Here is a 230,686-nt window from a genome sequence, read left to right on the forward strand (position 1 = left end):
GTTTTTTGTCCGCTGAACAGGCCTTGGACGCAGAGCAGCGCGAACGGCTGCGGGGCTACATGCAGGCGTTTACCGGTTCCAAAAATGCCGGAAAGATTATGGTTCTGGAAGGCGGGCTGAAGTATCAGAACGTCACGATGAACCCTGAAGCGGCGCAGATGCTGGAATCGCGGGCGTTCAGCATTGAAGAAATCTGCCGCTGGTTTCGCGTGCCAGCATTTATGGTGGGGCATGCGGATAAGCAAAGCAGCTGGGCTTCCAGTGTTGAGGGGATGAACCTGCAGTTCCTGACCAACACGCTGCGCCCGCTGCTGGTAAATATAGAACAAGAGATTTCCCGCTGTCTGCTTGATGGCGATGATGATTTGTTTGCTGAATTCTCTGTTGAGGGGCTACTGCGCGCTGACAGCGCCGGGCGCTCTGCGTATTACACGACCGCGCTGCAAAATGGCTGGATGTCACGTAATGACGTTCGCCGCCTGGAGAACATGCCTCCGATTGAAGGTGGTGATCTCTACACCGTGCAGCTCAACCTGACGCCGCTGGAAGACCTGAAACAAAACAGCAAGGCAGCGCAGGCGGCAAACCTTCTCAAGGTCCATAACTTCGTTTTTCCTGATATTCCGTTCGAACAATCCCCGCTGAAACAGGCGGCTTAGGAGCTATTCCCATGACACTGAAAAGCCTTCCGGCAGCGCCGGCGGGGCGGCCTTCTGCGCTCTCAAAACGGGACCTGCCGTCTGCCGCTATGGAACGCTGGAACGGCGGCATCAAAGCTGCCAAGTCCGATGACAACAGCATTTCTATTTTTGACGTAATCGGCGCGGATTACTGGGGAGAAGGCGTAACGGCCAGCCGCATAGCTGGTGCGCTGCGTTCGCTCAACGGGGCTGACGTAACGGTCAATGTCAACTCGCCGGGTGGCGACATGTTCGAAGGCCTGGCGATTTATAACCTGCTGCGCGAGTACGAAGGAAAAGTAACGGTGAAGGTGCTGGGTCTTGCGGCTTCAGCGGCCTCCATCATTGCGATGGCCGGGGACGATATTCAGATCGGGCGCGGCGCGTTCCTGATGATCCACAACTGCTGGGTTTATGCGATGGGTAATCGCCATGACCTGGCGCAAATCGCGTCGGACATGGAGCCTTTCGACAAGGCTATGGGCGATATCTATTCGGTGCGAACCGGCCTCAGCAAAGAGGAGGTCGCCTCGATGATGGACGGAGAAACCTATATCGGCGGCAGTGACGCAGTTGATAAAGGTTTTGCCGATCGCCTCCTTTCCGCTGACGAAATTTCCGACGACGACGACAGCCCTGAGGCGGCGCTGCGCAAGCTCGATGCGCTGCTGGCTAAGACTGATACCCCGCGTTCTGAGCGGCGCAAACTGTTAAAAGCTTTATCCGGCAGCAAGCCAGGCGCTGCTGCCACTCCTGAAGGTATGCCGGGCGCTACCGACGAAATCAACCCTGAAAATATCAAAACTCTTGAAGCCGCTCTGTCGGCGTTCGGCAAATAAGGAAACTCCATGTCTGAAGTAAACGAAATTCTGAAAAAAGTTACCGCCAGTATTGAAGAGGCAAACGGTAAGTTCAGTGCAAAAGCCGAAGAGGCGCTGAAAGAGGCTAAAAAATCCGGCTCACTTTCCGAAGAAACTAAGGCTGCTGTAGATAAAATGGCATCTGAGTTTAACGCGCTGCGCGAAGCGGAAAAGACGCTGAAGGCTGCTCTGGGCGATCTGGAGCAGCATGTTGCCAATATGCCGCTGAACGCTGCTAAAAAAGTGGCAGAGACGGTTGGTCAGGTGGTTATCAGCAATGAAGCACTGAAAGCCTTTGCGGCCAGCGTGGAGGGCGGCAAGCGTGTCAGCGTGCCGGTTAACGCTGCGCTCCTGTCCACTGATGTTGCTGATGGGGTGGTTGAACCCCAACGGCTGCCGGGCATTGACGCCGCGCCTAAGCAGCGCCTGTTTATCCGCGATTTGATCGCACCAGGCCGGACTGCCTCACCTGCTATCTTTTGGGTGCAGCAGACCGGATTTACTAACGCGGCAAAAGTCGTACCAGAAGGTACTACGAAGCCTTACAGCGACATTCAGTTCGCAACCAAAATCACCGCAGTATCTACCGTCGCGCACTTGTTTAAAGCATCTAAGCAGATTCTGGATGATTTCTCGCAACTTCAGTCAACGGTCGATACAGAGCTTCGTTTTGGCCTGAAATATGCCGAAGAGCAGGAAATCCTTTTCGGCGACGGTACCGGTGTGCATCTACACGGCATTGTCCCCCAGGCCTCTGCATTTGATCCTGCCTTTAGCGTTGAGCAGCAGAATGGTATCGACGATCTGCGTCTGGCAATGCTGCAGGCTCAGCTGGCGCGTTTTCCGGCATCCGGTCACGTTCTGCACTTCATCGACTGGGCGAAGATCGAGCTGACCAAAGACACGCTGGGACGCTATATCCTGGCGAACCCGTCAGCGCTCACCGGCCCGACACTGTGGGGCCTGCCTGTTGTGGCCACCGAGGCCGCCGCGTTCCAGGGCAAGTTCCTGACCGGCGCCTTCAATGCCGCGGCGCAGCTTTTCGACCGTGAAGACGCCAACGTGGTTATCTCCACCGAGAACGCTGACGACTTCGAGAAGAACATGATCTCTATCCGCTGTGAAGAGCGCCTGGCGCTGGCCGTTAAGCGTCCTGAAGCTTTTATCTACGGCTCATTTACCGCACCGGCAGCCGCTGGCGCATAACTCCTGACGGCGGCCTGAGGGCCGCCAGTGCAATGAGGAAACAGCCATGAAACTGCGATCCATCAAGCCCATCTACCACCAGGGCGAGGTACTGACCGAGGGCACCACGTTTGAAACGCTGGAGCAGCACGGCCGCGAGCTTATCCAGCGGGGCTATGCCGAGGAACCGGGCGCGAAAAAAGAGTCCGGCGACGATGGCAGCACCAAAGGCAAGGCGAAAACAAAGTAAGGGGTAATTATGCTGACCGTTGATCAGGTAAAGCATCACTGCAATATCGAGCAGGATTTTACCGAGGATGATGCCTGGCTGGCGGCCCGCATAAAGGCGGCGGTGCGGTACGTGGAAAACTCTACCCGCCGCACGCTTTATGAAAATGCCGCCGATCCTCTTTATCTGGCCGACCCGGACGCGCTGCTGTACGGCGAAGATATTGAAACCGCCATGCTGATGCTAATTGCGCACTGGTATGCAAATCGCGAGGCGGTGGTGACCGGTGTCAGTGTAGCCACGCCGGATTTTGCCGTTGAAGCTTTTCTTCAGCCCTACAGGATTTATGGCGTATGAGAGCAGGACCCATGCGTTACCGCGTGACGTTGCAGAAACCCGCATCCGGGCGCCTTCCATCTGGTCAGCCGGCAATCGGCTGGACGGATGTGAAAAGCATTCGCGCAGCCATCTCTGATGTCTCAGGCCGTGAGTTGCTTAATTCAGGCGCTGAGTTATCCGGGACCACGTCCCGCATATGGTTGCGTCGTATTGCGGGCATCACGATCACATCGGGTTGGCGGCTTGTGCATAATCCGCCAACGGGAGAAGGTGAGGTTTACGACATTAAATCAGTCACGCGTGCCGAGAACGGCGCCCGGCTTGAGCTGATGTGCGAAAGGGGGGTTAAGCAGTGATTTCGACAAATCTGGATTTTTCCGGGCTAAACGATATTGCAAAGGACCTTGAAGCGCTCAGTAAGGCGGAAAACAACAAGGTATTGCGGGACGCCACGCGGGCAGGGGCTGAGGTATTGAAAGAGGAAGTTATTGCCAAAGCGCCAGTCAGAACCGGGAAGCTCAAGCGAAACGTAGTCGTTATGACGCAGAAGGCGCGCAGGCGCGGTGATATCTCTTCCGGCGTCCATATCCGAGGCGTTAATCCCGCAACGGGGAACAGCGATAAATCAATGAAAGCAGGCGATCCTAAAAATGCTTTCTACTGGCGATTTGTTGAAATGGGGACGTCAAAAATGCCCGCGCACCCCTTTGTCCGCCCCGCTTTTGACGTCCGGCAGGAAGAGGCGACGCAGGCTGCGCTGGCGCGAATGAATCAGGCGATAGATGAGGTTTTGTCAAAATGACAGAAGCCGATGTTTACCCATTGATTAGCGATGTTGCTGGCGGGAACGTGTTTCCGTATGTCGCACCATCGGGAACGGCCGCGCCCTGGGTTGTATTCCTCTTTCCATCAGGAGTGGCCAGTGACGTGTTCTGTGGGCAGGCCGAAACAGCCAGCACGTTACAGATAGATGCCTGGGCGCAGTCCATTGATGAAGCGCGAACCCTGCGATCCCAAATACGCGCAGCGCTCGCGCCGCTTAACTCCGTCTCTCTCAATGAAATGAATGATTTCGAGCCTGATACGGCCCTTTACCGGGCAACGCTTGAAGTTCAGCTCTGGGATTAACCCCTGATGCCGCCTCCGGGCGGTTTTTTATTATCTGGAGATCACCATGTCCTCAAAGTACGAAAAGACGCAGGGAACGAAGATTAACGTCTCTGCTGATGCAGCGACCGAAGCAAACCCGACCGGCGCAACCTGGCAAAGTATCAACTGCTCAACGAAAGAGCTGGGCTATACGGGCGGGCAAAAATCTGACATCGAAACGACCACGCTTTGCTCTACCGAGCAGGAGATGACGAACGGTCTGGCTGCGCCGGGCGAGGTCACCATTTCCGGTAACTGGTCGGCAGATGAAGAGGGACAAAACACCCTCCGAACCGCTTATGACACGGATGCGTTACACGCCTTTCAGGTCATCTTCCCGTCTGGTAACGGCTATGCCTTCCTGGCTGAAGTGCGCCAGAACAGCTGGAGTATCTCAACGGCTGGAGTGGTAACGGCATCCTTTACGCTTCGCGTCAAAGGCAAGCCCGTCCCGATCATACCGGCACCGGCTGCAGGCTAATAACAGCGGCGAAAGCCGCTTTTCCTGAATGAAACAGAGAAAATGAAATGGCAAAAACGGCATCACAGAATAACTTACGCGCGCTGGCGCTGGCCCCGATGGCAGGGTTTCGAAGCAAGGTTATTTCCGTCCCGGAATGGGAGAATGCAAAAGTAAAACTGCGAGAGCCTTCAGGTCAGGCCTGGCTTGAATGGCAGCAGATTATTAATCCTAATCCTGAAGGCGAGCCAGAAAAACTGACCGCTGCAGAGCGCGCGCTGCGAAATAAAAACGCAGATGTAGTGCTGTTTATCGACGTGCTGCTGAATGAAAACGATACACCCGTTTTCAAAGCCGAAGACAAGCCGCTTGTCGAAAACATTTATGGGCCGGTCCATGCCCGACTGCTCAAGCAAGCGCTCGATCTGAGCACGTCACAGGCTGACGCAGAGGCAAAGTAAGACAGCCCGGCACATTTTTCCTGATGACTCTGGCGCTTCGTCTTGGGCGCACTTTGCATGAGCTTAAATCATCACTCACAGCCAGCGAACTGCGCATGTGGATCGAGTATGACCGCCTTAATCCTGTCAGCGATCGGCGTGGGGACATACAGGCGGCTCAGATTGCTACAGCCGTTCTGAATTCACAGGGCGCAAAAGTGAAAATGGAAGATGTGCTGCTTCAGTGGCAGGAACCTGATCCGGTTGAGGAATCCAGCGGGCTGGAAGATTTCTTTGCTGCGCTTGCCGGATAGCGCAGCCCTTAAAGGGTGACTTATGGCTACGCTGCGTGAACTTATCATTAAAATTTCGGCGAACTCCACTTCATTCCAGTCCGAAATTGCGCGAGCGTCGCGCATGGGGTCTGATTATTACAAAACCATGGAGCAGGGCGGGCGAAAAGCCTCAGCTGCCACGCGAGAAACTCAGCGTGCTTTGGCTGATCTCAATTCTCAGCTGTCGTCAGTTCGTGAGCGTGCCGCAGGTATGGCTGGGGCATTTGCCGGCGCTTTTGCGACCAGCCAGCTGGTCCACTATGCCGATACATGGAACCAGCTAAGCGGTCGCCTGCGACTTGCCTCTACCTCCGCAGAGGATTTCACCCGATCGCAGCAGACTCTGATGTCTATCAGCCAGCGCACCGGAACGTCATTCGAGGCGAACGCGAATCTGTACAGCCGCATTGCCTCATCTCTGCGGGACGCCGGCTATGCATCGGCTGACGTCGCCAAAGTTACAGAGACCGTGGCCACCTCGCTTAAGCTGTCAGGCGCGAGCACCGAGGAGGCCAGTTCCGTTATTACCCAGCTGAGCCAGGCGCTGGGTTCAGGCGTGCTGCGCGGTGAGGAATTCAACGCCATTATGGAAAGTGGTGGCAGGCTGGCTAAGTTCCTTGCGGATGGTCTGGGAACCACCATTGGCGGCCTGCGTAACATGGCAAACAACGGCGAGCTGACCACAGATAAGATCGTGCCGCTCCTGACCAATGTCGACCAGTTGCGGAAAGAGTTCGATACGCTGCCAGCTTCAATCAGCGGCTCTGCGCAGAAAGTAGAAAACGCATTCATGGCATGGGTGGGTGGCGCTAACAACGCCGTCGGAGCCTCGTCATCCCTTTCAGGCGTGCTCGATGGCCTGGCAAAGAACATCGACACGGTGGCGAACGCTGCTGGCGTGCTGGTCGGGCTGGGTGTCGCCCGCTATTTCGGCAACATGGTCACTGGTGTTGCCAGCGCCACGGCCTCTGTCATTTCCAATACTGCTGCGGAGGTAGCTCTTGCAGAAGCCCAGTTGCGCGGTACTCAGGTAAGCGTCGCAACAGCCAGGCAGGCCGTATATCGTGCTCAGCAGGCACGTTCAGCAGCCGCTGGCATTGAGGCGCAGATTGCAGCTGAGCGTCAGCTTGCTGTCGCTCAGGCACAGTTGAACACCTCAATTACGGCCCGCTCATCTGCAGCCGGACGACTTACCGAAACAGCCTCCGTAATGTCCCGCCTTGGCAGTGGGGTTCTGGGTCTGCTCGGTGGATGGCCAGGCGTGATTATTGCCGCTGGCACGGCTATGTACGGGGTATATCAGCATACGCAGCAGGTACACCAGGAGGCAGTCGCATTCTCTGACAATCTGGACGCTATCAACAGCAAGCTCAACCAGATGTCAGTCGCCGGATTACGTTCTACGTCAGCAGATGCGCGCGGTTCGCTGACAGCGCAGAAAAAAGACCTTGCCGATATTGATGAGCAAATCCGACAAACACGCGACAGTCTCGCAGCCATGCAGAGCATGGAAAAGCAGTATGACGAGCATCCCTGGCTGGCTCGAATTAACAACCTCATGTCAGTCGAGGAGCTTACCAAAAGGCAGCAGGATGCTACCGATCAGCTTAATAAGCTGGAATATCAGCGAGAGCAGGCTGCGTCAAAGGTCGAAGCAACTCAGAAGCTGGTGAATGATGCCAGCGATCTTGCTACTAAAAAGGCCATTGAGCAGGCCGGCGCCGTAGCGATTCTGAAAGGTGCTTATGATCTGCTGAATCGCTCAATGAGTGCCATGGGTGGCGCCACGCCTCCGCAGTATGCAGGCCCGGTTGTATCACTGGCTAAAGCCACGCCTCAGCAGTCTACGGCGCTGGAAAAAGCCCGGCGCGATAACGAGCTGGCAAGCCTGTCCGGTTTGCAGAAACTGCATCGGCAGTATGAATATGAAGCCGACGATTTAAAGCTTACTGGCGCGCTCTATACGCAGTACGTTTACAACAAGGACCAGGCTGCTAAAAAGGATGCTGAAGCAGCGCAGGCAAAAAAAGATGGCACTGCGGCCACCAATGCGCAGAACAAGGCTGAGCGAGAGGCGGCTTCTGTTGCTGAACAGTACGCGCGGAAAATGGCCGATCTCAGCGTGGCGGTGGAAGTGCAAAAGGTTCGCGCTACCGAGGGAGAAAAGGCGTCTGAGCTTTATGCCGCCTCACATCAGGCCGGAACCAAATGGACTGATGAGCAGCGCCAGGCAATCAGGGCATCATCAACTGAACTGGAGAAGTGGACCCAGAAAGCTGATGAAAATGTTCGAAAGCAGCGCGAGCAAATTGAGGCGCTGAAAGACCTGCGTGACGCGGCTCGTAAGTATCAGGATGATGCAGCCATGATCTCATCCACTGCAGGGATGGGGGACCGCCAGAGGGAGCGCTTCACCGAGCAGCAGCAGGTAGATCGTGTGTTTGATAAAACTGATAAGGGCGCAGATGCCGTGGCGGCCAGAACAGCAGCACTCGATGCTCTGGACAGGAAATATCAGGAAACAGCCGCTACCGAAGCCAACTGGCTTAACGGCGTCTCTCGTGGTTATGAAAACTGGCTTGCCAATACCAGTAACGTTGCTGGCACGGTTTCGCAGGGCATTACTTCTACCATGGATAGCGCGCTAGATAACATGTCTGCAATGCTGGTGGGTAGCAAAGCCGACTGGAAGAGCTGGGGGCTGTCTGTTCTCCAGATGATTTCGAAAGTTGCGCTGCAAATGGCAATCGTAAATGCCATGGGCAGCAGTGGCTCATCTTTCGGGAGCATTCTCGGGTCGGTTTTCAGCAGTTTCGGTGGCGCAGCTGCGGGGGCTGCGGGCGGAACGACCGGTGCTATGGGTATGTCAACGAGCTATGCCGCTTATGATGATGGCGGATATACGGGGCCGGGTGGTAAACACGATCCTGCCGGCATCGTCCACAAAGGTGAGTTTGTTTTCACCAAAGAGGCAACGCAGCGGATTGGCGTATCGAACCTATATGACATGATGCGGGGGTACGCTACTGGCGGCTACGTGGGTAATCCCGCCCAGCCCATCTATTCATCTGGCGTTAACCGCGCTACAGGAAGCGGTAACACGGTCATTCAGGTTAATGCTCCCGTCAGCATAGTTCAGGATGGCGGGTCTGGTGATGCGTCTTCTGCCGGCACCGCTAACGCGGCCAATCAGCTTAAATCCATCGTTCAGACCACAATCACAGAGCGCCTGAGGAAAGAGATGTCTCCCGGTGGCGTCCTGTATCGCGCATAAGGTGACGGAAACATGGCTATTGATACATTCACCTGGTGTGCCAGAACTGAAGCAAGTGAGCAGCTGAACGTTTCCACGATTCAGGCGCAATTCGGTGACGGCTACAAACAAATCGCCGGTAAGGGAATCAACGAGGCATCAGAGAGCTGGTCCCTTGCCTGCAACGGAAGACTGGCCGCCATGGCCTCTGTGAGAGCTTTTCTCAAAAGCCATGTGACCACCTCTTTCTGGTGGACTAACCCATGGGGTGAAAAAAAGCTGTATCGGGTGAAATCAGACTCGATCAATCCCAAGTTCGTCAATGGGGACTTCGCGGAAATTTCTTTCACGTTTGAACAGGCATTTGCACCGTGACAGGTCACGAACCAACAGGCGCTCCGGCGCCTTTTTTTATGGGTGAAATATGAGCTTTACTCAGGATGTTCAGGCGCTGGAGCCGGGCCAGCTGGTGCAGATGATTGAGATCGACGGGACAGAATTCGGCCTTGACACCATTCTGCGATTCCATGCTTACAACCTTCCCACAGAAGGCTGGGCATCATTTGCCGCGGATAATTTGCCGTCCATCATTTGGCAGGGAAATGAGTTCGACCCGCACCCCTACGAGCTGACAGGACTGGAAATGAGCAGCTCAGGCTCACAGCCCACGCCTAAGCTTTCAGTCGGTAACGTTGGCAATTACGTTACGGCGCTTTGCCTGCAGTACCAAGACATGGTGAAGGCGAAGGTAAGGATTCATACCACGCTTGCAAAATACCTCGATGCGGCCAACTGGACGGCCGGCAACCCTAACGCAAACCCTCAGGAAAGCCGGGTGCAGCTGTTTTATGTGAATGCAAAAACAGCAGAGACGCGCGTGCAGGTAGATTTTGAACTCTGCTCGCCATTCGACATTCAGGGGCTGCAGCTTCCTTCTCGGCAGATCACTCCGGTTTGCACCTGGTGCATGCGCGGCTGGTATCGGACCGGCACAGGATGCGACTACAACGGAACGCGCTACTTCCTCAAAGACGGTACGCCTACGGACAACCCGTCTCTGGATGTGTGCGGCGGACGGCTTGGGGACTGCAAGCTGCGTTTCGGCGAGGATCAGCCTCTGTCATTCGGCGGTTTCCCTGCAGCCAACCTTCAGGGAAAGTAATCATGCGCAAACAAATTCTGGAAGCCATACGCGAGCATGTTGCTGCGGAGTATCCAAAAGAGGCTTGTGGGCTGGTCATTCAGTCTGGCCGGAAGCAGGTGTATGTGCCATGTAGCAACATTCATGAGGAGCCGACTGAACACTTCACGATTTCATCTGAAGAGAGGCGGGCGGCCGAAAAGCTCGGGGCCATCCTGATGGTTATTCATTCTCACCCTAACGTTCCGCAGCTAATTCCGTCTGAGCGGGATCGCGTTCAGTGCGATTACTGGGGCATTGAGTGGGGGATCATGTCGTGGCCAGATGGCGACTTCTGTACCTTTTCCCCGCGCGTTGACCGTGAGCTGGTCGGCCGTAGCTGGGTGCTGGGATTTGCCGATTGCTGGACGCTCATTATGGACTATTACCGGCAAGAGCACGGCATAAACCTCAATAACTGGTCTGTCGATTATGAGTGGTGGGCAGACGGGAAAGAAAACCGCTACGACGATAACTGGCAGAGCGAGGGCTTCGTTGAAGTGCCTGCAGCTGAAATGCGTGAGGGCGACATGATCATGATGCAGATTCAGGCGCCGGTAACGAATCACGCGGCTATTTACCTCGGCAACAACATCATTCTTCACCACAACTCCGGGAACCTTTCAACGCGCGTTCCGTATGGCGAGTACTGGCGTAACCGAACTGTGCGCGTGGTTCGCAGAAAGGAGCTGATGGATGCTTAAGACAATGACCCTGAAAGGGCCCATGGCAAAGAAATTTGGAAAGGTTCACCGCTATCATGTTGCCGATCTGCGTGAACTCCTGCGAGCCATGTGCTCACAGGTGCCAGGCTTTAAAAAGTACGTTTCCAACGCTCACTTAAACGGGATCAGGTTCGCGTTCTTCAGCGGCAAAAATAATATCAGCCTGCAAGAGTTTGATATGTCGTCTGGTTCCACTGAGTTTGAGATGGAGCCTGTCATCGAAGGTTCCAAGCGGGGCGGAGCTTTGCAGATAATCATCGGCGCGGTAGCAATCGTAGCCGCCTTCTTTACTGCAGGTGCCAGCTTAGCAGCTTACGGCGCAGCACTGGGAACCACTACCGCCGTGGGGCTGGCAACTACCGCGCTGACCAGCCTGGGTATCAGCATGCTCCTTGGCGGAGTGGTTCAGATGCTGACTCCCCAGCCCAAATATAATATCGGTGCTTCATCCAGTACGGATAACAAGCCTAACTATGCCTTTGGCGCGCCGATCAACACGGTAGCGATGGGGTACCCGGTCCCGGTCCTTTATGGAGAACGGGAAATTGGCGGGGCGATCATCAGCGCCGGAAGCTTTACCAGCGATCAGCAATAAAACTCTCTGACTTGATTTCAGGCCACCTTCGGGTGGCTTTTTTTATGGGTGAAATATGCGATTACTCGAAGGGGCAACCGTCCTTGGCGGCAGCAAGGGCGGCGGTGGCAGCGCACATACGCCTGTAGAGCAGGAAGACGATCTGCTTTCTATCGCCAAGCTGAAAATGCTGCTGGCGCTCTCTGAGGGAGAAATTCAGGGTGACTTAACAGCACAGCAGATTTACCTGAATGACACCCAGCTTGCGAATGATGACGGCACTTATAATTTTACCGGCGTCGTCTGGGACTGGCGAAAAGGCACTCAGGATCAGGGTTACATTCAGGGCATGCCAGAGGTTGATAACGAGCTTTCTGTGGGTGTGGTGGTAACACAATCCGTACCCTGGACACGCCAGTACACTAACCTTACGCTCGATGCCGTGCGTATCAAGCTCAGCCTGCCGGTTCAGTATGCCTATAAAGATAACGGCGATATGGTCGGCACGGTCACTCAGTATGCGATTGACCTTTCTACAGATGGCGGCTCATGGGTTCAGGTTGTTGACGGCAGTTTCAACGGCAAAACCACCTCAGAATATCAGCGCGATCATCGCATCGACTTGCCAAAGGCATCAAGCGGCTGGGCAATCAGGGTGCGACGCATCACTGCAGACTCTTCCTCATCGAAGCTAATCAATGCGTTCAGTGTATTTTCATTTGCCGAGGTCATCGACAGCAAACTGCGTTACCCCAACACCGCGCTGTTGTATATCGAAGTTGATGCCAGCCAGTTCAATGGCAGCGCGCCGAAAGTAACGTGCAAACCCAAAGGCAGGCTGGTTCGTGTTCCAACAACCTACGATCCGAATTCACGCACGTATACCGGTAACTGGCTGGGTGATTTCAAATACGCCTACACGAATAACCCGGCGTGGATATTTTACGATCTGGTGCTGGATAAAATCTTCGGCATGGGTAACCGCGTCGATGCATCGATGATTGATAAATGGGAATTGTACGACATTGCCCAGTACTGCGATCAGATGGTTAGCAATGGCGCCGGCGGCACAGAACCGCGCTTTACCTGTAACGTTTTCATTCAGAACCAGCAGGACGCTTATACCGTACTCAAAGACATCGCGGCCATATTTCGTGGCATCACGTTCTGGGGCAATAACCAGATTTTCGTCAATGCTGATGTGCCACAGGTTGATGCTAACGGCAACATGGACGTTGACTACATTTATCACTCTTCCAACATCATTGACGGTTTTCCGACTTATGCCGGCGGCAGCTATAAAAACCGTTACACCTCTTGCCAGGTGTCATGGTCCGATCCCGTAAACCACTATTCAGATACTGTAGAAGGCGTTTACGACACAGACCTTGTCGAGCGTTACGGCGTCAATGAAATGTCGCTCACGGCTATCGGCTGCACCTCCCAGAGTGAAGCACACCGCCGCGGGCGTTGGGCTATCCTGTCGAATGCTAAAGACGGCACTATTTCCTTTGGCACTGGCCTGGATGGTTATCTTCCTGTTCCGGCAGAAGTCATCGGTGTTGCCGATCCTTTCAGGGCGGGAAAAGACAACGGCGGACGCATCAGCGCAGTGAATGGCCCAAAGCTAACACTTGACCGGGCCATTGATTATTCGGCAGGTGATCGGCTTGTTGTAAACCTCCCTGATGGAACCGCGCAGACCCGAACGATTCGCAGCATCAGCAGCGAAAAAAAAACGGTCACCGTTAATACGGCTTTCAGAATGACACCGGTTGCCGGCGCCGTATGGGCCATCGACAGCGATAATCTCGCCATTCAGTATTACCGCGTGACCTCTGTTGCCCGTAATGATGACGGAACGTTTACCATCACAGGCGTTGAGCACGATCCAAACAAATACCGCTATATCGACGATGGCGTGCGTATTGAGCCGGCGCCAATTACTGTCACGCCGATAAGCGTGCTGAAAGCGCCGACGAATATCGCCGTCTCCGAAGTGAGCTATGTCGAACAGGGATTGTCGGTTTCGATAATGCAGGTGACATGGGACAGAGTTGAGGGCGCAATTAGCTACGTAGCGCAGTGGCGTAAGGATAAAGGAGACTGGGTTAACGTCAGCCAGACCAGCGCGCATGGATTCAGCATCAGCGGTATTTACACGGGCGTTTATGATGTCCGCGTGCGCGCCGTGAACGCAGCAGAAGTTTCTTCGCCATGGGGATACGCTGATTCTACTTCTCTGATTGGCAAAGCCGGTAAGCCCGGTACACCTGTAAATCTTCGAGCCACAGATAATGTCGTGTGGGCTATCGATGTCACCTGGGCTTTTCCTGCCGGATCGGGCGATACGGCGTATACCGAAATTCAGGCGGCAACAACAGCTGATGGACAAAACCCGCAGTTCCTTGCCTATGTTCCTTATCCTGGCTTGAGTTATCAGCATGGGCCAATGCCGGCTGGTGTTCGCCGCTGGTATCGCGCTAGGCTGGTGGACAAAATCGGCAATGTGGGCGACTGGACGGCTTTCGCTGCAGGCATGTCCAATGTGAATGCTAATGATCTTATCGGGAATGTAGTGGAAGAGTTCCTGACGTCTCCAGATGGAAAGCAGCTGCTTAAGCCGTTAGTCACTGATCCGCAGGCTTTATTACAGAACATGCTGGCTGATTATGACTCTGTTAACCAGCAATGGGCGCAATATGGTGATAACCGCGCTGGCATTTTACAGGCGCAGAAGGTATCAGCTGATGCGCAAAAATCTGTTGCACAGCTGGAAACAAATGTTGTTGCAAGCTTTACAGCGACAAACCAGAAAGTTGATGCACAGGGACAGGCTATTAGCGTCAATGAAGCAGCCATTCAGCAAAAATTTACCGCATACGCCGATGCTACCAGTCCGTCAGCAATTTACACCCTGAAAACCGGTATTCGCTATAACGGCGTCAATTACGATGCAGGTTTGTCAGTGGCTGCAACTGTCAATGGCAGCGGCGGAGTTGATACGCGTGTTGCGGTAAACGCTAATCAGTTTGTTGTCATGAGCGGTATTGGTAATAGCCTTTACTCTCCTTTTGTCATCAAAGACGGCCAGGTACTTATCAGCCAGGCATTCATCGGCCAGAGCTGGATTAACAATGCCATGATCGGCGACTACATCCAGTCCAATACTTGGGACGGTACAGGTAACACTGGATGGCATATTAACAAATCAGGATTTGCTACATTCAATGGCGTTACGGTCAGGGGAACAATATATGCATCAGCAGGTGATTTAAATAATGTCACCATTCGAGAAAACTGCACCATTTTAGGCACGCTCAATGCCTCGAAGATAAATGGCCCGCTGATGCAGAGCAAGAGCTTTTCATTTGGCCAGACAACAACCAATGCGTCTAACACGGTTTACTGGGACGGCACCGCTGGAAAAGGCGACGTGCCGATGACTCTCACGGGAACCGTATTCCGTGTCAGGAATAACAATCAGGGGGCATCAAAACTTGTTATTGCCGGAAGCGAGGTAGCACCTGCAACATCAATAACTTCTAACGGCGTGACTTTGTCGATCTACACCTATAGTGTTGATATAGGTACAGCCGCTGCAACGATGATGTTTGCGGCAGGGGCTTTGAATCAGAGCGCGTCAGAATACTGCACATGGAGTGCGCAGTTATTTGCGGCACCTACTGCTAACCAGTTCCACACATGATATTCAACAAACATTTATAACCCGGCCACAGCGCCGGGTTTTTTATTGTTCGGAGATAAGTATGTCAGCAGGTACGATTACTGTTACCAACGGCTCAGCAACCGTAAATGGAAGCGGAACTAGCTTCACTACAGAGTTCAAAGCTGGTGATTTCATCGGAGTGATTGCGGGAGGAACGCCTTACACGCTGGTCGTCGCGGCCATTGCATCTAATACTCAGCTCACCATTGGTGCCGCTTATACTGGACCGACAGCTAGCGGCCTTGCATGGAATGCCGTTCCCGCCAGTTTGATGTATGCCATCACCCAGCAAGCCATGAATGATATGGGAACTGTTTTGCGTGGCATGAACCTGCAAATGAAGAACTGGCAACAGGTATACAGCGGTGCGGGGAATGTTACCGTTACACTGCCGGATTTAACTCAGTTCACTGGGCCTTCATGGTCGAGCTTAGCTACAGGGCTAAGCAATGCACAAACCACGGCTAATGCAGCATTACCAAAATCTGGTGGATCAATATCAGGGCCGATTGCATTTGATAACGTAACTGTGCAGAGCGCCACTCTTTCGAATTTAGGTCTCAACTATATAGCAAATGATCGCTTCTCAATTTTGACGGACGGTAACAGAAAATTCCAGATCATTAACGCCACTGTTGTGGTGACTACCAACGCCAGCGGGGACGCTACCGTAACGTATCCTACGGCATTCACCGTAGCGCCCCGGCCTGTGGCGTGTTCCGCAGACTGGGCGGCTATGAACGGTAATATTTCAACAAACAATCAAAATACCACTTACTTTCAGGTTCGTTGCTACAAGGCGGACGGATCAATAGCCGCTAACCAGTCCGTGCGCGTGGATTATACCGCCGTGGGAAGGATTTCATCATGAGTGAAGAGATTAATAATGCAATGGAACCATTGCCTGATGCTAATTATTACATGCCAGGCAAGATTGGATTTTTCAATTCAATGTATCCGGATGCAGCTGCCGCTAACGGCGTGGATTTCGATAAGATGACCAGAATACCCGACGAGGAATACCAGTCATTTATCAGTCCGCCTGAAGGGAAATATTTGGTTTTTGATGAAAGTGGGCCGCGTCTCGAAAGCATTCCAGAACCTGACTATTTAGCTATTGCGGAAGATCAAAAGGATTCGCTGTTGTCAGCAGCCACTACGGCTATCACAGTTTGGCAAACCAAATTGCTCATGGGCCGTACACTGACAGCCGCTGAGATGGAAAAGCTTAATGCCTGGATGGATTACATTGACGTCCTGAACGATACCGAACTGAGCGATGCTCCAGATGTTCGATGGCCGACAAAGCCAGCATAAAAAAGCCCACCACTCGAGGAGAGATGGCGGGCAATGTGGTAGATAGCGAGTCATTACTGAGTCCTTTTTTCACCATACCATTTAGACAGTAGATTTACAGGCTCGACAAAGCCTGGCAGCCAACCCAGATGATGCAAGCGTAAGCGGATGAAAAAAGCCCCGGCGACGGGGCAGAGGTAGACCGCGCCCATCTTCAGTGAACTACGAGATGGGGTTTTCTCACTGTACATATTGCGGGCACAAGATGTAAATATTGACAAAAAAGCCCGCATAAAGCGGGCAACAGAGATTGTCTTTAGATAACTGATTTCATAGGCAACACGTTGCTGTGTGTTACTTTTTAAAGATAACTCACAGGTACTGAAAAACTGTTAGGATTGCGTAAATCCTTACCATTTGTTATGCAAATTTGATACAGGAAACACGTATTAATGGGTGAACTAAACCATTATCGTGTTTAAGGGCAAATTTCAGAAGTCGTATTGGATTTGTGCCAATGATAAGTAAAAACCCGGACGGACATCCGGGGCGGCATAAGTACCAAGCCAAAATCCTTGATGAGGCATTGGCTCGGCTTGCGGCTATGACCCTGTAAACAGAGTCGAAGTTGGAACAAATCTCTGCACACACATCAGAAAGGCAATCCTACTAAATGATTGTAACTTATGCTTAAAATCTGACTATTAAGTTTCAGTAAAGATGCTGAAATTTTCTTGCAAGATGCAAGTATCAGCTAGGAATTATACAAAAACGGCCTGAATGCCGGGCTTGAATAGAAAAGCCCCGGCGACGGGGCAGAGGTAGACCGCGCCGATCTCAGCAGGCGGAGATGTGGGGACCACCGTACATAATTGATACATCTGATACGAATATTGAGCACAAAAAAGCCCGCACAAGGCGGGCAACAGAGAGTGTCTTTAGATTTCTAATTTCGTAGGCAACACGATGCTGTGTGTTACCTGCCAATGATAACTTACTGGTGCTAAATAGATGTTAGGATTGTGTAAATTCCTACCATAGGTGATACCAATTAAAGCGAAAGGTAAGCGGGAGAGCTACCCCTATTGAACTTTTGGTTGCTGCGGAATTTAGGCTTGCTTATATAGCACTGGGGAAATGAAAAACCCGGACGGATATCCGGGCGGCATCAGATATGAGCCTAACATTTCCAAGGAAGTTTATGCTATCTCAGTGAGAGACCCTATTGACCATAACTTATATCAAATCGGATTGCAAAATAAGTGTAGTGAAAATTTAGCTCGATTAGAGGGCAGATTTTGAAATCATCGACGAAAGGAAAGAACCTAATAATAACATCATGTTATCATTAGATATAAAGGGATATTAAAATCCTTAAGAGAATATTTTCTACAAGATACTTTTTTTACGAGAAAATATTTACAGTATGCTAAGTGTGATATTTTATTTGAATATTAGTCAGTTTCATGGCTGTTAAAAAATCCTGCCTAAGCGAGCAAAAAAGATTGTCTTTAAAGGCCTACTATCGTAGGCAACACGCTGCTGTGTTACCTGTGCATCCTAAGTATTGGTACTAAATTGCTATAAGGATTTTGTGAACCACGGTGCGTTTAATGGCAATCATTATTAGGCATATTTAAGAGGCTGGTTTGAAAGTCAGGAAATCCTGTAAGGGAATTGCGCTAGAAGATTTCTGTGGCGAGAGTTACCGCCAATTCAGAAACCTGCTTAACGGGGCTGTAGCCCACAGGAAGCTCTCAGGGACTCGCCTCATTGAACATAACGGTAGCGATCAAAAAACTTAACTTCACCGCACCGGGCAAAGGTAGTGGACTCACAGTTAGCCTGATTTGTATACAGTACAGGTAATTCATGCTACAAGCCGCGAGTGGCCGTAGGGTGAGTAATGCGAATAGAAAAATAGTGGCAAGTCTGAGGCATACCGCACTTATCTAAACAGGCTACAGGACGGGTTTGATAACCCCTAAGATTCTTTAAGACGGGAGGGTAATAGCATTGCCCGGAAAAAGGCGCGGGCACCCTATGCTATGTACCCGCGCAAATGAGGTAAAACCTACTGGATTGCACTTCATGAAACAATAATCCAACCCACAGCTCCTGGTATAAAGGTCCGCACGCCATCAAGGCGGTGCGTGCAGTTTGACGCTGTGAGGTTGTCTTGTTTAGGGTTGATTTTTGATCGGGCGAGAACTAGAGACAAGAGGCCTAGGTCACAAAAAAAGCCCCGGCGACGGGGCAGAGGTAGACCGCGCCCATCTTCAGTGAACTACGGGGTGGGTGACTAAAGCTTAGCCGCTCACGCCAGAACTCTCCAAAATCCCTATCACGCGACTCCTTAGCCAAAACCAAACCGCACTATCTTGATAAAAATCCTCATAAATATTACTGTATATATATACAGTTATTTTTTGGAGGGAATCTGTCATGCCACGCGAATACGAAAAAGAAATAGCTTTCAAAAATGCCATCAAAAGAGACCCGCAGGGGCGCTATACCGTAACAACTGTCGATTTTGTTGAAGAACTCGCAAAGCTGAACTGGCAGCTAACGCTGAAAGAAGCCAACCGCTGGGTAGAGATTTACACGTCTACATTCCGTGACGTATCCACGAAAGAAGGTGAAGAGCGGACTTTCCAAGTTTTCAACCCTAACGGCGGATGATGACATGGGGTTTCAATCGCCAGCACAGGACTATATCCAGCGTCGCCTGACCGTTACAGATTTTGTCGTGCATAACCCTGCAGCTACGCTGTTCATCGAAATGGATGAAGGCATGCTGGTTGTTGACCGTTCTGTACCGGTTAAAAGAGGAGACAGAGTTGCTCTTGTTCATGAAGGCATGTCGATTCTGGCGCGAACCGGCGATCGCTGCATCATCACCGATGATGGACAGAGGATCGCAGGAGAGGCACTCGATGATGTCATCGTATTGGGCAAAGTGACTTACGAAATCATGAGCGTCTGGCGTGACAATGGGCCGGTATAGCCCTCAACAGGCTGTGCGCTCACTGGCTAGTTTTGCCACTGTTTCGCCATGGTTTTACCATTCCAGATTGCAGGCATAAAAAAAGCAGCCTTAACAGGCTGCTTTAGTTGGGAATTTTGGTCGGCACGAGAGGATTTGAACCTCCGACCCCTGACACCCCATAACAGGAAGCTATCAGTGCTTAGGCATGTAACGGCATAAGCTGTCGTAAAGGCCGATAATTTTACCAACAACACTGCTTCTTTCTAATTCATCCATAGCATTCACGGCCGCATTCACACGACCTTCAGCTGCATTTGAAGCAGTCATCAATGCAACGATCTCTTCAAAGTCATCATGTAATTCCTCTGGAATATCGTTGTCCCGCCGCAAATGAATAATGCTAAAGACGTAAGCATTTTCAAGCCTTTCTTGAATGCTTCCCTCGCCTGCGAGAGAAAGCACGGCTGAATGGAACTTCTCCCATGCATATCGGTATTTAAAAAAATCATCGACCATCATTCACCTCACTACCTACTTGGTTTATGTGTACCAAATCAAGTACACGTTATGGAGTGATAATCTAGTAATTTGCAAAAAATTAAATGGTTTACAATTGTTGTTTTATATATCCATTTAACTAAGGGGACCGCGGCGCGCAGTATAGCGCAAACGCGCCGCAAGAATAACCCAATGGCGGCGCGTTTGCTCATTTCCTCAACAGCTTAGCGCTGCTTTTCCTGCTGCGCGCTTTTGCGCTGTTTCGCTTTGCTCTCCGCTTTCGCCGCCTCGCTCATATCGTTACGGATCTGCGCATGGCTGATCAGCGCGAAGATCAGCGTGCCGCCGGTGATATTACCCAGCAGCGTCGGCAGCGCGAACGGCCAGATAAACTCATACCAGCTAATCTGGCCGGTAAAGACCAGATAGAGGATCTCCACCGAGCCCACCACGATATGCGCCAGATCGCCCAGCCCAACCAGCCAGGTCATCATCACGATAACAATCAGCTTGGTGGCGCCCGCCTGCGGCATCATCCACACCATGGTGGCGATAATCCAGCCGGAGATCACCGCATTGGCGAACATCTCCCCAGGGCTGTTTTCCATCACCTTCTGGCTGATGGCGCTAAACGCCTGGCGCGTCGCGTCGTCGAAAATCGGCATCTCCGCAAAGGCGAGCGACGCCAGCGCGGTGCCGATCAGGTTGCCCAGCAGCACCAGACCCCACAGCCGCAGCAGCAGGCCGATATTGCCCATGGTCGGTTTATGCATCACCGGCAGCACCGCCGTCACCGTGTTTTCGGTAAACAGCTGCTGGCGCGCCATAATGACGATGACAAAGCCAAAGGTGTAGCCGAGGTTCTCCAGCAAAAAGGCGCCGGGCAGGCCGTCGAGATGCACCTGAAAAATCCCTTTCGCCATCAGCGAGGCGCCCATCGACAGACCGGCCGCAATCGCCGACCAGAGCAGCGCCATGCCGTCGCGCTCTAGCTCTTTTTCGCCATCCTGACGTATCTCTTCATGTATCGCCGCCGCGCGCGAGGGCAGGGCGTCTTCATCGACTTCGATCTCCTTTCCTTGCTCTTTTTCTTCGCTGTCGACATCGTTTTCATCCTGGTGATCAGATGGGGAAGGTTTCATGTTTGCTCCTTGTTATAATTGCTGCGCGTAATAAGCGTAGCCTGTTTTGGCAAGGGCGAAATGTAACTATCTTTCCAGTGAAGCGTTACAAAGTTTTAACGTTGCGCGATTTTTAAGCATATCTCGCCTGGAAGAGGCATAACCATCACGGCAGGCGCGTTGCGTCGCACGGCATGGGCTTCGGCCCACAGCAAGCTTGTGGTATTATCCCGGCCTCTTTTTACCTGGCGCGACCTCTTCTGCATGCTCGAAGTCATTAATCTCTCTTGCGTTCGCGACGAACGCACTCTGTTCCACACCCTGTCGTTCAGCGTGGCGGCGGGTGATATCGTGCAGATTGAAGGCGCGAACGGCGCCGGGAAAACTTCGCTGCTGCGCCTGCTGGCGGGACTGAGCCGCCCGGAAGCGGGCGAAGTGCGCTGGCACGGACAGCCGACAGGTCAACAGCGCGAACAGTGGCATCAAAGCCTGCTTTTTCTCGGCCATCAGCCGGGAGTAAAAGCGGTACTATCGCCGCTGGAAAATCTGCGCTTTTACCATCCCGATCGCGACACCGCGCAAATTTTTGACGCGCTTGAGTACGTCGATCTGCTGGGCTATGAAGAGGTGCCGGTGGCGCAGCTCTCCGCGGGACAGCAGCGCCGCGTGGCGCTGGCCCGGCTCTGGCTCAGCGACGCCGCGCTGTGGATCCTGGATGAGCCGCTGACGGCGATAGATAAAGAGGGTGTGGAGAAACTGATGCAGCGCTTTACGCAACATGCCGAACAGGGCGGATTGGTTATTCTCACCACCCACCAGGATCTGCCAAAAAGCGCTGCGCGGGTGCGAAAAATACGGCTTACTGGCGCGGAGCTGCTCTGATGTCGCTGCGCGTGATCCAGCGCGAGCTGCGCATCGCCTTTCGCAGCGGCGCGGAGGTGGTTAATCCGCTCTGGTTCTTTCTGATCGTGATTACCCTGTTCCCGCTCGGCATCGGGCCAGAGCCGCAGCAGCTGGCACGCATCGCGCCGGGCGTGGTCTGGGTTGCCGCCTTGCTCTCGTCGCTGCTGGCGCTGGAGCGACTGTTTCGCGACGATTTCCTCGACGGCTCGCTGGAGCAGCTGTTGCTGCTGCCGACGCCGCTGCCGGTCACTGTGCTGGGCAAGGTGATCGCCCACTGGCTGGTGACGGGGCTGCCGCTGATCCTGCTGTCGCCGCTGGCGGCGCTGCTGCTGTCGCTCGATTTCAACAGCTGGCTGGCGATGGCGCTGACGCTGCTGCTCGGCACGCCGACCTTTAGCTTTCTCGGCGCCATCGGCGTTGCGCTGACGGTCGGCCTGCGGCGCGGCGGCGTGCTGCTGAGTTTGCTGGTGCTGCCGCTGGCGGTGCCGGTGCTGATTTTCGCCAGCGCGGCCATCGAGGCGGCGAGTCAGGGATTGCCAATTGGCGGTTATCTGGCGATCCTCGGCGCGATGCTGACGGCCAGCGCAACGCTGGCGCCGTTCGCCACGGCCGCCGCGCTGCGTATCGCGCTGCACTGAGCCGCACATGCGTCAGACATGTCGGGCATAATTTTTTAACTGTGAGCAATGCAACATGTGGAAATGGATACATCAGCTGGGAAGGCCGGAGCGGCTTTATCAGCTCTGCGGGCGTTTAATTCCCTGGTTTGCCGTGGCGGGCGCGGCCGCGCTGCTGCTTGGCTGGATCTGGGGCTTTGGTTTCGCGCCGGCTGATTATCAGCAGGGCGACAGCTTCCGCATTATGTATATCCACGTGCCGGCGGCGATGTGGTCGATGGGGGTTTACGCCGCGATGGCGGTCGCCGCCTTTACCGGCCTGGTGTGGCAGATAAAGATGGCCGATCTGGTTTCGACCGCGATGGCGCCGGTCGGCGCGGTCTTTACCTTTATCGCGCTGATCACCGGTTCCGCCTGGGGCAAGCCGATGTGGGGCACCTGGTGGATCTGGGATGCGCGCCTGACCTCAGAGCTGGTGCTGCTTTTCCTCTATATGGGCGTGATGGCGCTCTATCAGTCGTTCGATGACCGCCGCACGGCGGGACGCGCGGCCGGCATTCTGATCCTGGTCGGCGTGGTCAATCTGCCGATTATTCACTTCTCGGTGCAGTGGTGGAACACCCTGCATCAGGGTTCGTCGGGCATTCTGCAGCAGGCGATCGCCCCAAGCATGCGCACGCCGCTGCGCTGGGCGATCCTCGGCTATCTGCTGCTGTTCGTGACCCTGACGCTGATGCGCCTGCGCAACCTGATCCTCTATACCGAACGTCACCGCCCCTGGGTGGCGGACGTCGCCAACGGAGGCCGTAAAGCATGACGCCCGCTTTCTCTTCTCTCTCCGCCTTTTTCGCCATGGGCGGCTACGCCTTTTATGTCTGGCTGGCGGTGATTTGCACCCTTATTCCGCTTGGCGGGCTGCTGCTGCACACGCTGCTGCAGCGTCGCCGCCTGCTGGCTGAGATCCGCCAGCGACAGTCCAGGGAGCGCCGCATTCGTTCGGCGAAAATGAAACAAGCCGCCGGTGAAGCGGCAGGAGATCCAATGTGAATACCCGTCGTCGTCAGCGCCTGTACGTTGTCGTGGCGATCCTGGTGGGGCTGGGCCTCGCCACGTCGCTGGTCATGTACGCGCTGCGTTCCAATATCGACCTGTTCTACACCCCGAGCGAAATTCTCTACGGCAAAGGGGAAGATCACCAGAAGCCGGAAGCGGGACAGCGCCTGCGCGTCGGCGGCATGGTGATGCCAGGCAGCGTGAAGCGCGATCCGAACACGCTCGCCGTCTCCTTTAAGCTCTACGACGCCAACGGCGTAGTCAGCGTGACCTTCGAGGGCATTCTGCCGGACCTGTTCCGCGAAGGGCAGGGCGTCGTCGCGCAGGGCGTGCTGGAAGAGGGCAACCTGGTTAATGCCAAAGAGGTGCTGGCCAAGCATGACGAGAAGTACACGCCGCCCGAAATTGAGGATGCGATGAAGAAGAATCACAAAAGCCCGCAGGCGCTGGCGGAACAGGCGAGAACCCAGTCATGATGCCTGAGATTGGCAGTTTTCTGCTCTGCCTGGCGCTGGGCCTTGCGCTGCTGTTAAGCGTCTACCCGCTGTGGGGCGCGCAGCGCGACGATGCCCGCCTGATGGCGCTGGCGCGTCCGCTGGCGAGCGGGCTGTTCCTCTGCATCGCCGCCGCCTTCCTGGTGCTGGTGCACGCCTTCGTGGTCAATGACTTTACCGTCGGCTATGTCGCCGCCAATTCCAATACGCTGCTGCCGGTCTACTACCGCATCGCCGCGACCTGGGGCGCACACGAAGGCTCGCTGCTGCTGTGGGTGCTGCTGCTCAGCAGCTGGACGCTGCTGGTGGCGATTTTCAGCCGCGGCATGCCGCAGGATGCGCTGGCGCGCGTGCTGGCGGTGATGGGCATGATCAACCTCGGCTTTCTGCTGTTTATCATTCTCACCTCGAACCCCTTTACCCGCACGCTGCCGGACTTTCCCATCGACGGGCGCGATCTGAATCCGATGCTGCAGGATATCGGCCTGATCTTCCATCCGCCGCTGCTTTACATGGGCTATGTCGGCTTCTCGGTGGCGTTTGCCTTTGCTATCGCCTCGCTGATGGCGGGACGGCTCGACACCGCCTGGGCACGCTGGTCGCGTCCCTGGACCACCGCCGCCTGGGTGTTCCTGACCATCGGCATCGTGCTGGGCTCCGCCTGGGCCTACTATGAACTCGGCTGGGGTGGCTGGTGGTTCTGGGATCCGGTTGAGAACGCCTCCTTTATGCCGTGGCTGGCGGGCACCGCGCTGATGCACTCGCTGGCGGTGACGGAAAAACGCGGCACCTTTAAGGCCTGGACGGTGCTGCTGGCGATCACCGCCTTTTCCCTCAGCCTGCTCGGCACCTTCCTGGTGCGCTCCGGCGTGCTGGTGTCAGTGCACTCTTTCGCCTCGGATCCGGCGCGCGGCATGTTTATCCTCGCCTTCCTGGTGATCGTCATTGGCAGCTCGCTGCTGCTCTACGCCATTAAAGGTGGCCAGGTGCGCAGCCGCGTGCAGAACGAAACCTGGTCGCGCGAATCCTTCCTGCTCGGCAATAACGTGCTGCTGATTGCCGCGATGCTGGTGGTGCTGCTCGGCACGCTGCTGCCGCTGGTGCACAAGCAGCTCGGCCTCGGCAGCATCTCGGTGGGCGAGCCCTTCTTTAATACCATGTTCAGCTGGCTGATGGCGCCGTTCGCGCTGATGCTCGGCATCGGACCGCTGGTGCGCTGGCGACGCGACGAGCCGCAGAAGCTGTGGAGGCGGCTGGCGCTGGCGCTGGTGGTCACGCTGGCCGCCGCGATCCTGCTGCCCTGGCTGCTGCAGGATCGTATTGAGGCGATGACGGTGGTCGGGCTGCTGATGTCAGTCTGGATCATCGTGCTGACGCTGATGGAGCTGCACGAGCGCGCCACACATCGCCATCGCTTCGTTCGCGGCCTGCGCCATCTGTCGCGCAGCCACTGGGGCATGGTGCTGGGCCATCTCGGCGTCGGCGTGACGGTGATCGGCATCGCCTTCAGCACCCAGTACAGTGTCGAGCGCGACGTGCGCATGAAAGCGGGCGACAGCGTCGATATTCACCGCTATCACTTTGTGTTCCGCGACGTGCATAACCTGCAGGGCCCGAACTACAGCGGCGGCGTTGGCATTATCGACGTCAGCCGCGACGGCAAGCCGGAAGCGGTGCTGCACGCGGAGAAACGCTTCTACACCGCGGCGCGCACCATGATGACCGAAGCGGCGATCGACGGCGGCTTCACGCGCGATCTCTACGCCGCGCTGGGCGAAGAGCTGGACAACGGCTCCTGGGCGGTCCGCATCTATTACAAACCCTTTGTGCGCTGGATCTGGTTCGGCGGCGTGTTTATGGCGGTCGGCGGCCTCTTCTGCTTGCTCGATCCGCGCTACCGCTCGCGAAAAAAAGCCGCGCGTGAGGAACAGGCATGAACAAGAAAATCCTCTTTATCCCGCTGATCCTGTTTTTGCTGCTGGCGGCGGCGCTGCTGTGGCAGCTGTCGCGCAACGCCGGCGGCGACGATCCGACGCGGCTCGAATCGGCGCTGATCGGCAAGCCGGTGCCGCTGTTTAAGCTGGAGGCGCTCGATCGTCCAGGCAAGATCTACGACCAGCGCGTCCTGACCGATGGCAAGCCGATCCTGCTCAACGTCTGGGCCACCTGGTGTCCCACCTGCCGCGCCGAGCATCAGTATCTGAATACGCTGGCGGAGCAGGGCATCCGCGTGGTGGGCCTTAACTATAAAGACGACCGCACCAAAGCGGTGACCTGGCTCAATACGCTGGGCAACCCCTACGCCCTCAGCCTGTATGACGGCGACGGCATGCTGGGGCTGGATCTTGGCGTCTACGGCGCGCCGGAAACCTTTCTGATCGACGGCAACGGCATTATCCGCTATCGCCACGCGGGGGATCTGAACGCCCGCGTCTGGCAGCAGGACGTGCTGCCGCTGTGGCGCAAATACAGCAAGGAGGGCGCGTGAAACGCCTGCTTCTGCTTGTTTGCGGCCTGCTGCTGAGCGCGAGCCTGTGGGCGGCGATCGACACGTATCAGTTCGACTCGGTGGCGCAGGAGGAGCAGTACCGCGACCTCACCGCCTCGCTGCGCTGCCCGAAGTGCCAGAACAACAGCATCGCCGACTCGAACGCGATGATCGCGGCGGATATGCGCCTGAAGGTGTATGAGCTGATGAAGCAGGGGCAGAGCCGCCAGCAGATCATCGACTATATGGTGGCGCGCTACGGCAATTTCGTCACCTATCAGCCGCCGGTGACGCCGTCGACGCTGATCCTCTGGGTCGGGCCGGCGCTGTTCGCGCTGCTGGGCGGCCTGATTATCATTCTGCGCAGCCGCCAGCGTAAAACGCGCAGCGAGCTGGACGAGACCGATCAACAGCGCCTTGCGGCGATACTTAAAGGCGACGAGAAGCTGAAATGAGCGCTTTGTGGATAAGCATAATGATTCTGCTGGCGGCGGCCAGCGCCCTGTTTCTCGGCGCGGGCTGGCGGCAGCGCCAGGCGAGCGATGTTAATCGCGATCGCCTGAACACCGACTTTTATCATCATCGCCTGCGCGAGCTGGAAGAGGATGAGGCGCAGGGGGTGATCGGCGAGCGCGCCACGATGGTCAGCGAGCTGCAGCAGACGCTGCTGAACGACATTCCGCCGCAGGCAGCCGCGCCGTCGCGCGCCAGCAGCCGTCTGGTGCTGCTGCCCGGCGTGGTCGTCCTTATCGCGGTGTCGCTCGGCATGTATCTGAAAAGCGGCGGGCTGGCGCAGGTCGCCGGCTGGATGCAGGTGCAGCAGGAGTATCCGGCGCTGCGCGCGCAGGTGATGGATCCGCAGGCGAAACCGCTGACCATGGAAGAGCTGGCGCGTCTGCAACTCGGCCTGCGCACCGCGCTGCAGTCAGAGCCTGACAACCTCAACGACTGGACCATGCTGGGACGTCTCGGCATGGTGCTGAACAACGCCGCCAGCGCCAGCCAGGCGTTTGAGCGCGCGCTGCAGCTGGCGCCTGATAACCTGGTGCTGAAACAGGACTATGCTGAAGTGCTGACCCGCTCCAGCGATCCGCAGGATAATCGCCAGGCGGGTCTGATGCTGAGCGATATGCTGAAACAGGATGGCGGCAATCTGCGCACGCTCGGCCTGCTGGCGTTCAACGCCTATGAGCAGCAGCAGTATGACCAGGCTATTGGCGCCTGGCAGACTATGCTGAAACAGATCCCGGCAGCCGATCGACGTCGCGCGATGATCGAGCGCAGCATTGAACAAGCAAAAACCGACGCGGGCCAGCAGAATACACAGCTGGCGCTGACGGTGACGTTGACGCCGGAGGCAGAAAAAATGTTACCGCCGGGCGGAGTCATGTATATTTCTGTTTCTGACGGTGTTTCACCGGTGCCCGTGGCCGTTAAGCGCTTGCCGCTGAGCCACTTCCCGTTATCGCTTACGCTGGATGACAGCAACGCCATGATGCCGGAGCGCCAGCTTTCGGCGCAGCATCAGGTGCAGGTTCGGGTGCGTATTTCCCGCGACGGCAGCGCCAGTCCGCGATCCGGCGACTGGTTTGGTCTGAGCGCGGTAACGCCCTGGGATGGTCATCAGCACATGGCTGTGGAGATTAATCAACAGCAGCCCTGAAGCGATACTTTATCAAACCGCACAGGGAGATAACAATGGCTTACCGCCTGACCAGCCTGGTTTTGGCCAGCGTCATTCTGGCTGGATGCGCCAGTTCAAAGCCGGAGAGCGAGGCGCCTGCGCAGCGCAGCGATCCGCTTGAAGGCTTTAACCGCACGATGTTTAACTTTAACTACAACGTGGTGGATCCGTATGTGCTGCGTCCTGTCGCGGTCGCCTGGCGCGACTACGTGCCGGCGCCGGCGCGTACCGGCCTGAGCAACTTCCTCGGCAACCTGGAAGAGCCGGCCAGCATGGTGAACTCGATTCTGGTGGGCGAGCCGCGCCAGGCGGGCATTCACTTTACCCGTTTCTTCCTGAACTCGATTCTCGGGCTGGGCGGCTTTATCGACGTGGCAGGCAAGGCGAACCCGGAGCTGGCGCGCGAAGTGCCGCGCCGTTTCGGCAGCACGCTCGGCCGCTATGGCGTCGGCTATGGGCCGTACGTCGAGCTGCCAGCCTACGGCAGCTTCACCATCCGCGAAGATGGTGGCGACTACGTAGATACGCTCTATCCGGTGCTGGGCTGGCTGACCTGGCCGATGTCCATCGCCAAGTGGACGCTGGAAGGGGTAGAGACGCGCGCCCAGCTGCTCGACTCCGACGCGCTGCTGAAGCAGCAGTCCGATCCCTACGCCTTTATTCGCAACGCCTATTTCCAGCGTCACGATTTCCTGGCGAACGGCGGTCGCCTGAAGCCGGAAGAGAACCCGAACGCCAGCGCGATTCAGGACGACCTGAAAGATATCGACGCGCAGTAACGGCACTAAAAATAGCAATGGCGACCCAGGGGTCGCCATTTTTTTAATGCGTGCACTGAATGCAAAACGCGAGTGGCATGGGCAGAAGAGCAAAGCGTCCCGCGCCAGGGAAGGCGCGGGCCGAGCTGGCAGGGATGCCGTTTTTTGCGTCTTTGCGATCGGCCCATGCCACTCGCGTAGGCACCTTAACGCAAAAATGGCGACCTTTGGGTCGCCATTTTCCAGACCTCAACGATTAGAACTTGTAGTTAAAGTTCGCGCCGTAGAGCCAGGCTTTGCCCACCGAGTTAAAGGTATAGGGGCCTTCTTCTACCGTGACGTGCTGGCCATGCATATAAGAAACGCCGACATCGACCGAGGCGTCATCGTTAAAGGCGTAAGAGGCGCCGGCGCTCAGCCAGAGGCGATCCTGATCGGGAATAGAGATAGAACGCTTGTCTGCCGGAACCGGGCTGTCATCAAAGGCGATACCGGTGCGGAAGGTCCAGTTCTGATCGTAATAGTAGGTGGTGCCCAGCGCGATACGGTAGGCATCCTTGAAGCTCTCATCTTTATAGAACAGGGTCTGGCCGTTCGAGCCGGTCGCCTTCAGCTCCTGGAACTGACTCCAGCTGGTATAGGCCAGGCTGTAGTGCACCGCCCACTGCGGCGCCACTTTATGCCAGCCGGAGACTTCCCACATCTCCGGCAGATTCAGCGTCAGCGCGCCTGGAATTGTCGAGCCGCCAGTGGCGTAGGGCAGCCCTAAATTCGCCGCCTGGTTAATACGGTTAATGGCGGTCGGCAGGCTGCTCTTATAGTCGCCGTCGAAATCGATTTTAACTTCCGAACGATAGGTAAAGCCAAAGCGGTTATTCTGATCGACCTCATACAGAATGCCTGCGTTCCAGCCGTAACCCCACTCGTCGCCCTTCAGATGAGCCACCTGGGTATCGGCAGGAATGCCCAGCGCGGCGCCCGATTCGCCCGCGTAGCGCTCGATCTTGGCGCGCGCATAGACCGCGTCGAAGCCAACGCCGAAACTGAAATGCTCGTTAAGACGATAGGCGGTGCTGAGGTTGAGGTTGCCGGTCATCAGATCGGTCTTGCCGCCGTAGCCGCCCGCGGTATAGCCGTCGTTGAACTCCGTCGCCAGACCGTAGTTTGAGGTGGCGGAGGCGCCAATCCACCACTGGTCGTTAATCGGCTGCACGTAGTGAATATTAGGCACCCACTGCGTCGGCGCGATATTGCTGGCGTCAAGGCTGCGGCCGCTTGAACTGTTGCCGGTAATATCGACATCGGGATCGATAAACACCGCGCCGACGGAAAACATCGGCCGATCCATCAGCGCCATGGTCGCCGGGTTGCGGCTGGCCGAGGCGGCGGTGTCGCCCATCGCACCCTCGCCGGAATAGGCGCGGCCCAGACCGGCAGAAGAGAATTCGTTAAGCTGAAAGCCCGCTGCGTATACGTGTGAAGAGACAAGCGCCACTGCAGCCGCCACGGCTGACTTTGCGAACAGGTTTTTATGGCTCATGACCACAACCTCATATGAATTATTATTTAACTGTAATTGTTACGTCGCGTAACAAGGGTCGGCGGATTGTAGGGACTGACCAGAAGCTGACAAATCAGACCAGTGCGGCAAGTATAGGTCTGACCTGTGTGCATGTTGCAATATTGTTTTTAAAATATTTCTAAATTGATCTGCAAAATTTCGATCCGCTTAACAAAACGCGCGGAGCAGAGAGCAGCATAACGATTCTAATTTGTTTTGGATCAAATTTTATTGTGATATTCGTCACTTAGCGAGTCTGACATAGCGCAAAAGCGGCAAGAAGCGTAAAATTTCGCACATTCAACCTGATTGCTAAACAGATTTATTCTCGGGAGAACGCCATGACCAATGCCATTAATAAATGCAGTGCCAATGAGACCGCTGCCTGCTGTTGCGTCGATGTCGGCACCGTAATGGATAACAGCGACTGCACCGCCAGCTGGTCACAATGGTTCGCCCAGCGCAGCGAGGCGGAAGCGAAGCTGGCGAGCCTGACGGAAAAAGCGCGGCAGATTGAGTCCGAACCCTGCCAGATCGACGCCCGCTTTGAGGCGCGCGACAACGGCGTTCAGCTGGATATCGATTTTACCTTCGCCTGCCAGGCTGAAACCCTGATTTTCCAGCTCGGTCTGCGCTAAGTCTCTGAACGCCGTTCGTTAACGGCGTTTTCTATTTTCGTGTTTCCCCTCGCACTTTTTTTCTTTGCTGATTGGCGACGCGCCCGCTTGTCGTTAACACTGTGGATCAGGTCAGACCTCTCAGGGCAATGACGCCCGGTCAACATTCACAGGTGACACAGATGAGCAAAGCGCAGCCGTTGCTGACGCGCGCGGGCGATCGCATCGCCATCACTCACGGACTGCGCACGCCGTTTCTGCGCCAGGCGACAGGTTTCCACGGTATTCCCGCCGTCGAGCTGGGTCGGATGGTGATCAGCGAACTGATGGCGCGCAGCGAACTTCCCGTCGACGCGATAGAACAGCTGGTGTTCGGCCAGGTGATCCAGATGCCGGAGGCGCCCAATATCGCGCGCGAGATTGTGCTCAGCAGCGGGCTAGGCGTGCACACCGACGCCTACAGCGTCAGCCGCGCCTGCGCCACCAGCTTCCAGGCGGTTGCCAACGTGGCGGAAAGCCTGATGGCGGGCACCATCCGCGCCGGCATCGCCGGCGGCGCGGACTCCTCTTCGGTGCTGCCGATCGGCGTCAGCAAAAGCCTGGCGCGCGCGCTGCTCGATCTCAGCAAGGCGCGCAGCCTCGGGCAGAAAGTGCAGATCCTGCGCCGCCTGCGGCCGCGCGATCTGCTGCCGGTGCCGCCCGCGGTCGCCGAGTACTCTACCGGGCTGCGCATGGGCGATACGGCGGAGCAGATGGCGAAAAGCCACGGCATCACGCGCGCCGCACAGGATGCGCTGGCGCTGCGGTCGCACCAGCTGGCCGCCAGCGCCTGGCAGTCCGGCGTGCTGCGCGAAGAGGTGATGCCCGCCTTCGCGCCGCCGTGGAAGGCGCCGATCGAACAGGACAACAACGTGCGCATGGCGGCGAAAATCGAAGACTACGCGCGGCTGCGCCCGGCCTTTGACCGCCAGCACGGCAGCGTCACGGCGGCCAACAGCACGCCGCTTACCGACGGCGCGGCGGCGGTGGTGCTGATGGGTGAAGACCGCGCGCGCGAGCTGGGCGTCGCGCCGCTCGGCTACCTGCGCAGCTACGCCTTTACCGCCATCGACGTGCAGCAGGACATGCTGCTCGGTCCCGCCTACGCCTCGCCGCTGGCGCTGGATCGCGCCGGCGTCACGCTGAGCGATCTGACGCTGATCGATATGCACGAAGCCTTCGCCGCCCAGACGCTGTGCAACCTGCAGTGCTTCAACGACGAACGCTTCGCGCGGGAAAAACTCAACCGCCCGCAGGCGCTGGGCGAGATTGATGAACAACGCTTTAACGTGCTGGGCGGCTCTATCGCCTACGGCCATCCCTTCGCCGCCACCGGCGCGCGCATGATCACCCAAACCCTGCATGAGCTGCGGCGGCGCGGCGGCGGGCTGGCGCTGGTGACCGCCTGCGCGGCGGGCGGCTTAGGCGCGGCCATGGTTCTGGAGGCGGAATAATGGAACAGAGCGCGTTTCACTTACAGATGCGGCCGGATCATGTCGGCGTGATCACCATCGACGTGCCGGGCGAGAAACTGAACACCCTGCGCGCCGCCTTTGCGCAGCAGCTGGCGGCGGTCGTTGACGAGGCGCGGCGCGATCCGCAGCTGGCCGGCCTGGTGCTGATCTCCGGCAAACCTGACAACTTTATCGCCGGCGCCGATATCGCTATGATCGCCGACTGCAGTAGCGCGCAGCAGGCGGAGTCGCTGGCGCGTCAGGGCCAGGAGGCGCTGGCGGCTCTGGCAGCGCTGCCGTTTCCGGTGGTGGCGGCGATCCACGGTGCCTGCCTGGGCGGCGGGCTAGAGCTGGCGCTCGCCTGCGATGCGCGCGTCTGCTCGCTGGATGACAAAACCCGGCTCGGCCTGCCGGAAGTGCAGCTCGGGCTGCTGCCGGGATCGGGCGGCACCCAGCGCCTGCCGCGTCTGATCGGTCTGCAGCAGGCGCTGCCGCTAATACTCACCGGCAAAACCCTGCGGGCGAAGCAGGCGCGCAGGCTGGGGCTGGTGGATGAGGCCGTGCCGCAGGCGATCCTGCTGGAAACGGCGGTGGCGCGGGTGCTGAAAGGCCGACGCGCCGCGCGCGCGCTGCCGCTGCGCGATCGTATTATCCAGGCGCCGCTGGCGCGCCATGCGCTCTTTGCGCTGGCGCAGCGCGAAACCGCGCGCAAAACCCACGGCAACTACCCGGCCGCGCAGCGCATTATTGAGGTGGTGCGCACCGGCGTTGAGCGGGGCAGCGAGGCGGGCCATCAGGCGGAGGCGCGCGCCTTCGGCGAGCTGGCGATGACGCCGCAATCCGCCGCGCTGCGCAGCCTGTTCTTCGCCAGCACCGCGTTGAAAAAAGAGGGCGGCGCAGAGGCCGCACCGCGTCCGCTCAGGCAGATCGGCGTGCTGGGCGGCGGGCTGATGGGCGGCGGCATCGCTAGCGTTACGGCGATCAACGCCGGGCTGCCGGTGCGCATCAAGGATATTAACCTTCAGGGCGTCAACCATGCTCTGAAGGCGAGCTGGGACGGGCTGAGCAAAAAGGTGAGGCGGCGCCATATCAGCGCGGCGCAGCGCCAGCAGCAGATGGCGCGCATTACCGGCGGCGTCGACTATCAGGGATTTACGCAGCGCGATCTGGTGATTGAGGCGGTGTTTGAAGATCTGCCGCTGAAGCAGCAGATGGTGCACGAGGTAGAGACGCACTGCGCGCCACACACCATTTTCGCCTCCAACACCTCATCGCTGCCGATTGCGCATATCGCCGCGCAGGCGCAGCGGCCGGAAAACGTCATTGGCCTGCACTATTTCAGTCCGGTGGAGAAGATGCCGCTGGTGGAGGTGATCCCGCACGCCACCACTTCGGCGCAGACGCTGGCCACCACCGTGGCGCTGGCGCAAAAGCAGGGCAAAACGCCAATTGTGGTGGCGGACCGCGCCGGGTTCTATGTCAATCGCATTCTTGCGCCCTATATAAATGAAGCGATGCGCTGTTTGCTGGAGGGCGAACCGATTGAGCATATCGATGGCGCGCTGGTCAAGGCGGGCTTTCCGGTCGGCCCGCTTCAGCTGCTGGATGAGGTCGGCATCGACGTCGGTAGCAAGATCACGCCGGTGTTGCAGCAGGCCTTGGGCGAACGCTTCGCTGCACCCGCCGCTTTCGAGGCGGTGCTAAAGGACGATCGCAAAGGGCGTAAAAACGGCAAGGGCTTCTACCTCTATGGCGGGCGGCGCGGCGGCAAAAAGCCCGATCCCACACTCTATTCGCTGCTGGGCCTGCAGCCTGCGGCCAGGCAGAGCGAAGCGCAGATCGCCGAGCGCTGCATCATGATGATGCTGAACGAAGCGGCGCGCTGTCTCGACGAAGGGGTAATACGCTGCGCGCGCGACGGCGATATCGGCGCGGTGTTCGGTATCGGCTTCCCGCCGTTTCTTGGCGGCCCGTTCCGCTATATGGATCAGCGCGGCGCGGCGGAGATCGCGCAATCATTACGCGCGTTAATGCGCCAGCACGGGGAGCGTTTCGCCCCGTGCGAGGCGCTGCTACAGGCCGAACAGCAGCAGCGGAAATTTTACATTTCCTGACCCAATGGAATACCCGCTCCGATTCAGCGGGTTAGAAAAGCGCCGCCAAAACAGGCGGCGCGGCACGATTCTGAGAAGCGCTTATTTAATAAACAACCGGTTGACTATACTCAAGCCATTGGGGTACAACACAGCGTTCATTCGCAGAATGAAGAGTCTGGCGCCTCCGCGCCGGGCGATATCGACAAACAACAGCGGTGCTTTATGCAAGTTTTTATCATGCGTCACGGCGATGCTGCTCTTGAAGCCGCCAGTGATTCGGTGCGACCTCTTACCCATTGCGGCTGCGATGAATCGCGCCAGATGGCGAGCTGGCTTAACGGCCAGACGGTGGACGTAGAACGTGTGCTGGTCAGTCCCTACCTGCGCGCTCAGCAGACGCTGGCGACGGTACGCGAAGCGTTAACGCTGCCGGAAGGGCAGGATACGCTGCCCGAGCTGACGCCCGGCGGCGATCCCGGGCTGGTGGCCTGCTATCTGCAGGCGCTGGGAAATGAAGGGGTAAAATCGGCGCTGGTGATCTCTCATCTGCCGCTGGTCGGCTATCTGGTGTCAGAACTCTGCCCGCAGGAAGCGCCGCCGATGTTCGCCACCTCTGCCATCGCCTGCGTGGATTTCAATCCCGCCAGCTGCGAAGGCAAGCTGCTGTGGCAGGTCAGCCCCTCAAAACTGGCGAAAGCTATTTAACGCCCGCGGGCCGCGCTGACGGCCCATCCCCTCTTAAGGCAGCTCGGGCGGTTGCCACTCCTCGACCTCAATCAACACCAGCAGCGCCGCGTCGCCGCCAAACATTTTTGGCGCCTGATGGAACGCCATCACGTAAGGATGCTGCGCCAGCCAGAGCGGCGTCTGCTGCTTGAGAATATGTTTGCCGTGGCCGGTCATCACGCTGGCGCAGAACAGATGCTCGCGGCGACAGGCGGCGATCAGCGCGCCCAGCTCCTGCTTGGCCTGCTGCTGCGTCAGGCCGTGCAAATCGAGGAAGATCTCCGGCGTATAGTCGCCGCGGCGCAGCTTTTTCAGTTCGTAATGGCTGACGTCAGCGCGCACGTAGCGCGTCGCGCCCTCTGTCGCCAGCAGCGGCTGGAACTCGTCAGAGAAGTAGTGGCTGTTATCCACCTGCTCGGAAATCAGGCGCTTCAGCGGCAGCTCGCGGCTCTTCACCGCAGGCTTGTGCACCACGGTATCCTGCTTAATTTTACGCGTGCCGCTCATCAGCTGGCGAAACAGCGCCTTGTCGTCGTCATTTAGCGGGTTTTTTTTACTCATTGCAGGCGAATCTTGTCTGATAAGGCTGGAAAACAGCGAATGGCGTTACCTTACCGTCCGATCCGCTAATTGTCAGCTTTTTCACCTTGCTGCGCTGAATTCTCCCCGGCTTCATGGCACACTATCGGCCGATTTAGCAATTGGGCCTGCGGAGGGCTACGTGGACAAAATTTTCGTCGATGAGGCAGTCAACGAACTGCACACCATTCAGGATATGTTGCGCTGGGCGGTCAGCCGCTTTGCCGCAGCCGGGATCTGGTACGGTCACGGCACCGACAATCCGTGGGACGAAGCGGTGCAACTGGTCCTGCCCACGCTCTGGCTGCCGCTCGATATTCCGGAAGATATGCGCAGCGCGCGCCTGACCGCCAGCGAGCGCCACCGCATCGTCGAGCGCGTTATCCGTCGCGTCAACGAGCGTATTCCGGTGGCCTACCTGACCAATAAAGCCTGGTTCTGCGGCCACGAGTTCTACGTCGACGAACGCGTGCTGGTGCCGCGCTCGCCCATCGGCGAGCTGATTGAAAACCGCTTCGCCGGCCTGGTCACCGAGACGCCGCGTCATATCCTCGATATGTGCACCGGCAGCGGCTGCATCGCGATTGCCTGCGCCTACGCCTTCCCGGAAGCGGAAGTCGACGCGGTGGACATTTCTTACGACGCGCTGGCCGTCGCCGAGCAGAATATTGAAGAGCACGGCCTGATCCATCACGTCACGCCGATCCGCGCCGATCTGTTCCGCGAGCTGCCGCCGGTGAAATACGATCTGATCGTCACCAATCCGCCCTACGTGGATGCAGAAGATATGGCGGATCTGCCGAACGAGTATCGCCATGAGCCAGAGCTGGGGCTGGCGGCGGGCAGCGACGGTCTGAAGCTGGTGCGCCGCATTCTTGCCTGTGCCCCCAACTACCTGAGCGACAACGGCGTGCTGATCTGCGAAGTGGGCAATAGCATGGTGCATATGATCGAGCAGTATCCCGACGTGCCCTTTACCTGGCTGGAGTTCGACAACGGCGGCGACGGCGTCTTTATGCTGACGCGCCAGCAGATCGTCGACGCACAACATCACTTCTCTATTTATAAAGACTGAGCGAACGCTTCGTAACAAGGAACCACCATGGCCGGAAACAGCATCGGACAATTTTTTCGCGTCACCACATTTGGCGAGTCGCACGGCATCGCGCTGGGCTGCATCGTTGACGGCGTGCCGCCGGGCATCCCGCTGACCGAAGCGGATATTCAGCACGACCTCGACCGCCGCCGTCCCGGCACTTCGCGCTACACCACGCAGCGCCGCGAGCCGGATCAGGTGAAAATTTTGTCCGGCGTGTTCGAGGGCGTCACCACCGGCACCTCGATCGGCCTGCTGATTGAAAACACCGACCAGCGCTCGCAGGACTACGGCGCGATCAAGGACCTGTTTCGTCCCGGCCACGCTGACTACACCTACGAGCAGAAGTATGGCCTGCGCGACTATCGCGGCGGCGGCCGCTCGTCGGCACGCGAAACCGCGATGCGCGTCGCGGCGGGTGCCATCGCGAAAAAATATCTGCAGATGAAGCATGGCGTGATGGTGCGCGGCTATCTGGCGCAAATTGGCGACGTGGCGTGCGAGCTAAAGGACTGGAGCATCGTAGAGGATAATCCCTTCTTCTGTCCGGACGCCAGCAAGCTGGAGGCGCTGGACGAGCTGATGCGCGCCCTGAAGAAAGAGGGCGACTCTATCGGCGCGAAGGTCACGGTGATGGCGGAAAACGTGCCGCCGGGCCTGGGTGAGCCGGTGTTCGATCGCCTCGACGCCGACCTGGCGCACGCGCTGATGAGCATCAACGCGGTGAAAGGGGTGGAGATCGGCGACGGCTTCGCGGTGGTGAATCAGCGCGGTAGCCAGCATCGCGACGAGATCCGCGCCAGCGGTTTTCAGAGCAACCATGCGGGCGGCATCCTCGGCGGCATCAGCAGCGGCCAGACCATCAGCGCCAACCTGGCGATGAAACCGACCTCCAGCATCACCGTGCCGGGCAACACCATTACCCGCAGCGGCGAAGAGGTAGAGATGATCACCAAAGGGCGCCACGATCCCTGCGTGGGCATTCGCGCCGTGCCGATCGCCGAAGCGATGATGGCGATCGTGCTGATGGACCATCTGCTGCGCCAGCGCGCACAGAATGGGGACGTCAACAGCAGCGTGCCGCGCTGGTGATGCCATGAAACGTCTGTTTATCGCTCTCTCAGCGCTGCTGATCAGCGCCACCAGCCTGGCGGCGACGCCGTGGCAGCGTATTCAGCAGCCGATCTCGGGCAGCGCGCAGTCTATCGGCTCCTTCGCCAACGGCTGCATCGTCGGCGCGCAGGCGCTGCCGCTCAACGCGCCTGACTATCAGGTGATGCGGCAGGATCAGCGGCGCTACTTCGGCCATCCCGATCTGATTCAGTTTATTCAGCGACTCAGCACCCAGGCGCACAGCCTGCAGCTCGGCAACGTGCTGATTGGCGATATGGGCATGGCGGCGGGCGGCCGCTTCAGCAGCGGCCACGCCAGCCATCAAACCGGACTCGACGTCGATATCTGGCTGCAGCTGCCGAAAACGCGCTGGAGTGCGCAGCAGCTGCTGAAGCCGCAGCCGCTCGATCTGGTGACGGCGGACGACAAAAGCGTGGTGGCGCGCCACTGGCAGCCGGAGATCAGCAGCCTGATCAAACTGGCGGCGAAAGATAACGATGTCACGCGTATCTTCGTCAATCCAGCGATCAAAAAGCAGCTTTGCGCCGACGCGGGCGCCGATCGCGACTGGCTGCGCAAAGTGCGCCCGTGGTTCGCGCATCGCGCCCATATGCACGTGCGCCTGCGCTGTCCGGCCAACAGCATCGGCTGTGAAGATCAGCCTGCGCCGCCGCCGGGCGACGGCTGCGGCGCCGAGCTGGAGAGCTGGTTCCTGCCGAAAAAACCGGGCGGCGCGCCGGTGAAGCGCGAGCCGCCGCCGCTGCCGCAGGCGTGTCAGGCGCTGCTGGATAAACATCTGTTATAAGGGATCTCCATGGAGTGGTTCGTCGTCAGCCCGATGGTCGTCGGGGTGTTGTTCCTGGTCGCCGTGCTGGCGGCCTTTATTGACTCCATCGCCGGCGGCGGCGGGCTGCTTACCGTGCCCGCGCTGCTGGCCGCCGGCTTATCACCCGCGCAGGCGCTCGCCACCAACAAGCTGCAGTCGGTGGGCGGCTCCTTCTCCGCCAGCCTCTACTTTGTGCGGCGCGGCGCGGTCAATCTGCGCGAGCAGCGGCTCAATATCGCCATGACCTTTCTCGGCGCGGTGCTCGGCACGATTTTGATCCAGCACCTCAACGCCGACGCGCTGCGCCAGGTGCTGCCGCTGCTGCTGATCGCCATCGGCCTGTGGTTTCTGCTGATGCCTCGCCTCGGCGAAGAGGATCGCGCGCGCCGTCTCTTTGGCCTGCCTTACGCGCTGATCGGCGGCGGCTGCGTCGGCTTTTACGACGGCTTTTTCGGGCCGGGCGCCGGATCCTTCTACGCGCTCGCCTTCGTCACGCTGTGCGGCTTCAATCTCGCCAAGGCCACCGCCCATGCCAAAATTCTGAATTTCACCTCCAATTTCGCCAGCCTGCTGTTCTTTATGTTCGGCGGCAAGGTGATCTGGGGAACCGGCTTTATTATGCTGCTCGGCGCTTTCTGCGGCGCGCGGCTCGGGGCGCGACTGGTCCTGAGCCGCGGACAGAAACTGATCCGCCCGATGGTGGTGATCGTTTCTGCGGTAATGAGCGCGAAGCTGCTGTGGGACGCTCACGGCAGCGCGCTGCTGGCGTGGATCGCCGCGCTGTAATACATTCTTTCTCGGCGCCGCGATAATGACGCCGTTTTTACGATGACACCATGAATACGACGCACCATTACGAACAACTGATTACGATTTTCGATAGCTGCTTTCGCGACGAGTTTCAGACCCGTCTAATTAAAGGCGACGACGAACCCATCTATCTTCCGGCAGATGAGCAGTCGCCGTGGAACCGCGTGGTGTTCGCGCACGGCTTCTACGCCAGCGCGCTGCACGAGATTTCGCACTGGTGCATTGCCGGCGAGGCGCGGCGCAAGCTGGTAGATTTCGGCTACTGGTACTGCCCGGACGGGCGCGACGCCCAGACGCAGAGCCAGTTCGAATCGGTGGAGATCAAGCCGCAGGCGCTGGAGTGGATGTTCTGCGTCGCGGCGGGCTTTCCGTTCAACGTCAGCTGTGACAATCTCGACGGGGATTGTGAGCCGGATCGCGTCGCGTTTCAGCGTAAGGTCCATGCTCAGGTGGTTTCGTATCTGGAAAACGGCATTCCTGCGCGCCCCGCGCGTTTTATCACCGCTCTGGCGGATTTTTATGGCACGCCTGCATTGACGTCAGCACAGTTTCCCTGGCCAGACGATCTGTGATGAGTGCAGACATTATTAAAGAGGAATTACCATGATCGCAGAATTTGAAGCGCGTATTCTGGCCCTGATTGACGATATGGTCGATCACGCCAGCGATGACGAGCTGTTTGCCAGCGGCTATCTGCGCGGTCACCTGACGCTCGCGGTCGCGGAAATTGAACAGTCGGGCGAGCACACGCCGGAAGCGTTGCAGACCCAGGTCGCCAATAGCCTGCAAAACGCCATTGCCGCCGGCGAGCTGTCGCCGCGCGATCAGGTGCTGGTGGTCGGCATGTGGGACAACCTGTTCCTGCAGGCGCGTCAGACCGCCTGAGCCCACGGGGCGGCATCACGCCGCCTCGACGCTATTTCCCCGCCTTTTTCCCTTTCAGCAGCTTTCTCACCCAGTAGCGGTTTGGGCTGAGCGCGGCGAGCGTCGCGCCATCCAGCGGCTGCGGTTCGCCGCTCATCTGCGCCGCCAGCACTTCGGCGGCGAGCGGGGCGCTGCACAGCCCGCGCGATCCCAGCGCGCCTAATACAAAGAGTCCTGAATGGTAAGGTGCGTCGGCGATCGCCTCACCGCGCGCGCGCTGCTCGGGAAGCTGTGCATACTGCGCCAGCGTCGCCTCATAGTCTGGCAGCGCGCCCGCCATCGGCAGATGGTCGCGCGTGGCGCAGCGCACGCCGATACGCGCGTCGCCCGCGCTGACGTCGACCTTTTCCGTCCAGCCGCAGCCGGGCAGCGAATGGATCAGCCGCGTGCGGTTCTGCTGCTGATCCGCTTCCCGGTAAGCGGTGTCGGTCTCGCCGCGATGGTAGCTGGCGCCGATGCAGTGGGTGCCGAACTGCGGGCTGACCGGCGTCAGATAGCCGTCGTAGCAGAGCACGGTCTGCAGCGCGTTCAGGCCGGGCGTGCTGGGCACGTGGCTCACCTGACCGGACACCGCATAGGCCGGCAGTTGGCTGCTCTGCGGCAGCGCGCCGATCTGATGCCCGGTCGCCAGCGCCACGTTTTGATGCCTCGCCGCGTTGCCGCCGGCGAAGCGCAGCGTCCAGCCGCGCTCCGCCGGCGACAGCTGCGTCAGGCGCTGCAGCCAGTGGATGCGCAGCCCCAGCGACTCGCCGTGCGCCAGCAGCGCGGCGGTGAGTTCGGCGGGCGAGAGCCAGCCGCCGAGCGGATAGAAGATGCCGCCGACGCCGAGTTCGACCTGCGCCAGCGCTTCCGCCTCGTCGGGGCTGACGCCGCGCGCGATGGCGTCCGGCAGATCCATCGCCAGCATCTGGGCGATTTTATCAGCGCTTTTCTCATCCCAGCCGAGCTGCAACACGCCGCTCCAGTGGTGTTCGAAGCCCACCGGCGCGGCGTCATAGAGCCGCCGCGCAAAGCTGAAGGCGGCGGGGAAGAAGCGCGCCAGCGCCGGGTCGTGCTGATTCAGCAGCGGATAGAGCGCACCCTGGCGGTTGCCCGATGCGCCCAGGGCGGGCGCCTCGTCGGCGCAGTAGAGCGTGACGCGCCAGCCGCGACGCAGCAGAGCGAGCGCCAGCACCGCGCTCGCCACGCCGCCGCCGATGATCGCCGTTTCCTTTTCCTGCGCGGCGGGGCGCGCATACCATGGCTGGGCGGCAGACAGACTGGGCGCCTGTGCCAGCACGCCGCACAGCATCTCGCGCTTGGGGCCAAAGCCTTTACGGCGCGTCACCTCGAAGCCCGCCTCCTGCAATCCGCGACGCACGAAACCGGCGGCGGTGAAGGTGGCGAAGCTGGCGCCGGGCCGCGCCAGCCGCGCCATGGCTGCGAACAGCCGCGGCGTCCACATATCGGGATTTTTCGCCGGCGCGAAGCCGTCGAGGAACCAGGCGTCCACCTGACGATGCAGACTGTCATCAAAGGTGTCGATAAGCGTATTAATATCTCCCAGCCAGAGATCGAGCGTGACGCGGCCGCCGTCCAACAGCAGGCGCTGGCAGCCGGGCAGGGCGACGGGCCACTGGCGCTGCAGCTTTTCAGCCCAGGGCTGCAGTTCCGGCCAGCGCTGATGCGCCGCGATCAGGTCGGCCTGCGTCAGGGGAAACTTCTCGAAGCTGATGAAATGCAGGCGCTGCAGCGCGGCGTCCGGTTCGGCCTGCTGAAAGGCGTCAAACGCCTGCCACAGCGTAAGAAAATTAAGTCCGGTGCCGAAGCCGCTCTCCGCCGCGATAAAGAGATCGCGCGGATGACGCGCGAAGCGTTCAGGCAGATCGTTGCCGCCCAGGAAGACGTAACGCGTCTCTTCCAGACCGTTGTCATTGGAAAAATAGACGTCGTCAAAGGCTCGGGAAACAGGTGTACCCTGTTCATTCCAGCTTAGCTGGGCATGTTCAACCGGGGATAATTTCACGGCAAAGGCTCGTTTTTCAGGCAGTGGCGCGATTTTAGCGACCAGTGTCACATGACGCAAATTTACAAAAGGAAATGGCTGATCGGACTTGTTCGGCGTACAAGTGTAAGCTAGAGTGCACGTCAATCCAAAAGAAGTGGAATGAGGACAACTGAATGAAACGTGCAGTGATTACTGGCCTGGGGATTGTTTCCAGCATTGGTAATAACCAGCAGGAAGTGCTGGCTTCTCTGCGTGAAGGCCGTTCCGGCATCACCTTCTCTCAGGAAATGAAGGATTCCGGTATGCGTAGTCACGTCTGGGGTAACGTCAAACTGGATACCACCGGCCTTATCGATCGCAAAATTGTGCGTTTTATGAGTGATGCGTCCATTTATGCTTACCTCTCCATGGAAGAGGCGATCAAAGATTCCGGTCTGACCGACGAGCAGTATCAGAGCAACCCGCGTGTGGGTCTGATCGCTGGCTCCGGCGGCGGCTCGCCGCGCTTCCAGGTGTTTGGCGCTGACGCCATGCGTAGTCCGCGCGGCCTGAAAGCGGTCGGCCCCTACGTGGTGACCAAAGCGATGGCCTCTGGCGTTTCCGCCTGCCTCGCCACGCCGTTTAAAATCCACGGCGTCAACTACTCTATCAGCTCCGCCTGCGCCACCTCCGCGCACTGCATCGGCAACGCGGTTGAACAGATCCAGCTGGGTAAACAGGATATCGTCTTTGCCGGCGGCGGCGAAGAGCTGTGCTGGGAAATGGCGTGCGAGTTCGACGCCATGGGCGCGCTCTCCACCAAATACAACGACGCGCCGGAAAAAGCGTCCCGCACCTATGACAGCGAGCGCGACGGCTTTGTTATCGCCGGCGGCGGCGGCATGGTGGTAGTGGAAGAGCTGGAGCACGCGCTGGCGCGCGGTGCGCATATCTACGCCGAAATCGTCGGCTACGGCGCCACCTCTGACGGCGCGGATATGGTTGCGCCATCGGGCGAAGGCGCGGTGCGCTGCATGAAGATGGCGATGCACGGCGTCGATACGCCGATCGACTATCTCAACAGCCACGGCACCTCTACGCCGGTCGGCGACGTGAAAGAGCTGGGCGCTATCCGCGAAGTCTTCGGCGACAACACCCCGGCGATCTCCGCCACCAAAGCGATGACCGGCCACTCGCTGGGCGCAGCGGGCGTGCAGGAAGCGATCTACACCCTGCTGATGCTGGAGCACGGCTTTATCGCGCCGAGCATCAACATCGAAACGCCGGACCCGGCGGCGGAAGGCATGAATATCGTCACTAAGCCGACCGAGAAAGCGCTGACCACCGTGATGTCCAACAGCTTCGGCTTTGGCGGCACCAACGCCACCCTGACGATGCGTAAGCTGCAGGCGTAATCGCTAAAAATGTTCTATAAAGGGCCGGTCTGACCGGCCCTTTTTCTTTGGTGGATCCGGTGCAGACGCATTTTCCATCAGGGAGCTATATCTGTTATGACCACCACCGCATCTGAACCGCAGGCCGCCTCCACTTTGCCGCTCGCCTGTTCCTCGCTGGCCGTTTTTATTACCTACCTTACCGCCGGACTGGCGCTGCCGGTGATCCCGCTCTACGTGCATCAGGAACTCGGCATGAATAACGTCATGGTCGGCGTGGCGGTCGGTATCCAGTTTTTCGCCACGCTGCTGACGCGCGGCTTTGCCGGTCGCCGCGCCGATCGACACGGGGCGAAGCGCACCACGCAGCAGGGAATGCTGGCGATTATGCTGGTGGGCGTCGCCTACCTCGCCGCCGCGCTGCTGCCGGTTCCGGCGCTGATTAAATTCGCGCTGCTGGCGCTGGGGCGTCTGCTGCTCGGCTTCGGCGAAAGCCTGCTGCTAACCGGCAATCTGACGTGGGGGCTGGGGCTGGTCGGTGCGAAGCGCTCCGGGCTGGTGATGTCGTGGAACGGCATGGCGATCTATGGCGCGCTGGCGGCCGGCGCGCCGCTCGGTCTGCTGCTGCATCAGCACGGCGGCTTCGCGCTGCTGGGCGCGGTGGCGACGGCGCTGCCGCTGGTGGCGCTGGCGCTCAACAGCGCCATTCGGCCGGTGCCGGTGATGGGCGGCGAGCGGCCTTCGCTGTTCAGCGTGATCCGCACTATTTTCCAGCCGGGCCTTGCGCTGGCGCTGCAGGGCGTCGGCTTTGCGGTGATCGGCACCTTTACCTCGCTCTACTTCGCCGCGCAGCAGTGGGGCAACGCGGGCTTTACCCTGACGGCGTTTGGCGTCGCCTTCGTGCTGGTGCGGCTGCTGTTCGGCGGCGCGCCGGATCGTCACGGCGGCATTCGCGTTGCGCTGATCTCCCTGCTGGTTGAGGCGGCGGGGCTGCTGCTGCTGGCGTTTGCCGCCAGCGGCGGGATGGCGCTGATCGGCGCTGCCCTGACCGGCTGCGGCTGTTCGCTGATTTTCCCGGCGCTGGGCGTCGAAGTGGTGAAGCGCGTCTCGCCGCAGGTGCGCGGCACGGCGCTCGGCGGTTTTTCGGCCTTTCAGGATGTCGCCTACGGCGCCAGCGGGCCGCTGGCCGGGCTTATCGCCACCGCACTGGGCTACGGCTCGGTCTACCTGGCCGGTGCCTGCTGCGCACTGCTGGGGATCGCGATCGTCTGGCGCTTTGCCCGACGCGGCGATTAACTTACAGCACCAGCCACAGCAGCAGGGCGACGACGAACAGCAGCAGCACCGCCGCCAGCGCCGGACGCTGCGCCAGCGATGGCGGCAACACCTCGAACACCGGCGCCCAGATCGGCTGCGGGCGCAGCGCGCTGTCGGCCAGCGGCTGCTCCTGGGTTTTTTCGGCGCGGCGCGCAAAAAGGTAGTTGAGCAGATCCTGAGTCTGCGTCGGCGTCAGCACCGTCTGCGGCGTCGCCTGGAAGCGCTGCTGGCTGTAATCCTCCAGCTGCTGACGTTCGCTGCGATCGAGCGGCTGCTTCAGCGACGCTTCCAGCACCTGCAGCGTCGGAGCGCTGTGCTGGCTCAGGGTCAGGCGCACCTGCAGATATTGGGTCAGCAGCGGGAAATGGCGCGACGGGATGGGATCGCCGCTGGTGAGGTTCGCCAGCTTTAGCGCCGAGGTCCAGATTTTGCCGGTCGGCTCGCCGGTGGCGGCGGCCAGGCGCGCGATCTGCTGATTCAGCGTCTGATGCTCGGCGGGCAGCAGCGTGCGGTCGGTAATGCGCGACTGCTGCGGCTGCGGGATCGCCATCTGACCGTTTTGCAGCATAGTCAGCACCTGACGCAGCTGATCCTGCGTCAGCGAACTCAGCACCGTCTGGCCGAACTGCTGGCGGATAAAATCGCTCACCGCCTGGCGGTTATTGCCCTGCGGCAGCAAATCGGTGAGCTGGGTAAGCAGCTGGCGCGTGGCGCGGCCGTTCTCCGCCTGCGTCAGGCGGCCGTTCAGATAGTGCTCCGCCGCCGGAAAGTGGCGCGACTGCAGCTCCGCCTCGCTTTTTACCCCCGCTTCGCGCTTCACGCCCGCCCAGAGTTCAGGCGCTTTAAGCGTGCTGAGCGACATAATGCGCACGATCAGGCGTTCCAGCGTGGTGCGCTGGGCCGGAGAAAGAGGCTGATCGCCAGGCGTCGCGCCGGGGCGGGGCGCGCCGGTCGACGGCGTGACAGAGGAGCGATCGCCCATCGGCGCACCGGGGCCGCTAAGAGGTTGCATGGCGGAATCCTTGAAAACAAGACAGCGTGGGGTGCGCCGGAAAAAAGATGCGCCATGATAGCAAAAGCCCCCGGGAAATCCCACGGGGGCCACGGTTTATTCAGCCAGGGGCCGAGGCGCCCTGAGCGGGGTTTTCAGACGCTGGGCGAGGAGCACCCCCACCAGCGTCATGGCGCCGCCGATCCAGTGATAAGCGTGCAGCTGCTCATGGAGAAACAGCACCGCGATAACGGCGGTAAAAACGGGAACAAAGTTCATAAACAGGCTGGTGGTGCTGGCGCCCAGCCGCTGCACGCCGAGGATCCACAAAAAGGGCGCGATAATCGAGGCGAACAGCCCGGCAAACAGCACCAGCGGAATATTCTGCGCGTTGAGCGCCACATCGGGCGCGCGCAGAAAGCCGGGCAGCAGCAGCAGGACGCCGAAGCCGATCTGCACATAAAGGCTCTGCCAGTTGGGCAGCGGGATCGCCCAGCGGCGGGTCAGCACGCCGTAGAGCGCGTAGGAGGTGGAGGCGGCCAGCATCATCAGCTCGCCCTGGCCAAGGCGCTGCTGCAGCAGCTGCGCGGGATGCCCCTCGCTTACCAGCCATACCAGCCCGGCGAACGACAGCACGCCGCCGATAAGAATGCCGCGCGTCGGCGCCAGCCGCAGCACCACCAGGCTAAGCAGAATGGTCAGCAGCGGAATGGTGGCGCCGAGAATGCCCATTATCACCGCCGAGACGCTGTGCGCGGCGTAGTAGGCCAGGCTCTGATAGAGCACCATGCCGAGCAGGCCGAGGATCAGCAGCCGCCACAGATTCGCCCGGATAATCTGGCGATGGCGCAGGACGCCCGGCAGCGCGAAGGGCGTTAACACCACCAGCGCCAGCAGCCAGCGGTAGAACGAGATCGCGGCAGGATCGATGCTGCCGGCGGAGAGCTTGCTGACAATGGTATTCACTGACCAGATCAGCACCGCCAGCAGCGGAAAAAGTAAATTCATGGTGTACTCCTGAAAAAGTGTGCGCCCAGTGTACTTTTGACCGATTTTAAGGAGATAGTTAAAATCGGACAAAAATCCTTTGCTGACCGGACAGAATGAATTTACAGGTCGAATATCAGCCGCCGCAGGATGCGCTGCAGCTGCGCTACTTTATGCGCTATGAACAAGCCAACGCGAAAACCGAATATCTGCCGCACGCTCACGCGTGGGGGCAGGTGATCTTTGTGACGCGTCACGTGCTGGAGATGAACGTCGAGGGCGAACGGCTGTTGACGCCCGCCACCATGCCGGTCTGGATCCCGCCGCGCCAGCGGCACGCCAGCTACAACCATCAGCAGGCGCAGTTCCGCACCTTTAACCTCGCCGCCGCGCTGTGCGACGGCCTGCCGCAGCGGGCGTGCCTGCTCAACGTCGACGCTATCGTCCATGCGATTATGGACGCCTTCGCCCGCGACGGGCTGGAGCAGCCAGAGACGCCGGAGCAGTGGCGGCTGTGCGAGGTGCTGCGCGATCGGCTGCGATTGGCGCCGGTGCAGGAGAGCTATCTGCCGGGCTCGCGCGACAAATTTCTCGCGCCGGTGCTGCAGGCGCTGGAGGCGGATCCCGGCGACAACACCACGCTGGCGGCCTGGGCGGCGCGCGTCTTCACCACTGAACGCACGCTGGCGCGGCGCTGCCGAAATGATCTGCATATGTCGTTCGGCGAGTGGCGCCAGCGGCTGCGCTTTCTGCACGCCGTCGCCCAGCTGGGGCAGGGCAAAAGCGTGCAGGCGATCGCCCACGACCTCGGCTACAGCTCCGCCTCGGCGCTGATCGTGATGTTCCAGCAGCAGGCGGGCACCACGCCGGATCGCTACCGCGCGCGCCTGGGTTAACGCACGCGTTTGTGCCACAATAGCCCTCTCAATAATGCAACCAGCAGGAAAGCCGTGGTGAAGATTCTTGTCGATGAAAATATGCCCTATGCGCGCGAACTGTTCAGCCGTACCGGCCAGGTGCTGGCGGTGCCGGGACGTCCGCTGCCGCAGCGTGAACTGGAGGATGCCGACGGCCTGATGGTGCGCTCGGTGACGCAGGTAGACGAGGCGCTGCTGGCGGGCAAGCCGGTGAAGTTCGTCGGCACCGCCACGGCGGGCACCGATCATATCGATGAAGCCTGGCTGGAACAGGCGGGCATCGCCTTTTCCGCCGCGCCGGGCTGCAACGCCATCGCGGTGGTGGAGTATGTCTTCTCCGCGCTGCTGCTGCTGGCAGAGCGCGACGGCTTCGCGCTGCGCGACCGCACCGTCGGCATCGTCGGTGTTGGCAACGTCGGCGGACGGCTGCAGAAGCGGCTGGAAGCCTGGGGCGTGAAAACCCTGCTGTGCGATCCGCCGCGCGCCGATCGCGGCGACGCAGGCGACTTCCGCTCGCTCGACGCGCTGGTGGCGGAGGCGGATATCCTTACCTTCCATACGCCGCTGTTTAAAGAGGGGCCGTACAAAAGCTGGCATCTCGCCGACGCGGCGCTGCTGATGGCGTTAAAACCTCACGCCATCCTGATCAACGCCTGCCGCGGGCCGGTGGTGGATAACGCCGCGCTGCTGGAGGTGCTGAAGATGCGGCGCGACCTCAGCGTGGTGCTCGATGTCTGGGAGCCAGAGCCGGCGCTGTCGCTAGATCTGCTGGATCGTGTGGATATCGGCACCGCGCATATTGCTGGCTATACGCTGGAGGGCAAGGCGCGCGGCACCACGCAGGTGTTCGAGGCCTGGTGCGACTTCCTCGGACAGCCGCAGCAGGTACCGCTCAGCGAGCTGCTGCCGACGCCGGAATTCAGCAGCGTCACCCTTAACGGCCCGCTCGATCAGGCAACGCTGAAACGTCTGGCGCATCTGGTGTATGATGTGCGCCGCGATGACGCGCCGCTGCGTAAAGTGGCGGCGAAACCGGGCGAATTCGACCGGTTGCGCAAAACCTATGAAGAGCGCCGCGAGTGGTCTTCGCTGGAGGTAATCTGCCACGACGCAGAAACCGCCAGCCTGTTGAATGCGCTCGGCTTTTGCGCGCGTCTCAACAACAGCTAAATTAATCTTCTCGCCGCGCCGGACGCGGCGGGGGATAATTCCGAAACCTGGGCGGTGAATATCACCGCCTTCTGTTTTTATGTCATTGTCTGGAGTAAACCAACATGTCTGACGGCTGGAATATTGCGCTACTGGGCGCGACAGGCGCAGTAGGGAACGCTGTACTGGAGCTGCTGGCGGAACGCCAGTTCCCGGTTGGTGAATTGTATCTGCTGGCGAGCGAAAACAGCGCCGGCGAGACGCTGCGTTTCGAGGGGCGCTCGGTGCGCGTGGAAAACGCGGCGGATTTCGACTGGTCGCAGGCGCAGCTCGCCTTTTTCGTCGCCGGTCGCGACGCCTCGGCGCGCTATGCCGACGACGCCGCCAACGCCGGCTGTCTGGTGATCGACAGCAGCGACGCCTTCGCGCTGTCGCCCGATGTGCCGCTGGTGGTGCCGGACGTCAACCCACACGTGCTGGCCGACTACCGCAACCGCAACCTGGTGAGCGTCGCCGACAGCCTGACCAGTCAGCTGCTCAGCGCCATCAAACCGCTGGTGGACGCAGCGGGCCTGGGCCGTTTGCAGGTCACTAACCTGATCTCTGCTTCCAGCCACGGCAAAAGCGCGGTCGATGGCCTGGCGGGCGAGAGCGCGCGGCTGCTTAACGGCGTGCCGGCGGACGATCACTTCTTCGGCCGCCAGCTGGCGTTCAACCTGCTGCCGCAGCTGGCGGACGCGGAAGGCAGCGTCGCCAGCGAGCGACGTCTGGTGGATCAGGTGCGCAAAGTGCTGCAGGACGACGGACTGCCGATTGCGGTCAGCAGCGTGCAGGCGCCGGTTTTCTACGGCAATGCGCAGATTGTGCATGTAGAGAGCCTGCGTCCGCTGTCGGCGGAGGAAGCGCGCGCCGAGCTGGCGCTGGCCGCCGATATCAACCTGAGCGACGAAGATAGCTATCCGACGCAGGTCGGCGACGCCTCCGGCAATGAGCAGCTCAGCATCGGCTGCGTGCGCAACGATTACGGCATCCCTGAACTACTGCAGTTCTGGTCGGTCGCGGACAACATCCGCTTCGGCGGCGCGCTGATGGCGGTGAAAACCGCTGAGAAGCTGGTGCAGGAGTATCTCTATTAATGTTGCCTGAAGGTCAGCGCTATAAACTGGCGCTCGGTATTGAGTATGACGGCAGCCGCTACTACGGCTGGCAGCGTCAGCAGGAAGTGCGCAGCGTGCAGGAGAAGCTGGAGAAAGCGCTGTCGAAAGTGGCGAACCACGACGTCAGCGTGTTCTGCGCCGGCCGCACCGACGCCGGCGTGCACGGCACCGGCCAGGTGGTGCATTTCGAAACCACCTCGTCGCGCGCCGACGGTGCCTGGACGCTGGGCGTCAACGCTAATCTGCCGGAAGATATTGCGGTGCGCTGGGTGAAGGCGGTGCCGGATGAATTTCATGCGCGCTTCAGCGCCACGGCGCGGCGCTATCGCTACCTGATCTACAACCAGCGGCTGCGTCCGGCGATCCTCGGCCGCGGCGTCACCCATTTTTATCATCCGCTGGACGCCGAGAAGATGCATCGCGCCGGGCAGTGCCTGCTGGGCGAAAACGACTTCACCTCGTTTCGCGCCGTGCAGTGCCAGTCGCGCACGCCGTGGCGCAACCTGATGCATCTCAACGTCACGCGGCAGGGCGCCTTCGTGATCGTCGATATCAAGGCCAACGCCTTTGTGCATCACATGGTGCGCAATATCGTCGGCAGCCTGATGGAGATCGGCTGCGGCAACCAGCCGGAAAACTGGATGGCGACCCTGCTGGCGGCGAAAGATCGCACGCTGGCGGCGGCGACGGCCAGAGCGGAAGGGCTCTATTTAGTGGCGGTGGATTACCCATCGCATTTTGCGTTACCCGAACCGCCAATGGGGCCGTTGTTCCTGGTGGATTAATCTAGTCGGCTATTTTCAGAGAGGCGTTATGGAGTTCGTCCATTTTTTGGTTGATTTTATTCTGCATATTGATGTGCACCTGGCCGAGCTGGTGGCGCAGTACGGCATCTGGATTTACGCCATTCTGTTCCTGATCCTGTTTTGTGAAACCGGCCTGGTGGTGACGCCTTTTCTGCCGGGCGACTCGCTGCTGTTTGTCGCGGGCGCGCTGGCGGCGCTGCCGGGCAACGATCTTAATGTCCACCTGATGGCGGCGCTGCTGGTGGTGGCGGCGGTACTGGGCGACGCGGTGAACTACACTATCGGCCGCCTGTTCGGCGAGCGGCTGTTCAGCAACCCCAACTCGCGCCTCTTCCGCCGCAGCTATCTCGATAAAACCCATGCGTTTTACGATCGCCACGGCGGCAAAACCATTATCCTCGCGCGATTCGTACCGATTGTGCGCACCTTCGCGCCTTTCGTCGCCGGTATGGGGCATATGTCCTATCGTCATTTCGCGCTGTTCAACGTCGCCGGCGCGCTGGCGTGGGTGCTGCTGTTCTCCTACGCGGGCTACCTGTTCGGCGACCTGCCGGTGGTGCAGGAAAATCTTAAGCTGCTGATCGTCGGCATTATTGTGGTTTCGGTGCTGCCCGGCGTGATCGAGGTGTGGCGTCATCGCCGTCAGGCGAAGCAGCAAAAACAGCGGTAAGGGTTCGGTCGCGTCGCGGTTAGACCAGATTTTTATCCACAGTCAGAATCGGTTGTGGTTTAATGAGCGACATTTCATGTCTGCTGAAGCGGTTTTCAGCGGCAAATAAGATGACTGGACCAGGTCAGTTTTAAACAAAAAGGTCTTCAATGAGCTGGATTGAACGCATTCTTAATAAAAGCAACGTTACGCCTGCACGTCGTGCCAGCATCCCGGAAGGGGTCTGGACCAAGTGCGACAGCTGCGGTCAGGTTCTGTACCGCGCCGAGCTGGAGCGTAATCTTGAGGTCTGCCCGAAGTGCGACCATCACATGCGCATGCACGCCCGCGAGCGCCTCAACAGCCTGCTCGACCAGGGCACGCAGACCGAGCTGGGCAGCGAGCTGGAGCCGAAGGATATCCTGAAGTTCCGCGACTCCAAGAAGTACAAGGATCGCCTCGTTGCCGCGCAGAAAGCGACCGATGAAAAAGATGCGCTGATCGTGATGAAAGGCCAGCTGCACGGCATGCCGGTCGTGGCGGCCGCGTTTGAGTTCGCGTTTATGGGCGGCTCGATGGGCTCTGTAGTCGGCGCGCGCTTTGTGCGTGCGGTGGAGCAGGCGCTGGAAGATAACTGCCCGCTGATCTGCTTCTCCGCCAGCGGCGGCGCCCGTATGCAGGAAGCGCTGATGTCGCTGATGCAGATGGCGAAAACCAGCGCTGCGCTGGCGAAAATGCAGGAGCGCGGTCTGCCCTATATCTCCGTGCTGACCGATCCGACCATGGGCGGCGTCTCCGCCAGCTTCGCCATGCTGGGCGACCTCAACGTCGCCGAGCCGAAGGCGCTGATCGGCTTCGCCGGCCCGCGCGTTATCGAGCAGACGGTGCGCGAAAAGCTGCCGCCGGGCTTCCAGCGCAGCGAGTTCCTGATTGAGAAGGGCGCGATCGATATGATCATTCGTCGCCCGGAAATGCGTTATAAACTGGCGAGCCTGCTGGCGAAGATGATGAATCTTCCCGCGCCGCTGCACGATGGCGAACCGACCGCGCCTGCGGAAGAGCCGGAAAGCAACGAGGCCTGACAGGAGAGAGAGGCGCGCGCGCCGCGCCTTTCACCAATGCACCGTCGACCCGGCTGAACCGGGTCAAAATCTGTTAAACGGGACATATGGACACTCTTCACCTTCCTCAAGCCACGTCGCCTTTGGCCACGTGGCTTTATTATCTTGAGCATCTGCACGCGCAGACCATCGAGCTGGGGCTGGATCGCATTCGCTGCGTCGCGCAGCGCCTCGACCTGCTGAAACCCGCGCCCTTCGTCTTTACTGTCGCCGGCACCAACGGCAAAGGCACCACCTGCCGCACGCTGGAAACCCTGCTGATGGCGGCGGGCTATCGCGTTGGCGTTTACAGTTCGCCGCATCTGGTGCGCTACACCGAACGCGTGCGCGTGCAGGGCCAAGAGCTGGACCCTGCGCTGCACAGCGCCAGCTTCGCCAAAATCGAAGCCGGGCGCGGCGACGTTTCCCTGACCTATTTTGAATTCGGCACGCTCTCCGCGCTGAACCTGTTTCAGCAGGCGCAGCTGGACGTGGTGATCCTTGAAGTGGGGCTGGGTGGCCGCCTCGACGCCACCAATATCGTCGACGCCGACGTGGCGGTGGTAACCAGCATCGCGCTGGATCACACCGACTGGCTCGGTCCGGATCGCGAAAGCATTGGCCGCGAGAAAGCGGGCGTGTTCCGCGGCGGCAAGCCCGCCGTGGTGGGCGAGCCGGAGATGCCCGTCAGCATTGCCGCCGTGGCGGCGGAGAAGGGCGCGCTGCTGCTGCAGCGCGACCGCGACTGGCGCTACAGCCAGCAGGCGGAAAGCTGGGCATTCCGCGACGCGCAGGGCGAGCTGAACGATCTGCCGCTGCCGCAGGTGCCGCTGCCGAACGCAGCCACCGCGCTGGCGGCGCTGCGCGCATCCGGTCTCGGCGTCAGCGAAGCGATTATCCGGCACTATTTGCCGCTGGCGATCCTGCCGGGCCGCTTTCAGACGGTCAGCGAATCGCCGCGCGTGATCCTCGACGTGGCGCACAATCCCCACGCCGCGAGCTATCTCGCCTCGCGTCTGGCGCAGCTGCCGACGCGCGGTCGCGTGCGCGCGGTGGTCGGCATGCTGCATGATAAAGATATCGCTGGCACCCTGGCGGCGCTGGCGCCGCAGATCGACCGCTGGTACTGCGCGCCGCTCGACGGCCCGCGCGGCGCCAGCGCCGACGAGCTGATGGCGCATCTGCCCGCTGAGGCGGCGACAGCGTTTGCTGACGTAGAGAGCGCCTGGCAGGCGGCGCGTCGCGAGGCGGACGCGCAGGATATCGTGCTGGTGTGTGGATCTTTCCACACCGTGGCGCAGGTCATGGAATCGACAGAGATGGAGAAAGGTCGTGGCGAGTAAGTTTCAGAACCGCCTGGTCGGCACCATTATTCTGGTGGCGGTGGGCGTGATTGTGCTGCCGGGCCTGCTGGACGGCAAAAAGAAACACTATAAAGAGGAGTTCGCGGCGATCCCGCTGGTGCCGAAGCCCGACGATCAGCAGGACAGCGAGATGGTGCCGCCAGTGACGCAGCCGTTGCCTGCGCAGCCGCCGCAGGGTGCGGGCAGCGCGGTGAGCAACACCGCCAGCACGGCCAGCAACCCGGTCGCCGAACAGGGCAACGCCACGCCGCAGAGCAGCAGCGAGCCGAGCGTGGTGACGCCGCCGCCGGTGCATCAGAGCGCACCGGCGAAGCCGCGCCAGACCGAGCAGCCGAAAGCGAAACCGGTGGAACAGCCGAAAGCGAAGCCGGTCGAGCAGCCGAAAGCCCAGCCGAAGCCGGTTGAGCAGCCAAAGCCGGTTGAGCAGCCAAAGCCGGTTGAGTCTAAGCCGGCGGAAACGCCGAAGGCCGCAGAGCAGAGCGCGCCAGCCGGTCAGGCCTACGTGGTGCAGCTCGGCGCGCTGAAAAACGCGGCGAAGGTAAGCGAAATCGTAGCGAAGCTGCGCCTGTCGGGCTATCGCGCCTTTACCGTACCGTCGACGCCGGTGCAGGGACAAATCACCCGTATCTACGTCGGGCCGGACGCGTCGAAAGCCAAACTGCAGGGCTCGCTTGCCGAGCTGCAGAGCGTCTCTGGACTGGGTGGGGTGGTGAAACCCTACAGCGCGCATTAGGCCATTGATTGGCGCCGCCGATAGCATAAAAAGGCGGCGCCGCACAAGGCGCTAAACGCGCAGATAAAATAAAAATTCTTTTTAATTCAATACCTTTTGGCGTTGAATCTGAGTCGGGCGAGGAAAGTTTTTTTCATCGCCCTTTTTATGGAAACAGAAAGGGAAAAGCGCTACGCAAACGTTTTCTTTTTCTGTTAGAATGCGCCCCGAACTGGATGCAGGGGTGCAAACGCACTGGCGCTGGAAGAGTTCATGGTCTGGATTGATTACGTCATAATTGCGGTAGTTGGTTTTTCGGCTCTGGTCAGCCTGATTCGAGGGTTTGTCCGCGAAGCCTTATCTCTCGTTACCTGGGGATGCGCGTTTTTTGTCGCCAGTCACTACTACGCCTACCTTGCAGTCTGGTTTACAGGTTTTGACGACGAACTGGTGCGTAACGGCATCGCTATCGCGGTGCTGTTCGTCGCGACGCTGATTGTCGGCGCGATAGTCAACTATGTGATCGGCTCGCTGGTGGAAAAGACCGGCCTGTCGGGAACCGACAGGGTGTTGGGGGTCTGTTTCGGGGCGCTACGCGGCGTGCTGATCGTCAGCGCGATGCTTTTTTTCCTCGATACATTCACCGGCTTTTCAAAAAGCCCGGACTGGCAGCAGTCCCAGCTCATTCCCCAGTTCAGTTCTATCATCAGATGGTTTTTTGACTACCTGAAAAGCACGTCGAGTTTTTTACCCCGGTGACGCCACCGGGAGTGCGGCTAATGAGGAAATGACAACATGTGCGGTATTGTTGGTATCACCGGGTTTATGCCGGTCAACCAGTCGATCTATGATGCGTTAACGGTGCTTCAGCACCGCGGGCAGGATGCCGCAGGCATTTGTACCATCGATGCGCTGAAGTGCTTCCGTCTGCGTAAGGCGAACGGCCTCGTCAGCGATGTGTTCGAAGCGCGCCACATGCAGCGTCTGCAGGGCAACATGGGGATCGGCCACGTTCGTTACCCGACCGCAGGCAGCTCCAGCGCCTCTGAAGCGCAGCCGTTCTACGTTAACTCGCCGTACGGTATTACGCTGGCCCATAACGGTAACCTGACCAACGCGCACGACCTGCGCAAGCACCTGTTCGAAAAGGGCCGCCGTCACGTCAACACCACGTCTGATTCTGAAATCCTGCTCAATATCTTCGCGCAGGAGCTGGATCGTTTTCAGCATGACCCGCTGGAAGCAGACAACATTTTCGCTGCGGTGGCGGCGGTGCATCAGCAGGTGCGCGGCGCATACGCCGTGGTCGCCATGATCATCGGCCACGGCATGGTCGCCTTCCGCGATCCCAACGGCATTCGTCCGCTGGTGCTGGGCAAGCGCGTGCTGCCGGACAGCCGCGTCGAGTATATGGTCGCCTCTGAGAGCGTGGCGCTCGACACGCTGGGCTTTGAGTTCCTGCGCGACGTCGCGCCGGGCGAGGGCGTCTACATTACCGAAGCGGGCCAGCTGTTTACCCGCCAGTGCGCCGAGAACCCGAAAAGCAATCCCTGCCTGTTCGAGTACGTCTACTTTGCGCGCCCGGACTCGTTCCTCGACAAGATCTCCGTCTACAGCGCGCGCGTGCGCATGGGCACCAAGCTGGGCGAGAAGATCGCCCGCGAATGGGAAGATCTCGATATCGACGTGGTGATCCCGATCCCGGAAACCTCCACCGATATCGCGCTGGAGATTGCGCGCATTCTTAACAAACCCTATCGCCAGGGCTTTGTGAAAAACCGCTACGTCGGCCGCACCTTTATCATGCCGGGCCAGCAGCTGCGCCGCAGCGCCGTTCGCCGCAAGCTCAACGCTAACCGCGCCGAGTTCCGCGACAAGAACGTGCTGCTGGTGGATGACTCCATCGTGCGCGGCACCACCTCGGAGCAGATTATCGAGATGGCGCGCGAAGCGGGCGCGAAACGCGTTTATCTGGCGTCCGCCGCGCCGGAGATTCGCTTCCCGAACGTCTACGGCATCGATATGCCGAGCGCCACCGAGCTGATCGCCCACGGTCGTGAAGTGGATGAGATCTGCCAGCTGATCAAAGCTGACGCGCTGATTTTCCAGGATCTCAACGACCTGATTGAAGCGGTGCGCGAAGAGAACCCCGATATCGCCCAGTTCGAATGCTCGGTGTTTAACGGCGTCTACGTGACGAAAGATGTCGATCAGCAGTATCTGGAGTACCTCCAGTCGCTGCGTAACGACGACGCTAAAGCGCTGCAGCGTCAGAATGAAGTCGAGAACCTCGAGCTGCATAACGAAGGCTAAGCGCGTTTTCAGCGATAATAAATGTGCAAACGGGGCGGAGAAATCCGCCCCGTTTGTTTTCGCAATCTGCAGCGGGTTATCATGGCGCCTCACTGAACAGGCAAGGAAGAAGTATGAAACGACTCATCATTGGCATCTCGGGCGCAAGCGGCGCGATTTACGGCGTGCGGCTGCTGCAGGTGCTGCAGCAGGTCAGCGAGGTGGAAACCCATCTGGTGATGAGTCCGGCGGCGCGTCAAACCCTGAGCCTGGAGACCGACTACAGCCTGCGCGACGTGCAGGCGCTGGCGGATGTGGTGCATGACGTGCGCGATATCGCCGCCAGCATCTCGTCAGGCTCGTTTAAAACCCTCGGCATGGCGATCCTGCCCTGTTCGATGAAAACCCTTTCCGGCATCGTTCACAGCTACAGCGACAGCCTGCTGACGCGCGCCGCCGACGTGGTGCTGAAAGAGCAGCGCAAGCTGGTGCTGGGCGTGCGCGAAACCCCGCTGCACATTGGTCACCTGCGCATGATGACCACCGCCGCCGAGCTGGGTGCGGTGATTATGCCGCCGGTGCCCGCCTTCTACCATCGGCCGCAGTCGATAATGGAGCTGGTGGATCAAACGGTTAACCGGGTGGTCGATCAGTTTGACATCACGCTGCCGCAGGATCTGTTTACGCGCTGGAATGGTGCATAAGCGCCTTTATTTGCACTTTTTAAGTGCGAATTCGCGCGGGCGATCACTCTTCGTGCATTTGGTGCACCAAAAGTTAACAAGGTCGCTTTTTCTCTCTGACATCGCTGATATATTCCCCTCACAAACTCGGCCGAACCGCCTCGCTGGCGGCGCGCCGGGCGCGCGAATGGCTTGCATTGCTGGCATGAAATATGCAAGAAATATGTGGCTTAACAAGCGCAAACACATCACGCACCCATAACAAAAAGCACTTCACTGAGGGTTATCTATGAAAAAGCGAGTTCTGGCTCTTTCTCTCATGCTGGGCCTGACCAGCGCCGCCAGCGTCTTCGCCGCGGTGCCGTCGTCGATTCGCATTGGGACTGACCCGACTTACCCGCCGTTTGAATCGAAAAACGCGCAAGGACAGTTAGTAGGCTTCGATATCGATCTTGCCAACGAAATCTGTAAACGCATTAACAGCAAATGCACCTATGTCGAGAGCGACTTCGACGCGCTGATCCCGTCGCTGAAGGCGAAGAAAATCGACGCCATCATCTCCTCGCTGTCGATTACCGCCAAGCGTCAGGAAGAGATCGCCTTCTCCGACAAGCTCTATGCGGCCAACGCGCGTCTGGTGGCGCCGAAAGGCTCGCCGATCCAGCCGACTATTGAATCGCTGAAGGGCAAAAATATCGGCCTGCTGCAGGGCACCACGCAGGAAACCTACGCCAACGAGAACTGGCGCCCGAAAGGGGTGAACGTTACGCCTTATGCGAACCAGGACCTGGTCTATCAGGATCTGAACGCGGGCCGTATCGACGCCGCGTTTCAGGATGAAGTGCAGGCGAGCGAAGGCTTCCTGAAGCAGCCGGTCGGCAAGAACTACGCCTTCGCCGGTCCGGCGGTGAAAGACGATAAAATCTTTGGCGTCGGCACCGGTATGGGACTGCGCAAAGACGACAGCGAGCTGAAAGCGGCGATCGATAAAGCGTTCGAAGCGATGCGCAAAGACGGCACCTACGATAAGATTGCGAAAAAGTATTTTGATTTCAATGTGTACGGTGACTAACCCTGTCGACCTTTACCTGATGGTTACACGCTGAACCGATCAGGACTGCTCGCTGGTACGCCAGCGGGCAGAACATTGATTTTTTCTCCACGACGGGATTGATTACATGCTGTACGGCTATTCTGAGGTTATTCTCAAAGGCACCCTGGTGACGCTGGAGCTGGCGCTCAGTTCAGTGGTGCTGGCGGTGGTGCTCGGCCTGATTGGCGCGGGCGCGAAACTCTCCCGCAGCCGCCCGCTGGCGATGCTGTTTGAAGGCTACACCACGCTGATCCGCGGCGTGCCTGACCTGGTGCTGATGCTGCTGATCTTCTACGGTTTGCAGATCGCCCTTAACTCACTCACCGACGCGCTGGGACTCGCCCAGTTCGATATCGACCCGATGGTGGCCGGTATCATTACGCTCGGCTTTATCTACGGCGCCTACTTTACCGAAACCTTTCGCGGCGCGTTTCTGGCGGTGCCGAAAGGGCAGATCGAGGCCGCCACGGCGTTCGGCTTCACCGGCTCGCAGGTGTTTCGCCGCATTCTGTTTCCCGGCATGATGCGCTACGCGCTGCCGGGCATCGGCAATAACTGGCAGGTGATCCTGAAAGCCACCGCGCTGGTGTCGCTGCTCGGGCTGGAAGATGTGGTAAAAGCGACGCAGCTGGCGGGCAAAAGCACCTGGCAGCCGTTCTACTTCGCCATTGTCGCCGGCGCGATCTATTTAATCTTTACCACGCTGTCGAACGGCGTGCTGTGGTGGCTGAACCGCCGCTACTCGGTGGGCGTAAAAAGGGCAGAGCTATGATCGATATTATTCAGGAGTACTGGAAATCCCTGCTCTGGACCGACGGCTATCGCTTTACCGGCGTCGCCATCACCCTGTGGCTGCTGATCCTGTCGGTGGTGATCGGCGGCTGTCTGGCGGTGCTGCTGGCTATCGCACGCGTGTCGCCGAACCGTTTCGTCAGCACCCCGGTCTGGCTGTTTACCTATGTGTTTCGCGGCACGCCGCTCTACGTGCAGCTGCTGGTGTTCTACTCCGGCATGTATACGCTGGAGGTGGTGAAAGGCTCCGAGCTGCTGAACGCCTTTTTCCGCAGCGGCCTTAACTGTACGCTGCTGGCGTTTACCCTTAACACCTGCGCCTATACCACGGAGATTTTCGCCGGGGCAATCCGCGCCGTGCCGCACGGCGAGATCGAGGCGGCGCGCGCCTACGGCTTCTCCACCTTTAAGCTCTACCGCTGCATTATTCTGCCGTCCGCGCTGCGCACCGCGCTGCCTGCCTACAGCAACGAGGTGATCCTGATGCTGCACTCTACGGCGCTCGCTTTTACCGCCACAGTGCCGGATCTGCTGAAAATCGCGCGCGACATCAACTCCGCGACCTATCAGCCCTTTACCGCGTTCGGCATTGCGGCGGTGCTCTATCTGATTATCTCCTATGTGTTGATTAGCCTGTTCCGTCTGGCGGAACGTCGCTTTCTCGCACACATCAAACCTTCGTCATCGCATTGAGTAGAACTATGGCTGAAAACAAATTAAGCGTGACCGAACTGCACAAGCGTTACGGTGACCATGAAGTATTAAAAGGCGTCTCTTTACAGGCCAATGCGGGCGATGTGATCAGCATTATCGGCTCCTCCGGCTCCGGTAAAAGCACCTTCCTGCGCTGCATTAACTTTCTGGAAAAGCCGAGCGAAGGCACCATTTCCGTCACCAGCGAGCCGATCAATCTGGTGCGCGACACCGACGGACAGCTCAAGGTCGCCGACAAAGAGCAGCTGCGCTCGCTGCGCACGCGCCTCACCATGGTGTTCCAGCACTTCAACCTCTGGAGCCATATGACGGTGCTGGAGAATGTGATGGAGGCGCCGATTCAGGTGCTGGGGCTGAGCAAAGCAGACGCTCGCGCCCGCGCCATAAACTATCTCAACAAGGTTGGCATCGACGAGCGCGCGCAGGCGAAATATCCGGTGCATCTCTCTGGCGGTCAGCAGCAGCGCGTCTCGATCGCGCGCGCGCTGGCGATGGAGCCGGAAGTGCTGCTGTTCGATGAGCCGACCTCGGCGCTCGATCCCGAGCTGGTGGGCGAAGTGCTGCGTATCATGCAGAAGCTGGCGGAAGAGGGCAAAACCATGGTGGTGGTGACCCATGAGATGGAGTTCGCGCGCCACGTCTCCAGCCATGTGATCTTTCTGCATCAGGGCAAGATTGAGGAAGAAGGGCCGCCGGACGTGCTGTTCGGCAACCCGAAAAGCCCGCGCTTGCAGCAGTTTCTTAAAGGTTCGCTGAAGTAAACGCCGCCTCCTCGACTGAAGAGGCGGCGCGGAACCGGCGGTCAGGCTGCACCTTTGTCCGCCGGTTTGCCCACCACATCCTGCAGCGCCTCCTGTAGGTCATACCAGCGAAAGCCAAAGCCGGCCGCCTCCAGCCGTTTCGGCAGCACATGCTGTCCGCCCAGCACCAGCACCGCCGATTCACCCATCATCAGCCTGATGGCGCTGGCGGGCGTGCGCATAAAGGCGGGACGGTGCATCACGTGGCCCAGCGTGGCGGCGAACTGCTCGTTGCGCACCGCGTAGGGCGACACCATATTGAACGGGCCGCTTAGCGCGTCGTTATCAAGCAGCCAGAGGATAGCGTTGACCATATCGTCGATATGGATCCACGGCAGATACTGTTTGCCGCTGCCGATGGGTCCGCCGACGCCGAGCCTGAACGGCAGCTTCATCTTGCCCAACGCGCCGCCTTCGCTGGCCAGCACCACGCCGGTGCGCAGCAAACAGACGCGGGTGCGCTCGCTCTGTGCGCTAAGCGCCAGCTGTTCCCAGCGCGCGCAGAGCTGGTGGGTAAATTCATCCTGACCGCTGTCCTCTTCGGTCAGCACCAGGTCGCCGGTATCCCCATAGTAGCCGGTCGCCGAGCCGGATATCAGCACGCGCGGCGGATGCGCGCTGGCGTTGATTAGCGAGGCGATGCGTTCGGTGATCTGCCAGCGGCTTTCGCACAGCAGCTGTTTTTGCTGTTCGGTCCAGCGTTTGTCGGCGATGGGCTCGCCGGCGAGGTTAATTACCGCATCGACGCCGTCAAGGTTCTGCTGCTGCGCCAGTCCCGACCAGAGGGCGACGCGCGCGTCGAGCTTTTCGCGCGCGGCGGCGACGTCGCGCGTCACCGCGCTGACCTGATGCCCGAGCAGCAGCAGGCGTGGAATAAGATGGCGGCCGATCAGCCCGGTGCCGCCGGTCATCAGAATGTGCATGTCGCGTCTCCTTATCATTTTTCTGCTACGCACTGTTTCAGCATAGAAGAAGCGCGGCCGCGCGCTGCCGGCCTGCGTCGCGCTTTGAGAACATCGGACCAGCCGGAGATTGCTTTGCTGAAAAAAAGTCGGTAAATATCAGGCTACCCGGATAAGCCTGTTGAGGTAGCAGATGAATTACCCGTCCATCACTCTGTGGTCTGATTCATCATTTTTTAGTCCTTACGCCCTGTCGGTTTACGTCGCGCTCACGGAGAAAGGGGTACCCTTTCAGCTGAAACGCGTCGATCTCTCACAACATCAGCAGTTCGGTAGCGACTATCGCGCGCTGTCGCGGACCTGCCGCGTGCCGACGCTGCAGGTTGACGAATTTACCCTGAGCGAATCTTCGGCGATCGCCGAATACCTGGAAGAGCGCTTTCCGGCGCCGGAGTTTGAGCGTCTTTACCCACGCGACCGCGAAAAGCGTGCTCGCGCGCGCGAGCTGCAGGCGTGGCTGCGCAGCGATCTGCTGCCGATCCGTCAGGAGCGGCCGACCGAGGTACTGTTTGCCGGCGAGCGTTTTCCGCCGCTGACCCCGGCGGCGCAGCAGGCGGCGGAGAAGCTGGTGGCCGCCAGCCTGCAACTGCTGCCCGATGGCCAGCAAAACCTGTTTGGCGAGTGGTCCATCGCCGATAGCGATCTGGCGGTGATGCTGAACCGTCTGGCGCTGCACGGCGACGCGCTGCCGGAGAAGCTCAGGGATTATGCTGAATTTCAGTGGCAGCGCGCCTCGGTGCAGCTCTGGCTGGCAGAAAGCGGCAAGCAACGATAGGTTGCGCCGCTTGCTCAGACGAGCGGAAGTGATTACCTTACAGCACACTATAACAACGACGTGGCAATCAGGTGCGTGTCGCACGGCACGCCAGAACAGAAAAGGGTTTCCGGATGGTGGATCAAACCGCGGGCGACGGCATCGAGTGGGTCGATATCGTCAATGAAGAGAATGAGGTGATCGCGCAGGCGACGCGCGCGCAGATGCGTGCGCAGCGAATGCGTCATCGCGCGACCTATATCGTGGTGCATGACGGCGCAGGCAAAATCCTGGTGCAGCGTCGCACTGAGACGAAAGACTTCATGCCCGGTATGCTGGACGCCACCGCGGGCGGCGTGGTGCAGAGCGGAGAAGATCTGCTGGAGTCGGCGCGCCGCGAGGCGGAAGAGGAGCTGGGCATCGCCGATGTGCCTTTCGCCGAGCACGGCAAGTTCTACTTCGAAGATGAGCATGTCCGCGTCTGGGGCGGTCTGTTTAGCTGCGTTTATCACGGCCCGTTCGCCATGCAGGAAGAAGAGGTGGACGAGGTATTCTGGATGACGCCGGATGAGATCACCGCGCGCTGCGATGAGTTTACCGATGATTCGCTGAAGGCGCTCTCGCTGTGGCTGACGCGCAACGGCGACGCTTAAAATAGTTGGTTGAAAAAACGCCCGTCTGGGCGTTTTTTTTGTTTTTGCGGCCTGTGATGCTTGTGCTGTTCAGACGCGAGTAAGATTCGGCACCAGGCGATGCGGTAAAAAAAAGAGCATGCGCGTGCATGCTCTTGTTCGTCAGGATGTAAACCCAGAAGGCTTAGCCTTCCGCCTGCTGCGACTGGATCGCGGTCAGGGCGATGGTATAGACGATATCGTCCACCAGCGCGCCGCGCGACAGGTCGTTAACCGGCTTGCGCATGCCCTGCAGCATCGGACCGATTGAGATCAGATCCGCTGAGCGCTGCACCGCCTTGTAGGTGGTGTTGCCGGTGTTGAGATCCGGGAAGATAAACACCGTGGCGCGACCGGCGACCGCTGAATTGGGCGCTTTGGATTTGGCCACATCTTCCATAATCGCCGCGTCATACTGCAGCGGGCCGTCGATCACCAGATCGGGGCGTTTCTCCTGCGCGATACGCGTCGCTTCGCGTACTTTCTCCACGTCGCTGCCTGCGCCAGAGGTGCCGGTGGAGTAGGAGATCATCGCCACGCGCGGCTCGATACCGAAGGCGTGGGCGGAGTCCGCCGACTGAATGGCAATTTCCGCCAGCTGTTCTGCGGTCGGGTCCGGGTTGATGGCGCAGTCGCCATACACCAGCACCTGCTCCGGCAGCAGCATAAAGAACACCGAGGAGACCAGCGAGCTGTTCGGCGCGGTCTTGATCAGCTGCAGCGGCGGACGAATGGTGTTGGCTGTGGTGTGCACGGCGCCAGACACCAGGCCGTCGACTTCGCCGCTCTCCAGCATCATGGTGCCGAGCACCACGTTGTCTTCCAGCTGCTCCTGCGCCACCACTTCCGTCATGCCTTTATTCTTACGCAGCTCGACCAGGCGCGGCACATAGTTATCGCGCACCACTTCTGGGTCGACGATCTCAATGCCTTTGCCCAGCTCGACGCCCTGTGCGGCGGCAACGCGCTGGATCTCATCCGGGTTGCCCAGCAGCACGCAGGTGGCGATGCCGCGTTCGGCGCAGATAGCGGCGGCTTTAACGGTACGCGGCTCGTCGCCTTCCGGCAGTACGATGCGTTTGCCCGCTTTGCGCGCCAGCTCGGTAAGCTGATAGCGGAAGGCGGGCGGCGACAGGCGGCGGCTGCGCTCGGAGGTGGCGGTCAGCGACTCGATCCAGTCGGCGTTGATATAGCTGGCCACATACTCCTGCACTTTTTCCACGCGCTGGGTGTCGTCGCTCGGCACTTCAAGGTTGAAGCTCTGCAGGCTGAGCGAGGTCTGCCAGGTGTTGGTTTTCACCATAAACACCGGCAGGCCGGTCTGGAAGGCGCGCTCGCACAGCTTCGCGATGCGGTTGTCGATCTCGTAGCCGCCGGTCAGCAGAATGGCGCCAATCTCTACGCCGTTCATCGCGGCGAGGCAGGCCGCCACCAGCACGTCAGGACGGTCCGCCGAGGTCACCAGCAGCGAACCAGGGCGGAAGTGCTCTAGCATATGCGGCAGGCTGCGCGCGCAGAAGGTAACGGACTTGACGCGGCGCGTAGCGATCTCGCCTTCGTTGATCACCTCAGCGTTGAGGTGGCGGCACATATCGATGGCGCGCGTGGCGATCAGGTCGAAGCTCCAGGGCACGCAGCCCAGCACCGGCAGCGGACTGTCGGCGAACAGCTGTTTCGGATCGATATTGGCGACGCTCGCTTTGGTGGAGTCATCGAAAATTTCCGACAGATCCGGGCGCGTGCGGCCCTGCTCATCCACCGGCGCGTTCAGCTTGTTGATGATAACGCCGGTAATGTTTTTGTTGCGGCCGCCGCCGAAGCTGCTTTGCGTCAGTTCAATGCGCTCTTTCAGCTGGGCGGGCGAGTCGTTGCCGAGCGCCATCACAAATACGATCTCGGCGTTAAGCGTTTTGGCGATCTCATAGTTGAGGGCGTTGGCGAACTGATGCTTGCGCGTCGGCACCAGGCCTTCCACCAGCACCACTTCCGCGTCTTTGGTGTTTTCGTGGTAGCGGGCGATGATCTCTTCCATCAGCACGTCCTGCTGGTTCGCGCCCAGCAGCGACTCCACGCGCGACATTTTCAGCGGGTCGGCGGCGGGAATAGAGGAGTTCTTGCGAATGATCAGCGTGGTCTGGTCCGGCGTATCGCCGCCAGCACGCGGCTGCGCGATCGGCTTAAAGACGCTGAGACGAACGCCTTTGCGCTCCATGGCACGGATCACGCCAAGGCTGACGCTGGTCAGGCCGACGCTGGTGCCGGTAGGAATAAGCATAATTGTACGTGACACGTTTCAACCTCGCTTTAGGGAGTGTCAAAAACGACACCGCCAGCCGGAGCTGACGGTGAAGAATACATCAGGCGGTCAGACGCGCCGCATCCTGGGCGATCACCAGCTCTTCGTTGGTCGGAATGACAATGGCGGGGCGCGTGCCCTCTTTATTGATAAAGCCGGACTTGCCGAAACGCGCCGCCAGGTTACGTTCGTGATCGACCTCAAAGCCGAGCAGGCCGAGCTTTTTCAGCGACAGCTCGCGCACCATCGCCGCGTTTTCGCCGATGCCGCCGGTGAAGATCACCGCGTCCAGACGGCCTTCCATCATGGCGCTGTAGCTGCCGATATATTTTGCCAGACGATGGCAGAAGACATCCATGGCACGCTTCGCGTCCGCTTTGGTTTCGTAGTTGTCTTCGACGTAGCGGCAGTCGCTGGTGACCTCGGTCAGGCCCAGCAGGCCCGACTCTTTGGTCAGCAGCTTATTGATGGCGTCGACGCTCATGCCCAGCGTGTCATGCAAATAGAAAATGATCGCCGGATCGATGTCGCCGCTGCGGGTGCCCATCACCAGACCTTCCAGCGGCGTTAGCCCCATAGAGGTGTCGACGCATTTGCCGTTGCGGATAGCCGCAACCGACGCGCCGTTGCCGAGGTGGCAGGTAATGATGTTCAGCTCGTCAACCGGCTTATTAAGCATGTTGGCCGCTTCGTGCGTCACATAGTAGTGGCTGGTGCCGTGCGCGCCGTAACGGCGCACGCCGTGCTCTTTATAGAGTTTGTAGGGCAGGGCGTAGAGATAGGACTCTTCCGGCATCGTCTGATGGAAAGCGGTGTCGAAAACCGCCACATTCTTATCGGAAAGATGCGGGAAGTTTTTCATCGCCTCTTCAATGCCGATCAGGTGCGCCGGATTGTGCAGCGGCGCGAACGAGGCGTTGTCTTTGATGCCCTGCACCACGGCGTCGGTAATAATGACCGATTCCGTCAGCTGCTCGCCGCCGTGGACGATGCGATGACCAATTGCAGCAATTTGTGCCGAAAGCTCTGGTTTTTGTGCCAGAATAGTTTTAACAATGAAATTCAGGGCTTCGCTATGCGCGGCGCCGGCGCCAAGGGGCGCTTCATGTTTTTCACCGTCCAGTTTCCATTTGATACGCGCTTCGGGAAGATGGAAGCACTCCGCCAGGCCGGAAAGGAATTCTTCGCCGCTGGCGGCATTCAGGATGGCGAACTTCAGTGAAGAGCTGCCGCAGTTCAGAACCAGTACTAACTTACTCGACATGGAAGTACCTATTTGTTAAAAGTGGCTAAAAAAAAGGCAATCAGACTATCAGCGTAGCCCATGAAAGCGGGGAGTTTAATCATAACTCCGTTGCGTTAGACAAAATGTTGCGTCTCCGCAAAAAAATTTCGGTAATTTTACGCAAATTTTTGAAATTTGCTGAGCGATAGTGGGTCGCTGCGTTTGTCGTTTACCTCTTTACTCGCTTCCAGTACGGTATTCAGGCTGCGTCAGGATAGCGAGAGTCCCCTTTAAAGACAAAAATTTTTGAAGGATGTCACGTAAAGTTGTGTAGCTATAAAAATATTTTAATTTTTGCAGTTTTAGTTGAGGTCCGCCATGGCGAATGATTCTGGCAATACTGGCTGGTTCCGTATTTTTCAAAACGGCCAGCACTATATGAAGACCTGGCCGAATGACAAACGCCTCGCGCCGATCTTTCCTGAAAACCGCGTGTCGAGCGTGACGCGTTTTGCGATTCGCTTTATGCCGCCGCTGGCGGTGTTTACCCTGAGCTGGCAAATCGCGCTCGGCGGACAGCTCGGCCCGGCGGTGGCTACCGCGCTTTTCGCCTGTAGCCTGCCGATGCAGGGCCTGTGGTGGCTAGGCAAACGTTCGGTCACGCCGCTACCGCCCACCCTGCTGCACTGGTTCCACGAGGTGCGCGCCCGGCTGGAGGAAGCGGGTCAGGCGATTGCGCCGGTTGAAGGCAAACCGACCTATCAGGCGCTGGCCGATCTGCTTAAGCGCGCCTTTAAACAGCTGGATCGCACCTTCCTCGACGATCTTTGATCGTCCGCCTTTTCCCGCTGAGAGAATTTGTCGCTCACCCGGGTCTACATCAAAGAAAAGTGATGCGGGCATACCCGCATCACTCGCCTTATGTCACTATTTTCCGTCACCTTCTTGCACGGCCTGTCGGCCCTGGAGCCTATGATGGAAATGACCCACGCGCAGCGTCTTATTCTCTCTAACCAGTACAAAATCATGGCGATGCTGGAGCCGGATAACGCCGAGCGCTATCGCCGCTATCAGACCATTATCGAGCGCGGCTACGGACTGCAGATGCGCGAGCTGGACAGGGAGTTTGGCGAGCTGACGGAAGAGACCTGCCGCATCATTATCGATATTATGGAGATGCACCATGCGCTGCACGTCTCCTGGTCAAACCTCGGTGATAACGCCTCGCTGGAGGAACGACGCCTCGCTTTTCTCGGTTTCGACGCCGCCACCGAAGCGCGCTATCTCGGCTACGTCCGCTTTATGGTCAATATCGAAGGGCGCTACACCCACTTCGACTCTGGCACCCACGGTTTTAACGCGCAGACGCCGATGTGGGAAAAATACCAACGCATGCTGGCGGTATGGCACACTTGTCCGCGTCAATATCATCTCAGCGCGACGGAAATCGCGCAGATTATCAACGCCTGACAGGAGTGAGCTGTGACCTATAGCGGTTTTTTATTTGATCTGGACGGTACGCTGGTGGATTCGCTGCCGGCGGTTGAGCGCGCCTGGAGCAGCTGGGGCGCGCGGCACGGCATTGCGGCAGAGGAGATCCTGCAGTTTATTCACGGCAAGCAGGCGATTACCTCGCTGCGCCATTTTATGCCAGGCCAGCCGGAAGCCGCTATTCAGGCGGAGTTTCGCGCGTTAGAGCAAGACGAAGCGCAGGACACGGCGGGCGTGCGTGCGCTGCCTGGCGCGCACGCGCTGCTGACGGCGCTGGATGCGCAGCAGATCCCCTGGGCTATCGTGACCTCAGGCTCGGTGCCGGTGGCGCACGCACGCCATAAGGCAGCCGGGCTGCCGCTGCCGACGGTGTTTATTACTGCCGAACAGGTGGAGAAGGGCAAGCCGGCGCCGGATCCCTATCTGCTCGGCGCGGCGAAGCTGGGCCTGGCGCCGCAGCAGTGCGTGGTGGTAGAGGATGCGCCCGCCGGCATCCTCTCCGGCCTTGACGCCCGCTGTGCGGTGATCGCCCTTAACGCGCCAGCGGAGACGCCGCGCCTGCAGGAGACGCTGTTTCAGCTGCGCTCGCTGGCGGCGTTGCAGGTGACGCCGCAGGCGGAAGGCGCCTTTACGCTCAGCCTTAAGGCGTAGGCGCCGTTACAGCGGCGAATCCTGCGAGATCTCATCCAGCGACAGGCTGAAGCTGGGAATAAACACCTCGACGAAGTAGTCCATCTCTGGCGAGCGTCGCTGCTGCAGGGTTTTCTCCAGCCGCGCTTTCGCCAGTAAAAATTCGTTGTTGCCGGCGGAGAGCTCTTCCAGACACTTCAGGTAGGCGCAGAGCGCGTCTGCCTGCTTCACCACCGACTGCTCCGCTTCGCTGTGCTGATGTTCGTCAAGCAGCGGACGGTACTCCTCCTGCAGCTCTTCCGGCAGCATCTCAATCAGCTTCTGCTGTGCGATTTTCTCGATCTTTTTATACTCATGGGCGATCTGGGCGTTGTAGTACTTCACCGGCGTCGGCAGATCCCCGGTCAGCACTTCACTGGCGTCGTGATAGAGCGCCAGCATCGCAATGCGGTCGGCGTTGAGATGGCCGTCGAACTTTTTGTTTTTAATCACGGCGAGCGCATGCGCCACCATCGCGACCTGCAGGCTGTGCTCGGAGACGTTTTCGGTGCGCACGTTGCGCATCAGCGGCCAGCGGTTGATCAGTTTAAGGCGAGAGAGATGGGCGAAAAAGTGGCTTCGGGTCATGCGTTATCCTGTCAGCAACGGGGGAAGCGTCGCGCTTCCCCAAATGCTGCTAGTATACGCGGCCGGTTTTACTGGCGATAGCCTTGCAGGAACCGGTCAAACTTGCCGATCGCCATCTCCAGATCGTCGACGCGCGGCAGGGTAACGATGCGCACATGATCCGGCCACGGCCAGTTAAAGGCGGTGCCCTGAACCAGCAGCACTTTTTGCTGCAGCAGGAAGTCCAGCACCATTTTCTGGTCGTCGTGAATATTGAACTTCTTCGCATCAATACGCGGGAACATATAGAGCGCGCCGTTCGGCTTCACGCAGCTGACGCCGGGAATGTCATTGATCAGCTCCCAGGCGCGCTGACGCTGTTCATAGAGGCGGCCGCCCGGCGCGATAAATTCGCTGATGCTCTGATAGCCGCCCAGCGCGGTCTGAATCGCATGCTGCGCCGGCACGTTGGCGCACAGACGCATTGAGGCGAGCATCTCCAGCCCTTCGATATAGCCTTTTGCGTGCTTTTTCGGCCCGTTGAGCACCATCCAGCCCTGACGAAAACCCGCCACGCGGTAGGTTTTGGAGAGGCCGTTAAAGGTCACGGTCAGCAGATCGGGCGCCAGCGCGGCGATCGAATGGTGCTGCGCCTCGTCGTAGAGGATCTTGTCGTAGATCTCGTCGGCGAAGATGATCAGGTTATGCTGGCGCGCGATCTCAACGATCTCCAGCAGCAGCTCTTTGCTGTAGACCGCGCCGGTCGGGTTGTTAGGGTTAATAATCACGATGCCGCGCGTGCGCGGCGTGATTTTGCTGCGGATGTCGTCGAGATCCGGGAACCAGCCGGCGGATTCGTCGCACAGATAGTGCACCGCTTTGCCGCTGGAGAGCGACACCGCCGCCGTCCACAGCGGATAGTCCGGCGCCGGCACCAGCATCTCGTCGCCGCTGTTCAGCAGCGCCTGCATCGCCTGCACGATCAGCTCGGAGACGCCGTTGCCGATATAGATATCTTCAACCGTGACGTCGCGCATCTCCCGCGCCTGATAGTGCTGCATAATCGCTTTACGCGCGGAGTAGAGCCCTTTTGAGTCGCAGTAGCCCTGCGCGCCAGGCAGATTGCGGATCACATCCACCAGGATCTCATCTGGCGCCTCGAAACCGAACGGCGCTGGGTTGCCGATATTGAGCTTGAGAACTTTGTTGCCTTCTTCTTCGAGACGTTTAGCCTCTTTAAGTACCGGCCCGCGAATGTCGTAACAGACGTTTTCCAGCTTGCCGGATTTATCAATTTGAAAAGTCATTTTTAACCGCCTTAATGGGCAGAATCCTTTTACTGCCGCAGAAATCAAACCAGCACAATGTACTCTCCTCATCGTGACAAAAGAAGGGCAGCGGCAGGTTTTGGCGTGTTTGTTATCTTTTTGCCGGATGCATAGCGCAAAGCATAATTTCTTTGTCATTAGCTGGTTACAAAAACTGACTTGTAATGAATGAGCGATATTTTTCGCTACAATGGGCCGTTTCCGCTGTAAAGCGCGCTGTCCGTTTGCCCGCGCCGCAATCAACAAATTTTTATTCGGGATAGCGGGGAAATGAAGGGTAGATGAATAGTGAAATAGTTAAGCTATTTTACATGAATAGGCAAAAAAGCGCGCTGGTTGACCAGCGGATAAGCCAAGCCGTAAGCAGCAAGGCCAGCCGGGGGGCGCGCGGCGCTGCGGCAAGCCAGAAAAGTTCCCTGCGCAGAAGGGCCACTTCTGACCAGATAAAAGGTATTTCAGGCGTATCTTCGCACTATATCTCGACTTTCAGAAAGCGGGCGGTTAAAAATTATGCCGGGATGTGCCATGATGACCATGAAATGCGATCTGGTCAAAAATTACGATGGTTTTCACAAAATCATTTCCATTTTGAAGTTAAAAATGATTAAGTATAATTTATTATTTATCGCATTTAGCCGCTACGCAATCCATAATTCGCTAGCTGGCTTTTTCCGTCTGCATAGGACGGAACGCTAGACAACAACGCAGCTTCCTGCATTTGCGCTCCCGCGCTGTCGGCCCAGAAGTTGTTTCTGTCTACTCAACGCTGCCTTCCCGCTGTGCCGGGATGCACGTATGTCGGTCTCTGTCTGACACGAATTTCTTTGGCGGTCTCACACAGGACCGGCAATGAGCATCATTACCGCTTATCACTTTGATAAGTCGCGTAATAACACCAGGGTAGTAGTTTTTTAAAAATCTTATAAGTGAAGAAAACATGACTAATGCAAATCGTCCGATACTGAATCTCGACCTCGATCTGCTGAGAACGTTTGTTGCTGTTGCGGACCTGAACACTTTTGCGGCCGCCGCTGCCGCCGTGTGCCGTACCCAGTCTGCCGTCAGCCAGCAGATGCAGCGTCTGGAGCAATTGGTAGGTAAAGAGCTGTTTGCCAGACATGGACGTAATAAATTATTAACTGAGCACGGCATCCAGCTGCTAGGTTACGCCAGGAAAATCCTGCGTTTCAACGACGAGGCCTGCACATCGCTGATGTACAGCAATATCCAGGGCGTGCTGACCATCGGCGCCTCGGATGACACCTCCGACACCATTCTGCCGTTCCTGCTTAACCGCGTTACTTCGGTTTACCCGAAGCTGGCGATCGACGTCCGCGTCAAGCGTAACCCCTTTATGATGGAGATGCTCAACCAGGGCGAAGTCGATCTGGTCGTCACCACCTCCAGCCCAGGCAGCTTTACCCATCAGGTGCTGCGTACCTCGCCGACCCTGTGGTACTGCGCGGCGGATTATATTTTTCAGCGCGGGGAAGCGATTCCGTTGGTGCTGCTGGATGAACCGAGCCCGTACCGCGATATGGCGATCGATCACCTCAACGAAGCGGGCATCCCGTGGCGTATCTCCTACGTCGCCTCAACGCTGGCGGCAGTTCGCGCCGCGGTGAAAGCGGGGCTGGGCGTGACCGCGCGTCCGGTAGAGATGATGAGCCCCGAACTGCGCGTCATGGGCGCGGCGGAAGGGTTGCCGGTGCTGCCGGACACGCAGTATCTGCTGTGCCGCAATCCTGACAGCGACAACGAGCTGGCGCTGGCGATCTTCAACGCCATGCAGTCCACCAACGATCCCTACAATCTGAGTGCCAATCCGGATGGGACGCTGCTGCTGGATGATGAAGAGTAAACCAGGGTTAACAATAAGGGCGCTTTTTCGACCCGTTCTCTGATTGTTAAAACTGTAATAAAAAAGCCCTTTGTTATGCATTTGCATCGAAGGGCTTTTTTTATGCGGCTAAACAGCCGCTGCCCGCCTTTTTTCTCTGCTTTTTCTGCCTGCCATCCTGCCTGATAAAACGCTGTTTCAATTTCTTCTGTAAATGAAATTTTTGATCTTCCTGAATGAAAGCACTGTTCCGAAATGGTGTAACATTTGCCGAAAAAAAGGACAAAAAGGCCGGTTTTGTGTTCCAGATCAAAAAAATACCCCTGTGAAGGGGAAGGAAAACCCCGCAAAGCCTGCCAGAATACGTTGGATAAATGCACGATCCATGCATTTGAAATCCCGCTACACTCTAAAAGACCTTACAGACTGAAGCGATTTAGCTGGTATCGCGCGCATCATATGTTAAAATTTTGATGCGCGTGTAAAATAATGTTTGGATACTTTTGTCAAAGTTGACAAAAGGTTATAGAAAGGAGTAAAAAACCCCATAAAATTGCTGCCTAATTGATAAAGACAGCATAATTTATCAGGTTTTTTTGTCCTTCCCTTGAATCGATGTGGTGCGTTTGCTGCAAGTGACCCGCGCAGGATGCCATCGCCACTTTTGATGAGTAAGCAAAGAGTATGTCAACAGCCACCGAAGTCGTCGCTCATCACTGGGCGTTTATCATATTTGTCATCATCGCTTTCGGCCTTTGCGCCTTTATGCTCACCGGAGGATGGCTCTTAGGCGGCCGCGCTCGCGCGCGTCATAAAGAGACCCCATTCGAATCCGGCATCGAATCCGTCGGCGACACCCATATCCGCCTGTCGGCGAAGTTCTACCTCGTCGCGATGTTCTTCGTCATCTTCGACGTAGAAGCGCTCTTTTTATACGCATGGGCGACCTCTATCCGCGAAAGCGGCTGGGTCGGCTTTGTGGAAGCCGCAATTTTCATTTTGGTGCTCCTGGCGGGGCTGGTCTATCTGGTGCGTATCGGCGCGCTGGACTGGGCGCCTGCACGCCGCCGCGTGGTGGTCAAATCCAACCCGATCGGTCACACCAACCCTCATAAGCAGTAAAAGCGAGGCAATCTGATGGACTATACGCTCACCCGCATAGACCCGAACGGCGGCGATAACGACCGTTACCCGCTGCAAAAACAGGAGATCGTTGCCGATCCCCTTGAGCAGCACGTTCATCGCAGCGTCTACATGGGCAAGCTCGAGCATGCGCTGCACGACATGGTGAACTGGGGCCGCAAGAACTCTCTGTGGCCCTATAACTTCGGTCTGTCCTGCTGCTACGTAGAGATGACCACCTCTTTCACCGCTGTGCATGACGTGGCGCGTTTCGGTGCGGAAGTCATGCGCGCCTCGCCGCGTCAGGCGGACTTTATGGTGATCGCCGGTACGCCCTTTACCAAAATGGCGCCGGTGATCCAGCGTCTGTATGACCAGATGCTGGAGCCGAAGTGGGTGATCTCCATGGGCGCCTGCGCCAACTCCGGCGGCATGTACGACATCTATTCCGTGGTGCAGGGCGTCGACAAGTTCCTGCCGGTCGATGTCTATATTCCCGGCTGCCCGCCGCGCCCGGAAGCCTATATGCAGGCGCTGCTGCTGCTGCGCGAGTCAATTGGCAAAGAGCGCCGCCCGCTGTCGTGGGTGGTGGGCGATCAGGGCGTTTATCGCGCCAATATGCAGTCGGAACGCGAAAGAAAACGCGGCGAGCGCATCGCCGTCACCAATCTTCGCACCCCTGACGAAGTGTAAGAACACCGTACATGGATGGATTCCAGGCCCGCAGCAAAACATCACAATTTAATGCGCGGCCCCATCCTGACGCCTTCTTTTGAGTGCCTGGCGACAGGCCGGAATGGTGAGTAACGTATGACAGATTTAACCACGCACGATCTCGCTCAGCCTGCATGGCAAACCCGGGATCACCTGGATGACCCGGTGATCGGCGAGCTGCGTAACCGTTTTGGGCCGGATGCCTTTACCGTTCAGCCGACCCGCACTGGTATTCCCGTGGTATGGGTCAAGCGCGAACAGCTGCTGGACATCGTGACCTTCCTGCGCAAGCTGCCGAAGCCGTACATCATGCTCTATGACCTGCATGGCATGGACGAGCGTTTGCGCACCCACCGCGCCGGTTTGCCCGCCGCGGATTTCTCGGTGTTCTACCATTTCCTGTCGATCGAACGTAACCGCGACATCATGCTCAAGGTGGCGCTGTTTGAGAACGACATGCATCTGCCGACGCTGACCAAAATCTTCCCCAACGCCAACTGGTACGAGCGCGAAACCTGGGAGATGTTCGGCGTCACGTTCGACGGTCACCCGCACCTGACGCGCATCATGATGCCGCAGACCTGGGAAGGGCATCCGCTGCGTAAAGACTACCCGGCGCGCGCCACCGAGTTCGATCCCTTTACGCTGACCAAACAGAAAGAAGATCTGGAGATGGAGGCGCTGACCTTCAAGCCGGAAGACTGGGGCATGAAGCGCAGCACCACCAGCGAGGACTTTATGTTCCTCAACCTGGGGCCGAACCACCCGTCGGCGCACGGTGCGTTCCGCATTATCCTGCAGCTGGACGGCGAAGAGATCGTCGACTGCGTGCCGGATATCGGCTACCACCATCGCGGCGCGGAAAAGATGGGCGAGCGCCAGTCATGGCACAGCTACATTCCCTATACCGACCGCGTGGAGTATCTTGGCGGCTGCGTCAACGAAATGCCTTACGTGCTGGCGGTGGAAAAGCTGGCCGGCATCGTGGTGCCGGACCGCGTCAACGTGATCCGCGTGATGCTCTCCGAGCTGTTCCGCATCAACAGCCATCTGCTCTATATCTCGACCTTTATTCAGGACGTCGGCGCGATGACGCCGGTGTTCTTCGCCTTTACCGATCGCCAGAAGATCTATGACGTGGTTGAAGCCATCACCGGCTTCCGCATGCACCCGGCCTGGTTCCGCATCGGCGGCGTGGCGCACGATCTGCCGAAGGGCTGGGAGCGCCTGCTGCGCGACTTCCTCGACTGGATGCCGAAGCGTCTGAAAGAGTATGACAAAGCCGCGCTGCGCAACAGCGTGCTGGTTGGCCGTTCCAAAGGCGTCGCCGCCTACAACATGGACGAAGCGCTGGCCTGGGGCACCACCGGCGCTGCGCTGCGCGCCACCGGCCTGGACTTCGACGTGCGCAAATGGCGTCCCTACTCAGGCTATGAAAACTTCGACTTCGAGATCCCGGTCGGCGCCGGCATCAGCGACGCCTACACCCGCGTTCAGCTGAAGATGGAAGAGATGTGGCAGTCGCTGCGTATTCTTGAGCAGTGCCTGAACAATATGCCGGAAGGGCCGTTTAAAGCCGATCATCCGCTGACCACGCCGCCGCCGAAAGAGCGGACGCTGCAGCATATCGAAACGCTGATCACCCACTTCCTGCAGGTTTCCTGGGGCCCGGTGATGCCGGCCAACGAATCCTTCCAGATGATTGAAGCGACCAAAGGGATCAACAGCTACTACCTGACCAGCGACGGCAGCACCATGAGCTACCGCACCCGCGTGCGCACGCCGAGCTTCCCGCACCTGCAGCAGATCCCGTCGGTGATCCGCGGCAGCCTGGTATCCGACCTGATCGTTTACCTCGGTAGTATCGATTTTGTTATGTCAGACGTGGACCGCTAATTATGCACGATCAAAAAATTGCCATTCATACGATCGACCCAACTGAGGTCTTCGTGCTGAGCGCGGAAGAGCATCACGCCATCGAGCACGAAAAACACCACTATGAAGATGCGCGCGCGGCGTCGATTGAAGCGCTGAAGATCGTGCAGAAGCAGCGCGGCTGGGTGCCGGACGGCGCCATCAACGCCATTGCAGAGGTGCTGGGCATTCCGGCCAGCGACGTCGAAGGCGTCGCCACGTTCTACAGCCAGATTTTCCGTCAGCCGGTCGGCCGTCACGTCATTCGCTACTGCGACAGCGTGGTGTGCCACATCACCGGCTATCAGGGCATCCAGGCGGCGCTGGAGCAGAACCTGAACATCAAACCGGGCCAGACCACGGCGGACGGCCGCTTTACGCTGCTGCCGACCTGCTGTCTGGGCAACTGCGACAAAGGGCCGACCATGATGGTGGATGAAGATACCCACGTTCATCTGACGCCGGAAGGCATCGCCTCGCTACTGGAGCAGTATCAATGACCATCAAGCAGATCATTCGTACTGCGGAAACGCATCCGCTGACCTGGCGCATGCGCGACGACCAGCAGCCGGTGTGGTTCGAAGAGTACCGCAGTAAAAACGGCTATGCCGGCGCGGAAAAGGCGCTCAACGGCATGGCGCCGGACGAAATCGTCGCGGCGGTAAAAGATTCCGGCCTGAAAGGGCGCGGCGGCGCGGGCTTCTCCACCGGTCTGAAGTGGAGCCTGATGCCGAAAGACGAATCCATGAACATCCGCTACCTGCTGTGCAACGCCGATGAGATGGAGCCGGGCACCTATAAAGACCGCCAGCTGATGGAGCAGATGCCGCATCAGCTGGTGGAAGGTATGCTGATCAGCGCCTTCGCCCTGAAGGCCTATCGCGGCTACATCTTCCTGCGCGGCGAGTATATCGAAGCGGCGGTGAACCTGCGTCGCGCCATCGCGGAAGCGACTGAAGCGGGCTTCCTCGGCAAAAATATTCTCGGCACCGGCTTCGACTTCGAGCTGATCGTGCACACCGGCGCGGGCCGCTATATCTGCGGCGAAGAGACGGCGCTGATTAACTCGCTGGAAGGGCGTCGCGCCAACCCGCGCTCTAAGCCGCCTTTCCCGGCGAGCGCCGGCGCATGGGGCAAGCCAACCTGCGTCAATAACGTGGAAACGCTCTCTAACGTCCCGGCGATCCTCGCCAACGGCGTCGAGTGGTACAAAGGCCTGTCGAAAAGCGAAGACGCCGGCACCAAGATGATGGGCTTCTCCGGCCGCGTGAAAAATCCCGGCGTGTGGGAGCTGCCGTTCGGCATTACCGCGCGCGAGATTCTGGAAGATTACGCCGGCGGCATGCGCGACGGTCTGCGCTTTAAAGCCTGGCAGCCGGGCGGCGCGGGCACCGACTTCCTTACCGAACAGCACCTCGATCTGCCGATGGAGTTCGCCAGCATCGGCAAGGCGGGCAGCCGTCTCGGCACCGCGCTGGCGATGGCGGTCGACCATGAGATCAACATGGTGTCGCTGGTGCGCAACCTGGAAGAGTTCTTCGCGCGCGAATCCTGCGGCTGGTGTACGCCATGCCGTGACGGCCTGCCGTGGAGCGTCAAGATCCTGCGCGCGCTGGAGCAGGGCAAAGGGCAGCCGGGCGATATCGAAACCCTGCTGCAGCTTTGCCGCCAGCTCGGTCCGGGTAAGACCTTCTGCGCCCATGCGCCTGGCGCGGTCGAGCCGCTGCAGAGCGCGATTAAATATTTCCGTGAAGAGTTTGAAGCCGGCATGGCGCCGCAGGTCTTCGGCAATACCCGAGCAATCAGCGGTATTCAGCCCAACCTGCTGAAAGCGCGCTGGTAATTCGCCGCAGCATACGGAAACGGCCCTGCGCCGCTGCCCCGGATCCTCGGGGCAAGAATATGATTAACGCTCGTCCTCGACGAGCCTTACGGAAGCATGTTCACTATGGCTACAATCCATGTAGACGGTAAAGAATATGATGTGAACGGAGCGGACAACCTGCTGCAGGCGTGTCTCTCTCTGGGCCTTGATATTCCTTATTTTTGCTGGCATCCGGCGCTGGGAAGCGTTGGGGCTTGCCGCCAGTGCGCGGTGAAGCAATTCCAGAATGCCGAAGATACCCGCGGCCGTCTCGTCATGTCCTGCATGACGCCGGCCTCCGACGGCACCTTTATCTCTATCGACGACGGCGAAGCGAAAGAATTTCGCGAAAGCGTGGTGGAGTGGCTAATGACCAACCACCCGCACGACTGCCCGGTGTGCGAAGAGGGCGGCAACTGTCACCTGCAGGATATGACGGTGATGACCGGCCACAGCTTCCGCCGCTATCGCTTTACCAAGCGTACCCACCAGAATCAGGATCTCGGCCCGTTTATCTCCCATGAGATGAACCGCTGCATCGCCTGCTATCGCTGCGTGCGCTACTACAAAGATTACGCCGACGGCAAAGATCTGGGCGTCTACGGTGCCCACGACAACGTCTACTTCGGCCGTCCGGAAGAGGGCACGCTGGAGAGCGAATTCTCCGGCAACCTGGTGGAGATCTGCCCGACCGGCGTCTTCACCGATAAAACCCACTCCGAGCGTTACAACCGTAAATGGGACATGCAGTTCGCGCCGAGCATCTGCCAGCAGTGCAGCGTCGGCTGCAACACCAGCCCTGGCGAGCGCTACGGCGAGCTACGCCGCATCGAAAACCGCTACAACGGCACGGTGAACCACTACTTCCTGTGCGATCGCGGCCGTTTCGGCTACGGCTACGTCAACCGTGCCGATCGCCCGCGTCATCCGATGCAGCTGCGCGGCAACGACTGGGTGCAGCTTAATGCGGAGCAGGCGGTCAACGCCGCCGCCGACACGCTGCGCCAGGCGAAGCGCGTCATCGGCATCGGCTCGCCGCGCGCCAGCGTCGAGAGCAACTTCGCCCTGCGCGAGCTGGTCGGCGCAGACAATTTCTCCACCGGCATGCCAGCGGGCGAGCAGGCGCGTCTGGAGCTGATGCTTAAAGTGCTGCGCGAAAGCGGTATCTACACGCCGTCGCTGCGCGAAATGGAAAGCTACGACGCGGTGCTGGTGCTGGGCGAGGATCTGACCCAGGTCGGCGCACGCGTGGCGCTCTCTGTGCGTCAGGCGGTCAAAGGCAAGGCGCGCGACATGGCTGCGGCGCAGAAAGTCGCCGACTGGCAGATCGCCGCAATTATGAATATCGGTCAGCACGCCAAACATCCGCTGTTCGTGACCAACGTCGACGAAACCCGTCTCGATGATATCGCCGCGTGGAGCTATCGCGCGCCGGTAGAAGACCAGGCGCGTCTCGGCTTCGCTATCGCCAGCGCGCTGGATGAATCTGCGCCTGCGGTCAGCGACTTCGACCGCAGCCTGAACGGCAAGCTGGACGTGGTGGTGCAGGCGCTGGCCGGCGCGAAAAAACCGCTGATTATCTCCGGCACCCATTCGGGCAGCACGGCGATGATTGAAGCAGCGGCCAACGTCGCCAAAGCGCTGAAGGCGCGCGGCGCCGACGTCGGCATTACGCTGCTGGCCGGCGCGGCGAACAGCATGGGTCTGGGGCTGATGGGCGGCAACACGCTCGACAGCGCGCTGGAGCAGCTGCGCAACGGCGAGGCGGACACGGTGGTGGTGCTGGAGAACGATCTCTATCGCCACGCGCCGAAAGCGCAGGTCGACGCCGCGCTGGCGAACGCCGCCAACGTGATTGTGGTCGATCATCAGCGCACCGCCACGCTGGAGAAAGCGGGCCTGGTGCTCTCCACTGCCAGCTTCGCCGAAAGCGACGGCACCTCGATAAACCACGAAGGCCGCGCGCAGCGCTTCTTCCAGGTTTACGATCCCGCCTACTACGACCACAGCATCGTGATGCTGGAGAGCTGGCGCTGGCTGCACTCGCTGCACAGCGCGCTGGAAAGCCGTCATATCGACTGGACGCAGCTCGATCACGTTATCGACGCCGTGGTGGCGAAGCTGCCGCAGCTGAGTGGCATCAAAGAGGCGGCACCGGACGCCAGCTTCCGCATTCGTGGCCAGAAACTGGCGCGTTCGCCCATCCGCTCCAGCGGCCGTACCGCCGCGCGCGCCAATATCAGCGTGCACGAGCCGCGTCAGCCGCAGGATAAAGACACCATGTTTGCCTTCTCGATGGAAGGCAACAACCAGCCGAGCGCGCCGCGTTCGCAGATCCCGTTCGCCTGGGCGCCGGGCTGGAACTCACCGCAGGCGTGGAACAAATTCCAGGCTGAAGTGGGCGGCAAGCTGCGCAACGGCGATCCGGGCGTGCGTCTGTTTGACGCGGGCGACGCCTCGCTGCCGTGGTTTACCCAGGTGCCGACCGCCTTTGTCGGCGGCGAGCAGTGGCGCGTCGCGCCTTACTACCAGCTGTTCGGCAGTGAAGAGATGACTCAGCGTTCGCCGGTGTTCCAGAAGCGCATGCCGCAGCCGATGCTGGTGATCAGCCAGCAGGACGCGGCGAAGCTGGGCGTCAACGAAGGCGCGGCGGTGGAGTTCAGCTGTTCAGGCGAGACCCTGCGTCTGCCAGTGCGCTTCTCCAGCGCGCTGCAGCCGGGACAGATCGGCCTGCCGCTGGGCATGCCGGGCGTGCCGCCGTTCCTGGCGGGCGCGCACATTGACAAACTGCAGGAGGCGGCGCAATGAGCTGGTTAACACCGGACGTTATCGACATCATTCTGACCGTGGTGAAGGCGATCGTCATTCTGCTGGTGGTGGTGGCGTGCGGCGCCTTTATGAGCTTCGCCGAACGTCGCCTGCTCGGCCTGTGGCAGAACCGCTACGGCCCGAACCGCGTGGGCTGGGGCGGTTCGCTGCAGCTGGCGGCAGATATGATCAAAATGTTCTTTAAAGAGGACTGGGTGCCGCCCTTTACCGACCGCTTTATCTTTACTCTGGCGCCGGTGATCGCGTTCGTCTCTCTGCTGCTGGCGTTCGCCATCGTGCCGGTGTCACCGAGCTGGATGGTGACCGACCTGAATATCGGGCTGCTGTTCTTCCTGATGATGGCGGGCCTGGCGGTCTATGCGGTGCTGTTCGCCGGCTGGTCGAGCAACAACAAATACTCGCTGCTGGGCGCGATGCGCGCCTCTGCGCAGACGCTGAGCTACGAGGTGTTTCTCGGTCTGTCGCTGATGGGCGTGGTGGCGCAGGCGGGGTCATTTAACATGACCGCTATCGTCGAGAGCCAGGCGCATCTGTGGAACATCATCCCGCAGTTCTTCGGCTTCCTCACCTTCTGCATCGCAGGCGTGGCGGTGTGTCACCGTCATCCCTTCGACCAGCCGGAAGCGGAGCAGGAGCTGGCGGACGGCTACCACATCGAATACGCCGGCATGAAGTTCGGCCTGTTCTTCGTCGGCGAATATGTGGCGATCACCACCGTTTCGGCGCTGATCGTGACGCTGTTCTTCGGCGGCTGGCAGGGGCCGTTCCTGCCGCCGTTCATCTGGTTCGCCCTGAAAACGGCGTTCTTTATGGTGATGTTTATCCTGATTCGTGCTGCGCTCCCGCGTCCACGCTATGACCAGGTGCTGTCGTTCGGCTGGAAGGTCTGTCTGCCGTTGACGCTGTTGAACCTGCTGGCGACCGCCGCAGTGATTCTGTACAACGCGCAGTAAGGGGTTTTTGAGATGACTTTAAAAGATATTGTCGTTGGCTTCGGCACGACAGTGCGCAGTATCTGGATGATCGGCATGCACGCCTTCGCCAAGCGCGAAACCCAGATGTATCCGGAAGAGCCGGTCTATCTGCCGCCGCGCTATCGCGGCCGTATCGTGCTGACGCGCGATCCGGACGGCGAAGAGCGCTGCGTCGCCTGTAACCTCTGCGCGGTCGCCTGCCCGGTCAGCTGTATCTCGCTGCAGAAAGCGGAAACCAAAGATGGCCGCTGGTATCCGGAGTTCTTCCGCATCAACTTCTCACGCTGCATTTTCTGCGGGATGTGCGAAGAGGCGTGTCCGACCACGGCGATCCAGCTAACGCCCGATTTCGAACTGGGCGAATTTAAGCGCCAGGATCTGGTGTATGAGAAAGAGGATCTGCTGATCTCCGGCCCGGGCAAATACCCCGAGTACAACTTCTACCGCATGGCAGGCATGGCGATCGAAGGGAAAGAGAAGGGCGACGCGGAAAACGAAGCCAAACCTATCGACGTCAAAGGCTTGTTGCCTTAAGGAGCCCGGCATGGAAATTGCGTTTTATCTTTGCGGACTGGTGGCGGTGCTGACGACGCTGCGCGTGATCACCCACACCAATCCGGTGCATGCGCTGCTGTATCTGATCGTGTCGCTGCTCTCTGTCGCGGGCGTCTTTTTCTCGCTCGGCGCCTACTTCGCCGGCGCGCTGGAGATCATCGTCTACGCCGGCGCCATTATGGTGCTGTTCGTCTTCGTGGTGATGATGCTTAACCTGGGCAACGCCACCGTGAAGCAGGAGCGCGACTGGCTGCAGCCGTCGCTGTGGATTGGGCCGGGCATCGTGTCGCTGCTGCTGCTGGTGGTGATGGTCTACGCCATTATGACCGCTAACGATCAGGGCATCGACGGCACGGTGATCGACGCCAAAGCGGTCGGCATCAGCCTGTTCGGGCCGTACGTGCTGGCGGTGGAACTCGCCTCGATGCTGCTGCTGGCGGGCCTGGTGGTGGCGTTCCACGTCGGACGCGAAGAGCGTCAGGGCGAAGTGCTGAGCAATCGTGACGCCAATAAGGAGGAGCACGCATGATCCCGTTACAACACGGCTTAATTCTGGCCGCCGTGCTGTTTGTCCTTGGACTGACATCACTGGTGCTGCGGCGCAACCTGCTGTTTATGCTGATCGGCCTGGAAATTATGATTAACGCGGCCGCGCTGGCGCTGGTCGTCGCGGGCAGCTACTGGGGCCAGGCGGACGGACAGGTGATGTATATCCTGGCGATCAGCCTGGCGGCGGCGGAAGCCAGCATCGGCCTGGCGCTGCTGCTCCAGCTCTATCGTCGTCGTCAGACGCTGAACATTGATACTGTGAGCGAGATGCGCGGATGAATCTTCTCTACTTAACAATCCTGTTTCCGCTAATCGGCTTTCTGCTGTTGGCGTTTTCCCGTGGTCGCTGGTCGGAGAACCTGTCGGCCGCGATCGGCATGGGCTCGGTGGGCCTGGCGGCGCTGGTGACGCTCTATGTCGGCATCGACTTTTTCGCCAACGGCCAGCAGCCCTTTACCCAGGCGCTCTGGACCTGGATGCAGGTCGGCAACTTCGACATCAAAGTCAACCTGACGCTGGACGGCCTGTCGCTGACCATGCTGTCGGTGGTGACCGGCGTCGGCTTCCTGATCCATATGTTCGCCTCCTGGTATATGCGCGGCGAAGAGGGCTACTCGCGCTTCTTCGCCTACACCAACCTGTTCATCGCGAGCATGGTGGTGCTGGTGCTGGCCGACAACCTGATGCTGATGTATCTCGGCTGGGAAGGGGTAGGGCTCTGCTCCTATCTGCTGATCGGCTTCTACTACAGCAATCCGGAAAACGGCAAAGCGGCGATGAAGGCCTTTATCATCACCCGCGTCGGCGACGTCTTCCTCGCCTTTGCGCTGTTTATCCTCTACAACGAGCTGGGCACGCTTAACTTCCGCGAGATGATGGAACTGGCGCCGCAGCACTTTGCGGCGGACAACCATATGCTGCAGTGGGCGACGCTGATGCTGCTGGGCGGCGCGGTCGGTAAATCGGCGCAGCTGCCGCTGCAGACCTGGCTGGCGGACGCGATGGCGGGCCCGACCCCGGTGTCGGCGCTGATCCACGCGGCAACCATGGTGACGGCGGGCGTCTACCTGATCGCCCGCAGCCACGGCCTGTTCCTGCTGACCCCGGACGTGCTGCATCTGGTGGGCATCGTCGGCGCGATTACCCTGGTGCTGGCGGGCTTCGCCGCGCTGGTGCAGACCGATATCAAGCGCGTGCTGGCCTATTCGACCATGAGCCAGATCGGCTACATGTTCCTGGCGCTCGGCGTGCAGGCGTGGGACGCGGCGATTTTTCACCTGATGACCCACGCCTTCTTTAAAGCGCTACTGTTCCTCTCGTCGGGTTCGGTGATCCTCGCCTGCCACCATGAGCAGAACATCTTCAAGATGGGCGGCCTGCGGAAAAGCATTCCGCTGGTCTACGCCTGCTTCCTGGTGGGCGGCGCCGCGCTGGCTGCGCTGCCGCTGATTACCGCGGGCTTCTACAGTAAAGATGAGATCCTGTTCGGCGCGCTGGCGAACGGCCACATCAATCTGATGGCGGCGGGTCTGGTGGGCGCCTTCCTGACATCCATCTATACCTTCCGCATGATCTTCATCGTGTTCCACGGCGAAGAGAAGATCCACGCCCACGCGGGCAAAGGCATTACTCATCATCTGCCGCTGATTGTGCTGCTGGTGCTGTCGACCTTCGTCGGCGCGCTGATTACGCCGCCGCTGGCGGGCGTGCTGCCGCACAGCGAAACGGGCGAAGCGGGCAAGGTCGGACTGGAGATCGCCTCTGGCGTGGTCGCCGTGGTCGGCATCCTGATCGCCGCCGCACTCTGGCTGGGCAAACGTCAGCTGGTCAGCCGCGTCGCCAACAGCGCGCCGGGCCGTTTCTTCGGCACCTGGTGGTTCGCCGCCTGGGGCTTCGACTGGCTGTACGACAAGGTATTCGTCAAACCCTATCTCGGCATCGCCTGGCTACTGCAGCGCGACCCGCTGAATGGCGTGATGAACCTGCCTGCACTGGTGTCGCGTATCGCCAATAAAGGCCTGGTGGTCAGCGAAAACGGCTATCTGCGCTGGTATGTCGCCTCGATGAGCATTGGCGCCGTGGTAGTGCTGGCGCTGATGCTGGTGGTTTAAGGTTGATGAGCGGGGCGGCTCGGCAGTCGCCCCTGGTCAAGAATGTTAAAAATTGCCTGATATGAGGGTGTTATCGGCGCAGTCCGCTGCAAGGCGGCACGCAAGATAGCCTGAACAAAGGCAGAAAAAAGGGAAAACCCAGTGCTATTACCTTGGCTAATAATCATTCCATTCGTCGGCGGCTTACTTTGCTGGCTGGCTGAGCGTCTCGGCGCGAAAACGCCGCGCTGGATAGCCCTGATCACCATGGGCCTGACGCTGGCGCTTTCGCTGCAGCTCTGGCTGCAGGGCGGCTATACACTGACGCAGGCGGCGGGTATGCCGCAGTGGCAGTCGGAGTTCTCTGCGGCCTGGATCCCGCGCTTCGGCATCAGTTTCCATCTGGCGCTGGACGGCCTGTCGCTGCTGATGGTGGTGCTGACCGGCCTGCTTGGCCTGATGGCAGTGCTCTGCTCCTGGAACGAGATCGAGAAGTATCAGGGCTTTTTCCACCTTAACCTGATGTGGATCCTTGGCGGCGTGATCGGCGTCTTCCTCGCCATCGACATGTTCCTGTTCTTCTTCTTCTGGGAAATGATGCTGGTGCCGATGTACTTCCTCATCGCGCTCTGGGGTCATAAGGCGTCTGACGGTAAAACTCGTATCACCGCCGCCACCAAGTTCTTCATCTATACCCAGTCCTCGGGGCTGGTGATGCTGATTGCGATTCTGGCGCTGGTGTTTGTGCACTACAACGCTACCGGCGTCTGGACGTTCAACTACGAACAGCTGCTGAAAACGCCGATGTCGCATACGGTGGAATATCTGCTGATGCTCGGCTTCTTTATCGCCTTCGCGGTCAAAATGCCGGTGGTGCCGCTGCACGGCTGGCTGCCTGACGCGCACAGCCAGGCCCCAACCGCCGGCTCGGTGGATCTGGCGGGCATCCTGCTGAAAACCGCGGCCTACGGCCTGCTGCGCTTCAGCCTGCCGCTGTTTCCCAACGCCTCGGCAGAGTTTGCGCCGATCGCCATGTGGCTGGGCATTATCGGTATCTTCTACGGCGCGTGGATGGCCTTCTCGCAGACCGACATCAAGCGCCTGATCGCCTACACCTCGATTTCGCACATGGGCTTCGTGCTGATTGCCATCTACACCGGCAGCCAGCTCGCGTTCCAGGGCGCGGTGGTGCAGATGATCGCCCACGGCCTCTCCGCCGCGGCGCTGTTTATTCTGTGCGGCCAGCTCTATGAGCGTCTGCACACGCGTGATATGCGTCAGATGGGCGGCCTCTGGTCGCGCATTAAGTGGATCCCTGGCCTGTCGCTCTTTTTCGCGGTGGCCAACCTCGGGATGCCGGGCACCGGCAACTTCGCGGGCGAGTTTATGATCCTGACGGGCAGTTTCCAGGTGGTGCCGGTGATTATCGTCATCGCCACCTTTGGGCTGGTGTTCGCCTCGGTTTACTCGCTGATTATGATGCAGCGCGCCTATTACGGCGAAGCGAAATCGAAAGATCCGCTGCCGGGCATGTCGCCGCGTGAGTTCACGATGATCATGGTGCTGGTGGTCCTGCTGGTGCTGCTGGGGGTTTACCCGCAGCCGATTCTGGATACCTCCCATGCCGCGATGAGCAATATTCAGCAGTGGTTTACCGCTTCAATTTCAACTACAAGGCCGTAATTCGCCATGACAATAACTTTTCAACAATTGATCGCGTTGCTGCCGCTGTTGATCGTCGGATTGACGGTGGTGGTTGTGATGCTGTCCATTGCCTGGCGACGCAACCACTTTGTTAACGCCACGCTGACGGTCATCGGTTTGAACCTGGCGCTGGTTTCGCTCTGGTTTGTGGCGCAGGCGGGCGCAATGGACGTGACGCCGCTGCTGCGGGTCGACCCTTACGCGGTGTTCTATACCGCGCTGGTGATCCTCGCGAGTCTGGCGACCTGTACCTTTGCCTATCCCTGGCTGGCTGGTTTCCCGGACAACAAGGATGAGTTCTACCTGCTGGTGCTGATCGCCACGCTGGGCGGCATCGTGCTGGCAAGCGCCAATCATCTGGCGTCGCTGTTTATCGGCGTTGAGCTGCTGTCGCTGCCGCTGTTCGGCATGATCGGCTACGCCTTCCGCCAGAAACGCTCGCTGGAAGCGGCGCTGAAATATACCATTCTGTCGGCGGCCGCCTCGTCGTTCCTGCTGTTCGGCATCGCGCTGATCTATGCCGACTCCGGCAGCCTGAGCTTTGTGAAGCTGGGCGAGAGCCTGAACGACACCATGATCCAGCAGCCGCTTTTGCTGGTGGGTCTGGGCATGATGATTATCGGTCTTGGCTTTAAGCTGTCGCTGGTGCCATTCCATCTCTGGACGCCGGACGTCTATCAGGGCGCGCCTGCGCCGGTGTCGACCTTCCTCGCCACCGCCAGCAAGATCGCCATTTTCGGCGTGATCATGCGTCTGTTTATGTACGCGCCGCTGACCGACAGCGAGGCGGTGCGCACCGTGCTGGGGCTGATCGCCTTTGTGTCGATCCTGTTCGGCAACCTGATGGCAATTTCGCAGAGCAACATCAAGCGTCTGCTGGGCTACTCCTCGATTGCCCATCTCGGTTATCTGCTGGTGGCGCTAATTGCGGTGAAAACCCATGAGCTGTCGCTGGAGACCGCAGGCGTTTACCTGGCGGGCTACCTGTTCAGCAGCCTCGGCGCGTTTGGCGTGGTCAGCCTGATGTCCAGCCCGTACCGCGGCCCGGACGCCGATTCGCTTTACTCCTATCGCGGCCTGTTCTGGCACCGTCCGGTGCTGTCGGCGGTGATGACGGTGATGATGCTGTCGCTGGCCGGCATCCCGATGACGCTTGGTTTTATCGGCAAGTTCTATGTCATCGCGTCGGGCGTTAACGCGCAGCTGTGGTGGCTGACGGCCGCCGTGGTTGTCGGCAGTGCCATCGGTCTTTACTACTATCTGCGCGTGACCGTGAGCCTCTACCTCAGCCCGCCGGAGCTGCATACGCGCGACACGCCGGCTAACTGGGCGTTTACCGCCGGCGGCGTGGTGGTGCTGATCTCCGCGATTCTGGTGCTGCTGCTCGGCGTCTATCCGCAGCCGCTGATTACGCTGGTGCAGATGGCGCAGCCGCTGATGTAAACTCGATTGACCCTTGTGAAATCAGGCCCACGGGCCTGATTTTTTTTGCCTTCAGGAGAGCCTATGGATATCAGCTGGCAGGACCGGCACCACAGCGAACTGAGCGCGCCGCAGCTCTATGCGCTGCTGGCGCTGCGCTGCGACGTGTTTATCGTTGAGCAGAACTGTCCCTATCTGGACGTGGACGGTCAGGATCTGGTGGCGGATAACCGCCATATTCTGGGGATGCGCGGCGACGAGCTGGTGGCCTACGCGCGTATTCTGACGCCAGCGGACGCAACCGCGCCGGTGGCGATCGGGCGTGTTATCGTCTCTGCCAGCGCGCGCGGTTTGAATCTCGGCAACCGGCTAATGGAGCAGGCGCTGCGCAGCTGCGAGCAGCACTGGCCGGGGCGCGGGGTTTATCTGTCGGCGCAGGCGCACCTGCAGGATTTTTATGGCCGCCTCGGTTTTCAGGCAGTCGGCGAGATCTATCTGGAAGACAATATTCCGCATATTGAGATGCGCAAATAAAAACGGCGAGCTAAAAGGCTCGCCGCTTTTCTTTCTCTTTTAGCCCGGCGTCATCTGCCGGTCATCAACATATTTACGCTGATCCGCCGGCGGCGGGAAATACTGATAGAGCCAGGTTTCGCTCAGGGTTTCATCTTTGGTGCGCAGGAACAGACGCATCTCCACCGGCGTGGTGGCGTCGCTGTCTGGATACCAGTCGAACAGGATGCGATAGCCGTTCATCGGCTCGACGTAGAGGATTTCCACCTGCTTAAAGGTGCCGGAGGAGAGGGTGATCACCGGTTCGATGCCCTTCGGCGCGGCCGCTTTCAGATCGCCGCCGACGAAATCGATGGCGAAACGACGGCACCATGTATCCGGGAAATGCTCGCCCGGCGCCCAGCCCTCCGGGAAACCGCCAATACCGGTGCGGGTGGCGTCAACGCGCGCCAGACCGCTGCGCACCGGCGGCAGACCGCTCCAGTAGAGCTTATAGGCGAAGCTGAACTCGCTGCCCGCCTTGATCGGCTCGGCCGGCTGCCAGAAGCAGACGATATTATCCAGCGTCTCGCCGGTGGTCGGGATCTCCATCAGGTTAATGGCGCCTTTGCCCCATTTGCCCACTGGCTCGACCCACAGGCTGGGACGTTTGTCATACCAGCCGATCACGTCCTGATAATCTTTGAAATCATGGTTAAGCTGCAGCAGACCGAAGCCGCGTGGGTTCTCATCCTGATAGGCGTTGAACTGCAGCTTCTGCGGGTTGTTGAGCGGGCGCGCGATCCACTCGCCGCTGCCGCTCCACATCGCCAGCCGATCGGAGTCGTGGATCTGCGGATGATAGGTGTTGCACATGCGGCGCTCGTTGGTGCCGCAGCTGAACATGCTGGTCATTGGCGCGATGCCGAGCTGGCGAATCGCTTTGCGCGCATAGAGATGGTTCTCCACCTCCATCACCACGCGGTTCGCCTCGCAGTGAATGGTGAACTTGTAGGCGCCGGTGATGCTGGCGCCATCCAGCAGGGCGTAGGCGATAAAGGTGGTGTCGTCCGCTTTCGGCGTTTCAAACCAGAAGGCGGTGAAGTCAGGAAACTCTTCGCTGCCGTTGCTGAAGGTGTTGACCGCCACGCCGCGTGCGGAGAGACCGTACTGATAGGTGTCATCCACGGCGCGGAAGTAGCTGGCGCCGAGAAAGGAGACGATATCGCGGCGCGCCAGCTCCGGTTTTTTAAAGGCGCGAAAGCCGGCGAAGCCGAGATCGGTTTTGCCCACCAGCTGCTGGGTATCGACCTTCGCGTTGTTATAGTTGAACAGCTCCGGACGGAAGTGGATCTCACGCGCCTCGCGGCTGTCGGCGTCGACGGAGAACATGCGGATGCGGCGCTTAAAGCCCATGCCGACGTGGAAGAACTGCACGTCAAGCTGGCGATCCGGGATGTTGTTCCACAGCGAGTGACCGGCGTCGTACTGAATTTCGTTGTACGCCTGCGGCGTCAGCGTTGCCAGCGTCTCTGGCAGCGCGCCCGGCGCGCCGCCCCACGGCTGTTTCGCCAGCGCGGCGGCTTTCTTTTTCAGCACCTCGAAATCGAAGCGCACGGCGGCACCGTCTGCAATGCCATCTTCTGCCCAGGCGGATTGCGCAAACAGCGTGGACAGGCCTGTCATGCCGCTGACGGCGGAAAAGGCCATTGACGCTTTCATAAACATTCTTCGATTCATGCCAGAAATTATTCCTTAGCGTTCGAGTGTGTTGTGACTGTCCTGCTCTGCGCACAGGCGATCCAAAAGCGCAGATAACAGCAGGGTACGACAGTCCGGTAAGTGAAAAATTCAGTCCGCCTTAAATTTATCAGATTAATCAAGACGCCTCGCGACTTTCGCATCGGGTCGCGTCAGGGGGAAACTCAGCACAATCCTGGTGGAACCGACCTGCAAACGGCGATTTAGCCGCTATAGTTAAGAGACTGCTTTGTAAATGACACGGAGGAAATGATGGTTAAAGAGACAGAAGCTTTCGACACCAATCTGGATGATGATTTGGCGCTGCTGACGGAGACCCTGGAAGAGGTGTTGAAGTCATCGGGCGATCCGACCGATCAGAAGTACATCGAGCTGAAAACCAAAGCGGAGCAGGCGCTGGAAGACGTGAAATCCCGCGTTAGCCAGGCCTCTGACAGCTACTACTACCGCGCAAAAAACGTCGCCTATCGCGCCGACGATTACGTGCATGAGAAACCCTGGCAGGGTATCGGTATCGGCGCTGCCGCCGGTCTGGTGCTCGGTCTGTTGCTGGCGCGCCGCTAAGGCGCGTCGCTGAAAACGGCGGGGCTCTCCCGCCGTTTGTTTTTTCCCTCTTTTTTCCCACTCCCGTAAGGCCCTCTCTCCCTTAATGCGAAAAGCGCAGGATTGTGTTGAGTTTACGCAGCGCGCTTCCTACAGTAGATCGACGGACAAAAGGAGATGAACACGTGATAAGAGTCGAGATGTTGTCTACAGGAGATGAGGTGCTGCACGGCCAAATCGTCGATACCAATGCCGCCTGGCTGGCGGATGTGCTGTTTCAACATGGTCTGCCGATGAGCAGCCGCAGCACGGTGGGTGATTCGCTGTCGTCGCTGGTGGAGACGCTACAGGCGCGCAGTCAGGTGGCTGATGTGCTGATTGTCAACGGCGGGCTTGGCCCGACCAGCGACGATCTCAGCGCGCTGGCGGCGGCGCAGGCGAGCGGCGTCGAGCTGGAGCTGCATCAGGCGTGGCTGGATAACATCGAGGCGTGGTTCGCCAGTCGCGGGCGCGTGATGGCGGCCAGCAACCGCAAGCAGGCGGAGATCCCCGCCAATGCCGAGATGCTCGACAACCCGGTTGGCACCGCCTGCGGCTTTGCGCTGCGGCTGAATCGCTGCTGGATCTTTTTCACGCCTGGCGTGCCGTCGGAATTTAAGGTGATGGTAGAGCAGCAGATCCTGCCGCGCCTGAAGCAGCAGTTCGAGCTGCCGGAGCCGCCGCTCTGCTTGCGCCTGACCACCTTTGGTCGCGGCGAGAGCGATATCGCCGCCGAGCTGGAGCCGCTGGCACTGCCGGAAGGCGTGGTGATGGGCTATCGCTCGTCGATGCCGATTATCGAAATTAAGCTGACCGGCCCAGCCAGCCAGCGCGTGGCGATGGAGCAGGTGTGGCAGCAGGTGCGTCTGCTGCTGGCGGAGTGCACCATTTTCGAAGGCACCGAAGGGCTGCCGGCGCTGCTGGCGCGCGAGCTGGATCAGCGCGGCTTCCGTCTGGCGCTGAGCGAGCAGTACACCGCCGGTTTGCTGCACTGGCAGCTGGCGGCGGCGGAGGTGCCGATGAGCGCGGCGGAGATCCTCCCGGCGCATCAGGAAGGGCTGGAGGAGCAGGTGCAGCGCACGCGCGCGCTGGCGGCGCAGCAGGGCACGGTGCTGGCGCTGTCGACCGGATCGCTGGAAGAGGGCGAAGTTTCGCTGGCGCTGCATACGCCGGAAGCGAGCTGGGGTCAGCGGGTGAAGTTTACCCACGGTCGCCATAATCTGGAGACGCGGCAGAAGGTGGTGGCGATGATGGCGATGAATATGCTGCGTCGCTGGCTGCACGGCAGCGAAGTCAGCACCGGCCACGGCTGGATTGACGTGCTGGAGTCGGTGAAGCTGTAAAACAGGGTAGCGGAGGCGTCTGTCGCTTCGTGAGCCCACGCGGAAGGCAGGAAGCGATCGCAAAGACGCAAAAAGCGGCATCCATGCCAGCTCGGCCCGCGCCGATACGCACCTCATCCCTGAGGTGCGCCCGTTACCGGGCCAACGCGCTGCGTTGTTCAAAAACGCTCCCGGCGTTTTTGTCCCTGGCGCGGGACGCTTTGCTCTTCGCTTCCTGCCTTCCGCGTTTTGACTATTGCGTGGTCTGTGAGAGCAAAGAAGCCAGCTACAGCTCGATTTCAATCTCGCCCTTTGCCAGACAGCAGCAGGGCAAAATCTCGCCCTGCTGCACGAACGCCAGCGGCGTTTCGGCATAGTGCACTTCGCCCTTCAGCAGCCGCGTGCGGCATGAACCGCAGTAGCCTTCGCGGCACTGAAACTCCACGCACAGATTGTGCGCTTCCAGCGTCGTCAGCAGGTTAGGGTGATGCTCTGCGCACTCCAGCCGCTGGCCGGAGCTGCGCAGGATAACAACGGCACGGCTCATACTTACAGCTGGAAGTCGTTGAAGTCGTCTTCGCCCACTTCAGAGTCGATCTGACCCACCAGATAGGAACTCACTTCCACTTCCTGCGGCGCCACCTGCACGTTGTCCGACACCAGCCAGGAGTTGATCCACGGAATCGGGTTAGAGCGCGTCTGGAACGGCAGATCCAGGCCCACCGCCTGCATGCGGATATTGGTGATGTACTCGATGTACTGGCAGAGAATATCTTTGTTCAGGCCGATCATCGAACCGCCGCTGAACAGATACTCCGCCCACTCTTTCTCCTGCTCGGCTGCCTTCTTGAACAGGTCGAAACACTCTTCGCGACACTCGGCGGCGATCTCTTTCATCTCTGGATCGTCTTCGCCGGTGCGCATCAGGTTCAGCATATGCTGGGTGCCGGTCAGGTGCAGCGCTTCATCGCGCGCAATCAGGCGGATAATCTTGGCGTTGCCCTCCATCAGCTCGCGCTCGGCGAAGGCGAAAGAGCAGGCAAAGCTGACGTAGAAGCGGATCGCCTCCAGCGCATTGACGCTCATCAGGCAGATATAGAGCTGCTTTTTCAGCGCGCGCACGCTAACGGTGACGCTTTTGCCGTTAACCTGATGGGTGCCTTCGCCCAGCAGATGCCAGTAGTTGGTCATCTCGATCAGATCGTCGTAGTACTTCGAGATATCCTGCGCGCGCGCGAGGATCTGCTCGTTGGTCACGATATCGTCGAACACCAGCGACGGATCGTTAACGATATTACGAATGATATGGGTGTAAGAGCGCGAGTGGATGGTCTCGGAGAAGGCCCATGTCTCGACCCATGTTTCCAGCTCGGGAATCGAGATCAGCGGCAGCAGCGCAACGTTCGGGCTGCGGCCCTGAATCGAGTCGAGCAGCGTCTGATACTTCAGGTTGCTGATAAAGATGTGCTTCTCATGCTCTGGCAGCGCCTGATAGTCGATGCGGTCGCGCGACACGTCCACCTCTTCCGGACGCCAGAAGAAAGAGAGCTGCTTCTCGATCAGCTTTTCAAAAATGTCATACTTCTGCTGGTCGAAGCGCGCCACGTTGACGGACTGACCAAAGAACATCGGCTCTTTCAGCTGATCGTTTTTATTCTGTGAGAACGTTGTGTAAGCCATGAAACTGTCCAAATGTAGACGGGGCGCAGCGCGGCCCCGTGAAATGACGCAGGCGGGAGACGCGCTCCCGCCCAACCTTAAATCTTACAAGCGCCGCTTTCGCAACCGTCATCCTGAATAGAAGGCGCCAGATCGTCCTGCGCGTCTTCCGCACCGTCGCGGGTGTTTTGATAGTAGAGCGTCTTCACGCCGAACTTGTACGCGGTCAGCAGATCTTTCAGCAGCTGCTTCATCGGCACCTTGCCGTTGGCGAAGCGCGACGGATCGTAGTTGGTGTTAGAGGAGATCGCCTGATCGATAAACTTCTGCATCACGCCGACCAGCTGCAGATAACCGTCGTTGGACGGCATTTCCCACAGCAGCTCGTACTGATCCTTCAGACGCTCATACTCCGGCACCACCTGACGCAGAATGCCGTCTTTCGAGGCTTTGATGCTGATATGGCCGCGCGGCGGCTCAATGCCGTTGGTGGCGTTGGAGATCTGCGACGAGGTCTCAGACGGCATCAGCGCAGAAAGCGTGGAGTTGCGCAGACCGTGCGTCTTGATCGACTCGCGCAGGCCGTCCCAGTCCAGGTGCAGCGGCTCGTTGCAGATGGTGTCGAGATCCTTTTTATAGGTATCGATCGGCATAATGCCCTGCGAGTAGGTGGTTTCGTTGAACCACGGGCAGGCGCCTTGTTCTTTCGCCAGCTCGTTAGAGGCTTTCAGCAGGTAGTACTGGATCGCTTCGAACGTTCTGTGCGTCAGGTTGTTGGCGCTGCCGTCGGAATAGCGCACGCCGTTCTTCGCCAGATAGTAGGCGAAGTTGATCACGCCGATGCCCAGGGTGCGACGGCCCATCGCGCCGCGTTTTGCCGCCGGAATCGGGTAGTCCTGATAGTCGAGCAGGGCGTCGAGCGCGCGCACCGCCAGGGTCGCCAGCTCTTCCAGATCGTCCAGGCTCTCAATGGCGCCGAGGTTGAACGCCGACAGCGTACAGAGGGCGATTTCGCCGTTCTCGTCGTTGACGTCTTCCAGCGGTTTGGTCGGCAGCGCAATCTCCAGACAGAGGTTGGACTGGCGCACCGGCGCGATGCTGGCGTCGAACGGGCTGTGGGTGTTGCAGTGGTCGACGTTCTGAATGTAGATACGGCCGGTAGAGGCGCGCTCCTGCATCATCAGCGAGAAGAGATCGACCGCTTTCACGCGCTGTTTGCGGATGCTGTCGTCCTGCTCATATTTGGTATAGAGGCGCTCGAACTCTTCCTGATCGGCGAAGAAGGCGTCGTAGAGGCCAGGCACATCGGACGGGCTGAACAAGGTGATCTCTTCACCCTTCAGCAGGCGCTGATACATCAGCTTGTTGATCTGCACGCCGTAGTCCATGTGACGCACGCGGTTGCCTTCGACGCCGCGGTTGTTCTTCAGCACCAGCAGGCTTTCCACTTCCAGATGCCACATCGGGTAGAACAGCGTCGCCGCACCGCCGCGCACGCCACCCTGCGAGCAGGATTTCACCGCGGTCTGGAAATGCTTATAGAACGGGATACAGCCGGTGTGGAACGCTTCGCCGCCGCGGATCGGGCTGCCCAGCGCGCGAATGCGGCCGGCGTTGATGCCGATACCGGCGCGCTGCGACACATACTTCACGATGGCGCTGGAGGTAGCGTTGATGGAGTCGAGGCTGTCGCCGCACTCGATCAGCACGCAGGAGCTGAACTGGCGCGTCGGGGTGCGCACGCCGGACATGATCGGCGTCGGCAGCGAAATCTTAAAGGTAGAAATCGCGTCGTAGAAGCGCTTGATGTAGTCCATGCGCGTGTCGCGCGGATAGCCGGAGAAGAGGCAGGCGGCGACCAGAATATAGAGGAACTGCGCGCTCTCGTAGATATCGCCGGTGACGCGGTTCTGCGCCAGGTACTTGCCTTCCAGCTGTTTCACCGCCGCGTAGGAGAAGTTCATATCGCGCCAGTGGTCGATAAAGCCGTCCATCTGCTCGAACTCTTCAACGCTGTAGTCTTCCAGCAGGTGATGGTCATATTTGCCCATCTCTACCATGCGCACCACCTGATCGTAGAGCTTCGGCGGCTCGAACTGGCCGTAGGCTTTTTTACGCAGGTGGAAGATCGCCAGGCGAGCCGCGAGGTATTGATAGTCCGGCGCATCGCGCGAGATCAGGTCTGCTGCGGCCTTGATGATGGTTTCATGAATATCAGAGGTTCTGATGCCATCATAAAACTGGATATGGGAGCGCAGTTCGACCTGGGAAACCGAGACGTTATTCAGCCCTTCAGCGGCCCAGTCGAGTACCCGGTGAATTTTATCGAGATCAATGCGTTCCTGGCGGCCATCGCGTTTAGTGACGAGCAGACTTTGATTCATGTCGCGTTATACCATCCGTAAGTGAAAAAGAGTCCCCTGTTTATTCACAGGGTTATTCAATGTGAATAATTCTGTGGATAAACACTATATGTTGGGGGTTGGGAGAGATTTGGTAACAATATGGAGGTTATTTTAGTGACCTGCTGGCGGTTAACAAGACCCAAAAAGTAGATTTAAATCTTGAAATTTCGGAGCGAATTGATAACCCCGCGACTTATAAGGCTCAATCAGCTGTCAACAGTTTTTAGGAATAATTCTGTGTTTTGACCAACCGCTGATTTTTCATTCAGGCTGCTTTTTTTCACGTCAATGGACTGGCGCATCCGCTATTTTAGTTATAGCGCGACGCGCCGCATGGCTAATGCTTGCAAGCGCGCCAGCGCGTTACTTTTTAACGTGGCGGGTATGCACCATATAGTTCACATCGACACCGCGCCCCAGTCGGAACTGGTTGGTCAGCGGGTTGTAGTGCAGGCCGATAATGTGCTGCTCGCGCAGCGCGGTTTCATCAACCCAGCCCAGCAGCTCGGACGGGCGGATAAACTTTTTCACGTCGTGCGTGCCGCGCGGCACCATGCGCAGCACGTACTCCGCGCCGAATACCGCCATCAGCCAGGCCTTCGGGTTGCGGTTGATGGTAGAGAAAAACACCTCGCCGCCCGGCTTCACCAGACGCGCGCAGGCGTGCACCACGGAACGCGGATCCGGCACATGCTCCAGCATCTCCATACAGGTCACCACGTCATACTGACCGGCGAACGCCTCGGCGTGATCTTCTACCGTCTGCTGCACGTAGTCGAGCGTCACGCCGTTCTCCTCGGCGTGCAGGCGCGCCACCTGCAGCGGTTCAGCGCCCATATCGAGTCCGGTGACCTGCGCTCCTTCGCGCGCCATGCTCTCCGCCAGGATGCCGCCGCCGCAGCCGACGTCCAGCACTTTCTTGCCGAACAAGCCGTTGCTGTGCTGCGCGATAAAGCCCAGACGCAGCGGGTTGATGCGGTGCAGAGGTTTGAATTCCCCCTCCAGATCCCACCAGCGCGACGCGACGGCCTCAAACTTAGCAATTTCCTGCGCATCGACGTTGGGCTGCGTTTCCTGCGGTTGTGCATTCATTGAATCATTACTCCAGACAAAATGTTGACTGAGTATAAACGCTTATTGCCTTCGGGCGCACCTTTCCGGCGCGAGGAAAAGCGCGTGAAAACGGTGGTTAACGTTCACCAGCGGGCCGGGGTGTGATATACTTTCGCACCTTTAAAATCCGGGCATATGTAGAGGGAAAGCGGCTCCATGAGCGACCTTGCAAGAGAAATTACACCGGTCAATATCGAAGAAGAGTTAAAAAGCTCCTATCTCGATTACGCCATGTCGGTCATCGTTGGCCGAGCCTTACCCGATGTGCGTGACGGCCTGAAGCCTGTCCACCGCCGCGTGCTCTACGCGATGAGCGAACTGGGTAACGACTGGAACAAACCCTATAAGAAATCCGCCCGTGTGGTCGGTGACGTTATCGGTAAATATCACCCGCACGGGGATTCCGCCGTTTACGACACAATCGTCCGCATGGCTCAGCCTTTCTCCCTGCGTTACATGCTGGTGGACGGACAGGGCAACTTCGGCTCCGTCGACGGCGACTCCGCCGCGGCGATGCGTTATACCGAAGTGCGTATGTCGCGTATCGCCCACGATCTGCTGGCTGACCTGGAAAAAGAGACCGTCGATTTCGTCCCGAACTATGACGGCACCGAGCAGATCCCTGAAGTTCTGCCGACCAAAATCCCTAACCTGCTGGTGAACGGTTCCTCCGGCATCGCCGTCGGCATGGCGACCAACATTCCGCCGCATAACCTGACGGAAGTGATCAACGGCTGCCTCGCCTATATCGACGACGAAGATATCAGCGTTGAAGGCCTGATGGAGCATATTCCGGGGCCTGATTTCCCGACCGCCGCCATCATCAACGGCCGTCGCGGCATTGAAGAGGCGTACCGCACCGGGCGCGGCAAGATCTACATCCGCGCGCGCGGCGAAGTGGAAACCGACGCCAAAACCGGCCGCGAAACCATCGTGGTGCATCAGATCCCCTATCAGGTGAACAAAGCGCGCCTGATTGAGAAAATCGCCGAGCTGGTGAAAGAGAAGCGCGTCGAAGGCATCAGCGCGCTGCGCGACGAGTCGGACAAAGACGGCATGCGCATCGTGATCGAAGTGAAGCGCGATGCGGTAGGCGAAGTGGTGCTCAACAACCTCTACTCGCTGACCCAGCTGCAGGTGTCGTTCGGCATCAACATGGTGGCGCTGCATCAGGGCCAGCCGAAGATCATGACGCTGAAGGAGATCCTCGAAGCCTTCGTGCGTCACCGTCGCGAAGTGGTGACGCGCCGCACGATTTTCGAACTGCGCAAAGCGCGCGACCGCGCCCATATCCTTGAAGGTCTGGCGATCGCGCTGGCCAACATCGATCCGATTATCGAGCTGATCCGCCGCGCGCCGAACCCGGCCGAGGCGAAAGCGGGCCTGATCGCGCAGCCGTGGGATCTGGGCAACGTCTCCGCCATGCTGGAACGCGCGGGCGACGACGCCGCGCGTCCCGAGTGGCTGGACGACGCGTTCGGCATCCGCGACGGTCGCTACTATCTGACCGAACAGCAGGCGCAGGCGATCCTCGATCTGCGTCTGCAGAAGCTCACCGGCCTTGAGCATGAAAAACTGCTCGACGAGTACAAAGAGCTGCTGGAGCAGATTGCCGAGCTGCTTAACATCCTGATGAACGCCGAGCGTCTGATGGAAGTGATCCGCGAAGAGCTGATCGCCATGCGCGACCAGTTTGGCGACGAGCGTCGCACCGAGATCACCGCCAACAGCGCTGATATCAACATCGAAGACCTGATCAATCAGGAAGACGTGGTGGTGACGCTCTCTCATCAGGGCTACGTCAAGTACCAGCCGCTGTCGGATTACGAAGCGCAGCGTCGCGGCGGCAAAGGCAAGTCGGCGGCGCGCATTAAAGAAGAGGATTTTATCGATCGTCTGCTGGTGGCCAACACTCACGACACCATCCTCTGCTTCTCCAGCCGCGGCCGTCTCTACTGGATGAAGGTTTACCAGCTGCCGGAAGCGAGCCGCGGCGCGCGTGGCCGTCCGATCGTCAACCTGCTGCCGCTGCAGCCTGACGAGCGCATCACCGCGATTCTGCCGGTGCGCGAGTACACCGAAGGCTTCAACATCTTTATGGCGACCGCCAGCGGCACTGTGAAGAAAACGGCCCTGCAGGAGTTCAGTCGTCCGCGCAGCGCAGGCATCATCGCGGTGAATCTGCGCGAGGATGACGAGCTGATCGGCGTGGCGCTGACCAACGGCAACGACGAGGCGATGCTCTTCTCCGCCGCCGGTAAAGTGGTGCGCTTCGCGGAAAACGCGGTACGCGCCATGGGCCGTACCGCCTCCGGCGTGCGCGGCATCAAGCTGGCGGAAGGGGATCGCGTGGTGTCGCTGATCGTGCCGCGCGAAGAGGGCGCTATCCTCACCGTGACGCAAAACGGCTACGGCAAGCGCACCGCCAACAGCGAGTATCCCACCAAGTCGCGTGCGACCCAGGGCGTGATCTCCATTAAGGTCACCGAGCGTAACGGTCCGGTGATTGGCGCGGTGCAGGTGGTGGACGGCGATCAGATTATGATGATCACCGACGCTGGCACTCTGGTGCGCACCCGCGTCTCCGAGGTCAGCGTAGTGGGCCGTAACACCCAGGGCGTGATCCTGATCCGTACCGCGGAAGATGAGAACGTTGTCGGCCTGCAGCGCGTGGCTGAACCGGTCGAAGAGGAAGAGCTGGACGCTATCGACGGCAGCGTAGCGGAAGGCGAAGAGGATATCGCGCCGGAAGTCGACACCGACGACGACGCGCCGGAAGCTGACGAAGAAGAGTAATTCTTCAGCGCTTCAGGCTCACGCCGCCAGGGAAGGCGGCACGACTTTAACGGCAGGAAAGGGCAACCCGACCTGCCGTTGCTTTTTGCGGCGCGGCTCGCTAAGCGCGGATGCCGACTGGCTTTTTCTCCCTGATACGGCTAGTGTAATGAGCATTCTGAAACCAGCCCGTCCTTAACCTTGCCGTAGTGAGTTTCCCTTGAAATATCTGGTCTCTTTCCGAACCACGCTGCGTATCTCACGCTATCTGTTTCGCGCGCTGGCGCTGCTGCTGTGGACGCTGGGCGCGGTGCTGACCACCTTCTTTATCATCAGCGTGCTGCATGACAAAGAGAGCAGCGTGCGGCAGGAGTTCGCCAGCAACTATGGCCAGGCGGAATGGTACGTGCGGCACTCCGCCGACGTAATGCGCGAGCTGAAGTACATTACGGAAAACCGGCTGACCAGCGCCAGCAGCGGCCTCGACATGATCAACGGCGTGCTGCCGGGCAAATCGACCCAGCCGCAGTTCACCCCGCTGTTCTCCGACGGCGACTGCTCGTCGATGAGCACGACCTGGCGCAACTCGCTCGATTCGCTCAGCTACTACATCAACTACTGGAAGAGCAATTTCGCCTCGACCTATGAACTGAACCGCGTCTTTTTTATCGGCGGCGAAAGCCAGTGTCTGGCAGACTTTACCATCGGCAGCAGCAACGTCGATCGCGAACGCAGCCTGAAGGCGCTACGCGAACGCGTGCTGCGCTACCGCAACGGCAACGACGAAGAGCGCCGCAATCCGCTCTACTGGGTCAGCGCCAGCGCGCAGCCCGGCGTCGGCACCTTTTATATGATGGTGCCGGTCTACGTCGCCAATAAGCTGCAGGCGCTGCTGGGCGTCGAGCAGAATATCCGGCTGGATGAGTTTATTCAGCCCGGCAGCCTGCCGGTGGTGGCCACCATCATCGATGAGAATGACCGTCCGCTGCTCACCTCGCGGCGCGGCGGCGCGGGCTATTCGCTCAACGACCTGCCCGACGATCAAACCTGGTTCGGCTATCTCGACGGCTACCGCCAGCTGGTGCTGAAAAAGCCGCTGCCGCCTTCCGATATGAGCGTGGTGTGGTCGGTGTCGACGCGCGTGCTGGTGGATCAGCTCAAGCTGATGATCATCAACGCGCTGCTGCTGAATATTCTCAGCGCCATCGTGCTGTTTACCCTCGCCTGGCTGTTTGAGCGCCGCATGTTCCTGCCGGCAGAAGAGAACGCGCACCGGCTGGAAGAGCATGAGCAGTTCAACCGTAAAATCGTCGCCTCGGCGCCGGTGGGGATCTGCATTCTGCGCACCCGCGACGGCACCAATATTCTCAGCAACGAGCTGGCGCACAACTATCTGACGCTGCTGACGCAGGAAGATCGTCAGCGGCTCAACGAAATCATCGGCGGCCAGCAGGTCAACTTCGTTGACGTGCTGACCGGCAGCAACACCAACCTGCAGATCAGCTTCGTGCATTCGCGCTACCGCAATGAGAACGTGGCGATCTGCGTGCTGGTGGACGTCTCCGCGCGCGTGCGCATGGAGCAGTCGCTGCAGGAGATGGCGCAGGCGGCGGAGCAGGCGAGCCAGTCGAAATCGATGTTCCTCGCCACCGTCAGCCACGAGCTGCGCACGCCGCTTTACGGCATCATCGGCAACCTGGATCTGCTGCAGACCAAACAGCTGCCGAAAGAGGTCGATTCGCTGGTCACCGCGATGAACAACTCGTCGAGCCTGCTGCTGAAAATCATCAGCGATATCCTCGACTTTTCCAAGATTGAATCAGAGCAGCTGAAGATCGAGCCGCGGCCGTTCTCGCCGCGTGAGGTGATCACCCATATCGCCGGCAACTACCTGTCGCTGGTGATGAAAAAGCGGCTGACGCTCTACTGCTTTATCGAGCATGACGTGCCGCTGGCGCTGGATGGCGATCCGCTGCGGCTGCAGCAGGTGATCTCCAACCTGCTTAACAACGCTATCAAGTTCACCCACACCGGCTGCATTATCCTGCATGCCTTTGTGAAAGAGGGCTATCTGGCGTTCCGCATCCGCGACACCGGCGTCGGCATTCCGGCCAAAGAGATCACGCGCCTGTTCGATCCCTTTTTCCAGGTGGGCAACGGCGTTCAGCGCAACTTCCAGGGCACCGGCCTCGGCCTCGCCATCTGCGAAAAGCTGACCAATATGATGGACGGCGATATCGAGGTGGACTCGGAGCCGGGCATGGGCAGCCAGTTTATCGTGCGTATTCCCATCTATAACGGCCAGCAGCCGGCGCCGCCGCTGCTCGACGGGCTGCACGAGAAAACCCTGTGGATCGACATGCGCAACGACTATCTCGCCAGCTTTATCGAGCGCGATCTGCAGCAGCAGGGGATCCAGATCCTGCCCTATAACGGCAAGCCGGGCAGCGACGACGTGTTGATCACTGACTACGAGCAGGAGGGCGAACAGCCGCTGCGTGCGGTGGTCGTCTTTAGCGGCGCGCATATCGACATGCCGCGCGAAATTGCGCCGGGCCGCTGGGTGCACAGCACCGCAACGCCGCATGAGCTGCCGAGCCTGCTGGCGCGCATCTACCGCATCGCCATCCAGAGCGACACGGCGGCGAGCCTGCCGCTTACCGCGCCGACGGAAGAGGTGGTCAGCAATGACGACATCCTGATCCTGATCGTCGACGATCACCCCATCAACCGTATGCTGCTGTCGGAACAGCTCGGCACGCTGGGCTATCGGGTGAAAACCGCGCAGGACGGCGTCGATGCGCTCAACGTCATCAGCCGCAGCGAGATCGATATCGTGCTGAGCGACGTCAATATGCCGAATATGGATGGCTATCGCCTGACGCAGCGTCTGCGTCAGCTGGGTCACGTTTTCCCGGTGATCGGCGTGACCGCGAATGCGCTGGCGGAAGAGAAGCAGCGCTGTATGGAAGCGGGCATGGATAACTGCTTGTCGAAGCCGGTGACGCTGGACGTGCTGAAAACCACGCTGGCGGTCTATGCGGAGCGCGTGAGAAAGACGCGGGAAGGGTAGGGGCGGGTCAGGGCGTGATAAAAGACAGGCGGCGCGAGCGCGCCGCCTGACAGACGCGTTACTCTCTTTCTACCTGAGTGGCGCTGACAGAGGAGAGGTAGTTCAGCAGGGCGATATCGTTATCGACGCCCAGCTTCATCATCGCCGACTTCTTCTGGCTGCTGATGGTTTTAATGCTGCGGTTCAGTTTCTTGGCGATCTCCGTCACCAGGAAGCCTTCAGCGAACAGACGCAGCACTTCGCTCTCTTTCGGCGACAGACGCTTGTCGCCATAGCCACCGGCGCTGATTTTCTCCAGCAGTTTCGCCACGCTTTCCGGCGTGTACTTCTTGCCTTTTTGCAGGGCGGCCAGCGCTTTCGGCAGATCGGTCGGCGCGCCCTGTTTCAGCACGATACCTTCGATATCCAGATCCAGCACGGCGCTGAGGATTGCCGGGTTGTTGTTCATGGTCAGAACAATAATCGACAGGTCCGGATAGTGACGTTTGATGTATTTGATCAGGGTAATGCCGTCGCCATATTTCTCGCCAGGCATGGAGAGATCGGTGATCAGAACGTTGGCGTCGAGTTTTGACAAGCTGTTAATCAGTGCTGTTGAGTCTTCGAACTCACCTACAACGTTGACCCATTCAATTTGTTCCAGAGATTTTCGGATACCGAAAAGAACAATCGGATGGTCATCGGCAATAATTACATTTAAGTTATTCATCTTATTGGTTACCTTGCTGCAGCAGTTCATTGACGTAAGTGTCGATGTCACTGGTGGTATTTGTAATGTTTGAATCGTCACATGCTTTGATGTGCTGTTCTAACTCTTCACAAAGCTGTTTGCCCGGCGTCAGGTTAAGCATGGCAAACACGCCTTTCAGGCGATGCGCTGTCTGAGCAAGCATGGCGTAGTCCTTTTCCGCCGACTCAGTATACAGTCTCTTTACATCAGGCGGTACTGTCTCGGTAAACAGCTGGAAATAGCCGCCGCTGAGCAGCGGGGTTAGCTCCTCGTCCTCTGTACTCTCCTCCATTGAATCATGGGCCAGCTGATTCTCAATCAGGGCCAGCAGCGCATCCTGCAGCGCGTTGCTGAGATTGAAGTTGACCCGATATTGCCGATCGTTTAGCGCATGGTGACCCAGCTCATCTTCCGCCAGCAGCAGCGCCCAGCCGCTCAGCCTGGCCGGATCGTCGGTCACCAGTACGTCATGTTCCTGGCCTGACAGCCGCTCCTCGGGCGTCAGGCAGCGCGCGCCCCAGTTCTCCAGATGGCGACAGACGATTTTGTGCACGTCCTCAACCGCGATATCGATCAGCGCGGTCACGCCGTCCAGCAGTTTCTCCTCTTCCTCTTCCGGCCGCGGCTCCAGCGCCAGCGGAAGCTGAATGTTATAGCGCGTGCCGATATCCGGTTTGGCGATAATCTCCAGGCTGCCGCCCATCTGCTTGCAGAGCTGTTTGCAGAGGAAAAAGGCCATGCCCGACGCCTGACCGTAGCGATCCTGGCTGGTTTCGCCGAGGAACGGGAAGTCAGCGTTGGCCAGCTCGTCGACGCTCAGTCCCGCGCCGGTGTCCACCAGCTGGATCAGCAGGCGGTCCGGATGCGCCTCGTCGGCGCTGACCGTCAGGGAAATCTTGCCCCAGCGCGTGGTAGTCAGCGCATAGTGCATCAGCGTGGCGAGCACTTTGCGCAGCGCGCGGCGGTCGCCGAAGCGCTGCTCATCGTTGGGCTGCTGGTTGTTCACCACCAGCGACAGCCCTTTGCGGCGCATCAGCGGCAGGCTTTCCAGCGCGATCTCGTCCAGCAGCTCCTGCAGGTTGAAGCGGCTGGCGTCGGGCGACCAGTCGTGCGCCTCCAGCCGGTTAAGCAGTACGATATCGTCAACCAGCCGCGCCAGGCCCTGGCTTTCGTCCAGCAGATCCAGCACCGTTTCATCTTCGTCGCGCTGGCTGAGCTGCACCAGCTGCGCCACCACCTTTTCCAGCGGCCGGTTCAGGGCATGGCCGAGGTTTTGCAGCAGCTGCTGCCGCATCTGATGGTTGCGATCCAGCACCTGCTGCGCCTTCTGCAACTTTTTATTCACCAGCAGCTCGCGATCCTGATCGCGCATTAAAAACAGCTGGGTATGCGGCGACAGCACGCTGCGCGCATGGCGGATCTCATACACTTCGTTATTGATGGTCGCCTGCAGCACGCCCTGATGCTGATCAGACATATTAATGATCTTTTGCAAATTAAGATGCGGCAAAAGATGTTCCGCGATTTTATTGCTGAGGATGGTGCGGTTGCTGGCAAAGTCATACACCAGCAGGCCGACCGGCAGGCTGGCGACGATCTCTTCATTCAGCACGCGCAGCGAGTCCAGCTCCGCGCTCTGGTTCTCGCTCGGGCGCAGCGACTGCTGGCGCAGCAGGGTCATGCCGGCGAAAGAGAGCAGAAACAGCAGCAGGTTCACCAGCAGCGGCCACAGTAGATTATGCAGCGTGTCGACGATCAGGCTGGTCAGCGGCACGCGATAGACCAGCTGCAGCGGCGTGCTCGGCAGCGTGGCGGCGATCTCCAGATTAGGGTTCACCAGGGCGATCTGCGTGCTTTCGTTCTCTTCCTGATCGCTGGCGGCGGCCGGCGTGGCGTCCTGGCGCAGCTGGAAGTTCTCCAGCGGCATATTTTGCGGGATCAGATCGTTAAGCGGCAGGTCGAAAGCCACCACCGTCGCCAGATGGCCCGGCTGATTAAAGGTGGTGCGCAGCGTAAAGTAGTGATCGTTCTGAAAGGCGAAATGGCGCAGCGGCGAGAAGCTTTCGCGCTCGTCCAGCGCGTTCGCCTGCTGCAGCATCTCGGCGCGGCGGCCATCCACCAGCGAACTGATGGCGCTCTCTTTATAACGCGTCGCCATATCCTTCAGCGGCAGCGTTGAAATCATAATCAGGCTGTTGTCCTGCCCGTTGAGAAAGTACATCGACCAGGTCGGGTTTTCGGCGCCCCACAGCGTATCGAGATAGCTCGACATGCGCATGGTCATATCGAGCGTGCTGCCGTCGTGCGAGCCGAAGATCAACGCCTCGGTCTTACGGCGGGTTTTCTCCAGATAGTAGACGTCCGGGCGCAGCCGCGTCTCCTGCAGGCTGCTGTTGGGCGAGCTGCCCGCCGCGCTGGTGGCGAGATTCTCATAGATTTGCCAGGTGGCGAAGCGGTAGGCGTCGATGCGCTTTTGCGTCGCGCGCGCCAGATCGGTCATGGCGTAGCGCTTCTCGGTCAGCCAGGCATTGACCGAGTTATGCACCATAAAGCCCAGCGCCAGCAGCAGCACCAGATTGAAAACCACAAAAAAGCGGGTGACATTGCCGGATGTCAGCGGGAACTTATACAACATAGCGTTTCAGGCACCTGAAATCATCGCGCAACCAGTCGGGCACTGGCGGCCACAGCCAACAGCAGCAGCGCGATGAGCAGAAAGGCACCGCTGAGGCTCAGCCATTGAGAAATAAATCCGATTAAAGCCGGACCTGAGAGAATACCCGCATATCCCAGCGTTGTCATGGCGGAAATCCCCAGATTTGCCGGCATATCCTGTTGATTCCCGACGGCATTGAACAGCATTGGCACGGTATTGGCCAGGCCAAAGCCCACCAGCAGAAATGCGAGCAGCGCCGCCTGCGGCGAGGGAAGAAAAACCGCCATCGCCAGCCCGGCCGACGCCGTCAGCGCGCCCGCCAGCATCACGGGAAAACGGCCGAAGCGCTGGATGATGCTGTCGCCGGTCAGGCGGCCGAGTGTCATCGCCACGGAGAAGACGGCGTAGCCCAGCCCGGCGTGGGCGGTCGACATGCCGGGACGTTGCAGCAGCAGCAGCGCGCCCCAGTCGAGCACCGCGCCTTCGGCAAGAAACAGAATAAAGCAGAGCAGGCCGAGAAAGGCGACGAAGCCGCGCGGCACCACCAGCCACGGCTGATCGGGCTGATGCAGACGCGTGCTCATCAGCGTTGGCAGGCTGGCGACCAGCAACAGCAGCATCAGCAGCAGCACCAGCGCCACCGAGAGCAGCGGCGAAAGGCCGACGCTCAGCAACAGACTGATTGCGCCGGCGCCGAGAATGCCGCCGAGGCTAAAGAAGCCGTGAAAGCCGGACATCATCGGCCTGCGCGCCGCTTTCTCCACCTCGACCGCCTGCACGTTCATCGCCACGTCCAGCATGCCCAGCCCGGCGCCAAACACAATCAGCGTCGCTGCCATCATCCACATCACCTCCAGCGTCGCCAGCAGCGGCAGGGTCGCCAGCACGATCAGCGTGGAGAGGAGCATCACGCGGCGGCAGCCGAAGCGCCCCACCAGCGATCCGGTCAGCGGCATCGCCGCCAGCGATCCCATGCCCAGGCAGAGCAGCAGGGCGCCGAGTGACGCGCCGCTTAGCTGCAGACGCTGGCTGGCGAACGGCACCAGCGGCGCCCAGGAAGACATGCCAAGGCCGGCGATAAGAAAAACCGTGCGTGTTCCCAGCGCAACACGACTGTGAAGTTTTCCGGGTGATGCGGCGTCCAGTGCGGTCATAGTGTTATTCATGAGTGTCAAAGCGACGAAGTGTAGCATCAAAGCCGCAGCCGCATGCGCGCTCGATCGGCGTCAGCCCGGCGTAAGTTGACAATAAAATGCGCATTTTAACGACTTTTGCCGGACCGCTTTGCTTTTCCAGAACTTTCCTGGCAAACAGGCAGCGTCAAAAAAGCAGGCGGGCGCTTTAGCGACGCACCGTGTGGCAGCGAACGGAAATAAGCCGCCGAAGAGGCGCTTTATTACGGTTATAAATTAAGTGGGGAAATATTCATCCGCTAAATTAACCTGACGTGCGATTATTAGCGATTAATGGCAAAAATAAGCGGCGTTATTTTAACCCGGATAATTAACATGACCGACAGCAGGCAGGCGAGGGTAAATTACAGACAAAAAAAAGCCGGACATACAGGTCCGGCAGGAATAATTAGGGTAAACATCTCATTCGGGGTGAATGAAGGTAATAATGAAATAAATGATGATAGCGGGATCTATTGTATTCCCAGATGGTGAATATGTTTTATCATTCAGTGCTCAGACAGGGACTCATGTAACGTGCTGAAAGTAATGATGTAAAATTTCGTTTGATATTTTGTGCGATAATTTTTACCGATACGTGCTGGTTATTCATTCCGCAATATTTACATTCGGAAATAACTATTTCGCATTATGCAACAGTTTTGGAAATTTCGTAGCATTTTCGTGATAGCTTATTGCCCTTTATAAAAACACAATGGCGTGCCGGCTGAATTTTAAACATTCAGCATGCAGTGGCAAAAAAATAAGGCACATAACAGAGGGCAATAAAATGAAACGTCGCGTTCTCTCCCTGATGATCCCTGCGCTGCTGGTTGCAGCAGGTTCTGCAAGCGCAGCGGAAATTTACAACAAAGACGGCAACAAATTAGACCTGTTTGGCAAAGTAGATGGTCTGCACTATTTCTCAGATAACGACGGTAATGACGGCGATCAGTCTTACCTGCGCTTCGGTTTTAAAGGCGAAACCCAGATTTCCGAGCAGCTGACCGGTTACGGCCAGTGGGAGTATCAGGCAGCGCTGAACACGGCGGAAAGCGAAGGCACCGCTAACAGCCACACCCGCGTTGGCTTCGCCGGTATCAAATTCGGCGACGCCGGCTCCTTCGACTACGGCCGTAACTACGGCGTAGCGTACGACATCGGCGCATGGACCGACGTCCTGCCGGAGTTCGGCGGCGACACCTACGGCGCGGACAACTTTATGTTCCAGCGCAGCAACGGCCTGGCGACCTATCGCAACTCCAACTTCTTCGGTCTGGTGGATGGCTGGAACTTCGCCGTGCAGTATCAGGGTAAAAACGACAACCCGAGCCGCGAAACCTCTGGCCGTGACGTGCTGGGCGAGAACGGCGACGGCTGGGGTCTGAGCACCACCTACGATCTCGGCTCTGGTTTCGGTATCGGCGCGGCGATGTTCTCATCGGATCGCACCAATAACCAGAACGGCGGCGATCCGGCTATTCTGGGTCGCGGCGACAAGGCGGAAGTCTACACCGGCGGCCTGAAGTATGACGCCAACAACATCTACCTGGCGGCGATGTACAGCCGTTCCTTTAATGCGACGCGCTTCGGCTCCTCCAGCGATGACATTTACGGCTTCGCAGATAAAGCGGACAACTGGGAGCTGGTGGCGCAGTATCAGTTCGACTTCGGCCTGCGTCCGTCTCTGGCGTTCGTGACCTCACGCGGCACCGACATTCAGAACTGGGGCAAACAGAACCTGAAAAAATATGTTGATGTCGGCGCGACCTACTACTTCAACAAAAACATGTCGACCTACGTTGATTACCAGATCAACCTGATGGACGACAACGACTTCACCGACGCGGCTGGCATCAATACCGATGACACCGTGGCGCTGGGTCTGGTTTATCAGTTCTAAACCGCCCAGGAGCGTAGCCTGCGGGCTACGCTCCCGCTGGCAGGATCGCCGCCAGCGCGGCCGTGATATCCGCCGCGACCCTCTCTGATTTTTCCCCCAGCTGCGCCCGCACGATGGCACCTTCCGCCAGCAGCATAATCTGTCCGCTTTTCCACCGTTCGCTTTCTGCCAGCTTCAGCGCGATCGTCTCTGCCATCTCCCGCTTATGCTGATGGACCAGCTCGGTCACTTCAGGCAGGCTCTCGCCCAGCTCGGCGCTGGCGTTGATAAAGGCGCAGCCGCGAAAGTCCGCTTCGTCGAACCAGCTTTTCAGCGCGGCGGGCAGCGCGTCGCGCAGCGCAGGCGTGCTATTCAGCGCCTGCTGAAAGCCGGCCATCCAGCGCCGATGCCGCTGCGCCAGCACCGCTAAGATAAGCTGATTTTTGCTGGGAAAATGGCGGTAAAAGGTGACCTTGGTGACACCCGCCTCGGCGATCACCCGATCGATGCCGGTGGCGCGAATGCCCTGCTGATAGAACAGCCGCTGCGCTGTGACGAGCAGGCGGTCGCGAGCGGCGGCATCGGGATCGAACGGGAGCGGAGCAAGCATAATCAATCCTGGTAAATTTGAGTAGACAGGATTGTCTACATGCAGCAGAGTAATGCAAGTAGACAATTCTGTCTACGTGCCGACAACGCTTACAGGAGATAACAATGCTGCTTCCTCCGTTTAACCAACAGAGTGCCACAGAGAAAGTACGTATGGCGGAAGACGCCTGGAACAGCCGCGATCCGCTGCGGGTTGCGCAGGTTTACAGTCTGGATACGCGCTGGCGCAACCGCAGCGAAGAGGTGCAGGGGCGTGACGCGGTGGTGGCGTTCCTCAGCCGTAAATGGGCGAAAGAGCTGGATTATCGCCTGATCAAAGAGCTGTGGGCATGGCATGAGGATCGGCTGGCGGTGCGCTTTGCCTATGAGTGGCATGACGACAGCGGAAATGTGTTCCGCAGCTACGGCAACGAGAACTGGCGCTTCGGCGCGGATGGCCTGATGGTAGAGCGTTTCGCCTGCATCAACGATTTGCCGATTGAGGCCAGCGAACGTCTGTTCCACTGGCCGCTCGGCAGACGGCCGGACGACCATCCCGGCCTGAGCCAACTGGGGCTCTAATCAGGCAGAAAGCGCGCGCTTCCGCCTGGTTGCCCGTGGCGTTTTGAGCTGCGGCGGCGCGCTGCCTTCAAATCCCGTGCCCGCCAGGGTAAAGGCGGAAAAACTCAGCCACTGCTGCCACTGATTCAATTCTGACGATGATTTACGCATGCTGCACCTCCCGGAAATAAACCCGGGTTAAACCGTGCAGCTTTCATGCCAGCTCAATGGCTCTCACAGCCACGGATGCGTCGCTGATTTTGCTACACTGCCGCAGCATTTTGGTGCAGGCCTGCTCAGCGCTGGCGCGCAGCGCCGTAGTTAAGCCGCTTTTGCCGCCGCTGCTGCAGCGCTTTAACCACGCTGAAAATAAAAACGCCGCCTGCAAGGACGAGAGTCAGATAGATCATAGATGCCTCCTGTTATCGGCCGGAACAGGCCAGATGCTGCGCCAGGCCGCGCGGGTTGACAACCCGCTTTTGATTATTTTACCAACGATTTATGCTTTGTTTCGCGCTGGAACACAGCGTTACAGATGAGAGAAGAATGCGATACTGGAATATTCTGCTAATGACCCTGGCGGTTGGCGCGCTCAGCGCCTGCGATAAGCCGCCACAGGCGACGGTGCTGGAAGGAAAAACCATGGGCACGGTGTGGCGCGTCACGCTGGCGGGCGTCGACGCCGCGCGCCAGCCGTCGCTGCAGCAGGCGATCCAGCAGCAGCTCGATCAGGATGACCAGACGCTCTCTACCTGGAAACCTGACTCCGTGCTGTCGCGCTTTAACCGCTATCAGGGCAGCGCGCCGCAGCCGGTCAGCGCCGACATGGCGGATATTGTCACCGAGGCGCTGCGCATCGGCGCAGCAACCCACGGCGCGATGGATATCACCGTGGGGCCGCTGGTCAATCTGTGGGGCTTCGGCCCGGCGAAACCGCCCGCGCATACCCCGACAGATGCGGAGATCGCCGCCGCAAAGGCGCAAACCGGCCTGGCGCACCTGCGGGTGATCGAAACGGTAGAAGGGCAGTGGCTGCAGAAAGATCTGCCCGGTCTCTATGTGGATCTCTCTACTATGGGTGAAGGCTACGCCACCGATCATCTGGCGCGTCTGATGGAGCGCGAAGGGATCAATAACTATCTGGTGTCGGTGGGCGGCGCGGTGCTGAGCCGCGGCCGCAACGCGCAGGGCCAGCCGTGGCGCGTGGCGATCCAGAAGCCCACCGATAGCGAGAACGCCGTACAGGCGCGCGTCGATCTGCAGGGGCACGGCATTAGCACCTCGGGCAGCTATCGCAACTATTATGAACTGGATGGCAAACGCATTTCGCACGTGATCGATCCGGCGACCGGGCGTCCCATCGAGCATAAGCTGGTCTCCGCCACGGTGATTGCCACCACGGCGCTGGAGGCGGACGGCTGGGACACCGGCCTGATGGTGCTGGGCAGCGAAAAGGCGAAAGCGCTGGCGCTGCAGCAGCATCTGGCGGTTTACCTGATCAGCAAAGAGGGCGATAAATTCGTCAGCTGGATGTCGCCGCAGTTTTCCGCTTTTCTGATTGACGACAACGCGAAGTAAGGAGCAACCATGCTGGACCTGTTTAGCGATGAAGCACCCTGGCAGGAGCCGCTGGCCGACGGTGCGGCGATCCTGCGCCGCCGCGCGCGCGATGATGCCCCGGCGCTGATGGCGGCGATTCTGGCGGTGGCGCAGCAGAACCCGTTTTATCACCGCGTCACGCCCGGCGGCCATCGTATGTCGGTGGCGATGACCAACTGCGGCGACTTCGGCTGGTCGAGCGATGCGCGCGGCTATCAGTACAGCGAACAGGATGCGGAGAACGGCCGCAAATGGCCGCCGATGCCGCCGCTGTTGCGTCAGCTGGCGCTCGACTGCGCGCGCGAGGCGGGTTTTCCGCAGTTCAATCCCGACGCCTGTTTGATCAACCGCTATGAACCAGGGGCGAAGCTGTCGCTGCATCAGGACAAAGATGAGAAAGATCTGCGTCAGCCGATCGTGTCGGTGTCGCTGGGCCTGCCTGCGGTGTTTCAGTTCGGCGGCTTCGCGCGCGGCGACGCCACGCAGCGCGTGCTGCTGGAGCACGGCGACGTGGTGGTCTGGGGCGGGCCCTCGCGCCTGCGCTATCACGGCATTTTGCCGCTCAAGCCTGGCGATCATCCGCTGACCGGCGCTTTTCGCTACAATCTGACCTTCCGCCGCGCCTTCTAGGCGCGGTTGCGAATAACTATTGCTATCATTCCGCATCGCTTTAAACTGCTGGCTGCTTTCCTGACTGCTGGACCTCTGTATGGCGTTGCTCAACGTTGTTTTTCACCAGTTTCGCTGGCCTTTTATTGGCGTCATTCTGCTGACGCTGCTTAGCGCCGTGCTCGGCATCGCGATGATCGCCTATATCAACAGCGAAATGATCTCGGCCATCAATAGTTCTTTCTCCGTGCTGCCCGGCTTTTTGCTGCAGCTGGTGCTGCTGATGGCGGTCACGCTCGCCGCCCAGCTGGCGCTGACGCTGCTGGGACACCGCTTTGTCTGGCGGCTGCGCGGCGAATTTATCAAACGCATACTGGATACGCGCGTCGAACGGCTGGAGCAGATCGGCAACGCGCAGCTGCTGGCGGGTCTGACCAGCGACATCCGCGCCATCACCATCGCCTTTGTGCGCCTGCCGGAGCTGATTCAGGGCGTTATTATCACACTGGGATCCGCGCTCTATCTCGCCTGGCTCTCGCCTAAAATGCTGCTGGTCTCCAGCCTGTGGATGGCGGTGACGCTGGTGGGCGGCTGGCTGCTGGTGTCGCGGGTCTACCGCCATATGGCGAAACTGCGCGAGGTGGAAGACGATCTCTACCGTGATTTCCAGACGGTGACGGAAGGGCGCAAAGAGCTGCACCTGAACCGCGAGCGCGCCCAGCTGATCTACGAAACCGTTTATCAGGAGGACGCGAACGCCTATCGCCACCATATCGTGCGCGCCGACACCTATCACCTCAGCGCGGTGAACTGGTCGAATATCATGACGCTCGGCGCCATCGGCATGGTGTTTTTTATGGCCAACAGCCTGGGCTGGGCCAACACCGCGGTGGCGGCCACCTTCTCGCTGACGCTGCTGTTCCTGCGCACGCCGCTGCTGTCGGCGGTGGGCGCGCTGCCGACGCTGCTTAGCGCCCAGGTGGCGTTCCGCAAGCTTAACGCCTTCGACCTCGCGCCTTATCAGGAGGGCTTCCATACGCTGCCGCCGCTGGCGGAGTGGCGCACGCTGGAGCTGCGCGACGTCCGGTTCCACTATGGGCAAAACGGCTTTGAGGTCGGCCCGATCAACCTGACGCTGCGGCGCGGCGAGCTGGTGTTTCTTATTGGCGGCAACGGCAGCGGCAAGTCGACGCTGGCGATGCTGCTGACGGGGCTCTATCAGCCGCACGGCGGCACGCTGCTGCTGGACGGCAAGCCTGTCGGCGCGGACGAGCTTGACTGCTGGCGCAAACACTTCTCGGCGGTGTTTACCGACGTGCATCTGTTCGATCGGCTGATTGGACGGGAAGGCGTGCCGGCCAATCCTAAGCTGGTGCAGGCCTGGCTTGAGCGGCTGAAAATGCAGGACAAGCTGAAAATCGAGGGCAATAAAATCCTCAATCTGCAGCTGTCAAAAGGGCAGAGTAAGCGGGTTGCGCTGCTGCTGGCGGCGGCGGAGGAGCGCGACGTGCTGCTGCTGGACGAGTGGGCGGCGGATCAGGATCCGCATTTCCGCCGCATCTTCTACCGTGAACTGCTGCCCTGGCTGCAGGCCTCCGGTAAAACCGTCTTCGCCATCAGCCACGACGATCACTACTTTATCCACGCCGACCGTCTGCTGGAGATGCGCGAAGGCAAACTCAGCGAGCTGACCGGCCGCGAGCGCGACATGGCGACCCTCGACGCGGTGCAGCGCACCGACGTGGCTTATCAACAGGATGAAAAAGCTTAGCGGAAAGGGTTAGTGGCGCAGCGTCCGCTGCGGGCGTTAAGCTGACCTCAGCAAAAACAGCGGTTTTTGCCTCCCTGGAATATTTTCTGTCGTCTTGTGTTTGTACCGGCTTAGCCCCTTTGCTAAGCCGGTTTTTTATTGCCCGCTACAGGATGGGTCAGCAGCGTCAGCACCCGATCCGCCTCCAGCTGAAATTCCGCCTCCAGTCGCGTACCAGCGGTAAATTCTGCGCTAAAGCTGTGGTTTAGCGCGAGCACGGCTTTACCCGCGGCGAGATCCGCCTCCAGCAGGCTGGCCTGAAGGAAGTCCATTGGCTGATGCAGCTGCGGCCACAGTGCTTTATACAGGCTCTCTTTAAGAGAAAAGAGCAGGGTAGCAGCCGATGAAAAAGGCAGCGGCAGCGCGCACAGCCGCGCCTCCTCTTCAGCGCTCATCAGCACCGAGGCGGTCTCTTCGGCGGTGCGCAGACTCATCACGCTTTCGATGTCGACGCCGATGCAGCGCGGCTGCTGCGTGACGGCCAGCGCCACCGCGCCGTCGGTGTGCGACAGCGAGGCGCGCATGCCCGTGGGCCAGATGGGCGAGCGGTCGCAGTGGTTCTGCAATAAGAAGTCGGGGATGCCGAACCGACCCATCACCTCGCGCGCGAGCCAGCGGCTGGCAAGGTACTCGGCGCGGCGCTTTTTTACCGCCTGCCGCAGCGCGGGCGGAACGGGCAGGTTCCAGTCGGCGGCAAAACGTTCTTCATAGCGGCTAAGGTCGAAGCGCGCCTGCGCCAGCGCGCAGTCGCCGACGCGCAGCTGCGCGGAAACAATAAAGCCGCCTGACGGAGGCGGCAGAGAGCGGTTCTGAAGATTCATGGGGTCCCACGGCAGCGCGCAAAAGGGCATTAAAGCAGCCCGCCATGGTCAGGGCAATCACCTAGTCGTTAGGCGGAATGGCGAAACCCTTCACGGAAACGACAAAATGGTGATGACCTTTGGTAATGCGCGCGCCGCGATCGCACCAGCGCGAGGCGAGACGAAAAAAATCGTCGCTGCCGATGTTATAAGCCAGTTCCACTTTGCTGACGCCTGAATGCAGCAGTTCTTCTGCATCCTGCAGGCTTTTCGCTTTGATAACCATAATGATATCCGTTGGCAATTCAGAGGCTATAGAATAAGGATTTTTTATGACATTTTTGTTTCAGTACGGTTAAGGAATGCGGCGGCTTGCAGTTTTTGTGAGGTAGATCGGGGGGAGTTGCACAAAGTAAGCGTTTGAAGGCATTAGCAATAGTAAAGGAAAATGGCGATAATCCTAATTTGTTTTCTGCACGGCAGGCATTAAAAAGGCCGCGCGAGGCGACCTTTGTGGGTTACTGCTTCTGATCCGGTTCAGGACGTTTATCGCCTGACTCGGGCGCGTTGTTTGGATCGTCTTTTTCAATGTAATGCATAAACTCTCCTCTTCGTTCCCCACACAGTGGTGAGTATAGACCATGTTTTCGTACGCCGGGGAGCCAGCAGTGAGATGAAGAAGTGGGCATCTGAGGACAACGCGCGAAAAGGCTAACGGCAGGCATAAAAAAAGCAGCCTTAACAGGCTGCTTTAGTTGGGAATTTTGGTCGGCACGAGAGGATTTGAACCTCCGACCCCTGACACCCCATGACAGTGCGCTACCAGGCTGCGCTACGTGCCGAACAGTGGGGCTTAGTCTACTGTTTCTCTGGCGGAATGCAAGCAGCAGCCGTCTAACTGCCTCATAAATAATCAGTTAGCGATAAAACGCTTCTCTTCCGTCAGCACCTGCAGCAACAGCGCCAGCTGCGGCTTATGATCCTTCAGGGCGTTGCCCTGCGCGTCATAGGCGCGATAGCTGCCGTTATTGTTGAGCACCAGCGTTACCTGCGGCGTGGTCACCACCAGACGGTTATCCTCGCTGCTGGCGACCCAGTCGTGCCGACGCTGCGCGGCGAACAGATCTTCCCCCTGCGAATAGTTCACCGGGCTGGTGCGCACGTGCAGCAGACGCTGCATCAGCGTCGCCATCACATCCTGATGGTCGGTCAGGCGGTCGATGGTCTGCGCCGGCGTATCTGGCCAGTGGATCACCAGCGGTACCTGCAGGTTGGCGCGGTTGCCCACGCTGCCGAGGTTGCCGTCCAGCGCAAGGCCCTGCTGCGCGGTGATCACCACCACGGTGTTTTTCAGCAGATCGCGCTGTTCCAGCGTGGCGAGCGCGTTGTGGATCTGCTCGTCGATCGCCGCCGCCTGGCGCAGATAGCTGCGCTGACGCGTTTTCGCCGTTGTGCCGCTGAGATCCGCGCCGTCCAGCGCCAGCCAGGAGAACCACGGATTGCCGTCGCCTTTCTGGCCGTTCAGCCAGCTCTGCCACTGGGCGACCGTGCTGGCGTTAGGCTGGCTGTCGGTGGCGGGCAGGGTGTAATCGGTCAGCAGCGCCTGGCGATAGAGCGGCTGGTTAAAGCCCTCCGACGAGAACAGCCCGAACTGATAGCCCTGCGCGCTTAAAGCGCCCAGCAGCGCCGACGGCATGCGCGCCGCCAGCACGCCGTCCATATAGCTGGCGGAAATGCCGTAGAACAGGCCGAAAAGCCCTTTTTCCGGGATGTCGCCCGCGCTGTAGTGCTGGGTAAAGCGCAGGTTATCGCGGGCGAACTGATTAAGCTGCGGCAGGCTTTTTGCCATATCGCCGCCGTTCAGCCCTTTTACGGTGATCACCAGCAGATTATTGCGCGTGCCGCCGTCGCGGAAGCTAATGTCGCTAAGCGGATACTGCACCGACACCGCCTCAGGATCGCCCTGCTGGATCAGGCGCTGCTGATAGGCCTGCGCGTCCAGCAGACCGTGGCGCTCCAGGAAGCGGCGCGCGGTCATCGGATAGGAGAGCGGCAGATTAGCGCGCTGCATGGTGATCGGGCGATAGAAGTTGGCGTCGGCCCAGATATAGAGCAGATGGCTGGCGAAGAAGGCGCAGATAAACAGCGCCGCCAGCGGCTTGCCGAACGAGCGCCGGTTCAGACTGCGCAGCTTCTGCCAGCTCCAGGTGGCGAACAGCATCTCCACCAGGAAAATCAGCGGCACGCTGATAAACATCAGCTGCCAGTCGCGCGCCATCTCGCTCTGGTCGGGGTTGACCACCAGCTCCCACACCACCGGATTGAGGTGGAGATGGAAGCGGTTGAACACCGCGCTGTCCACCATAATCAGCGTCAGGCCGACGGTGGCGATAATCGCCGACAGCACGCGCAGCAGCCGCTGCGACATCACCACAAAGGTGAGCGGGAAAATCGCCAGCAGATAGACGGCGAAAACAATAAAGCTGAAGTGGCCAATCCAGCTGCTGAAGGCGTAAACGCGCCCGGCGAGCGACGCAGGCCAGTCGGCGACCAACAGATAGCGGCTGCCTAAAATCAACGCGAAGAGAATATTAAACAGAGCAAACCAGTGCCCCCAGCTGATCATCTGGGAGACTTTTTCGCGGTAGCGCTGCCGGTTGGTTACCATATTATGCGGTCAAATCAGCTAATTAATGGGCGTTGTCGTCGCGCACGGAGGCCTGCAGGGCTTCCGCGAAGGAGCGGGCCAGCGAGCGGCGCTGCGCCGGCGCGACGTCGCTGTTGATGACGTTGGTCACCATATTTCCCAGCACCATCAGGGAAAGGTCGGTCGGTGCGTTGTCTTTCTGCAGCACCTGGGCCAGTTGCGCGAGGAGTTTTTCCACGCGTTCGTCGCTGTAGCGGGATGATTGTGGCATATCGTCGACTAATCTCGTTTCAAAAGGCGATATAGTACCGTAACAACAGGGTTTTTACCGCAATTTTATCGAAAGCGCATCGATCGGCTATAGCATGGAGTTGAAAGCCGATGCGGGCGGTGTTTGAATACGCGCCTGAACCAAAAGGAGAGTCTATCATGAGTCTGGATATCGACCAGATTGCCCTGCACCAGCTAATCAAACGCGACGAGAACCAGCTTGAGCTGGTGCTGCGCGATACGCTGCTGTCCGCCAACGCCACCGTGGAAGCGATGGTAGAAGAGCTGCACCGCGTCTACAGCGCCAAAAATAAAGCCTACGGTCTGTTCAACGAAGAGAGCGAACTGGCGGAGGCGCTGCGCAACTGCCGGAAGGGCAACGATGACTTCCTGGCGTTCAGCCGCGCGGCCACCGGCCGGCTGCGCGACGAGCTGGCGAAATATCCCTTCGCCGAAGGCGGCGTGGTGCTGTTTGTTCACTACCGCTATCTGGCGGTGGAGTATCTGCTGGTGGCGGTGCTCAACAGCCAGAGCAGCATGCGCGTCAACGAGCAGCTTGATATCAGCAGCACCCACTATCTCGACATCAACCATGCGGATATCGTGGCGCGCATCGATCTGACCGAATGGGAGCTGACGCCCGATTCAACCCGCTACCTGACCTTTCTGCGCGGGCGAGTAGGGCGCAAGGTCGCCGATTTCTTTATGGATTTCCTCGGCGCCAGCGTCGGCCTCGACGCCAAAGCGCAGAACCGCGGCCTGCTGCAGGCGGTGGACGACTACTGCGCGGAGTCAGAACTCGACAAGAGCGAGCGGCAGAACTATCGCCAGCAGGTCTACAGCTACTGCAACGAGCAGCTGCAGGCGGGCGAGGAGATTGCGCTGGAGGATCTGTCGAAGGAGCTGCCGCCGCTGGGCGAGAAATCGTTTCAGGCCTTTACCCAGGAGCAGGGCTATGAGCTGGAAGAGCACTTTCCGGCGGATCGCAGCACGCTGCGCCAGCTGACCAAATTCGCCGGCAGCGGCGGCGGTCTGACGCTGAGCTTTGACGCCATGCTGCTGGGCGAGCGCATCTTCTGGGATCCGGCCACCGACACCCTGACCATCAAAGGCACGCCGCCGAACCTGCGCGATCAGCTGCAGCGCCGCACCAGCGGCAAGTAGCCTTCCGCCGGGCAAAAAAAAACGCCGCATATGCGGCGTTTTTTATCTCGATTCGCAGGCGATTACGCGCGCACGAAGTCGATGTGGTGCAGTTTTGGCTTGAACGGGTGACGCTGAACAGCCTGCACTTTAACTTTGGTTTCTTTTCCATCAGCAACAATGGTCAGAACGTCGGTGTAGAAGCCAGGCTTCGCCTGCAGGTTCATCACGTTGTCGTGATCCAGTTCGATAGAAACAGCGGCTTCATTACCACCATAGATGATGGCCGGGAATTTGTTCGCTGTGCGCAGGCGGCGGCTCGCACCCTTACCCTGCTCTTTACGTACTTCTGCGTTGATAGTGAACATCGTAATGTCTCTTTAATAATTCCTGCTACAGGCGACCCAGCAGCAGGAGGGTTGTTCAAAGGCTAATGCGAATGCAAAAGCGGGCGGCAGTATAGCGGTAATGGACGAGACGGGCAAATGATTCCGCCGTTTAGCGCAGCTCGTTGGCGCGGCGGAAGCGGCCCTGATAGTCAAACAGCTTCTCGCGCACCTGCCAGAACTGCCCTTTGGCGCGCGCCACCACGAAATCGGGATGGCGCAGCAGCGGCTGCAACGCCACCACGTCGGCGGCGGTTTGCCAGCCGAGCGGCACGCCAGGCGCGCGCTGATGCGGCCGCATAAACAGCTGCTCGAACGCCTTGCGCTGCGCCGGCGTGCGCAGGCGGAAGCGCTCGTCGACGCTGGTGCCGTCCTCGTCGAAATAGCTCGCCTTCAGCCATTCGCCTTTGTCGTCGCGGCCGTGAGTCAGCGTCATGCCGCCGCAGCGCAGCACCAGCGCGTCCTTCAGCTTCAGCGCCGCCTTTAGCATATCGTCAGGATCGACCAGTATCTTGTCGCACTGATGGCAGCGCCGCGCCGCGATATCGTTTTCCGCGCCGCAGTCGGGGCAGCTCTTAAAGCGGAAGCGAAAATCGCACTGCTCGCGATGGCCTTCGTCATCTTCCAGCACCCCCTGACAGCGACGGCCGAAGTGCTCGATAATCATGCCGTCCGCGGTGGTTTTGCCCCAGAAGGTGTTGGCGAAGCCGCAGGCGGGACAGAAGACCTGCACCGGCTCATTGTCGCTGGCGCCTTTCGGCGCGCCCACTTCCGGCGTAAAGAGATCGTGCGGGTTGCCGGCATAGTCGAGGATCAGGCAGCTGCTTTTGCCCGGCGACAGGCGCAGGCCGCGCCCGACGATCTGCTGATAAAGGCTGACCGACTCGGTGGGGCGCAAAATGGCGATCAGATCGACGTGCGGCGCATCGAAGCCGGTGGTCAGCACCGCGACGTTGACCAGAAACTTCAGCTGCTGCGCCTTGAACGCGGCGATGGTGGCGTCGCGCTCTTTTGCCGGCGTCTCTGCCGAAATTAGCGCGCTGTTGGCGGGCAGCAGCGACAGGATCTCGCGTGCGTGCTCCACCGTCGAGGCAAATACCATTACGCCGCGTCGATCTTCGGCGAACTCGACGATCTGGCTGATGATATGCGGCGTTACGCGCTGCTGCTGCTTCAGCTCGCGGTTAAGATCCGCCTCGCTGAACAGGCCATTAGCCTGTGCCGTCAACCGGCTGAAGTCATACTGCACCACCGGCATATCGAGCCGCTCCGGCTCTACCAAAAAGCCGTGCTTGATCATATAGCGCAGCGGCAGCTCGTAGATACAGTCGCGGAACAGCGCCTTTTCGTCGCCGCGCACCATGCCGTGGTAGTGAAAGTGATAGATCCAGCCTTTGCCGAGGCGGAACGGCGTCGCCGTCAGGCCCAGCAGACGCAGCTGCGGATTGTGCTGGCGCAGATGGCTGAAAATCTGCTGATACTGGCTGTTGTCGTCATCGCTGATGCGATGGCACTCATCGACGATCACCAGCGAAAAGGCGTTGTCGAACTGCGCCAGATTGCGCGCCACCGACTGCACGCTGCCGAACACCACCTTGCGCTGACTCTCTTTGCGCTGCAGGCCGGCGGCGAAGATATCCGCCTCCAGACCGTAGGCCTGATATTTGCTGTGGTTCTGCTCCACCAGCTCTTTGACGTGCGCCAGCACCAGCACGCGTCCGCGCGCCAGTCGCGCCAGCTCGGCGATCACCAGACTTTTACCGGCGCCGGTCGGCAGCACGATCACCGCCGGTTCGGCGTGACGACGAAAATGGTTGAGGGTCGCGTTGACCGCGTCTTGCTGATAGGGACGTAGAGTAAAAGCCATGCTCGATCACTTTTGCGAAACCGGGCGAGATTATGCCATGAAAATGGATGAAACGCAGGAACGGCTCTGTGCGGCAGCCTCGGTTCGGGCTATACTTCCCGCACTTTTTCAACGGGTAAAACCCCGTTTCAGTTTCCCTCCGCAGTAACAGGCAAAGCGAATTCATGCGACTCGACAAATTCATCTCTCAGCAACTGGAAGTCAGCCGGGCTATCGCCGGCCGTGAAATCCGGGGGCAAAAAGTCACCGTTAATGGCGAAGTGGTGCGCGACACCGCCTTCAAAATTCTGCCCGAGCATGAGGTAGAGTATGACGGCAACCCGCTGCAGCTGCAGGTAGGGCCGCGCTACTTTATGCTGAACAAGCCGCAGGGCTATGTCTGCTCCACCGACGATCCCGATCACCCGACCATCCTCTACTTTATCGAAGAGCCGACCGCGTGGAAGCTGCACGCCGCAGGCCGTCTCGATATCGACACCACCGGCCTGGTGCTGCTGACCGACGACGGCCAGTGGTCGCACCGGATTACCTCGCCGCGTCATCACTGCGAGAAAACCTATCGCGTCACGCTGGAGCATCCCGTGGCCGCCGATGTGGCGCAGCAGTTCGCCGACGGCATTCAGCTGCACGGCGAAAAATCGCTGACGCAGCCGGCGCAAATGGAGGAGATTACCCCGACCGAGGTGCTGCTGACCCTCAGCGAAGGGCGCTATCACCAGGTGAAGCGCATGTTCGCCGCCGTCGGCAACCGCGTGATCGCGCTACATCGCGAGCGTATCGGCGGCATCGTGCTGGATGAGGATCTGGAGCCGGGCGAGTATCGTCCGCTGACGGAAGATGAAATTAACAGCGTCGGCCTGCCCGACGAGTTAAAGCAGAAATAGCGGAGCGGCCGTGCGCAAGGACAAAAATTCAGCTGCAGGACTGGTGGTGATTCTGGGGTTGCTGGCGATGCTGATGCCGCTCTCCATTGATATGTATCTGCCCGCGATGCCGCAGATCGCCCGCGAATTCGGCGTGGCGGCGGGCAGCGTGCAGATGACGCTCAACCTCTATATCCTGGGATTCGCCATCGGCCAGCTGGTGTATGGCCCGCTGGCGGACAGCTACGGCCGTAAGCCGGTGATTGTGCTCGGCACGCTGATTTTCGCCTGTGCGGCGGCGGCCTGCGCGCTGTCGCAGTCTATCGATCAACTGATCCTGATGCGTTTTCTGCACGGCCTCTCCGCCGCGGCGGCCAGCGTGGTGATTAACGCGCTGATGCGCGACAGCTACTCGAAAGAGGATTTCTCGCGCATGATGTCGTTCGTCATGCTGATCACCACCATCGCGCCGCTGCTGGCGCCGATTATCGGCGGCTGGCTGCTGCTGGCGTGGGACTGGCACGCCATTTTCTGGACGCTGTCGATCGCTGCGCTGATCACCACGGTGATGGTGATGACCCAGATCCGCGAGACGCTCAGGCCAGAGCAGCGCCAGCGTTTTCACCTGCGCACCATGCTGGGCAACTTCGTCACGCTGTTTCGCCACAAGCGCGCCTTCAGCTATATGCTGGCGAGCGGCTTCTCCTTTGCCGGGCTGTTTACCTTTCTCAACGCCGGCCCGTTCGTCTATATCGAGGTCAATCACGTTTCGCCGCAGAACTTCGGCTACTACTTTGCGCTGAACGTGGTGTTTCTGTTTGTGATGACGCTGATTAACAGCCGCGCCGTGCGTCGCTTTGGTCCGCTGGCGATGTTCCGCGCGGGGCTGGTGATCCAGTTCGCGATGGGCGTCTGGCTGCTGGCGGTGAGCGCGCTGCATATGGGGTTTATTCCGCTGGTGCTCGGCATCGCGATGTTTATCGGCTGCGTCTCGATGGTCTCCTCCAACGCCATGGCGGTGATCCTCGATGAGTTTCCCCATATGGCAGGCACCGCCTCGTCGCTGGCGGGCACGCTGCGTTTTGGCGTGGGCGCGCTGGTGGGCGCGCTGCTGTCGACCGCCAGCTTCAACAGCGCCTGGCCGATGGTCGGCACCATTGCGGCCTGCGCCACCTGTTCCATCCTTTTCTTTATCTACGCCTCGCGTCCCCGCGCGATCAAAGGCTAACCCGGTCGTTCTTTAAGGCAGCTGACAAAGCCAGAAAAGCAGGGTGGCATGGTCCGAAGAGCAAAGCGTACCGCGCCATGGACAAAAGCGCCGGGAGTGCTTTTGAACAACGCGCAGCGTTGGCCCGGTAACGGGCGCACCTCAGGGATGAGGTGCGTATTTGCGCGGGCCGAGCGCGCATGGATGCCTTGAGCGACTTTGCGATCGGACTATGTCACCCTGCGTCGGCGCCGCTGCAAAAATCCCTTTTCCGCTTCGTTCCACTGTACCCAGCCTCATATGTTTCTTAGTTGTGAATATTAATGATTAAGAAAGTAACGAGATTGCGTCTAAACTGATTGTTAACTGGCGATGAACGCGGTACTAATAGGCCAAAATGCGAGCTGAATCGCAAATAACAATCTTTCCACGGGTTGTATGTGGGGAAACAGAAGAGCAGGCCTTGACGTTTGTTTCTGCCGTTGAGCAGCAACAGTAAGGGTCGTCTGTCGTAACTGACGTTAATCGCTCTGGGGATAACATTAATTATGCTGCAACTATCCATTGTGCATCGCCTGCCGCAGCGCTATCGCTGGGCCAGCGAGCTACACAGCGCCATCCTGGCGGAAGAGGGCGTCGCTGATGAGCAGGATCTGATCGCGCTGCGCCTGATCAGCCATGACGGACATCCCGGCTGGGAAATTATGCATCAGCTGCAGGATGCGCTGGCGTCAATTCAGGTCGAGTGCAAAGTGGCGGAGTGCGAAGGCTCGCCCTGTCTCTTTATTCTGCGCAGCGACGAGAGCGCCACCAGCTGCTGCCTGAAAAATCAGGGCGTGGCGATCGCGGAAACCTTTACCGGCCACTGAGCTGCGCCGACGCCAGCAGCTCGCGCGTATAGGCGGCGGCTGGCGCGCTGAACACCGTCTCGCAGTCGCCTTGCTCCACCACTTCGCCCTCGCGCAGCACCACTAGCTGATGGCACAAGGCGCGCACCACCTGTAAATCGTGGCTGATAAACAGATAGGAGAGCTGATGCTGCTGCTGAAGCCCCTTCAGCAGCAGCAGGATTTGCTGCTGCACCGAGCGGTCCAGCGACGAGGTCGGCTCATCCAGCACCATCAGCTGCGGCTCCAGCACCAGCGCGCGGGCAATGGCGATACGCTGCCGCTGCCCGCCGGAAAATTCCGCCGCATAGCGATGGCGGCTCTCTGCCTCTAACCCCACTTCCTCCATGGTGGCGATCACGCGCGCCTCCTGCTGCTGCGCGTCGAGATCGGGCCGATGCACCGCCAGCCCCTCGGCGATAATCTGCAGCACCGTCATACGCGGATTCAGCGAAGAGTTGGGATCCTGAAACACCACCTGAATGCGGCGGCGCAGCGGCAGCAGCGCCTTGCGCGTCAGCTGGTGCAGCGGCTGGCCGTCGAACCAGATCTCTCCCTGCGCGGCAAGCAGCCGCAGCAGCGCCAGGCCGGTGGTGCTTTTGCCGGAGCCCGATTCGCCCACCAGCCCGAGGCTTTCACCGCGCCGCAGCGAGAAGCTGAGGTTGTGAACGGCAACTTTTTCCGCCACCTGTCGTTTGAGAAAGCCGCGCCGCACCGGGAAGCCGACGCGCAGGTTGCGCACCTCTAACAGCGTGGGCGCATCGGCGCGCAGCGGCACCGCACGGCCCTCCGGCTCCGCCGCCAGCAGCTGCTGCGTATAGGGATGCTGCGGCTGGCTGAACAGCGCGCGGCAGGCGTTGCGCTCAACGATTTTGCCCTGACGCATCACGCTGACGCTGTCCGCCAGCTGCCGCACGATGCCTAAATCGTGGGTGATAAACAGCATGCCCATATTGTGTTCGCGCTGCAGGTCGCGCAGCAGCCGCAGGATCTGCGCCTGCACGGTGACGTCAAGGGCGGTGGTCGGCTCATCGGCGATCAGCAGCGCAGGCTCGGTCAGCAGCGCCATGGCGATCATCACGCGCTGGCGCTCGCCGCCGGAGAGCTGATGGGGGAAATCGTTCAGTCGCGCGGCGGCGCGGCGGATGCCGACCCGATCGAGCGCGCTGAGGATCTCGCCGCGTGCCGCTTCGCGCCGCATGCCGCGATGCAGAGAGAGCACCTCGTAAAGCTGCTTCTCAATAGTGTGCAGCGGATTAAGGGAGACCATCGGCTCCTGAAAGATCATCGCTATCTGGTTGCCGCGCAGGCCGCGCAGCCTGCGTTCGCCGACGCGCAGCAGATCCTCGCCGTTAAACAGGATCTGGCCGCCCGTATAGCGCGCCGGCGGCGTAGGCAGCAGCTGCATCACCGCCAGCGCGGTGACGCTTTTACCGGATCCCGACTCGCCCACCAGCGCCAGGGTTTCACCGGCGTCGACGCGCAGAGAGACCCCGTCAACCACGTTGCGCGTTGCGCCGCCGCGCGCAAAGGCGACGGAAAGGTCTTCAATAGCAAGCAGCGACATGGTCACACTCCTCTGGCCGGATCGAAGGCGTCGCGCACCGCCTCGCCGATAAAGATCAGCAGCGACAGCAGGATCGCCAGCGTAAAGAATCCCGCCAGACCCAGCCACGGCGCCTGCAAATTGTTTTTGCCCTGCAGCAGCAGCTCACCGAGCGACGGCGAGCCGACCGGCAGACCAAAGCCGAGAAAATCGAGCGAGGTCAGGGTAGCGATAGAGCCGCACAGGATAAACGGCAGAAAGGTCAGGGTAGCGACCATCGCATTGGGCAGCATATGCCGCAGCATAATGCGCCCGTCGCTGACCCCCAGCGCCTGGGCGGCGCGGATATAGTCGAAATTGCGCGTGCGCAGAAACTCGGCGCGCACCACGCTCACCAGCCCCATCCAGCCAAAAATCACCGTGACCAGCAGCAGCCACCAGAAGTTGGGCTGAATCACGCTGGAGAGCAGGATCAGTAAAAACAGCGCTGGCATGCCGGACCAGACCTCGATGACGCGCTGACCAATAAGATCGACGCGGCCGCCGAAATAGCCCTGAACCGCGCCGACGACAATGCCGATGACGCTGGAAAGCAGGGTCAGCATGATGCCGAACAGCAGCGAAATACGCGTGCCGTAGAGCAGGCGCGCCAGCACGTCGCCGCCGCTGGCGTCGGTGCCGAGCCAGTTCTGCGCCGACGGCGGCGACGGGAAGGGCACGGCGGTGGCGAAATTAATGGTGCTGTCGCTAAAGCGGATCGGCGCCCACAGCGCCCAGCCGTTGTTCTGTAGCTGTTGCTGCAGCCAGGGATCCTGATAGTCGGCGGCGGTGGGCAGCGCGCCGCCGAAGTCGCTCTCGCTGTAGCTGACCAGCAGCGGCACATACCAGTGCTGCTGATAGCGCACCAGCAGCGGCTTCTCATTCGCCAGCAGATCGGCGGCGAGCGAAAGCGCGAAGATAACCAGAAATATCCACAGCGACCAGTAGCCGCGGCGGTTGTGGCGAAAGCGCAGCCAGCGCTGCTGATTAACGGGAGACAAGCGCATCAGCGGCCCTCGAAATCGATGCGGGGATCGACCAGCGTATAGGTCAGATCGCTGAGAATATTCATCAGCAGGCCGATCAGGGTGAAGATATAGAGCGTGCCGAACATCACCGGATAGTCGCGCTGAATGGTGGCGTCATAGCCCAGCAGCCCCAGGCCGTTGAGCGAGAACATCACCTCGATCAGCACCGAACTGGTGAAAAACATGCTGATAAAGGTGGCGGGGAAGCTGGCGATCACCAGCAGCATGGCGTTGCGAAACACGTGGTGATAGAGGATGCGCCGCTCGCTGACCCCTTTGGCGCGCGCCGTCACTACATACTGCTTGCGGATCTCGTCGAGAAAGCTGTTTTTGGTCAGCATGGTCAGGGTGGCGAAGCCGCCGATTACCGTCGCCAGCACCGGCAGGCTGATATGCCACAGGTAATCACCGATCTTGCCGAACCAGGAAAGAGAATCAAACTGCGGCGAGGTGAGGCCGCGCAGGGGAAACCAGTCGAGGTAGCTGCCGCCGGCGAACAGCACGATCAGCATGATGCCGAACAGAAAAGCGGGTATCGAATAGCCGATAATCACGAAGGTGCTGCTCCAGACGTCGAAGGCGCTGCCGTTGCGCACCGCTTTTTTAATGCCGAGCGGAATCGACACCAGATAGATAATCAGCGTGCTCCACAGGCCGAGGCTAACAGAGACCGGCAGGCTCTCTTTGATCAGCTGCAGCACCGACGCGCTGCGGAACAGGCTGTCGCCGAAATCGAAACGCAGATAGTTCCACAGCATCTCTACGTAGCGCTGCCACATCGGCTTATCGAAGCCGTAGCGCTTTTTGATCTCGGCGATCACCTCCGGGTCGAGGCCACGCGCGCCGCGATACTGGCTGTCCCCTGGGCTGGCGCGGTTAAGAGAGGCGCGCGCGCCGCTCTCGCCGCCGCCGCCGGGCAGGCCGGTGGTCTGGCCGAACTGAATGTTAGCCAGCGCCTGATCCACCGGCCCGCCGGGCGCGATCTGCACGATAAAGAAGTTCAGCGTGATGATCGCCCACAGCGTGGGAATAATTAACAGCAATCGGCGTAAAAAATAGGCGGCCAACTCAGGCTCCTCAGCGTCGTTCCGCCGGCAAACGCGCGGCTTTGTTCACGTCATACCACCAGTTCTCCAGCCCGCTGGCATAGGCGGGCTTAACGGCGGGATGGGAGAATTTATCCCAGAAGGCAGTACGATCTTCCGCGTTGTACCACATCGGGATCATATACGCATTCCACAGCAGGATGCGATCCAGCGCCTGGCCCAGCGGCAGCAGCGCCGCTTTATCGCCCTGATGCGCCACGATGGCCTTAACAAAGTGATCGACCAGCGGATCTTTCAGCCGCGCGCTGTTCCATGACGAGTCGATATAGTCAGACTGCCAGCTGGTCTGCAGATCGGAACTGGGGATCGGCATCGCCAGATAGACGCGGGCGATCATATCGTAGTCCCCTTCGCGCAGCCGCCGCAGATACTGAGAGGCGTCCACCACGCGCAGCGTCAGGCTGATGCCGAGGCGCGACAGGCTGTGCTGCCAGGGCAGCGCCCAGTCGTTGCTGGCGCCGCTGCGCAGCAGCAGCTCAAGGCGCATCGGCTGGCCGGTTTTATCGTTCACCAGCTGCTGATGTTTCACCTGCCAGCCCGCCTGACGCAGCAGATCCAGGGCTTTCAGCAGGTTGGCGCGATCGTAGCCGCTGCCGTCGGTGTGCGGCGGGGCATAGGGCGCGCTGAACACCTCGGGCGGCAGCTGCGCCTTAAACGGCGCGAGCAGCGCCTGCTGCGCGGCGTCCGGCAGGCCGCTGGCGGCGTATTCGGTGTTCTGAAAATAGCTGCTGACCCGCTGGTAGGCGCCATAAAACAGCGCCTTGTTCATCCACTCAAAGTCGAAGGCGAGCGTCAGCGCCTGTCGCACCCGACGGTCGTTAAACGGCGCCTTTTCGTTGTTCAACGCCAGCCAGGTGGTGTTGGTCGAGACGCGGTTGGGTGTGGTCTGCTTCACAATCAGCCGGCTGTCGAAGTTGCGGCCGCGATACTGCGTCGCCCATTTTTTCGCGGAGCCCTCTTCGCGCAGATCGAAGGCGCCTGCCTTAAAGGCTTCAAACGCCACGTTATCGTCAAGGTAGTAGTCGTAGCGCAGCGTGTCGACATTAAAGCGGCCGCGATTGACCGGCAGATCCGCCGCCCAGTAGTTTTTTACCCGGCTGTACTCGATGTACTGGCCCAGCTTGTAGCGGCTGATGCGATAAGGGCCGCTGGAGAGCGGCGGCGCGCTTAGCGGCTCGTTGAACTTTCTGTTCTGCCAGTCGCGCTGCGACAGCACCGGCAGCGTCAGCAGCCCCAGCATTAAATCTTTGTCCGGCTTCGGCAGGTCGATGCGCACGCGCTGGCTGTCCAGCGCCCTGACCGTCACGCCGCGATAAACGACGCGAAACTGCGGCACGCCTTCGCGCATAAATTTATCGAAGGTAAAGGCGACATCCTGCGCGGTGATCGGCGTCGCGTCATGAAACTGCGCGCGCGGGTTGAGGCGGATCTCCATCCAGCGGAAATCGTCGCTGTAGCGCGCCGACTCGGCGATAAGCGGGTAGTAGCTGCCCGGCTCGTCGTCGGAGCTGGTGAATAAGCGATCGTAGAGCGTCTCGGTACCTGCGCCAGGGTTGCCGCGCGAGGCGTAGCGGTTAAAGTTGTCGTAAGTGCCGACCACCGCCAGCGTCAGATGGCCGCCTTTTGGCGCGCTGGGATCCGCATAGTCGAAGTGGCTAAAGCCGGGCGCGTATTTAGGCTCGCCCAGCGTGGCGAAGGCGCGGCTTTCCTGCACCTCTTGCGCCTGCAGCGGCGCGCAAAGCGCGCTGAGCAGCAGCAGCGTGATCGGGCGAAACAGCATAGGATGAGCGATCTCCTGTGATCGGTGGCGGCCTTATCCAGCCAGCGTCGCCAGGCTGCGGCTGCGGTAGTAGTCAATTAGCCGGTCCGGCTTCAGTGGGCGGCTGAACAGATAGCCCTGCATATGGCTGACGCCGTGCTTGACCAGCCAGGCCGCCTGTTCGCCCGTTTCCACGCCTTCTGCCACGGTTTTCAGATTCAGCTTCTTCGCCAGGTGCAGCACCGCATCCAGCACCGGCGAATTCAGGGTCTGCGTGCCGATGCTTTGCACGAAGCCGCGGTCGATTTTCAGATAGTCGAAAGGATACTTCTCCAGGTAAATCAGCGCGCTGTGGCCGGTGCCGAAGTCGTCGATGGCAATCTGAATATCGTTTTGATGCAGCCAGGCGAAGATCTCGCCGGCGTTTTTATCCCGCACCATGGTGCGCTCGGTCACTTCAAAAACATAGTTGAAATGGTTGCCAGGCATGGCGGCGATCCACTGTTTGACATCCTGCTGAAAACTTTCCGATGCCAGGTGCAGCGGCGACAGGTTAAGGCTCATATGGGTGCCGGCGGGCACGTAGGGGTTGAGCCGGTGCGCATCGCGCGCCACCAGTTCGAACAGATGGCGCGTCAGCGGAATAATCAGGTTAAGCGACTCCGCGTAGCTGATAAACATATCCGGCGGGATCATGCCCTCGCTGGGATGGGTCCAGCGCAGCAGCGCTTCCAGCCCGTAGGCGCGCCCGCTGAGCGTGCTGATCAGCGGCTGATACTCAACGTGAAACTCGCCGCGCTTGATGCCGAGCAGGATCTCTTTGCCCGGCCGCTGGTTAAGAGAGAGCAGCAGCCAGCAGCCGCCGCCCACCAGCAGCGACAGCAGAATGCCGCTCAGCACTATCAGGTGAACATCGCGCATCGACAGCGTATCGCCATAGAGCACGAACTGCAGCGGATAGCCGTTAAGCGGCAGCTGCATCAGCGGCTGCTGCGGCAGCTCGTCGTTGGCCATCACGCTCTGCCGCCAGCTGGTCAGCGCCGTGTTTTGCGCCACCAGCGCCATGCCGGAGATTTCCGGATGATAGGAGGCCAGCAGCTGATAGGGCGCCAGGTTGATATTGACGGTGGCCAGCACGCCGGACTGGACGCTTTGCGGATTACGCAGCCACAGTGCGAACACGGGTTTGCCGGGCTGCAGCGGCGTGCCGCTCAGCAGGCGCAGGTCGCGATTGCGGCTGAGATCGGTTTGATCGGAGATGGCGTTAAGCGGCAGATAAAACGCGCCGGTCGCCGAGGAACAAAAAGCGTAGCCCTCACGCACCAGTAAAATGGCGCGCAGATCGTTGGCGAAAGCGGCGCGGGAGGTCAGCTCCTGGCTGATGGCGTGACAGTCAAACTGAGTAAAAGAGAGCAGGGGGTCCAGCGTGTGGGCGATAAGCGCGTCCAGCGATTGCTGCAGGGCGTTGCGGCTGTCGTTTAGCAGCTGCTGATGTTGATGCTGCCGCTTGTGCCAGGTAAAGGTCAGCAGGACCAGCGTAAAAACAATAAAGAAAAGGCTGCCGAAAATCGCGCTGCTCCAGGCGATGCGGCGAGGATAAGTGGCCTGGCGCATCAGCGCCCTGGACAGTGGCATGAAGTGCTTTCCCCTTGTCTTATCTTTTATTATTGACTGTGCACGACTGCTCTCTGGCGAAGGTCATGAGAATATAACGAGACTGCAGGAAATGTCTCGTTATTCTTCTGATAAACAATCACTTTTACATTATTAGTACGCGGTTATCCGGCATAAGGGCGAAAAAAAACGCTGCCGAAGCAGCGTCTTGTTTTTCTCTGGCTGAGAAACGATCGAAGGTCAGGAACTAGCTGGGGTTACGGCTTAATACCCGACGCCCTTCGCGGTAGCGTTTTTTCCAGTAGCTGTCGTTAAGACTGGAGATCATCACGCCGCTGCTGGTAGAAGCATGGACGAAATTATCGTTGCCGAGATAGATGCCCACGTGGCGGCCGGTTGAGCCGGCGCGGAACAGCACCAGATCGCCAGGACGCAGCTTGCTGCGTGAAATCTCGTTGCCGGTGTCCTGCTGTTCAGAGGTTGAACGCGGCAGCTCTAAACCGAACTGATCGCGAAAAGTGCGCTGAACAAAAGCGGAACAGTCGATGCCACGTTTGTTGTCGCCGCCGAGGCGATAACGCACGCCTTTCCAGTCGGCATATTGTTCCATGATGCGGGACTTAACGTCCACGTTCCGCACCATCTCTTCGAATTCATCCTGAGACGCCTGAAGTAAAAAACCATTCTGGTTGTTAACTTCATGATTCTCGTTTTTTGCGTGTTGACCGGTACTGCTGCATGCCGAGAGGAGTGTTGCCAGCGCCACTGCAGGCACAATCCGCCAGATATATCTCAGTATTGGTTGAGACTTGACCATTGTTCGTATATTCCTTCGATGTCCTTACGACAGAATGTCGCCAGCCAGATGACAAAACGGATTGAGATTAATAAGCGTTGCAACCTAAGACAATTCCTTAATTACTAAAATGTGTTAACGAACACGTTTTTGCCTAAAAAGGAGCCGAATTTTCTGCTGCTACAGCCTCAACGTCATGGAGGTTAACTGATTCCAGACGCCGTGGCGAGTGCTTTTATGTAATTTCTAATAGCTTTTTTTGATGTGAAATCAGTCTGTAACAGACTGGTTACTTTATCCTCAAATTCGGGAAATTATCCCCAAAATAAGGGGTGAAAAAGCCGCCATTTCTTTCTGTAGGGGATTTTTTAAGAGCTTTCACGCTGGACAGCCGGGGAGAGGCGGCGCGAATGCGCCGAAATCATCATAATATTTTCTGTATCACGCTATTTGGTTAGCGTGCTAATAATTGTGGCGGGATTTTATTAAGCGCGGAGCCCTAAGAATATCGCTATTCTTTTATCCGCGCTTATCAATAAGATTTGCTTCTGTCCCACCGCCGCTATTTACGGCTTATATTTGCCCGGCAGCTTACGGTAGAAGAAGTTAACGATAGCGTCGCTCAGCGGCGTCAGCAGCACCCAGCTGAGTCCCACCAGCAGCACCGAAAGCGACCCTACGGCGATATCGGTAAACCAGTGCGCGCCCGCCATCACGCGCGGCAGCGCGAAGATCACTACAATCGCGGCGCCCACCAGAAACGCGCGGCAGCCGAAATAGCGCCACATAAAGCAGGCGAAAATCATTAGCATCATGCCGTGGTCGCCAGGGAAGCTGTTGGCGGAGGCGTCTTTGGCCGGAATACCGGTCAGCTCGCTGACGCGATGCGCGTTTTCAAAGAACAGCGTCGGACTTTTATGCTGCACCGGCAGCAGATGGCCAAGCTGATTCAGGATCACCGCGCTGAGCAGCATGGTGATGCCGATGGCCAGCAGGCGACGGCGGCCCGGCGGCGTTTCGCGGCGCCAGTAGACCAGGTAAAGCGCGCCCATCGCCAGCAGCGACACCAGATCGAAACCGCGGAAGTTGGTGATCGCCACCAGCAGGGCAAAGCCCGGATGATCGACCATCTGGTTATTAAAGCTGAAAAAGATCCCCTTATCGACGCCGGCCCAGAAACCGTGATCGGGCGGCAGATACCAGGAGAGAAACAACATAACGCCGAGGGCGTTGAGCAGCAGAATTGTGACAAGACGAGTTGCGCGCATCGTATTCACTCAAATAAAAAATAACGGCAGAAGCTAACCTGGCTAGTTTAAACGAAGCTTCAACAACTGAGACTGCAAACGATTCCAGTCCACCGGTTGCGAATGAATCAGCTCGATACGGCTGTCGGACGGCGTCTCCGCCAGGCGCTCTGCCTGCACGTCGCCGCCCTGACCGTTAAGGCGGAGCGCCCCTTGCGCGGTGCGCAGCACGCCTTTAAGGCGCTCGACCGGCGCCTGACGCGCCCAGGCGAGCAGCGCGTCGCCGTCGAACAGCGTATCGCCGTCAAACAGCCAGCCGCAGGCAACATAGCCCTGGCCTTCGTTTAACGCGCGACGCCAGCGCGCCTGGCCGTCGAGACGCAGCGCGGCAACGCCGCTGGCGCGCGCCGGAGAAGCATGATGATGCGCAGGCTGCGGCAGCGCTTGCGTATTCGTGCGCGGCTGAGCGAGCAGCTGGGGATCGATGGCGCCAAAGCGGGCGGTAATAAACGCGCGGTCGTTAAGAAACGCCTGCTGCCACTGCTGCAAACGCTGCCGATCGTCCGCATCCCAGAGGTCGCTTTTATTGCCGATAATCACATCGGCGGCCGCCAGCTGATCGCGAAAATTTTCGTTGGCGGTGACGCGCGCATCGGCCAGCTGGCGCGCGTCCAGCAGCGTCAGCGTGGCATCAAGCTGCAGATGCGGCTGGTAAGCCGGCGCGCTTAGCATCGCCAGCAGCTGACGCGGATGCCCCAGGCCGGTGGGCTCGATCAGCAGCCGATCGGGACGATTCTGCGTCAGCAGCCTGTTCAGCCCCACCTGCATCGGCAGGCCGTTGACGCAGCACATGCAGCCGCCGGGGATCTCTTTCAGCGCCGCGCCGCTGTCGCGCAGCAGCGCGCCGTCGATGCCGATTTCACCGAACTCGTTGACCAGAATCGCCCACTTCTCATGCTGCGGCTTGCTGGCCAGCAGATGGCGCAGCGTGGTGGTTTTCCCACTGCCGAGAAAGCCGGTGATAAGGTTGACGCGCGTCATGGCAGGAGCCTCCGTTAAACGAGAATGGCCGCGAAGGCGGCCACTAATGTTACTTTATAACATATTTTGCGTCTGTTAGTCGGCGCGGCTCATATAGCGGCGCTCGGCGATATGAATGCGGATACGATCGCCGTTGCTGAGGTATTCCGGCACCTGAATGCTCAGGCCGGTGCTCATGCCGGCGGGCTTGGTGCGCGCGCTGGCGGAGGCGCCTTTAATGCCCGGCGCGGTATCGACGATCTCCATATCCACGGTCTGCGGCAGCTCAAGCGCCAGCACCTGGCCCTCCATCGTCAGCACCTGAATGCCGGGAATGCCGCCTTCCGGGATAAACAGCAGCTCTTCTTCAATCTGATCTTTCTTGAAGGAGTAGGGCGTGTAGTCCTCGTCATCCATAAAGACATACTCGTCGCCGTCAATATAGGAGAAGGTGACGCTGCGGCGGCTGAGCTGAATAACGTCAAGGATATCGTCGCCTTTGAAACGCTCTTCTACCTTCAGACCGGTGCGGATATCGGTAAAGCGCATTTTATACAGCGTCACGGCGCCGCGCGCGCTCGGGCTCTGAATATCGATATCTTTCACCAGCAGCAGCTTGCCGTTGAAGCTCACCGCCATTCCTTTTTTGATCTCATTCGCTCTTGGCATTGCAACTCTCGCTTAAAGGAGGATTCCGATGCGCGCCACGTTACTCGCGCCAGCGAAAACAGGCAATATGGCGCCGGAAAAAATGCGGCCGGTTACGCAGTCATGGCTTTCCCCGATGGGGACTGCTATTGTCGCGGCTTATTCCCTGCTGGAGCGCATCATGCAATGCCGTAGTCAGTGCGGCGCCTGCTGTACCGCGCCCTCTATTTCTTCGCCTGTTCCCGGCATGCCCCACGGCAAACCCGCTAACACGCCCTGTATCCAGCTGGACGCGGATCTGCGCTGCAAGCTATTCGGCTCGCCGCTGCGGCCCGCGGTCTGCGCCGGTTTGCAGCCGTCGCGCGAGATGTGCGGCGACAGCCGTCGCGACGCCATGATCTATTTGCTGCAGCTGGAAGCGGACACCGCGCCCTGACAAAGCTGAAATTGCTGACGCTTTTCCTGCGCGCGCCCTTACCGTTACAGCACGCCTTTCAGCTTCTGCCGCTCTCACTTTCTCATCCCCCATTTGAAATGTGCGTAACGTCAAAAATCTGCTACGCATTTTACGCAATTTCTTGCATGGCCTGGAGCGCTGTACCAGACTCCTTGAAACGTTTCAGCGGTGTAGCGTCGCGCTTTGCGCGTGCTGGCAGCGCTTTAAACCACCATCAGGCTGAAACGATTCAATTTCAGTAAGCGAGGAGATCTATGTTCCAGCTCGAATTGCAGGCCATCCACACCGGAGCCCATGCACAAAACAAAGAAGAGGCGATCCGTCAGGTCGCCGCCGCACTGACGGCGGCCGGCAACGTGGCGGAGGGCTATGTCAACGGCATGCTGGCGCGCGAGCAGCAAACCTCAACCTTTTTGGGCAACGGCATCGCCATCCCGCACGGCACCACCGACACGCGCGACCTGGTGCAGAAAACCGGCGTGCAGGTGTTTCAGTTTCCGCAGGGCGTGACCTGGGGCGACGATCAGATCGCCTATGTGGCGATCGGCATCGCCGCGAAATCTGACGAGCACCTGGCGCTGCTGCGCCAGCTGACGCACGTGCTGAGCGACGACAGCGTCGCCGAGCAGCTGAAAACCGCCTCGGCGGAGGATCTGCGCGCGCTGCTGATGGGCGAAAAGCAGGCGGCCGAATTCAGCTTTGACACCTCGCTGATCACCTTAGACGTCGCCGCAAACGACCTGATTACGCTGCAGGCGCTGAACGCCGGGCGTCTGCAGGCCGCCGGCGCGGTCGACGCCAGCTTTGTCGCCGACGCGGTGGCCGCAACGCCGCTGAGCCTCGGCCAGGGCATCTGGCTCAGCGACAGCAGCCGCGGCAACCTGCGCAGCGCGGTGGCGGTCAGCCGTGCGGCTACCCCCGGCGAACAGGATGGAGAGAAAGTGGCGCTGCTGGTGACGGTTTCCGCCACCGACGATCGTCCGCTCGAAGTGCTGAGCTATCTCAGCGCGCTGCTGCTGAACGGCAAGGCGGATCGCCTGCTGAAGGCGGACGCGGCGGGCGTCTACGCGCTGCTGACCAGCGAAGTCGACGAGCAGGCCGAGGTGCTGAGCGCCGAGTTCACCATCCGCAACGAGCACGGGCTGCACGCGCGTCCCGGCACGGCGCTGGTGAGCATTATCAAACAGTTCAACAGCGATATTACCGTCACCAACCTCGACGGCAGCGGCAAGCCGGCTAACGGCCGCAGCCTGATGAAAGTGGTGGCGCTGGGCGTTAAAAAAGGCCATCGGCTGCGCTTTACCGCCAGCGGCGAAGATGCGCAGCAGGCGCTTAACGCCATCGAAGAGGCGATCAATTCTGGTCTGGGCGAGGGCGTAGCATGAGCAGACGTGTCGCAACTATTACCCTGAACCCTGCTTACGATCTGGTGGGTTTTACCCCGGAGATCGAGCGCGGCGAAGTGAACCTGGTGAAAACCACCGGCCTGCACGCGGCCGGTAAAGGCATTAACGTGGCGAAGGTGCTGAAAGATCTCGGCATCGACGTAACGGTCGGCGGTTTTCTCGGCAAAGAGAATCAGGACGGCTTTCAGCAGCTGTTCAGCGAGCTGGGTATCGCCAACCGTTTTCAGGTGGTGCCGGGCCGCACCCGTATCAACGTCAAGCTCACCGAGCAGAATAACGACGTCACCGACCTTAACTTCTCTGGCTTTGAGGTGAATCAGCAGGACTGGGATCGTTTTACCAGCGACTCCCTCACCTGGCTGGGTCAGTTCGACATGGTGTGCGTCAGCGGCAGCCTGCCGTCGGGCGTGCAGCCGGAAGCCTTTACCCGCTGGATGAGCGAACTGCGCACCCACTGCCCGTGCATTATTTTCGACAGCAGCCGCGAGGCGCTGGTGGCCGGCCTGAAAGCCGCGCCCTGGCTGGTAAAACCCAACCGCCGCGAGCTGGAAATTTGGGCCGGTCGCAAACTGCCGACGCTGCAGGATGTCATTGGCGCGGCGCATGAACTGCGCGAGCAGGGCATCGCCCATGTGGTGATTTCGCTGGGCGCCGAGGGCGCGCTCTGGGTCAACGCCTCAGGCGAATGGATCGCCAAACCGCCGGTGTGCGAGGTGGTCAGCACCGTGGGCGCGGGCGACTCCATGGTTGGCGGCCTGATTTACGGCCTGCTGATGCGCGAATCCAGTGAGCATACGCTGCGTCTTGCGACGGCGGTGGCGGCGATGGCCGTCAGCCAGAGCAACGTCGGCGTGACCGATCGTACCCAGTTGGCCGCGATGATGGCGCGCGTCGACTTACAACCCGTTAACTGACAGCAGGAGAGCGATAATGAAAACGCTGCTGATTAAAGATCCTTCTATTGGGCAGGCCTCGGCGTATATGGCGCAACAGCGCCTGGCCGCCGCCGCCGCGCAGGCTGGCGTTACCCTGACGGAAAACCCGGCGGACGCGGAGCTGGCCATCGTGCTCGGCCGCGACGTGCCGAACGACGCGGCGCTGAACGGCAAAGCGCTGTGGCGCGGCGACGTGCAGCAGGCGGTGCGCGCGCCTGAGCAGTTCTTTGCGCAGGCGAAGGCGGAAGCGAAACCCTGGCAGCCTGCGGCCGTCGCAACGGCTGCGGCGCCGACGGCTGTGCAGCCGAACGCGCAAAAACGCATTGTTGCGGTGACCGCCTGTCCGACCGGCGTGGCGCACACCTTTATGGCCGCCGAAGCTATTCAGGCGGAAGCGACCAAACGCGGCTGGTGGGTGAAAGTGGAAACCCGCGGCTCCGTCGGCGCGGGCAACGCCATTACGCCGGAAGAGGTGGCGGCGGCCGATCTGGTGATCGTGGCGGCGGATATCGAAGTCGATCTGGCGAAGTTCGCCGGCAAGCCGATGTACCGCACCTCGACCGGTCTGGCGCTGAAGAAAACCGCGCAGGAGCTGGATAAAGCGGTGGCCGAAGCGAAGCCTTACAAAGCGACCGGTGCGCAGAGCAGCGATGCGCAGGGCGACAAGAAAGAGAAAGCGGGCGCCTATCGTCACCTGCTGACCGGCGTCTCCTATATGCTGCCGATGGTGGTGGCGGGCGGCCTGAGCATCGCGCTCTCCTTCGCCTTCGGCATCACCGCCTTTAAAGAGCCGGGCACCCTGGCGGCGGCGCTGATGCAGATCGGCGGCGGCAGCGCCTTTGCGCTGATGGTGCCGGTGCTGGCGGGCTTTATCGCATTCTCTATCGCGGATCGTCCCGGTCTGACCCCAGGCCTGATCGGCGGCATGATCGCCACCAGCATCAACGCCGGCTTCCTTGGCGGCATCATCGCCGGTTTTATCGCTGGTTATGCGGCGAAGCTGATCAGCGGCAAGCTGAAGCTGCCGCAGAGTATGGAAGCGCTGAAGCCGATCCTGATTATCCCGCTGATCGCCAGCCTGATCACCGGCCTGCTGATGATCTTCGTGGTGGGCAAACCGGTTGCGGCGATCATGACCGGCCTGACCGCGTGGCTGGCGAATATGGGCACGGCCAATGCGGTGCTGCTGGGCGCAATTCTGGGCGGCATGATGTGTACCGATATGGGCGGCCCGGTAAATAAAGTGGCGTACGCCTTCGGCGTCGGCCTGCTGAGTTCGCAAACCTACGCGCCGATGGCGGCGATTATGGCCGCGGGCATGGTGCCGCCGCTGGCGATGGGCGTGGCGACGCTGGTGGCGCGTCGTAAGTTTAACAAAAGTCAGCAAGAGGGCGGTAAAGCGGCGCTGGTGCTCGGTCTCTGCTTTATCTCTGAGGGCGCGATCCCGTTCGCGGCGCGCGACCCGATGCGTGTCCTGCCGTGCTGTATCGTTGGTGGCGCATTGACCGGCGCGATCTCGATGTATATCGGCGCGAAGCTGATGGCGCCGCACGGCGGTTTGTTCGTGCTGCTGATCCCTGGCGCGATTACGCCGGTGCTGGGCTACCTGGTGTCGATTATTGTTGGCACGGCAGTGGCGGGACTGGGTTACGCGGTCCTGAAACGCCCGGAAGAGGAGCTGGCGAAAGCCTGATCCTTGCTATAAGAAAAAGGGAGCCAGCTGGCTTAATATTTGTCAGTTAAGCTCGTGTTCAGATAAGGCCGCTATTTTATTGAAATGGCGGCCTTTTCGTATACGCGTGTGAGCATGCTGATGCGGGCCACCGTGCCTCCTCTGCTGCCGGGCCGTCCTCGCGCCGCTGCGCGGTGCCTTCGGCTGCAACGTCGTGCCGGCCGGACCGTTCGGGTACGGCCATCCAGGCCTCCCCGAACTGCCTGTCGCATCCCTGCGACCGGCTCCTGGCACAACGTTTCCGCCTCAGCGCTGCGAATAGCCCTCTACAGCAGAGGAGGCGCAGTGGCCTCAGACAGGGTGCCCTTTGTAGCCGTAAAAACGCTGCCGTCCTTTTCCAGCAGCGCACACGGAAGCTTGCCAGCAGGCTGGGGCCGCTCAGGAGCGGGCATTTCGCAGCGCTGAACAGAGTGAGTCTGCCAGGAGAGCCCGCAGGGAGGCGGGCGAAAGGTGGGGCTGGAACAGGGAGGTTCCATCCCCGCCGGTCCGTCAGGCAGGCGAATGGCGTGAAGGTACCGCGTCAGCGGCGCGAGGACCGCCCGCCTCTGAGCGGCCCCAGACTGCGTTATCACCCCATGCTTAACTGACAAGCATTAAGCCATGCGGCTCCCTTTTTTAGTTTTTCTGCTCTGCCTTTAGCCAGGCGATCTCATCCTTCCAGATATCCGGATTAATGGTTTCCAGAATCAGCGGGATACCATCGAAGCGCGCATCCTTCATCAGCCAGCTAAACGGTGTTTTGCCGATATTGCCTTCGCCCAGGCTGTGATGACGGTCGACGCGGCTGCCGAAGGCGCTTTTGGCGTCGTTAAGGTGCATGCCGCGCAGATACTGGAAGCCGACGATGCGCTCGAACTCGGCAAAGGTCTCTTCGCACGCCGCTTCGGTACGCAGATCGTAGCCGCCCGCAAAGGCATGACAGGTATCAATACAGACGCCAACGCGTGATTTATCCTCAACGTGCTCGATAATCGTCGCCAGATGCTCAAAGCGGAAGCCGAGGTTGCTGCCCTGGCCGGCGGTATTCTCGATGACCGCCACCACCTGCGAGGTCTTATCCAGCGCGAAATTCACCGACTCGGCGATGCGCTTCAGGCACGCCTCTTCGTCTATCTTGTTCAGATGGCTGCCCGGATGGAAGTTAAGCAGCGTCAGACCCAGCTGCTCGGCGCGCTGCATTTCGTCAATAAAAGCGGCGCGCGACTTCTCCAGCGGCTCCGCTTCCGGATGGCCCAGGTTAATCAGAAAGCTGTCGTGCGGCAGGATCTGCTGCGGGCCAAAATGATATTTTTCGCAGGCGGCCTTAAAGGCGTTGATGGTCTCCGCCGAAAGCGGGGCCGCCTTCCACTGCCGCTGATTCTTGGTAAACAGGGCAAACGCGGTGGCTTCCAGTTCATGGGCACGAATCACTGCCTGCTCTACGCCGCCAGACGCGCTGACGTGTGCGCCGATATATTTCATGCCGCTTCTCCAGAAAAGGCTGCTAAAAGAAGCCCGCATCATACCCGATGCGTCTAATGCAAGAAATGCTGCGCCAGCAGATTGATGGCGCCGCCGCCGACGATCAGCCAGACAAACACCATCAGGCCCAGCAGCAGCGGTTTCGCGCCAGCCTGACGTAGCGCGCTAAAGCGCGTGGTCAGGCCGAGCGCCGCCATTGCCATCGCCAGCAGTAAATTAGCGAGCTGGTTAATATCGGCCACCCAGGCGGCGGGCAGCAGATGCAGGGAGTTAAACAGCGCCACGCCGATAAAGCCGAGCGCGAACCAGGGAAAGACGATGCCCTGACGCGGCGTCCCGTGCGGCGTGCGGCGCAGCCAGCCGCTCAGGCAGAGCAGAAACGGCGCCAGCATCATCACGCGCAGCATTTTGGCGATCACCGCGCTGTTCTCCGCATCCGGGCCGATGGCATGACCGGCGGCCACCACCTGCGCCACTTCATGAACGGTCGAACCGGTAAAAATGCCGAACTGCGCGGCGCTGAGCTGCGGAAAATGCGCCTGCGCCAGCAGCCAGAGTGGGGGATAGAGCAGGATCGCCAGCGTGCCGTAGAGCACCACGGTCGCGACCGCGACCGCCACCTTCGACGGCGCGGCCTTCACCACCGGCTCGGTGGCGAGCACCGCCGCCGCGCCGCAGATGCTGCTGCCCGCGCCGATCAGCCACACCGTCTCGCGATCGAGCTTCAGCAGCCTGATGCCCAGCAAACAGGTGACAAAGAAGGTGGCGCTCAGGGTCAGGGCGTCGATCAGCACGCCGCTCAGGCCGACGTCGGCAATCTGCTGCAGCGTAATGCGAAAGCCGAAGAGAATAATCCCCAGCCGTAGCAGTTTCTGCTTCGCCAGCAGCACGCCGGCGTCGCACTGGACGGCCAGCGACGGATAAAGGGTGTTGCCGACGATAATACCGAGCATAATCGCCAGCGTCAGCGCGCCCAGCCCCAGCCCGGCGAACTGCGGGCGCTGCGCCAGCCAGGCCGCGCCGCCGGCAATCGCCGCAGTCAGCAGCAGACCGGGAAAACGATGTTGAACAAAAAGGGGAAATCTGGGAAAACTCAGCTCTGCCATAACCTGCTCCTCGTGTTACGCAAAGCATGCGCCGCGCTGGCTTAAAAGTGAAATTGATAATATATTTATAATTAACCAGATAAACCGATAAGGCGGAAAGATGTTATTTGCCCGTTTGCGCCGCTGGGCCACCCTGATCAAAAAAGATGTGCTGACGCTGTGGTTCGCCTGCCGCGATCCGCGCACGCCATGGTGGTTTAAGCTGCTGGCCTTTGGGCTGGTGGCCTATGCGCTGAGCCCCATCGATCTGATCCCCGATTTTATTCCCGTCATCGGCCTGCTGGACGATGCGATCATCATTCCGCTAGGCGTGCTGATCCTGCTGCGACTGCTGCCGCGTGACGTGCGCATCAGCAGCACAGAGCGCGCCGAGGTGCAGCGCGCGCGCGGCAAAAAAGTGGTCAGCGGCTTCGGCCTGTTTCTGATGGTGCTGATCTGGCTGGCGGTGCTCTATTACCTTGTTCAGCGCTACGCCATGTAAGGAGAGCCGATGCATATCACGCTGCGTCAGATAGAAGTGTTTACCGAGGTGCTGAAAAGCGGCTCGACGACCCAGGCCTCGCAGCTGCTGTCGCTTTCGCAGTCGGCGGTCAGCGCGGCGCTGGCGGACCTGGAAGGCCAGCTTGGCGTGCAGCTGTTTGACCGCGTCGGCAAGCGGCTGGTGCTGAACGAACATGGCCGCCTGCTCTATCCGCGCGCCATCGGCCTGCTGGAGCAGGCGGGTGAAATCGAACAGCTGTTTAAAGAGGACAACGGGGCGATCCGCATCTACGCCAGCAGCACCATCGGCAACTATCTGCTGCCGGGCATGATCGCCGCCTACCGCCGCGACTTTCCCGGTCTGCCGCTGGAGCTGAGCGTCGGCAACAGCCAGGACGTAATCAACGCGGTGGCGGATTTTCGCGTCGACGTCGGTCTGATTGAAGGGCCGTGTCATATGACCGAACTGGTGAGCGATCCCTGGCTGGAGGATGAGCTGGTGGTATTCGCCGCGCCCGACGCGGAGATCCTGCGTCAGCCGGTGACGCTGGAGAGCCTCGGCAACGCGCCCTGGATCCTGCGCGAGCGCGGTTCCGGCACGCGCGAGATCGTCGACTATCTGCTGCTCTCGCATCTGCCCACCTTTCAGCTGGGCATGGAGCTGGGCAACTCCGAGGCGATCAAGCATGCAGTGCGGCACAATATGGGCATCAGCTGCCTGTCGCGACGGGTGATTGCCGATCTGCTGGAGGCGGGAACCTTAGTGGAGCTGGCCCTTCCGCTGCCGCGCCTGACGCGCACGCTCTACCGCATTCATCATCGCCAGAAGCACCTTTCCCGGGCGCTGGAGCGCTTTCTCTCCTACTGTCGCGAATAACACCAACCTTTTTTTGCTTATAATTCAGCGGCGATCATGAAGGTAACTAATAACACGGCGTCGATGCTATACAGAGCAGGGTGAATTGCTACAATCGCGCCTCATTTTTAGCGAGCCTAGTGTTTACACATGCATAACGACACAAATACAACACAACAACCTGCGTTACGACGCGAGTTAAAGGCGCGTCACCTGACGATGATCGCCATTGGCGGATCGATCGGCACCGGCCTGTTTGTCGCCTCTGGCGCCACCATCTCTCAGGCGGGACCGGGCGGCGCGCTGCTCTCCTACGCGCTGATCGGCCTGATGGTCTACTTCCTGATGACCAGCCTCGGCGAGCTGGCAGCCTTTATGCCGGTTTCCGGCTCTTTCGCCACCTACGGCGCAAAATATGTCGAAGAGGGCTTTGGCTTCGCGCTGGGCTGGAACTACTGGTACAACTGGGCGGTAACCATCGCCGTGGATCTCGTCGCCTCGCAGCTGGTGATGAACTACTGGTTCCCGGATACGCCGGGCTGGATCTGGAGCGCGCTGTTCCTCTGCCTGATGTTCCTGCTCAACGTCATCTCGGTAAAGGGCTTCGGCGAAGCGGAGTACTGGTTCTCGCTGATTAAAGTGGCGACGGTAATTATCTTTATCGTGGTCGGCGTGCTGATGATTATCGGCATTCTGCGCGGCGGCGAGCACGCCGGCTGGCATAACTGGCAGGTAGGCGACGCGCCGTTCGCGGGCGGATTTGCCGCCATGATAGGCGTGGCGATGATCGTTGGCTTTTCGTTCCAGGGCACCGAGCTGATCGGCATCGCGGCGGGCGAGTCGGAAGATCCGGCGAAAAACATTCCGCGCGCGGTGCGTCAGGTCTTCTGGCGTATTCTGCTGTTCTATATCTTCGCTATCCTGATCATCAGCCTGATCCTGCCCTACACCGATCCGCAGCTGCTGCATAACGACGTTACCGACATCAGCGTCAGCCCCTTTACCCTGGTGTTCCAGAATGCGGGCCTGCTCTCGGCGGCGGCGGTGATGAACGCGGTGATCCTCACTTCCGTGCTGTCAGCGGGCAACTCCGGCATGTACGCCTCGACGCGCATGCTCTATAACCTGGCGAGCGAAGGCAAAGCGCCGCGCATCTTCGCCCGGCTGTCGAAAGGCGGCGTGCCGCGCAACGCGCTGCTGGCGACCACCGTGGTGGCGGGCCTCTGCTTTCTGACCTCGAAGTTCGGCAATCAGGAGGTCTATCTGTGGCTGCTGAACACCTCGGGCATGACCGGTTTTATCGCCTGGCTGGGCATCGCCATCAGCCACTATCGCTTTCGTCGCGGCTATATCAAGCAGGGCCGTAGCCTTGAGGATCTGCCGTACCGCTCAGGCTTTTTCCCCGTTGGCCCGATCTTCGCCTTCGTGCTCTGCCTGATCATTACGCTGGGCCAGAACTATCAGGCCTTCCTGAACGACAGCATCGACTGGTACGGCGTCGCCGCCACCTATATCGGCATTCCGCTGTTTCTGCTGATCTGGATGGGCTACAAGCTGACGCGCGGCACTCGCTTCGTGAAGTACAGCGAAATGGAATTTCCGACGCATAAAGAGTGAAGCTAACCTGCGTTAGCGCCTTAAGCGCGGCCCCGGCCGCGCTTTTTTATTTAGGGTGCCGTTTTGTTTAAGTTGAAGAATTGATAATTATTATCATCTGCTCTATTGTGGCAGCGTTTTCGACCGAACCCCTAAGACAGGCATTTTATGACGGACTCAACTCTGCCCGCGCAGGGCGCTATGGGCCGCTATCATCAGGTATTGCGCCGCCGCATGCTGATGATCGCTGTACTGGTGCTGGCGATTGTCGCCTCGCTGGTGCTTGACTTTACCCTTGGCCCGGCCGGGCTCTCGCTGCCGACGCTGTGGCAGTCGCTGCTGCATCCCGCCACGGTTGACGCCGGCACGCGCGTTATCGTCTGGGACATTCGTTTGCCCTATGCGCTAATGGCGGTGGTGGTCGGCTTCTGCCTCGGACTGGCGGGCGCCGAGATGCAAACCATCCTGAACAACCCGCTGGCCAGCCCCTTTACCCTCGGCGTCTCCTCGGCGGCGGCCTTTGGCGCGGCGCTGGCGATTATTCTCGGCATCGGCATTCCCGGCGTGCCGGATCAGTGGCTGATCTCCGCTAACGCCTTTGTGTTTGCGCTGTTCGCCGCGCTGATGCTCGACGGCGTGACGCGCTGGACGCGGGTCTCCACGTCAGGCGTGGTGCTGTTCGGCATCGCGCTGGTGTTCACTTTTAACGCGCTGGTGTCGATGATGCAGTTTATCGCCAGCGAAGATACGCTGCAGGGGCTGGTGTTCTGGACCATGGGCAGCCTGGCGCGCGCCTCCTGGGAGAAGCTCGGCGTGCTGAGCGCGGCGTTCGCGCTGCTGCTGCCGTTCTCGCTGCTCAGCAGCTGGAAGCTGACCGCGCTGCGCCTCGGCGAAGATCGCGCGGTGAGCTTCGGCATCGACGTGCGCCGTCTGCGCCTGGCGACGCTGCTGCGCATCAGCATTCTCTCTGCGCTGGCGGTCGCCTTTGTCGGGCCGATCGGCTTTATCGGACTGGTGGCGCCGCATATCGCCCGCATGATTTTCGGCGAAGATCATCGCTACTATCTGCCCGCCAGCGCCCTGACCGGCGCGCTGGTGCTCTCTATGGCGTCGGTCGCCTCGAAGAACCTGATCCCCGGCGTGATTATTCCGGTCGGCATTGTGACGTCGCTGGTCGGCGTGCCGTTCTTCCTGAGCATTATTTTGCGCCATCGGGGGAATGTATGAATCAGGGACTGACGCTCAAACACTTTACGGCGGGCTACCCCAAACGCAAGGTGATTGAAGATCTCAGCGTGGCGCAGCTGCCGCGCGGCAAGATCACCGTGCTGCTGGGGCCGAACGGCTGCGGTAAATCGACGCTGCTGCGCGCGCTGGCCGGGCTGAATAAAGGGCAGGGCGAGCTGTGGCTCAACGGCGAAGAGCTGATGCAGCAGCCGTTTGCCCGTCGCGCCCAGCGCGTGGTTTATCTGCCGCAGTCGCTGCCGGCGGGGGTGCATCTGCACGTGCTGGAGTCGATTATTGTGGCGCAGCGCGCCTCCGGCGGTTTGCATAGCGCCGCCAGCGAAGCGGAAGTGATGTATCTGCTGGAGCAGCTCGGCATTTCGCATCTGGCGATGCGCTATCTCGATCAGCTTTCGGGCGGTCAGAAGCAGCTGGTCGGCCTGGCGCAGTCGCTGATCCGTCGTCCCGAGCTGCTGCTGCTGGATGAGCCGCTCAGCGCGCTGGATCTCAACTACCAGTTCCACGTGATGGATCTGGTGCGGCGCGAAACCGCCCAGCGCAATATCGTGACCGTGGTGGTGGTGCACGATATTAATATCGCCTTACGCCATGCGCACCATGCGCTGATGCTGAAAGAGGGCGCGCTGATAGCCGATGGCGTGCCGGATCGGGTGATTACGCCAGAGACGCTGGCGCAGGTTTACGGCGTAAAAGGACGCATCGAACACTGCTCGCAGGGCATGCCGCAGGTGATGATTGACGGGCTGGTCGGCGCGGAACTGGTTTAAACCGCGCGCAGCGGAGTTGAGAACGTGGTTGGCATGGCCCGAAGAGCAAAGCGTCCCGCGACAGGGACAAAAACGCCGGGAGCGTTTTTGCACAACGCAGCGCGTTAGCCCGTTAACGGGCGCACCTCAGGGATGAGGTGCGTATCTGCGCGGGCCGAGCTGGCAGGGATGCCGTTTTTGCGTCTTTGCGATCGGGCCATGCCAACCGCGTGTGCGCAATGCCTGTCGGCTGCACACCTTGCCAAACGTTCAGGGCCGCAGCGCGGCCCTGAACGACCTACACCAGCAGGTGCTGCGCATGGAAGCGCAGATGATCCTCAACGAAGGTCGCAATAAAGTAGTAGCTGTGGTCATAGCCCGGCTGCACGCGCAGCGTCAGCGGGAACCCCACCTCTTTCGCCACCACATCCAGCCGCTCCGGCTGTAGCTGATCCGCCAGGAACTGATCGCTGTCGCCCTGATCGATTAGCATCGGCAGACGCGACTGCACCTCACGCATCAGCGCGCAGCTGTCGTAGTCGCGCCAGGCCGCGCGATCCTCGCCCAGATAGGCGCTGAACGCTTTCTGCCCCCAGGGCACCTCGCATGGATTGACGATCGGCGCAAAGGCCGACGCCGAGGCAAAGCGGTTGCCGAGACGCAGCGCCAGCATCAGCGCGCCGTGACCGCCCATCGAATGCCCCATAATCGACTGCCGATCGCTGATATTGAAGTTGCCGGCGATCAGCGCGGGCAGCTCCTGGCTCAGGTAGTCGAACATGCGATAGTGCGCCGACCAGGGTGCCTGAGTGGCGTTGAGATAAAACCCCGCGCCCTGGCCCAGATCGTATGCCTCGTCATTGGCGACCGCCTCGCCGCGCGGGCTGGTGTCCGGCATAATCAGCACCAGCCCCAGCTCTGCCGCGACGCGCTGCGCGCCCGCTTTGGTGCTGAAGTTCTCATCGGTGCAGGTTAGCCCGGCGAGAAACCACACCGCGGGCGGCGGTGTGTCGCCTTGCGGACGGGGCAAAAAGATGCTGAAGGTCATCGGGCAGTTGAGCACGGCCGACTGATGCCGCCAGCGTTGCTGCCAGCCGCCGAACATCCGGTGTTCTTCCAGCAGTTCCAGCGTGGATGCCATAACGCCTCCCGATTACTTGTTAAAGTGCACCACCGAACGGATCGATTTCCCTTCATGCATCAGATCGAAGGCCTCATTGATCTCTTCCAGCGGCATGGTGTGGGTAATAAAGTCGTTCAGGGCAAACTTGCCGTCCAGATAATCCTGCACGATGCCCGGCAGCTGCGAGCGGCCCTTCACGCCGCCGAAGGCGGAGCCGCGCCAGACGCGACCGGTCACCAGCTGGAACGGACGGGTGGCGATCTCTTCGCCCGCGCCGGCCACGCCGATAATCACCGATTCGCCCCAGCCCTTGTGGCAGCACTCCAGCGCGGAGCGCATCACGTTGACGTTGCCGATACATTCAAAGGAGTAATCGACGCCGCCGTCGGTCATCTCGACGATAACCTCCTGAATCGGCTTCTCATAATCTTTCGGGTTCACCAGATCGGTGGCGCCCAGCTTGCGCGCCAGGTCGAACTTGCTGGTGTTGATGTCGATGCCGATGATGCGTCCCGCTTTCGCCATCTTCGCGCCGATAATCGCCGACAGGCCGATGCCGCCGAGGCCGAAAATCGCCACGGTGTCGCCTTCTTTCACTTTGGCGGTGTTCATTACCGCACCCATGCCGGTGGTGACGCCGCAGCCCAGCAGGCAGACTTCTTCCAGCGGTGCCTCTTTGCTGATTTTCGCCAGCGAAATTTCCGGCACCACGGTGTACTCGGAGAAGGTCGAGGTGCCCATGTAGTGGAAAATCGGCTTGCCGTCTTTAAAGAAGCGGGTGGTGCCGTCCGGCATCAGGCCTTTGCCCTGGGTCGCGCGGATCGCCTGGCAGAGGTTGGTCTTGCCTGACAGGCAGAATTTGCACTTGCCGCACTCCGGCGTGTAAAGCGGGATGACGTGATCGCCCACTTCGACGCTGGTGACGCCTTCGCCGACCGCTTCCACCACGCCGCCGCCTTCATGGCCGAGGATCGCCGGGAACACACCTTCCGGATCTTTGCCCGACAGGGTATAGGCATCGGTGTGGCACACGCCGGTGGCGACGATACGCACCAGCACTTCGCCTTTCTGCGGCGGCATCAAATCCACCTCTTCGATTTTCAGCGGTTCGCCAGCGGCCCAGGCAACGGCGGCGCGGGTTTTAATCATGTTCATGCAATCCCTCTTGCAGTCAGGTGGGGACGCGCCGGTGCGGTCGCGTCCGTGGGTCGTGATATCAATAAAAATAGCGCGAAATGGCGCAGTCAGTCGGCGACCTGCAGCGGATGCAGCAGCTGGTCATCCTGCGGACGGTCGTCAAACATGTCGATAATCAAATATTTCAGCGCCTCGACGTTGGGGGTAAAGGCGTCGCGTCGCCACATCAGCCAGGTGGCGGTGTCGCGATAAGCCGCTGGCAGCTGATGCGCCTGCACGCGGGCGCGCTCCGGCATCTGCTTCAGCACCGACTCCGGGATCATCGCCACGCCGGCGCCGCCCGCCACGCAGGCCATCATCGCGTGGTAGGACTGGATCTCCATCACGCTGCCGGGAGCGACGCCGCTGTCGCGATACCAGGCTTCCAGCTTCACGCGGTAGGAGCAGCTGTTGCGAAAGGCAAACAGGGTGTCGTTTTGCGCGTCGCGCGCGCTCTCCACCGGCGCATGATCGAGGCTGGTGATCAGCGTCAGGGTTTCGCGGAAGGCGATGCAGCCGTTGAGATCGTCATAGGGCGCCGGGCCGTCAACCAGCGCGGCGGCCAGCGTGCCCTCGCGCACCTTGTCGATAATCTCGCCGGAGGTGCTGGTGATCAGCGACAGCGCCACCTTCGGGAAGCGCTGGTGATAGGCGGCCAGCAGACCCGGCAGGCGCGTCGCGGCGGTGCTCTCCATCGAGCCGAGCGCGAAATTGCCGGCGGGTTCGCCCGCGCGCGCCATGCTTAGCGCCTCATCGCTCAACGTCAGAATGCGCTGGGCGTAGTTAAGAAAATTGTGGCCCATCGGCGACAGGCGGATGCGCTGTTTCTCGCGGATAAACAGGTCGACGCCGATCTCCTCTTCCAGCTGGCGCAGCCGCGTGGTGAGATTGGAGGGGACGCGATGGAGTTGTTCCGCGGCGCGCGCCAGCGAACCGGTTTCGGCCACGGAACAGAACATGCGTAGCTGGACAAGATCCATATATTCTCTTCTCGTAAACAACTTGATATGAATTATTCAGTTTTCGTGAGTTTAATAAGCTGGCATGTTATAAGCAAGTGATAATAAAACCGCAGGGGTAGGGACATGGCTTTTCGCGTGGCGCTTAGCGCCTTTCTGGCGCTGGTGGTGGTGATGGGGATTGGGCGTTTCGCCTTTACGCCGCAAGTGCCGCTGATGATACATGACGGCCAGCTGAGGCTGACCAGCGCCAGCCTGGTGGCGGCGCTCAACTATCTTGGCTACCTGTGCGGCTCTTTTGACGCAATGCGCGCGCGGCGTCGCGTCGAGCTGCGTTTACAGCTGGGCGTCTGGGGCGCGGTGATCCTGACGCTGCTTTCCGCCTGCGTCAGCGGCCCCTGGCTGCACGGCGCGGTGCGCTTTCTTATCGGCTGGGCGAGCGGCGTGGCGCTGGTGCTGATCGCCGCCTGGAGCAGTGAGCAGCTGCATCATTATGGGCGTCCCGGCCTGTCGGCGGCGGTGTTCGCCGGGCCGGGCGCAGGCATTTTCATCAGCGGCCTGCTGGCGGTGCAGCTGCACGCGTCGCAGACCTCCGCCGCGCTGGCGTGGGGCGCCTACGGCCTGCTGGCGCTGCTGATCATCGCCGCTATTGCGCGCTACCTGCCGCGCCGCGTCGGCGATCTGCATCGTCCCGATCAGACGCCGCAGCCGCTGGTGCTGACCGCCAACCTGCGGCGGCTGGTGCTGAGCTACAGCCTGGCGGGCTTCGGCTATATTCTGCCCGCCACCTTTCTGTCGCAGATGGCGGCAGCGCGCTTTCCCGATGGCGCGTTCGCCCAGTTCGTCTGGCCGATTTTCGGCGGCGCGGCGATGGTCGGCATCGCGCTGGGGATCGCGACCCGCGGCCTCGCCAGCAACAACCAGCGGCTGGCGCTGGTGCTCTGGGCGCAGGCGCTGGGCGTGGCGGCGGCGGCGTGGCTGCCGGGCTTTAGCGGCCTGCTGATCGGCGCGCTGCTGGTGGGCGGCGGCTTTCTGCTCGTGGTGCAGCTAGCGCTGGCCTACGCGCGCGAACTGGCGCCGCAGCATACGCGCTATATGGCGGGGCTGCTGACCACCGGCTACGCCGTCGGGCAGCTGGTAGGGCCGGTATTGTCGTCGCTCTCCACCGGGCTGCTGCATCGGCTGGAGCCGGCGCTGGGGATCGCCGGTCTGGGGCTGGCAGCTGGCGGAGTGCTGGTCTGGCGACGCGCGTGATGAAAAGCTTTCATCGCCGATTGGATTGATTACTGGATTACCCCAACGGAAAGCTTCACAATACGCGCTCAGAATTGAACCCGTCGGTCTCTCCGGCGGGCGTTACACCTGCGGAGATGAGTACGATGAGCACCCTGAGTCAGGAAGCGATCCTGGTCCACGAAGCGCTGCTGGCGCGAGGCCTGGAGACGCCGTTACGCGCGCCAACGCGTGAAATGGATGATGAAACCCGTAAGCGCCTGATCGCCGGCCACATGACCGAAGTCATGCAGCTGTTGAATCTGGATCTTGAGGATGACAGCCTGATGGAGACGCCGCATCGCATCGCCAAAATGTATGTGGACGAGGTCTTCTCCGGTCTGGACTACGCCAATTTCCCGAAAATCACCGTCATCGAAAACAAGATGAAAGTGGACGAGATGGTGACGGTGCGCGATATCACGCTGACCAGCACCTGCGAGCACCACTTTGTGATTATCGACGGCAAAGCCACCGTGGCCTATATTCCGAAAGAGAAGGTGATCGGCCTGTCGAAGATCAACCGTATCGTGCAGTTCTTCGCCCAGCGTCCGCAGGTGCAGGAGCGGCTGACCCAGCAGGTGCTGGTGGCGCTGCAAACCCTGCTCGGCACCAACAACGTCGCGGTGTCTATCGACGCGGTGCACTACTGCGTGAAGGCGCGCGGCGTGAAAGACGCTACCAGCGCCACCACCACGACCTCGCTGGGTGGCCTGTTTAAGTCGAGCCAGAACACCCGTCAGGAGTTCCTGCGCGCGGTGCGCCATATCTAATATTACTATTATGTGCCGATGAGGGTGAGCCGCCTGCGTCTGCTGTCAGGCGGCGGTGATCCACGCTAACAGGGACCGATATGCAACGTTATCATGCGCTGGATTTTATTCGCGGCTGCGCCATCCTCGGCATTTTGTTGCTCAATATCGTCGGTTTCGCCTTACCTTCCGCCGCCTATCTTAATCCCGCCTGGCATGGCGAACCTGCAGCCCGTGACGTCTGGAGCTGGGCGGTACTCGATGTGCTGGCGCAGCTGAAGTTTCTGACGCTGTTTGCCCTGCTGTTCGGCGCCGGTCTGCAGCTGCAGCTGCCGCGCGGCAGTCGCTGGCTCTCGTCGCGGCTGACGCTGCTGGCGCTGATCGGCCTGTTTCACGCCGTGGCGATGTGGGAAGGGGATATCCTGCTGGATTACGCCATCGTCGGCCTGATTGTCTGGCGCATGCTGCGCGACGCGCCCTCGACGCGCGGCCTGTTCAAAACCGGCGCGCTGCTCTACCTGATGGGCAGCGGCGTGCTGCTGATTTTCGGTTCGATCTCCGATCCGGAGCCGACCCGCTCATGGCTGCCGGGCGCGGCCGACCTCGAATATGAGCGCTTCTGGAAGCTGGCCGGCGGCTGGGAGGCGGTACAGAACCGGCTCGACCACCTCGCGTCCAGCCTGATGGCGCTGGCGTCGCAGTACGGCTGGCAGCTGGCCGGGCTGATGATGATGGGCGCGGCGCTACTGCGCTGCGGCTGGCTAACCGGCGGCTTTAGCCAACAGCACTATCGCCGCTGCGCCGCGCTGCTGCTGCTGGCGGGCTATGCCCTCGCGCTTTTCGGGGTAGCGACGCAGTGGATGCTGCACTGGTCGTTTCGCTGGAGCGCTTTCTACCTGCAGGTGCCGCGCGATCTCGCCAGCCCGCTTATCAGCCTCGGCTATGCCGCGCTGATTCTGGCATACTGGCCGCAGCTCGCCCGCTGGCGCGCCAGCCGGGCGATTCAGTGCGTCGGCCGCATGGCGCTGAGCAACTACCTGCTACAGACGCTGATCTGCACCACGCTGTTCTACCGCTTCGACCTCTTTATGCGCTTCGATCGCCTGCAGCTGCTGGCATTCGTGCCCGCTGTCTGGCTGGTCAATATTCTCTTCTCCGTAATCTGGCTGCGCTTTTTTCCGCAGGGTCCGCTGGAGTGGCTGTGGCGCCGCCTGACGCGCCTGGCGGCGGGCCGTCCGCCGCAGTCGCCTCTCTCCAGATAATGACGCTCATCACAAAGGTTGCATAATTGTATGTAACCGTTTTCATCAGTGTGACGTATTTCACGCTGCCGTCCTGCCGCGCCTGACAGAATAGCGCCGGGTTTACTTCCTGGCGTGATGCCTTTTTTTCCTCTGTGGAACAGCTGCATGATAACGATTCGTGATGTTGCCCGTCTGGCCGGCGTGTCGGTGGCGACCGTCTCACGCGTGCTGAATAACAGCAGCGCCGTTACCGCCGACACGCGCGATGCGGTGCTGCAGGCCGTGGAGTCGCTCGGCTACCGGCCTAACGCCAACGCGCAGGCGCTGGCGACGCAGGTGAGCGATACCATCGGCGTGGTGGTGATGGACGTCTCCGATCCCTTTTTTGGCGCACTGGTAAAAGCGGTGGATACCGTGGCGCAGCGCCTGCACAAACATGTGTTGATCAGCAACTCCTGGCATCAGGAAGACAAAGAGCGCCATGCAATTGAGGTGCTGATCCGTCAGCGCTGCAATGCGCTGGTGGTGCACGCGAAAACGCTTTCAGACCGTGAGCTGGCGGATTTTATGCAGCAGGTGCCGGGCATGGTGGTGGTCAACCGCATCGTGCCGGGCTTCGCCCATCGCTGCGTGAGCCTCGACAACGTGGCGGGCTCGCTGATGGCGACGCGCATGCTGCTGCAGCAGGGCCACAGCCGCATCGGCTATCTCTGCTCCAGCCATCCGATCGAAGATGTGCAGCAGCGGCGCGACGGCTGGCAGCAGGCGCTGGCGGAGCAGGGCATTCGGCCGCAGGAGAGCTGGATCGCCAGCGCCGAACCCGATATGCAGGGCGGCGAAGCGGCGATGGTTGAGCTGCTGGGACGTAACGTGCACCTCAGCGCTATTTTCGCCTATAACGACGGCATGGCGGCCGGTGCGCTTACCGCGCTGAAAGATAACGGCATTCAGGTGCCGCAGCATTTCTCTGTTATCGGCTTCGACGATATTCCCATGTCGCGCTACACCGATCCTCAATTAACAACGGTGCGCTATCCCATTGTTTCCATGGCGAAACTGGCGACAGAGCTGGCGCTGAGCGGCGCGGCGGGCCAGCTGGACGCCAGCGCCCAGCACGTCTTTATGCCGACCCTGGTGCGGCGTCATTCCGTGGCGCAGCGACAAAATGTGGAGTCGGTCACTAATTCAGGCGATGGCGCCATGTAACCGTTTTCAATCTGTGATTGTATTCACAGTTAATTAACATGCCGCTCTCTATGATGGCAGCGTCTTACCGGACTGAAACATTATGTAACGCCGCTATCACCGCAGCAGGCGCTGTTTCAGCAAGCCGTTGAAAAGCTTTATCACATCTTCAGGATGCGTTGTCGCACATGGAAGTCAGGTTTCTGGACGGCGGTTCAGCGGCGTAGCGTGATAGCACTCGCCCTGTGTTGACTCGCCGAATCATATTTTACCGAAAGCTCCTGCGCGCCTGACGCGTCTGAGCCAGTACTACCCTGCAAAAAACCGGAGATACCATGAATAAGAAGGTTTTCACGCTCACAGCTTTGGTTGCCAGCATGATGTTCGGCGCAACGGCACACGCAGCGGACACGCGTATCGGCGTGACCATCTATAAGTATGACGACAACTTTATGTCGATGGTGCGCAAAGACATCGAGAAAGAGGCGAAAAACCTCGGCGGCGTGCAGCTGCTGATGAATGACTCGCAGAACGACCAGTCCAAACAGAACGACCAGATCGACGTGCTGATGGCCAAAGGCGTGAAGGCGCTGGCGATCAACCTGGTGGATCCGGCGGCCGCGGCCGTGGTGATCGACAAAGCGCGCGGCAATGACGTGCCGGTGGTGTTCTTCAACAAAGAGCCAAACGCGAAAGTGCTGGCCAGCTACGACAAAGCCTACTATGTCGGCACCGACTCCAAAGAGTCCGGCATTATTCAGGGCAAACTGATTGAGAAGCACTGGAAAGCCTCGCCGAACTGGGACCTGAACAAAGATGGTCAGATCCAGTTCGTGCTGCTGAAAGGCGAGCCGGGCCACCCGGACGCCGAAGCGCGTACCAAATACGTCATCGATACCCTGAACCAGGACGGCATTAAAACGCAGCAGCTGGCGATGGATACCGCGATGTGGGATACCGCGCAGGCCAAAGACAAGATGGACGCGTGGCTCTCCGGCCCGAACGCCAACAAAATCGAAGTGGTGATCGCCAACAACGACGCCATGGCGATGGGCGCGGTTGAAGCGCTGAAGGCGCACAACAAGACCTCGATTCCGGTGTTCGGCGTCGATGCGCTGCCGGAAGCGCTGGCGCTGGTGAAGTCGGGCGCGCTGGCGGGCACCGTGCTGAACGATGCGGAGAACCAGGCGAAGGCGACGCTGGATATGGCGAAAAACCTGGCGGACGGCAAAGCCGCGACCGAAGGCACCAGCTATAAGATCACCGATAAAATCGTCCGCGTGCCTTACGTGCCGGTTGATAAAGAGAACCTGTCTCAGTTCCAGAAGTAATCCTGTCCGGGCGCGGCTGAGCCGCGCCCTGTTTTCACGTGACCAACGCTTTTTTTAGCCAGGTAAATTATGGCCAGTGATAATCCGACCGCGCAGCGTGAATATCTGCTGGAAATGACGAACGTCTCTAAATCATTTCCAGGGGTTAAAGCCTTAGATAATGTGAATTTAAAAGTGCGGCCTCACTCCGTTCATGCATTGATGGGTGAAAACGGCGCCGGTAAATCGACATTATTGAAATGCCTGTTTGGTATTTATAAAAAAGATACGGGGAGCATCCTGTTTCAGGGTGAGGAAATCGATTTTAAAAGTTCGAAAGAGGCGCTGGAAAACGGCGTGTCGATGGTGCATCAGGAGCTGAACCTGGTGTTGCAGCGCACCGTTATGGACAATATGTGGCTGGGCCGCTACCCGCGCAAAGGCCCGTTTGTCGATCAGGACAAAATGTATCGCGATACCAAAGCGATATTCGATGAGCTGGATATCGATATCGATCCGCGCGACAAAGTGGCGACGCTTTCGGTTTCGCAGATGCAGATGATCGAGATCGCCAAGGCGTTCTCCTACGACGCCAAAATCGTGATTATGGACGAGCCGACCTCGTCGCTGACCGAAAAAGAGGTGAACCATCTGTTCACCATTATTCGCAAGCTGAAAGATCGCGGCTGCGGCATTGTTTATATCTCGCACAAGATGGAAGAGATTTTCCAGCTGTGCGATGAGATTACCATTCTGCGCGACGGACAGTGGATCGCCACTCAGCCGCTGGAAGGGCTGGATATGGATAAGATCATCGCCATGATGGTCGGCCGCTCCCTGAACCAGCGCTTTCCCGACAAAACCAATGTGCCGGGCGAAACCATTCTTGAGGTGCGCAACTTAACCTCGCTGCGTCAGCCGTCAATTCGCGACGTTTCGTTCGATCTGCGTAAAGGGGAGATTCTGGGCATTGCCGGGCTGGTGGGCGCTAAGCGTACCGATATCGTTGAAACCCTGTTCGGGATCCGCGAGAAGGTGAGCGGCACCATTAAGCTGCACGGTAAGGCGATCAATAACCACAGCGCCAACGAAGCGATTAACCACGGTTTCGCGCTGGTAACCGAAGAGCGCCGCTCCACCGGGATTTACGCGTTCCTGGATATCGGGTTTAACTCGTTAATCTCCAATATCAAGAAGTACAAAAACAATATTGGCCTGCTCGATAATAAGCGGATGAAAAGCGACACCCAGTGGGTGATCGACGCCATGCGCGTGAAAACGCCGGGCCACCATACGCAAATTGGATCGCTTTCGGGCGGCAACCAGCAAAAGGTGATTATCGGCCGCTGGTTACTGACTCAGCCTGAAATACTGATGCTGGACGAACCGACGCGCGGCATTGACGTCGGGGCGAAATTCGAAATTTACCAGCTGATTTCCGAGCTGGCGAAGAAAGAGAAGGGCATCATTATTATCTCCTCCGAGATGCCGGAGCTGTTGGGCATTACCGATCGTATTCTGGTAATGAGCAACGGCCAGGTAGCGGGCATTGTAGATACCAAGACAACCACGCAGAACGAAATATTGCGTTTAGCGTCATTACACCTTTAATGAAGCAAGGGCTGTTAACATGAAAGCGACTACTAAAAAGAATGCGCTAACCTGGCTGAAAGAGGGCGGCATTTATGTCGTTCTGCTGGTTTTGCTGGCAATTATTATTTTCCAGGATCCGACGTTTTTAAGCCTGATGAACCTGAGTAATATTCTTACCCAGTCTTCGGTGCGTATTATTATCGCGCTGGGCGTGGCGGGGCTGATCGTGACGCAGGGCACCGACCTGTCGGCCGGTCGTCAGGTGGGTCTGGCGGCGGTGGTGGCGGCAACGCTGCTGCAGGCGATGGATAACGCCAATAAGGTGTTTCCGACGCTGGATACCGTGCCGATTCCGGTGGTGATTCTGGTGGTGTGCGTGATCGGCGGCCTGATCGGCCTGGTGAATGGCCTGATCATCGCCTACCTCAAGGTGACGCCGTTTATTACCACGCTCGGCACCATGATTATCGTCTACGGCATCAACTCACTCTATTACGATTTTGTCGGCGCGTCGCCGATTGCCGGGTTTGACAGCGGCTTCTCGAAGTTCGCTCAGGGCTTCCTGCGCTTTGGCGACTTCAAGCTCTCTTACATTACCTTTTACGCGATTGCCGCCATTATTTTCGTCTGGATCCTGTGGAACAAGACCCGCTTTGGTAAGAATATTTTTGCTATCGGCGGCAACCCGGAAGCGGCGAAAGTGTCTGGCGTTAACGTCAACTTCAACCTGATTCTGATCTATGCGCTCTCTGGCGTGTTCTACGCCTTCGGCGGCATGCTGGAAGCGGGCCGTATCGGCAGCGCCACCAACAACCTCGGCTTTATGTATGAGCTGGACGCCATCGCGGCGTGCGTGGTGGGCGGCGTTTCTTTTGCCGGCGGCGTAGGAACGGTGGCAGGCGTAGTGACCGGCGTGCTCATCTTTACCGTGATCAACTACGGTCTGACCTATATCGGCGTGAACCCTTACTGGCAGTACATTATCAAGGGCGGCATCATTATCTTCGCCGTGGCGCTGGATTCGCTGAAGTATTCGCGTAAGAAGTAATAATCCTGGCGTTCAGGCATGCTGCAAACAGCCTGGGCGTCAAAACGCGGATGGCAGGGTTCGAAGAGCAAAGCGTCCCGCGACAAGGATGTCGCGGGCCGAGCGAGCAGGGATGCCTTGAGCGACTTTGCGATCGAACCCTGCCATCCGCGTGAGCACATTATCTGTTTTTAAGAGCGGCCTGCGGGCCGCTCTTTCTATTTTCTATTTCCGCGCTTTCTGCTCGCTTTCCAGCAGCTGTTCCGGCGTCACCGCCGGATAACTCTGCGCATCTTCCGGCACCTGATGCACCGCCGGGATCGGCACCAGCGGGCCGAGGAAACGCGGCTCGCGCTTCATTACAAACAGATCGGCCAGCGCGCCGAGACGCGCGCCCACCTCGCGGAAGCGCACGCTGAGCATATTCTTCGGTGACGGCACCGCATAGCACTGCGCCTGAATGCCCATATGCAGGGCGATAAACAGCGCGCGCTCGCAGTGAAAACGCTGCGTGATGATGATGAAGTCGTTGGTGTCGAACACCTTGCGCGTGCGCACGATAGAGTCGAGGGTGCGGAAACCGGCGTAGTCCAGCACGATATCCTGCGGATCGACGCCGGCTTTAATCAGATCGCGGCGCATGGTCATGGGTTCGTTATAGCTGCTCATGGCGTTGTCGCCGCTCAGCAGCAGATAGTTCACCTTGCCGCTGTTATAGGCGTTGAGCGCGCCCTGAATGCGATAGAGGTAGTACTGGTTATAGACGCCGGTGCGGTAATACTTCGCCGTGCCCAGCACCACGCCAACCTGACGATGCGGCAGCGAGGCGACGTCTTCATAAATATAGGGCGCGGTTTTCCAGCTGATCCAGCGATCCAGGCCGAGCGCGGTCGCCACCACCAGTAAGATGATGAATAAAAGACCAATAAAGACGCGTTTCAACATACGCGTGGGCGCTCGGGGTCAGGGAAAATCGGTGCATCAAGGCTACTTGAGGACCTGCGCCGAAGCAAGTTAACGCCGGTTGGCTGATGGCTTTTTGCGCAGCGGCCGGGCCAGAAACGGCCCGGCGCGCTGTGATTAGATAGAGGTGCGACGATAGTGGCGATACTGCGGCAGCCAGAAATTGCTGGCGACCGCCTGCGACAGCACGTCTTCCGAGGTGACCACCGCCACGCCCGCCAGCTGCGCGGCTTTGCCAACTTCCATGGCGATGATCTTCGACACGCCCTGGATATCTTTGATCTCTGGCAGCACTGGACCTTCGCCTTCATTCACTAGCGGCGAACAGTCGGCCAGCGCGCGGCTTGCGGTCATCAGCATGGAGTCGGTGACGCGCGTTGCGCCCGCGGCGATCACACCGAGGCCGATGCCTGGGAAGATATAGGAGTTGTTGCACTGCGCGATCGGGTAGAGTTTGCCTTTCCAGCTTACCGGCGAGAAGGGGCTGCCGGTGGCGACCAGCGCCGCGCCGTCTGTCCAGGCGATGATATCCGCAGGCGTCGCTTCCACGCGCGAGGTCGGGTTAGAGAGCGGCATCACGATAGGACGCGGGCAGTGCTTGTGCATCTCGCGGATAATCTCTTCGGTAAAGAGGCCCGGCTGGCCGGAGACGCCGATGAGAATATCGGGACGCGCGTTGCGCACCACGTCAAGCAGCGAAATCGAATCGCTGGCGGTGTCCCAGGTTTTCAGGTTCTCGCTCTTCTGCACCAGCTTGCTCTGGAAGTCGAGCAGGTTCGGCAGCTTGTCGGTCAGCAGGCCGAAGCGGTCCACCATCAGTACGCGGGCGCGCGCTTCTTCGTCACTTAATCCTTCCGACTTCATCTGCGCGATAATCTGCTCGGCGATGCCGCATCCGGCGGAGCCTGCGCCGAGGAACACCACTTTTTGCTCGCACAGGCGGCTGCCTGCGGCGCGGCTGGCGGCGATCAGCGTGCCGACGGTGACGGCGGCGGTGCCCTGAATATCGTCATTGAAGCAGCAAATTTCGTCACGGTAGCGCTGCAGCAGCGGCATGGCGTTTTTCTGCGCGAAATCTTCAAACTGCAGCAGCACGTTCGGCCAGCGGCGTTTTACCGCCTGGATAAAGTCATTGACGAAGGCATCATACTCTTCGCCGGTGATGCGCGGATGACGCCAGCCCATATAGAGCGGGTCGTTGAGCAGCTGCTGGTTGTTGGTGCCGGCGTCCAGCACCACCGGCAGCGTATAGGCCGGCGAAATGCCGCCGCAGGCGGTATAGAGGGAAAGTTTGCCGATGGGAATGCCCATGCCGCCGATGCCCAAATCGCCGAGGCCGAGGATACGCTCGCCGTCGGTCACCACGATCACCTTCACGTTCTGCTTGGTGGCGTTTTGCAGCATATCTTCAATGCGATCGCGGTTGGGATAGGAGATAAACACGCCGCGCGCGCGACGGTAGATCTCAGAGAAGTGTTCACAGGCCGCGCCGACGGTCGGGGTGTAGATAATCGGCATCATCTCTTCAAGATGGTTGTCGAGCAGGCGGTAGAAAAGGGTTTCGTTGGTGTCCTGAATGTTGCGCAGGTAGACGTGCTTATCGTTATTGTTTTTAAAGTCCTGGAACTGACGCCAGGCGCGCTCTGCCTGCTCTTCAATGCTCTCGACCGCTTCAGGCAGCAGGCCGTTGAGGTTAAATTCGTTGCGCTCTTCCAGCGAGAAGGCGCTGCCTTTATTCAGTAGGGGAAATTCCAGCAGGATCGGGCCAGCGTAGGGGATGTACAGCGGACGCTTACTTTCGTACTCATGTTCCATGAATTGATGCTCCGGTTGCGGTGTTGTCTGGCAAAGCTCAGACGCCAGTCGTTCTTTTTTTGTGTTGCTGGCGCACGATCCTATGAAATTTCTCGCCGATGTACAGCTTTTGTAAATAAAAGATATTGTAAGTGTTTAAAAGCGTGTGCCGTGCCTCAGGCTTTGCGCAGCGTAACGCGTGTGAGCCGATCGCATCCCAGCGCGGCCAGGGTCGCCTGGGTGGCGGCAAACTGATCCAGCGTGGCGTTCTCCACTTCGGCCAGCGCGGCGGCTGCGATGTTTTCGCAGGCTTCGCCCTGCATATTGAGCAGGATCAGCGCGGCCTGCAGCGGCGGCAGGCTGGGGTTGAAAGCAGCGTTCTCGGCGTAGCGTCCGGTGACCAGCGCGCCCGTCGTGGTGCGCAGCGCAATGCCGCTGTGCGAGCCGCTGTAGGGCGCGTGGCTCTGATTGGCCGCCTCTGTTGCCGCCTGCGCCAGCGCGTCGCCCTGCGCCTGATAGCCGTGATCCACCTTATCCAGCAGCAGGGTGGTGATGTTGAGATCGCGCGGGCCGAAGGCGTCCGGCAAATAGTCGCCCAGCGTGCTGACGCTGCGGCCTGGCAGGCTGATGCGCAGATCGGTGCCGCTGTTCAGCTCGTTCATAAACTGGCGACAGTGGCCGCACGGCGTGTAGTTGACGGTAACGATCTCCAGGCGGCGTTCGCCGCGCAGCCAGGCGTGCGCGATAGCGCTCTGTTCGGCGTGCACCGTTTGCTGCATTGCCACGCCCGCGAACTCCATATTGGCGCCGAAATACCAGTGGCCGCTCACGCCGCGCGCCACGGCACCGACGTTGAAGCGCGACACCGGCGCGACCGCGCAGGCCGCCGCCAGCGGCAGCAGCGCCAGCGCGAGGGCGTCGGCGTCCAGCTGAGTTTGCTGCATCAGCGATGCGACCTGCTCCGGCGTCAGCGCCGCCTGAAACTGCGCGTCGTCAAGCACCGGACGCAGCGCGCTTTGCAGAGCAGCGGGCAGCGCCTCGAAGGCGGAGGTGAAACGTGGATGCATGATAGCCTCGTTAATATCAGGCGGCCGATTGCCGCCAGAGGGGTTATATGTGATCTGTATCGCTCTGACAATGCAACAGATTTGCATCGTTTCAACTTTGCGAGATCTCTCGCAAAGTTTTAGCCGATCGCGTGCAGCAGCAGCGGAAAAATAAAGGGCGCCAGCAGTGAGGTGATAATGCCGCACAGCACCAGCGCCAGTGAGCTAAACGCGCCTTCCTGGTAGTCCACTTCCGCCGCGCGCGCCGTGCCGAGCGCATGCGACGCGTTGCCGATCGCCAGGCCGCGCGCCGCGCGGGTTTTGATCCCCAGCAGGTTGAGCAGCATATGGCCGAACACCGCGCCGAGCACGCCGGCGATCAGCACGCAGATGGCGCTAATGGCGGGAATGCCGTGCAGCGAGGCGGAGACCGCCATGGCGATCGGCGTGGTGACCGATTTCGGCAAAATGGTGGCGGCGATTTCCGGCGTCGCGCCCATCCACAGCGCGATAGCGGTGCCGGAGACCATCGCGGTCAGGCTGCCAATAAAGCAGACACCGATCAGCGATTTCCAGCGCGCGCGGATTTGATGCATCTGCTCGTAGAGCGGCAGCGCCAGCGCGACCACCGCCGGCTGCAGCAGCTGGTTGAGGATCTGGCTGCCGGCGAAGTAGCGCGCGTAGGGGATGTGCAGCACTAGCAGCAGCGGAATAATGATCGCCATCGCCACCAGCAGCGGATTGAGGATCGAAATTTTCAGCTTCGCCGCCAGGCGACGCGCCAGCATAAAGGCGCCGACGCTCAGCGGCAGCGACCACCAGATATCACTCACTCGGCTTCTCCCGCACGCTGCGCGTATGAATTTTATGGGCGCTCCAGCCGACAATCGTCAGCACCAGAAAGGTACTCACCACCACCGAGACCACAATGGGGCCGAACTGCGCGCTCAGCACGTCGGTGTAGCTCATGATGCCGACGCTGATCGGCACAAACAGCAGCGCCATGTAGCGGATCAGCAGATGGCAGCCTGGCTTGACCCAGTCGACGGGAAGGATTTGCGTCGCCAGCAGGGCAAACAGCGTCAGCATGCCGAGGATGCTGCCGGGGATCGCGATGGGCAGCACGACGGCAAGGGCGTTGCCGGCATAGAGGCAGAGGTAGATGATGACGAAGGCGCGTAGGTAACGCCAGCACAGAGACAGCACGGTGGGCATAGCAGGCTCCTGGTTTCACTGCACAACATCATACGCGACACGGGATAAAAAAGGGCGACATTGCTGTCGCCCTTGATGACCGCAGAGAAGCTTGCGAGCGGGTGGCATGGACCGAAGAGCAAAGCGTCCTGCGCCAGGGATGGCGCAGGCCGAGCTGGCAGGGATGCCGTCTTTTGCGTCTTTGCGATCGGTCCATGCCACCCGCGACGGGCACGTTGCCCTGGCCTTTAGGGCGACAAATTTGTTGCCCTAAAGGTATTTCCCTTACTTAACCGGCATGCCCGGCTGCGCGCCGCTGTCGACCGACAGCACAAACAGATCTTTCCCGCCCGGACCCGCTGACAGCACCATGCCTTCCGACACGCCGAAACGCATCTTACGCGGCGCGAGGTTGGCAACGATAATCGTCATCTTGCCGATCAGCACCGAGGGATCCGGATAGGCGGCGCGGATACCGGAGAAAATCTGGCGCTTCTCGCCGCCCAGATCGAGCTGCAGACGCAGCAGCTTATCGGAGCCTTCCACCAGCTCGGCGTGCTCGATTAGCGCCACGCGCATATCGACTTTGGCGAAGTCGTCAATGGTAATGGTGTCGCCAATCGGCGCGTCCGCCAGCGGACCGGTCGCCGGCTGGCTGGCCGCGGCGGCATCTTCTTTCGACGCTTCAATCAGCGCGTTGATTTTGGTCATTTCGATACGTCCATAAAGCGCTTTAAACGGCGCGACCTGGTGATTAAGCAGCGGCTGCGCAATGGCGTCCCAGCGCAGTTCGCTGTTGAGGAACGCCTCGGCGCGCTCGCTCAGCGTCGGCAGCACCGGCTTCAGCCAGGTCATCAGCACGCGGAACAGGTTGATGCCCATCGAGCAGATCGCCTGCAGATCGGCGTCGCGACCCTCTTCCTTCGCCACCACCCACGGCGCCTGCTCGTCCACATAGCGGTTGGCCAGATCGGCCAGCGCCATGATTTCGCGAATGGCGCGGTTATACTCGCGGCTCGCCCAGGCGTCGCCAATCTTCTCGGAGGCGTCGACAAAGGTCTGATAGAGCGCCGGATCCGCCAGGTCGGCCGACAGCTGGCCGTTAAAGCGCTTGGTCAGGAAGCCGGCGTTGCGCGACGCCAGGTTCACCACCTTATTGACGATATCGGCGTTCACGCGCTGCACGAAATCTTCCAGGTTAAGGTCGATATCGTCGATGCGCGAAGAGAGCTTGGCGGCGTAGTAGTAGCGCAGGCTGTCGGCGTCCAGATGCTGCAGCCAGGTGCTCGCCTTAATAAAGGTGCCGCGCGATTTAGACATCTTGGCGCCATTCACCGTCACATAGCCGTGCACGAACAGATTGTTGGGCTTGCGGAAGTCGCTGCCTTCCAGCATCGCCGGCCAGAACAGGCTGTGGAAGTAGACGATATCCTTGCCGATAAAGTGGTACAGCTCGGTAGTGGAATCCTTCTTCCAGAACTCGTCGAAATCGAGATCGCCGCGCTTGTCGCACAGGTTCTTGAACGCGCCCATATAGCCGATCGGCGCGTCGAGCCAGACGTAAAAGTATTTGCCCGGCGCGTCGGGGATCTCGAAGCCGAAGTAGGGCGCGTCGCGCGAGATATCCCACTGCTGCAGGCCAGATTCGAACCACTCCTGCATTTTGTTCGCCACCTGCTCCTGCAGCGCGCCGGAGCGCGTCCAGGCCTGCAGCATGGCGCTGAACGACGGCAGATCAAAGAAGAAGTGCTCAGAGTCGCGCATCACCGGCGTCGCACCGGAGACCACCGACTTCGGCTCAATCAGCTCGGTCGGGCTGTAGGTCGCGCCGCACACTTCACAGTTGTCGCCGTACTGATCCGGCGATTTGCATTTCGGGCAGGTGCCTTTGACGAAACGGTCCGGCAGGAACATGCCTTTTTCTGGATCGTAAAGCTGAGAAATCGTGCGGTTTTTAATAAAACCGTTCTCTTTCAGGCGCGTGTAAATCAGCTCCGACAGCACGCGGTTCTCGTCGCTGTGCGTCGAGTGGTAGTTGTCGTAGCTGATATTGAACCCGGCGAAATCGACCTGATGTTCCTGACTCATGTCGGCGATCATCTGCTCCGGTGAAATGCCCAGCTGCTGCGCTTTCAGCATGATCGGCGTGCCGTGCGCGTCGTCGGCGCAGATGAAATAGACCTGATTGCCACGCATTCGCTGGTAACGCACCCAAATGTCTGCCTGGATATGCTCGAGCATGTGGCCGAGATGGATCGATCCGTTTGCGTACGGCAGGGCGCACGTTACCATTATTTTTTTCGCGACTTGAGTCATAGTTTGCGTAGCTTTCTGTTGATTGAAAAAACGGGCTTAGATGGTAACTCATGCCCTGGCGGGCGTAAACACAAGGGCGGCCTGGCGTCGACCGCGGCGACATCTGATATGATTGTTGTGTTACCGCTGAACCCAGCGACAGAGAAAATAACAAGGAGTGGGGATGACAGCACAATCCCGGACATCACATTCACCTGAAGCCTTGCGCGCCGTGGTTATGGGCGTGCTCAGCGGCTTCCGGCATCCGACCCTCGAGCGTAATCTTACCGCGCTGAAAGCGCTGCATCACGTGGCGCTGCTGGACGGCAAACTGCATATCGACCTCACGATGCCGTTCGCCTGGGCGAGCGCCTTTGAAGAGCTGAAGGCGCAGGCCAGCGCCGAACTGCTGCGCCTGACCGGCGCCGAGGCGATCGACTGGCGGCTGCGACACGATATCGCCACGCTGAAGCGCGTCAAGGGCCAGCCTGGCGTGAACGGCGTGAAAAACATCATCGCCGTCAGCTCCGGCAAAGGCGGCGTCGGCAAGTCGAGCACCGCGGTTAATATGGCGCTGGCGCTGGCGGCGGAAGGGGCGCGCGTCGGCATTCTCGACGCGGATATCTACGGCCCGTCGGTGCCGAATATGCTCGGCACCGAGCATGAGCGTCCCACCTCGCCCGACGGCACCCATATGGCGCCGATTATGGCGCACGGCCTCGCCACCAACTCCATCGGCTATCTGGTGACCGACGATAACGCCATGGTGTGGCGCGGCCCGATGGCGAGCAAAGCGCTGATGCAACTGCTCAACGAGACGCTGTGGCCCGATCTCGACTACCTGGTGCTCGACATGCCGCCCGGCACCGGCGACATTCAGCTGACGCTGGCGCAAAGCGTGCCGGTTACCGGCGCTATCGTGGTCACCACGCCGCAGGATATCGCGCTGATCGACGCGCGCAAAGGCATGGTGATGTTTGAGAAGGTCAACGTGCCGGTGCTGGGCGTGGTGGAGAACATGAGCCTGCATATCTGCAGCCACTGCGGCTTCCATGAGCCGATCTTCGGCACCGGCGGCGCAGAAAAGCTGGTGGCGGATTATCAGACGCAGCTGCTGGCGCAGCTGCCGCTGCATATTAACCTGCGCGAAGATCTGGATGACGGCGAACCCACGGTAATCCGCCGTCCGGAAAGCGAGTTTACCGCGCTCTATCGCCAGCTGGCGGGCCGCGTCGCGGCGCGTCTCTACTGGCAGGGCGAGGTGATCCCCGGCGACATCGCCTTCCGCGCGCTGTAAGCCTGCGCACCGCTGGCGTTTTCTCAGGACGTCAGCGGGAAGTGCATCAGCACATATTTTCCCTGCTCGCTCTCGCCCTGGGCGATAATCTTCCAGCCGTGCTTCAAATAGAACGCCTGCGCCGCCTTGTTCTGCAACAAACACTTCAGCGCGCCGGTGCTGGTGAAGCGCGTCTGCACTTTTTCCAGCAGCGCGCTGCCGACGCCGCGTCCCTGCCAGGCGGGATCGACATAGAGACTGTGCAGAAAGTTGTCGTTTTCCAGCACCCCGGCGAACCCGACGCGATGGCCCTCCAGCTCCGCCACCCAGACGGTTTCTCCCAGAATCACCGCGTCGAAATCCTCCAGCTGCCAGTGACTGCTGTCGAGCCAGCGCCAGTTATGACGACGCGCGGCCAGAAACAGGGTTCTCAGAAATGGACGATCGGCTTCGGTATACGAACGAATCTGCACGGATAAACTCCCTCAACACCTTTTCTACAAAATTAGCAGTTCTTCCATGAAAAGATAAACGGCGTTAAATCAAAGTGCTTTGCGTGTTTAATCAGGAAGCTTTGCGTGTAGAATGCCCAGGCGGCGTCAATAGCGGTGCGGTTTGCCGCGTTTGATAGCTTTCGTTTATCTGATTGATAACGACTGCGTATTAGAAGTTGGCCCGAAAATTTTGTAACGTAGATCACATCTTTTAGCGGAGGACTTCAAATGTCTATCATTAACACCAAAATCAAACCGTTCAAAAACGCTGCATTTAAAAACGGCGAGTTCATCGATGTAACTGAGAAAGACGTTGAAGGTAAATGGAGTGTTTTCTTCTTTTATCCAGCTGACTTCACCTTTGTTTGCCCGACCGAGCTGGGCGACGTGGCTGACCACTACGAAGAATTCCAGAAACTGGGCGTAGATATCTACTCTGTTTCTACCGACACCCACTTTACCCACAAAGCCTGGCACGGTTCTTCTGAAACCATCGCGAAAATCCAGTATGCGATGATCGGCGACCCGACTGGCGCGCTGACCCGCAACTTCGAAATCATGCGCGAAGCAGAAGGTCTGGCTGACCGCGGCACCTTCATCGTTGACCCGGAAGGCATCATCCAGGCAATCGAAATCACCGCTGAAGGTATCGGCCGCGACGCGTCTGACCTGCTGCGTAAAGTGAAAGCGGCACAGTACGTTGCTTCTCACCCAGGCGAAGTATGCCCGGCTAAATGGAAAGAAGGCGACGCTACTCTGGCTCCGTCTCTGGACCTGGTTGGCAAAATCTAATTTCGACCCGGCTTTTCGATCTTTCTCTATCGGGTGCTGCGGCACCCGATTTCTTCTGACAGGAACTCACTATGCTCGACACCAATTTAAAAATCCAGCTCAAGGCCTACCTTGAGAAATTAACCAAGCCTGTTGAGTTAATCGCCACCCTGGACGATGGCGCCAAATCAGCGGAAATTCGCGATTTGCTGGCAGATATCGCCAGCCTGTCTGAAAAAGTCAGCTTCCGCGAAGAGAACGATCGTCCGGTGCGTAAACCCTCATTCCTGATCACCAACCCTGGCTCACACAGCGGCCCGCGCTTTGCCGGTTCGCCGATGGGTCATGAGTTCACCTCACTGGTGCTGGCGCTGCTGCAGACCGGCGGTCATCCGTCGAAAGAGACGCAGAGCCTGCTGGACCAGGTTGCGGCGCTGGATAGCGACCTGCATTTCGAAACCTATTACTCGCTGTCATGCCACAACTGTCCTGACGTAGTGCAGGCGTTGAACCTGATGGCGATCATCAACCCGCGCGTCTCGCACACGGCGATTGACGGCGGCATGTTCCAGAACGAGATCGCCGAGCGCAACGTGATGGGCGTGCCGGCGGTTTACCTGAACGGCAAAGAGTTCGGTCAGGGCCGCATGAGCCTCGCTGAGATCGTCGGCAAGGTCGACACCAATGCAGAGAAACGCGCGGCGGAAGAGCTGAACAAGCGCGACGCCTATGAAGTGCTGATTGTCGGCAGCGGCCCGGCGGGCGCGGCGGCGGCGATCTACTCGGCGCGTAAAGGCATCCGTACCGGCCTGATGGGCGAGCGTTTCGGCGGCCAGGTGCTCGACACCGTGGATATCGAAAACTACATCTCCGTGCAGAAAACCGAAGGCGCGAAGCTGGCTGGCTCGCTGCGCGCCCACGTTGACGACTACGACGTTGACGTGATCGACACCCAGAGCGCCATCAAGCTGATCCCGGCGGCGAAAGCGGGCGGCCTGCACGCCATTGAAACCGCCTCAGGCGCGGTGCTGAAATCACGCAGCATTATCATCGCCACCGGCGCGCGCTGGCGCAACATGGGCGTACCGGGCGAAGAGCAGTATCGTACTAAGGGCGTGACCTACTGCCCGCACTGCGACGGTCCGCTGTTTAAAGGCAAGCGCGTCGCGGTCATTGGCGGCGGTAACTCCGGCGTGGAAGCGGCTATCGACCTGGCGGGTATCGTCGAGCACGTCACCCTGCTGGAGTTCGCGGGCGAAATGCGCGCCGATCAGGTGCTGCAGAACAAGCTGCGCAGCCTGAAAAACGTTGACGTGATCCTGAACGCGCAGACCACCGAAGTGAAAGGCGACGGCAGCAAAGTTACCGGCCTGGCCTATATCGATCGCAACAACCAGACGGCGCACGATATCGCGCTGAGCGGTATCTTCGTGCAGATTGGCCTGCTGCCGAACACCACCTGGCTGGAAGGCGCGGTCGAGCGCAATAAAGTGGGCGAGATCCTGATTGACGCCAAATGCGAAACCAGCCTGAAAGGCGTGTTCGCGGCGGGCGACTGCACCACGGTGCCGTACAAACAGATCATCATCGCCAGCGGCGAAGGCGCCAAAGCCTCGCTGAGCGCCTTTGACTATCTGATCCGCACTAAACCGGCTGAATAACTTTTTGCGATAGCCACGCAACCGCCCCGGGACCGCTGTCTCGGGGCTTTTTTTTAGTAGCCCGCCAGCGACATCAGCATCATCCATATCGGCGTCGTCACCGCCGCGAAGAGCGTGGAAAAAAGCATGCTCGCCGCCGCCGGCCCGGTCAGCACGTTGAACTTCTGCGACATCAGGTAGACGTTGACGCCGACCGCCATCGAACCCAGCAGCACCACCACCCGACTCTCCAGCGGCGGCAGACGCACCAGCCAGGCGATAGCCCAGATGGTCATCGGCTGCAAAATCAGCTTCAGCAAACAGATGGTATAGCTTTCGCGTAGCCCGTCGCGCACGCGGTAGTGCGCCAGGCTCATGCCGAGCGTCACCAGCGACAGCGGCGCGGCGATAGAGCCAAGCATGCGCAGCGGCTCGGCGGCGATGGCCGGCAGCGGCTGTTTCAAAAAGCTCCACGCGGTGCCGCTGAGGATGCCGATAATCAGCGGATTTTTCGCCACGCTGAGCAGGGTGCGCCCGATGCCCTGCAGCGAGAAGCTGCCCTGTTTCGCCCACTCCACCGAGAGGGTCAGCAGCGTCCAGAGGATCAGGCTATTGAATACCAGCACCAGCGCCACTGACGGCAGCGCCTGCGCACCAAGCAGCACCGTCGCTACCGGAATGCCCAGCATCACGTTATTGGAAAAGATGCCGCCAAGGGCGAAAACCGTGCCCGCGACGCCGTCGAGCTTAAACAGCCGCGCGCCCAGGATGCGGCCAAGGATGAAAATCAGCAGGCAGCTGCCGAAAAAGGCCAGCAGCAGCCGCACATCCACCGGCGGGCTTTTATAGAAGTCACTCATCACGCGGAACAGCATGCAGGGCAGGGCGACGTTGAACACAAAGCGGTTCATACCTTCGCTAATAGAAACCGGCCATTTGCCGATACGCGTCAGGGCGTAACCAAGAAGAATTAAAATAAACAGCGGAGCGGAAAGGTAAATCTGATGGGTAAGCGTATCAAGCAAGCTGGGCATGGCGCGTCTGTTATCTGCATCAGGTCACATCAGCCTAACATGTTGTTGCCAAAAGCGTCACCCAGCAGCGCAGCGTTTATCCCAGCCAGCGTCGCGCCTGCGCGTCGCTGATATCGCGATAATGGATGCGATGCAGCGTCTGGCCGCAGCTTCGGCAGCGGGCAGTAATATGAGTAGAAAAATAGCTTCTGCCATTCGGGGCAATGGCATTGGCACGAGTAATTACAACATCCTGCCAACGGTGCCAGTGCGGTATAAGCGAGAGCAGTTTCATCAGGTTCCTCTGAAACGGATAGCCAGGATTAAACAGCATGGTTTGCGGGCCCGGAGCATTAGGCTTGTTTTTTAGCCGCCATTGGTTGATCGAGATCATGCGGAACCGAGCTAACTGGTAATACCTCTTAAGAGGTAGGCGTATTGCTTTCGCCAGGCGCCTCTCTTATGCTGCTGGCGTAACATTCGACTCGGGGTGCCCTTCTTTGTGAAGGCTGAGAAATACCCGTAATACCTGATCTGGATAATGCCAGCGTAGGGAAGTCAGATGCCTGACCGCATTCGCCTTCTTGTTCGCCGGTTGGGAGTTATGATGATCCATCAACCTCAACGCTTTTCTGACGCGCACTTCGCGCCCGTTCTCGCCCGCTTCGTTCAACGCCAGCCGCTGGTGCACTGCATGACCAACGACGTGGTGCAGAACGTCACCGCCAACGTCCTGCTGGCGCTTCACGCTTCGCCCGCTATGGTGATCGATCCTGACGAGGCCACGCAGTTTGCCGCGATGGCCGACGCGTTGCTGATCAACGTCGGCACTCTGACCCGCGATCGCCGCGACGCCATGCTGGCGGCGGTGCAGGCCGCCAACGCGGCGCAAAAGCCTTGGGTGCTCGATCCGGTGGCGGTCGGGGCGCTGCGCCTGCGCAGCGAATTCTGCCAGCAGCTTCTTGCGCTGCGGCCTGCCGCGGTGCGCGGCAACGCGTCTGAAATTCTTGCGCTGGCGCAGCAGGGCGCGGGCGGGCGCGGCGTAGATTCGCAGCATCAGGCGGAGGCGGCGCTGGAGGCGGCGCGCGAGCTGGCGCAAAAGCATCAGACGCTGGTGGCGATCAGCGGCGAGGTCGATTACGTCACCGACGGCCATAAAACGCTGAGCATCGCTGGCGGCAGCGCGCTGATGACGCGCGTGGTCGGCACCGGCTGCGCGCTCTCCGCCGTGGTCGCCGCCTTTTGCAGCCTGCCGGGTGACAGGCGGGATAACGTCGCCAGCGCCTGCCGCATCATGACGCTGGCGGGCGAACGCGCCGCCGCCCAGACCGCCGCGCCCGGCAGCTTCGCCACGCTGTTTATCGATGCCCTGTGGCAGCTGGCACAGGAGGCGCGCGCATGAAACGTATCAACGCGCTGACGATTGCCGGCACCGATCCCAGCGGCGGCGCCGGCATCCAGGCCGACCTTAAAGCCTTTTCGGCGCTCGGCGCCTACGGCACCAGCGTCATCACCGCGCTGGTGGCGCAGAACACCCGTGGCGTACAGTCGGTTTATCGCATCGATCCCGCTTTTGTCGGCGCGCAGCTTGATTCGGTGCTGAGCGACGTGCGCATCGACACGGCGAAAATCGGCATGCTGTCGGAAACCGCCATCGTGCGTATTGTGGCGGAACAGCTAAAGCGCGCCGATATCCCGTTCGTGGTGCTGGACACGGTGATGGTGGCGAAAAGCGGCGATCCCTTGCTATCGCCTGACGCTATCGCCAGCGTGCGCGAGCTGCTGCTGCCGCAGGTGTCGCTGATCACCCCCAATCTGCCGGAGGCGGCGGCGCTGCTCGACTGTGCGCCAGCGCGCAGTGAAGAGGAGATGCTTGCCCAGGGCGAAGCGCTGCTGGCGCTCGGCTGTCAGGCGGTGCTGATGAAAGGCGGTCATCTCGGCGACAGCGAAAGCCCGGACTGGCTCATCGCCCGCGACGGCGCGCAGCGTTTTACCGCGCCGCGCGTCAATACGCGCCATACCCACGGCACCGGCTGCTCGCTCTCCGCCGCACTGGCGGCGCTGCGCCCGCGTTATGACGGCTGGGCCGACACCCTGCGCGAGGCGAAAAGCTGGCTGCAGCAGGCGCTTATCGAGGCCGATACGCTGGAGGTTGGCAACGGCATCGGGCCGGTGCATCACTTTCATCGCTGGTGGTAAACGTCAGAGAGAGAAAAGGCCAGCAGCGCTGGCCTTTTCAGGGATATTCAGGACGGATTACAGCGACTCGAACCACTCGCTGTTGCGTTCGGCGATAGGGGTAATAGAGAAAATCATCTCCTGCAAATGACGACGCATCGCCGCTTCGGCGGCATCGGCATCATGCGCCTTCAGCGCTGACAGGATCTCTTCATGCTGCTCAATCAGGCTTTCCGGCGGCGAGACCTCACTCAGCGTCAGAAAGCGCACCCGGTCCATCGCCGCTTTGATATTTTCTACCGTCTCCCACGCCAGTGCGCAGTGGATGCTCTCGGCGATCAGACGGTGAAATTCATCGTCAAGGCTGAGAAACGCCTGGCTGTCGTGGCGTTCCGCCGCCATCTTTTGCAGCTGAAGATTGTGCTCCAGCGCCATCAGCGCCACGGGCTCAATCTCCAGCGCCGCACGGCGCACCACCGACACCTCTACCGCTTCGCGAATAAAGCGGCCATCCGCGACGCGACGCGCGGAGATTTTGCGCACGAAGGTGCCGCGCTGCGGCAGCACCTGCACCAGTCCCGCCTCCGCCAGCTTGATAAAGGCTTCGCGCACCGGCTGACGCGACACGTTAAAGCGGGCCGACACTTCTTTTTCTGACAGCAGCGAACCCGGCTGGATGACGCAGGTCACGATATCCTTGCGCAGATAACGATAAATCTGCTGGTTAACCGGCTCGCTGGTGGTGATGGTATAGGCGATTGACATGCGGCATATCCGTATTACGGCTGGCCGCAGCCAGCCCGTTGGGAAAGTGTCAGTCTAATCAGCGCGCTGCGACTGCGCCAGTGCTTTTGATACTGAACAATTACAGCGAGTTGACCACCTGCGCCACCGTGGCGCGCGCGCCGTGCTCGCGCAGCTGCAGCCAGAAGCGCGTCAGCGTTGCCACCACCGCCGCATTCTGCGCCAGATCCTCGCCGAATACCGCTTTGATGCCCAGCAGCGCCCTGACGCGCGCTTCGCCCTCGGCGCTGTTGGCCACGCGCTCCGCCAGTTCCGCCTTCAGCGGATCGCGGATCTCGACCGGCGCGCCTTGCTCATCCACGCCGCCGACATAGCGCATCCAGCCCGCCACGCCCAGCAGCAGCAGATCGCAGTTGCTGCCATTTTTCAGGTGCCAGCGCACGCTGTCGAGCAGGCGCTGCGGCAGCTTCTGCGTGCCGTCGGTGGCGATCTGGTAAGTACGATGCTTAATCGCGCGGTTTTCATAGCGGGCGATCAGCGAGTCGGCATAGGCGGTGAGATCCACGCCCTGGGTGCGCAGCGTCGGCGCCTGCTGCTCCAGCATCAGCCTGCGCGCGGCGGTGCGCAGGTTCGCGTCGGCCATGCAGTCGCTAATATATTCATAGCCGGCTAAAAAGCCGAGATAGGCCAGAAACGAGTGGCTGCCGTTAAGCATGCGCAGCTTCATCTCTTCGAACGGCAGCACGTCGCTGACCAGCTCCGCGCCCGCCTGCTCCCAGGCTGGCCGACCGCTGACGAAGTTATCCTCGATCACCCACTGGAAAAAGGGTTCCGCTTCCACCGCAACCGGATCGCGACTGCCCAGGCGCTCGGTCAGCTGAGCAAAGGCGCTGTCGGTCATTGCCGGCACGATGCGATCGACCATGGTGGAAGGGAAGGTGACATGCTGCTGAATATAGTCCGCCAGCGCGCTATCCTGGCGCTGCGCCAGCTGCACGATCGCGTTGCGCGTGACGTGGCCGTTTTCCGGCATATTGTCGCAGGACATCACGCTGAACGGCGGCAGGCCCGCGTCGCGGCGGCGGCGGATCGCTGCCAGAATCAGGCCCGGCAGCGAGCGCGGCGCATCGGGATGGGCCAGGTCATGCACAATATCGGGATGGTCCGGGTTGAGATCGCCGCTGGCGGGATGATGGCAGTAGCCTTTTTCCGTCACCGTCATCGAAACGATCGCCACCTCTGGCTGGCTCATGGCGGCGATCACCGCCTCGATGCCGTCGCCTTTGCCGTGCAGCGCCGAGGTGATCACGCCGATCACGCGCGTCTGCAGCGAGTCGTCGGCCATCTCGGTGAGGGTATACAGATGATCCTGCTGACGCAGCGCCTGGATCAGATCGCCGCTGTTGAGGTTAACTTCACAATAGCCCCAGTCACTGCCCTGTTCCGCCAGTTTGTCGCTGCAGAGCGCCTGGTGCGCGCGATGGAACGCGCCGAAGCCGATATGCACCATGCGGGTTTTCAGTTGGCGGCGATCGTAGCGTGGGCGCTGCACGTCGGCGGGAAGGCGATCAATCTCTAACATAGTCCGTCCTTATGGCAAACGGGGCGTCCTGCGCCCCGTGATTCAGTCATATGCGTCTGTTTATACCGAAACGGGCTTGCTGCTCGCTTTCGGGCTGCGGATAACGAACAGCACCAGGAAGGCGCCGACGGCGGCGACAACGCCGGCCAGCACAAAGGCGCTGTCGAATTTGCCGGTGTGCTGCACGATAAACCCGGTGACGATCGGGCCGATGATGCCCGACAGGCTGCCCACCAGATGGATAAAGCCGCTGATGCTGCCGACGCGGCTCTTGTGCACCACGTCCTGAATAATCGCCCAGTAGATCGCGCCGGTGATGTAGAGGAAGAAAATCGAGATCGACATCATCATCACCGCAGAGTTGACCTCTTTTACCGTACCCGCCAGCGCCACACAAACGGCGGCGGCAAACAGTGAGACCACCAGCACAATTTTACGCGACAGCAGTAACTTGCCGGTAATATTGAAGATCTTGTCAGAGATCCAGCCGCCCAGCGCCAGGCCGACGAAGCCGACAATCCACGGGATCATGGTGGTAATCGACATCGATTTAATATCGAGGCCGTGCGCCTGCACCAGATAGGCCGGGAACCAGCTCAGGAAGAAAAACAGAATGTAGTTGTAGCAGAAGAAGGCGAAGGCGGTGACCAGGATAATCGGCTGACGCAGATAGTAGCCGAAGCCGTGCGACGCCTGCGCCAGATCCGCCTCTTCGCCCGGCTGCTCGGCTTTCAGCTGATCCACCAGCGCGCGCTCTTCTGCAGAGACGTGACGGCTTTTCGCCGGGTTGTCCGCCGAGACGAACAGCCAGATCGCCATCCACACCAGACCGATCAGGCAGATGATGACAAAGGCCGGACGCCAGCCGAAGGCGAGGGCGAGATAGCCGATAATCGGACCGGCCACCGCGCCGCCCAGCGGCGAACCGGCGCTCAGCAGGCCCATGGCGGTGGCGGCCTGTTTTTTCGGGAACCAGCCGTTAATCGCTTTATTGGCGGAGGCGCAGATCGGGCCTTCCGCCATGCCGAACAGCACGCGCAGGATCAGCATCGACCAGAAGCCAGTCGCCAGCGCGGTCATGCCGCAGAACAGCGACCACATGCCGACCGCGATGCCGAGCACGATTTTCGGTCCGAAGCGATCCGTGGCGACGCCGCCGACGAAGTTGAACAGCGCGTAGCCGAAGAAGAAGCTGCCGAAGATCATGCCGAACTGTTCGGCGTTGATCGCCAGATCTTTTTCTACCAGCGGTAAGGTCAGGGAGAGGGCAACACGATCGAGGTAATTGATCATGTAAACAAGAAACAACAGCAGTACGATTGTCCAGCGCAGATTTTTAAACATAGTGGCTCCAACGCTTTTTTATAGTGGTGTCGCCGGCAGCGCGCTGCCGGCTGAATCCCCGGTGAGGCAAGGTTACTGCATCGCTAACACGACCTTACAGCAGGTTCGGGGGTCTTTTTCGAACAGCGTCATGGCGCGTTCGATTTCGCCAAGCGAAAAGTAGTGCGTAACCAGTTTTTCCGGCTGGATCAGTCCCGCTTCCATCCATGCAATCACCTGCGGGAAGCGATGGCTGTTAAGACGAGAGGTGAACAGCGACAGCTCTTTGCTGGTCAGGCTTTGTTGCGTGATGCTGCACGGCTCGCCGGAAAAGCCGAGCAGACCGATGCGCGCGGCGGGCGAGGCGAGCGCCGCCGCCTCCGCCAGAATCGAAGGATGGCAGGCGGCGTCGATAATCAGCGTTGGCTGCAATCCTTCCAGCTGCCCCGCCAGCGGCACCTCGGCGTTGTTGAAGACGCGGTCCGCGCCGTTGGCCTGCGCCAGTTCGAGGCGCTCCGGCAGACGATCCACCACCAGCACCTGCGCCACCTTATAGACGCCTTTCAGCACCTGGATCGCCGTCAGGCCCATCGGACCGGCGCCGTAGATCAGCGCCACATCCTGCGGCTGCGGCTGGAGGAAGGCGGTGATGTTAGCGGCGATGGTGAACGGCTCCACCATGCTGGCGAGCTTGTCGGGAATGGTCTCGGGCAGCCGGTAGGCGTTGCCGGCCGGCGCGACCGCGTACTCGCTAAAGCCGCCGTCGCGGTGTACGCCGATAACGCTCAGCTGGGTGCAGACATTGGGACGGCCCACCGAGCAGGGATAGCAGTGGCCACAGCTGGCCACCGGATCGACCGCCACCCGTTCGCCGATGCGACCAGCGTCGACGCCGTCGCCCACCGCGTCAATCACGCCGAAAAATTCATGGCCGATCACGCGCGGATATTTCGCGAAGGGGTTGTGGCCGTGCCAGATATGCACGTCGGATCCGCAGATGCTGGCGTATTTCACCTTTACGCGCACCTCGCCCGCTGCGGGCGTCGGCAGAGGACGTTCCGCCAGCACCAGTTCGCCGGGTTGTTCAATCACAACACTTTTCATCATGCGCTCCTTACCAGTTCCACAGCGTGCCGTCTTCCAGACGGGCCACCGGCAAATAGGCGGGTTCGTAGGGATATTTCGCCGCCAGCTTCTCGTTAAACTCGATACCCAGGCCCGGCTTGTCACCCGGATGCATATAGCCATCTTCAAAGGTCCAGCTGGCGTTGAACAGCTCCATCATCTGCTCGGAGAAGCCCATATACTCCTGCACGCCAAAGTTCGGCACCCAGAGGTCGAAGTGCAGCGCCGCGGCCATGCAGACCGGCGACAGATCGGACGGGCCGTGCGAGCCGGTGCGCACCTGATAGAGCGAGGCGAAATCGGCGATGCGGCGCATGCCGGTAATGCCGCCAGCGTGGGTGATGGTGGTGCGAATATAGTCGATCAGCTGCTCTTCAATCAGCTGCTTGCAGTCCCAGATGCTGTTGAACACCTCGCCGACGGCAATCGGCGTCACGGTATGCTGGCGGATCAGGCGGAAGCATTCCTGGTTCTCGGCAGGCGTTGGATCCTCCATCCAGAACAGGCGGTAATCTTCGACGCTCTTGCCGAAGCGCGCGGCTTCGATCGGCGTCAGGCGGTGATGCATATCGTGCAGCAGATGTTCGTCGAAGCCGAATTTGTCGCGGATGGCGGCAAACAGCTTTGGCGTAAAGTCGAGATACTTCTCGGTGGACCAGAGCTGCTCTTCCGGCCAGTCGCCTTTGGTAGCAGGCTCATAGGCCAGGCCTTTTCCTTTTGCCATGCCGTAGGTGGTTTTCATGCCCGGCACGCCGCACTGGGCGCGGATCGCCTTGAAGCCCATCTCTTTGTGCTTCGCGTAGTCGTCCATCACCTCATCGATGGTGTGGCCGGTGGTGTGACAGTAAACCATCACGCCGGTGCGCGAAGCGCCGCCCAGCAGCTGATAGAGCGGCATATTGGCCGCTTTGCCTTTGATATCCCACAGCGCCATATCGACCGCAGAGATCGCCGACATGGTAACCGGCCCGCGACGCCAGTAGGCGCCTTTATAGAAGTACTGCCAGATATCTTCGATCTGATGCGCGTTGCGGCCGATCAGCTGCGGACAAACGTGATCTTTCAGGTAGGAGGCGACCGGCAGCTCCCGGCCGTTGAGCGTGGCGTCGCCGATGCCGGTGATGCCGTCATCAGTCGTGATCTTCAGCGTAACGAAGTTTCTGCCTGCGCAGGTGACAAAGACTTCAGCGTTAACAATTTTCATCTCTCGTGGCCTTCATTCAGCAATCAATGCTGAAAAAGTACGCGCATTTATACTACCATACAAGCTAGCGTTACAGAGTTGTGAAGGCAATCACAGAGAGAGTTATGCGCTCTGCCAGCCGTCAGAAATCGAGGCCAATCTGCTTTTACAGGCTGCATAAACGTTAAAACGCGGGCCAGGCTGCCCGCGTAAGCGTTATCTTACAGCCTGAAAGGCTGCCTCATGCCAGCAACGCACACTGGGGTGGCAGGCGGCAGCTCAGCGCGCCGGGCATCACTTCGATGTCGAATTCGCGGCCGGAGAGCGGCTCGCCGTCCAGATTAAAGGTCATCTCATTCGGCGAGACGATGCGCAGCGAGGTCAGCTTAGCGGTGACGATATTGGGGTTCTCATCGTTGCTGGTCAGGGAGTGCAGCAGGGTCGGCAGCAGCTCCTGCGCGGTGACGATGCTCAGATCGAGCTGGCCGTCATTGATCAGCGCCGACGGACACAGGCGCTGGCCGCCGCCTGCCTGACGGCCGTTGCCGACGCCGATCGCCAGCGCGTCGCCCTGCCACTGAAAGCCGGGGCCGGAAATCTCGCAGCTGTCGGGCTTTAGCGTGTCCATGCGCATCAGGCCGTGAATAAAATAGGAGACGCCGCCCAGCGCGGACTTCAGCTTCTCCGGCGTTTCGGTAGTGATACGCGTGCCGAAGCCGCCGGTCGCCATATTAATGAAATAGCGATCCTGATTAACCCGCGCCAGATCGATAACATGCGCCTTGCCCTGCACCGCGAGACGCAGCGCGGGCTCCATCTCGGCGGGAATGCCGACGCTGGTGGCGAAATCGTTGGCGGTGCCGAGCGGCAGAATGCCCAGCACCGGCCGCTGTTCCGCCGCGACAGCGGCCAGCGCGGTGGCTATCTCGTTAATGGTGCCGTCGCCGCCGCCGGCGACCACGGTCTCGGCGCCCAGCCGGATCGCCTCTTCAAGGTAGCGTTCGCCGTCGCCTTTCTCCCAGGTGACGCGCACGGCGATATCGAACCCTTCGTCGCGCAGCGTGGCGATCGCCGCGCGCAAATCCTCGTTGCCTGCCCCTTTGCCATTCAGAATGAGTAGAGTAAGCGGTTGTTTTACCATTGTCCGTTCCTTGAAAACCCACAAAGATTTCTGCTTATAGCATAGTCAGGCGGGAAAATTTACGGGAGAAAAGCGGAAAAAAGAAAACCCGCACGGGGGAGCCGGGCGGGTGAATGAGGTGGTTCCTGATACAACAGCTATTTATTGTTACTCGTTCGCAGCAGGCGCGACTATAAAGGAGCGCGCCGCAGCGGTCTGTGATCCTGTTCTAACTTCACTGGTTTAATTTCAGGACGTGAGTAATTTGTTATGGGGATCGCGCGTGCTGCTGCCGTCGGTGAAGTTGCGCAGCAGCAGGGCGAACCCCAGCTCGACGTCCGCAGGCACCGGCATCCAGACGCGATGACCGTCGCCAGGCGCTACCTCAATCGCCGCGCCGCGCGCGTCCTGCAGTGCCTCCAGCGTGCAGTTAAGGTTGCCGTTCGGCGTCATAATCTCCAGGCTGTCGCCGCGCAGAAACTTATTCTTCACCGCCACCTCCGCCCAGTCGCCGCGCCGCTCGCCGGTAAATTCGCCGACAAACTGCTGACGTTCTGAAATCGAATAGCCCTGCGCGTAGTTCTGATAGCTGTCGTGGGTGTGACGGCGTAAAAAGCCTTCGGTATAGCCGCGATGCGCCAGCCCTTCCAGCGTGACGAGCAGCTCAGGATCGAAGGGTTTTCCAGCGGCGGCGTCGTCAATGGCGCGGCGGTAGACCTGCGCCGTGCGCGCGCAGTAGTAGAAGGATTTGGTGCGGCCTTCGATCTTCAGCGAATGGACGCCCATCTTGCTCAGGCGTTCGACGTGCGCCACCGCGCGCAGATCCTTCGAGTTCATGATGTAGGTGCCGTGCTCATCTTCAAATGCGCTCATCACCTCGCCCGGCTTCATCTTCTCTTCCAGCAGAAAAACCTTGTCGGTGGGCTGGCCCAGTCCCAGCGTCGGCGTTACCTGCTGCACCTCGACGATATTGCCCACCTCGTCCTGCTTGCCTTCCTCGACCTTATATTCCCAGCGGCAGGCGTTGGTGCAGGTACCCTGATTGGGGTCGCGCTTGTTCATATAGCCGGAAAGCAGGCAGCGGCCGGAGTAGGCCATGCAGAGCGCGCCGTGCACGAAGATTTCAATTTCCATCTCCGGCACCTGCTGGCGGATCTCGGCGATCTCTTCCAGCGACAGCTCGCGCGACAGGATCACGCGCGTTAGCCCCATCTGCTGCCAGAACTTCACCGTCGCCCAGTTGACCGCATTGGCCTGCACGGACAGGTGGATCGGCATCTGCGGAAAGGCGTCGCGCACCAGCATGATCAGGCCGGGATCGGACATGATCAGTGCGTCCGGCTGCATCTCCACCACCGGCGTCAGGTCGCGAATAAAGGTTTTCAGCTTGGCGTTATGCGGCGCGATATTGACCACCACGTAGAACTTCTTGCCCAGCGCGTGCGCTTCATTGATGCCTTTGGCAAGGTTGTCGTGGGTAAATTCGTTGTTGCGCACGCGCAGGCTGTAGCGCGGCTGGCCGGCATAGACCGCGTCCGCGCCGTAGGCGAAGGCGTAGCGCATATTCTTCAGCGTTCCCGCAGGAGAAAGCAGTTCGGGTTTCATGATCTTCTCACTGATGTCAGGTCAGCATGCCGCCTGGTGCGGCATGTGCAGTGGCCGTCAATGAGACGGCCCGGCAAAAGGTGCGGAATTGTAGGCGGCGGCGAGGCGAAGTCAATTGATCTAGATCAACTGGCACAGATCCGCTTCCCAGCGGTAGCCCATGCCGTAGACGGCACGGATAAACGGCTGGTCGGCGTCGAGATTTTCCAGCTTGCGGCGCAGATTTTTAATATGGCTGTCGATGGTGCGGTCGGTGACGACGCGGTAGTCGTCGTACAGATGGTTGAGCAGCTGCTCGCGCGAAAAGACTTTTCCCGGCTCCAGCGCCAGGGTTTTCAGCAGCCGGAACTCGGCGGGCGTCAGCTCCAGCGGCTGGTCGCGCCAGCTCGCCTGGAAGCGGCCTTCGTCGACCTTGAGCAGCGATGCCTTGCCGGGCTCTTCCGGCGCGCGCTTCACGCGGCGCAGAATCGTTTTTACCCGCGCCACCACTTCGCGCGGGCTAAAGGGCTTACAGATATAGTCGTCCGCGCCGATCTCCAGCCCAAGCAGACGATCGATCTCCTCGGTGCGCGCCGTCACCATAATGATCGGCAGGTCAGAGAAGCGGCGAATTTCGCGGCACAGCGTCAGGCCGTCGCTGCCGGGCAGCATCAGATCCAGCAGCATCAGATCGGGCGGCGTCTGCTGGACGAAAGGCAGCACCTCGTTGCCGTGGGCGATATGGTGGGTTCGGTAGTTAGAGGCTTCCAGATAGTCGATCATCAGCTGCGCCAGCTTCGGCTCATCTTCCACTACCAGAATCAGCGGGTCGGTTTTTTCGGGGATCATCGTCAGTCACGGCTGGGGAACATAGCGCAATTGTAGCGCGATTTTCAGTCCACCTAAATCAGAGTGCTCCGCAGCGATATGGCCGCCGTGCGCGTCGACGATGTTTTTGCAGATCGCCAGCCCCAGCCCCGAACCGCCGCTGGCGCGATTGCGCGACCCTTCGGTGCGGAAAAAGCGCTCGAAAATCTGCGCCTGCTGCTGCGCGTCCACGCCCGGCGCGCTGTCGGCCACGCTCAGCTGCCAGTACGGCGCCTCATACCAGAGCCGCACCTCGACCTGACCCGGCGCGTCGGTGTAGCGCAGGCTGTTTTCCAGCAGGTTGGTGAACAGCTGCATCAGGCGGCCGGGATCGCCGAAGAAGGGCGCTTCGTCCGGCAGCTGCAGCGTGAGCGTCAGCCCGTGGCTGCGATAGCGTTCGTTAAAGCTGCCGGCAGTGACTTCCAGCAGCTGCACCAGATCGGTGGCCTGTTTGCGGTAGGCGAGGGCGCCTTCGTCGGAGAGCGAGAGCTGATGCAGATCGTCCACCAGCTTGCTCAGCACGCCTACTTCGCTCTGCAGCGAGCCGATCGCCTCCGGCGTCAGCTTGCGCACGCCATCCTGCATCGCCTCCAGCTCGCCGCGCATAATCGCCAGCGGGGTGCGCAGCTCGTGGGAGATGTCGGCCATAAAGGCGCGCCGCATGCTTTCGTTCTTCTCCAGCGAACTGGCGAGGCGGTTAAAGTCCTGCGCCAGCTGGCCCAGCTCGTCATAGCTGCCGACCTCGACGCGGGTGGCGAAGTTCCCCGCCGCCAGATGGTGCGTGCCCGCCACCAGCCGCTTGACCGGCGCCAGCAGGCCGCGCGACATCAGCCAGGTGACCAGCGCCGCCAGCAGCGTCGACAGGCCGACAATCAGCCAGCTGGTGCGCTTCTGCTGGTGATCGAAATTGATATCGGTGCTGCGCGTCAGCCGCTCCGGCGGCGACCCCACCACCCAGCCGACGATTTTGCCGTTGCTGGTGGTGATATTGCGCCGCGAGCCTTCCGGCGGCACTGGCGCGCGCGGCCCCACCAGCACTTTGTACTGCTGGTCGATAATCCAGAACTGGGTACGCCAGCCGTGCGGCGGCAGCTGATTATTGCTGTCGGGATTCTGCTCCAGCGAGCGCAGCATGGTGAACACCAGCCGATCGTTATGGCGCAGAAAATCCCAGTTGCCGTGCTGTTCATACTGATCGGCCAGCGCGTCGCCAAGCATGGCGAGCCGCTGCTCGTTGCCGCGCTTGATATAGTCGACGAAGCCGTGCTCGAAGCTGAGACGCACGCCCCAGTGCATGGTGATCAGCACCAGCATGCAGGTGGAAAAAATGGCTAAAAAGAGTTTGGCGCTGATGCCCAGGCGCAACGGGGACTTCATGATTTTCTCCGGCGTCGCAGATCGACGTTTTGACTGATTTCCTTCGGCACACGCCAGAACACCAGCGCGGGCAGCGCGATAATCAGCGCCATGCAGGCGTAGGCGATAACGAACATACTGTGGGTGTTGTCGCTGCTGCCGAGCGCGTCCTGGCCGAACGCGCCGAGCAGCAGGCCGGCGATCGTGACGCCGATGCTCATTGACAGCTGCATAATCATCGACAGCAGGCTGTTGCCGCTGGAGGCGAGCGCGTCGGGCAGATCTTTCAGCGTCAGGGTGTTCATCGACGAGAAGCGCAGCGCGTTCACCATGCCCTGCATCAGCAGCACCAGCGGCAGCAGCCACAGCCAGCCGAGCAGCGCCACCAGCGGAAAGAGCAGCACCACCACGGCGAGCGCCAGCGTGGTGCCGACCAGCGCGTTACGGTAGCCGAACAGGTTGACGATGCGCACTACCACGCGCTTGATGCCCATATTGCCGAGCACCATCGGGATCATCATCAGCCCGGCGTGAAACGGCGTGAAGCCCATACCGACCTGCAGAAAAATCGGCGTCATAAAGGGCAGCATGCCGCTGCCGATGCGGCCCAAAAAGCTGCCGAGCAGGCCGATAGAGTAGAGGCGGTTGTCGAATAGCTTCAGGCTGAACAGCGCGTTGTCGTTGTGGCGCGCGTGCAGCAAATAGAACAGCAGCGAAAAGACGCCGATCAGGATCATCGCGCCCAGCAGCAGCGACGAGCCGCCGCTGCTGCGCTGACCGTCGAGCGCCAGGGTCAGCGTCGCCATGCCGGCGGCCAGCAGCAAGAAGCCGATAAAATCGAAGCGTCGCGTCTGCATTGAGTAGTTGGGCATCAGCGTGAGGGTGGCGATGGCGCCGACGATGCCGACGGGAATGTTGATCAGGAAGATCCAGTGCCAGCTGGCGTACTCCACCAGCACGCCGCCCAGCGCCGGGCCGACCAGCGGGCCAATCTGTCCGGGCAGGGTGACGAAGGTCATCGCTGACATATACTGCTCGCGCGGCACGATTTTCATCACCGTCAGGCGCCCGACCGGCACCATCATCGCGCCGCCGATGCCCTGCACCACGCGCGCCATCACCAGCTGATCCAGCGTCGAGGAGAGGGCGCACAGCAGCGAACCGACGCTGAACAGCACGATGGCGCTAAAAAAGATATTGCGCACGCCGAAGCGGTCCGCCAGCCAGCCGCTGACCGGCAGGGTCACCGCCACCGTCAGCACGTAGGAGACGATCACCGAATGCATATGCAGCGGGCTGACGCCCAGGTCATGCGCCATCGCGGGGATGGCGGTGTTGACGATGGTGGTGTCCAGCGTCTGCATAAAGAAGCCGAAGGCGACAATCCACAGCTGCCAGCGAACCGTGGCGTTTTGGGCGTTCATCAACACTCTCCTGCTTAAAGCCAGTTTTCGCTGAGCAAACCTTCCACCCGATTGAATTCGCGCAGGTTATTTGACACCAGAGTCAGGCCCAGGCTGCGCGCATGCGCGGCGATATGCAGATCGTTCGCCCCGACTGGCGTCCCTTTACGCTCAAGATCGGCGCGAATAGCGCCGTAGTGAAAAGCGGCCCTGGCGTCGTAGCTCAGCACGTCGAGACGAGACACGAAATCCTCAACGACGCGTAGATTGCGATCGGGGAACTGACTTTTCTCGGCACCGTAATAGAGTTCCGCCAGCGTAATGGAGGAGATCACCATGCGCCCCAGTTGCGCGTTGAACTTGCTCAGCATCTCTATGGGCCGCCGCTTTATCACATAGATAACAATGTTGGTATCCAGCATATAACGATGCATCACAACGCTTCCCGTTCATCAGTTGGCGGCGTGGTTCGCTCCGACAGAAAGTCGTCGCTGACGCACTGTTCGCTCAGGAAAAAACTGTCCCAGGCATGCTCGACCGGCGCGATAATGCGTTCATTGCCCACCGCCCGGACGGTCACGTTTTTCACGTTTTCCGGAAAACGCACATCGGCGGGAATACGTACGTTTTGCGTGCGATTGCTGGTAAAAATAGTGCCTTGCGACATAAAACGTCCTCTTTAAATGGTGGTTAATTATTGCGCATTATGCTCTATAGCAAAGGTATAGAGCAACTACTCGCGCGCCAGTTCACGACGTTTTTGCCTGCGCCGCAGCTTATCCATATAGAGATAAACCACCGGCGTAGTGTAGAGCGTCAGCAGCTGGCTCATAATCAGTCCGCCTGCGATGGTGATACCGAGCGGCTGACGCAGCTCTGCGCCGTCGCCGCTGGTGATCACCAGCGGCAGCGCGCCGAACAGCGCGGCGAGCGTGGTCATCAGTATCGGGCGAAAGCGCAGCAGACAGGCCTGGAAAATAGCGTCGCGCGCGCTCAGGTTGCCGCTGCGCTGGGCATCAAGAGCAAAATCCACCATCATGATGGCGTTCTTCTTCACGATGCCGATCAGCAGCAGAATACCGATCAGGGCGATCAGGCTGAAAGGCGTATTGAACAGCGTCAGCGCCAGCAGCGCGCCGACCCCGGCCGAGGGCAGCGTCGAGAGAATGGTCAGCGGATGAACATAGCTCTCGTAGAGGATCCCCAGCACGATATAGACGGCGGCGATGGCGGCCAGCATCAGCCACAGCTGGCTGCTCTGCGACTGCTCAAACACCTGCGCGGTGCCGGCGAAGCTGCCGCGCACGCTGGAGGGCACGCCGATGGCGGTCATGGTGCGGTCGATGGCCGCCGAGGCCTCCGACAGCGACACCCCTTCCGGCAGGTTGAAGGAGATGGTCGAGGCGGCGGAAAGTCCCTCATGGTTAACCGACAGCGGCGCGTTGGCGGGCTGCCAGCGGGCGAACCACGCCAGTGGGATCGGCTTGCCGTCGCCGTTAATCACGAACATCTGATCCAACGCGCTGATATCCTGGGTGTAGCGCGGGTCGACCTCCATCACCACTTTGTACTGATTCAGCGGCTGATAGATGGTAGAGATCTGCCGCTGGCCGAAGGCGTTGTTCAGCAGGGCGTTCGCCTCGGAGACGTCGATGCCGAGGCGCGACATGCTCTCGCGGTCGTAGATCAACGCCATCTCGCTGCCTTTATCCTGCTGATCGGAGTTGACGTCCGCCAGCTGCGGCAGCGCCGAGAAGGCCTGGCGGATTTTCGGCTCCCATTCGCGCAGCGCGGCGAGATCGTCGGAGAGCAGCGAATACTGATAGCTGGCGTTCGACTCGCGGCCGCCGGCGCGCAGATCCTGCACCGCGTTGAGATAGAGATTTGCGCCTGGCTCTTTCGCCAGCTTCGCGCGCAGCCGGGCGATCACCGCCTGCGCGTTCTCGCTGCGTTCCGAGAGCGGCTTCAGCGAAATAAACATCGAGCCGCTGTTGGTGCGCATCCCGCCGGTAAAGCCGACGACGCTTTCAACCGCCGGATCGGCTTTTACGATCACCATAAAATCTTGCAGCTTCTGCCGCATCGCCTGAAAAGAGATGCTCTGATCGGCGGAGATCGAGCCGGAGAGGCGGCCGGTATCCTGTTCCGGCATAAAGGTTTTCGGCACCTGGATAAACAGCCAGACGGTCAGCGCGACGGTGGCGAACAGCAGCAGCAGCACCCAGCGCGCATGGTTCAGCACCCAGCCCAGCGAGCGGCCGTATCCCTGCTGGATCGCCAGCAGCATCCGGCCGGCGCCGCGCCGACGCGGCTGGCTGCGCGGCGCGTGCGGCTTCAGCAAATAGGCGCACATCATCGGCGTCAGGGTAAGGGAAACCACCATCGAGATGGCGATCGCCACCGACAGCGTAATGGCGAACTCCGAGAAGAAGCGGCCAATCAGCCCGCCGGTCATCAGCAGCGGCAAAAATACGGCGATCAGCGACAGGCTCATCGACAGCACGGTAAAGCCCACTTCCCGCACGCCGGTCAGCGCCGCCTGTAACGGTTTCATGCCCGCCTCGACGTGGCGTGCAATATTCTCCAGCACCACGATGGCGTCATCCACCACGAAACCGGTGGCGATGGTCAGCGCCATCAGCGACAGGTTATTCAGGCTAAAGCCGCACAGATACATGGCGGCGAAGGTGCCGATCAGCGACACCGGCACGGCGGCGGCGGGGATCAGCGTGGCGCGGGCGGAGCGCAGAAAAACGAACACCACCATAATCACCAGCGCCACGGCGATGGTCAGCGACTGCTCCACTTCATGCAGCGAAGCACGAATGGTCGGCGAGCGGTCCTGCGCGATCTGCAGATTGATGGCGGCGGGAATGGTCTGGTGCAGCGTCGGCAGCTCGGCGCGAATGCGATCCACGGTGTCGATCACGTTCGCCTCCGGGGTTTTACGCACCAGCAGCAGCACCGCCGGCTTGCCGTCCGCCATCCCGGCGTTGCGCACGTCCTGTACCGAATCCTGCACGCTGGCGACGTCGGCCAGCTTTACCGCCGCGCCGTTGCTGTAGTGCACCACCAGCGGCGCGTAGTCGCTGGCGGTTTTCAGTTCATCGTTGGTGCGCAGCTGCCAGCGCTGCTGAGGATCTTCCAGCGCGCCCTGCGGCCGACGCTGGTTGGCGTTGGCGATCGCCTCGCGCACCGCGTCCAGCGAGACGCCCTGATTGAACAGCGCCTGCGGATTCAGCGCGACGCGCACCGCAGGCAGCGAGCTGCCGCCGACCGTGACGTCGCCGACGCCTTCGATCTGCGACAGCTTCTGCGCCAGCTGGGTCGAGGCGTAGTCGTAGAGCTGGCCCGGATTATAGATATCCGAGGTCAGCGTCATGATCATAATCGGCGCGTCAGACGGGTTGACCTTGCGGTATGTCGGGCGGCTCGGCATCCCGGTCGGCAGCAGGCTCTGCGCCGCGTTGATCGCCGCCTGCACGTCGCGCGCGGCGCCGTTGATGTCGCGGTCGAAGTCGAGCACCAGGATAATGCGCGTGCTGCCGAGCGAGCTGGTGGAGGTCATCTCGCTGACGCCGGCGATGCGCCCCAGCGAACGCTCCAGCGGCGTCGCCACTGACGACGCCATAATCTCTGGCGACGCGCCCGGCAGCGAGGCGGAAATCACAATCACCGGAAAGTCCACCTGCGGCAGCGGCGCGACCGGCAGCAGGCGAAAGCCGAGCACGCCCGCCAGCGCAATGGCGAGAGTCAGCAGGGTGGTGGCCACCGGGCGGTGAATAAACAGCGCGAAGAACCTCACTGCTCCGCCTCCCGGCCGCTAAAGCGGCGCCGCGCGGCGCGTCCCAGGCGGTCGAACAGCAGATAGATCACCGGCGTGGTGAACAGCGTCAGCACCTGGCTCAGGATCAGCCCGCCCACCATGGCGATGCCGAGCGGATGGCGCAGCTCCGCGCCGACGCCGCTGCTGAGCATCAGCGGCAGCGCGCCCAGCAGCGCTGCCAGCGTGGTCATCAGGATCGGACGAAAGCGCAGCAGGCACGCCTGATAGATGGCGTCGTAGGGTGCCATGCCCTGTTCGCGCTCGGCGGCCAGCGCGAAGTCGATCATCATGATGGCGTTCTTCTTCACGATGCCGATCAGCAGAATAATGCCGATAATGGCGACGATATCCAGCTCGCCGCCGCTCAGCATCAGCGCCAGCAGCGCGCCAACGCCGGCGGTGGGCAGCGTCGAAAGAATGGTGATGGGGTGGATAAAGCTCTCATAGAGCACGCCTAGCACGATATACATGGCGACGATGGCCGCGACGATCAGCCAGACGGTGCTGGTGAGCGCCGCCTCAAACGCCAGCGTGCTGCCCTGGAACTGGGTCATCAGCTCCGCGGGCATGCCGAGCTGCGCTTCCGCCGCGCTGACCGCCTTCACCGCGTCGCCCAGGGAATAGCCGTCGGCGACGTTGAAAGAGAAGGTCGCCGACGGGAACTGGTCGAGGTGGTTGACGCTCAGCGCGGTGTGACGCTGCTCAACGCTGGCGATGGCGCTCAGCGGCACGCTGCCGCCGTCGCTGCTGGTGAGGCGGATGCCCTCCAGTCCCGCCAGCCCCGGCGTGGCGCGGTTATCCTGCTCCAGCACCACGCGGTACTGGTTCGCCTGGGTGTAGATAGTGGAGATCAGGCGCTGGCCAAAGGCGTTATAGAGCGCGTTGTCGACGTCCGCCATGCTGATGCCGAGGCGGCTGGCGCTGTCGCGATCGACGTTGACGTAGGCTTCCAGCCCCTGATCCTGCCAGTCGCTGCTGATATCGCGCAGCGCGGGCGACTGACGCAGCGCCTCCAGCAGCTGCGGCACCCAGTTGCTGAGCGACGCCAGCGAGCCGGACTGCAGCGTGAACTGATAGGGCGTGCGGCTTGCCTGGGTTTCGATGGTGAGATCCTGCACCGGCTGCAGCCAGAGCGTGACGCCGGGAAGCTGGCTGACCTGCTGCTGCAGCCGCTGCTGCACCTGCGGAATGCGATCGTCGCGCTCGCTCAGCGGCTTGAGGTTGATCTGCAGGCGCGCGCTGTTGAGCGCGGCGTTAGTGCCGTCGACGCCGACAAAAGAGGTCATGCTCTGCACCGCCGGATCTTTCATGATCAGCGAGGCGACGTCGCGCGTGCGCGCCGCCATGCTGGCGTAGGAGGCGCTTTGCGGCGCCTGCAGCGTGCCCTGAATAATGGAGTTATCCTGCTGCGGAAAAAAGCCCTTCGGGATCAGCACCCACAGCAGCACCGTCAGCAGCAGCGTGCCGAGCGCCACCGACAGCGTCAGCCAGGGATGCGCCAGCACCTTGCGCAGCCAGCCGCCGTAACCGGCGATCACCCGCTCGAAAAAGGCTTCGCTGGCGCGCGAAAAGCGGTTCTGCTTGCGCAGCGACTCGGCGCTCAGCATGCGCGCGCACATCATCGGCGTCAGCGTCAGCGACACCACGGCGGAGATGAGGATCGCTACCGCCAGCGTCACGGCGAACTCGCGGAACAGGCGGCCGATTACGTCGCCCATAAACAGCAGCGGGATCAGCACCGCGATCAGCGAAAAGGTGAGGGAGATAATGGTAAAGCCGATTTCGCCCGCGCCTTTGAGCGCCGCGTCCAGCGGTTTTTCGCCTTTCTCCAGATAGCGCGTGATGTTCTCGATCACCACAATGGCGTCGTCCACCACGAAGCCGGTGGCGATGGTCAGCGCCATCAGCGTCAGGTTATTAATGGAGAAGCCGAGGAAGTACATCGCGGCGAAGGTGCCCACCAGCGACAGCGGCACGGCGACGGCGGGAATAATCGTCGCCGGCACGTTGCGCAGAAACAGGTAGATAATCATCACCACCAGGCCGATGGCCAGCATCAGCTCGTGCTGGGTATCGGTGACCGAGGCGCGAATATTGGTGGTGCGGTCGGTCAGCAGCTGAACCTTGACCGACTTCGGCAGCGAGGCGGTGAGCGACGGCAGCAGCGCGCGGATATTGTCGGCGGTGGCGATAATGTTGGCGCCCGGCTGACGCTGCACGTTAAGCACGATGGCGGCTTCGCGGTTCGCCCAGGCGCCGAGCCAGCTATTTTCCGCGCCCTGTTCGATGGTGGCGACGTCGCCGAGCCGCACCGGCGCGCCGTTGTTATAGCTGACGATCAGCTGGCGGTAATCTTCTGCCGACTTCATCTGATCGTTGGCGGAGAGGGTAATCGAGCGCTCCGGGCCGTCGAGGCTGCCTTTCGCCGAGTTGACGTTGGCGCTGCTGATGGCGGTGCGCACCTGCTCGCTGGTCAGGCCGAGCGCCGCCAGCGCCTGCGCGTTCATTTTCACCCGCACCGCCGGACGCTGGCCGCCGGAGAGCGTCACCAGCCCGACGCCGGAAACCTGGGAGATTTTCTGCGCCACGCGCGTCTCCACCATATCCTGTACCTGGGTCAGCGGCATGCTGCTGGTGGTGACCGCCAGCGTCATGATGGGCGGATCGGCGGGATTCACCTTGCTGTAGACTGGCGGATTGGGCAGGTCGTTGGGCAGCAGGCTGGTGGCGGCGTTGATGGCGGCCTGCACTTCCTGCTCGGCGACGTCGAGCGGCAGCGAGAGCTGGAACTGCAGGGTGATCACCGAGGCGCCGCCGGAGCTTTGCGACGCCATCTGCTTCAGCCCCGACATCTGGCCGAACTGGCGCTCAAGCGGCGCGGTAATAGCGGAAGTGGTGACGTCCGGGCTGGCGCCGGGATAGAGCGTCACCACCTGAATGGTAGGATAGTCCACTTCCGGCAGCGCCGACACCGGCAGAAAACGGTAGCCGAGAATGCCCGCCAGCAGAATGGCGATCATTAACAGCGTGGTGGCGACCGGACGTAAAATAAACTGACGCGACGGCCCGCCGCTGGCGTCAGGAGGCATCACCTGCATTACTCGCGCGCTCCTTTCGCCGGCTGCGCCGCGCGGCTGCTTTTCAGCGCGGTGCTCTGCGGCGCAACCACTTCGACCTGGGCGCCCTCTGTCAGGCGATCCAGCCCGTCGGTCACCACGCGTTCCCCCGCGCTCAGCCCGGCGCTGATCACCACCTGCTGGCTATTCTGCAGCCCGGCGGTGACGCTCTTCTTGCTCACTTTATTGTCGCTGTTCACCACCCAGACGAAATGGCCCTCGTTGCCCATCTGCAGCGCGGCGGTGGGGATGACGATCGCATCCTGCAGGGTGTTGACCTTCAGCCGTGCGTTGACGAACTGGTTGGGAAAGAGCTTGTCGTCCTGATTGTCGAAGCGCGCTTTCATCTTGATGGTGCCGGTGGTGACGTCGATCTGGTTGTCGATGCTGAGCAGCGCGCCCTGGGTCAGCAGCGTCTGGTTGCTGCGATCCCAGGCCTCGACCAGCAGCGGCTGGCCGCTTTTTTGCGCCTGCATGATGTCGGGCAGCGCGTTTTCCGCCAGGCTGAACACCACGTCGATGGGATGGGTCTGGGTGATCACCACCAGGCCACTGGTGTCGCCGCTGGTGATGTAGTTGCCCACGTCGACCTGTTTCAGGCCGACGCGGCCAGCGATCGGCGCGGTAATGCGGCTGTAGGTCAGGTTAAGCTGGGCGCTGGCGACGCTGCCTTCGTCCGCCTTAATCGTGCCCTGGGTTTCGCTCACCAGCGAGCGCTGCGTATCCAGCTCCTGCTGCGATACCAGCGAGGTTTTCGCCAGCTTCTCAAAGCGCGCCAGATCGCGCCGCGCGTTCGCCAGCGTCGCCTGATCCTTCGCCAGCTGGCCCTGCGCCTGGGTCAGCGCCACCTGATAGGGACGCGGATCGATCTCCGCCAGCAGCTGACCCGCCTGCACCTGCTGCCCTTCCTGAAAGTGCAGCGCCATCAGTTCGCCGTCGACGCGGCTGCGCACCGTTACGGTACTGGCGGCGGTAACGGTGCCCAACCCGTTAAGAAAGTGCGGCACGCTCTGGCTCTCGGCGGTCGCGGCCTGAACCGGCGCCAGCGGTCGCGCCGCGCCGCCGCCTTTGCCACGGTGCGGGCGGGCGTCGGTTTGGGTGTCGGTGTCGGGCTGCGCGGGATGGTGCCACCAGAAATATCCGCCTGCGGCGACGGCAATCACCGCCAGCGCAATCAGGCTCTTTTTCAACAAGGAAGGTCGGTTCATCTTATCGTTTGCTCTCCAGCTGTGTCGAAATTCCCAAAACGCAGGCTAAAAGACGGCAACCTGCAAATAGAGGAGTGTAGACCCGTAAAGCGGGCAGAAGTTGAAGGAATTAAGGATATCTGTCAGGCCGGCGTAAGTATCCCTCTCCGAACAAACTTATCGAGGAATTACGCATAAAGCGGCGTTTTGGCTTTTGCTATGCTCACTAACAGGCCATGAGATATTTAAGGAGGAAATAATGAGTCAGGTTGAAACCCGTCAGCTCGGCGATACCGGCATCCAGGTGCCGCGGCTGACCTTTGGCGGCAACGTGTTCGGCTGGACGCTGGATCAGGCGCACTCTTTTTCCCTGCTGGATGCGCTGGTGGAGAAAGGGCTGTGGTTTATCGATACCGCCGATGTCTATTCGCGCTGGGCGCCGGGCAACCAGGGCGGCGAATCGGAAACCATTATCGGCAACTGGCTGAAAAAAAGCGGCAAGCGCGATCGCATCGTGCTGGCGACTAAGGTAGGCATGGAACTCTCGCCGGAGAAAACCGGCCTGAAGCCGCAGTATATTCGTCAGGCGGTAGAGGATTCGCTGCGTCGTCTGCAAACCGACTATATCGATCTCTATCAGGCGCACCGCGACGACAGCGACACGCCGCTGGCGGAGACGCTGGCCGCGTTCGATTCGCTGATCAAAGAGGGCAAGGTGCGCGCGATCGGCGCCTCAAACTACAGCGCACCGCGTCTGCAGGAGGCGCTGAAGGTGAGCGAAGAGCACGGGCTGGCCCATTACGCTACCCTGCAGCCAGAGTACAATCTCTACGATCGCGCAGGCTATGAGTCGGCGCTAGAGGCGGTGGCGACGCAGCACGGGCTGGGGGTGATTAACTACTATTCGCTGGCGAGCGGCTTTCTCAGCGGCAAATACCGCCGTGCGGAGGACGCGAGCAAAAGCGCGCGCGGGCAGGGCGTGGTGGAGAAATATCTTAATCCGCGCGGGCTGGCGATTCTCGCCGCGCTCGACGAGATCGCCAACGCCCACGGCGTGACGCCGACCCAGGTGGCGCTGGCGTGGCAGATTGCCCGGCCGAGCATTACCGCACCTATCGTCAGCGCCACCTCGCTGGCGCAGCTGGAGGATCTGATCGGCGCCACACGGCTGCGGCTGACGGCGGACGAGATCGAAAAACTGGCGCAGGCCAGCAGCTGATTCCCGCCGACGAGGCGCTCTGGCGCCTCGTCTGTAATTTGCGTGCCATTCTGTGCGTTTAGCGCAGCCGCGTTTCCGTTCAGCGATCCCCTTCACAATTGCTTGAAGAAACTGTCTCTTTGTTTATTCGTGCGCACATTTTTACAAAAGTTGAACTTTTTGCAGCACTATCCTCTGCGTGGAAACAACCTTCATTCAGATAAGAAGAACGATCATGAACAGAAAAAAAGCAGTGCAACACTTCCCGCTGCGCCGCCTGGCGGCTGGCTCCCTGATGTTTGCCATGCTGAGCGCCTCTGCTGTGGCCGCAGATGCCTTTAGCGCCGACTCGCCCTATATGTTTGGCGACTGGAACGGTTCGCGAACGCAGCTGGAAAATGACGGCGTTAAATTTGACGTCAACTACACCATGGAAAGCGCATCGAACCTCGGCGGCGGCGCCGATACTAACACCTCAATGCGCTACAGCGATCAGTGGGCGTTCGGCGCCAACCTCGATCTGGAGAAGCTGCTCGGCTGGCAGGATGCGCAGTTCCAGGCCACCATCACCAACCGCGACGGCCAGAATATTTCCGAACAGGTCGGCGATCGCCGTGCCGGCATGCTCTCATCGGTACAGGAAGTCTATGGACGCGGGCAGACCTGGCGTCTGACGCAGTTCTGGCTGAGCAAAGGGCTGTTTGACGACGTGGTCAACCTGAAAGCGGGTCGCGTCACCGTCGGCGAGGATTTCGACAACTTCGACAGCAAGTTCCAGAACCTGGCGTTCGGCAGCGGCCAGGCGGGCAACTGGCGCGGCGACCGCTGGTTTAACTGGCCGGTGTCGCAGTGGGGCGGCCGCGTGAAGCTCAACATCACGCCAGAGGTGTTCTTCCAGGTGGGCTTCTACAACCAGAACCCGGCTAACTACGATCGCGGCGACGGCTTCCGCCTCGACACCAGCAACTCCGAGGGCAATCTGGTGCCGGTCGAGCTGGGCTGGAAACCGACGCTCGGTCCGGACAAGCTGCCGGGTAACTACCGCATCGGCTACTACTACTCCTCGGTCAACGGCGACGTCTACGGCAGCTGGCGCGACGGCGGCTATCAGGACAAGGCGCACGCCTACGGCGGCTATGTGCTGCTGCAGCAGCAGCTGACCGCGCAGGGCGGCGACGCCAGCCGCGGCCTCGGCGTGTCGGTGCAGGCGGTGATGAACGATCACAAAACCTCGAAAACCGATAACTATCAGTCGATCGCCTTTACCTGGGCGGGTCCGTTCGACGCGCGTCCTGAGGATGAGATCGGCGTAGCGGCGGCGCGTATTCACGTTAACAGCGACTACACGCGTGCGCAGCGTCAGCAGAACGCCGCCAACGGCGAAACGGATTTCGACAGCCCGACCTATCTGCCGATTCAGGATGGTTCGGAGTATAACTATGAGGTTTACTACAACGTGAAGCTGGCGAAATGGCTGCAGGTGCGTCCGAACCTGCAATATATCGTCGCGCCGGGCGCGGTGAGCGAAGTGAAGGATGCCTTTGTCGGCGGCATCAGCGCCAATATCAACTTCTGATAGCGCAGCGGCCTGAAGTTTGCACTCTCAGGCCGCACACACGTATCTGAGCGGATGGCATGGCTCTTCGGGCCATGCCATCCGCGTTAGCGCAATACTCTCCCCGCCTGCTTCTCTTTCGCTTAGCGAAACATCACCTCTGCCCAGCGCGCCAGGCCGGCCGTGACCGAGCCGAAATCATCGCCGCTGGCGATCGGCGTCTCCGGCAGCGCCTGCTGCAGCGCGGCGCGCAGCACCGGCGAACGCGCGCTGCCGCCCGTCAGATAGATCACTTCCGGTTTCGCGTCGCAGCTGGCGAGCGCCAGATGCACCTGCTCCAGAATACGTTCCAGCGGCTGGTTGATCGCCTCCTGCAGCAGGGTGTCGCTGATGGCGGCGTGCAGCTGCGGCGCGATAAACTCCAGGCTGGCGTCAAAGGCGGCGCGGTCGGACAGGGCGATTTTGCTCTCCTCCGCCGCGCGCACCAGACGATAGCCGAGCTTCTGCTGCCAGACCTTCAGCAGACGCGCCACCTGTTCGCCTTGCTCGGCGTCGCGCACCAGATCGCGCAGCAGCTTGCCGCAGGCGGCGGAGTAAAACTCGCTCTGCGCCGGCACGTCGTTGATCGCCACCGCGTTCCACCACGGCAGCGCGGGCAGGGCGGTGCCTTTCTGCGTCTTGCCGCCCAGCCCGAGCAGCGGCATCAGAGTTTTGAACGCCAGCATAATGTCGAGATCGTTGCCGCCGACGCGGCAGCCGCTGTGGCCGAGCAGGCTGGCACGTCGATCCGACAGCGTGCGCCACTCCGGCCCCATCAGCAGCATCGAGCAGTCGGTGGTGCCGCCGCCGATATCCACCACCAGCACCCGCGTCTCGCGCGTCAGCGTCGCCTCGAAATCGAGACCGGCTGCCACCGGCTCGAACTGAAACTCTACGTCGCGGAAACCGGCGCGCTTCGCCGCGCGCAGCAGAATGTTCTGCGCCTGCGCGTTGGCCTCATCGCCGCCGAGTCCCTGAAAGTTAATAGGACGGCCGATAACCGCCTGATCGATGGCGCCGTCGAGCTGCGCTTCGCCCTGCGCGCGAATATGGCGCATCATGGCGCACACCAGATCTTCAAACAGCGCGATCTGCTGCGGCTTCAGCCCGCTGGCGCCAAGAAAGGATTTTGGGGATTTAACGAACCAGGTCTCTTCCGGGTCGACCATATAGTGCTGCAGCGCGGTGAGGCCGAACTGCACGCTGTTGGCCGTGACCTCGATGTCTTCTTCGCGGTTATAGCGCAGCGCACGCTGCAGCAGCGCCGTGGTTTCTTCGTCCGGCGTCGCTACCTGGTGGTGACGGTAGAGCCATTCGCTTACCGCTTCGCGCGTGGGTGCGGCTATCATCGACGGCAGCAGGCGCTGGCCATTCTCCAGCGTCAGCAGGCGCGGCGTGCCGTTTTCGCACACCGCAATGGAACAGTTCGCCGTACCGTAATCGAAACCAATGAACATCTGATGCCCCTCCCGGAAAAAAGGGGGCGACTTTAGCGCAGCTTGCGAGGGCTGGCAAGCGGCTCAGCGCGCCGGCGGAGCGTAGACCGCCAGCCGGCCGCGTCCCGCTTTTTTGGCGTTGTAACAGGCGATATCCGCCTGCGACAGCACCTCCGCGCCGATATTATTGTCGGCGGAAATCTGCGTCAGCCCGGCGCTGGCGCCGACCTGAAAAACGGCGCCCTGCCAGCTGAAGGCGTAGCCGTTGACCGCCGCAACGATGCGCTGCACCACCTCGCGCCCCTGCGCCAGCGGGCACTCCGGCATCAGCAGGGCGAACTCGTCGCCGCCGAGGCGCGCCAGAAAATCGCTGCCGCGCAGCGCGTGCTGCATCAGCTCGGCGAGTTCGCGCAGCAGCGCGTCGCCCGCCGCGTGTCCGGCAGTATCGTTAACCGCTTTGAATTTATCCAGGTCGATAAAAGCCAGCACATGCTGATGCTGGCGCTCGACGGCGTCGCTCAGCAGCCGCTGCAGCTGGCGTTCAAAGCTGGCGCGGTTGGGCAGCCGGGTCAGGGTGTCGTGCAGCGCGCTGTAGCTGAGGCGCTTCATCATCTTGCGCGACTCGCTGACGTCCTGAATCACCATCACCGCGCCGATCTCCTCGCCTTCCAGCGTGCGCAGCGGCGTAATGCTGTAGTGGATCTCCACCACGGTGCCGTCGGCGGCGTGCAGCACCAGCTCGTCATCGAGATCCGGCGTGGTCTTCTCCACTGGCAGACGGCGCAGCAGCAGATTTTCCACCGGCGTCCCGTGGCGGCCGTGGCTGATCTGCAGCAGCGCGCTCAGCGGCTGGCCCGCCGCCTCCTGCTCGCGGCGGCCGCTCATCTTCTCCGCCACCGGATTCATAAAGGTGACGCGCATCTCACTGTCGGTGCTGATCACCGCCTCGCCGATAGAGTCGAGGGTGATCGCCATACGCTCTTTTTCCTGAAACAGCGCGTCGTTCGCCAGCGTAATGCGCTCCATCAGGCGTCGGTTAGTCTGCTCGCTCTGTTTTAGCGCAGAGATATCGATAATCTGCGCGATAAAGTAGAGCGGATGGCGCGCGGCGTCGCGCACCAGCGACACCGTCAGGCGCGCCCAGACGATGTCGCCGCTTTTGCGAAAGTAGCGCTTCTCGATGGTGTAGGCGTCAACGTCGCCGCGCAGCAGCTTGTCTGCATGCTGCAGATCGTTCTCCAGATCGTCAGGATGGGTGATCTGCTGAAAGGTCAGCTTTCTCAGCTCGGCGGCGGGAAAGCCCAGCGTCTGGCAGAGAGAATTATTGACCTGCAGCCAGACGCCCTCCGGCGAGACCAGCGCCATGCCGATGGCGGAATACTCCATCGCGTGGCGAAAACGGGTTTCGCTTTCGCTGATGTGGTGCTTCTCGCGCCGAAACGCATCCATCACCAGCGCCATCACGTGGCTGGGGATCAGCACCAGCAGGAAGGGCACCCAGTTGGCGATCTGGCCGGGCGCGTTGTTGCGCGTCTCCACCGTCACCAGCCCCAGCGCCAGCATCAGCGACACCGCACAGGCGTTAAGCAGAAACAGCAGAAACGCATCCCGCTTCGGCAGGCGCACCGCGCACCAGAACAGGATCACCACGATGCAGGTAAAAGGCCAGGGCATAAAGCGCAGCGCCAGCCAGGTGGCGCCGAGGGTCAGCAGCAGAGTAAAGAGAAACTCCGCCAGCCGACGCAGGCTGAGCGCGCTGGTGCGCAGCGGCCAGGGCATCAGCAGCAGCACCGGGCCCAGCGCCAGCATGCCGATCACTTCAGAAATCACCCAGGTAGAGAGAAAGGAAAAGCGCCCGCTGCCGCTGATATTCAGCACCCACAGCGCCAGCAGGCCGCCCAGCAGCGGTGTCAGCAGGCCGACCGACAGCATAAAGCGCAGCCAGTCGAGCAGCGAGTTCAGCGGCGCGTGACGCTTCAGCAGCGCGCGCAGCAGCACGCCGCCGACGATCCCCTGCAGCAGGTTGATCAGCGTAAACAGCAGATTGGCCGGATTGGGGCCGAGTATCAGGCCATTGGCCAGCGCGGTGCCTGCGGCGCAGGCCAGCAGCAGCAGCGGCGCGTGACGGGAAGGTGTGCGAAACACCACGACGGTCATCAGCGACGTGGCGAACCAGAGCGGCGAAATGCGGCCGCTGAAGACGATCAGCTCCAGACAAAATAGCGTCAGCGCAAAGGCGATCGCCCCGAGGATCAGGGCGCTCAGCAGGCGGTTTTGCGGTCTGTCCGGCGAGGACAACAGTTCAACACTCATTCACTAACCCGGCAACGCGCACAGCGTCAATATGACGAAAAATGCGCCAGTCATTCTCTTTTGGGCATGCTAGCACATCGCTGCAGGGATGCGGCCGTTAAATCAAATTTGTGCGATATTCAACGAATTGACTGGCCCTTTTTCAGCAAAAAAGGGCGCAGCGCGCTCAGGGACGGAACAGATCGGCGCGGGTAAACGGTTTTTCCAGCCCGGCGATATCGGCAGAGAAACGTTCAAGAAACTGTTGCGTTGTGGCTTTGCGACCGTGGCCCAGCAGCAGCAGCGGCACTAAAAAGGCGACGCCGATCTGCGGCCAGCTAAAGCCCTTCAACGCGGTGCGACGCTGGCTAAGCAGAAAGGCGGAGCTGAGGGTAAAGCCGAGCAGTAGCCCGGTGGCGACTTCGCTGGCGGAGTGCGCGTGGATCACCAGACGCGAGAAGCCGACCATCAGCGGGATCAGGTAGCCGACGGCGATAGCGCCCAGGCGCAGCAGCGGCGGCCAGCGGCCGGAGACCAGCCACAGCATCACCGGCCACAGGGTCGCTGACATCGCGCTGTGGCCGCTGAAGCCGGTAAAATTGAACCGGGCGCTGCCGATGCCGAAGCCGAGAAACAGAATTTTCGACAGGCTCACCAGCAGGCCCGCCAGACCAAAGGCGAGCAGCCAGTACCAGACCGTGCGGCGGTTATCGCTCTTCCACGGCAGGATCAACGCGATAATGACCGCGGTCGGGATCAGCAGCATGCTGTCGCCAAAGTAGGTCAGAGTTCTCCAGTGCATAAGCTTCCTTTATGGTGGGCTGGCATCGCGCGCCCGCGCTATCGCGGGGAATGACGCAGGCTTCCGCTGCCTGATGCGCCAGCCGCATCCGTTGTTATCAGTCTGGACCCAGTTTATCGGGTAACGGCTGCGGTTTGAAAAGGGGAAATTCTGAAATGGCGTCAGCGGCTTTTCTCTGGCGTCAAAAGAATGAAATCCCTATACTTAGCGCCTACTAAACCCTCTCCATTCCGTCCTGCGTCAAAACGCCTAATCCGCGTACAGCGCAGGCTCCAGTATCAGGTCTTTAAAAAGTATGACTGACAAGTCTCATCAGTGCGTGATTGTGGGCATTGCCGGTGCCTCCGCATCCGGAAAAAGTTTAATCGCCAGCACGCTCTACCGCGAAATCCGTGACCAGGTCGGTGACGAGCATATCGGGGTTATCCCGGAAGATGCCTATTATAAGGACCAGAGTCACCTCACCATGGAAGAGAGGGTGAAAACCAACTACGACCATCCGAGCGCGATGGATCACGACCTGCTGCTGCAGCACCTGCAGGCGCTAAAGGCGGGCCAGGATATCGATCTGCCGGTTTACAGCTACGTCGAGCACACCCGCACGCGTGACAGCATCCATCTGAAGCCGAAAAAGGTGATTATCCTCGAAGGGATCCTGCTGCTCACCGACGCGCGGCTGCGTCAGGAGCTGAACTTCTCGATTTTCGTCGATACCCCGCTGGATATCTGCCTGATGCGCCGCATGAAGCGCGACGTCAACGAGCGCGGCCGCTCCATGGACTCGGTGATGAGCCAGTATCAGAAAACCGTGCGCCCGATGTTCCTGCAGTTTATCGAGCCGTCGAAGCAGTACGCCGATATTATCGTGCCGCGCGGCGGGAAAAACCGCATCGCCATTGATATCCTTAAGGCCAAAATCAATCAGTTTTTCGAATAGGCGCGTCGGGTCAGACGCGCGGCGAACCGCCTGTTACGCGCGTTTCAGGCGGTTCGCTACACTTATATCATGGAGACAGCCGAATGAGATTATGTGACCGCGACATTGAAGCCTGGCTGGACGACGGCCGGTTAGCCATCGATCCGCGCCCGCCGGTGGAGCGCATTAACGGCGCCACCGTGGATGTGCGTCTGGGCAACCAGTTTCGTACTTTCCGCGGCCACACCGCGGCGTTTATCGATTTAAGCGGTCCGAAAGATGAGGTGAGCGCCGCGCTGGATCGCGTGATGAGCGATGAAATCGTGCTGCCGGAAGGTGAGGCCTTTTTCCTCCATCCCGGCGAACTGGCGCTGGCGGTTACCTTTGAATCGGTCACCATACCGGACGATCTGGTGGGCTGGCTCGACGGCCGCTCTTCGCTGGCGCGTCTCGGCCTGATGGTGCACGTTACCGCGCACCGCATCGATCCCGGCTGGCAGGGGCGCATCGTGCTGGAGTTCTATAATTCCGGCAAGCTGCCGCTGGCGCTGCGTCCCGGCATGCTGATCGGCGCGCTGAGCTTTGAGCCACTCTCCGGTCCGGCGGCGCGGCCCTATAACCGTCGCGAAGACGCCAAATATCGCGGACAGCAGGGCGCTGTCGCCAGTCGTATCGACAAAGATTAAACCGCGAACATGGGGATGTAATGAAGAGAGTGATAACCACGCTGGCCATTTTACTGGTGGTCATCGTTGCCGGCATGACCGCGCTGGTGCTGCTGGTCAATCCAAACGATTTTCGATCCTATATGGTGAAACAGGTCGAACAGCGCAGTGGTTATCGGCTGGAGGTGGGCGGCGATCTGCGCTGGCACGTCTGGCCTAAGCTCAGCATCCTTGCCGGGCGCATGAGCCTTACCGCACCCGGCGCGTCGCAGCCGCTGGTGACGGCGGAAAACATGCGTCTCGACGTCAATCTCTGGCCGCTGCTGTCGCATCAGCTCAGCGTCAGCCAGGTGATGCTCAGCAACGCCGTGGTGCGCGCCACGCCGGAAAGCGCGGCGCAGCAGCCGCACAACGCGCCGGTCGCGCCCGGTCGCAGCGAGGCGAGCGCGCCGGCCGGCGGCTGGTCGTTCGACATCAGTCAGCTGCGCGTCGCCGACAGTTTGCTGATCTGGCGCCAGCCCGGCGGCGACGAATACAACTTCCGCGATTTTAACCTCAATCTGAATCAGGACGCCCGCCATCAGGCGACGATTGCCCTTAGCACCAGCCTGACGCGCAACCAGCGCAACGCCACGCTGTCGCTCAAGGGGCAGCTTGACGCCGCGCAGTACCCGCACCGCCTGAGCGGCAAAATCGACGAACTTAACTACGCGCTGAGCGGCGCCAATATCCCGCCGCAGGGCGTGAAGGGCACGCTGAGCGCGCAGGGCAGCTGGCGCGCCGAGACGCAGCAGTTTGCGCTGACGCAGATGCAGCTCAGCGCCAACGACAGCGCGCTGTCCGGCTCGGCAAGCGGCACCCTGACGGCGCCGCAGCAGCTTGCGCTGCAGCTGCACGCCACCCAGCTTAATCTCGACAACCTGATGTCCGGCGCGCCGCAGAGCAGCGAACGCGGCGCGCAGCACGCCACGGTAGCGCGCGCGCCGGTGATTGCCGCGCCGCGCGTGCAGAACAACAGCGACTCGCCGCTTAACGACGTGAACCTGGCGCTGGATCTCAAGGCGGACAGCGCGGTGTGGCGCGGTCTGACGCTGCAATCCTTCGCGCTCGACGCCACTAACCAGCAGGGACTGATGACGCTGCGCGTGCTGAGCGGCAAGCTGGGCGACGGCGATTTCTCCTTGCCGGGCACGGTAGATATCCGCCAGCCGGAAACGCGCGTGGCGCTGCAGCCGGTGCTGCACAACGTCGCCATACAGCCGCTGCTCGCCGCCCTTGCACTGCCGCAAACGCTGCAGGGCAACGTCTCGCTTAATGGCGATCTCGGCGGCGAGGGGCTGACGCTGGAGGCGGCGAAACGCCAGTGGCGCGGCGAGGCGCAGCTGCGCGCCAGCGACGTGAAGCTGGCGCAGATCAATCTGCAGCAGATGGTGCGCCGCGCGGTCGAGCGCGCCAGCGACAAGGTCAGCAGCGACGAAGGCGCCGATCAGGGCATTCGCCAGCTTGAGGGCGACGTCACGCTGGACAACGGCGTGCTGCGCTTCGACAGGCTGCAGGGCGAGGGCGATCGCCTGCGCCTGCAGGCCGCAGGCGCAGTGAATATGGCGCAGCAGCAGCTGGATGTCACCTTCGGTTTGACGCTCAGCGGCTGGAAAGGCGACGAGCGGCTGACGGCGCTGCTGTCGCAGCAGCCGATTCCGCTGCGCATGTACGGCAGCTGGAACAATGTGCAGTATTCGCTGCCGGTCGATCAGGTGCTGCGTCAGCAGCTGCAGAGCGAGGCGAAGTCGCGCCTCAACGAGTGGCTCGATCGCCAGCCGAAAAACAGTGATAAAGAGAACCTGCGCAAGCTGCTGCGTCCGTAGCTACACCTCGTAATCGGGATCCTGCGGCTGTTGCAGGATCTCCACCTTCTGAACCCGATGATTTTCAACCTGCAGGATGCGCAGCAGATAGCTGCCGACCTGCAGCGTTTCGCCCTCGGCGGGAATATGCTGCAGGCTGTCCATCAGCAGACCCGCCAGCGTATGGTAGCTGCGGCGTTCATCCAGCGGCAGCCTGACGTAGAGCGCTAAATCCTCCAGCGGAATATTGCCGTTGACGATCCAGCGGTTTTCGCCCTGCGCCTGCACGTCGTAGCGCGCGTCAATCTCTTCGCCCTCCAGCGGCAGGTTGCCGGCGATGGTTTCCATCAGATCGCTGAGCGTCACCACGCCCTCCACCGAGCCGAACTCATCCACCACAAAGGCGAAATGGGTGCGCGCCTGGCGAAACTGCTCCAGCGCCTGCAGCAGCGTCAGGCGCTCGTGAAACACCAGCGGCTGTCGGATCAGCGCGCGCAAATCCAGCGACTGCTGGTGCAGCGCCTGATGCAGTAGATCGATAGCGTGCACCACGCCGAGCAGTTCATTGCTCTGATCGGTGATCAGCAGGCGCGTATGCTGATTGCGGTCAAGACGCGCCATGATTTCCGCCGGATCGTCGTCGAGATTAATGTGCTCGACGTCGTGACGTGAGGTCATGATGCTGTTGACGTGGCGCTGGGCAAAGCCAAGCACGCGGGCGATCATCACCCGCTCCTGACGGTTAAACAGCGCGTGGCGATCGCTGTCGGCAATCAGCGAGGCGCTCTGCGGATCGAGTTCGGCATGGTCCGCCTCGCCGCGCAGCAGCCGCAACACCGTTTCCGCCGTGCGCTGGCGCAGCGGCCGGCCGGCCGACAGCGCACGGCGGCGGTTGCGCTGCGCCAGCTGGTTAAACGCTTCAATCACTATCGAGAAGCCGATCGCCGCATAGAGATAGCCTTTGGGGATAACGAAACCGAGCCCTTCCGCCACCAGGCTAAAGCCGATCATCAGCAGAAAGCTCAGGCAGAGAATAACAATAGTGGGATGGCGGTTAACGAAGCGCGTCAGCGGCTTGCTGGCCAGCAGCATCAGCAGGATAGCAATGGTGACCGCCGTCATCATTACCGGCAGCTGATTGACCATGCCGACGGCGGTGATCACCGCGTCCAGCGAAAATATCGCGTCCAGCACCACGATTTGCGCCACCACCGGCCAGAATTTAGCGCCGCGATTTTGTTGATTCTGGCCGTGATCCTGACCTTCGAGCCGGCTGTTCAGCTCGGTGGTGGCCTTGAACAGCAGAAACAGACCGCCCAGCAGCAGCAGCAGATCGCGCGCGCTGAAGGGGTGACCGCGCAGCGTGAAGAGCGGCTGCGTCAGGGTGACCAGCCAGGAAAGGGACGCCAGCAGCAGTAAACGGCACAGCAACGCCAGCAGTAAACCGATGACGCGCGCCCGATCGCGATCCTTGCCGGGCAGTTTCTCCACCAGAATAGCGATAAACACCAGATTATCGATCCCCAACACCAGCTCCAGAACGATTAGCGTCACTAACCCTGCCCAGAGCGAGGGATCCGCAAATACCTCCAACATGCCTTAGCCGCCTGAATATATCGAAGTCAGTAAAATCTGAGGATAGTGGAGTGCAGGGCAGGGCACAACTCGCCGCCGCGCCTGCGATGCAGCCCGATAAAGGTCAATAAAGAGTAGATTGTGTGCTGTTTGTTTCCGCATTCTGTCTGATTTATGTAAAGCGGGGACGAGAGCGGGCTGAATAACTGATGAATCGAGAGAGGAAATAGCGTCACCACGCGTACTTTATTTGCGCAGCGAGTATGGAATTATTCTGATTTTCGCTCAGGGTATTGCACTTTCAATTTTACCGCCTGGCGGGCCTCAATACTAATTACTGGTAGTCTTTTTCCTAAAATAGTCAGGGGAGGGCGGGGCCTACTTGTAAAGAAGCCAGTAATAACTAGTATAGCAACGTGCTGGTAAAAGTCTGCGCTTATGTTGATATTCGCCCACAGATTTGGCACCCAATGTTGTGAATTGTGATCTGATCCCGTTGGACTGCATCAGGCAGCCGGTTTGGGAATAGCAGACCGGAAAACAGGATATCAAAAGCGGTATTGGCAGCGACAGCCAAGGGCGGTAGCGTGCCTGAAACGCCTTTTACGTTGAGAAAACAATCAGTGCGTCGCCGCAGGTTAAGTCAGAGTAATCTGTTGGTATTCTTCACAATTTTCCTGTTCTCTTGATCGGGTAAATGGCGTGAACGCACCCAGGAACTCCCCTCAGTTACGCCTATGTCGACGAGAAACTGATTCGCTCAATTATTACACAGCTTAGGGCGTCACGGGTTTAAGGAAATAAAATAAAGAGTTAAATATGCGCGATACTGAAATTACCTTTAAAAGTCTTTTTACTAAATTGTTGTTGGCCGGGTCAGATTTAATTTGTTTTAACGCCGCGTTATTCATCGCTCTGGCGTTAATTAATATGATGACGGATTCACCGCTGGCAGATATTTCCGAAAAAGATCTGCATTTGAAAATTGCTACGCACATTTTCCTGTCAGTAATTTGCGTCGGCTGGTTCTGGGTAAGGCTGCGTCACTTTACTTACCGCAAACCTTTCTGGTTCGAGCTGAAAGAAGTTTTTCGTACCATTCTTATTTTTTCCATTATCGACCTGTCGATTACCGCGCTGTCGCAGTGGCAAATGTCGCGTTTTGTCTGGGTACTGACCTGGCTGCTGGCGCTGGTGTTGATTCCGCTGTCGCGCGCCGTGGTGAAGCATCTGCTTAATCATTACGGCCTGTGGAAAAAACAGACCATTATTATCGGCAGCAGCAAAAATGCCCAGGAAGCCTGGCAGGCGCTGCAGAGCGAAGAGGTGATGGGTTTCGACGTTATCGCCTTCTACGACGTCGACGGCAGCTGCCCGCAGGCGAGCATCTCCGGCGTGCCGGTGCTGCGCGAAGAGGCGGAACTCTGGAACCTGACCCACAGCGAAACACAATTTATCGTTGCGGTTGAGTTCGAGCAGAGTCAGTATCGCGATATGTGGTTGAAGAATCTGGCGATGCACAACTGCCGCTCCGTCTCCGTGATCCCGACGCTGCGCGGCGTGCCGCTCTACGGCACCGACATGGCCTACATCTTCAGCCATGAAGTGATGATCCTGCGCGTCAACAACAACCTGGCGAAGCGCACCTCGCGCTTCCTGAAACGCGCATTCGACATCGTCGGCGCGCTGTCAATTATCCTGATGCTGCTGCCTGCGCTGCTGGTGCTCGGCTTTATGGTGGGACGCGACGGCGGCCCGCCGATTTACGGACACGAACGCGTCGGCCTGAACGGTCGCAAGTTCAAATGTTTGAAGTTCCGTTCGATGGTGATCAACTCTAAAGAGGTGCTGGAAGAGGTGCTGCGCACCGATCCGGTGGCGCGCGCCGAGTGGGACAAAGATTTCAAACTGAAAAACGATCCACGCATCACCAAAGTCGGCCACTTTATCCGTAAGACCAGTCTGGATGAGCTGCCGCAGCTGTGGAACGTGGTGCGCGGCGACATGAGCCTCGTCGGTCCGCGCCCGGTGATTGAAGATGAACTTTGTCGTTATGCCGGGGATGTCGACTACTACCTGATGGCGAAGCCAGGCATGACGGGATTGTGGCAGGTCAGCGGTCGTAACGACGTTGATTACGAAACGCGCGTCTATTTCGACTCGTGGTACGTAAAAAACTGGTCGCTGTGGAACGATATCGCCATTCTGTTCAAAACGGTCGGTGTCGTACTGAAGCGCGATGGGGCGTATTGATAGCAGGCGAGTGCAGGGAGCCTGATGCAAGGGCTCCCGGATGTGCGCGCCGCCGCTGGCAACGTCATTGGCGATAGCTGCCATTATCGTGGCTGAAGGAAGCCGTTAAGGGATAAAAGGGGCAAAAGAGCGCGTTTGCTTATTTCGTCCTGCTAAACGGCAGCAACAAAGAGAGTAAGGGAGTAAAGGATAATGACAGACATTTTCAGTGCTTAGGCTGGCGAGTTTATTTTTTTTCAGCGCTTACACAGCGGCGTTTTCGCCTCTATCAATCAATAACTGATAGCGAAGATCTAAATGATTACAATCAAAACGAAATTGATACCCATGCTGGTATCCGCCACATTTCTCTCAGGGTGTACGGTTGTTCCTGGCCAGCACCTTTCCACTAGCGGAAAAGATGTCGTCGAGCAGCAGGACAGCAACTATGACATCGACAAATATGTCAATGTCTTCCCGTTAACGCCGCGCCTGGTCGAGCAGATGCGTCCCAAGCCGCTGGTGGCGCAAGCTAACCCGGGGCTGCAGAACGAAATTCAAAACTATGAATACCGCATCGGCATCGGCGACGTCATTAACGTTACCGTCTGGGATCACCCGGAGCTGACCACGCCAGCCGGCCAGTACCGCAGCGCCAGCGACACCGGCAACTGGGTGCACTCCGACGGCACCATCTTCTACCCCTATATCGGCAAAGTGCGCGTCGTCGGCCGTACGGTCACCGAAGTGCGCACCGAAATTGCGCGTCGCCTCGCGCAGTATATCGAGAGCCCGCAGGTTGACGTCAGCATCGCCTCCTTTAAGTCGCAGAAAACCTACGTGACCGGCGCCGTGACCACCTCTGGCCAGCAGGCGATCACTAACGTGCCGCTGACGGTGCTGGACGCCATCAACGCCGCGGGCGGCCTGGCGGCGGACGCCGACTGGCGCAACGTGGTGCTGACCCACAACGGCACCGAGCAGCGCATCTCGCTGCAGGCGCTGATGCAGAACGGCGACCTGAGCCAGAACCATCTGCTCTATCCGGGCGATATCCTCTATGTGCCGCGCAACGACGATCTGAAGGTCTTCGTGATGGGCGAAGTGCGTCAGCAGTCAACGCTGAAAATGGACCGCAGCGGCATGACGCTGGCCGAAGCGCTGGGCAACGCGCAGGGCATGGATCAGACGGCGGCGGACGCCACCGGCGTCTTCGTTATTCGTCCGATCCGCGGCACCAACCGCACCAAGATCGCCAACATCTATCAGCTGAACACCAAAGATGCGGCGGCGATGGTGATGGGCACCGAATTCCAACTTGAGCCATACGACATCGTCTATGTCACCTCTACGCCGCTCACGCGCTGGAACCGCGTGATTTCGCAGCTGCTGCCGACCATTGCCGGCATCAACGATGCAAGCGAGGCGGCGCTGCGTTTCCGCAACTGGTCGAACTAGGTTTAGCCATGATTACGTCCGTGTTAGTGGTTTGCGTCGGCAACATCTGCCGCTCTCCTACCGGAGAGCGCTTACTGAAGCGCGCGCTGCCGGAAAAACGCATCGCCTCGGCGGGGCTCAGCGCCCTCAAGGGCTATCCGGCGGATCGCACCGCCAGCGAGGTGGCCGCGCAACATGGCCTCTCGCTGGAGGGGCATCAGGCGCAGCAGTTAACCGCCAGTATGTGCCGCGATTTCGACCTGATTCTGGTGATGGAGAAGCGCCACATCGAACAGGTCAATCGCATCGATCCAGCCGCGCGCGGAAAAACCATGCTGCTTGGGCACTGGCTCAACCAACACGAAATCGCGGATCCGTACAGAAAGAGTCGTGAGGCCTTTGAAGAGGTTTACGGGTTACTGGAAAGCGCTACCCAGAAATGGGTCAACGTATTAAGCCGATAGTTGGGATTATCCATGAATATTAAAAATAAGGTCATGACCGCGCCGCGAGAGGAGTCAGCTGGATTCGATCTCGGCCACCTTTTGGGACAGCTGATCGATCACCGCTGGATCATTGTCGCCGTTACCGCCTTCTTTATGCTGGTGGGAACGCTCTACACACTGTTTGCCACGCCGATTTACAGCGCCGACGCCATGGTGCAGGTGGAGCAGAAAAACAGCAGCACCGTGCTTTCCGATCTGCAAAGCATTATTCCGGCCACGCCGGAGTCCGATACCGAGATTCAGATCCTTGAATCGCGCATGGTGATCGGCAAGACCGTGAGCGATCTCGGTCTCGACACCGTTATCGAGCAGAAATACTTCCCGATCATCGGCAAAGGTCTGTCGCGCCTGATGGGCAACAAACCGGCGCAGATCGCTATTTCGCGTCTGGAAATCCCGCGCACCATCGACAAGCGTAACGTCGAGCTGGAAGTCAACAGCCCGACCACCTACACCGTCAGCAAAGATGGCGACGAGCTGTTTAAGGGCCAGGTCGGCCGTCTGGAGCAGCACGGCGAGATCACCATGCTGGTGAGCGACATTCAGGCGGAAGAGGGCACCAGCTTCACCGTCACCAAGCTGAACGAGCTGCAGGCGATCAACTCGGTGCTGGCGAACCTGACCGTTGCCGACAAAGGCAAAGACACCGGCGTGCTGGGCCTGCAGTATGTGGGCGAAGATCCGGAGCACATCAGCAAGGTGCTAAACCAGATCGTCAACAACTATCTGCTGCAGAACGTCGAGCGCAAATCAGAGCAGGCGGAAAAGAGCCTGGAGTTTCTGCGCAATCAGCTGCCGCAGGTGCGCGCCAAGCTGGATGACGCTGAGAACAAGCTGAACACCTTCCGTCGTCAGAACGAATCGGTGGATATGTCGCTGGAAGCGAAGTCGGCCCTCGACTCCTCTGTCAGCGTGCAGAGCCAGCTGAACGAGCTGACCTTCCGCGAAGCTGAAGTGTCGCAGCTGTTCACCAAAGATCACCCGACCTACCGCGCGCTGCTGGAAAAACGCAAAACGCTGGAAGGCGAGCAGGCGCAGCTGAACAAGAAAATCTCCCAGATGCCGCAGACGCAGCAAGAGATCCTGCGCCTGACGCGTGACGTGCAGGCGGGTCAGGAAATCTACATGCAGCTGCTGAACCGTCAGCAGGAGCTCGGCATCAGCAAGGCCAGCACCGTGGGTGACGTGCGCATCATCGACAACGCGGAAACGGCCAACGCGCCGGTCGCGCCGAAGAAAACGCTGATCATCGCCGCCAGCCTGCTGCTGGGCCTGGTGGTCTCGGTCGGTCTGGTGCTGCTGAAAGCGCTGCTGCATCACGGCATCGAGAACCCGGAACAGCTGGAAGAGCTGGGCATGAACGTCTATGCCAGCGTGCCGCTCTCTGAATGGCAGCGCAAGAAAGACACCGAAGCGCTGGCGCGTCGCGGTCATAAAGTGAAGACCGATCCGCACGAAACGCTGCTGGCGCTGGGCAACCCGACCGACCTCTCTATCGAGGCGATCCGTAGCCTGCGCACCAGCCTGCACTTCGCGATGATGGAAGCGAAAAACAATATCCTGATGATCACCGGCGCCAGCCCAGGCATTGGTAAAACCTTTATCTGCGCCAACCTGGCGACGCTGGTGGCGAAAGCGGGTCAGCGCGTGCTGTTCATCGACGGCGATATGCGTCGTGGCTATACCCACGACCTGATCGGCGCCGAGAACAAATCAGGCCTCTCTAACGTGCTGTCAGGCAAAACCGAGTTCAGCCCGGCACTTATCCAGCACGGTCCGTACGGCTTCGACTTCCTGCCGCGTGGCCAGGTGCCGCCGAACCCGTCTGAGCTGCTGATGCACCGCCGCATGGGCGAGCTGCTGGAGTGGGCGAGCAAGAACTACGACCTGGTGCTGATTGATACGCCGCCGATTCTGGCCGTCACCGACGCCTCGATTATCGGCAAGCTGGCCGGCACCTCGCTGATGGTGGCGCGTTTCGAAACCAACACCGCGAAAGAGATCGACGTCAGCTTCAAGCGCTTCGCGCAGAACGGCATCGAGATCAAAGGCGTGATCCTCAACGCCGTGGTGCGTAAGGCCGCTAACGCCTACGGATATGGCTACGACTATTACGACTACGAATATGGTAAGCCGACCAAAAGCTAACCTTTGACGATTAACGGGGCGGTGAAACCGCCCCTTTTTATCGCCGCTTAAAGACGACACGCAACGATGTACACAGGTGATTCTGTGTTTCGCGCCAGACGCCACGCATAACACGCATAATCGGGCGGGCGCCCATAACAGAATGGTTCAGCGACAAGGCACGCGCCTCCGCGCAGCGTTGCGCCGGCATCAGGCGCACGGGCTCTTGAGCTGACAACGTGTGGAATTAAGGGATCACACCATGGCTCCATATTGGTATATATCAGGGTTTCTGCTGCTGATTTCGGTCGTGGAAATCTTGCTGAAAAAAGACGAACGCACCACCCATATCCTGACCTATTTGCTCTGCATCGCCGCCGCGACGCTGGTGGTGTTCGGCGGTATCCGCGGTCTCGGCACCGGCATGGATGACTATCAGTACCGCAGCTTCTTCGCCGACTTTATTAACCGTATTCAGGTGAACGGCTTCGCCGAAACGGTGGCCTTTTTCCGCTATGAACCGCTGATTTTCGGCCTGGCCTATCTGACCAGCCTGTTTTCGCACAACGCCGATATCTTCCTGTTTATCTTCTGCCTGCTGGCGGTCTCGGTGAACGCGGTCTTCTTTAAAAAGATGTCGCCCTATCCGATCCTCGCGCTGGCGCTCTACTCGGCGCATATCTTCATCAACAAAGATATGAACCAGATCCGCTTCGGCCTCAGCTCGGCACTGTTTCTCGGCGTCATCTGGTATATCTACCTGAAGCGCTACTGGATGGCGCTGGCCTTTACGCTGCTCTCCTTTTTCAGCCACAACACCGCGGTGATGGTGGTCACTATCGTGCCGTTCCTGTTTATCCGCGACTCACGCTGGTGGCCGGTGGCGATTATCCTGCTGAGCATTCCCGCGTCGAAAGTCGGCGGCACCAGCTTTATCTCGCTGATCTCGGCGCATCTGGGATCGCTAGGGGAGAGGGCCGAAGGCTACAGCAACGAAACCTCCAACGCCGGCGAGGGCAGCATCTTCTCAGTGTCGAACCTGAAGAACATCATGCTGGTGTGCATCTTCGTCTACTTCCTGCTGAGCGACTCGATTAAAAAGTATAATTATCAGCAGTATCGCCTGAACTATTTGCTGGTACTGACCTTCGCCATCGGCGGCGGCATCCGTATCTTCTTCTATAACTATTCGTCAGGCGCGCGCCTCTCCAACTATTTGTTGCAGGTCGAGCCGATTATTCTGGCCTCGCTGGTCTATCAGGTGAAACCGATACTCAAGCCGGCCATGTTCGCGATGTTCGCTTTCTTTCTTGTCTATTACCTCTATTACAACACGATTTCCCTGAAGCAGGCCGTTGTCGGCTATGAAGTGGCTCAGCAATTCAGGTTATTCCATTAAACGGAGAGGTAACATGACTAAATCCCTTATCGCCGCCGTGATCCTGTCAGCCTCCTGCTTCGCGCAGGCGGCCGACGGTCGAGGCGCATTTATTATCGACGCCTATGGCGACTCCACCACCGCTGGCGTGATGTCGTCAGGCGGGAAAAATATCATTACGCCAGGCAACGAGATGGCTTACCTGCAGAAAATGCTGCAGAGCAAATATGGCAGCGCTATCGAGGTGAAAAATCACGGCGTGCCGGGCGCGCAGGCGGCGGAGCTGCTTTATAAGAAGGGAACAGAGGATGCCAGCGGCTGGAGCGAGCGCATGGCGAACTCCGATGCGCAGCTGATCCTGCTGAACTACGCCATCAACGACGCGCGTCACTTCTATTTCAAGGACAAAAACACCCATCTGGAGAGCCCGGAAGAGTATGGCCGCATCATCACCGCGCTGGTGAAAGAGGCGAAGGCGCACCATAAGCTGGTGGTGCTGCAGGAGCCGAATCCCATCTGCGGCAAGGTCGAGCGCTGGAACGTCTGGCCCTACGTCTACCAGCTGAATGAGGTGGCGAAGGCGCAGAACGTGCCGGTGGTGAAGCAGTGGACGGCGATTAAGGCGAAGCGCGACTGGCAGAGCGCCATGTCGGCGGACTGTATTCACCCGTCCGAATCGCTTTATCAGCAGAAAGCGCAGCAGACCTTTGATGTCATCAGTGCCAACTTCGGTAAAGAGCTGTCGCAGTCCGGCAGCTAAATCTTATCCGTCTCTGTGGCTTCAGGAGTTGTCATGTACGTATTAATCATGGTGGTGTCGTTCTGCCTGGCGCTGCTCTTTCTGCGCGCCACGTCGTTCCATAAAGGCATTTATAACGGCAGCGGTATTAAAAGTATCTCGGGGCTGCGCGCGCTGCTGGCGAGCATCGTCGCCTTTTCCCATCTGGTGCACTATCTCTATTCGCTCGACGGCAACTGGATCTTCGATAAGGACTATTTCGTCTGGTTCTCTGAAGGCAACTTTTTCGTCAACGCCGGCAAGTTCGGCGTGCTGCTGTTCTTTATGATCTCGGCGTTCCTGTTCTATCGCTGGCTGGACAACGACGGCATGCCGGCGAGCCAGCTCACCTGGAAGCTGCTGAAATCGCGCGTGCGCCGCATCGTGCCGATGTTCTGGTTCTCCGGGCTGGTGATCATTCTGGTCGGCCTGGTGCAGGGCGGCCTGCATATCAACGCCCACAGCCTGACCGATGCGGCGCTCTGGCTGCTGTTCGTCGGCAGCTACCATATAGGCGACTTTCTCACCGCTGATGTCAACGCCGGTGTGGAGTGGACGCTGCGTCTGGAATGGCTGCTCTATCTCTCGATCCCGCTGATTTTCGTGGCGAACCGCGCGACTCAGGGCAAATACAAAACTCTGCTGATCCTCGGCTCAATCGGCGCCATCTTCTGCGTCGCCGTCGCGCTGCGCCTGTGGGGCAAAACCTATACCGACCCGCGTCCGGTGCTCGGCTTCGCGATGGGCTACTTCGCCTATACCTGGCGCGATCGGCTGGCCTGCTTCAAACAGTCGCGCACGGCAGGCGTGCTCTGCATCCTGCTGGCAATTTTCGCGCTTGCCTTTACCAGCAACGCCTTCTGGTATCTGGTGTTCCTCTGCTGTCTGACGGCGATCTTCTTCGTGGTGAGCAGCGGCAACAACCTGCTGGGCATGCTGGAGAACAAAACCCTGATGTCGATCGGCGAGGTGAGCTACAGCCTGTATCTGATCCACGGCGTGGTGCTCTACTTTATCAAGCAGATCCCGCTGAGCGCGGTGCCGCACAATATGGTGGTCTACACCCTGATCGCCACGCTGTTTTTTATTCTTTCGTTCTATGTGGCGAAGATGACCTATCTCTATGTTGAAAAGCCTTTTATCGGCAGCAGCAACAAGAAAAAGGTGGCGGCAGAGGTGTCGCCAGCCAGTCAGGACCGCTCAGGTAACCCTTACTGATTGACGGGAGTGCGCCCGACGCCGCCGCGCGGGGCGCACCCCTTTTTTCTCGATTTCAGCCCTGTTTTTAAGAGGTACTGGCATGAAGGACATTCGTTTCTCCATTGTAATACCCGCGTATAACGCCTCGCAGTCGATCGTGGCAACGCTGGATTGCGTGAAGGCGCAGAGCTATCGCAATTTCGAAGTGATCATCGTTGACGACAAATCCGCCGATGCGGCGGCGCTGGCGGAGGTGGTTAACGGCGAACGCTATCAGGATCTGGGCATTAACCTGGTGCTCTCCGAGGTGAAACTGAACGGCGCAGGCGCGCGCAACAAGGGGATTGAGCTGGCGACCGGCGACTATATCAGCTTTCTCGACGCCGACGACGAGTGGCACGCTGACAAGCTGCTGGAGACCAGCCGCAAAATTCAGGAGCTGGAAGCGCAGGGCAAAAGCAAATTCATTATCTACAGCCAGGTCAACATCTATCAGGACGGCAGCTTCCTGAAGGTGATGCCGATGCAGACGCCAGGCAAAAACGAGACCGTGGCGGAGTACCTGTTCGGCTGTTACGGCTTTATGCAGACCAGCACGCTGGTGCTGAAGCGCGAAGATGCCGCGCGCATCCAGTTCGACACGCGCTATATCCGCCACCAGGATTACGACTTCTGCATTCGCGCCGATCGTCTCGGCTATGAATTCGTGATGATCCCGCGTCCGCTGGCGACCTACCATCTGGTGACGAAGTTTGGATCCAAGCATAAAGGCGAATCGGTGAAATATTCGCTTTTCTGGCTGGATGCCATGAAGCCGCATCTGACCGCGCGCGACGTGCACACCTATAAGGCCTTTAAACTGCCGCTGCGTTACAAAATGGACGGCAAGTCGCTGATGGCGAGCCTGAGCTTCGCCCGCTACTTCTTTCTCACCAATAAAGACAATCAGTCCTACTTCCTCAACCGCGTCAAAGACAAGCTTCGGGCGCGGCTGGGCGGTGAAAAAGCGGTTTCCTGATCTTCTTCTCTGCTCCCCGGCGCGGGGAGCGCTTTCCCGGAACGACTCTTTTATTCAGGTATGAAAATGACGAACCAAGTTGGCACCGTTGGCATTGTGATGCCGATGTATAACGCACGTCAGACGGTTTTGCGCGCCGTGCAATCGGTGATGAATCAGACCTGGCCGGACTGGCACCTTTACCTGATCAACGACAAATCCACCGACGATTCGCTGGCGCTGGTGCGCGAGCACTGCCAGGATCCGCGCATCACCATCCTCGACAACGAGGTGAACCTTGGCGCGGCAGAAACCCGCAACGTCGGACTGCGCGCGGCGAAAGAGGAGATCATCGCTTTTCTCGACAGCGATGACGAATGGCACGTCGACAAACTGGCACAGCAGGCCGCCGCTATCGCCGCGGGCGATGACTTCGTGATTACCGAATATCACTACAAAACCAAAAACGCCGATCACGATATCACCTACAGCAAGCCTTACCTTCAGCAGGAAAACTTCGTGAAGAAGCAGTATCGCGTCTGCTTCTCCTCGGTCTGCTTCCGCCGTCCGCCGCAGGGGATTTTCTTCCAGCGTAAAGGGCACGAAGACTTCCTGTTCCTCTATGAACTTTTCACCCGCTACAAACAGGCGCGCGTGATTCAGAGCATTCTCGTCAACTATTACGAATTAGGCGATTCCCTTTCGCGCAACAAGAACAAAGCGGCGAAGTGGCACCTGGAATTATTAAGAATTATCTATAAAAACAATCCTTTAAAAATCTATTACTATTACGGCTGGTATATGGTGAACGGCGTGCTGTTTACCCTTAAGCATCGATAACCGGATTGTCTTTTTACTCTTTTGAGGTGGGTAGCGTTAAATGAAAAAAATTGTCCTGGTGATCAAAGATGCCTATTCGTACGCCGGCACTGAGAACATCTGCAACTTTATGTCCGAGTGTCTGGGCGAAACGCACGACGTCACCATCTATTCGCTGGAAGGCAGCGGTAAAACCTTCTACCCCTTTGAGCAGGTAAAAGAGATCGTCAGCTTCGAGGGACACAGCAACCCGATTAAAAGCATCGTGAAGCGCATTCACGATGAAGCCTTCGACAGCGTGTTCCTGATCAGCATGGGGCGCCTGAGCGTGATGTTCGCCTTCTGGAGCCTGCTCTCCGGCAAGAAGAAACGCTTCAAGGCCTACGCCTGCGAACATATCGCCATCAACTCCTTCAGCAAGCCGATAAAACTCCTCAAGTACCTGCTGCTGCGCTACTACGATCAGGTCATCGTCCTGACCGACAAAGACCATCAGGTCTTCTCCCGCTGGCGCATCCCCAGTAAGCAAATCCCCAACCCGGTGGTCTACAAAGCCTTCGAGCGTAAGACGCGCAGTCGTCAGGCGCTGGCGGTCGGCCGTCTTGATCACCAGAAAGGGTTCGATCTGCTGCTGGATATCTGGCGCGACTTTGTGCAGACCCATCCTGAGTGGACGCTGGCGATCGCCGGCGACGGCGAGCTGCGCCAGCAGCTGGAGGATCAGGCGGCGGCGCTCGGCATCACCGGCAGCGTCAACTTTGTCGGCCGCGTCAGCAATATCAACGACTACTATCGCGACAGCGATATGGCGCTGATGACCTCGCGCTATGAAGGGCTGCCGCTGGTGCTGCTGGAGGCCAAATCCTGGTCGCTGCCGGTGGTGGCCTATGACTGCCCGACGGGTCCGCAGGAGATTATCAACCAGGGCGAAGATGGCTTCCTGGTGCCGATGAACGACAAGACGACCTTCCTGGCGCGCATGGATCAGCTCGCCAGCGACGACGCGCTGTTCTACGCCATGAGTCAAAACACCAAAACCACCGCGCTGAAATTCGACGGCAAGCAGATTAAGCAGAGCTGGCTGGCGCTGGTTTAACGGCGGCAGGGAAGGGCCACATTGCAACGAGCCTCAGGGAACACGTTATGGCCCATTGCGCGGCCCCATCGACTACGGGATTAGATGCATGAAAAGAAGAGAAGTCTTGCAGACCGCAGCCTCCTCCATTGTTGCCGCACTCTCCGTCAGTGCGTTCTCCAGCCACGCCGCCAAAAGCAGCGGCGTTGCCCTGAAAGCCATCGAGCCGTCGGCGCTGCCGAAAGGCGACGTGCCGATTCTGACGCCGGAAAACCTCTACGCCATGCCGCCGCAGTTCTGGCAGAACTTTGAAGGCGAGCTGTGGATCGGTAAAGCGGGCAGCGACGCCAGCCAGCCGGGAAATCAGATCCCGCTGTTTCTGCGCGACGCCAGCGGCAAACTGTCGCAGATCACCCAGCCCGTTGCGCTCAATAAAGGCAGTTTCGCGCGCTTTATGCATGACAATGCGGCGCTGATCGCCGATCCGGCGCACTCCATGACGGTGAAAGAGCGTGACGGCACCACGCTGTTCTCTATTCCCGACGTCAGCCGACCGGGCCAGGCGGCGTTCAGCCAGCGTCTGGCGCAGCCGGGCGGCTATCAGCTGATTGGTGAAATCGCCTCGGTAGAAGAGCTGCGTAAAACCCGCCCGCTGTTTGAAGGGGCGAAGATCAAGCTGAAAAGCTGGCATGAAGGGCTGGAAGTGGGCGGCGGCGAGTTTATCGGCAGCTTCCAGCAGGCAGCCGATGATGGCGGCGTTAACTTCGCCGGCGAAGGCTTTCACTGGCGTCGCGTGGTGGACGATTTCAACCGCCTGTCGCTGTTTGACTTTGGCGCCATCGCCGACGGCAAAACCGACGCCGCGCCCGCTATCAAGGCGATGTATCAGTGGTCGGAACAGGCGGAGCAGCCCATCTGCGTGCAGTTTCCCGCCGGCACCTTTTTTGTCTCCGCCTGCGACTTCGGCGATAAAGGGCGGCGCTTCTTCCGCATCTCCGGCGCCATGGTCAACTTTGGTTACTTCCCGGCCACCACGCTGGTCTCTGACGGTCAGTCGGACTTTATTTTCGACGTCAACGCGCGCTGGGTGGAGATCTCCAACCTGATCTTCAACGGCAACAGCGACAAACACCCCAACCAGCAGGGCCTGTTCCGCAACACCTGCCAGGGCGGCCAGTTCTTCCGCGGCGCCTGCCTGCGTTTCAACGCTGTTGGCGGCACCGCGCTCAGCCTGCTCGATACGCTGGATTGCAAAATCGACCAGTGGTACGCCTCACGCTGCACCGGCGACGTGATCAAAGCGGGCTGGTCGGGCCGTAAAGCGGGCGCCTGGGATCACAGCACCGCGATTGAACTCTCTAACTTTAACGCCCAGAACTGTCGCGGCGGCATGGTGCTGAACCTGCCGCGCTGCAGCCAGTCGCTGATCCACAACGGCTGGATCGAGCACTGCGACCACCCGGGCGATATCTCCAACGGCCAGTGGATCGTCGACGCGCTGAGCCTGGAAGATTGCAAAAACCCGCTGATTGCCCACAACTCGCGCCTCAATATGCGCCAGACCAACCTGCAGTCCGGCAGCTGGATCGATAACTCTGAGCAGGGCGAGCGCTGGCTCAACGTTTGGGAGATGGGATCGACGCGCGTGGAGTCGTACGGTGTCGCCATTGACGGCAGCCTGAAATATAACTACATCACCTCGCGCTGGCGGCTGGAGAACAACAGCGACCAGCAGACGTGGTTCGAGCTTGGCACCCTCTATTCCCCGACCGTCGGCGACGCCTGGGAGATTGAAATCTTTGGCCAGTCGGAGTTCAGCAACGGCAGCACCAGCCAGCCGCTGATGAACCCGATCGCCGATCGCGCCACCGGCGGCCGCGCGGTGATCCAGCTGCAGCGCAAGAAGAGCAAAGCAGAAGCGAGCTGGTCGGCGGAAGGCAGTAGCCCGGTGGTCGAGGTGCGCTACGTCGCCGCTAACGACAGCGAAGTGCGCATCTTCGTCAAGCTGGCGGGCTGGACACCGTCGGCGGTGGTGCTGATGAAAACCACCAGCAAAGATCGCTTCGCCACCGGCCGCTGCGCGCGCGTCGACGCGCGCATGGAGAAAGGCACGCCGCCGTCCGGCAATGTGGCCGCGCCGCAGCGCTTTAGCCTGCACAACGGCAAAGCGGGCATCGGCGGCAACGAGCAGGGCGATCTGCTGCTGGCGTCGCGCGCGCTCAGCGCCGAGCAGGTGGACACCAGTAAACCGAAAGGCTTTATCTCGATGGTGATCAACGGCGAGCAGTGCGCCGTGCCCTATTTCGCCCTCAAAGGGTAGTTTTAGTTATCGCGCCCAGGGAAGGGCGCGAGCAGTATCCTCTGGAGCGCTTTTTTGATGGTCTTTTTTGGCATTTTTTAACGACAGAGTTCACTTTGCCCGTTCAGGATATGGCGGCTTGTTTACCCGGCGCATCGCATCTGCACCCGGTCGGGTAGAAAATTAGAAGAAATTTTTCGGAGTTTTTTTGATGAAAATTTTATTGGTGGGTAACCATACGTGTGGGAATCGCGGGGATGGCGCGATTCTCCGTGGGTTGATCGACTCAATCCACGCTGCCCGCGGTGATGTAGAGATTGAGGTGATCAGCCGTTATCCCACAAGCTCTGGGTATCTGCTCCAGCAGGAGATCAAACAGGATTCGCTGTTTCTGCATAACAGCAAATCGGCAAAGGGCCTGGCCGGCACCATCAAGCGCAAGGTGGCCAACCGCCTGATGCCGAACATTATGATGGCGCATCTCGGCAAAGGCGGCCCGTTTAAATCGTTTGCCGTGCCGGCGCATCTTGCCGCTTTCGCCGACAGCCTGAAGCAGTACGACGCCATTATTCAGGTTGGCGGCTCGTTCTTTGTCGATCTCTACGGCGTCACGCAGTTCGACCATGCGCTGTGCGCCCTGATGGCGAAGAAGCCCATCTGGCTGATTGGCCACTCGGTGGGTCCGTTTCAGAACCCGCGCGTCAACGCGCTGGCGAATTTCGTCTTTGACCGCGTCGACCGCCTGGTGCTGCGCGAGTCGGTCAGCCTGGACTTAATGAAAAAAGATGGCGTAACAACGCGCAAGGTGGCGCCAGGGGTGGACACCGCCTTTCTGGTGCGCGCGCGCAGCGTCGAGCAGCCGAGCCACAATCTGCTGCACTGGCAGGCGATCATCAGCCGCCGCAAAACCATCGCCATTACCGTGCGCGAGCTGGCGCCGTTCGACAAACGGCTCGGCGTCACGCAGAAAGAGTATGAAGCCGCCTTTGGCCGCGTGATCAACGCGATGATTGCCGAAGGCTATCAGGTAGTCGCGTTTTCAACCTGCACCGGCATCGACAGCTACGCCAAAGATGACCGCATGGTGGCGCTGACGCTGCGCGACAGCGTCGATCACCCTGAGCATTATCAGGTCATCATGGATGAGTTTAACGATCTGGAGCTGGGTATTTTGCTGAGCCACTGCCATCTCACCATCGGCACGCGACTGCACTCCGCCATTATCTCCATGAACTTCGGCACGCCGGCCGTGGCGATTAACTATGAACACAAATCGCTGGGCGTGATGAATCAGCTCGGGCTGCCGCAGATGGCGACCGACGTGAAGAGCCTGATGGACGGCTCGCTGATCGGCAAAGTAAAAAAGGTGCTGGCGGACTATGACGCCATCAAACAGCAGGTCGACACGGCGGTTGCGCACGAGCGTGAAGTCGGAAACCGGATCACAGAAGAGATCCTCAACGTATTGGGGTAATGCTATGAAACTGACTTTTTTCACCATGCGTTTCCCGGTCGCCTCTGAGACCTTCGTGCTGAACCAGGTGACCCATTTTATCGACGCCGGCTACGACGTTGAAATCATCTCTGTTTTTCCCGGCGATCTGGTGAACCGCCACGCGGCGTTCGACGAGTATCATCTGGCGGCGCGCACCCACTATCTGCTGCCGGAAGAGAAGGTGTCGAATATCGACAAGCTCAACCAGCGGCTGAAGCTGGTGCTGCCGAAGGTGGCAAAACCGGCGCTGATCCGCTCGCTGAACGTGCGCCGCTACGGCGCGCAGTCCAGCAAACTGTTGCTGCCTTCGATCGTGGCGAACACCAGCCAGCCCTATACCGCCGACGTGTTCCTTGTGCACTTCGGCTATGCGGGCGCGCTGGCCAACAAGCTGCGCGAACTGGGCGTGCTGGTGGGCAAACAGGCGACGGTGTTTCACGGCGCCGATATTTCGCGCCGACATATTCTGGAAGAGCACAAGCAGGACTACGTCAATCTGTTCGAGCAGAGCGAGCTGCTGCTGCCGATCAGCCATCTCTGGGAGCGCAAGCTGATCGAGATGGGCTGTCCGCCGGAGAAGATCCACGTGACGCGCATGGGCATCGAGCCGGAGAAGTTTAACTTCCAGCCGCGTCAGGCGTTTCATTCGCCGCTGCGCATCGTCTCCGTGGCGCGCCTCACCGAGAAGAAGGGACTCGACGTGGCGGTGAAGGCCAGCGAGATCCTCAAGCAGCGCGGCGGCCAGTTTGAGTTCACCATTATCGGCAACGGCGATCAGGATGAGATGATGCGTCAGCATATCGCCAACGCCGGGCTGGAAGACTGCGTCAGCATGCCGGGCTTTAAGCCGCAGGAGGAGATCCGCGCGGCGCTCAGCGAGGCGGATATCTTCCTGCTGCCCTCTAAAACCGCCGCCGACGGCGATATGGAAGGGATCCCGGTGGCGCTGATGGAGGCGATGGCGGTGGGCCTGCCGGTGGTCTCTACCTTCCACAGCGGTATTCCCGAGCTGATTGAGAACAATGTCTCAGGCTGGCTGGTGCCGGAGGATGACGCCGAGGCGCTGGCCGACACGCTGCTGAAGCTGTCGCAGGGCGATGTCGACGTCGCGCCGGTGGTGGCGGCGGCGCGCCATAAGGTGGAAACGGAGTTTAACCAGCATATCGCCTACGGCGAGCTGGCGCAGTTACTGGAGCGGCTGGCGTGAATGGTTTGAAAAAACAGGCGGTCTGGCTGTTCGGCAGCACCTGTTTTGCCGCGCTGCTGCAGGTGTTGCAGCTCAGCGTGCTGGCGCGCAGGCTGGAGGCGCACGAGCTGGGGCTGCTGGCGATCATCAACGCCATTCTGGCGGTCGCCACCGTGCTGCAGGATATGGGGATGAGCAGCTATATCGTTCATCGCCAGCAGATCACCCGGCGCGAGCAGAGCACCATCTACTGGGTTAACGTGTCGCTCAGCCTGATGACCGGCCTGATCCTGCTGGGCATCGCTTATCCGATCGCCTGGTTCTACCATCTGCCGGAGCTGGTGGGGCTGATTATGCTCACCAGCCTCAATTTCCTTGTGCTGGGCCATCTGTCGCAGTATCAGGCGCACTTTATCAAAACCAAACGCATGGTGCTGCTCGCAAAGATCGAGATGGCGACCAAGCTGTTTGCGTTTGCCTGCACGCTACTGATGCTCTACTTCACCTCGCTGACCGTGGCGGCGGCGATCCTCGGCCTGTTTATCAACGCCTTTACCCGCATTCTCTGCATGATCGCCTTCGGCGAGAAGGCATGGCGGCCCACCTGGGCGTTTGATAAAGCCACCTTTGTCGGCGCGGTGCGCTACGGCGCCTATCAGCTTGGCTCGCAGACCATCAATCAGCTGCGCACCCAGGCGGACGCACTGATTGTCGGCAAGGTGATGGGCGCGGAGATGCTCGGCATCTACTCGCTGGCGAAAGAGCTGATCCTTCAGCCGCTCAAGCTGGTGTCGCCGGTGATTAACCGCCTGGCGCTGCCGCGCTTCGCCGAGAAGCAGCAGGATCCCGAGCAGCTGAAACGGCTGTTCCTCAAGGGCACCTTCGTCATTATGCTGTTCAGCAGCGCAATGTACCTCGCCATCGGCATTCTGTCGCCGGTGATCGTACGCGTGCTTTACGGCGCCTCCCATGAGCAGGTTTACCATCTGATCCCGCTGATGCTGCTGTTCGGCATGCTGCGTCCGATGGGCGGGCTGACCGGCGCCATTTCCCAGGCGAACGGACGTACCAACGTCGAGTTTTACTGGAATATCGTGGCGAGCCTGGTGGTGCTGGCGGTGCTGGCAACCACCTTTATCTGGCCCAACGTGCTCTACGTGGCGCTGACGCTCTCTATCTCGCAGGTGCTGATCTCCGCCTTCGCCCATCCGTTCTTTATCAAACCGGTTATCGGCATCCGCTTTATGCCCTATGCGCGGCAGTGGGTCTCGGTCTCGGCGCTGTTCATCGTGGTGATTGCGCTGGTGAACCATTTCAACCTGTTTGTGATGCCGGAGTGGTTTGCCGGCTGGCTCTGATCCACACCTCTTCTCGGGCGGCCACTGTGCCGCCCGAGTCTTTTTTAGCCTGGCATTAACCCCTGTCGGCAACGGCTGTGGCAGGCGGTTTTTCCGGGCGGGTTAGCGCTTGTCTTTACTCGCTTTATGGCGCGGCTGAACAGTGGGAAAAAGATGAATTTCTAAGGGATGACAGGCATTTAGTGTCGGATTTTCGGATAAAGATTATACTTGCAGTTCTGGCCGATCCTGCATAATCGACCGCACGTATTCACTTCATGAAATGGAAAAAATATGACCAAGCTTAAAGCAGTAATCCCGGTTGCGGGTCTCGGTATGCATATGCTCCCGGCGACGAAAGCAATTCCAAAAGAGATGCTGCCTGTCGTTGATAAGCCGATGATTCAATACATCATTGATGAGTGCGTTGCAGCGGGCATCAAAGAGATCGTGCTGGTCACCCATGCTTCCAAAAATGCGGTGGAAAACCACTTCGACACCACCTACGAGCTGGAAGCGCTGCTGGAAGCGCGCGTCAAGCGTCAGCTGCTGAGCGAAGTGCAGTCAATTTGCCCGCCGGGCGTGACCATCATGAACGTGCGCCAGGCGCAGCCGCTGGGCCTCGGCCACTCTATTCTCTGCGCGCGCCCGATGATTGGCGACAACCCGTTTGTGGTGGTGCTGCCGGACGTGCTGCTGGATGATTCCACCGCCGACCACCTGCGCTACAACCTTGCCGCTATGGTGGCGCGTTTTGAAGAGACCGGCCACAGCCAGGTGCTGGCGCAGCATATGCCCACCGCCGATCTCTCTGAATACTCTGTGATCACCACCGAGCAGCCGCTGGACAACCCGGGCGACGTCAGCACGATCACCGACTTCGTCGAGAAACCGGAAGAGCCGGCGCCGCTGAACTCCGATCTGGCTGCCGTGGGCCGCTATGTGCTTTCCGCCGACATCTGGGGCGAGCTGGAGCGCACCGAGCCAGGCGCGTGGGGCCGTATTCAGCTGACTGACGCTATCGCCAGCCTGAGCCAGAAGAAGCCGGTAGACGCCGCGCTGCTGACCGGTCGCAGCTTTGACTGTGGTCGCAAGCTCGGCTACATGCAGGCATTCGTCTCTTACGGCCTGCGCAGCAACGCCATGGGACAGGAATTCCGCGCCGCCATTGAGAAAATTCTGGCAAAATAACCTTTTCTCACGTTTTGCCGCGCATCGACGCGGCAGCTTAGACAGGAGCACACATGGCTATTTTGGTAACGGGCGGGGCGGGATACATCGGCTCGCATACGGTGCTGGCGTTATTGCAGCGCGGCGACGACGTTGTAGTACTGGATAACCTGTGCAACGCCTCGCGCGAGGCGATTAACCGCGTCGAGAAGCTGGCCGGTAAAAAAGCGACCTTCGTTGAAGGCGATATCCGCGACCGCGCCTGCCTGCGCGATCTGTTCGCCAGCCACGCTATCTCCGCGGTGATCCACTTCGCTGCGCTGAAGGCGGTGGGGGAATCGACCCGCATGCCGCTGGAGTATTACGAGAACAACGTCGCCGGCACCGTGGTGCTGCTGGAAGAGATGCGCGCCGCGGGCGTGTTCGATTTTATCTTCAGCTCCTCCGCCACCGTTTACGGCGCCGACGCGCCGGTTCCCTATGTGGAAACCACGCCGATCGGCGGCACCACCAGTCCTTACGGCACCTCCAAACTGATGATCGAGCTGGTGATGCGTGACTTCGCCTTCGCCGAACCGAAATTCAAAGCTATCGCGCTGCGCTACTTCAACCCGGTAGGCGCGCACGAGTCAGGCGAAATCGGCGAAGACCCGAGCGGCATTCCCAACAACCTGCTGCCTTATATCGCGCAGGTAGCGATTGGCCGTCTGCCGCAGCTCGGCGTGTTCGGCGGCGATTATCCGACGCCGGACGGCACCTGTCAGCGCGACTATATTCACGTGGTCGACCTGGCGGAAGGGCACCTGAAAGCGCTGGACCATTTGCCGAAGGTTGAAGGTTATAAGGCCTACAATCTGGGCGCGGGCAAGGGCTATTCGGTGCTGGAGATGATTAAGGCGTTTGAAGCCGCCTCCGGCAAACAGATTCCTTACGAGATCAAACCGCGCCGCGACGGCGACCTGGCGGCCTTCTGGGCTGACGCCAGCCTGGCGGATAAGGAGCTGGACTGGCGGGTGTCGCGCGGGATCGAAGAGATGATGCGCGATACCTGGAACTGGCAGAGTAAGAACCCGAACGGGTTTCGCTAAGTTTGCAGCAAATCGCTAACCCGGCTCAGGCCGGGTTTTTTATGGCTATAGTTTCGCAAAGCTAACTGGGCAAAACGCCTTTGTTTGTTTTCTGCTCAATCAAACCTGATGTAATGCCGATATCACTTACAGAATTTTCCTGGAGTCTATACTCTCCACGGCTGTTTACCTACCTACTGGTGAAAACCTTCGTGTGCCACATCAAAGCACAAGAGTGAATGCGCTACTATGCTGTTTTATAGGGATAACTTGACTTGTGTAACAATGAGACTGGGTTAAGCAACCATAAAGCTTATGACACAAACAATAAAGCAATAACCATGTTAATTCGGCTGCACAAATTGTAATATTTGCGGTGGTCTTTGACGGAAGCCGTTGCGTCAAATAAGACAGGAAAAAACAGTTTAAGTGATGATTAATTCATCATACAGCCGATTGGTTGCTGCAAGCCAAGGGCGGTAGCGTGGCTATTTTCTCTCATTTAGGTTTTTTTTGAGCATGGGTACAAGCAAAGACTAAAAGTAACAAAATGTGACGATGTTTTAGATGCTCATTGATTTTATCGTATCCTGTATGCGGCAACGTGAGCTATCTGGCTTAAGCCGGGCATCTAGTCACATGCTTAAACACGTGGCGTAAACAATTTTAAGTTCTACTCTGTAGCTAAGTGTTTGATTGGAATATAAACATGCGCAGGGGGACGTGTCGTGAAGGATGAATGGTAGACTATGAAAATCTTAGTAACGGGTGGTGCTGGCTTTATCGGTTCGGCAGTCGTCAGACATATTATCAATGAAACGCAAGATGAAGTCATCAATGTGGATAAATTGACTTACGCTGGCAATCTTGAGTCATTGAAAGAGGTTGCTGACAGTTCACGTTATCATTTCCAACAAGCCGATATCTGCGATACTGTGGCAATAGCTGCCATCATGAAAGATTTTCAGCCTGACGCCGTGATGCATCTGGCTGCGGAGAGTCATGTAGATCGTTCAATTACAGGGCCCGCAGAGTTCGTTCAAACTAACGTAGTCGGTACATATAGCTTACTGGAAGCATGTCGTCAGTATTGGTCAGGTCTTAACGAACAACGCAAGCAGGCGTTTCGTTTTCATCATATCTCTACTGATGAAGTGTACGGTGACTTGCCGCATCCCGATGAGATGAGTGGCGAGCTGCCTCTTTTTACGGAAACTACGCCATACGCACCTAGCAGTCCTTACTCTTCAACCAAAGCTGCCAGCGATCATCTTGTACGTGCCTGGGGCAGAACCTATAAATTGCCAGTCATTATTACCAATTGCTCAAACAATTATGGTCCCTATCATTTTCCCGAAAAATTGATCCCGTTGATTATTAGCAACGCGCTGGAAGGCAAACCACTTCCGATTTATGGGAAGGGGGATCAGATTCGCGACTGGCTTTACGTAGAAGATCATGCTCGCGCTCTTTATACCGTCGTCGTCAAGGCTCAACCTGGCACCACTTATAATATCGGTGGCCATAATGAAAAGAGAAACATTGATGTAGTCT

207 protein-coding genes, 1 tRNA gene and 1 riboswitch (2 of these 209 cut by a window edge) are annotated in these 230,686 nt (G+C 59.7%); of the genes, 136 read left to right on the plus strand and 72 right to left on the minus strand.

Features of this window, described 5'->3' with window-relative positions; genetic code table 11:
- From B2J69_RS14245 to B2J69_RS14330, 19 genes are all read left to right on the plus strand, one after another.
- Positions 1-659, plus strand: the 3' portion of a protein-coding gene (locus B2J69_RS14245) for a phage portal protein (protein ID WP_081140253.1). 646 nt of this gene lie to the left of the window's left edge; only the last 659 of its 1,305 coding nucleotides appear in the window; its start codon lies beyond the left edge, outside the window; the stop codon is at positions 657-659.
- A gap of 11 nt (positions 660-670) precedes the next feature.
- Positions 671-1,519 (plus strand): head maturation protease, ClpP-related, encoded by an 849-nt coding sequence (locus tag B2J69_RS14250; RefSeq protein ID WP_081140255.1) that lies wholly within the window; start codon positions 671-673, stop codon positions 1,517-1,519.
- A gap of 9 nt (positions 1,520-1,528) precedes the next feature.
- The gene (locus B2J69_RS14255) at positions 1,529-2,746 is read left to right on the plus strand and encodes a phage major capsid protein (protein ID WP_081140257.1); all 1,218 of its coding nucleotides are present in this window, start codon (positions 1,529-1,531) and stop codon (positions 2,744-2,746) included.
- A gap of 46 nt (positions 2,747-2,792) precedes the next feature.
- A complete protein-coding gene (locus B2J69_RS14260; RefSeq protein ID WP_081140259.1) occupies positions 2,793-2,975 on the plus strand; it encodes a DUF7210 family protein in 183 nt (60 codons plus the stop codon).
- A gap of 9 nt (positions 2,976-2,984) precedes the next feature.
- The gene (locus tag B2J69_RS14265) at positions 2,985-3,311 is read left to right on the plus strand and encodes a head-tail connector protein (RefSeq protein WP_081140261.1); all 327 of its coding nucleotides are present in this window, start codon (positions 2,985-2,987) and stop codon (positions 3,309-3,311) included.
- Between the two features lie 11 nt (positions 3,312-3,322).
- The gene (locus tag B2J69_RS14270) at positions 3,323-3,649 is read left to right on the plus strand and encodes a phage head closure protein (RefSeq protein ID WP_236722736.1); all 327 of its coding nucleotides are present in this window, start codon (positions 3,323-3,325) and stop codon (positions 3,647-3,649) included.
- On the plus strand, positions 3,646-4,095 hold the full coding sequence (locus tag B2J69_RS14275) for an HK97-gp10 family putative phage morphogenesis protein (RefSeq protein ID WP_081140265.1): 450 nt from the start codon (positions 3,646-3,648) through the stop codon (positions 4,093-4,095). The genes B2J69_RS14270 and B2J69_RS14275 overlap by 4 nt, the downstream gene beginning before the upstream one ends.
- Positions 4,092-4,421 carry a DUF3168 domain-containing protein gene (locus B2J69_RS14280; protein ID WP_081140267.1) on the plus strand — a complete coding sequence of 110 codons (330 nt, stop codon included), beginning with the start codon at positions 4,092-4,094 and terminating at the stop codon, positions 4,419-4,421. The genes B2J69_RS14275 and B2J69_RS14280 overlap by 4 nt, the downstream gene beginning before the upstream one ends.
- Before the next feature lie 46 nt (positions 4,422-4,467).
- Positions 4,468-4,923 carry a phage tail tube protein gene (locus B2J69_RS14285; protein ID WP_081140269.1) on the plus strand — a complete coding sequence of 152 codons (456 nt, stop codon included), beginning with the start codon at positions 4,468-4,470 and terminating at the stop codon, positions 4,921-4,923.
- Positions 4,924-4,970: 47 nt separating this feature from the next.
- Complete coding sequence (locus B2J69_RS14290; protein WP_081140271.1) at positions 4,971-5,363, plus strand: phage tail assembly chaperone; 393 nt, start codon at positions 4,971-4,973, stop codon at positions 5,361-5,363.
- Between the two features lie 23 nt (positions 5,364-5,386).
- Complete coding sequence (locus B2J69_RS14295; RefSeq protein ID WP_081140273.1) at positions 5,387-5,656, plus strand: phage tail assembly protein T; 270 nt, start codon at positions 5,387-5,389, stop codon at positions 5,654-5,656.
- A 22-nt stretch (positions 5,657-5,678) separates the two neighbouring features.
- A complete protein-coding gene (locus B2J69_RS14300) occupies positions 5,679-8,951 on the plus strand; it encodes a phage tail tape measure protein (RefSeq protein ID WP_081140275.1) in 3,273 nt (1,090 codons plus the stop codon).
- A 12-nt stretch (positions 8,952-8,963) separates the two neighbouring features.
- Positions 8,964-9,305 (plus strand): phage tail protein, encoded by a 342-nt coding sequence (locus tag B2J69_RS14305; protein ID WP_081140277.1) that lies wholly within the window; start codon positions 8,964-8,966, stop codon positions 9,303-9,305.
- A 49-nt stretch (positions 9,306-9,354) separates the two neighbouring features.
- Positions 9,355-10,092: a phage minor tail protein L gene (locus B2J69_RS14310; protein ID WP_081140279.1), complete on the plus strand. Its 738-nt coding sequence runs from the start codon at positions 9,355-9,357 to the stop codon at positions 10,090-10,092.
- A 2-nt stretch (positions 10,093-10,094) separates the two neighbouring features.
- On the plus strand, positions 10,095-10,814 hold the full coding sequence (locus B2J69_RS14315; protein ID WP_081140281.1) for a C40 family peptidase: 720 nt from the start codon (positions 10,095-10,097) through the stop codon (positions 10,812-10,814).
- On the plus strand, positions 10,807-11,430 hold the full coding sequence (locus tag B2J69_RS14320; protein ID WP_081140283.1) for a tail assembly protein: 624 nt from the start codon (positions 10,807-10,809) through the stop codon (positions 11,428-11,430). Before B2J69_RS14315 ends, B2J69_RS14320 begins: the two co-directional genes overlap by 8 nt.
- Positions 11,431-11,485: 55 nt before the next feature.
- Complete coding sequence (gene gpJ / locus B2J69_RS14325) at positions 11,486-15,118, plus strand: TipJ family phage tail tip protein (RefSeq protein WP_158083438.1); 3,633 nt, start codon at positions 11,486-11,488, stop codon at positions 15,116-15,118.
- 61 nt (positions 15,119-15,179) lie between these two features.
- Positions 15,180-16,010: a hypothetical protein gene (locus tag B2J69_RS23890; protein WP_143806299.1), complete on the plus strand. Its 831-nt coding sequence runs from the start codon at positions 15,180-15,182 to the stop codon at positions 16,008-16,010.
- Entirely contained in the window at positions 16,007-16,456 is a 450-nt protein-coding gene (locus B2J69_RS14330; protein ID WP_081140285.1) for a tail fiber assembly protein, read from the plus strand. Before B2J69_RS23890 ends, B2J69_RS14330 begins: the two co-directional genes overlap by 4 nt.
- Positions 16,457-16,855: 399 nt before the next feature.
- On the opposite strand, the gene B2J69_RS24555 is transcribed toward B2J69_RS14330, so the two are convergent.
- Positions 16,856-17,086: a gallidermin family lantibiotic gene (locus B2J69_RS24555; protein ID WP_143806301.1), complete on the minus strand. Its 231-nt coding sequence runs from the start codon at positions 17,084-17,086 to the stop codon at positions 16,856-16,858.
- Positions 17,087-18,880: 1,794 nt separating this feature from the next.
- Here B2J69_RS24555 and B2J69_RS14335 point away from each other — a divergent pair.
- Positions 18,881-19,117, plus strand: coding sequence for a DNA polymerase V (locus tag B2J69_RS14335; RefSeq protein ID WP_081140287.1), 237 nt, complete (start codon positions 18,881-18,883; stop codon positions 19,115-19,117).
- Between the two features lie 4 nt (positions 19,118-19,121).
- Positions 19,122-19,442: a S24/S26 family peptidase gene (locus tag B2J69_RS14340; protein ID WP_081140289.1), complete on the plus strand. Its 321-nt coding sequence runs from the start codon at positions 19,122-19,124 to the stop codon at positions 19,440-19,442.
- A 174-nt stretch (positions 19,443-19,616) separates the two neighbouring features.
- Here B2J69_RS14340 and B2J69_RS14345 read toward each other — a convergent pair whose 3' ends face one another.
- Both B2J69_RS14345 and B2J69_RS14350 read right to left on the minus strand, forming a co-directional pair.
- The gene (locus B2J69_RS14345; RefSeq protein WP_143806303.1) at positions 19,617-19,943 is read right to left on the minus strand and encodes a hypothetical protein; all 327 of its coding nucleotides are present in this window, start codon (positions 19,941-19,943) and stop codon (positions 19,617-19,619) included.
- 203 nt (positions 19,944-20,146) lie between these two features.
- A complete protein-coding gene (locus tag B2J69_RS14350) occupies positions 20,147-21,064 on the minus strand; it encodes a formate/nitrite transporter family protein (RefSeq protein ID WP_081140293.1) in 918 nt (305 codons plus the stop codon).
- A gap of 243 nt (positions 21,065-21,307) precedes the next feature.
- Here B2J69_RS14350 and ccmA point away from each other — a divergent pair, with 243 nt between their 5' ends.
- Genes ccmA through mlaA form a run of 10 tightly spaced genes read left to right on the plus strand, consistent with a single transcriptional unit; the run spans position 21,308 to position 29,061 of the window.
- The gene (gene ccmA / locus B2J69_RS14355; RefSeq protein WP_081140294.1) at positions 21,308-21,925 is read left to right on the plus strand and encodes a cytochrome c biogenesis heme-transporting ATPase CcmA; all 618 of its coding nucleotides are present in this window, start codon (positions 21,308-21,310) and stop codon (positions 21,923-21,925) included.
- Positions 21,925-22,584: a heme exporter protein CcmB gene (gene ccmB, locus B2J69_RS14360; protein ID WP_081140296.1), complete on the plus strand. Its 660-nt coding sequence runs from the start codon at positions 21,925-21,927 to the stop codon at positions 22,582-22,584. The genes ccmA and ccmB overlap by 1 nt, the downstream gene beginning before the upstream one ends.
- Positions 22,585-22,639: 55 nt before the next feature.
- A complete protein-coding gene (locus B2J69_RS14365; RefSeq protein ID WP_081140298.1) occupies positions 22,640-23,380 on the plus strand; it encodes a heme ABC transporter permease in 741 nt (246 codons plus the stop codon).
- Positions 23,377-23,610 carry a heme exporter protein CcmD gene (gene ccmD / locus B2J69_RS14370; protein ID WP_033791687.1) on the plus strand — a complete coding sequence of 78 codons (234 nt, stop codon included), beginning with the start codon at positions 23,377-23,379 and terminating at the stop codon, positions 23,608-23,610. Before B2J69_RS14365 ends, ccmD begins: the two co-directional genes overlap by 4 nt.
- A complete protein-coding gene (gene ccmE, locus B2J69_RS14375; RefSeq protein ID WP_081140300.1) occupies positions 23,607-24,092 on the plus strand; it encodes a cytochrome c maturation protein CcmE in 486 nt (161 codons plus the stop codon). Before ccmD ends, ccmE begins: the two co-directional genes overlap by 4 nt.
- The gene (locus tag B2J69_RS14380) at positions 24,089-26,047 is read left to right on the plus strand and encodes a heme lyase CcmF/NrfE family subunit (RefSeq protein WP_081140302.1); all 1,959 of its coding nucleotides are present in this window, start codon (positions 24,089-24,091) and stop codon (positions 26,045-26,047) included. The genes ccmE and B2J69_RS14380 overlap by 4 nt, the downstream gene beginning before the upstream one ends.
- Positions 26,044-26,598: a DsbE family thiol:disulfide interchange protein gene (locus B2J69_RS14385; RefSeq protein ID WP_081140303.1), complete on the plus strand. Its 555-nt coding sequence runs from the start codon at positions 26,044-26,046 to the stop codon at positions 26,596-26,598. The genes B2J69_RS14380 and B2J69_RS14385 overlap by 4 nt, the downstream gene beginning before the upstream one ends.
- Entirely contained in the window at positions 26,595-27,053 is a 459-nt protein-coding gene (locus B2J69_RS14390) for a cytochrome c-type biogenesis protein (RefSeq protein WP_081140305.1), read from the plus strand. Before B2J69_RS14385 ends, B2J69_RS14390 begins: the two co-directional genes overlap by 4 nt.
- Positions 27,050-28,261: a c-type cytochrome biogenesis protein CcmI gene (gene ccmI / locus B2J69_RS14395; protein WP_081140307.1), complete on the plus strand. Its 1,212-nt coding sequence runs from the start codon at positions 27,050-27,052 to the stop codon at positions 28,259-28,261. The genes B2J69_RS14390 and ccmI overlap by 4 nt, the downstream gene beginning before the upstream one ends.
- Positions 28,262-28,296: 35 nt before the next feature.
- The gene (gene mlaA, locus B2J69_RS14400) at positions 28,297-29,061 is read left to right on the plus strand and encodes a phospholipid-binding lipoprotein MlaA (protein WP_081140309.1); all 765 of its coding nucleotides are present in this window, start codon (positions 28,297-28,299) and stop codon (positions 29,059-29,061) included.
- A 235-nt stretch (positions 29,062-29,296) separates the two neighbouring features.
- Here mlaA and fadL read toward each other — a convergent pair whose 3' ends face one another.
- Positions 29,297-30,580 (minus strand): long-chain fatty acid transporter FadL, encoded by a 1,284-nt coding sequence (fadL, locus tag B2J69_RS14405; RefSeq protein ID WP_081140311.1) that lies wholly within the window; start codon positions 30,578-30,580, stop codon positions 29,297-29,299.
- 362 nt (positions 30,581-30,942) lie between these two features.
- On the opposite strand from fadL, the gene B2J69_RS14410 reads away from it, so the two are divergent.
- The 4 genes from B2J69_RS14410 to sixA all read left to right on the plus strand — a co-directional run bounded on the left by B2J69_RS14410 (position 30,943) and on the right by sixA (position 35,512).
- Entirely contained in the window at positions 30,943-31,239 is a 297-nt protein-coding gene (locus B2J69_RS14410; RefSeq protein ID WP_081140312.1) for a YfcZ/YiiS family protein, read from the plus strand.
- 161 nt (positions 31,240-31,400) lie between these two features.
- Complete coding sequence (gene fadI, locus B2J69_RS14415; RefSeq protein WP_081140314.1) at positions 31,401-32,711, plus strand: acetyl-CoA C-acyltransferase FadI; 1,311 nt, start codon at positions 31,401-31,403, stop codon at positions 32,709-32,711.
- Positions 32,711-34,825 (plus strand): fatty acid oxidation complex subunit alpha FadJ, encoded by a 2,115-nt coding sequence (gene fadJ / locus B2J69_RS14420; protein ID WP_081140315.1) that lies wholly within the window; start codon positions 32,711-32,713, stop codon positions 34,823-34,825. Before fadI ends, fadJ begins: the two co-directional genes overlap by 1 nt.
- Before the next feature lie 204 nt (positions 34,826-35,029).
- Positions 35,030-35,512, plus strand: coding sequence for a phosphohistidine phosphatase SixA (gene sixA, locus B2J69_RS14425; RefSeq protein WP_081140318.1), 483 nt, complete (start codon positions 35,030-35,032; stop codon positions 35,510-35,512).
- A gap of 33 nt (positions 35,513-35,545) precedes the next feature.
- Here sixA and smrB read toward each other — a convergent pair whose 3' ends face one another.
- Positions 35,546-36,094 (minus strand): endonuclease SmrB, encoded by a 549-nt coding sequence (gene smrB, locus B2J69_RS14430; protein ID WP_081140321.1) that lies wholly within the window; start codon positions 36,092-36,094, stop codon positions 35,546-35,548.
- A gap of 160 nt (positions 36,095-36,254) precedes the next feature.
- On the opposite strand from smrB, the gene prmB reads away from it, so the two are divergent.
- Genes prmB through B2J69_RS14460 form a run of 6 tightly spaced genes read left to right on the plus strand, consistent with a single transcriptional unit; the run spans position 36,255 to position 40,842 of the window.
- Complete coding sequence (prmB, locus tag B2J69_RS14435; RefSeq protein WP_081140323.1) at positions 36,255-37,187, plus strand: 50S ribosomal protein L3 N(5)-glutamine methyltransferase; 933 nt, start codon at positions 36,255-36,257, stop codon at positions 37,185-37,187.
- Between the two features lie 27 nt (positions 37,188-37,214).
- Positions 37,215-38,300: a chorismate synthase gene (aroC, locus tag B2J69_RS14440; protein WP_081140326.1), complete on the plus strand. Its 1,086-nt coding sequence runs from the start codon at positions 37,215-37,217 to the stop codon at positions 38,298-38,300.
- Positions 38,301-38,304: 4 nt separating this feature from the next.
- Entirely contained in the window at positions 38,305-39,126 is an 822-nt protein-coding gene (gene mepA, locus B2J69_RS14445) for a penicillin-insensitive murein endopeptidase (protein WP_081140328.1), read from the plus strand.
- 9 nt (positions 39,127-39,135) lie between these two features.
- Positions 39,136-39,933 (plus strand): sulfite exporter TauE/SafE family protein, encoded by a 798-nt coding sequence (locus B2J69_RS14450; RefSeq protein WP_081140330.1) that lies wholly within the window; start codon positions 39,136-39,138, stop codon positions 39,931-39,933.
- 50 nt (positions 39,934-39,983) lie between these two features.
- The gene (locus B2J69_RS14455) at positions 39,984-40,529 is read left to right on the plus strand and encodes an elongation factor P hydroxylase (protein ID WP_081140333.1); all 546 of its coding nucleotides are present in this window, start codon (positions 39,984-39,986) and stop codon (positions 40,527-40,529) included.
- Between the two features lie 31 nt (positions 40,530-40,560).
- Complete coding sequence (locus B2J69_RS14460; RefSeq protein ID WP_081140335.1) at positions 40,561-40,842, plus strand: YfcL family protein; 282 nt, start codon at positions 40,561-40,563, stop codon at positions 40,840-40,842.
- Between the two features lie 31 nt (positions 40,843-40,873).
- Here B2J69_RS14460 and mnmC read toward each other — a convergent pair whose 3' ends face one another.
- On the minus strand, positions 40,874-42,886 hold the full coding sequence (mnmC, locus tag B2J69_RS14465; RefSeq protein ID WP_081140508.1) for a bifunctional tRNA (5-methylaminomethyl-2-thiouridine)(34)-methyltransferase MnmD/FAD-dependent 5-carboxymethylaminomethyl-2-thiouridine(34) oxidoreductase MnmC: 2,013 nt from the start codon (positions 42,884-42,886) through the stop codon (positions 40,874-40,876).
- A gap of 155 nt (positions 42,887-43,041) precedes the next feature.
- On the opposite strand from mnmC, the gene fabB reads away from it, so the two are divergent.
- Entirely contained in the window at positions 43,042-44,262 is a 1,221-nt protein-coding gene (gene fabB, locus B2J69_RS14470; protein WP_081140337.1) for a beta-ketoacyl-ACP synthase I, read from the plus strand.
- 96 nt (positions 44,263-44,358) lie between these two features.
- Complete coding sequence (locus B2J69_RS14475; RefSeq protein WP_081140339.1) at positions 44,359-45,537, plus strand: arabinose transporter; 1,179 nt, start codon at positions 44,359-44,361, stop codon at positions 45,535-45,537.
- A gap of 1 nt (position 45,538) precedes the next feature.
- On the opposite strand, the gene flk is transcribed toward B2J69_RS14475, so the two are convergent.
- Both flk and B2J69_RS14485 read right to left on the minus strand, forming a co-directional pair.
- Positions 45,539-46,570 carry a flagella biosynthesis regulator Flk gene (gene flk / locus B2J69_RS14480; protein WP_081140341.1) on the minus strand — a complete coding sequence of 344 codons (1,032 nt, stop codon included), beginning with the start codon at positions 46,568-46,570 and terminating at the stop codon, positions 45,539-45,541.
- Positions 46,571-46,666: 96 nt separating this feature from the next.
- Positions 46,667-47,557, minus strand: coding sequence for a DMT family transporter (locus tag B2J69_RS14485; RefSeq protein ID WP_081140343.1), 891 nt, complete (start codon positions 47,555-47,557; stop codon positions 46,667-46,669).
- 95 nt (positions 47,558-47,652) lie between these two features.
- Between B2J69_RS14485 and B2J69_RS14490 the strand changes: the two genes are divergently transcribed.
- The 15 genes from B2J69_RS14490 to hisP all read left to right on the plus strand — a co-directional run bounded on the left by B2J69_RS14490 (position 47,653) and on the right by hisP (position 61,725).
- Positions 47,653-48,432, plus strand: a complete 780-nt coding sequence (locus B2J69_RS14490; protein ID WP_081140345.1) for an AraC family transcriptional regulator — start codon at positions 47,653-47,655, stop codon at positions 48,430-48,432.
- A gap of 57 nt (positions 48,433-48,489) precedes the next feature.
- Complete coding sequence (gene pdxB / locus B2J69_RS14495; protein WP_081140347.1) at positions 48,490-49,623, plus strand: 4-phosphoerythronate dehydrogenase PdxB; 1,134 nt, start codon at positions 48,490-48,492, stop codon at positions 49,621-49,623.
- 104 nt (positions 49,624-49,727) lie between these two features.
- A complete protein-coding gene (locus B2J69_RS14500; protein WP_081140349.1) occupies positions 49,728-50,738 on the plus strand; it encodes an aspartate-semialdehyde dehydrogenase in 1,011 nt (336 codons plus the stop codon).
- A complete protein-coding gene (gene truA, locus B2J69_RS14505; protein ID WP_407944747.1) occupies positions 50,738-51,544 on the plus strand; it encodes a tRNA pseudouridine(38-40) synthase TruA in 807 nt (268 codons plus the stop codon). Before B2J69_RS14500 ends, truA begins: the two co-directional genes overlap by 1 nt.
- A gap of 28 nt (positions 51,545-51,572) precedes the next feature.
- Entirely contained in the window at positions 51,573-52,235 is a 663-nt protein-coding gene (locus tag B2J69_RS14510) for a DedA family protein (protein WP_081140351.1), read from the plus strand.
- Positions 52,236-52,384: 149 nt separating this feature from the next.
- Positions 52,385-53,296 (plus strand): acetyl-CoA carboxylase, carboxyltransferase subunit beta, encoded by a 912-nt coding sequence (gene accD, locus B2J69_RS14515; RefSeq protein WP_081140353.1) that lies wholly within the window; start codon positions 52,385-52,387, stop codon positions 53,294-53,296.
- An 86-nt stretch (positions 53,297-53,382) separates the two neighbouring features.
- Positions 53,383-54,657 carry a bifunctional tetrahydrofolate synthase/dihydrofolate synthase gene (gene folC / locus B2J69_RS14520; protein WP_081140355.1) on the plus strand — a complete coding sequence of 425 codons (1,275 nt, stop codon included), beginning with the start codon at positions 53,383-53,385 and terminating at the stop codon, positions 54,655-54,657.
- On the plus strand, positions 54,647-55,411 hold the full coding sequence (gene dedD, locus B2J69_RS14525; RefSeq protein ID WP_081140356.1) for a cell division protein DedD: 765 nt from the start codon (positions 54,647-54,649) through the stop codon (positions 55,409-55,411). The genes folC and dedD overlap by 11 nt, the downstream gene beginning before the upstream one ends.
- Positions 55,412-55,663: 252 nt before the next feature.
- Entirely contained in the window at positions 55,664-56,149 is a 486-nt protein-coding gene (gene cvpA, locus B2J69_RS14530) for a colicin V production protein (protein ID WP_081140358.1), read from the plus strand.
- 36 nt (positions 56,150-56,185) lie between these two features.
- Entirely contained in the window at positions 56,186-57,703 is a 1,518-nt protein-coding gene (gene purF / locus B2J69_RS14535) for an amidophosphoribosyltransferase (protein WP_081140360.1), read from the plus strand.
- Positions 57,704-57,816: 113 nt separating this feature from the next.
- On the plus strand, positions 57,817-58,386 hold the full coding sequence (locus B2J69_RS14540) for a UbiX family flavin prenyltransferase (protein ID WP_081140361.1): 570 nt from the start codon (positions 57,817-57,819) through the stop codon (positions 58,384-58,386).
- A gap of 268 nt (positions 58,387-58,654) precedes the next feature.
- On the plus strand, positions 58,655-59,437 hold the full coding sequence (gene argT, locus B2J69_RS14545) for a lysine/arginine/ornithine ABC transporter substrate-binding protein ArgT (RefSeq protein WP_081140363.1): 783 nt from the start codon (positions 58,655-58,657) through the stop codon (positions 59,435-59,437).
- A 106-nt stretch (positions 59,438-59,543) separates the two neighbouring features.
- Positions 59,544-60,230: a histidine ABC transporter permease HisQ gene (locus B2J69_RS14550; protein WP_081140365.1), complete on the plus strand. Its 687-nt coding sequence runs from the start codon at positions 59,544-59,546 to the stop codon at positions 60,228-60,230.
- On the plus strand, positions 60,227-60,943 hold the full coding sequence (locus tag B2J69_RS14555; protein ID WP_033750535.1) for an ABC transporter permease: 717 nt from the start codon (positions 60,227-60,229) through the stop codon (positions 60,941-60,943). Before B2J69_RS14550 ends, B2J69_RS14555 begins: the two co-directional genes overlap by 4 nt.
- An 8-nt stretch (positions 60,944-60,951) precedes the next feature.
- Positions 60,952-61,725, plus strand: coding sequence for a histidine ABC transporter ATP-binding protein HisP (gene hisP / locus B2J69_RS14560; RefSeq protein ID WP_081140367.1), 774 nt, complete (start codon positions 60,952-60,954; stop codon positions 61,723-61,725).
- Between the two features lie 41 nt (positions 61,726-61,766).
- Here the strand turns inward: hisP and B2J69_RS14565 are convergent, their stop codons facing one another.
- Positions 61,767-62,687: a TIGR01777 family oxidoreductase gene (locus B2J69_RS14565; protein WP_081140369.1), complete on the minus strand. Its 921-nt coding sequence runs from the start codon at positions 62,685-62,687 to the stop codon at positions 61,767-61,769.
- Positions 62,688-62,859: 172 nt separating this feature from the next.
- Here B2J69_RS14565 and yfcF point away from each other — a divergent pair, with 172 nt between their 5' ends.
- Positions 62,860-63,501 (plus strand): glutathione transferase, encoded by a 642-nt coding sequence (gene yfcF / locus B2J69_RS14570; RefSeq protein ID WP_081140371.1) that lies wholly within the window; start codon positions 62,860-62,862, stop codon positions 63,499-63,501.
- 113 nt (positions 63,502-63,614) lie between these two features.
- Entirely contained in the window at positions 63,615-64,133 is a 519-nt protein-coding gene (gene yfcD, locus B2J69_RS14575) for an NUDIX hydrolase YfcD (protein WP_081140373.1), read from the plus strand.
- A gap of 163 nt (positions 64,134-64,296) precedes the next feature.
- On the opposite strand, the gene pta is transcribed toward yfcD, so the two are convergent.
- Both pta and ackA read right to left on the minus strand, forming a co-directional pair.
- Positions 64,297-66,441: a phosphate acetyltransferase gene (pta, locus tag B2J69_RS14580; protein ID WP_081140375.1), complete on the minus strand. Its 2,145-nt coding sequence runs from the start codon at positions 66,439-66,441 to the stop codon at positions 64,297-64,299.
- 67 nt (positions 66,442-66,508) lie between these two features.
- The gene (gene ackA, locus B2J69_RS14585; RefSeq protein WP_081140377.1) at positions 66,509-67,711 is read right to left on the minus strand and encodes an acetate kinase; all 1,203 of its coding nucleotides are present in this window, start codon (positions 67,709-67,711) and stop codon (positions 66,509-66,511) included.
- A gap of 339 nt (positions 67,712-68,050) precedes the next feature.
- Here ackA and yfbV point away from each other — a divergent pair, with 339 nt between their 5' ends.
- The 3 genes from yfbV (at position 68,051) to B2J69_RS14600 (ending at position 69,814) form a co-directional block, all read left to right on the plus strand.
- Complete coding sequence (gene yfbV / locus B2J69_RS14590) at positions 68,051-68,503, plus strand: terminus macrodomain insulation protein YfbV (RefSeq protein WP_033750506.1); 453 nt, start codon at positions 68,051-68,053, stop codon at positions 68,501-68,503.
- Positions 68,504-68,647: 144 nt separating this feature from the next.
- Positions 68,648-69,142, plus strand: a complete 495-nt coding sequence (locus tag B2J69_RS14595) for a YfbU family protein (RefSeq protein ID WP_081140379.1) — start codon at positions 68,648-68,650, stop codon at positions 69,140-69,142.
- A 12-nt stretch (positions 69,143-69,154) separates the two neighbouring features.
- Positions 69,155-69,814 carry a sugar phosphatase gene (locus B2J69_RS14600; protein ID WP_081140381.1) on the plus strand — a complete coding sequence of 220 codons (660 nt, stop codon included), beginning with the start codon at positions 69,155-69,157 and terminating at the stop codon, positions 69,812-69,814.
- Between the two features lie 6 nt (positions 69,815-69,820).
- On the opposite strand, the gene yfbR is transcribed toward B2J69_RS14600, so the two are convergent.
- Together yfbR and B2J69_RS14610 are read right to left on the minus strand one after the other, a co-directional pair.
- On the minus strand, positions 69,821-70,420 hold the full coding sequence (yfbR, locus tag B2J69_RS14605; protein ID WP_081140383.1) for a 5'-deoxynucleotidase: 600 nt from the start codon (positions 70,418-70,420) through the stop codon (positions 69,821-69,823).
- 68 nt (positions 70,421-70,488) lie between these two features.
- A complete protein-coding gene (locus tag B2J69_RS14610; protein WP_081140385.1) occupies positions 70,489-71,706 on the minus strand; it encodes a pyridoxal phosphate-dependent aminotransferase in 1,218 nt (405 codons plus the stop codon).
- A gap of 302 nt (positions 71,707-72,008) precedes the next feature.
- On the opposite strand from B2J69_RS14610, the gene B2J69_RS23900 reads away from it, so the two are divergent.
- Positions 72,009-72,335 (plus strand): hypothetical protein, encoded by a 327-nt coding sequence (locus B2J69_RS23900; RefSeq protein ID WP_143806305.1) that lies wholly within the window; start codon positions 72,009-72,011, stop codon positions 72,333-72,335.
- A gap of 329 nt (positions 72,336-72,664) precedes the next feature.
- Positions 72,665-73,588, plus strand: coding sequence for a transcriptional regulator LrhA (lrhA, locus tag B2J69_RS14615; RefSeq protein WP_033791641.1), 924 nt, complete (start codon positions 72,665-72,667; stop codon positions 73,586-73,588).
- Here the strand turns inward: lrhA and B2J69_RS23905 are convergent.
- Positions 73,534-73,947: a hypothetical protein gene (locus tag B2J69_RS23905; RefSeq protein ID WP_143806307.1), complete on the minus strand. Its 414-nt coding sequence runs from the start codon at positions 73,945-73,947 to the stop codon at positions 73,534-73,536. The genes lrhA and B2J69_RS23905 overlap by 55 nt on opposite strands.
- Positions 73,948-74,251: 304 nt before the next feature.
- Here B2J69_RS23905 and B2J69_RS14620 point away from each other — a divergent pair, with 304 nt between their 5' ends.
- The 14 genes from B2J69_RS14620 to B2J69_RS14685 all read left to right on the plus strand — a co-directional run bounded on the left by B2J69_RS14620 (position 74,252) and on the right by B2J69_RS14685 (position 89,838).
- Positions 74,252-74,689 carry an NADH-quinone oxidoreductase subunit A gene (locus tag B2J69_RS14620; RefSeq protein ID WP_081140387.1) on the plus strand — a complete coding sequence of 146 codons (438 nt, stop codon included), beginning with the start codon at positions 74,252-74,254 and terminating at the stop codon, positions 74,687-74,689.
- A 15-nt stretch (positions 74,690-74,704) separates the two neighbouring features.
- On the plus strand, positions 74,705-75,382 hold the full coding sequence (locus tag B2J69_RS14625; protein WP_081140389.1) for a NuoB/complex I 20 kDa subunit family protein: 678 nt from the start codon (positions 74,705-74,707) through the stop codon (positions 75,380-75,382).
- Positions 75,383-75,499: 117 nt separating this feature from the next.
- On the plus strand, positions 75,500-77,299 hold the full coding sequence (gene nuoC / locus B2J69_RS14630) for an NADH-quinone oxidoreductase subunit C/D (RefSeq protein WP_081140390.1): 1,800 nt from the start codon (positions 75,500-75,502) through the stop codon (positions 77,297-77,299).
- 2 nt (positions 77,300-77,301) lie between these two features.
- Positions 77,302-77,817: an NADH-quinone oxidoreductase subunit NuoE gene (nuoE, locus tag B2J69_RS14635; protein ID WP_081140392.1), complete on the plus strand. Its 516-nt coding sequence runs from the start codon at positions 77,302-77,304 to the stop codon at positions 77,815-77,817.
- Between the two features lie 2 nt (positions 77,818-77,819).
- The gene (gene nuoF / locus B2J69_RS14640) at positions 77,820-79,160 is read left to right on the plus strand and encodes an NADH-quinone oxidoreductase subunit NuoF (RefSeq protein WP_174580914.1); all 1,341 of its coding nucleotides are present in this window, start codon (positions 77,820-77,822) and stop codon (positions 79,158-79,160) included.
- A 105-nt stretch (positions 79,161-79,265) separates the two neighbouring features.
- Complete coding sequence (nuoG, locus tag B2J69_RS14645; protein ID WP_081140394.1) at positions 79,266-81,989, plus strand: NADH-quinone oxidoreductase subunit NuoG; 2,724 nt, start codon at positions 79,266-79,268, stop codon at positions 81,987-81,989.
- Entirely contained in the window at positions 81,986-82,963 is a 978-nt protein-coding gene (gene nuoH, locus B2J69_RS14650; RefSeq protein ID WP_033750471.1) for an NADH-quinone oxidoreductase subunit NuoH, read from the plus strand. Before nuoG ends, nuoH begins: the two co-directional genes overlap by 4 nt.
- Before the next feature lie 12 nt (positions 82,964-82,975).
- Positions 82,976-83,518: an NADH-quinone oxidoreductase subunit NuoI gene (gene nuoI, locus B2J69_RS14655; RefSeq protein WP_033750468.1), complete on the plus strand. Its 543-nt coding sequence runs from the start codon at positions 82,976-82,978 to the stop codon at positions 83,516-83,518.
- Positions 83,519-83,528: 10 nt separating this feature from the next.
- Entirely contained in the window at positions 83,529-84,068 is a 540-nt protein-coding gene (gene nuoJ, locus B2J69_RS14660) for an NADH-quinone oxidoreductase subunit J (protein ID WP_081140395.1), read from the plus strand.
- The gene (gene nuoK / locus B2J69_RS14665) at positions 84,065-84,367 is read left to right on the plus strand and encodes an NADH-quinone oxidoreductase subunit NuoK (RefSeq protein WP_013509877.1); all 303 of its coding nucleotides are present in this window, start codon (positions 84,065-84,067) and stop codon (positions 84,365-84,367) included. Before nuoJ ends, nuoK begins: the two co-directional genes overlap by 4 nt.
- Positions 84,364-86,199, plus strand: a complete 1,836-nt coding sequence (nuoL, locus tag B2J69_RS14670; protein ID WP_081140396.1) for an NADH-quinone oxidoreductase subunit L — start codon at positions 84,364-84,366, stop codon at positions 86,197-86,199. The genes nuoK and nuoL overlap by 4 nt, the downstream gene beginning before the upstream one ends.
- A gap of 141 nt (positions 86,200-86,340) precedes the next feature.
- Positions 86,341-87,861: an NADH-quinone oxidoreductase subunit M gene (nuoM, locus tag B2J69_RS14675; protein WP_081140397.1), complete on the plus strand. Its 1,521-nt coding sequence runs from the start codon at positions 86,341-86,343 to the stop codon at positions 87,859-87,861.
- 6 nt (positions 87,862-87,867) lie between these two features.
- Positions 87,868-89,325 (plus strand): NADH-quinone oxidoreductase subunit NuoN, encoded by a 1,458-nt coding sequence (gene nuoN / locus B2J69_RS14680; RefSeq protein ID WP_081140398.1) that lies wholly within the window; start codon positions 87,868-87,870, stop codon positions 89,323-89,325.
- A gap of 63 nt (positions 89,326-89,388) precedes the next feature.
- Entirely contained in the window at positions 89,389-89,838 is a 450-nt protein-coding gene (locus B2J69_RS14685) for a GNAT family N-acetyltransferase (RefSeq protein WP_081140399.1), read from the plus strand.
- Positions 89,839-89,877: 39 nt separating this feature from the next.
- Here B2J69_RS14685 and B2J69_RS14690 read toward each other — a convergent pair whose 3' ends face one another.
- Positions 89,878-91,536, minus strand: a complete 1,659-nt coding sequence (locus B2J69_RS14690) for a glucan biosynthesis protein D (protein ID WP_081140400.1) — start codon at positions 91,534-91,536, stop codon at positions 89,878-89,880.
- A 273-nt stretch (positions 91,537-91,809) separates the two neighbouring features.
- Between B2J69_RS14690 and elaB the strand changes: the two genes are divergently transcribed.
- Positions 91,810-92,121 carry a stress response protein ElaB gene (elaB, locus tag B2J69_RS14695; RefSeq protein WP_033750444.1) on the plus strand — a complete coding sequence of 104 codons (312 nt, stop codon included), beginning with the start codon at positions 91,810-91,812 and terminating at the stop codon, positions 92,119-92,121.
- A gap of 164 nt (positions 92,122-92,285) precedes the next feature.
- Entirely contained in the window at positions 92,286-93,482 is a 1,197-nt protein-coding gene (locus tag B2J69_RS14700) for a nicotinamide mononucleotide deamidase-related protein YfaY (RefSeq protein WP_081140401.1), read from the plus strand.
- A 265-nt stretch (positions 93,483-93,747) separates the two neighbouring features.
- On the opposite strand, the gene yfaE is transcribed toward B2J69_RS14700, so the two are convergent.
- The 4 genes from yfaE to ubiG all read right to left on the minus strand — a co-directional run bounded on the left by yfaE (position 93,748) and on the right by ubiG (position 98,617).
- Positions 93,748-94,008, minus strand: coding sequence for a class I ribonucleotide reductase maintenance protein YfaE (yfaE, locus tag B2J69_RS14705; RefSeq protein ID WP_081140402.1), 261 nt, complete (start codon positions 94,006-94,008; stop codon positions 93,748-93,750).
- A gap of 2 nt (positions 94,009-94,010) precedes the next feature.
- Positions 94,011-95,141 (minus strand): class Ia ribonucleoside-diphosphate reductase subunit beta, encoded by a 1,131-nt coding sequence (nrdB, locus tag B2J69_RS14710; protein WP_081140403.1) that lies wholly within the window; start codon positions 95,139-95,141, stop codon positions 94,011-94,013.
- A 77-nt stretch (positions 95,142-95,218) separates the two neighbouring features.
- Positions 95,219-97,504, minus strand: coding sequence for a class 1a ribonucleoside-diphosphate reductase subunit alpha (gene nrdA / locus B2J69_RS14715; RefSeq protein WP_081140404.1), 2,286 nt, complete (start codon positions 97,502-97,504; stop codon positions 95,219-95,221).
- A gap of 384 nt (positions 97,505-97,888) precedes the next feature.
- On the minus strand, positions 97,889-98,617 hold the full coding sequence (gene ubiG / locus B2J69_RS14720; protein WP_081140405.1) for a bifunctional 2-polyprenyl-6-hydroxyphenol methylase/3-demethylubiquinol 3-O-methyltransferase UbiG: 729 nt from the start codon (positions 98,615-98,617) through the stop codon (positions 97,889-97,891).
- Positions 98,618-98,794: 177 nt separating this feature from the next.
- On the opposite strand from ubiG, the gene gyrA reads away from it, so the two are divergent.
- A complete protein-coding gene (gene gyrA, locus B2J69_RS14725; protein ID WP_081140406.1) occupies positions 98,795-101,434 on the plus strand; it encodes a DNA topoisomerase (ATP-hydrolyzing) subunit A in 2,640 nt (879 codons plus the stop codon).
- A 199-nt stretch (positions 101,435-101,633) separates the two neighbouring features.
- Complete coding sequence (rcsC, locus tag B2J69_RS14730; protein WP_081140407.1) at positions 101,634-104,486, plus strand: two-component system sensor histidine kinase RcsC; 2,853 nt, start codon at positions 101,634-101,636, stop codon at positions 104,484-104,486.
- Between the two features lie 58 nt (positions 104,487-104,544).
- Here rcsC and rcsB read toward each other — a convergent pair whose 3' ends face one another.
- The 3 genes from rcsB to B2J69_RS14745 are packed head-to-tail and all read right to left on the minus strand — an operon-like array spanning position 104,545 to position 109,026.
- Positions 104,545-105,195 carry a response regulator transcription factor RcsB gene (rcsB, locus tag B2J69_RS14735; RefSeq protein ID WP_081140408.1) on the minus strand — a complete coding sequence of 217 codons (651 nt, stop codon included), beginning with the start codon at positions 105,193-105,195 and terminating at the stop codon, positions 104,545-104,547.
- Between the two features lies 1 nt (position 105,196).
- The gene (gene rcsD / locus B2J69_RS14740) at positions 105,197-107,851 is read right to left on the minus strand and encodes a phosphotransferase RcsD (protein ID WP_081140409.1); all 2,655 of its coding nucleotides are present in this window, start codon (positions 107,849-107,851) and stop codon (positions 105,197-105,199) included.
- A 20-nt stretch (positions 107,852-107,871) separates the two neighbouring features.
- Positions 107,872-109,026, minus strand: a complete 1,155-nt coding sequence (locus B2J69_RS14745) for an MFS transporter (protein WP_081140410.1) — start codon at positions 109,024-109,026, stop codon at positions 107,872-107,874.
- Positions 109,027-109,834: 808 nt separating this feature from the next.
- On the opposite strand from B2J69_RS14745, the gene ompC reads away from it, so the two are divergent.
- Positions 109,835-110,947 carry a porin OmpC gene (gene ompC / locus B2J69_RS14750; protein ID WP_081140411.1) on the plus strand — a complete coding sequence of 371 codons (1,113 nt, stop codon included), beginning with the start codon at positions 109,835-109,837 and terminating at the stop codon, positions 110,945-110,947.
- A 25-nt stretch (positions 110,948-110,972) separates the two neighbouring features.
- Here the strand turns inward: ompC and B2J69_RS14755 are convergent, their stop codons facing one another.
- Positions 110,973-111,536, minus strand: a complete 564-nt coding sequence (locus B2J69_RS14755; protein WP_081140412.1) for a TetR/AcrR family transcriptional regulator — start codon at positions 111,534-111,536, stop codon at positions 110,973-110,975.
- A 104-nt stretch (positions 111,537-111,640) separates the two neighbouring features.
- On the opposite strand from B2J69_RS14755, the gene B2J69_RS14760 reads away from it, so the two are divergent.
- The 5 genes from B2J69_RS14760 to B2J69_RS14775 all read left to right on the plus strand — a co-directional run bounded on the left by B2J69_RS14760 (position 111,641) and on the right by B2J69_RS14775 (position 116,054).
- Entirely contained in the window at positions 111,641-112,096 is a 456-nt protein-coding gene (locus B2J69_RS14760; protein ID WP_201789480.1) for a nuclear transport factor 2 family protein, read from the plus strand.
- Positions 112,097-112,302: 206 nt separating this feature from the next.
- Positions 112,303-112,614 carry a hypothetical protein gene (locus tag B2J69_RS24100; RefSeq protein WP_158083439.1) on the plus strand — a complete coding sequence of 104 codons (312 nt, stop codon included), beginning with the start codon at positions 112,303-112,305 and terminating at the stop codon, positions 112,612-112,614.
- Between the two features lie 7 nt (positions 112,615-112,621).
- On the plus strand, positions 112,622-113,653 hold the full coding sequence (apbE, locus tag B2J69_RS14765; protein WP_081140414.1) for an FAD:protein FMN transferase ApbE: 1,032 nt from the start codon (positions 112,622-112,624) through the stop codon (positions 113,651-113,653).
- A 9-nt stretch (positions 113,654-113,662) separates the two neighbouring features.
- The gene (alkB, locus tag B2J69_RS14770; RefSeq protein WP_081140415.1) at positions 113,663-114,304 is read left to right on the plus strand and encodes a DNA oxidative demethylase AlkB; all 642 of its coding nucleotides are present in this window, start codon (positions 113,663-113,665) and stop codon (positions 114,302-114,304) included.
- 79 nt (positions 114,305-114,383) lie between these two features.
- Positions 114,384-116,054, plus strand: coding sequence for a multidrug ABC transporter permease/ATP-binding protein (locus B2J69_RS14775; RefSeq protein ID WP_081140416.1), 1,671 nt, complete (start codon positions 114,384-114,386; stop codon positions 116,052-116,054).
- A 122-nt stretch (positions 116,055-116,176) separates the two neighbouring features.
- Here B2J69_RS14775 and B2J69_RS14780 read toward each other — a convergent pair whose 3' ends face one another.
- The 5 genes from B2J69_RS14780 to B2J69_RS14800 all read right to left on the minus strand — a co-directional run bounded on the left by B2J69_RS14780 (position 116,177) and on the right by B2J69_RS14800 (position 119,811).
- Positions 116,177-116,914: a 4'-phosphopantetheinyl transferase family protein gene (locus B2J69_RS14780; protein ID WP_081140417.1), complete on the minus strand. Its 738-nt coding sequence runs from the start codon at positions 116,912-116,914 to the stop codon at positions 116,177-116,179.
- Between the two features lie 61 nt (positions 116,915-116,975).
- A complete protein-coding gene (locus B2J69_RS14785) occupies positions 116,976-117,179 on the minus strand; it encodes a hypothetical protein (RefSeq protein WP_033750392.1) in 204 nt (67 codons plus the stop codon).
- Between the two features lie 479 nt (positions 117,180-117,658).
- Positions 117,659-117,735: transfer RNA gene (locus tag B2J69_RS14790), tRNA-Pro, on the minus strand.
- Positions 117,736-117,806: 71 nt separating this feature from the next.
- The gene (yejM, locus tag B2J69_RS14795) at positions 117,807-119,561 is read right to left on the minus strand and encodes an LPS biosynthesis-modulating metalloenzyme YejM (protein ID WP_081140418.1); all 1,755 of its coding nucleotides are present in this window, start codon (positions 119,559-119,561) and stop codon (positions 117,807-117,809) included.
- Between the two features lie 22 nt (positions 119,562-119,583).
- The gene (locus B2J69_RS14800; protein ID WP_033750387.1) at positions 119,584-119,811 is read right to left on the minus strand and encodes a YejL family protein; all 228 of its coding nucleotides are present in this window, start codon (positions 119,809-119,811) and stop codon (positions 119,584-119,586) included.
- Between the two features lie 158 nt (positions 119,812-119,969).
- Here B2J69_RS14800 and yejK point away from each other — a divergent pair, with 158 nt between their 5' ends.
- On the plus strand, positions 119,970-120,974 hold the full coding sequence (gene yejK / locus B2J69_RS14805) for a nucleoid-associated protein YejK (RefSeq protein ID WP_081140419.1): 1,005 nt from the start codon (positions 119,970-119,972) through the stop codon (positions 120,972-120,974).
- 62 nt (positions 120,975-121,036) lie between these two features.
- On the opposite strand, the gene rplY is transcribed toward yejK, so the two are convergent.
- Positions 121,037-121,321, minus strand: coding sequence for a 50S ribosomal protein L25 (rplY, locus tag B2J69_RS14810; RefSeq protein ID WP_081140420.1), 285 nt, complete (start codon positions 121,319-121,321; stop codon positions 121,037-121,039).
- Between the two features lie 130 nt (positions 121,322-121,451).
- Positions 121,452-123,206: a DEAD/DEAH box helicase gene (locus B2J69_RS14815; RefSeq protein ID WP_081140421.1), complete on the minus strand. Its 1,755-nt coding sequence runs from the start codon at positions 123,204-123,206 to the stop codon at positions 121,452-121,454.
- Between the two features lie 164 nt (positions 123,207-123,370).
- Between B2J69_RS14815 and rsuA the strand changes: the two genes are divergently transcribed.
- The 3 genes from rsuA to B2J69_RS14830 all read left to right on the plus strand — a co-directional run bounded on the left by rsuA (position 123,371) and on the right by B2J69_RS14830 (position 126,145).
- Positions 123,371-124,090 carry a 16S rRNA pseudouridine(516) synthase RsuA gene (gene rsuA, locus B2J69_RS14820; protein WP_081140422.1) on the plus strand — a complete coding sequence of 240 codons (720 nt, stop codon included), beginning with the start codon at positions 123,371-123,373 and terminating at the stop codon, positions 124,088-124,090.
- Positions 124,091-124,100: 10 nt separating this feature from the next.
- Positions 124,101-125,297, plus strand: coding sequence for a Bcr/CflA family multidrug efflux MFS transporter (locus B2J69_RS14825; RefSeq protein ID WP_081140423.1), 1,197 nt, complete (start codon positions 124,101-124,103; stop codon positions 125,295-125,297).
- A gap of 527 nt (positions 125,298-125,824) precedes the next feature.
- Positions 125,825-126,145 (plus strand): YejG family protein, encoded by a 321-nt coding sequence (locus B2J69_RS14830; RefSeq protein WP_081140424.1) that lies wholly within the window; start codon positions 125,825-125,827, stop codon positions 126,143-126,145.
- Here B2J69_RS14830 and yejF read toward each other — a convergent pair.
- The 9 genes from yejF to yeiP all read right to left on the minus strand — a co-directional run bounded on the left by yejF (position 126,132) and on the right by yeiP (position 136,987).
- Positions 126,132-127,736 carry a microcin C ABC transporter ATP-binding protein YejF gene (gene yejF / locus B2J69_RS14835; RefSeq protein WP_174580912.1) on the minus strand — a complete coding sequence of 535 codons (1,605 nt, stop codon included), beginning with the start codon at positions 127,734-127,736 and terminating at the stop codon, positions 126,132-126,134. The genes B2J69_RS14830 and yejF overlap by 14 nt on opposite strands.
- On the minus strand, positions 127,733-128,755 hold the full coding sequence (locus B2J69_RS14840) for an ABC transporter permease (RefSeq protein ID WP_081140426.1): 1,023 nt from the start codon (positions 128,753-128,755) through the stop codon (positions 127,733-127,735). Before B2J69_RS14840 ends, yejF begins: the two co-directional genes overlap by 4 nt.
- On the minus strand, positions 128,755-129,843 hold the full coding sequence (locus tag B2J69_RS14845; RefSeq protein WP_081140427.1) for a microcin C ABC transporter permease YejB: 1,089 nt from the start codon (positions 129,841-129,843) through the stop codon (positions 128,755-128,757). Before B2J69_RS14845 ends, B2J69_RS14840 begins: the two co-directional genes overlap by 1 nt.
- 10 nt (positions 129,844-129,853) lie before the next feature.
- A complete protein-coding gene (locus B2J69_RS14850; RefSeq protein WP_081140428.1) occupies positions 129,854-131,662 on the minus strand; it encodes an extracellular solute-binding protein in 1,809 nt (602 codons plus the stop codon).
- 33 nt (positions 131,663-131,695) lie between these two features.
- The gene (locus B2J69_RS14855; RefSeq protein ID WP_081140429.1) at positions 131,696-133,276 is read right to left on the minus strand and encodes a cyclic di-GMP phosphodiesterase; all 1,581 of its coding nucleotides are present in this window, start codon (positions 133,274-133,276) and stop codon (positions 131,696-131,698) included.
- 226 nt (positions 133,277-133,502) lie between these two features.
- Positions 133,503-134,072: a bifunctional murein DD-endopeptidase/murein LD-carboxypeptidase gene (gene mepS / locus B2J69_RS14860; RefSeq protein WP_081140430.1), complete on the minus strand. Its 570-nt coding sequence runs from the start codon at positions 134,070-134,072 to the stop codon at positions 133,503-133,505.
- A 545-nt stretch (positions 134,073-134,617) separates the two neighbouring features.
- A complete protein-coding gene (locus tag B2J69_RS14865; protein ID WP_081140431.1) occupies positions 134,618-135,319 on the minus strand; it encodes a phosphatase PAP2 family protein in 702 nt (233 codons plus the stop codon).
- Positions 135,320-135,361: 42 nt separating this feature from the next.
- Positions 135,362-136,339, minus strand: coding sequence for a CobW family GTP-binding protein (locus tag B2J69_RS14870; protein WP_081140432.1), 978 nt, complete (start codon positions 136,337-136,339; stop codon positions 135,362-135,364).
- 75 nt (positions 136,340-136,414) lie between these two features.
- On the minus strand, positions 136,415-136,987 hold the full coding sequence (gene yeiP, locus B2J69_RS14875; RefSeq protein WP_081140433.1) for an elongation factor P-like protein YeiP: 573 nt from the start codon (positions 136,985-136,987) through the stop codon (positions 136,415-136,417).
- A gap of 160 nt (positions 136,988-137,147) precedes the next feature.
- Between yeiP and B2J69_RS14880 the strand changes: the two genes are divergently transcribed.
- The 4 genes from B2J69_RS14880 (at position 137,148) to fruA (ending at position 141,457) form a co-directional block, all read left to right on the plus strand.
- The gene (locus B2J69_RS14880; protein WP_081140510.1) at positions 137,148-137,402 is read left to right on the plus strand and encodes a YkgJ family cysteine cluster protein; all 255 of its coding nucleotides are present in this window, start codon (positions 137,148-137,150) and stop codon (positions 137,400-137,402) included.
- A 275-nt stretch (positions 137,403-137,677) separates the two neighbouring features.
- On the plus strand, positions 137,678-138,808 hold the full coding sequence (fruB, locus tag B2J69_RS14885) for a fused PTS fructose transporter subunit IIA/HPr protein (protein ID WP_081140434.1): 1,131 nt from the start codon (positions 137,678-137,680) through the stop codon (positions 138,806-138,808).
- Positions 138,805-139,743, plus strand: coding sequence for a 1-phosphofructokinase (gene fruK, locus B2J69_RS14890; RefSeq protein WP_081140435.1), 939 nt, complete (start codon positions 138,805-138,807; stop codon positions 139,741-139,743). The genes fruB and fruK overlap by 4 nt, the downstream gene beginning before the upstream one ends.
- A gap of 16 nt (positions 139,744-139,759) precedes the next feature.
- Positions 139,760-141,457, plus strand: coding sequence for a PTS fructose transporter subunit IIBC (gene fruA / locus B2J69_RS14895; RefSeq protein WP_081140436.1), 1,698 nt, complete (start codon positions 139,760-139,762; stop codon positions 141,455-141,457).
- Between the two features lie 654 nt (positions 141,458-142,111).
- Here the strand turns inward: fruA and nfo are convergent.
- The gene (nfo, locus tag B2J69_RS14905) at positions 142,112-142,957 is read right to left on the minus strand and encodes a deoxyribonuclease IV (protein ID WP_081140437.1); all 846 of its coding nucleotides are present in this window, start codon (positions 142,955-142,957) and stop codon (positions 142,112-142,114) included.
- Positions 142,958-143,010: 53 nt separating this feature from the next.
- Positions 143,011-144,063 carry a YeiH family putative sulfate export transporter gene (locus tag B2J69_RS14910; protein ID WP_081140438.1) on the minus strand — a complete coding sequence of 351 codons (1,053 nt, stop codon included), beginning with the start codon at positions 144,061-144,063 and terminating at the stop codon, positions 143,011-143,013.
- A 100-nt stretch (positions 144,064-144,163) separates the two neighbouring features.
- On the opposite strand from B2J69_RS14910, the gene B2J69_RS14915 reads away from it, so the two are divergent.
- From B2J69_RS14915 to B2J69_RS14935, 5 genes are all read left to right on the plus strand, one after another.
- Positions 144,164-144,544 (plus strand): YkvA family protein, encoded by a 381-nt coding sequence (locus B2J69_RS14915; protein WP_081140439.1) that lies wholly within the window; start codon positions 144,164-144,166, stop codon positions 144,542-144,544.
- A 9-nt stretch (positions 144,545-144,553) separates the two neighbouring features.
- Positions 144,554-145,420, plus strand: a complete 867-nt coding sequence (yieE, locus tag B2J69_RS14920; RefSeq protein ID WP_081140440.1) for a DNA-binding transcriptional regulator YeiE — start codon at positions 144,554-144,556, stop codon at positions 145,418-145,420.
- A gap of 129 nt (positions 145,421-145,549) precedes the next feature.
- Entirely contained in the window at positions 145,550-147,016 is a 1,467-nt protein-coding gene (locus B2J69_RS14925; protein WP_081140441.1) for an amino acid permease, read from the plus strand.
- 147 nt (positions 147,017-147,163) lie between these two features.
- A complete protein-coding gene (locus tag B2J69_RS14930; RefSeq protein WP_081140442.1) occupies positions 147,164-148,222 on the plus strand; it encodes a FecCD family ABC transporter permease in 1,059 nt (352 codons plus the stop codon).
- Positions 148,219-149,007 carry an ABC transporter ATP-binding protein gene (locus tag B2J69_RS14935; protein ID WP_081140443.1) on the plus strand — a complete coding sequence of 263 codons (789 nt, stop codon included), beginning with the start codon at positions 148,219-148,221 and terminating at the stop codon, positions 149,005-149,007. Before B2J69_RS14930 ends, B2J69_RS14935 begins: the two co-directional genes overlap by 4 nt.
- A gap of 277 nt (positions 149,008-149,284) precedes the next feature.
- On the opposite strand, the gene fghA is transcribed toward B2J69_RS14935, so the two are convergent.
- The 3 genes from fghA to ptrR form a co-directional block, all read right to left on the minus strand.
- Positions 149,285-150,127: an S-formylglutathione hydrolase gene (gene fghA, locus B2J69_RS14940; protein WP_081140444.1), complete on the minus strand. Its 843-nt coding sequence runs from the start codon at positions 150,125-150,127 to the stop codon at positions 149,285-149,287.
- A 12-nt stretch (positions 150,128-150,139) separates the two neighbouring features.
- Entirely contained in the window at positions 150,140-151,264 is a 1,125-nt protein-coding gene (locus B2J69_RS14945) for an S-(hydroxymethyl)glutathione dehydrogenase/class III alcohol dehydrogenase (RefSeq protein ID WP_081140445.1), read from the minus strand.
- 89 nt (positions 151,265-151,353) lie between these two features.
- The gene (ptrR, locus tag B2J69_RS14950) at positions 151,354-152,265 is read right to left on the minus strand and encodes a putrescine utilization regulator PtrR (RefSeq protein WP_081140446.1); all 912 of its coding nucleotides are present in this window, start codon (positions 152,263-152,265) and stop codon (positions 151,354-151,356) included.
- A gap of 105 nt (positions 152,266-152,370) precedes the next feature.
- Between ptrR and B2J69_RS14955 the strand changes: the two genes are divergently transcribed.
- The 7 genes from B2J69_RS14955 to mglC all read left to right on the plus strand — a co-directional run bounded on the left by B2J69_RS14955 (position 152,371) and on the right by mglC (position 160,648).
- Positions 152,371-153,498 carry a YbfB/YjiJ family MFS transporter gene (locus B2J69_RS14955; RefSeq protein ID WP_081140447.1) on the plus strand — a complete coding sequence of 376 codons (1,128 nt, stop codon included), beginning with the start codon at positions 152,371-152,373 and terminating at the stop codon, positions 153,496-153,498.
- Positions 153,499-153,623: 125 nt separating this feature from the next.
- Positions 153,624-154,289, plus strand: coding sequence for a GTP cyclohydrolase I FolE (gene folE, locus B2J69_RS14960; RefSeq protein WP_033750312.1), 666 nt, complete (start codon positions 153,624-153,626; stop codon positions 154,287-154,289).
- A gap of 80 nt (positions 154,290-154,369) precedes the next feature.
- Positions 154,370-155,530 carry a DUF418 domain-containing protein YeiB gene (yeiB, locus tag B2J69_RS14965; RefSeq protein WP_081140448.1) on the plus strand — a complete coding sequence of 387 codons (1,161 nt, stop codon included), beginning with the start codon at positions 154,370-154,372 and terminating at the stop codon, positions 155,528-155,530.
- A gap of 147 nt (positions 155,531-155,677) precedes the next feature.
- The gene (gene galS / locus B2J69_RS14970; protein ID WP_081140511.1) at positions 155,678-156,718 is read left to right on the plus strand and encodes an HTH-type transcriptional regulator GalS; all 1,041 of its coding nucleotides are present in this window, start codon (positions 155,678-155,680) and stop codon (positions 156,716-156,718) included.
- A 314-nt stretch (positions 156,719-157,032) separates the two neighbouring features.
- Entirely contained in the window at positions 157,033-158,028 is a 996-nt protein-coding gene (mglB, locus tag B2J69_RS14975; protein ID WP_033750304.1) for a galactose/glucose ABC transporter substrate-binding protein MglB, read from the plus strand.
- 69 nt (positions 158,029-158,097) lie between these two features.
- A complete protein-coding gene (gene mglA, locus B2J69_RS14980) occupies positions 158,098-159,618 on the plus strand; it encodes a galactose/methyl galactoside ABC transporter ATP-binding protein MglA (protein WP_081140449.1) in 1,521 nt (506 codons plus the stop codon).
- 19 nt (positions 159,619-159,637) lie between these two features.
- The gene (gene mglC, locus B2J69_RS14985; RefSeq protein ID WP_081140450.1) at positions 159,638-160,648 is read left to right on the plus strand and encodes a galactose/methyl galactoside ABC transporter permease MglC; all 1,011 of its coding nucleotides are present in this window, start codon (positions 159,638-159,640) and stop codon (positions 160,646-160,648) included.
- A 204-nt stretch (positions 160,649-160,852) separates the two neighbouring features.
- On the opposite strand, the gene sanA is transcribed toward mglC, so the two are convergent.
- From sanA to metG, 6 genes are all read right to left on the minus strand, one after another.
- Positions 160,853-161,572 carry an outer membrane permeability protein SanA gene (gene sanA, locus B2J69_RS14990; RefSeq protein ID WP_081140451.1) on the minus strand — a complete coding sequence of 240 codons (720 nt, stop codon included), beginning with the start codon at positions 161,570-161,572 and terminating at the stop codon, positions 160,853-160,855.
- A 135-nt stretch (positions 161,573-161,707) separates the two neighbouring features.
- Complete coding sequence (locus tag B2J69_RS14995; RefSeq protein WP_081140452.1) at positions 161,708-163,405, minus strand: NAD-dependent malic enzyme; 1,698 nt, start codon at positions 163,403-163,405, stop codon at positions 161,708-161,710.
- Positions 163,406-163,560: 155 nt separating this feature from the next.
- The gene (gene cdd, locus B2J69_RS15000) at positions 163,561-164,451 is read right to left on the minus strand and encodes a cytidine deaminase (protein ID WP_081140453.1); all 891 of its coding nucleotides are present in this window, start codon (positions 164,449-164,451) and stop codon (positions 163,561-163,563) included.
- A 119-nt stretch (positions 164,452-164,570) separates the two neighbouring features.
- A complete protein-coding gene (locus B2J69_RS15005; RefSeq protein WP_081140454.1) occupies positions 164,571-165,263 on the minus strand; it encodes a CidB/LrgB family autolysis modulator in 693 nt (230 codons plus the stop codon).
- Positions 165,256-165,645, minus strand: a complete 390-nt coding sequence (locus B2J69_RS15010; RefSeq protein ID WP_081140455.1) for a CidA/LrgA family protein — start codon at positions 165,643-165,645, stop codon at positions 165,256-165,258. Before B2J69_RS15010 ends, B2J69_RS15005 begins: the two co-directional genes overlap by 8 nt.
- Positions 165,646-165,909: 264 nt before the next feature.
- Positions 165,910-167,940, minus strand: coding sequence for a methionine--tRNA ligase (gene metG, locus B2J69_RS15015; RefSeq protein ID WP_081140456.1), 2,031 nt, complete (start codon positions 167,938-167,940; stop codon positions 165,910-165,912).
- A gap of 163 nt (positions 167,941-168,103) precedes the next feature.
- On the opposite strand from metG, the gene apbC reads away from it, so the two are divergent.
- Entirely contained in the window at positions 168,104-169,216 is a 1,113-nt protein-coding gene (gene apbC, locus B2J69_RS15020; protein ID WP_081140457.1) for an iron-sulfur cluster carrier protein ApbC, read from the plus strand.
- A 23-nt stretch (positions 169,217-169,239) separates the two neighbouring features.
- Here the strand turns inward: apbC and B2J69_RS15025 are convergent, their stop codons facing one another.
- Positions 169,240-169,668, minus strand: a complete 429-nt coding sequence (locus tag B2J69_RS15025) for a GNAT family N-acetyltransferase (protein WP_081140458.1) — start codon at positions 169,666-169,668, stop codon at positions 169,240-169,242.
- Positions 169,669-169,917: 249 nt separating this feature from the next.
- Between B2J69_RS15025 and ahpC the strand changes: the two genes are divergently transcribed.
- Both ahpC and ahpF read left to right on the plus strand, forming a co-directional pair.
- Positions 169,918-170,481, plus strand: coding sequence for an alkyl hydroperoxide reductase subunit C (gene ahpC / locus B2J69_RS15030; protein WP_033750273.1), 564 nt, complete (start codon positions 169,918-169,920; stop codon positions 170,479-170,481).
- Positions 170,482-170,552: 71 nt separating this feature from the next.
- On the plus strand, positions 170,553-172,121 hold the full coding sequence (gene ahpF, locus B2J69_RS15035) for an alkyl hydroperoxide reductase subunit F (protein ID WP_081140459.1): 1,569 nt from the start codon (positions 170,553-170,555) through the stop codon (positions 172,119-172,121).
- Positions 172,122-172,174: 53 nt separating this feature from the next.
- Here the strand turns inward: ahpF and B2J69_RS15040 are convergent, their stop codons facing one another.
- Complete coding sequence (locus B2J69_RS15040) at positions 172,175-173,134, minus strand: AEC family transporter (protein ID WP_081140460.1); 960 nt, start codon at positions 173,132-173,134, stop codon at positions 172,175-172,177.
- Between the two features lie 76 nt (positions 173,135-173,210).
- Positions 173,211-173,507: a hypothetical protein gene (locus tag B2J69_RS15045; RefSeq protein ID WP_236722737.1), complete on the minus strand. Its 297-nt coding sequence runs from the start codon at positions 173,505-173,507 to the stop codon at positions 173,211-173,213.
- Between the two features lie 82 nt (positions 173,508-173,589).
- Positions 173,590-173,686, plus strand: a riboswitch (TPP riboswitch).
- A 34-nt stretch (positions 173,687-173,720) separates the two neighbouring features.
- Here B2J69_RS15045 and thiM point away from each other — a divergent pair.
- Positions 173,721-174,515, plus strand: a complete 795-nt coding sequence (thiM, locus tag B2J69_RS15050) for a hydroxyethylthiazole kinase (RefSeq protein WP_407944749.1) — start codon at positions 173,721-173,723, stop codon at positions 174,513-174,515.
- The gene (thiD, locus tag B2J69_RS15055; RefSeq protein ID WP_081140462.1) at positions 174,512-175,312 is read left to right on the plus strand and encodes a bifunctional hydroxymethylpyrimidine kinase/phosphomethylpyrimidine kinase; all 801 of its coding nucleotides are present in this window, start codon (positions 174,512-174,514) and stop codon (positions 175,310-175,312) included. Before thiM ends, thiD begins: the two co-directional genes overlap by 4 nt.
- Before the next feature lie 57 nt (positions 175,313-175,369).
- Here the strand turns inward: thiD and B2J69_RS15060 are convergent, their stop codons facing one another.
- From B2J69_RS15060 to B2J69_RS15130, 15 genes are all read right to left on the minus strand, one after another.
- Complete coding sequence (locus tag B2J69_RS15060) at positions 175,370-176,056, minus strand: GntR family transcriptional regulator (protein WP_081140463.1); 687 nt, start codon at positions 176,054-176,056, stop codon at positions 175,370-175,372.
- 100 nt (positions 176,057-176,156) lie between these two features.
- Positions 176,157-177,617 carry a mannitol dehydrogenase family protein gene (locus B2J69_RS15065; RefSeq protein WP_081140464.1) on the minus strand — a complete coding sequence of 487 codons (1,461 nt, stop codon included), beginning with the start codon at positions 177,615-177,617 and terminating at the stop codon, positions 176,157-176,159.
- A 60-nt stretch (positions 177,618-177,677) separates the two neighbouring features.
- A complete protein-coding gene (locus tag B2J69_RS15070; RefSeq protein WP_081140465.1) occupies positions 177,678-178,961 on the minus strand; it encodes an MFS transporter in 1,284 nt (427 codons plus the stop codon).
- Between the two features lie 72 nt (positions 178,962-179,033).
- Positions 179,034-180,044, minus strand: coding sequence for a Zn-dependent oxidoreductase (locus tag B2J69_RS15075; protein ID WP_081140466.1), 1,011 nt, complete (start codon positions 180,042-180,044; stop codon positions 179,034-179,036).
- Between the two features lie 10 nt (positions 180,045-180,054).
- Entirely contained in the window at positions 180,055-181,269 is a 1,215-nt protein-coding gene (manD, locus tag B2J69_RS15080) for a D-mannonate dehydratase ManD (RefSeq protein WP_081140467.1), read from the minus strand.
- Between the two features lie 220 nt (positions 181,270-181,489).
- Positions 181,490-182,389 carry a lipid kinase YegS gene (yegS, locus tag B2J69_RS15085; RefSeq protein WP_081140468.1) on the minus strand — a complete coding sequence of 300 codons (900 nt, stop codon included), beginning with the start codon at positions 182,387-182,389 and terminating at the stop codon, positions 181,490-181,492.
- Between the two features lie 228 nt (positions 182,390-182,617).
- A complete protein-coding gene (gene trhP, locus B2J69_RS15090) occupies positions 182,618-183,976 on the minus strand; it encodes a prephenate-dependent tRNA uridine(34) hydroxylase TrhP (protein WP_081140469.1) in 1,359 nt (452 codons plus the stop codon).
- Positions 183,977-184,093: 117 nt separating this feature from the next.
- The gene (gene baeR, locus B2J69_RS15095) at positions 184,094-184,801 is read right to left on the minus strand and encodes an envelope stress response regulator BaeR (protein WP_081140470.1); all 708 of its coding nucleotides are present in this window, start codon (positions 184,799-184,801) and stop codon (positions 184,094-184,096) included.
- Between the two features lie 6 nt (positions 184,802-184,807).
- Positions 184,808-186,196: an envelope stress sensor histidine kinase BaeS gene (gene baeS, locus B2J69_RS15100; protein WP_081140471.1), complete on the minus strand. Its 1,389-nt coding sequence runs from the start codon at positions 186,194-186,196 to the stop codon at positions 184,808-184,810.
- Entirely contained in the window at positions 186,193-187,599 is a 1,407-nt protein-coding gene (gene mdtD, locus B2J69_RS15105) for a multidrug transporter subunit MdtD (RefSeq protein WP_081140472.1), read from the minus strand. The genes baeS and mdtD overlap by 4 nt, the downstream gene beginning before the upstream one ends.
- Before the next feature lie 14 nt (positions 187,600-187,613).
- Positions 187,614-188,012, minus strand: coding sequence for a type II toxin-antitoxin system tRNA(fMet)-specific endonuclease VapC (gene vapC, locus B2J69_RS15110; protein ID WP_081140473.1), 399 nt, complete (start codon positions 188,010-188,012; stop codon positions 187,614-187,616).
- Positions 188,012-188,245: a type II toxin-antitoxin system VapB family antitoxin gene (gene vapB / locus B2J69_RS15115; protein ID WP_081140474.1), complete on the minus strand. Its 234-nt coding sequence runs from the start codon at positions 188,243-188,245 to the stop codon at positions 188,012-188,014. The genes vapC and vapB overlap by 1 nt, the downstream gene beginning before the upstream one ends.
- Before the next feature lie 66 nt (positions 188,246-188,311).
- Complete coding sequence (gene mdtC / locus B2J69_RS15120) at positions 188,312-191,383, minus strand: multidrug efflux RND transporter permease subunit MdtC (protein WP_081140475.1); 3,072 nt, start codon at positions 191,381-191,383, stop codon at positions 188,312-188,314.
- Complete coding sequence (locus B2J69_RS15125; RefSeq protein ID WP_081140476.1) at positions 191,380-194,502, minus strand: MdtB/MuxB family multidrug efflux RND transporter permease subunit; 3,123 nt, start codon at positions 194,500-194,502, stop codon at positions 191,380-191,382. Before B2J69_RS15125 ends, mdtC begins: the two co-directional genes overlap by 4 nt.
- Entirely contained in the window at positions 194,502-195,728 is a 1,227-nt protein-coding gene (locus tag B2J69_RS15130) for an MdtA/MuxA family multidrug efflux RND transporter periplasmic adaptor subunit (RefSeq protein WP_081140477.1), read from the minus strand. The genes B2J69_RS15125 and B2J69_RS15130 overlap by 1 nt, the downstream gene beginning before the upstream one ends.
- 238 nt (positions 195,729-195,966) lie before the next feature.
- Here B2J69_RS15130 and B2J69_RS15135 point away from each other — a divergent pair, with 238 nt between their 5' ends.
- Together B2J69_RS15135 and B2J69_RS15140 are read left to right on the plus strand one after the other, a co-directional pair.
- Positions 195,967-196,926 carry an aldo/keto reductase gene (locus B2J69_RS15135; protein WP_081140478.1) on the plus strand — a complete coding sequence of 320 codons (960 nt, stop codon included), beginning with the start codon at positions 195,967-195,969 and terminating at the stop codon, positions 196,924-196,926.
- Between the two features lie 214 nt (positions 196,927-197,140).
- Positions 197,141-198,481 carry a carbohydrate porin gene (locus tag B2J69_RS15140; RefSeq protein WP_081140479.1) on the plus strand — a complete coding sequence of 447 codons (1,341 nt, stop codon included), beginning with the start codon at positions 197,141-197,143 and terminating at the stop codon, positions 198,479-198,481.
- Between the two features lie 122 nt (positions 198,482-198,603).
- Here B2J69_RS15140 and yegD read toward each other — a convergent pair whose 3' ends face one another.
- The 3 genes from yegD to B2J69_RS15155 form a co-directional block, all read right to left on the minus strand.
- Complete coding sequence (gene yegD, locus B2J69_RS15145; protein WP_081140480.1) at positions 198,604-199,956, minus strand: molecular chaperone; 1,353 nt, start codon at positions 199,954-199,956, stop codon at positions 198,604-198,606.
- A 63-nt stretch (positions 199,957-200,019) separates the two neighbouring features.
- Positions 200,020-202,248, minus strand: a complete 2,229-nt coding sequence (locus B2J69_RS15150) for a diguanylate cyclase domain-containing protein (RefSeq protein ID WP_081140481.1) — start codon at positions 202,246-202,248, stop codon at positions 200,020-200,022.
- 166 nt (positions 202,249-202,414) lie between these two features.
- Positions 202,415-203,029 (minus strand): phosphatase PAP2 family protein, encoded by a 615-nt coding sequence (locus tag B2J69_RS15155; RefSeq protein ID WP_081140482.1) that lies wholly within the window; start codon positions 203,027-203,029, stop codon positions 202,415-202,417.
- A 295-nt stretch (positions 203,030-203,324) separates the two neighbouring features.
- Here B2J69_RS15155 and udk point away from each other — a divergent pair, with 295 nt between their 5' ends.
- The 3 genes from udk (at position 203,325) to asmA (ending at position 206,475) form a co-directional block, all read left to right on the plus strand.
- A complete protein-coding gene (udk, locus tag B2J69_RS15160; protein ID WP_081140483.1) occupies positions 203,325-203,966 on the plus strand; it encodes a uridine kinase in 642 nt (213 codons plus the stop codon).
- Between the two features lie 83 nt (positions 203,967-204,049).
- A complete protein-coding gene (dcd, locus tag B2J69_RS15165) occupies positions 204,050-204,631 on the plus strand; it encodes a dCTP deaminase (RefSeq protein ID WP_033750209.1) in 582 nt (193 codons plus the stop codon).
- A gap of 20 nt (positions 204,632-204,651) precedes the next feature.
- Positions 204,652-206,475 carry an outer membrane assembly protein AsmA gene (asmA, locus tag B2J69_RS15170; RefSeq protein WP_081140484.1) on the plus strand — a complete coding sequence of 608 codons (1,824 nt, stop codon included), beginning with the start codon at positions 204,652-204,654 and terminating at the stop codon, positions 206,473-206,475.
- Here the strand turns inward: asmA and B2J69_RS15175 are convergent, their stop codons facing one another.
- Positions 206,476-208,050 carry a TerC family protein gene (locus B2J69_RS15175; protein WP_081140485.1) on the minus strand — a complete coding sequence of 525 codons (1,575 nt, stop codon included), beginning with the start codon at positions 208,048-208,050 and terminating at the stop codon, positions 206,476-206,478.
- A 798-nt stretch (positions 208,051-208,848) separates the two neighbouring features.
- Between B2J69_RS15175 and wbaP the strand changes: the two genes are divergently transcribed.
- From wbaP to rfbB, 17 genes are all read left to right on the plus strand, one after another.
- A complete protein-coding gene (gene wbaP, locus B2J69_RS15180) occupies positions 208,849-210,282 on the plus strand; it encodes an undecaprenyl-phosphate galactose phosphotransferase WbaP (protein WP_081140486.1) in 1,434 nt (477 codons plus the stop codon).
- A gap of 297 nt (positions 210,283-210,579) precedes the next feature.
- The gene (locus B2J69_RS15185; protein WP_081140487.1) at positions 210,580-211,719 is read left to right on the plus strand and encodes a polysaccharide export protein; all 1,140 of its coding nucleotides are present in this window, start codon (positions 210,580-210,582) and stop codon (positions 211,717-211,719) included.
- A gap of 8 nt (positions 211,720-211,727) precedes the next feature.
- Entirely contained in the window at positions 211,728-212,162 is a 435-nt protein-coding gene (locus B2J69_RS15190) for an arsenate reductase/protein-tyrosine-phosphatase family protein (protein ID WP_081140488.1), read from the plus strand.
- Between the two features lie 12 nt (positions 212,163-212,174).
- A complete protein-coding gene (gene wzc / locus B2J69_RS15195; protein WP_081140489.1) occupies positions 212,175-214,352 on the plus strand; it encodes a tyrosine-protein kinase Wzc in 2,178 nt (725 codons plus the stop codon).
- Positions 214,353-214,593: 241 nt separating this feature from the next.
- Positions 214,594-215,730, plus strand: a complete 1,137-nt coding sequence (locus B2J69_RS15200; protein WP_081140490.1) for an EpsG family protein — start codon at positions 214,594-214,596, stop codon at positions 215,728-215,730.
- Between the two features lie 13 nt (positions 215,731-215,743).
- The gene (locus tag B2J69_RS15205) at positions 215,744-216,469 is read left to right on the plus strand and encodes an SGNH/GDSL hydrolase family protein (RefSeq protein WP_081140491.1); all 726 of its coding nucleotides are present in this window, start codon (positions 215,744-215,746) and stop codon (positions 216,467-216,469) included.
- 33 nt (positions 216,470-216,502) lie between these two features.
- Positions 216,503-217,705: an acyltransferase family protein gene (locus B2J69_RS15210; protein WP_081140492.1), complete on the plus strand. Its 1,203-nt coding sequence runs from the start codon at positions 216,503-216,505 to the stop codon at positions 217,703-217,705.
- 82 nt (positions 217,706-217,787) lie between these two features.
- Entirely contained in the window at positions 217,788-218,705 is a 918-nt protein-coding gene (locus B2J69_RS15215) for a glycosyltransferase family 2 protein (protein WP_081140493.1), read from the plus strand.
- A 66-nt stretch (positions 218,706-218,771) separates the two neighbouring features.
- Positions 218,772-219,524 carry a glycosyltransferase family 2 protein gene (locus tag B2J69_RS15220; protein WP_081140513.1) on the plus strand — a complete coding sequence of 251 codons (753 nt, stop codon included), beginning with the start codon at positions 218,772-218,774 and terminating at the stop codon, positions 219,522-219,524.
- A 40-nt stretch (positions 219,525-219,564) separates the two neighbouring features.
- Positions 219,565-220,599 (plus strand): glycosyltransferase, encoded by a 1,035-nt coding sequence (locus B2J69_RS15225; protein WP_081140494.1) that lies wholly within the window; start codon positions 219,565-219,567, stop codon positions 220,597-220,599.
- 88 nt (positions 220,600-220,687) lie between these two features.
- Positions 220,688-222,898: a phage tailspike protein gene (locus B2J69_RS15230; protein ID WP_081140495.1), complete on the plus strand. Its 2,211-nt coding sequence runs from the start codon at positions 220,688-220,690 to the stop codon at positions 222,896-222,898.
- Positions 222,899-223,088: 190 nt separating this feature from the next.
- Positions 223,089-224,351 carry a colanic acid biosynthesis pyruvyl transferase WcaK gene (gene wcaK / locus B2J69_RS15235; RefSeq protein WP_081140496.1) on the plus strand — a complete coding sequence of 421 codons (1,263 nt, stop codon included), beginning with the start codon at positions 223,089-223,091 and terminating at the stop codon, positions 224,349-224,351.
- 4 nt (positions 224,352-224,355) lie between these two features.
- Positions 224,356-225,579 (plus strand): glycosyltransferase, encoded by a 1,224-nt coding sequence (locus B2J69_RS15240; RefSeq protein WP_081140497.1) that lies wholly within the window; start codon positions 224,356-224,358, stop codon positions 225,577-225,579.
- Positions 225,576-226,916, plus strand: coding sequence for a lipopolysaccharide biosynthesis protein (locus B2J69_RS15245; RefSeq protein WP_081140498.1), 1,341 nt, complete (start codon positions 225,576-225,578; stop codon positions 226,914-226,916). Before B2J69_RS15240 ends, B2J69_RS15245 begins: the two co-directional genes overlap by 4 nt.
- A 273-nt stretch (positions 226,917-227,189) precedes the next feature.
- A complete protein-coding gene (gene galF / locus B2J69_RS15250) occupies positions 227,190-228,086 on the plus strand; it encodes a UTP--glucose-1-phosphate uridylyltransferase GalF (protein ID WP_081140499.1) in 897 nt (298 codons plus the stop codon).
- A gap of 53 nt (positions 228,087-228,139) precedes the next feature.
- Positions 228,140-229,153: a UDP-glucose 4-epimerase GalE gene (gene galE, locus B2J69_RS15255; RefSeq protein ID WP_081140500.1), complete on the plus strand. Its 1,014-nt coding sequence runs from the start codon at positions 228,140-228,142 to the stop codon at positions 229,151-229,153.
- A 728-nt stretch (positions 229,154-229,881) separates the two neighbouring features.
- On the plus strand, positions 229,882-230,686 hold the 5' portion of the coding sequence (gene rfbB, locus B2J69_RS15260; protein WP_081140501.1) for a dTDP-glucose 4,6-dehydratase. The gene runs 275 nt beyond the window's last position; only the first 805 of its 1,080 coding nucleotides appear in the window; the start codon lies at positions 229,882-229,884; its stop codon lies beyond the right edge, outside the window.

This window comes from Pantoea latae, from assembly GCF_002077695.1.
GTDB lineage: Bacteria > Pseudomonadota > Gammaproteobacteria > Enterobacterales > Enterobacteriaceae > Pantoea > Pantoea latae.

What these genes read in the sequence shown, in the direction of transcription:
- B2J69_RS14250 (WP_081140255.1), top strand. Translation starts at nt 671, where the DNA reads ATGACACTGAAAAGCCTTCCGGCAGCGCCGGCGGGGCGGCCTTCTGCG.
- B2J69_RS14255 (WP_081140257.1), top strand. Translation starts at nt 1,529, where the DNA reads ATGTCTGAAGTAAACGAAATTCTGAAAAAAGTTACCGCCAGTATTGAA.
- B2J69_RS14260 (WP_081140259.1), top strand. Translation starts at nt 2,793, where the DNA reads ATGAAACTGCGATCCATCAAGCCCATCTACCACCAGGGCGAGGTACTG.
- B2J69_RS14265 (WP_081140261.1), top strand. Translation starts at nt 2,985, where the DNA reads ATGCTGACCGTTGATCAGGTAAAGCATCACTGCAATATCGAGCAGGAT.
- B2J69_RS14270 (WP_236722736.1), top strand. Translation starts at nt 3,323, where the DNA reads ATGCGTTACCGCGTGACGTTGCAGAAACCCGCATCCGGGCGCCTTCCA.
- B2J69_RS14280 (WP_081140267.1), top strand. Translation starts at nt 4,092, where the DNA reads ATGACAGAAGCCGATGTTTACCCATTGATTAGCGATGTTGCTGGCGGG.
- B2J69_RS14285 (WP_081140269.1), top strand. Translation starts at nt 4,468, where the DNA reads ATGTCCTCAAAGTACGAAAAGACGCAGGGAACGAAGATTAACGTCTCT.
- B2J69_RS14290 (WP_081140271.1), top strand. Translation starts at nt 4,971, where the DNA reads ATGGCAAAAACGGCATCACAGAATAACTTACGCGCGCTGGCGCTGGCC.
- B2J69_RS14295 (WP_081140273.1), top strand. Translation starts at nt 5,387, where the DNA reads ATGACTCTGGCGCTTCGTCTTGGGCGCACTTTGCATGAGCTTAAATCA.
- B2J69_RS14300 (WP_081140275.1), top strand. Translation starts at nt 5,679, where the DNA reads ATGGCTACGCTGCGTGAACTTATCATTAAAATTTCGGCGAACTCCACT.
- B2J69_RS14305 (WP_081140277.1), top strand. Translation starts at nt 8,964, where the DNA reads ATGGCTATTGATACATTCACCTGGTGTGCCAGAACTGAAGCAAGTGAG.
- B2J69_RS14310 (WP_081140279.1), top strand. Translation starts at nt 9,355, where the DNA reads ATGAGCTTTACTCAGGATGTTCAGGCGCTGGAGCCGGGCCAGCTGGTG.
- B2J69_RS14315 (WP_081140281.1), top strand. Translation starts at nt 10,095, where the DNA reads ATGCGCAAACAAATTCTGGAAGCCATACGCGAGCATGTTGCTGCGGAG.
- B2J69_RS14320 (WP_081140283.1), top strand. Translation starts at nt 10,807, where the DNA reads ATGCTTAAGACAATGACCCTGAAAGGGCCCATGGCAAAGAAATTTGGA.
- gpJ (WP_158083438.1), top strand. Translation starts at nt 11,486, where the DNA reads ATGCGATTACTCGAAGGGGCAACCGTCCTTGGCGGCAGCAAGGGCGGC.
- B2J69_RS23890 (WP_143806299.1), top strand. Translation starts at nt 15,180, where the DNA reads ATGTCAGCAGGTACGATTACTGTTACCAACGGCTCAGCAACCGTAAAT.
- B2J69_RS14330 (WP_081140285.1), top strand. Translation starts at nt 16,007, where the DNA reads ATGAGTGAAGAGATTAATAATGCAATGGAACCATTGCCTGATGCTAAT.
- B2J69_RS14335 (WP_081140287.1), top strand. Translation starts at nt 18,881, where the DNA reads ATGCCACGCGAATACGAAAAAGAAATAGCTTTCAAAAATGCCATCAAA.
- B2J69_RS14340 (WP_081140289.1), top strand. Translation starts at nt 19,122, where the DNA reads ATGGGGTTTCAATCGCCAGCACAGGACTATATCCAGCGTCGCCTGACC.
- B2J69_RS14345 (WP_143806303.1), bottom strand. Translation starts at nt 19,943, where the DNA reads ATGATGGTCGATGATTTTTTTAAATACCGATATGCATGGGAGAAGTTC.
- B2J69_RS14350 (WP_081140293.1), bottom strand. Translation starts at nt 21,064, where the DNA reads ATGAAACCTTCCCCATCTGATCACCAGGATGAAAACGATGTCGACAGC.
- ccmA (WP_081140294.1), top strand. Translation starts at nt 21,308, where the DNA reads ATGCTCGAAGTCATTAATCTCTCTTGCGTTCGCGACGAACGCACTCTG.
- ccmB (WP_081140296.1), top strand. Translation starts at nt 21,925, where the DNA reads ATGTCGCTGCGCGTGATCCAGCGCGAGCTGCGCATCGCCTTTCGCAGC.
- B2J69_RS14365 (WP_081140298.1), top strand. Translation starts at nt 22,640, where the DNA reads ATGTGGAAATGGATACATCAGCTGGGAAGGCCGGAGCGGCTTTATCAG.
- ccmD (WP_033791687.1), top strand. Translation starts at nt 23,377, where the DNA reads ATGACGCCCGCTTTCTCTTCTCTCTCCGCCTTTTTCGCCATGGGCGGC.
- B2J69_RS14380 (WP_081140302.1), top strand. Translation starts at nt 24,089, where the DNA reads ATGATGCCTGAGATTGGCAGTTTTCTGCTCTGCCTGGCGCTGGGCCTT.
- B2J69_RS14385 (WP_081140303.1), top strand. Translation starts at nt 26,044, where the DNA reads ATGAACAAGAAAATCCTCTTTATCCCGCTGATCCTGTTTTTGCTGCTG.
- ccmI (WP_081140307.1), top strand. Translation starts at nt 27,050, where the DNA reads ATGAGCGCTTTGTGGATAAGCATAATGATTCTGCTGGCGGCGGCCAGC.
- mlaA (WP_081140309.1), top strand. Translation starts at nt 28,297, where the DNA reads ATGGCTTACCGCCTGACCAGCCTGGTTTTGGCCAGCGTCATTCTGGCT.
- fadL (WP_081140311.1), bottom strand. Translation starts at nt 30,580, where the DNA reads ATGAGCCATAAAAACCTGTTCGCAAAGTCAGCCGTGGCGGCTGCAGTG.
- B2J69_RS14410 (WP_081140312.1), top strand. Translation starts at nt 30,943, where the DNA reads ATGACCAATGCCATTAATAAATGCAGTGCCAATGAGACCGCTGCCTGC.
- fadI (WP_081140314.1), top strand. Translation starts at nt 31,401, where the DNA reads ATGAGCAAAGCGCAGCCGTTGCTGACGCGCGCGGGCGATCGCATCGCC.
- fadJ (WP_081140315.1), top strand. Translation starts at nt 32,711, where the DNA reads ATGGAACAGAGCGCGTTTCACTTACAGATGCGGCCGGATCATGTCGGC.
- sixA (WP_081140318.1), top strand. Translation starts at nt 35,030, where the DNA reads ATGCAAGTTTTTATCATGCGTCACGGCGATGCTGCTCTTGAAGCCGCC.
- smrB (WP_081140321.1), bottom strand. Translation starts at nt 36,094, where the DNA reads ATGAGTAAAAAAAACCCGCTAAATGACGACGACAAGGCGCTGTTTCGC.
- aroC (WP_081140326.1), top strand. Translation starts at nt 37,215, where the DNA reads ATGGCCGGAAACAGCATCGGACAATTTTTTCGCGTCACCACATTTGGC.
- mepA (WP_081140328.1), top strand. Translation starts at nt 38,305, where the DNA reads ATGAAACGTCTGTTTATCGCTCTCTCAGCGCTGCTGATCAGCGCCACC.
- B2J69_RS14450 (WP_081140330.1), top strand. Translation starts at nt 39,136, where the DNA reads ATGGAGTGGTTCGTCGTCAGCCCGATGGTCGTCGGGGTGTTGTTCCTG.
- B2J69_RS14455 (WP_081140333.1), top strand. Translation starts at nt 39,984, where the DNA reads ATGAATACGACGCACCATTACGAACAACTGATTACGATTTTCGATAGC.
- B2J69_RS14460 (WP_081140335.1), top strand. Translation starts at nt 40,561, where the DNA reads ATGATCGCAGAATTTGAAGCGCGTATTCTGGCCCTGATTGACGATATG.
- fabB (WP_081140337.1), top strand. Translation starts at nt 43,042, where the DNA reads ATGAAACGTGCAGTGATTACTGGCCTGGGGATTGTTTCCAGCATTGGT.
- B2J69_RS14475 (WP_081140339.1), top strand. Translation starts at nt 44,359, where the DNA reads ATGACCACCACCGCATCTGAACCGCAGGCCGCCTCCACTTTGCCGCTC.
- flk (WP_081140341.1), bottom strand. Translation starts at nt 46,570, where the DNA reads ATGCAACCTCTTAGCGGCCCCGGTGCGCCGATGGGCGATCGCTCCTCT.
- B2J69_RS14485 (WP_081140343.1), bottom strand. Translation starts at nt 47,557, where the DNA reads ATGAATTTACTTTTTCCGCTGCTGGCGGTGCTGATCTGGTCAGTGAAT.
- B2J69_RS14490 (WP_081140345.1), top strand. Translation starts at nt 47,653, where the DNA reads ATGAATTTACAGGTCGAATATCAGCCGCCGCAGGATGCGCTGCAGCTG.
- B2J69_RS14500 (WP_081140349.1), top strand. Translation starts at nt 49,728, where the DNA reads ATGTCTGACGGCTGGAATATTGCGCTACTGGGCGCGACAGGCGCAGTA.
- truA (WP_407944747.1), top strand. Translation starts at nt 50,738, where the DNA reads ATGTTGCCTGAAGGTCAGCGCTATAAACTGGCGCTCGGTATTGAGTAT.
- B2J69_RS14510 (WP_081140351.1), top strand. Translation starts at nt 51,573, where the DNA reads ATGGAGTTCGTCCATTTTTTGGTTGATTTTATTCTGCATATTGATGTG.
- accD (WP_081140353.1), top strand. Translation starts at nt 52,385, where the DNA reads ATGAGCTGGATTGAACGCATTCTTAATAAAAGCAACGTTACGCCTGCA.
- folC (WP_081140355.1), top strand. Translation starts at nt 53,383, where the DNA reads ATGGACACTCTTCACCTTCCTCAAGCCACGTCGCCTTTGGCCACGTGG.
- cvpA (WP_081140358.1), top strand. Translation starts at nt 55,664, where the DNA reads ATGGTCTGGATTGATTACGTCATAATTGCGGTAGTTGGTTTTTCGGCT.
- purF (WP_081140360.1), top strand. Translation starts at nt 56,186, where the DNA reads ATGTGCGGTATTGTTGGTATCACCGGGTTTATGCCGGTCAACCAGTCG.
- B2J69_RS14540 (WP_081140361.1), top strand. Translation starts at nt 57,817, where the DNA reads ATGAAACGACTCATCATTGGCATCTCGGGCGCAAGCGGCGCGATTTAC.
- argT (WP_081140363.1), top strand. Translation starts at nt 58,655, where the DNA reads ATGAAAAAGCGAGTTCTGGCTCTTTCTCTCATGCTGGGCCTGACCAGC.
- B2J69_RS14550 (WP_081140365.1), top strand. Translation starts at nt 59,544, where the DNA reads ATGCTGTACGGCTATTCTGAGGTTATTCTCAAAGGCACCCTGGTGACG.
- B2J69_RS14555 (WP_033750535.1), top strand. Translation starts at nt 60,227, where the DNA reads ATGATCGATATTATTCAGGAGTACTGGAAATCCCTGCTCTGGACCGAC.
- hisP (WP_081140367.1), top strand. Translation starts at nt 60,952, where the DNA reads ATGGCTGAAAACAAATTAAGCGTGACCGAACTGCACAAGCGTTACGGT.
- B2J69_RS14565 (WP_081140369.1), bottom strand. Translation starts at nt 62,687, where the DNA reads ATGCACATTCTGATGACCGGCGGCACCGGGCTGATCGGCCGCCATCTT.
- yfcF (WP_081140371.1), top strand. Translation starts at nt 62,860, where the DNA reads ATGAATTACCCGTCCATCACTCTGTGGTCTGATTCATCATTTTTTAGT.
- yfcD (WP_081140373.1), top strand. Translation starts at nt 63,615, where the DNA reads ATGGTGGATCAAACCGCGGGCGACGGCATCGAGTGGGTCGATATCGTC.
- ackA (WP_081140377.1), bottom strand. Translation starts at nt 67,711, where the DNA reads ATGTCGAGTAAGTTAGTACTGGTTCTGAACTGCGGCAGCTCTTCACTG.
- yfbV (WP_033750506.1), top strand. Translation starts at nt 68,051, where the DNA reads ATGGCGAATGATTCTGGCAATACTGGCTGGTTCCGTATTTTTCAAAAC.
- B2J69_RS14595 (WP_081140379.1), top strand. Translation starts at nt 68,648, where the DNA reads ATGGAAATGACCCACGCGCAGCGTCTTATTCTCTCTAACCAGTACAAA.
- yfbR (WP_081140383.1), bottom strand. Translation starts at nt 70,420, where the DNA reads ATGACCCGAAGCCACTTTTTCGCCCATCTCTCTCGCCTTAAACTGATC.
- B2J69_RS14610 (WP_081140385.1), bottom strand. Translation starts at nt 71,706, where the DNA reads ATGACTTTTCAAATTGATAAATCCGGCAAGCTGGAAAACGTCTGTTAC.
- B2J69_RS23900 (WP_143806305.1), top strand. Translation starts at nt 72,009, where the DNA reads ATGAATAGTGAAATAGTTAAGCTATTTTACATGAATAGGCAAAAAAGC.
- lrhA (WP_033791641.1), top strand. Translation starts at nt 72,665, where the DNA reads ATGACTAATGCAAATCGTCCGATACTGAATCTCGACCTCGATCTGCTG.
- B2J69_RS14620 (WP_081140387.1), top strand. Translation starts at nt 74,252, where the DNA reads ATGTCAACAGCCACCGAAGTCGTCGCTCATCACTGGGCGTTTATCATA.
- B2J69_RS14625 (WP_081140389.1), top strand. Translation starts at nt 74,705, where the DNA reads ATGGACTATACGCTCACCCGCATAGACCCGAACGGCGGCGATAACGAC.
- nuoC (WP_081140390.1), top strand. Translation starts at nt 75,500, where the DNA reads ATGACAGATTTAACCACGCACGATCTCGCTCAGCCTGCATGGCAAACC.
- nuoE (WP_081140392.1), top strand. Translation starts at nt 77,302, where the DNA reads ATGCACGATCAAAAAATTGCCATTCATACGATCGACCCAACTGAGGTC.
- nuoG (WP_081140394.1), top strand. Translation starts at nt 79,266, where the DNA reads ATGGCTACAATCCATGTAGACGGTAAAGAATATGATGTGAACGGAGCG.
- nuoH (WP_033750471.1), top strand. Translation starts at nt 81,986, where the DNA reads ATGAGCTGGTTAACACCGGACGTTATCGACATCATTCTGACCGTGGTG.
- nuoI (WP_033750468.1), top strand. Translation starts at nt 82,976, where the DNA reads ATGACTTTAAAAGATATTGTCGTTGGCTTCGGCACGACAGTGCGCAGT.
- nuoJ (WP_081140395.1), top strand. Translation starts at nt 83,529, where the DNA reads ATGGAAATTGCGTTTTATCTTTGCGGACTGGTGGCGGTGCTGACGACG.
- nuoK (WP_013509877.1), top strand. Translation starts at nt 84,065, where the DNA reads ATGATCCCGTTACAACACGGCTTAATTCTGGCCGCCGTGCTGTTTGTC.
- nuoL (WP_081140396.1), top strand. Translation starts at nt 84,364, where the DNA reads ATGAATCTTCTCTACTTAACAATCCTGTTTCCGCTAATCGGCTTTCTG.
- nuoN (WP_081140398.1), top strand. Translation starts at nt 87,868, where the DNA reads ATGACAATAACTTTTCAACAATTGATCGCGTTGCTGCCGCTGTTGATC.
- B2J69_RS14685 (WP_081140399.1), top strand. Translation starts at nt 89,389, where the DNA reads ATGGATATCAGCTGGCAGGACCGGCACCACAGCGAACTGAGCGCGCCG.
- B2J69_RS14690 (WP_081140400.1), bottom strand. Translation starts at nt 91,536, where the DNA reads ATGAATCGAAGAATGTTTATGAAAGCGTCAATGGCCTTTTCCGCCGTC.
- elaB (WP_033750444.1), top strand. Translation starts at nt 91,810, where the DNA reads ATGGTTAAAGAGACAGAAGCTTTCGACACCAATCTGGATGATGATTTG.
- yfaE (WP_081140402.1), bottom strand. Translation starts at nt 94,008, where the DNA reads ATGAGCCGTGCCGTTGTTATCCTGCGCAGCTCCGGCCAGCGGCTGGAG.
- nrdB (WP_081140403.1), bottom strand. Translation starts at nt 95,141, where the DNA reads ATGGCTTACACAACGTTCTCACAGAATAAAAACGATCAGCTGAAAGAG.
- nrdA (WP_081140404.1), bottom strand. Translation starts at nt 97,504, where the DNA reads ATGAATCAAAGTCTGCTCGTCACTAAACGCGATGGCCGCCAGGAACGC.
- ubiG (WP_081140405.1), bottom strand. Translation starts at nt 98,617, where the DNA reads ATGAATGCACAACCGCAGGAAACGCAGCCCAACGTCGATGCGCAGGAA.
- gyrA (WP_081140406.1), top strand. Translation starts at nt 98,795, where the DNA reads ATGAGCGACCTTGCAAGAGAAATTACACCGGTCAATATCGAAGAAGAG.
- rcsB (WP_081140408.1), bottom strand. Translation starts at nt 105,195, where the DNA reads ATGAATAACTTAAATGTAATTATTGCCGATGACCATCCGATTGTTCTT.
- rcsD (WP_081140409.1), bottom strand. Translation starts at nt 107,851, where the DNA reads ATGTTGTATAAGTTCCCGCTGACATCCGGCAATGTCACCCGCTTTTTT.
- B2J69_RS14745 (WP_081140410.1), bottom strand. Translation starts at nt 109,026, where the DNA reads ATGACCGCACTGGACGCCGCATCACCCGGAAAACTTCACAGTCGTGTT.
- ompC (WP_081140411.1), top strand. Translation starts at nt 109,835, where the DNA reads ATGAAACGTCGCGTTCTCTCCCTGATGATCCCTGCGCTGCTGGTTGCA.
- B2J69_RS14755 (WP_081140412.1), bottom strand. Translation starts at nt 111,536, where the DNA reads ATGCTTGCTCCGCTCCCGTTCGATCCCGATGCCGCCGCTCGCGACCGC.
- B2J69_RS14760 (WP_201789480.1), top strand. Translation starts at nt 111,641, where the DNA reads ATGCTGCTTCCTCCGTTTAACCAACAGAGTGCCACAGAGAAAGTACGT.
- B2J69_RS24100 (WP_158083439.1), top strand. Translation starts at nt 112,303, where the DNA reads ATGGCTCTCACAGCCACGGATGCGTCGCTGATTTTGCTACACTGCCGC.
- apbE (WP_081140414.1), top strand. Translation starts at nt 112,622, where the DNA reads ATGCGATACTGGAATATTCTGCTAATGACCCTGGCGGTTGGCGCGCTC.
- alkB (WP_081140415.1), top strand. Translation starts at nt 113,663, where the DNA reads ATGCTGGACCTGTTTAGCGATGAAGCACCCTGGCAGGAGCCGCTGGCC.
- B2J69_RS14775 (WP_081140416.1), top strand. Translation starts at nt 114,384, where the DNA reads ATGGCGTTGCTCAACGTTGTTTTTCACCAGTTTCGCTGGCCTTTTATT.
- B2J69_RS14780 (WP_081140417.1), bottom strand. Translation starts at nt 116,914, where the DNA reads ATGAATCTTCAGAACCGCTCTCTGCCGCCTCCGTCAGGCGGCTTTATT.
- B2J69_RS14785 (WP_033750392.1), bottom strand. Translation starts at nt 117,179, where the DNA reads ATGGTTATCAAAGCGAAAAGCCTGCAGGATGCAGAAGAACTGCTGCAT.
- yejM (WP_081140418.1), bottom strand. Translation starts at nt 119,561, where the DNA reads ATGGTAACCAACCGGCAGCGCTACCGCGAAAAAGTCTCCCAGATGATC.
- B2J69_RS14800 (WP_033750387.1), bottom strand. Translation starts at nt 119,811, where the DNA reads ATGCCACAATCATCCCGCTACAGCGACGAACGCGTGGAAAAACTCCTC.
- yejK (WP_081140419.1), top strand. Translation starts at nt 119,970, where the DNA reads ATGAGTCTGGATATCGACCAGATTGCCCTGCACCAGCTAATCAAACGC.
- rplY (WP_081140420.1), bottom strand. Translation starts at nt 121,321, where the DNA reads ATGTTCACTATCAACGCAGAAGTACGTAAAGAGCAGGGTAAGGGTGCG.
- B2J69_RS14815 (WP_081140421.1), bottom strand. Translation starts at nt 123,206, where the DNA reads ATGGCTTTTACTCTACGTCCCTATCAGCAAGACGCGGTCAACGCGACC.
- rsuA (WP_081140422.1), top strand. Translation starts at nt 123,371, where the DNA reads ATGCGACTCGACAAATTCATCTCTCAGCAACTGGAAGTCAGCCGGGCT.
- B2J69_RS14830 (WP_081140424.1), top strand. Translation starts at nt 125,825, where the DNA reads ATGCTGCAACTATCCATTGTGCATCGCCTGCCGCAGCGCTATCGCTGG.
- B2J69_RS14840 (WP_081140426.1), bottom strand. Translation starts at nt 128,755, where the DNA reads ATGCGCTTGTCTCCCGTTAATCAGCAGCGCTGGCTGCGCTTTCGCCAC.
- B2J69_RS14850 (WP_081140428.1), bottom strand. Translation starts at nt 131,662, where the DNA reads ATGCTGTTTCGCCCGATCACGCTGCTGCTGCTCAGCGCGCTTTGCGCG.
- B2J69_RS14855 (WP_081140429.1), bottom strand. Translation starts at nt 133,276, where the DNA reads ATGCCACTGTCCAGGGCGCTGATGCGCCAGGCCACTTATCCTCGCCGC.
- mepS (WP_081140430.1), bottom strand. Translation starts at nt 134,072, where the DNA reads ATGGTCAAGTCTCAACCAATACTGAGATATATCTGGCGGATTGTGCCT.
- B2J69_RS14865 (WP_081140431.1), bottom strand. Translation starts at nt 135,319, where the DNA reads ATGCGCGCAACTCGTCTTGTCACAATTCTGCTGCTCAACGCCCTCGGC.
- B2J69_RS14870 (WP_081140432.1), bottom strand. Translation starts at nt 136,339, where the DNA reads ATGACGCGCGTCAACCTTATCACCGGCTTTCTCGGCAGTGGGAAAACC.
- yeiP (WP_081140433.1), bottom strand. Translation starts at nt 136,987, where the DNA reads ATGCCAAGAGCGAATGAGATCAAAAAAGGAATGGCGGTGAGCTTCAAC.
- B2J69_RS14880 (WP_081140510.1), top strand. Translation starts at nt 137,148, where the DNA reads ATGCAATGCCGTAGTCAGTGCGGCGCCTGCTGTACCGCGCCCTCTATT.
- fruB (WP_081140434.1), top strand. Translation starts at nt 137,678, where the DNA reads ATGTTCCAGCTCGAATTGCAGGCCATCCACACCGGAGCCCATGCACAA.
- fruK (WP_081140435.1), top strand. Translation starts at nt 138,805, where the DNA reads ATGAGCAGACGTGTCGCAACTATTACCCTGAACCCTGCTTACGATCTG.
- fruA (WP_081140436.1), top strand. Translation starts at nt 139,760, where the DNA reads ATGAAAACGCTGCTGATTAAAGATCCTTCTATTGGGCAGGCCTCGGCG.
- nfo (WP_081140437.1), bottom strand. Translation starts at nt 142,957, where the DNA reads ATGAAATATATCGGCGCACACGTCAGCGCGTCTGGCGGCGTAGAGCAG.
- B2J69_RS14910 (WP_081140438.1), bottom strand. Translation starts at nt 144,063, where the DNA reads ATGGCAGAGCTGAGTTTTCCCAGATTTCCCCTTTTTGTTCAACATCGT.
- B2J69_RS14915 (WP_081140439.1), top strand. Translation starts at nt 144,164, where the DNA reads ATGTTATTTGCCCGTTTGCGCCGCTGGGCCACCCTGATCAAAAAAGAT.
- yieE (WP_081140440.1), top strand. Translation starts at nt 144,554, where the DNA reads ATGCATATCACGCTGCGTCAGATAGAAGTGTTTACCGAGGTGCTGAAA.
- B2J69_RS14925 (WP_081140441.1), top strand. Translation starts at nt 145,550, where the DNA reads ATGCATAACGACACAAATACAACACAACAACCTGCGTTACGACGCGAG.
- B2J69_RS14930 (WP_081140442.1), top strand. Translation starts at nt 147,164, where the DNA reads ATGACGGACTCAACTCTGCCCGCGCAGGGCGCTATGGGCCGCTATCAT.
- B2J69_RS14935 (WP_081140443.1), top strand. Translation starts at nt 148,219, where the DNA reads ATGAATCAGGGACTGACGCTCAAACACTTTACGGCGGGCTACCCCAAA.
- fghA (WP_081140444.1), bottom strand. Translation starts at nt 150,127, where the DNA reads ATGGCATCCACGCTGGAACTGCTGGAAGAACACCGGATGTTCGGCGGC.
- B2J69_RS14945 (WP_081140445.1), bottom strand. Translation starts at nt 151,264, where the DNA reads ATGAACATGATTAAAACCCGCGCCGCCGTTGCCTGGGCCGCTGGCGAA.
- ptrR (WP_081140446.1), bottom strand. Translation starts at nt 152,265, where the DNA reads ATGGATCTTGTCCAGCTACGCATGTTCTGTTCCGTGGCCGAAACCGGT.
- B2J69_RS14955 (WP_081140447.1), top strand. Translation starts at nt 152,371, where the DNA reads ATGGCTTTTCGCGTGGCGCTTAGCGCCTTTCTGGCGCTGGTGGTGGTG.
- folE (WP_033750312.1), top strand. Translation starts at nt 153,624, where the DNA reads ATGAGCACCCTGAGTCAGGAAGCGATCCTGGTCCACGAAGCGCTGCTG.
- yeiB (WP_081140448.1), top strand. Translation starts at nt 154,370, where the DNA reads ATGCAACGTTATCATGCGCTGGATTTTATTCGCGGCTGCGCCATCCTC.
- galS (WP_081140511.1), top strand. Translation starts at nt 155,678, where the DNA reads ATGATAACGATTCGTGATGTTGCCCGTCTGGCCGGCGTGTCGGTGGCG.
- mglB (WP_033750304.1), top strand. Translation starts at nt 157,033, where the DNA reads ATGAATAAGAAGGTTTTCACGCTCACAGCTTTGGTTGCCAGCATGATG.
- mglA (WP_081140449.1), top strand. Translation starts at nt 158,098, where the DNA reads ATGGCCAGTGATAATCCGACCGCGCAGCGTGAATATCTGCTGGAAATG.
- mglC (WP_081140450.1), top strand. Translation starts at nt 159,638, where the DNA reads ATGAAAGCGACTACTAAAAAGAATGCGCTAACCTGGCTGAAAGAGGGC.
- sanA (WP_081140451.1), bottom strand. Translation starts at nt 161,572, where the DNA reads ATGTTGAAACGCGTCTTTATTGGTCTTTTATTCATCATCTTACTGGTG.
- B2J69_RS14995 (WP_081140452.1), bottom strand. Translation starts at nt 163,405, where the DNA reads ATGGAACATGAGTACGAAAGTAAGCGTCCGCTGTACATCCCCTACGCT.
- cdd (WP_081140453.1), bottom strand. Translation starts at nt 164,451, where the DNA reads ATGCATCCACGTTTCACCTCCGCCTTCGAGGCGCTGCCCGCTGCTCTG.
- B2J69_RS15010 (WP_081140455.1), bottom strand. Translation starts at nt 165,645, where the DNA reads ATGCCCACCGTGCTGTCTCTGTGCTGGCGTTACCTACGCGCCTTCGTC.
- metG (WP_081140456.1), bottom strand. Translation starts at nt 167,940, where the DNA reads ATGACTCAAGTCGCGAAAAAAATAATGGTAACGTGCGCCCTGCCGTAC.
- apbC (WP_081140457.1), top strand. Translation starts at nt 168,104, where the DNA reads ATGACAGCACAATCCCGGACATCACATTCACCTGAAGCCTTGCGCGCC.
- ahpC (WP_033750273.1), top strand. Translation starts at nt 169,918, where the DNA reads ATGTCTATCATTAACACCAAAATCAAACCGTTCAAAAACGCTGCATTT.
- ahpF (WP_081140459.1), top strand. Translation starts at nt 170,553, where the DNA reads ATGCTCGACACCAATTTAAAAATCCAGCTCAAGGCCTACCTTGAGAAA.
- B2J69_RS15040 (WP_081140460.1), bottom strand. Translation starts at nt 173,134, where the DNA reads ATGCCCAGCTTGCTTGATACGCTTACCCATCAGATTTACCTTTCCGCT.
- B2J69_RS15045 (WP_236722737.1), bottom strand. Translation starts at nt 173,507, where the DNA reads ATGATCTCGATCAACCAATGGCGGCTAAAAAACAAGCCTAATGCTCCG.
- thiM (WP_407944749.1), top strand. Translation starts at nt 173,721, where the DNA reads ATGATCCATCAACCTCAACGCTTTTCTGACGCGCACTTCGCGCCCGTT.
- thiD (WP_081140462.1), top strand. Translation starts at nt 174,512, where the DNA reads ATGAAACGTATCAACGCGCTGACGATTGCCGGCACCGATCCCAGCGGC.
- B2J69_RS15060 (WP_081140463.1), bottom strand. Translation starts at nt 176,056, where the DNA reads ATGTCAATCGCCTATACCATCACCACCAGCGAGCCGGTTAACCAGCAG.
- B2J69_RS15065 (WP_081140464.1), bottom strand. Translation starts at nt 177,617, where the DNA reads ATGTTAGAGATTGATCGCCTTCCCGCCGACGTGCAGCGCCCACGCTAC.
- B2J69_RS15070 (WP_081140465.1), bottom strand. Translation starts at nt 178,961, where the DNA reads ATGTTTAAAAATCTGCGCTGGACAATCGTACTGCTGTTGTTTCTTGTT.
- B2J69_RS15075 (WP_081140466.1), bottom strand. Translation starts at nt 180,044, where the DNA reads ATGAAAAGTGTTGTGATTGAACAACCCGGCGAACTGGTGCTGGCGGAA.
- manD (WP_081140467.1), bottom strand. Translation starts at nt 181,269, where the DNA reads ATGAAAATTGTTAACGCTGAAGTCTTTGTCACCTGCGCAGGCAGAAAC.
- yegS (WP_081140468.1), bottom strand. Translation starts at nt 182,389, where the DNA reads ATGGTAAAACAACCGCTTACTCTACTCATTCTGAATGGCAAAGGGGCA.
- baeR (WP_081140470.1), bottom strand. Translation starts at nt 184,801, where the DNA reads ATGATCCCCGAAAAAACCGACCCGCTGATTCTGGTAGTGGAAGATGAG.
- baeS (WP_081140471.1), bottom strand. Translation starts at nt 186,196, where the DNA reads ATGAAGTCCCCGTTGCGCCTGGGCATCAGCGCCAAACTCTTTTTAGCC.
- mdtD (WP_081140472.1), bottom strand. Translation starts at nt 187,599, where the DNA reads ATGAACGCCCAAAACGCCACGGTTCGCTGGCAGCTGTGGATTGTCGCC.
- vapC (WP_081140473.1), bottom strand. Translation starts at nt 188,012, where the DNA reads ATGCATCGTTATATGCTGGATACCAACATTGTTATCTATGTGATAAAG.
- vapB (WP_081140474.1), bottom strand. Translation starts at nt 188,245, where the DNA reads ATGTCGCAAGGCACTATTTTTACCAGCAATCGCACGCAAAACGTACGT.
- B2J69_RS15125 (WP_081140476.1), bottom strand. Translation starts at nt 194,502, where the DNA reads ATGCAGGTGATGCCTCCTGACGCCAGCGGCGGGCCGTCGCGTCAGTTT.
- B2J69_RS15130 (WP_081140477.1), bottom strand. Translation starts at nt 195,728, where the DNA reads ATGAACCGACCTTCCTTGTTGAAAAAGAGCCTGATTGCGCTGGCGGTG.
- B2J69_RS15135 (WP_081140478.1), top strand. Translation starts at nt 195,967, where the DNA reads ATGAGTCAGGTTGAAACCCGTCAGCTCGGCGATACCGGCATCCAGGTG.
- B2J69_RS15140 (WP_081140479.1), top strand. Translation starts at nt 197,141, where the DNA reads ATGAACAGAAAAAAAGCAGTGCAACACTTCCCGCTGCGCCGCCTGGCG.
- yegD (WP_081140480.1), bottom strand. Translation starts at nt 199,956, where the DNA reads ATGTTCATTGGTTTCGATTACGGTACGGCGAACTGTTCCATTGCGGTG.
- B2J69_RS15150 (WP_081140481.1), bottom strand. Translation starts at nt 202,248, where the DNA reads ATGAGTGTTGAACTGTTGTCCTCGCCGGACAGACCGCAAAACCGCCTG.
- B2J69_RS15155 (WP_081140482.1), bottom strand. Translation starts at nt 203,029, where the DNA reads ATGCACTGGAGAACTCTGACCTACTTTGGCGACAGCATGCTGCTGATC.
- udk (WP_081140483.1), top strand. Translation starts at nt 203,325, where the DNA reads ATGACTGACAAGTCTCATCAGTGCGTGATTGTGGGCATTGCCGGTGCC.
- dcd (WP_033750209.1), top strand. Translation starts at nt 204,050, where the DNA reads ATGAGATTATGTGACCGCGACATTGAAGCCTGGCTGGACGACGGCCGG.
- asmA (WP_081140484.1), top strand. Translation starts at nt 204,652, where the DNA reads ATGAAGAGAGTGATAACCACGCTGGCCATTTTACTGGTGGTCATCGTT.
- B2J69_RS15175 (WP_081140485.1), bottom strand. Translation starts at nt 208,050, where the DNA reads ATGTTGGAGGTATTTGCGGATCCCTCGCTCTGGGCAGGGTTAGTGACG.
- wbaP (WP_081140486.1), top strand. Translation starts at nt 208,849, where the DNA reads ATGCGCGATACTGAAATTACCTTTAAAAGTCTTTTTACTAAATTGTTG.
- B2J69_RS15185 (WP_081140487.1), top strand. Translation starts at nt 210,580, where the DNA reads ATGATTACAATCAAAACGAAATTGATACCCATGCTGGTATCCGCCACA.
- B2J69_RS15190 (WP_081140488.1), top strand. Translation starts at nt 211,728, where the DNA reads ATGATTACGTCCGTGTTAGTGGTTTGCGTCGGCAACATCTGCCGCTCT.
- wzc (WP_081140489.1), top strand. Translation starts at nt 212,175, where the DNA reads ATGAATATTAAAAATAAGGTCATGACCGCGCCGCGAGAGGAGTCAGCT.
- B2J69_RS15200 (WP_081140490.1), top strand. Translation starts at nt 214,594, where the DNA reads ATGGCTCCATATTGGTATATATCAGGGTTTCTGCTGCTGATTTCGGTC.
- B2J69_RS15205 (WP_081140491.1), top strand. Translation starts at nt 215,744, where the DNA reads ATGACTAAATCCCTTATCGCCGCCGTGATCCTGTCAGCCTCCTGCTTC.
- B2J69_RS15210 (WP_081140492.1), top strand. Translation starts at nt 216,503, where the DNA reads ATGTACGTATTAATCATGGTGGTGTCGTTCTGCCTGGCGCTGCTCTTT.
- B2J69_RS15215 (WP_081140493.1), top strand. Translation starts at nt 217,788, where the DNA reads ATGAAGGACATTCGTTTCTCCATTGTAATACCCGCGTATAACGCCTCG.
- B2J69_RS15220 (WP_081140513.1), top strand. Translation starts at nt 218,772, where the DNA reads ATGACGAACCAAGTTGGCACCGTTGGCATTGTGATGCCGATGTATAAC.
- B2J69_RS15225 (WP_081140494.1), top strand. Translation starts at nt 219,565, where the DNA reads ATGAAAAAAATTGTCCTGGTGATCAAAGATGCCTATTCGTACGCCGGC.
- B2J69_RS15230 (WP_081140495.1), top strand. Translation starts at nt 220,688, where the DNA reads ATGAAAAGAAGAGAAGTCTTGCAGACCGCAGCCTCCTCCATTGTTGCC.
- wcaK (WP_081140496.1), top strand. Translation starts at nt 223,089, where the DNA reads ATGAAAATTTTATTGGTGGGTAACCATACGTGTGGGAATCGCGGGGAT.
- B2J69_RS15240 (WP_081140497.1), top strand. Translation starts at nt 224,356, where the DNA reads ATGAAACTGACTTTTTTCACCATGCGTTTCCCGGTCGCCTCTGAGACC.
- galF (WP_081140499.1), top strand. Translation starts at nt 227,190, where the DNA reads ATGACCAAGCTTAAAGCAGTAATCCCGGTTGCGGGTCTCGGTATGCAT.
- galE (WP_081140500.1), top strand. Translation starts at nt 228,140, where the DNA reads ATGGCTATTTTGGTAACGGGCGGGGCGGGATACATCGGCTCGCATACG.